At 61.9% G+C, this 230,686-nt stretch carries 198 protein-coding genes, 4 tRNA genes and 2 pseudogenes (2 of these 204 only partly in view); 144 read left to right on the top strand and 60 right to left on the bottom strand.

Annotation, left to right across the window (positions count from 1 at the left end; genetic code table 11):
* Both HMPREF9237_RS07840 and trhA read right to left on the bottom strand, forming a co-directional pair.
* Position 1 carries a 1-nt sliver of a PPK2 family polyphosphate kinase gene (locus tag HMPREF9237_RS07840; RefSeq protein ID WP_016443210.1) on the bottom strand. It extends 1,034 nt beyond the left edge of the window, so only 1 of the gene's 1,035 nt is visible here; the start codon is cut by the window's left edge — 1 of its three bases falls inside, at position 1; the stop codon falls past the left edge of the window.
* A 191-nt stretch (positions 2–192) separates the two neighbouring features.
* Positions 193–975 carry a PAQR family membrane homeostasis protein TrhA gene (gene trhA / locus HMPREF9237_RS07835; protein ID WP_016443209.1) on the bottom strand — a complete coding sequence of 261 codons (783 nt, stop codon included), beginning with the start codon at positions 973–975 and terminating at the stop codon, positions 193–195.
* A gap of 335 nt (positions 976–1,310) precedes the next feature.
* On the opposite strand from trhA, the gene HMPREF9237_RS07830 reads away from it, so the two are divergent.
* On the top strand, positions 1,311–2,066 hold the full coding sequence (locus HMPREF9237_RS07830) for an isoprenyl transferase (protein WP_039898935.1): 756 nt from the start codon (positions 1,311–1,313) through the stop codon (positions 2,064–2,066).
* Here HMPREF9237_RS07830 and HMPREF9237_RS07825 read toward each other — a convergent pair.
* Genes HMPREF9237_RS07825 through HMPREF9237_RS07810 form a run of 4 tightly spaced genes read right to left on the bottom strand, consistent with a single transcriptional unit; the run spans position 2,063 to position 6,388 of the window.
* Positions 2,063–3,067, bottom strand: coding sequence for a hypothetical protein (locus tag HMPREF9237_RS07825; RefSeq protein WP_016443207.1), 1,005 nt, complete (start codon positions 3,065–3,067; stop codon positions 2,063–2,065). The genes HMPREF9237_RS07830 and HMPREF9237_RS07825 overlap by 4 nt on opposite strands.
* Positions 3,064–3,846 (bottom strand): exodeoxyribonuclease VII small subunit, encoded by a 783-nt coding sequence (locus HMPREF9237_RS09860; RefSeq protein WP_016443206.1) that lies wholly within the window; start codon positions 3,844–3,846, stop codon positions 3,064–3,066. The genes HMPREF9237_RS07825 and HMPREF9237_RS09860 overlap by 4 nt, the downstream gene beginning before the upstream one ends.
* Positions 3,836–5,089 carry an exodeoxyribonuclease VII large subunit gene (gene xseA / locus HMPREF9237_RS07815; protein WP_016443205.1) on the bottom strand — a complete coding sequence of 418 codons (1,254 nt, stop codon included), beginning with the start codon at positions 5,087–5,089 and terminating at the stop codon, positions 3,836–3,838. The genes HMPREF9237_RS09860 and xseA overlap by 11 nt, the downstream gene beginning before the upstream one ends.
* Positions 5,090–5,122: 33 nt before the next feature.
* On the bottom strand, positions 5,123–6,388 hold the full coding sequence (locus HMPREF9237_RS07810) for a DNA recombination protein RmuC (RefSeq protein WP_155875981.1): 1,266 nt from the start codon (positions 6,386–6,388) through the stop codon (positions 5,123–5,125).
* A gap of 198 nt (positions 6,389–6,586) precedes the next feature.
* Here HMPREF9237_RS07810 and HMPREF9237_RS07805 point away from each other — a divergent pair, with 198 nt between their 5' ends.
* The 8 genes from HMPREF9237_RS07805 (at position 6,587) to HMPREF9237_RS09030 (ending at position 13,264) form a co-directional block, all read left to right on the top strand.
* Positions 6,587–7,396: an SDR family oxidoreductase gene (locus HMPREF9237_RS07805; RefSeq protein ID WP_016443203.1), complete on the top strand. Its 810-nt coding sequence runs from the start codon at positions 6,587–6,589 to the stop codon at positions 7,394–7,396.
* A gap of 94 nt (positions 7,397–7,490) precedes the next feature.
* Positions 7,491–8,588 carry a redox-regulated ATPase YchF gene (gene ychF / locus HMPREF9237_RS07800; RefSeq protein ID WP_039898932.1) on the top strand — a complete coding sequence of 366 codons (1,098 nt, stop codon included), beginning with the start codon at positions 7,491–7,493 and terminating at the stop codon, positions 8,586–8,588.
* A 2-nt stretch (positions 8,589–8,590) separates the two neighbouring features.
* Positions 8,591–9,583 (top strand): Bpu10I family restriction endonuclease, encoded by a 993-nt coding sequence (locus HMPREF9237_RS07795; protein ID WP_196800266.1) that lies wholly within the window; start codon positions 8,591–8,593, stop codon positions 9,581–9,583.
* Positions 9,570–10,775, top strand: a complete 1,206-nt coding sequence (locus tag HMPREF9237_RS09910; RefSeq protein ID WP_016443200.1) for a DNA methyltransferase — start codon at positions 9,570–9,572, stop codon at positions 10,773–10,775. The genes HMPREF9237_RS07795 and HMPREF9237_RS09910 overlap by 14 nt, the downstream gene beginning before the upstream one ends.
* Before the next feature lie 62 nt (positions 10,776–10,837).
* Positions 10,838–11,380, top strand: a complete 543-nt coding sequence (locus tag HMPREF9237_RS07785; protein ID WP_039898929.1) for a GNAT family N-acetyltransferase — start codon at positions 10,838–10,840, stop codon at positions 11,378–11,380.
* A 52-nt stretch (positions 11,381–11,432) separates the two neighbouring features.
* Positions 11,433–12,122 carry a GNAT family N-acetyltransferase gene (locus HMPREF9237_RS07780; protein ID WP_016443198.1) on the top strand — a complete coding sequence of 230 codons (690 nt, stop codon included), beginning with the start codon at positions 11,433–11,435 and terminating at the stop codon, positions 12,120–12,122.
* A 51-nt stretch (positions 12,123–12,173) separates the two neighbouring features.
* Entirely contained in the window at positions 12,174–12,725 is a 552-nt protein-coding gene (locus HMPREF9237_RS07775; protein WP_016443197.1) for an NADPH-dependent FMN reductase, read from the top strand.
* A gap of 11 nt (positions 12,726–12,736) precedes the next feature.
* Positions 12,737–13,264 carry a methylated-DNA--[protein]-cysteine S-methyltransferase gene (locus HMPREF9237_RS09030; protein WP_016443196.1) on the top strand — a complete coding sequence of 176 codons (528 nt, stop codon included), beginning with the start codon at positions 12,737–12,739 and terminating at the stop codon, positions 13,262–13,264.
* A 101-nt stretch (positions 13,265–13,365) separates the two neighbouring features.
* On the opposite strand, the gene HMPREF9237_RS07765 is transcribed toward HMPREF9237_RS09030, so the two are convergent.
* Complete coding sequence (locus tag HMPREF9237_RS07765) at positions 13,366–13,989, bottom strand: HAD-IA family hydrolase (RefSeq protein WP_016443195.1); 624 nt, start codon at positions 13,987–13,989, stop codon at positions 13,366–13,368.
* Between the two features lie 220 nt (positions 13,990–14,209).
* On the opposite strand from HMPREF9237_RS07765, the gene HMPREF9237_RS07760 reads away from it, so the two are divergent.
* On the top strand, positions 14,210–15,463 hold the full coding sequence (locus HMPREF9237_RS07760; RefSeq protein ID WP_016443194.1) for an amidohydrolase: 1,254 nt from the start codon (positions 14,210–14,212) through the stop codon (positions 15,461–15,463).
* Between the two features lie 42 nt (positions 15,464–15,505).
* On the opposite strand, the gene HMPREF9237_RS07755 is transcribed toward HMPREF9237_RS07760, so the two are convergent.
* The 3 genes from HMPREF9237_RS07755 to HMPREF9237_RS07745 form a co-directional block, all read right to left on the bottom strand.
* Positions 15,506–16,375, bottom strand: coding sequence for a DNA-methyltransferase (locus HMPREF9237_RS07755; RefSeq protein WP_016443193.1), 870 nt, complete (start codon positions 16,373–16,375; stop codon positions 15,506–15,508).
* Positions 16,376–16,445: 70 nt separating this feature from the next.
* Complete coding sequence (locus HMPREF9237_RS07750) at positions 16,446–17,699, bottom strand: alpha/beta fold hydrolase (RefSeq protein WP_016443192.1); 1,254 nt, start codon at positions 17,697–17,699, stop codon at positions 16,446–16,448.
* Between the two features lie 35 nt (positions 17,700–17,734).
* The gene (locus HMPREF9237_RS07745) at positions 17,735–19,735 is read right to left on the bottom strand and encodes a potassium transporter Kup (protein ID WP_016443191.1); all 2,001 of its coding nucleotides are present in this window, start codon (positions 19,733–19,735) and stop codon (positions 17,735–17,737) included.
* Between the two features lie 123 nt (positions 19,736–19,858).
* Here HMPREF9237_RS07745 and HMPREF9237_RS07740 point away from each other — a divergent pair, with 123 nt between their 5' ends.
* The 7 genes from HMPREF9237_RS07740 (at position 19,859) to HMPREF9237_RS09515 (ending at position 30,329) form a co-directional block, all read left to right on the top strand.
* Positions 19,859–20,155 (top strand): hypothetical protein, encoded by a 297-nt coding sequence (locus HMPREF9237_RS07740; protein WP_016443190.1) that lies wholly within the window; start codon positions 19,859–19,861, stop codon positions 20,153–20,155.
* Between the two features lie 52 nt (positions 20,156–20,207).
* Positions 20,208–21,683, top strand: coding sequence for a M18 family aminopeptidase (locus HMPREF9237_RS07735; RefSeq protein WP_155875977.1), 1,476 nt, complete (start codon positions 20,208–20,210; stop codon positions 21,681–21,683).
* Entirely contained in the window at positions 21,676–23,361 is a 1,686-nt protein-coding gene (locus HMPREF9237_RS07730) for a class I adenylate-forming enzyme family protein (RefSeq protein WP_016443188.1), read from the top strand. Before HMPREF9237_RS07735 ends, HMPREF9237_RS07730 begins: the two co-directional genes overlap by 8 nt.
* A 427-nt stretch (positions 23,362–23,788) precedes the next feature.
* Positions 23,789–25,573: an ABC transporter substrate-binding protein gene (locus tag HMPREF9237_RS07725; RefSeq protein WP_016443187.1), complete on the top strand. Its 1,785-nt coding sequence runs from the start codon at positions 23,789–23,791 to the stop codon at positions 25,571–25,573.
* Positions 25,574–25,781: 208 nt separating this feature from the next.
* Positions 25,782–27,308, top strand: a complete 1,527-nt coding sequence (locus tag HMPREF9237_RS07720; protein ID WP_016443186.1) for an ABC transporter permease — start codon at positions 25,782–25,784, stop codon at positions 27,306–27,308.
* A gap of 51 nt (positions 27,309–27,359) precedes the next feature.
* A complete protein-coding gene (locus tag HMPREF9237_RS09520) occupies positions 27,360–28,511 on the top strand; it encodes an ABC transporter permease (RefSeq protein ID WP_016443185.1) in 1,152 nt (383 codons plus the stop codon).
* Complete coding sequence (locus HMPREF9237_RS09515; protein ID WP_016443184.1) at positions 28,512–30,329, top strand: ABC transporter ATP-binding protein; 1,818 nt, start codon at positions 28,512–28,514, stop codon at positions 30,327–30,329.
* Positions 30,330–30,348: 19 nt separating this feature from the next.
* Here the strand turns inward: HMPREF9237_RS09515 and HMPREF9237_RS09025 are convergent, their stop codons facing one another.
* Entirely contained in the window at positions 30,349–31,044 is a 696-nt protein-coding gene (locus tag HMPREF9237_RS09025) for a hypothetical protein (protein WP_016443183.1), read from the bottom strand.
* Positions 31,041–31,619, bottom strand: a complete 579-nt coding sequence (locus HMPREF9237_RS07705) for a PH domain-containing protein (protein ID WP_016443182.1) — start codon at positions 31,617–31,619, stop codon at positions 31,041–31,043. The genes HMPREF9237_RS09025 and HMPREF9237_RS07705 overlap by 4 nt, the downstream gene beginning before the upstream one ends.
* A gap of 171 nt (positions 31,620–31,790) precedes the next feature.
* On the opposite strand from HMPREF9237_RS07705, the gene typA reads away from it, so the two are divergent.
* Genes typA through fdxA form a run of 4 tightly spaced genes read left to right on the top strand, consistent with a single transcriptional unit; the run spans position 31,791 to position 36,412 of the window.
* Positions 31,791–33,713 carry a translational GTPase TypA gene (typA, locus tag HMPREF9237_RS07700; RefSeq protein WP_016443181.1) on the top strand — a complete coding sequence of 641 codons (1,923 nt, stop codon included), beginning with the start codon at positions 31,791–31,793 and terminating at the stop codon, positions 33,711–33,713.
* 27 nt (positions 33,714–33,740) lie between these two features.
* Entirely contained in the window at positions 33,741–34,241 is a 501-nt protein-coding gene (locus HMPREF9237_RS07695; RefSeq protein WP_016443180.1) for a hypothetical protein, read from the top strand.
* Positions 34,217–36,031 (top strand): VanW family protein, encoded by a 1,815-nt coding sequence (locus HMPREF9237_RS07690; RefSeq protein WP_016443179.1) that lies wholly within the window; start codon positions 34,217–34,219, stop codon positions 36,029–36,031. Before HMPREF9237_RS07695 ends, HMPREF9237_RS07690 begins: the two co-directional genes overlap by 25 nt.
* Before the next feature lie 51 nt (positions 36,032–36,082).
* A complete protein-coding gene (gene fdxA, locus HMPREF9237_RS07685) occupies positions 36,083–36,412 on the top strand; it encodes a ferredoxin (RefSeq protein WP_016443178.1) in 330 nt (109 codons plus the stop codon).
* Between the two features lie 33 nt (positions 36,413–36,445).
* On the opposite strand, the gene HMPREF9237_RS07680 is transcribed toward fdxA, so the two are convergent.
* A complete protein-coding gene (locus HMPREF9237_RS07680) occupies positions 36,446–37,723 on the bottom strand; it encodes a Maf family nucleotide pyrophosphatase (RefSeq protein ID WP_155875970.1) in 1,278 nt (425 codons plus the stop codon).
* A 19-nt stretch (positions 37,724–37,742) separates the two neighbouring features.
* Positions 37,743–39,419: a DUF885 domain-containing protein gene (locus HMPREF9237_RS07675; protein WP_039898924.1), complete on the bottom strand. Its 1,677-nt coding sequence runs from the start codon at positions 39,417–39,419 to the stop codon at positions 37,743–37,745.
* 198 nt (positions 39,420–39,617) lie between these two features.
* Here HMPREF9237_RS07675 and HMPREF9237_RS07670 point away from each other — a divergent pair, with 198 nt between their 5' ends.
* The 3 genes from HMPREF9237_RS07670 (at position 39,618) to HMPREF9237_RS07660 (ending at position 42,952) form a co-directional block, all read left to right on the top strand.
* Positions 39,618–41,084, top strand: a complete 1,467-nt coding sequence (locus HMPREF9237_RS07670) for an adenylate/guanylate cyclase domain-containing protein (protein WP_016443175.1) — start codon at positions 39,618–39,620, stop codon at positions 41,082–41,084.
* 113 nt (positions 41,085–41,197) lie between these two features.
* The gene (locus tag HMPREF9237_RS07665) at positions 41,198–41,869 is read left to right on the top strand and encodes a response regulator transcription factor (RefSeq protein ID WP_016443174.1); all 672 of its coding nucleotides are present in this window, start codon (positions 41,198–41,200) and stop codon (positions 41,867–41,869) included.
* A 9-nt stretch (positions 41,870–41,878) separates the two neighbouring features.
* Positions 41,879–42,952: a sensor histidine kinase gene (locus tag HMPREF9237_RS07660; RefSeq protein ID WP_016443173.1), complete on the top strand. Its 1,074-nt coding sequence runs from the start codon at positions 41,879–41,881 to the stop codon at positions 42,950–42,952.
* Between the two features lie 58 nt (positions 42,953–43,010).
* Here the strand turns inward: HMPREF9237_RS07660 and HMPREF9237_RS07655 are convergent, their stop codons facing one another.
* Genes HMPREF9237_RS07655 through HMPREF9237_RS07645 form a run of 3 tightly spaced genes read right to left on the bottom strand, consistent with a single transcriptional unit; the run spans position 43,011 to position 46,251 of the window.
* Positions 43,011–43,529 (bottom strand): GtrA family protein, encoded by a 519-nt coding sequence (locus HMPREF9237_RS07655; RefSeq protein ID WP_016443172.1) that lies wholly within the window; start codon positions 43,527–43,529, stop codon positions 43,011–43,013.
* A gap of 20 nt (positions 43,530–43,549) precedes the next feature.
* Positions 43,550–44,887, bottom strand: coding sequence for an LCP family protein (locus HMPREF9237_RS07650; protein ID WP_016443171.1), 1,338 nt, complete (start codon positions 44,885–44,887; stop codon positions 43,550–43,552).
* 2 nt (positions 44,888–44,889) lie between these two features.
* Positions 44,890–46,251: an LCP family protein gene (locus HMPREF9237_RS07645; protein ID WP_231366722.1), complete on the bottom strand. Its 1,362-nt coding sequence runs from the start codon at positions 46,249–46,251 to the stop codon at positions 44,890–44,892.
* Between the two features lie 109 nt (positions 46,252–46,360).
* Here HMPREF9237_RS07645 and HMPREF9237_RS07640 point away from each other — a divergent pair, with 109 nt between their 5' ends.
* On the top strand, positions 46,361–47,218 hold the full coding sequence (locus tag HMPREF9237_RS07640; protein ID WP_016443169.1) for a glycosyltransferase family 2 protein: 858 nt from the start codon (positions 46,361–46,363) through the stop codon (positions 47,216–47,218).
* A gap of 216 nt (positions 47,219–47,434) precedes the next feature.
* The gene (locus HMPREF9237_RS07635; protein WP_016443168.1) at positions 47,435–49,780 is read left to right on the top strand and encodes an N-acetylmuramoyl-L-alanine amidase; all 2,346 of its coding nucleotides are present in this window, start codon (positions 47,435–47,437) and stop codon (positions 49,778–49,780) included.
* A 118-nt stretch (positions 49,781–49,898) separates the two neighbouring features.
* Here HMPREF9237_RS07635 and HMPREF9237_RS07630 read toward each other — a convergent pair whose 3' ends face one another.
* Together HMPREF9237_RS07630 and rfbB are read right to left on the bottom strand one after the other, a co-directional pair.
* Entirely contained in the window at positions 49,899–51,065 is a 1,167-nt protein-coding gene (locus tag HMPREF9237_RS07630; RefSeq protein WP_016443167.1) for a nucleotide sugar dehydrogenase, read from the bottom strand.
* A 226-nt stretch (positions 51,066–51,291) separates the two neighbouring features.
* The gene (rfbB, locus tag HMPREF9237_RS07625) at positions 51,292–52,284 is read right to left on the bottom strand and encodes a dTDP-glucose 4,6-dehydratase (RefSeq protein ID WP_016443166.1); all 993 of its coding nucleotides are present in this window, start codon (positions 52,282–52,284) and stop codon (positions 51,292–51,294) included.
* 217 nt (positions 52,285–52,501) lie between these two features.
* Between rfbB and HMPREF9237_RS07620 the strand changes: the two genes are divergently transcribed.
* Both HMPREF9237_RS07620 and HMPREF9237_RS07615 read left to right on the top strand, forming a co-directional pair.
* The gene (locus HMPREF9237_RS07620) at positions 52,502–53,770 is read left to right on the top strand and encodes a gamma-glutamylcyclotransferase family protein (protein WP_016443165.1); all 1,269 of its coding nucleotides are present in this window, start codon (positions 52,502–52,504) and stop codon (positions 53,768–53,770) included.
* Positions 53,771–53,875: 105 nt separating this feature from the next.
* A complete protein-coding gene (locus HMPREF9237_RS07615) occupies positions 53,876–54,571 on the top strand; it encodes a hypothetical protein (protein ID WP_155875968.1) in 696 nt (231 codons plus the stop codon).
* Positions 54,572–54,600: 29 nt separating this feature from the next.
* Here the strand turns inward: HMPREF9237_RS07615 and HMPREF9237_RS07610 are convergent, their stop codons facing one another.
* Together HMPREF9237_RS07610 and HMPREF9237_RS07605 are read right to left on the bottom strand one after the other, a co-directional pair.
* Positions 54,601–55,590: a glycosyltransferase family 2 protein gene (locus HMPREF9237_RS07610; RefSeq protein WP_016443163.1), complete on the bottom strand. Its 990-nt coding sequence runs from the start codon at positions 55,588–55,590 to the stop codon at positions 54,601–54,603.
* Positions 55,591–55,706: 116 nt separating this feature from the next.
* On the bottom strand, positions 55,707–56,990 hold the full coding sequence (locus tag HMPREF9237_RS07605) for a hypothetical protein (protein WP_016443162.1): 1,284 nt from the start codon (positions 56,988–56,990) through the stop codon (positions 55,707–55,709).
* Positions 56,991–57,111: 121 nt separating this feature from the next.
* Between HMPREF9237_RS07605 and HMPREF9237_RS07600 the strand changes: the two genes are divergently transcribed.
* Entirely contained in the window at positions 57,112–57,999 is an 888-nt protein-coding gene (locus HMPREF9237_RS07600) for a glycosyltransferase family 2 protein (RefSeq protein ID WP_016443161.1), read from the top strand.
* Positions 58,000–58,060: 61 nt separating this feature from the next.
* Here HMPREF9237_RS07600 and HMPREF9237_RS07595 read toward each other — a convergent pair whose 3' ends face one another.
* The 4 genes from HMPREF9237_RS07595 to HMPREF9237_RS07580 form a co-directional block, all read right to left on the bottom strand.
* On the bottom strand, positions 58,061–59,140 hold the full coding sequence (locus HMPREF9237_RS07595; protein WP_016443160.1) for an acyltransferase family protein: 1,080 nt from the start codon (positions 59,138–59,140) through the stop codon (positions 58,061–58,063).
* Positions 59,141–59,227: 87 nt separating this feature from the next.
* Entirely contained in the window at positions 59,228–60,295 is a 1,068-nt protein-coding gene (locus HMPREF9237_RS07590) for an NAD-dependent epimerase/dehydratase family protein (protein WP_016443159.1), read from the bottom strand.
* A 33-nt stretch (positions 60,296–60,328) separates the two neighbouring features.
* A complete protein-coding gene (locus HMPREF9237_RS07585; RefSeq protein WP_231366720.1) occupies positions 60,329–60,703 on the bottom strand; it encodes a DUF2304 domain-containing protein in 375 nt (124 codons plus the stop codon).
* Positions 60,678–61,433 (bottom strand): glycosyltransferase family 2 protein, encoded by a 756-nt coding sequence (locus tag HMPREF9237_RS07580; RefSeq protein WP_016443157.1) that lies wholly within the window; start codon positions 61,431–61,433, stop codon positions 60,678–60,680. The genes HMPREF9237_RS07585 and HMPREF9237_RS07580 overlap by 26 nt, the downstream gene beginning before the upstream one ends.
* A 126-nt stretch (positions 61,434–61,559) precedes the next feature.
* On the opposite strand from HMPREF9237_RS07580, the gene HMPREF9237_RS07575 reads away from it, so the two are divergent.
* Positions 61,560–62,978: a glycosyltransferase family 39 protein gene (locus tag HMPREF9237_RS07575; RefSeq protein ID WP_016443156.1), complete on the top strand. Its 1,419-nt coding sequence runs from the start codon at positions 61,560–61,562 to the stop codon at positions 62,976–62,978.
* Between the two features lie 136 nt (positions 62,979–63,114).
* Here HMPREF9237_RS07575 and HMPREF9237_RS07570 read toward each other — a convergent pair whose 3' ends face one another.
* Both HMPREF9237_RS07570 and HMPREF9237_RS07565 read right to left on the bottom strand, forming a co-directional pair.
* The gene (locus tag HMPREF9237_RS07570) at positions 63,115–65,562 is read right to left on the bottom strand and encodes a glycosyltransferase (RefSeq protein ID WP_016443155.1); all 2,448 of its coding nucleotides are present in this window, start codon (positions 65,560–65,562) and stop codon (positions 63,115–63,117) included.
* On the bottom strand, positions 65,559–67,082 hold the full coding sequence (locus HMPREF9237_RS07565) for a hypothetical protein (protein ID WP_016443154.1): 1,524 nt from the start codon (positions 67,080–67,082) through the stop codon (positions 65,559–65,561). The genes HMPREF9237_RS07570 and HMPREF9237_RS07565 overlap by 4 nt, the downstream gene beginning before the upstream one ends.
* A gap of 228 nt (positions 67,083–67,310) precedes the next feature.
* Here HMPREF9237_RS07565 and HMPREF9237_RS07560 point away from each other — a divergent pair, with 228 nt between their 5' ends.
* The 3 genes from HMPREF9237_RS07560 to HMPREF9237_RS07550 are packed head-to-tail and all read left to right on the top strand — an operon-like array spanning position 67,311 to position 71,396.
* Positions 67,311–68,237: an ABC transporter permease gene (locus HMPREF9237_RS07560; protein WP_016443153.1), complete on the top strand. Its 927-nt coding sequence runs from the start codon at positions 67,311–67,313 to the stop codon at positions 68,235–68,237.
* Positions 68,238–68,261: 24 nt separating this feature from the next.
* Positions 68,262–69,512: a polysaccharide ABC transporter ATP-binding protein gene (locus tag HMPREF9237_RS07555; protein WP_016443152.1), complete on the top strand. Its 1,251-nt coding sequence runs from the start codon at positions 68,262–68,264 to the stop codon at positions 69,510–69,512.
* Positions 69,513–69,557: 45 nt separating this feature from the next.
* Complete coding sequence (locus tag HMPREF9237_RS07550; RefSeq protein ID WP_016443151.1) at positions 69,558–71,396, top strand: hypothetical protein; 1,839 nt, start codon at positions 69,558–69,560, stop codon at positions 71,394–71,396.
* Between the two features lie 51 nt (positions 71,397–71,447).
* Here the strand turns inward: HMPREF9237_RS07550 and HMPREF9237_RS07545 are convergent, their stop codons facing one another.
* Complete coding sequence (locus HMPREF9237_RS07545) at positions 71,448–73,499, bottom strand: glycosyltransferase (protein ID WP_016443150.1); 2,052 nt, start codon at positions 73,497–73,499, stop codon at positions 71,448–71,450.
* A gap of 217 nt (positions 73,500–73,716) precedes the next feature.
* Between HMPREF9237_RS07545 and HMPREF9237_RS07540 the strand changes: the two genes are divergently transcribed.
* Genes HMPREF9237_RS07540 through HMPREF9237_RS07530 form a run of 3 tightly spaced genes read left to right on the top strand, consistent with a single transcriptional unit; the run spans position 73,717 to position 76,900 of the window.
* A complete protein-coding gene (locus HMPREF9237_RS07540; RefSeq protein WP_016443149.1) occupies positions 73,717–74,781 on the top strand; it encodes a glycosyltransferase family 2 protein in 1,065 nt (354 codons plus the stop codon).
* A complete protein-coding gene (locus tag HMPREF9237_RS07535; RefSeq protein WP_016443148.1) occupies positions 74,778–75,980 on the top strand; it encodes a glycosyltransferase family 4 protein in 1,203 nt (400 codons plus the stop codon). The genes HMPREF9237_RS07540 and HMPREF9237_RS07535 overlap by 4 nt, the downstream gene beginning before the upstream one ends.
* Positions 75,977–76,900: a lysylphosphatidylglycerol synthase domain-containing protein gene (locus HMPREF9237_RS07530; RefSeq protein ID WP_016443147.1), complete on the top strand. Its 924-nt coding sequence runs from the start codon at positions 75,977–75,979 to the stop codon at positions 76,898–76,900. Before HMPREF9237_RS07535 ends, HMPREF9237_RS07530 begins: the two co-directional genes overlap by 4 nt.
* Here HMPREF9237_RS07530 and HMPREF9237_RS07525 read toward each other — a convergent pair.
* From HMPREF9237_RS07525 to HMPREF9237_RS07510, 4 genes are read right to left on the bottom strand one after another with little or no spacing between them, the layout of a single operon-like run.
* Positions 76,814–78,448 carry a hypothetical protein gene (locus tag HMPREF9237_RS07525; RefSeq protein WP_016443146.1) on the bottom strand — a complete coding sequence of 545 codons (1,635 nt, stop codon included), beginning with the start codon at positions 78,446–78,448 and terminating at the stop codon, positions 76,814–76,816. The genes HMPREF9237_RS07530 and HMPREF9237_RS07525 overlap by 87 nt on opposite strands.
* Before the next feature lie 57 nt (positions 78,449–78,505).
* Positions 78,506–80,008 (bottom strand): DUF2142 domain-containing protein, encoded by a 1,503-nt coding sequence (locus tag HMPREF9237_RS07520; protein WP_016443145.1) that lies wholly within the window; start codon positions 80,006–80,008, stop codon positions 78,506–78,508.
* A complete protein-coding gene (locus HMPREF9237_RS07515) occupies positions 80,005–80,937 on the bottom strand; it encodes a glycosyltransferase family 2 protein (RefSeq protein ID WP_016443144.1) in 933 nt (310 codons plus the stop codon). The genes HMPREF9237_RS07520 and HMPREF9237_RS07515 overlap by 4 nt, the downstream gene beginning before the upstream one ends.
* A 2-nt stretch (positions 80,938–80,939) precedes the next feature.
* Entirely contained in the window at positions 80,940–81,557 is a 618-nt protein-coding gene (locus HMPREF9237_RS07510) for a dTDP-4-dehydrorhamnose 3,5-epimerase family protein (RefSeq protein WP_016443143.1), read from the bottom strand.
* Positions 81,558–81,723: 166 nt separating this feature from the next.
* On the opposite strand from HMPREF9237_RS07510, the gene HMPREF9237_RS07505 reads away from it, so the two are divergent.
* Complete coding sequence (locus tag HMPREF9237_RS07505) at positions 81,724–83,418, top strand: DUF2142 domain-containing protein (RefSeq protein ID WP_016443142.1); 1,695 nt, start codon at positions 81,724–81,726, stop codon at positions 83,416–83,418.
* Between the two features lie 37 nt (positions 83,419–83,455).
* The gene (gene rfbD, locus HMPREF9237_RS07500) at positions 83,456–84,313 is read left to right on the top strand and encodes a dTDP-4-dehydrorhamnose reductase (RefSeq protein ID WP_016443141.1); all 858 of its coding nucleotides are present in this window, start codon (positions 83,456–83,458) and stop codon (positions 84,311–84,313) included.
* A 173-nt stretch (positions 84,314–84,486) separates the two neighbouring features.
* On the opposite strand, the gene rfbA is transcribed toward rfbD, so the two are convergent.
* Entirely contained in the window at positions 84,487–85,377 is an 891-nt protein-coding gene (gene rfbA, locus HMPREF9237_RS07495; RefSeq protein ID WP_016443140.1) for a glucose-1-phosphate thymidylyltransferase RfbA, read from the bottom strand.
* 313 nt (positions 85,378–85,690) lie between these two features.
* Between rfbA and HMPREF9237_RS07490 the strand changes: the two genes are divergently transcribed.
* The 3 genes from HMPREF9237_RS07490 to HMPREF9237_RS07480 are packed head-to-tail and all read left to right on the top strand — an operon-like array spanning position 85,691 to position 90,396.
* Positions 85,691–85,969: a WhiB family transcriptional regulator gene (locus HMPREF9237_RS07490; protein WP_039899145.1), complete on the top strand. Its 279-nt coding sequence runs from the start codon at positions 85,691–85,693 to the stop codon at positions 85,967–85,969.
* 36 nt (positions 85,970–86,005) lie between these two features.
* Positions 86,006–89,017: a glycosyltransferase family 2 protein gene (locus HMPREF9237_RS07485; RefSeq protein WP_016443138.1), complete on the top strand. Its 3,012-nt coding sequence runs from the start codon at positions 86,006–86,008 to the stop codon at positions 89,015–89,017.
* Entirely contained in the window at positions 89,017–90,396 is a 1,380-nt protein-coding gene (locus tag HMPREF9237_RS07480; protein WP_016443137.1) for a DUF5719 family protein, read from the top strand. Before HMPREF9237_RS07485 ends, HMPREF9237_RS07480 begins: the two co-directional genes overlap by 1 nt.
* Before the next feature lie 117 nt (positions 90,397–90,513).
* On the opposite strand, the gene HMPREF9237_RS07475 is transcribed toward HMPREF9237_RS07480, so the two are convergent.
* Complete coding sequence (locus tag HMPREF9237_RS07475; RefSeq protein WP_039898916.1) at positions 90,514–90,951, bottom strand: metallopeptidase family protein; 438 nt, start codon at positions 90,949–90,951, stop codon at positions 90,514–90,516.
* Positions 90,952–90,987: 36 nt separating this feature from the next.
* Here HMPREF9237_RS07475 and HMPREF9237_RS07470 point away from each other — a divergent pair, with 36 nt between their 5' ends.
* The 13 genes from HMPREF9237_RS07470 (at position 90,988) to HMPREF9237_RS07410 (ending at position 103,303) form a co-directional block, all read left to right on the top strand.
* On the top strand, positions 90,988–91,377 hold the full coding sequence (locus HMPREF9237_RS07470) for a DUF3499 domain-containing protein (RefSeq protein ID WP_016443135.1): 390 nt from the start codon (positions 90,988–90,990) through the stop codon (positions 91,375–91,377).
* Positions 91,378–91,526: 149 nt separating this feature from the next.
* Complete coding sequence (gene mtrA / locus HMPREF9237_RS07465) at positions 91,527–92,210, top strand: MtrAB system response regulator MtrA (protein ID WP_016443134.1); 684 nt, start codon at positions 91,527–91,529, stop codon at positions 92,208–92,210.
* Positions 92,207–94,081, top strand: coding sequence for an MtrAB system histidine kinase MtrB (mtrB, locus tag HMPREF9237_RS07460; protein ID WP_231366717.1), 1,875 nt, complete (start codon positions 92,207–92,209; stop codon positions 94,079–94,081). The genes mtrA and mtrB overlap by 4 nt, the downstream gene beginning before the upstream one ends.
* Entirely contained in the window at positions 94,078–95,799 is a 1,722-nt protein-coding gene (locus HMPREF9237_RS07455; protein ID WP_016443132.1) for an LpqB family beta-propeller domain-containing protein, read from the top strand. Before mtrB ends, HMPREF9237_RS07455 begins: the two co-directional genes overlap by 4 nt.
* Positions 95,800–95,949: 150 nt before the next feature.
* Positions 95,950–96,915, top strand: coding sequence for a ComF family protein (locus HMPREF9237_RS07450; protein ID WP_039898913.1), 966 nt, complete (start codon positions 95,950–95,952; stop codon positions 96,913–96,915).
* A gap of 187 nt (positions 96,916–97,102) precedes the next feature.
* Positions 97,103–97,756 (top strand): ribosome hibernation-promoting factor, HPF/YfiA family, encoded by a 654-nt coding sequence (gene hpf, locus HMPREF9237_RS07445; RefSeq protein ID WP_016443130.1) that lies wholly within the window; start codon positions 97,103–97,105, stop codon positions 97,754–97,756.
* Between the two features lie 904 nt (positions 97,757–98,660).
* Positions 98,661–100,082: an FAD-dependent oxidoreductase gene (locus HMPREF9237_RS07440; protein ID WP_016443129.1), complete on the top strand. Its 1,422-nt coding sequence runs from the start codon at positions 98,661–98,663 to the stop codon at positions 100,080–100,082.
* 45 nt (positions 100,083–100,127) lie between these two features.
* Positions 100,128–101,177 (top strand): lipoate--protein ligase family protein, encoded by a 1,050-nt coding sequence (locus tag HMPREF9237_RS07435; protein ID WP_016443128.1) that lies wholly within the window; start codon positions 100,128–100,130, stop codon positions 101,175–101,177.
* Between the two features lie 226 nt (positions 101,178–101,403).
* A tRNA-Tyr gene (locus HMPREF9237_RS07430) sits at positions 101,404–101,485 on the top strand.
* A 97-nt stretch (positions 101,486–101,582) separates the two neighbouring features.
* Positions 101,583–101,655 (top strand) — tRNA-Thr (locus HMPREF9237_RS07425).
* Positions 101,656–101,682: 27 nt separating this feature from the next.
* Positions 101,683–101,756: transfer RNA gene (locus tag HMPREF9237_RS07420), tRNA-Met, on the top strand.
* A 39-nt stretch (positions 101,757–101,795) separates the two neighbouring features.
* The gene (rpmG, locus tag HMPREF9237_RS07415) at positions 101,796–101,966 is read left to right on the top strand and encodes a 50S ribosomal protein L33 (RefSeq protein ID WP_016443127.1); all 171 of its coding nucleotides are present in this window, start codon (positions 101,796–101,798) and stop codon (positions 101,964–101,966) included.
* A gap of 170 nt (positions 101,967–102,136) precedes the next feature.
* The gene (locus HMPREF9237_RS07410; RefSeq protein ID WP_016443126.1) at positions 102,137–103,303 is read left to right on the top strand and encodes a UDP-N-acetylmuramate dehydrogenase; all 1,167 of its coding nucleotides are present in this window, start codon (positions 102,137–102,139) and stop codon (positions 103,301–103,303) included.
* Here the strand turns inward: HMPREF9237_RS07410 and HMPREF9237_RS07405 are convergent.
* Complete coding sequence (locus HMPREF9237_RS07405) at positions 103,300–104,319, bottom strand: adenosine deaminase (RefSeq protein ID WP_039899137.1); 1,020 nt, start codon at positions 104,317–104,319, stop codon at positions 103,300–103,302. The genes HMPREF9237_RS07410 and HMPREF9237_RS07405 overlap by 4 nt on opposite strands.
* Positions 104,320–104,491: 172 nt before the next feature.
* Here HMPREF9237_RS07405 and HMPREF9237_RS07400 point away from each other — a divergent pair, with 172 nt between their 5' ends.
* Both HMPREF9237_RS07400 and phoA read left to right on the top strand, forming a co-directional pair.
* Positions 104,492–105,796 carry a phosphotransferase gene (locus HMPREF9237_RS07400; protein WP_016443124.1) on the top strand — a complete coding sequence of 435 codons (1,305 nt, stop codon included), beginning with the start codon at positions 104,492–104,494 and terminating at the stop codon, positions 105,794–105,796.
* 196 nt (positions 105,797–105,992) lie between these two features.
* Positions 105,993–109,793 (top strand): alkaline phosphatase, encoded by a 3,801-nt coding sequence (gene phoA, locus HMPREF9237_RS07395; RefSeq protein WP_016443123.1) that lies wholly within the window; start codon positions 105,993–105,995, stop codon positions 109,791–109,793.
* Positions 109,794–109,929: 136 nt separating this feature from the next.
* Here the strand turns inward: phoA and HMPREF9237_RS07390 are convergent, their stop codons facing one another.
* Positions 109,930–111,144: a pyridoxal phosphate-dependent aminotransferase gene (locus tag HMPREF9237_RS07390; protein ID WP_039898908.1), complete on the bottom strand. Its 1,215-nt coding sequence runs from the start codon at positions 111,142–111,144 to the stop codon at positions 109,930–109,932.
* A 195-nt stretch (positions 111,145–111,339) separates the two neighbouring features.
* On the opposite strand from HMPREF9237_RS07390, the gene HMPREF9237_RS07385 reads away from it, so the two are divergent.
* From HMPREF9237_RS07385 to HMPREF9237_RS07310, 16 genes are all read left to right on the top strand, one after another.
* Positions 111,340–111,412, top strand: a tRNA-Trp gene (locus HMPREF9237_RS07385).
* Between the two features lie 55 nt (positions 111,413–111,467).
* On the top strand, positions 111,468–111,707 hold the full coding sequence (secE, locus tag HMPREF9237_RS07380) for a preprotein translocase subunit SecE (RefSeq protein WP_016443121.1): 240 nt from the start codon (positions 111,468–111,470) through the stop codon (positions 111,705–111,707).
* Between the two features lie 42 nt (positions 111,708–111,749).
* Positions 111,750–112,562 (top strand): transcription termination/antitermination protein NusG, encoded by an 813-nt coding sequence (gene nusG, locus HMPREF9237_RS07375; protein ID WP_016443120.1) that lies wholly within the window; start codon positions 111,750–111,752, stop codon positions 112,560–112,562.
* A gap of 238 nt (positions 112,563–112,800) precedes the next feature.
* The gene (gene rplK, locus HMPREF9237_RS07370; RefSeq protein ID WP_016443119.1) at positions 112,801–113,235 is read left to right on the top strand and encodes a 50S ribosomal protein L11; all 435 of its coding nucleotides are present in this window, start codon (positions 112,801–112,803) and stop codon (positions 113,233–113,235) included.
* A 179-nt stretch (positions 113,236–113,414) separates the two neighbouring features.
* Positions 113,415–114,116 carry a 50S ribosomal protein L1 gene (rplA, locus tag HMPREF9237_RS07365; protein ID WP_016443118.1) on the top strand — a complete coding sequence of 234 codons (702 nt, stop codon included), beginning with the start codon at positions 113,415–113,417 and terminating at the stop codon, positions 114,114–114,116.
* Positions 114,117–114,225: 109 nt separating this feature from the next.
* Positions 114,226–115,557 carry a glycosyltransferase family 39 protein gene (locus HMPREF9237_RS07360; protein WP_016443117.1) on the top strand — a complete coding sequence of 444 codons (1,332 nt, stop codon included), beginning with the start codon at positions 114,226–114,228 and terminating at the stop codon, positions 115,555–115,557.
* Between the two features lie 310 nt (positions 115,558–115,867).
* Positions 115,868–116,389: a 50S ribosomal protein L10 gene (gene rplJ, locus HMPREF9237_RS07355; protein ID WP_016443116.1), complete on the top strand. Its 522-nt coding sequence runs from the start codon at positions 115,868–115,870 to the stop codon at positions 116,387–116,389.
* Between the two features lie 176 nt (positions 116,390–116,565).
* On the top strand, positions 116,566–116,955 hold the full coding sequence (gene rplL, locus HMPREF9237_RS07350; protein WP_016443115.1) for a 50S ribosomal protein L7/L12: 390 nt from the start codon (positions 116,566–116,568) through the stop codon (positions 116,953–116,955).
* A gap of 535 nt (positions 116,956–117,490) precedes the next feature.
* A complete protein-coding gene (locus HMPREF9237_RS09020; protein WP_196800265.1) occupies positions 117,491–118,531 on the top strand; it encodes a GNAT family N-acetyltransferase in 1,041 nt (346 codons plus the stop codon).
* Positions 118,532–118,877: 346 nt separating this feature from the next.
* Positions 118,878–122,375 (top strand): DNA-directed RNA polymerase subunit beta, encoded by a 3,498-nt coding sequence (gene rpoB, locus HMPREF9237_RS07340; RefSeq protein ID WP_016443113.1) that lies wholly within the window; start codon positions 118,878–118,880, stop codon positions 122,373–122,375.
* 45 nt (positions 122,376–122,420) lie between these two features.
* On the top strand, positions 122,421–126,308 hold the full coding sequence (locus tag HMPREF9237_RS07335) for a DNA-directed RNA polymerase subunit beta' (RefSeq protein WP_016443112.1): 3,888 nt from the start codon (positions 122,421–122,423) through the stop codon (positions 126,306–126,308).
* A 302-nt stretch (positions 126,309–126,610) separates the two neighbouring features.
* On the top strand, positions 126,611–126,985 hold the full coding sequence (gene rpsL / locus HMPREF9237_RS07330) for a 30S ribosomal protein S12 (RefSeq protein ID WP_016443111.1): 375 nt from the start codon (positions 126,611–126,613) through the stop codon (positions 126,983–126,985).
* Positions 126,985–127,455: a 30S ribosomal protein S7 gene (rpsG, locus tag HMPREF9237_RS07325; protein ID WP_016443110.1), complete on the top strand. Its 471-nt coding sequence runs from the start codon at positions 126,985–126,987 to the stop codon at positions 127,453–127,455. The genes rpsL and rpsG overlap by 1 nt, the downstream gene beginning before the upstream one ends.
* A 42-nt stretch (positions 127,456–127,497) precedes the next feature.
* On the top strand, positions 127,498–129,624 hold the full coding sequence (fusA, locus tag HMPREF9237_RS07320; protein ID WP_016443109.1) for an elongation factor G: 2,127 nt from the start codon (positions 127,498–127,500) through the stop codon (positions 129,622–129,624).
* 104 nt (positions 129,625–129,728) lie between these two features.
* The gene (tuf, locus tag HMPREF9237_RS07315) at positions 129,729–130,919 is read left to right on the top strand and encodes an elongation factor Tu (protein WP_016443108.1); all 1,191 of its coding nucleotides are present in this window, start codon (positions 129,729–129,731) and stop codon (positions 130,917–130,919) included.
* Positions 130,920–131,057: 138 nt separating this feature from the next.
* A complete protein-coding gene (locus HMPREF9237_RS07310) occupies positions 131,058–131,690 on the top strand; it encodes an HAD family hydrolase (protein ID WP_016443107.1) in 633 nt (210 codons plus the stop codon).
* 62 nt (positions 131,691–131,752) lie between these two features.
* On the opposite strand, the gene HMPREF9237_RS07305 is transcribed toward HMPREF9237_RS07310, so the two are convergent.
* Entirely contained in the window at positions 131,753–132,853 is a 1,101-nt protein-coding gene (locus HMPREF9237_RS07305) for a zinc-binding dehydrogenase (RefSeq protein ID WP_016443106.1), read from the bottom strand.
* A gap of 2 nt (positions 132,854–132,855) precedes the next feature.
* The gene (locus HMPREF9237_RS07300; protein WP_016443105.1) at positions 132,856–134,280 is read right to left on the bottom strand and encodes an aldehyde dehydrogenase family protein; all 1,425 of its coding nucleotides are present in this window, start codon (positions 134,278–134,280) and stop codon (positions 132,856–132,858) included.
* Between the two features lie 510 nt (positions 134,281–134,790).
* On the opposite strand from HMPREF9237_RS07300, the gene rpsJ reads away from it, so the two are divergent.
* The 30 genes from rpsJ to rplQ all read left to right on the top strand — a co-directional run bounded on the left by rpsJ (position 134,791) and on the right by rplQ (position 150,848).
* The gene (gene rpsJ, locus HMPREF9237_RS07295) at positions 134,791–135,099 is read left to right on the top strand and encodes a 30S ribosomal protein S10 (protein WP_016443104.1); all 309 of its coding nucleotides are present in this window, start codon (positions 134,791–134,793) and stop codon (positions 135,097–135,099) included.
* Positions 135,100–135,110: 11 nt separating this feature from the next.
* Complete coding sequence (gene rplC, locus HMPREF9237_RS07290; protein WP_016443103.1) at positions 135,111–135,776, top strand: 50S ribosomal protein L3; 666 nt, start codon at positions 135,111–135,113, stop codon at positions 135,774–135,776.
* 2 nt (positions 135,777–135,778) lie between these two features.
* Positions 135,779–136,426, top strand: a complete 648-nt coding sequence (gene rplD / locus HMPREF9237_RS07285) for a 50S ribosomal protein L4 (protein WP_016443102.1) — start codon at positions 135,779–135,781, stop codon at positions 136,424–136,426.
* The gene (gene rplW, locus HMPREF9237_RS07280) at positions 136,426–136,737 is read left to right on the top strand and encodes a 50S ribosomal protein L23 (RefSeq protein ID WP_016443101.1); all 312 of its coding nucleotides are present in this window, start codon (positions 136,426–136,428) and stop codon (positions 136,735–136,737) included. The genes rplD and rplW overlap by 1 nt, the downstream gene beginning before the upstream one ends.
* 34 nt (positions 136,738–136,771) lie before the next feature.
* On the top strand, positions 136,772–137,608 hold the full coding sequence (gene rplB, locus HMPREF9237_RS07275; protein ID WP_016443100.1) for a 50S ribosomal protein L2: 837 nt from the start codon (positions 136,772–136,774) through the stop codon (positions 137,606–137,608).
* A gap of 14 nt (positions 137,609–137,622) precedes the next feature.
* The gene (rpsS, locus tag HMPREF9237_RS07270; protein ID WP_016443099.1) at positions 137,623–137,904 is read left to right on the top strand and encodes a 30S ribosomal protein S19; all 282 of its coding nucleotides are present in this window, start codon (positions 137,623–137,625) and stop codon (positions 137,902–137,904) included.
* Between the two features lie 34 nt (positions 137,905–137,938).
* Positions 137,939–138,319: a 50S ribosomal protein L22 gene (gene rplV / locus HMPREF9237_RS07265; protein WP_016443098.1), complete on the top strand. Its 381-nt coding sequence runs from the start codon at positions 137,939–137,941 to the stop codon at positions 138,317–138,319.
* The gene (gene rpsC, locus HMPREF9237_RS07260; RefSeq protein ID WP_016443097.1) at positions 138,319–139,152 is read left to right on the top strand and encodes a 30S ribosomal protein S3; all 834 of its coding nucleotides are present in this window, start codon (positions 138,319–138,321) and stop codon (positions 139,150–139,152) included. The genes rplV and rpsC overlap by 1 nt, the downstream gene beginning before the upstream one ends.
* Positions 139,153–139,155: 3 nt before the next feature.
* On the top strand, positions 139,156–139,572 hold the full coding sequence (rplP, locus tag HMPREF9237_RS07255) for a 50S ribosomal protein L16 (protein ID WP_016443096.1): 417 nt from the start codon (positions 139,156–139,158) through the stop codon (positions 139,570–139,572).
* Positions 139,572–139,799, top strand: a complete 228-nt coding sequence (rpmC, locus tag HMPREF9237_RS07250) for a 50S ribosomal protein L29 (protein WP_016443095.1) — start codon at positions 139,572–139,574, stop codon at positions 139,797–139,799. Before rplP ends, rpmC begins: the two co-directional genes overlap by 1 nt.
* An 11-nt stretch (positions 139,800–139,810) precedes the next feature.
* Positions 139,811–140,086: a 30S ribosomal protein S17 gene (gene rpsQ / locus HMPREF9237_RS07245; protein WP_016443094.1), complete on the top strand. Its 276-nt coding sequence runs from the start codon at positions 139,811–139,813 to the stop codon at positions 140,084–140,086.
* A 157-nt stretch (positions 140,087–140,243) separates the two neighbouring features.
* The gene (rplN, locus tag HMPREF9237_RS07240; RefSeq protein ID WP_016443093.1) at positions 140,244–140,612 is read left to right on the top strand and encodes a 50S ribosomal protein L14; all 369 of its coding nucleotides are present in this window, start codon (positions 140,244–140,246) and stop codon (positions 140,610–140,612) included.
* Positions 140,612–140,953, top strand: a complete 342-nt coding sequence (gene rplX / locus HMPREF9237_RS07235) for a 50S ribosomal protein L24 (RefSeq protein WP_016443092.1) — start codon at positions 140,612–140,614, stop codon at positions 140,951–140,953. The genes rplN and rplX overlap by 1 nt, the downstream gene beginning before the upstream one ends.
* Positions 140,950–141,501 (top strand): 50S ribosomal protein L5, encoded by a 552-nt coding sequence (gene rplE, locus HMPREF9237_RS07230; RefSeq protein WP_016443091.1) that lies wholly within the window; start codon positions 140,950–140,952, stop codon positions 141,499–141,501. The genes rplX and rplE overlap by 4 nt, the downstream gene beginning before the upstream one ends.
* Before the next feature lie 2 nt (positions 141,502–141,503).
* Entirely contained in the window at positions 141,504–141,689 is a 186-nt protein-coding gene (locus HMPREF9237_RS07225; protein ID WP_016443090.1) for a type Z 30S ribosomal protein S14, read from the top strand.
* A 54-nt stretch (positions 141,690–141,743) separates the two neighbouring features.
* Positions 141,744–142,142, top strand: coding sequence for a 30S ribosomal protein S8 (gene rpsH / locus HMPREF9237_RS07220; RefSeq protein WP_016443089.1), 399 nt, complete (start codon positions 141,744–141,746; stop codon positions 142,140–142,142).
* Between the two features lie 18 nt (positions 142,143–142,160).
* A complete protein-coding gene (gene rplF / locus HMPREF9237_RS07215) occupies positions 142,161–142,697 on the top strand; it encodes a 50S ribosomal protein L6 (RefSeq protein WP_016443088.1) in 537 nt (178 codons plus the stop codon).
* A complete protein-coding gene (gene rplR, locus HMPREF9237_RS07210) occupies positions 142,697–143,068 on the top strand; it encodes a 50S ribosomal protein L18 (RefSeq protein ID WP_016443087.1) in 372 nt (123 codons plus the stop codon). Before rplF ends, rplR begins: the two co-directional genes overlap by 1 nt.
* Positions 143,069–143,091: 23 nt before the next feature.
* Positions 143,092–143,796 (top strand): 30S ribosomal protein S5, encoded by a 705-nt coding sequence (gene rpsE / locus HMPREF9237_RS07205; RefSeq protein ID WP_016443086.1) that lies wholly within the window; start codon positions 143,092–143,094, stop codon positions 143,794–143,796.
* Positions 143,796–143,978, top strand: a complete 183-nt coding sequence (gene rpmD / locus HMPREF9237_RS07200; RefSeq protein WP_016443085.1) for a 50S ribosomal protein L30 — start codon at positions 143,796–143,798, stop codon at positions 143,976–143,978. Before rpsE ends, rpmD begins: the two co-directional genes overlap by 1 nt.
* A complete protein-coding gene (gene rplO, locus HMPREF9237_RS07195; protein ID WP_016443084.1) occupies positions 143,978–144,454 on the top strand; it encodes a 50S ribosomal protein L15 in 477 nt (158 codons plus the stop codon). Before rpmD ends, rplO begins: the two co-directional genes overlap by 1 nt.
* A 300-nt stretch (positions 144,455–144,754) precedes the next feature.
* Complete coding sequence (gene secY / locus HMPREF9237_RS07190; RefSeq protein ID WP_016443083.1) at positions 144,755–146,050, top strand: preprotein translocase subunit SecY; 1,296 nt, start codon at positions 144,755–144,757, stop codon at positions 146,048–146,050.
* A gap of 71 nt (positions 146,051–146,121) precedes the next feature.
* Entirely contained in the window at positions 146,122–146,697 is a 576-nt protein-coding gene (locus tag HMPREF9237_RS07185) for an adenylate kinase (RefSeq protein WP_016443082.1), read from the top strand.
* Positions 146,698–146,705: 8 nt separating this feature from the next.
* On the top strand, positions 146,706–147,530 hold the full coding sequence (gene map, locus HMPREF9237_RS07180; RefSeq protein ID WP_016443081.1) for a type I methionyl aminopeptidase: 825 nt from the start codon (positions 146,706–146,708) through the stop codon (positions 147,528–147,530).
* Between the two features lie 218 nt (positions 147,531–147,748).
* The gene (gene infA, locus HMPREF9237_RS07175; RefSeq protein WP_016443080.1) at positions 147,749–147,970 is read left to right on the top strand and encodes a translation initiation factor IF-1; all 222 of its coding nucleotides are present in this window, start codon (positions 147,749–147,751) and stop codon (positions 147,968–147,970) included.
* Positions 147,971–147,989: 19 nt separating this feature from the next.
* Positions 147,990–148,106, top strand: coding sequence for a 50S ribosomal protein L36 (rpmJ, locus tag HMPREF9237_RS07170; protein ID WP_016443079.1), 117 nt, complete (start codon positions 147,990–147,992; stop codon positions 148,104–148,106).
* Between the two features lie 126 nt (positions 148,107–148,232).
* Positions 148,233–148,607 carry a 30S ribosomal protein S13 gene (gene rpsM / locus HMPREF9237_RS07165; protein ID WP_026428270.1) on the top strand — a complete coding sequence of 125 codons (375 nt, stop codon included), beginning with the start codon at positions 148,233–148,235 and terminating at the stop codon, positions 148,605–148,607.
* Positions 148,608–148,636: 29 nt separating this feature from the next.
* Positions 148,637–149,047 (top strand): 30S ribosomal protein S11, encoded by a 411-nt coding sequence (gene rpsK / locus HMPREF9237_RS07160; RefSeq protein ID WP_016443077.1) that lies wholly within the window; start codon positions 148,637–148,639, stop codon positions 149,045–149,047.
* Positions 149,048–149,235: 188 nt separating this feature from the next.
* Positions 149,236–150,237 (top strand): DNA-directed RNA polymerase subunit alpha, encoded by a 1,002-nt coding sequence (locus tag HMPREF9237_RS07155; RefSeq protein WP_016443076.1) that lies wholly within the window; start codon positions 149,236–149,238, stop codon positions 150,235–150,237.
* Positions 150,238–150,269: 32 nt separating this feature from the next.
* Entirely contained in the window at positions 150,270–150,848 is a 579-nt protein-coding gene (rplQ, locus tag HMPREF9237_RS07150) for a 50S ribosomal protein L17 (protein WP_016443075.1), read from the top strand.
* A gap of 587 nt (positions 150,849–151,435) precedes the next feature.
* On the opposite strand, the gene HMPREF9237_RS07145 is transcribed toward rplQ, so the two are convergent.
* Positions 151,436–152,185 (bottom strand): ROK family protein, encoded by a 750-nt coding sequence (locus tag HMPREF9237_RS07145; RefSeq protein ID WP_051107024.1) that lies wholly within the window; start codon positions 152,183–152,185, stop codon positions 151,436–151,438.
* A 241-nt stretch (positions 152,186–152,426) separates the two neighbouring features.
* On the opposite strand from HMPREF9237_RS07145, the gene truA reads away from it, so the two are divergent.
* The 5 genes from truA to glmM all read left to right on the top strand — a co-directional run bounded on the left by truA (position 152,427) and on the right by glmM (position 157,935).
* Positions 152,427–153,302 carry a tRNA pseudouridine(38-40) synthase TruA gene (truA, locus tag HMPREF9237_RS07140; RefSeq protein WP_016443073.1) on the top strand — a complete coding sequence of 292 codons (876 nt, stop codon included), beginning with the start codon at positions 152,427–152,429 and terminating at the stop codon, positions 153,300–153,302.
* Between the two features lie 118 nt (positions 153,303–153,420).
* The gene (locus HMPREF9237_RS09015; protein WP_196800264.1) at positions 153,421–154,953 is read left to right on the top strand and encodes an LssY C-terminal domain-containing protein; all 1,533 of its coding nucleotides are present in this window, start codon (positions 153,421–153,423) and stop codon (positions 154,951–154,953) included.
* A gap of 212 nt (positions 154,954–155,165) precedes the next feature.
* Positions 155,166–155,609 carry a 50S ribosomal protein L13 gene (gene rplM / locus HMPREF9237_RS07130; RefSeq protein ID WP_016443071.1) on the top strand — a complete coding sequence of 148 codons (444 nt, stop codon included), beginning with the start codon at positions 155,166–155,168 and terminating at the stop codon, positions 155,607–155,609.
* Between the two features lie 44 nt (positions 155,610–155,653).
* A complete protein-coding gene (rpsI, locus tag HMPREF9237_RS07125; RefSeq protein WP_016443070.1) occupies positions 155,654–156,142 on the top strand; it encodes a 30S ribosomal protein S9 in 489 nt (162 codons plus the stop codon).
* Positions 156,143–156,588: 446 nt separating this feature from the next.
* Positions 156,589–157,935, top strand: a complete 1,347-nt coding sequence (gene glmM, locus HMPREF9237_RS07120; protein ID WP_016443069.1) for a phosphoglucosamine mutase — start codon at positions 156,589–156,591, stop codon at positions 157,933–157,935.
* Between the two features lie 250 nt (positions 157,936–158,185).
* Here glmM and coaA read toward each other — a convergent pair whose 3' ends face one another.
* Positions 158,186–159,193 (bottom strand): type I pantothenate kinase, encoded by a 1,008-nt coding sequence (gene coaA / locus HMPREF9237_RS07115; RefSeq protein ID WP_016443068.1) that lies wholly within the window; start codon positions 159,191–159,193, stop codon positions 158,186–158,188.
* 132 nt (positions 159,194–159,325) lie between these two features.
* Here coaA and HMPREF9237_RS07110 point away from each other — a divergent pair, with 132 nt between their 5' ends.
* The 6 genes from HMPREF9237_RS07110 (at position 159,326) to tsaD (ending at position 165,239) form a co-directional block, all read left to right on the top strand.
* On the top strand, positions 159,326–160,927 hold the full coding sequence (locus tag HMPREF9237_RS07110; RefSeq protein WP_039899123.1) for a bifunctional ADP-dependent NAD(P)H-hydrate dehydratase/NAD(P)H-hydrate epimerase: 1,602 nt from the start codon (positions 159,326–159,328) through the stop codon (positions 160,925–160,927).
* 125 nt (positions 160,928–161,052) lie between these two features.
* On the top strand, positions 161,053–162,246 hold the full coding sequence (gene alr, locus HMPREF9237_RS07105; RefSeq protein WP_016443066.1) for an alanine racemase: 1,194 nt from the start codon (positions 161,053–161,055) through the stop codon (positions 162,244–162,246).
* A gap of 108 nt (positions 162,247–162,354) precedes the next feature.
* On the top strand, positions 162,355–162,882 hold the full coding sequence (gene tsaE, locus HMPREF9237_RS07100) for a tRNA (adenosine(37)-N6)-threonylcarbamoyltransferase complex ATPase subunit type 1 TsaE (protein WP_035276466.1): 528 nt from the start codon (positions 162,355–162,357) through the stop codon (positions 162,880–162,882).
* Entirely contained in the window at positions 162,879–163,595 is a 717-nt protein-coding gene (gene tsaB / locus HMPREF9237_RS07095; RefSeq protein ID WP_016443064.1) for a tRNA (adenosine(37)-N6)-threonylcarbamoyltransferase complex dimerization subunit type 1 TsaB, read from the top strand. The genes tsaE and tsaB overlap by 4 nt, the downstream gene beginning before the upstream one ends.
* Positions 163,596–163,602: 7 nt before the next feature.
* The gene (locus HMPREF9237_RS09010) at positions 163,603–164,172 is read left to right on the top strand and encodes a GNAT family N-acetyltransferase (RefSeq protein ID WP_016443063.1); all 570 of its coding nucleotides are present in this window, start codon (positions 163,603–163,605) and stop codon (positions 164,170–164,172) included.
* Entirely contained in the window at positions 164,169–165,239 is a 1,071-nt protein-coding gene (tsaD, locus tag HMPREF9237_RS07085) for a tRNA (adenosine(37)-N6)-threonylcarbamoyltransferase complex transferase subunit TsaD (RefSeq protein WP_051107007.1), read from the top strand. Before HMPREF9237_RS09010 ends, tsaD begins: the two co-directional genes overlap by 4 nt.
* Before the next feature lie 4 nt (positions 165,240–165,243).
* Here tsaD and HMPREF9237_RS07080 read toward each other — a convergent pair whose 3' ends face one another.
* Positions 165,244–166,485: a THUMP-like domain-containing protein gene (locus HMPREF9237_RS07080; protein WP_016443061.1), complete on the bottom strand. Its 1,242-nt coding sequence runs from the start codon at positions 166,483–166,485 to the stop codon at positions 165,244–165,246.
* A gap of 92 nt (positions 166,486–166,577) precedes the next feature.
* On the opposite strand from HMPREF9237_RS07080, the gene HMPREF9237_RS07075 reads away from it, so the two are divergent.
* The 4 genes from HMPREF9237_RS07075 to HMPREF9237_RS07060 all read left to right on the top strand — a co-directional run bounded on the left by HMPREF9237_RS07075 (position 166,578) and on the right by HMPREF9237_RS07060 (position 169,018).
* Entirely contained in the window at positions 166,578–167,408 is an 831-nt protein-coding gene (locus HMPREF9237_RS07075) for an aldo/keto reductase (protein ID WP_016443060.1), read from the top strand.
* A 196-nt stretch (positions 167,409–167,604) separates the two neighbouring features.
* Positions 167,605–167,901, top strand: a complete 297-nt coding sequence (gene groES, locus HMPREF9237_RS07070) for a co-chaperone GroES (RefSeq protein WP_016443059.1) — start codon at positions 167,605–167,607, stop codon at positions 167,899–167,901.
* A gap of 308 nt (positions 167,902–168,209) precedes the next feature.
* A complete protein-coding gene (locus HMPREF9237_RS07065) occupies positions 168,210–168,557 on the top strand; it encodes a virulence RhuM family protein (RefSeq protein ID WP_016443057.1) in 348 nt (115 codons plus the stop codon).
* A 101-nt stretch (positions 168,558–168,658) separates the two neighbouring features.
* Positions 168,659–169,018, top strand: a complete 360-nt coding sequence (locus HMPREF9237_RS07060) for a hypothetical protein (protein ID WP_016443056.1) — start codon at positions 168,659–168,661, stop codon at positions 169,016–169,018.
* A 279-nt stretch (positions 169,019–169,297) separates the two neighbouring features.
* On the opposite strand, the gene HMPREF9237_RS09005 is transcribed toward HMPREF9237_RS07060, so the two are convergent.
* Positions 169,298–172,084, bottom strand: a complete 2,787-nt coding sequence (locus HMPREF9237_RS09005; protein WP_155875963.1) for a LamG-like jellyroll fold domain-containing protein — start codon at positions 172,082–172,084, stop codon at positions 169,298–169,300.
* 356 nt (positions 172,085–172,440) lie between these two features.
* On the opposite strand from HMPREF9237_RS09005, the gene glmS reads away from it, so the two are divergent.
* Together glmS and guaB are read left to right on the top strand one after the other, a co-directional pair.
* Positions 172,441–174,447, top strand: coding sequence for a glutamine--fructose-6-phosphate transaminase (isomerizing) (gene glmS, locus HMPREF9237_RS07050; protein ID WP_016443054.1), 2,007 nt, complete (start codon positions 172,441–172,443; stop codon positions 174,445–174,447).
* A gap of 144 nt (positions 174,448–174,591) precedes the next feature.
* A complete protein-coding gene (gene guaB / locus HMPREF9237_RS07045; RefSeq protein WP_016443053.1) occupies positions 174,592–176,100 on the top strand; it encodes an IMP dehydrogenase in 1,509 nt (502 codons plus the stop codon).
* A 222-nt stretch (positions 176,101–176,322) separates the two neighbouring features.
* Here the strand turns inward: guaB and HMPREF9237_RS07040 are convergent, their stop codons facing one another.
* On the bottom strand, positions 176,323–177,009 hold the full coding sequence (locus HMPREF9237_RS07040) for an exonuclease domain-containing protein (protein ID WP_016443052.1): 687 nt from the start codon (positions 177,007–177,009) through the stop codon (positions 176,323–176,325).
* Positions 177,010–177,212: 203 nt separating this feature from the next.
* On the opposite strand from HMPREF9237_RS07040, the gene HMPREF9237_RS07035 reads away from it, so the two are divergent.
* Together HMPREF9237_RS07035 and HMPREF9237_RS07030 are read left to right on the top strand one after the other, a co-directional pair.
* A complete protein-coding gene (locus tag HMPREF9237_RS07035) occupies positions 177,213–178,466 on the top strand; it encodes a lipid II:glycine glycyltransferase FemX (RefSeq protein ID WP_016443051.1) in 1,254 nt (417 codons plus the stop codon).
* 60 nt (positions 178,467–178,526) lie between these two features.
* Complete coding sequence (locus tag HMPREF9237_RS07030; RefSeq protein WP_039899112.1) at positions 178,527–179,642, top strand: GuaB3 family IMP dehydrogenase-related protein; 1,116 nt, start codon at positions 178,527–178,529, stop codon at positions 179,640–179,642.
* Positions 179,643–179,731: 89 nt separating this feature from the next.
* Here the strand turns inward: HMPREF9237_RS07030 and HMPREF9237_RS07025 are convergent, their stop codons facing one another.
* The 6 genes from HMPREF9237_RS07025 to HMPREF9237_RS07000 form a co-directional block, all read right to left on the bottom strand.
* Positions 179,732–180,163, bottom strand: a complete 432-nt coding sequence (locus tag HMPREF9237_RS07025; RefSeq protein WP_016443049.1) for a GNAT family N-acetyltransferase — start codon at positions 180,161–180,163, stop codon at positions 179,732–179,734.
* Complete coding sequence (locus HMPREF9237_RS07020) at positions 180,160–182,355, bottom strand: NAD(+) synthase (RefSeq protein WP_016443048.1); 2,196 nt, start codon at positions 182,353–182,355, stop codon at positions 180,160–180,162. Before HMPREF9237_RS07020 ends, HMPREF9237_RS07025 begins: the two co-directional genes overlap by 4 nt.
* A gap of 4 nt (positions 182,356–182,359) precedes the next feature.
* On the bottom strand, positions 182,360–183,499 hold the full coding sequence (ald, locus tag HMPREF9237_RS07015) for an alanine dehydrogenase (RefSeq protein WP_016443047.1): 1,140 nt from the start codon (positions 183,497–183,499) through the stop codon (positions 182,360–182,362).
* A gap of 100 nt (positions 183,500–183,599) precedes the next feature.
* The gene (locus HMPREF9237_RS07010; RefSeq protein ID WP_016443046.1) at positions 183,600–184,505 is read right to left on the bottom strand and encodes a hypothetical protein; all 906 of its coding nucleotides are present in this window, start codon (positions 184,503–184,505) and stop codon (positions 183,600–183,602) included.
* Entirely contained in the window at positions 184,498–185,331 is an 834-nt protein-coding gene (locus HMPREF9237_RS07005; protein ID WP_016443045.1) for an ABC transporter ATP-binding protein, read from the bottom strand. The genes HMPREF9237_RS07010 and HMPREF9237_RS07005 overlap by 8 nt, the downstream gene beginning before the upstream one ends.
* Positions 185,328–185,696, bottom strand: a complete 369-nt coding sequence (locus tag HMPREF9237_RS07000) for a GntR family transcriptional regulator (protein ID WP_016443044.1) — start codon at positions 185,694–185,696, stop codon at positions 185,328–185,330. Before HMPREF9237_RS07000 ends, HMPREF9237_RS07005 begins: the two co-directional genes overlap by 4 nt.
* A gap of 141 nt (positions 185,697–185,837) precedes the next feature.
* Between HMPREF9237_RS07000 and HMPREF9237_RS06995 the strand changes: the two genes are divergently transcribed.
* The 6 genes from HMPREF9237_RS06995 (at position 185,838) to HMPREF9237_RS08995 (ending at position 191,823) form a co-directional block, all read left to right on the top strand.
* Complete coding sequence (locus tag HMPREF9237_RS06995) at positions 185,838–186,857, top strand: Gfo/Idh/MocA family oxidoreductase (RefSeq protein ID WP_016443043.1); 1,020 nt, start codon at positions 185,838–185,840, stop codon at positions 186,855–186,857.
* A gap of 3 nt (positions 186,858–186,860) precedes the next feature.
* Entirely contained in the window at positions 186,861–188,561 is a 1,701-nt protein-coding gene (locus tag HMPREF9237_RS06990) for a sodium:solute symporter family protein (protein ID WP_016443042.1), read from the top strand.
* On the top strand, positions 188,562–189,023 hold the full coding sequence (locus HMPREF9237_RS06985) for a hypothetical protein (protein WP_039898898.1): 462 nt from the start codon (positions 188,562–188,564) through the stop codon (positions 189,021–189,023).
* 34 nt (positions 189,024–189,057) lie between these two features.
* Positions 189,058–190,860 carry an FAD-binding protein gene (locus HMPREF9237_RS09000; protein ID WP_016443040.1) on the top strand — a complete coding sequence of 601 codons (1,803 nt, stop codon included), beginning with the start codon at positions 189,058–189,060 and terminating at the stop codon, positions 190,858–190,860.
* A 111-nt stretch (positions 190,861–190,971) separates the two neighbouring features.
* Positions 190,972–191,181 (top strand): hypothetical protein, encoded by a 210-nt coding sequence (locus tag HMPREF9237_RS06970; protein ID WP_016443039.1) that lies wholly within the window; start codon positions 190,972–190,974, stop codon positions 191,179–191,181.
* A gap of 33 nt (positions 191,182–191,214) precedes the next feature.
* Positions 191,215–191,823 carry a hypothetical protein gene (locus tag HMPREF9237_RS08995; RefSeq protein ID WP_016443038.1) on the top strand — a complete coding sequence of 203 codons (609 nt, stop codon included), beginning with the start codon at positions 191,215–191,217 and terminating at the stop codon, positions 191,821–191,823.
* Between the two features lie 197 nt (positions 191,824–192,020).
* Here HMPREF9237_RS08995 and HMPREF9237_RS06960 read toward each other — a convergent pair whose 3' ends face one another.
* Together HMPREF9237_RS06960 and pta are read right to left on the bottom strand one after the other, a co-directional pair.
* Positions 192,021–193,196 (bottom strand): acetate/propionate family kinase, encoded by a 1,176-nt coding sequence (locus HMPREF9237_RS06960; protein WP_016443036.1) that lies wholly within the window; start codon positions 193,194–193,196, stop codon positions 192,021–192,023.
* 70 nt (positions 193,197–193,266) lie between these two features.
* On the bottom strand, positions 193,267–194,961 hold the full coding sequence (gene pta / locus HMPREF9237_RS06955; RefSeq protein WP_016443035.1) for a phosphate acetyltransferase: 1,695 nt from the start codon (positions 194,959–194,961) through the stop codon (positions 193,267–193,269).
* Positions 194,962–195,116: 155 nt separating this feature from the next.
* Here pta and guaA point away from each other — a divergent pair, with 155 nt between their 5' ends.
* The 3 genes and pseudogenes from guaA to pflA all read left to right on the top strand — a co-directional run bounded on the left by guaA (position 195,117) and on the right by pflA (position 200,386).
* Positions 195,117–196,694, top strand: coding sequence for a glutamine-hydrolyzing GMP synthase (guaA, locus tag HMPREF9237_RS06950; RefSeq protein WP_016443034.1), 1,578 nt, complete (start codon positions 195,117–195,119; stop codon positions 196,692–196,694).
* A gap of 419 nt (positions 196,695–197,113) precedes the next feature.
* Positions 197,114–199,504, top strand: a pseudogene (pflB, locus tag HMPREF9237_RS06945) (formate C-acetyltransferase).
* Positions 199,505–199,507: 3 nt separating this feature from the next.
* Positions 199,508–200,386, top strand: a complete 879-nt coding sequence (gene pflA / locus HMPREF9237_RS06935; RefSeq protein WP_051107006.1) for a pyruvate formate-lyase-activating protein — start codon at positions 199,508–199,510, stop codon at positions 200,384–200,386.
* 184 nt (positions 200,387–200,570) lie between these two features.
* Here pflA and HMPREF9237_RS06930 read toward each other — a convergent pair whose 3' ends face one another.
* Positions 200,571–201,350 carry a DUF981 family protein gene (locus HMPREF9237_RS06930; protein ID WP_196800263.1) on the bottom strand — a complete coding sequence of 260 codons (780 nt, stop codon included), beginning with the start codon at positions 201,348–201,350 and terminating at the stop codon, positions 200,571–200,573.
* A gap of 86 nt (positions 201,351–201,436) precedes the next feature.
* Here HMPREF9237_RS06930 and HMPREF9237_RS06925 point away from each other — a divergent pair, with 86 nt between their 5' ends.
* Positions 201,437–202,816: an aldehyde dehydrogenase family protein gene (locus HMPREF9237_RS06925; protein ID WP_016443029.1), complete on the top strand. Its 1,380-nt coding sequence runs from the start codon at positions 201,437–201,439 to the stop codon at positions 202,814–202,816.
* A 70-nt stretch (positions 202,817–202,886) separates the two neighbouring features.
* Positions 202,887–205,574, top strand: a complete 2,688-nt coding sequence (locus HMPREF9237_RS06920; protein ID WP_016443028.1) for a UvrD-helicase domain-containing protein — start codon at positions 202,887–202,889, stop codon at positions 205,572–205,574.
* Between the two features lie 6 nt (positions 205,575–205,580).
* On the opposite strand, the gene HMPREF9237_RS06915 is transcribed toward HMPREF9237_RS06920, so the two are convergent.
* Genes HMPREF9237_RS06915 through HMPREF9237_RS06900 form a run of 4 tightly spaced genes read right to left on the bottom strand, consistent with a single transcriptional unit; the run spans position 205,581 to position 209,338 of the window.
* Entirely contained in the window at positions 205,581–206,555 is a 975-nt protein-coding gene (locus tag HMPREF9237_RS06915; RefSeq protein ID WP_016443027.1) for a metal ABC transporter permease, read from the bottom strand.
* Positions 206,552–207,607: a metal ABC transporter permease gene (locus tag HMPREF9237_RS06910; protein WP_016443026.1), complete on the bottom strand. Its 1,056-nt coding sequence runs from the start codon at positions 207,605–207,607 to the stop codon at positions 206,552–206,554. The genes HMPREF9237_RS06915 and HMPREF9237_RS06910 overlap by 4 nt, the downstream gene beginning before the upstream one ends.
* 12 nt (positions 207,608–207,619) lie before the next feature.
* On the bottom strand, positions 207,620–208,369 hold the full coding sequence (locus tag HMPREF9237_RS06905; protein ID WP_231366715.1) for a metal ABC transporter ATP-binding protein: 750 nt from the start codon (positions 208,367–208,369) through the stop codon (positions 207,620–207,622).
* 3 nt (positions 208,370–208,372) lie between these two features.
* Entirely contained in the window at positions 208,373–209,338 is a 966-nt protein-coding gene (locus HMPREF9237_RS06900) for a metal ABC transporter substrate-binding protein (RefSeq protein ID WP_016443024.1), read from the bottom strand.
* A gap of 657 nt (positions 209,339–209,995) precedes the next feature.
* Here HMPREF9237_RS06900 and trpD point away from each other — a divergent pair.
* The 8 genes from trpD (at position 209,996) to HMPREF9237_RS06860 (ending at position 219,121) form a co-directional block, all read left to right on the top strand.
* Positions 209,996–211,015, top strand: a complete 1,020-nt coding sequence (gene trpD, locus HMPREF9237_RS06895; RefSeq protein ID WP_016443023.1) for an anthranilate phosphoribosyltransferase — start codon at positions 209,996–209,998, stop codon at positions 211,013–211,015.
* On the top strand, positions 211,008–211,844 hold the full coding sequence (gene trpC / locus HMPREF9237_RS06890) for an indole-3-glycerol phosphate synthase TrpC (RefSeq protein ID WP_016443022.1): 837 nt from the start codon (positions 211,008–211,010) through the stop codon (positions 211,842–211,844). Before trpD ends, trpC begins: the two co-directional genes overlap by 8 nt.
* Before the next feature lie 2 nt (positions 211,845–211,846).
* Positions 211,847–213,079 carry a tryptophan synthase subunit beta gene (gene trpB / locus HMPREF9237_RS06885; protein ID WP_016443021.1) on the top strand — a complete coding sequence of 411 codons (1,233 nt, stop codon included), beginning with the start codon at positions 211,847–211,849 and terminating at the stop codon, positions 213,077–213,079.
* Positions 213,072–213,869, top strand: a complete 798-nt coding sequence (gene trpA, locus HMPREF9237_RS06880; protein WP_016443020.1) for a tryptophan synthase subunit alpha — start codon at positions 213,072–213,074, stop codon at positions 213,867–213,869. The genes trpB and trpA overlap by 8 nt, the downstream gene beginning before the upstream one ends.
* Before the next feature lie 141 nt (positions 213,870–214,010).
* Positions 214,011–215,429 (top strand): DUF6350 family protein, encoded by a 1,419-nt coding sequence (locus HMPREF9237_RS06875; RefSeq protein ID WP_016443019.1) that lies wholly within the window; start codon positions 214,011–214,013, stop codon positions 215,427–215,429.
* Positions 215,430–215,496: 67 nt separating this feature from the next.
* Entirely contained in the window at positions 215,497–216,900 is a 1,404-nt protein-coding gene (locus tag HMPREF9237_RS06870) for an alpha/beta hydrolase (protein WP_016443018.1), read from the top strand.
* Positions 216,901–216,977: 77 nt separating this feature from the next.
* The gene (locus HMPREF9237_RS06865; protein WP_016443017.1) at positions 216,978–217,247 is read left to right on the top strand and encodes a DUF3017 domain-containing protein; all 270 of its coding nucleotides are present in this window, start codon (positions 216,978–216,980) and stop codon (positions 217,245–217,247) included.
* Between the two features lie 542 nt (positions 217,248–217,789).
* A complete protein-coding gene (locus tag HMPREF9237_RS06860; RefSeq protein WP_155875961.1) occupies positions 217,790–219,121 on the top strand; it encodes a hemolysin family protein in 1,332 nt (443 codons plus the stop codon).
* Positions 219,122–219,203: 82 nt separating this feature from the next.
* On the opposite strand, the gene HMPREF9237_RS06855 is transcribed toward HMPREF9237_RS06860, so the two are convergent.
* Complete coding sequence (locus tag HMPREF9237_RS06855) at positions 219,204–221,471, bottom strand: 6-phosphofructokinase (RefSeq protein ID WP_016443015.1); 2,268 nt, start codon at positions 221,469–221,471, stop codon at positions 219,204–219,206.
* Positions 221,472–221,627: 156 nt separating this feature from the next.
* Between HMPREF9237_RS06855 and pgi the strand changes: the two genes are divergently transcribed.
* On the top strand, positions 221,628–223,283 hold the full coding sequence (gene pgi, locus HMPREF9237_RS06850; protein ID WP_016443014.1) for a glucose-6-phosphate isomerase: 1,656 nt from the start codon (positions 221,628–221,630) through the stop codon (positions 223,281–223,283).
* Positions 223,284–223,614: 331 nt separating this feature from the next.
* Here pgi and HMPREF9237_RS06845 read toward each other — a convergent pair whose 3' ends face one another.
* The 3 genes and pseudogenes from HMPREF9237_RS06845 to HMPREF9237_RS06835 form a co-directional block, all read right to left on the bottom strand.
* On the bottom strand, positions 223,615–224,439 hold the full coding sequence (locus tag HMPREF9237_RS06845; RefSeq protein WP_016443013.1) for an amino acid ABC transporter ATP-binding protein: 825 nt from the start codon (positions 224,437–224,439) through the stop codon (positions 223,615–223,617).
* Positions 224,345–225,314, bottom strand: a pseudogene (locus tag HMPREF9237_RS06840) (amino acid ABC transporter permease). The gene HMPREF9237_RS06845 and the pseudogene HMPREF9237_RS06840 overlap by 95 nt, the downstream one beginning before the upstream one ends.
* Positions 225,314–226,225: an ABC transporter substrate-binding protein gene (locus HMPREF9237_RS06835; protein ID WP_016443011.1), complete on the bottom strand. Its 912-nt coding sequence runs from the start codon at positions 226,223–226,225 to the stop codon at positions 225,314–225,316. Before HMPREF9237_RS06835 ends, HMPREF9237_RS06840 begins: the two are co-directional and overlap by 1 nt.
* A 285-nt stretch (positions 226,226–226,510) precedes the next feature.
* On the opposite strand from HMPREF9237_RS06835, the gene HMPREF9237_RS08990 reads away from it, so the two are divergent.
* The 3 genes from HMPREF9237_RS08990 to HMPREF9237_RS06820 form a co-directional block, all read left to right on the top strand.
* On the top strand, positions 226,511–227,458 hold the full coding sequence (locus tag HMPREF9237_RS08990; protein ID WP_016443010.1) for a biotin--[acetyl-CoA-carboxylase] ligase: 948 nt from the start codon (positions 226,511–226,513) through the stop codon (positions 227,456–227,458).
* A gap of 2 nt (positions 227,459–227,460) precedes the next feature.
* Positions 227,461–229,215, top strand: a complete 1,755-nt coding sequence (locus HMPREF9237_RS06825; protein ID WP_016443009.1) for a biotin carboxylase N-terminal domain-containing protein — start codon at positions 227,461–227,463, stop codon at positions 229,213–229,215.
* Between the two features lie 77 nt (positions 229,216–229,292).
* Positions 229,293–230,686, top strand: partial view of an acyl-CoA carboxylase subunit beta gene (locus HMPREF9237_RS06820; RefSeq protein ID WP_016443008.1) — the 5' portion only. The gene runs 211 nt beyond the window's last position; the window shows 1,394 of its 1,605 coding nt (coding positions 1–1,394); it begins with the start codon at positions 229,293–229,295; its stop codon lies off the right edge, out of view.

The following is a 230,686-nucleotide window of genomic DNA, read 5'->3' as shown; positions in this document are numbered from 1 at the left end:
TCTTCTCTTCACTCCTGTGCCTGAGAAATTCTGTGTGATGCTGGGCACCATTCTAGAGGAGGGGTACGACGACGCGCGGCCCTGCGGGCCGCGGTGAGCTGGCAGCGAGCTTGCTGGCAGCTGGCTTGCTCGCAGTGAGCGTGCTGGCCGGTGGTGCGCAGGGTGCCGGGTGCGCCGCGCCGGCTGGGCTCACTAGGCGACAGCGAAGAGGGTAAGCCACACCGCCACCGCGTGGCAGGCGTAGCCCGCCACTGTACCGGAGTGGAAGAATTCGTGGAATCCCCAGGTGCGCGGCCAGGGATTGGGCCAGCGGAATGCGTAGGCGAGTGCGCCTACCGTGTAGCAGATCCCGCCGGCAATAATGAGCCAGACGATGGCTGGGCCGCCGGCCTCCCACATATCGGGGAGGAACCAGATGGCCACCCATCCGAGCGCAATATAGAGGGGAACGTACAGCCAGCGCGGGGCGGCCGGCCAGAAATTGGAGAGCGCTATCCCGCCGAGCGCCCCGCCCCACACAATGGCCAGCACCAGCGCTGCGGTGCCGCCCGGCAGTAGGGCAAGGGAGAGCGGGGTGTAGGTTCCGGCGATAAGCAGGAAAATATTTGAGTGATCCAGGCGCCGCAAAATAGCGTGTACTTTCGGTCCCCACGAGCCCAGGTGATAGACCGCGGAGTGCCCGAATAACACGACGGCGCTCAACCCGAACACTATGACACCGATGGTGAGTGCGGCAGTGGGCGCAAAAACTATTTGAACGATCATATTTGCCAGGGCAAGCGGGGCAATAATGGCGTGCTGCCAACCGCGCAGGGCTGGTTTCGGGAGTGCGCCCGCGGGCAAGGATCGGAGATTCCGTGCTGACCGGGCCCGCCCTGGTGCGGTATGGGAGGCTCGGTCTTTCTTTTCACGATGCGGTGGCTGAGAGAGATGATCCGGGTGGCGTTCGCTAGTGGCGTGACAAGGACGGGTCATGGTGCTCCCCACATGGTCGGTGAATACCTCCGGGATATCCGAAGATCAGTAAACGCGGCGATGGGCGCAGCGGGACGTGTGGTTCCGGTTTGCCCATCGCTGTGAGCCGCTGGCGCAAGTGTACGCTGCTTGCCTGAGTATTTTCCGGGTATCTTTTCCTGTTCCCTCAGGATGGGCGGGCTACAGTTAAACGGTTAGGCATCTAGTTGTGCGGCTCAGCTGCGGCTCTGACGGGCGCGGCTCGATTGCAAGCATTGCCGGGCGCAGCTCAATCGCGGCTTCCGGGCACGGCTCGGGCCACAGTGGCTAGAACGAGGGAGGGAGACAGCGTGGGAATGTCAGCATGGCTCTACGCAGCCTATGAGCGCCGCTTGGTGCGTGAGCTTTCCGGGAAGCGTATGCCCAAGCATGTGGCAATTATGCTGGACGGGAATCGCCGCTGGGCGCGGGAGCTGGGAGAATCTGCCACCTTCGGGCACCGGGCCGGGGCTGAGCGTATCGCTGAGGTCCTCGGGTGGTGCGAAGACGCCGGCATTGAGGTGGTGACCTTGTGGTTGCTCTCCACGGATAATCTTTCCCGGGCAGCGGAAGAAGTGGGTCCGCTACTGACCATTATTTGTGAAACTGTTGAAAATCTGGCGCGTTCTGGCCGTTTCCGCCTGGTGGCGGTGGGGAATCTCGATCTTCTTGGTGCGGAATATGCCCAGCGTCTGCGCGCCGCGGCCGCGAGCACCGAAGCCTGTAGCGGTTTACATGTGAATATTGCGGTGGGCTACGGCGGGCGTCAAGAAATTACCGACGCGGTGCGCTCCTACCTGCGCGATGAAGCAGCAGCCGGGCGTAGCCTCGCGGAGGTTGCCGAAGATTTTTCGCTCGCGGATATTACTGACCATCTTTACACCCGTGGCCAACCTGATCCGGACTTGGTGATTCGCACGAGCGGGGAGCAGCGCATGAGCGGTTTTATGCTCTGGCAGTCCGTGCACACCGAACTCTATTTCTGCGAAACCTACTGGCCGGATTTCCGGCGCGTGGATTTCTTGCGTGCCCTGCGTGACTATACGCAACGTGACCGGCGCCGCGGCCGCTAAATCAGGCCTTCGCGACTCTGGTATTCGAAGAAGCCCTCGCTGAGTTCATTGCGGGTGAGCGGTTCCCAGCCGGCATGCGCGGTCATAAGGCTGCGTGCGGTGGTGGCGAAAGCACCCACGGTATACAGGTGGGACATGGACATGGTGGCGAGCCCGGGGCTAGCTTCCCGACCGAGCAGACTCACCCGGTCCAGCGTATCGATCGTGGTGGCTATAAAAGCGCTGCGAGCTCCTGCCACGTCCACACAGGGGCGCGGCAGCGAAGCTACGTGGAGGCGGTCACCCGAGGCGGTGATCATGAGTGCGGCACCGTCCTCAAGAAGAATGGCCACGAGCCGTGGCCCGAAGCTAAACCAGTGTTCGGCTACCGCGGCGAACTCATTTTCGGGGCCGCTGATACCGTAGAGGAGCCGGATGTCTTTTGAGGTTGCGACGACGACGTCACTAAGCTGCAAGAAACTTTCGGCTTGGATACGGACCCGATCCAGGTTGCGGGCCCGGGGGTGGCGCAGTGCCGGGGAGTAGATGATGGTGGAGGTGGACCGGCACACTCGCAGCCACTCGCGGACGGTGTGAGCTACGGGCATGGCGTGGCAGGCGTCCCCACCGAAAATAGTGGCCGAGGGGCTGAAAAGATCAAAATCTAGTTTGCGGGCGCCGCGTTCCGGAGCTGGCAAAATATCCCAGCTTTCTTCCGGATCCCCGTGCCCCTCCCCGTAATGAGCTTCGGTGAAAGCAGCCGGGGGCGGGGTGGGCAATCCGGAGGCGAGAGCGGCGCTGGAGGGAGCCGAGGTGGGGCGCAAGAGGAGTTCCACGCCGTGCTCGGCGGCGTAATCACGCACGACTTGCGGATCGGAGGCTTCGGAGACATCGGTGACCATCCGCACTTCGCGCGCCAGGTGGGCCAGATTGACCGCCACCTTAAACATGGTGCCGGCACGAAAAGGGGTTTCCTGTTCGCGCTGGTTGGCGATGGCATCGCCAATGACAAGAACTGTCATGCGAAATCCTCGGGGTGGCGGGTGAGCGGGGTGGTATCAAGACCTGTTCCGTCCGCGAATTCTTCCGGGTCGAAATCATCATCATCGCTGGCCGCGGGGTTCGCAACGGAAGTCTGCTGGGTGACGGTGGCGCCACCGGGCGTACCGGTGGGAGCGGCCTCACCGCGCGGGGCCGCGGGGGCGGATGCCGCCGCGGGTGCGGCTTGAGGAGCTGGCTGAATCGCCGGTACGTCTTCTGCGCGTACCTCACGCACCGCTTCTCGTAGGGCAGCCACCCGGTCTTCCTTGGATGCCTGTGCCGGGATGGCGGGGGCGGGTGCCTGATAGCTACCCTGCGGCGCTGCGGCCGGCGGAGCAGGGTTCACTGGAGTGCTTGCGGGAGCCGCGGCCTGGTTCGCTGGGGCAGGCATCGCGGGTTGGGCTGGAGCGGGGGCCGCGCCAGCCGGGTCGGGGAGATCCGCGAGGCTTTCGCCGCGTTCGGCCGCATCGATCCGGGCGGCAGCGCCGTCAAGCCAGCTCTGGCAGTGGCGGGCTAGAGACTCGCCTACTTCCCACAGTCGCAGGGATTCTTCGAGGGGAATGGAGCCTTGCTCCAGGCGGGAAACAATATCGACAAGGCGAGCCCGGGCCTCTTCATAGCTGAGGGTAGCCACGCGCGCTTCAATATCTTCGCGCGGGCGGGGGGCGGAGGCAACTGATGCGTGAGGTAAGTTGTGGGGTGAGTCCGGCGCTGGCGCCGGGGGCGTGAATCCCTCAGGAGTGGGTCCCTTAGTTGCCATGCGCGCTCCCTTTCACTTCGAGATGGAGGGTTCCGGCGGCCAAAATGGCACGCAGGTGCTCCCCGATTCGGACATCGTTTTCTTGTGAGACTACTCTGTCATCCCCGCTTAGGATAACCGAATACCCGCGTTGCAGTGTTGCCTGGGGTGAGAGGGCCCGCAGCTGGGAAAGAAGCGAGGCGATATCCTGGGAACTGGAGGCCATATCTCGCCGGATATGGGCCCGCAGCCAGGAGCGCAGCGACTGGATATCCTGTTCGCGCACCTCCACCATAGTGCGGGGGCGGGCCAGGACGGGCCGGGCGCGTAATGCTTCGAGTTCTTTGGTGGCCCGGTCAAGTCGATGGCGCATCCCCTGGCGCAAGCGGCGCACAGCTGCTTGCACCCCGTCGAGCTCAGCTTCCCGATCCGGAACAATGCGCTTGGCAGCATCCGTGGGCGTGGAAGCGCGTAGATCGGCCACGTAGTCACTGATGGGATTATCTCCCTCATGCCCGATAGCGGAGACCACCGGTGTATGGGTGGCCGCAATGGCACGCACGAGGTGCTCATCGGAGAAGGGAAGGAGATCTTCCACGGAGCCGCCCCCGCGTGCCAGCACAATGACATCCACACCCGGGTGAGTATCTAGTTCACGCAGGGCCGGAATCATCTGGGCCACGGCGTCTCGGCCTTGGACTGCTACTTCGCGTACCTCAAAACGCACTCCGGGCCAGCGTAGCGAGGCATTAATAATGACATCTTCTTTTGCCTTGGTATTACGCCCCACGATAAGACCCACCGCGCGAGGTAAGAAGGGGAGGGGCTTTTTACGTTCGGGGGCGAAGAGACCTTCGGCTGCGAGTTTGGCTTTTAATGCCTCCAAACGCGCGAGGATATCGCCCACACCAACGGGGCGGATTTCTTGTGCCCACAGGGAGAGTGAGCCATTACCGGTATAAAAATCGGGAACGGCCCACACCACCACTCGGCTTCCGGAGGTGACGGTGGCGGGAAGTAGATGGCTGAGTATTTTCACCGTCATGGAGACGTTTTCTTCCAGATCCCGCAAGGTGAGGAACTGGACTTTCGCTCCGGGGCGGCGCTGGAGGGTAATGACTTCACCTTCCACCCATAACCGCGACATTTTCGCCACGTATTCCCGGATTTTTACCGAGAGGAGACGCAGTGGCCACGGGTGATCCGGTGTTGTCTGCGCAGCCCGTTGCGGCAGCGTTGCGGGTACCGGAGTTGTTGAAGCCATATCAGTTATCGTGCCATGTTTTGCCCCGCACTGCTACGGGACAATCCGTGTTTCACGATCATCTTCGCCATCGAGTGCCTCCCGCAGCCCAGCATCGTGGAAACGTTTGACTTGGCCTTCTTCCGCAGCAATGGCTGGCGGGGTGGAAAAATCAGCATCCAAGCTTTCCAGGCGCCGCGCGGTGACCAGCACGCGCGAATCGAAAGAGGAGAGCGCGGAATTGTAGTTTTTGACCGCTGAGGTGAGGGAGTTCCCGAGCTTTTCCAAGTGACCGGCCACCACCCGGAGCCGATCCGTCATTTCCTGCCCGAGCGTAATAATATGCCCGGCCTCTTCACTGATCTTGCTGGAGGCCCACAGTGTTGCCACGGTGCGCAGCAACGCCAGCAGCGAGGCCGGAGACGCCGGAACTACCCCGAGGTTCAAGGCATCTTCCAGGAGCGGAGGATCGGCGCGCAGCGCCTCCGCCAGGAGCGATTCGCCCGGAAGGAACATAATGGTGAGCCGAGGTGACCCCGGGAAAAGTGCCGGGTAATCCCGTTTGGCCAACGCATTTACGTGGGAGCGCACCGCCTTGGCATGTTGGGAGAGGAAATCTTGGCGCCGCGCGATTTCCTCCGCCGTGGTGGCCGGGGCGGCCTGTGCCTGGAGCATGGCGGTGAGGGGGACCTTGGCATCGAGGGGAAGCTGAGCGCCGCCGGGGAGGTGGATAACCATATCCGGGCGCGCGAGCCCGGCATCGCCACCGCGCCCGCCGCCCGCGCGCGAGGATACCTGCTCGGAAAAATCCACGTGGGGGAACATCCCCGCGGCCTCCACCACCCGGCGTAATTCCACTTCACCCCACATTCCCCGCGCCGAGGTGGAGCTGAGTGCCCCGCGCAGCGCCTGGGTGGCCCGCGCGAGATCTTCCTGGGTGCGGGCCGCCGCGGTGAGCTGGGTGCGGATTTCGGTGCGCTGTTCACCCTGGAGGACCTGAACATCACGGACCCGCTGCTCCATCGCGGTGAGCTGCTGCGTAATAGGAGCCAGAGAACGCAAAATATCGTTATCTGTTTTAGCACGCGCGATAAGCCCGTTATTTTCCTCTTCTAAACGATCCGAGCGGGCCTGGGCGGCCGCCAGCTGCGCCCGCACCGCCCCGGCATCGCGCTGCGCCTCATCCAGTTGCTGGCGCACCTGCGCCAGCTCCCGCGCCGACACCGCCCCGCCCGCGCGCACCCGCGCGCTCAGGAAGCCCAGGGCGAAACACGCGCATCCCACCGCGATCAGAGCACCTATAACAATCGAAATATCCATAGCGGTATTCAAACACCCACCTACGACAGAAAAATGGGAGGGAAGCGAGCTGGCGGCGTCGTCGCCCCTTGTTCCGCGCGAAAGACTTTGGTAGCTTTCAAGGTAGCGGGACATAGCACGTCACATCACAATAAATATAGGGCTAACGTCACCGCTGGCGGTGCTGCGAGGGAGCGGCACCGGGAAGAAAGGAACACCATGTCTACTATCGTTGTGACCGGAATGGGCTCGGGTATCGGCGCTGCCTGCGGGCAGATTCTGGAAGAACGCGGGCATACGCCCGTCGGTGTCGATTTGCGCGGGGCGGAATTTGAGGCGGATCTGTCCAGCCCGGAAGGGATCGCGGATGCGGTCGCTCGGGTGGTGGAAAAGTATCCGCAGATCGATGGGGTGATCGCGAATGCGGGAACCCAGAGTAATTCGCCCCTCGATCTCAAGGTGAATTTCTTTGGCGCGCGTGACACCGTGCGTGCTTTCCTTCCCTACCTGGAAAAAGCGGAAAACGGGCGCGCGGTTATTACCGCGTCCTGCGCCAGTTTGCAGCCCAGCGATCCCAAGCTTGTCCAGCTCCTCCTGGATGATCAGCGCGAAGAAGCCCTCGCCTACGGCAAGGAACTGGCCGCGCAGGGCCCGATGCAGGGCTACGCGAATTACGCGTGCTCCAAGCGCGCTATTGCCACGTGGGTGCGCCGGGCGGCCGTGAGTGAGGAATTCGCCGGGCGCGGCGTCGGGCTCAATGCGGTGGGGCCGGGCGTGGTCGCCACCCCGATGACGAAAGAACTCCTCTCCACCGAAGAAGGGCGCAAGCAGGCTTTCGGTGCGCTGCCCGCCCCGTACCACGGCGCTTCGGAAGCTCGCGATATTGCCGATGCGCTCGTCTTCTTCGTGACCGGACTCTCGCGGACCATCACGGGCCAGATTCTGTATATCGACGGCGGTGCGGACGCAATTCTGCGCGGCGAAGATATCTGGCACGCCCCGAAGTCCATGGACACGCCGGCCCGGTAATACGGCACCCCGGTGGCACGAGGCGTAGCGCCCCGGGCCACAAGCGCATCCGGTGTGCAGCCCGCCCTCCTTTCTCTTAGCTAGAATGGAGGGCGTGGCTTTAACAATTGGTATTGCAGGACTCCCCAACGTCGGAAAATCGACCCTTTTTAATGCGCTCACGCGTGCAACGGTGCTCGCGGCGAACTATCCTTTCGCGACGATTGAGCCGAATGTGGGTGTGGTACCGCTCCCGGATGCGCGGCTGACCAAGCTTGCCGAAATTTTCGGGTCCCAGAAAATCCTGCCGGCAACCGTCGATTTTGTGGATATTGCCGGAATCGTACGCGGGGCATCCAAGGGGGAGGGACTGGGCAACCAATTCCTCGCCAATATTCGCGAAGCGGATGCGATCTGCCTGGTCACCCGCGCTTTTGCCGACCCGGACGTGGTCCACGTGGAAGGTCGCGTGGATCCGAAGGATGATATCGAAACGGTCACCACCGAACTTATCCTCGCTGATATGCAGACCCTGGAGAAGGCAATCCCGCGCCTGACCAAGGAAGTAACGGGGAAGAAAACCCCGAAGGAAACGCTCGATGCAGCCCAGCGGGCCTACGCGCTTCTCGAGGCGGGGGAGGTGCTCTCCAACCACGCCGCCGAATTTGACGCGGATACCCTGCGCTCTTTCCAACTCATGACCTCGAAGCCTTTTATCTACGTTTTTAATACCGACGACGACGGCCTCGCTGACACTGCCATGCAGGAAGAACTACGTGACTTTGTGGCACCGGCCCAAGCTATTTTCCTCGACGCCAAATTCGAAGCCGAACTGGTGGAACTCAGCGAAGAAGAAGCACGGGAAATGCTCGAGGCTACGGGGCAGGAAGAATCCGGCTTGGATCAGCTGGCCCGGGTAGGCTTCGATACTCTCGGCTTGCAAACCTATCTGACGGCCGGCCCTAAAGAAGCCCGCGCCTGGACCATCCATAAGGGTGATACCGCCCCGCAGGCCGCCGGCGTGATTCACACCGATTTCCAGCGCGGCTTCATTAAAGCCGAGGTGGTGTCGTTCGATGACCTGGTGGAATACGGCTCGGTAGCCGCCGCTCGCGAACACGGGAAACTGCGCCAAGAAGGCAAGGATTACGTTATGCAGGATGGCGACGTGGTCGAGTTCCGGAGCGGACTTACGTCTGGGGGCAAGAGATGAATGTGGATCCAGTCTTGTCGGATGGGCAGGAGGATGGGGCGGATCTCATCGAAGTGGGAGCAGTTCGCGTGTCTCCGTTCACCCGCCCTTCGCCGCATGGTGATAAGTTGCGTGAACTCCTGAGCAACCCCAAACTTCCAGCGGTCGACCAACCTCGGGTAGTTGCAGCACTGGCGGCGTATGAACAGTGGATCTCGGGCATGGCCGAACTCTCGTCTGTAGGAGACGATCGGGTTGCCGATCTTGTTCAAATGTTGAACGAATACAAGGAGAAAATCGAGATTGATCTGATCTGGGATAGTTCTGAGAGCTTTCTCTATCGTCAAAAGGGCCAATTGAAGTTGGATAATTCGATCCTCGAAGAGTGGTTTCCGTGGCTGGTTGACCCTCGTATAATGCCGGAGCTTGAGGGGATTGATTTGCAGGTCGGTCCTGCGAAGGCATTCGCGGCAGCACACTTTCAGTCAGTCCTGACAGACGTATCTGGGCGTCCTGGGCTCATCGTTAGAAGCAAGGATCAGGACTTCACGATTGGCCGCCAGACTTACCTTCGGGCCTCATTCGATAAAGCATTTCGCAATGACCACACAGACGATAGTGAGACCTACATTGCCTATGTCGCAGCAGAGCTGAAGACGAACCTGGATAAGACCATGTTTCAGGAAGCCACGGCGACAAGTCATGACCTTCGAATTGCAGCACCAGGATCGCATTACTTCCTTATTTGTGAGTTCTTGGACATGACACCGATCAGTTCCGCAGGGACAGATATTGACGAGGTGCTCGTCCTTAGAGGTCGACGGGTGGGATCTCAGAATCGAAAGAACTTCAGTAACGCTGTATATAGAAGAGATCACCGCGAAGAGCATCTAAGGAGGGTTCGTTCCACTCCAGTGCGAATCGATGTGGTTCAGCGTTTCGTCAATCATGTGCGGGAGATTCTCCAGAATCAAAGGGGTGATCTTTCTGGAGCGGTAGAACGTGGCTATTTCTAGTAGATCCAGATGGACTGAATTCTCAAAGATCCCGGTCGATCGGGACGTGATACCCCAAATTGCCCTGGACATTGGGGCCGGACGTCGAACAAACGCCTTGCCTTGGCGTGGGCAGTTCAGTCCGGACTTTGTTGCGAATCTTCTCGATTTCTTTGAGCCTCAAGGGCTGGTTGTTGACCCATTTTGTGGCAGCGGGACAACCCTTGTGGAAGCGTCACGGTTAGGCTTGCCAACCCTTGGTGTTGAAGTGAATGCAGCTGCGTACCTACTTGCTCGGGTTTACGCGTTTGCGGAGGTTTCGCAGGGCGAAAGGTCAAAGTGCCTGGAATCGATGATTGCTCACACCGCACCCGCTGTCTTATCAGGGGATAGTCGAGTGCTTCGCGATGCAGTCCTCAGCCTTGTTGAACCCTTAGAACAGATCCTCGCATCAGCAGTATTTCTACTTGCATTGGGTAATGGGCATCAGTTCTCGCCTGATTCCTGGCAGCGTGGCCGCCAAACGGTGGAAGCAGTGTTGGAGGGCCTCGGTGAAGGTCTTGGGTCGGTCCAAATTGAGCTTGGAGATGCCCGTCGTTTGCCCCTTGAGAAGGATGCCGCAGATTTGGTGCTAACGTCACCGCCGTACGTGAATGTATTCAACTATCACCAGAACTACAGATCTGCGGTTGAATTACTCGGATTTGACGTCCTACCTCCAGCGCGAGCGGAGATCGGCTCAAACCGCAAGTTTCGCCAAAATCGATTCCTTACTGTGGTGCAGTATGCTCAAGACTCCGGGCTCGCCCTCAATGAAGCGACTCGAGTGCTCCGCCCCGGCGGATACCTTGTTTGGGTTGTTGGACGAGAGTCCAACGTTCGTGGGGTGCCAATCCTCAATTCGCAGATCTCCTATGACATGGCGTCTCAGGTGCCTGGCCTAGTGTTCTGTAGGCGGTTCGAGAGGAAGTTTCGAAGTCGGTATGGGGCACTAGTTTTCGAGGATATTCTCGTGTTTCGTCGCTTAGACCGCGGGGGCGAGGCGAGTCCTGAAGATCTGGCTGAGAGCGGTCGTCGTGTTGGAATCCGTCTCCTAGAAGGTCTCGAATACAAGGGTGGCGACATCGTATCCCGAGAGATTGATGAGGCTGTTGCTCGTGCAGGACGGGTAGCCCCATCACCGCTTGCTCACTGTGATCGAATGGCGAAGTAAGTTTTGAGGGTGCAAGGTGCACAAAGTCGAATTCCGCTTTAATGTGTAGGTAGCGCAGGGGTATGGAAATGAAGGTCGATATTGCCTTGCGCCCGGTGCGTGAAAGCGACGCCGCAGCTGTGGTAGCGGCCTTCGCCTCCCACCCGGATATGATCCGGCAGGGCAATATTACGGATCTGGCTAGCGCCCGCCGCTATATCGCGCAGATATTGGCGGAGCCCGACTCGCAGCTGGCCTGGGTGATCGCCCGGGAAGATAGCGATGAACTCATCGGTATGGTTCGCATCCAAGTCAATAGGGATGAGAAAAGCGGGTGGTTTTCCTACTGGCTGCACCACGATTACTGGGGGTGCGGAATCATGTCCAGAGCTGCGGCAACGGTCGCGGATTGGGCACTGCACGGGCGCGGGCTGGAACGCTTGGAACTCGGACACCGTGTGAATAACCCCGCCTCGGGAGGAGTTGCCCGCGCGGCGGGATTCCTCAAGGAAGGAACCGAACGGGGGAAATTCCTTATCAACGGCGCGCGCATCGATGTTGATCTGTATGGGAGGCTGGCAAGCGATCCGCTGCCGCACTACCGCCCCGTCCCATATCGCGGATAACCAGCTCAGGGCCTCTTCCCCTAAAAGTGTTTGTCGTTACACTTAAAGGGCCATGAATACCACTACATATGATGAATTTTCGGTGACAACCGCGCGGTTGCGACTGCGACTGCACCGGCCCGATGATGCGCCGTGGCTGCACAGTATTTACAGTCGCGAAGATGTCACCCGCTACCTCATGACCGATGCCTGGAATCCCGAACGGGCGGTCAACGAAGCTGCCCAGCGTGCCCAGGCGCGGGATTTGCGCGGCCCGCAGGCCGCGCTCGCCGTTGTAATAGAACTTGATGCACAACCCATCGGGGATGTGCGCCTGTGGATGACCGATCCGCAGCACGGCGTCGCGGAGATCGCCACCGTGCTACACCCGGATTTTCGCGGGCACGGCTACGCATCGGAGGCTATGCGGGCCATGATTCGTTACGCCTGTGCCGAGTGCGGGGTGCATCGCGTTGCCGCGCAGATGGACGCGCGGGATCGGGTGTGCGAGCTTATGCTCCAGCACGCGGGGATGCGTAAAGAGGCGCATATGCGCCAGGATTTCTGGCTCAAAGGGGAGTGGACGGATACTATCGTCTACGCCGTGCTCGCCAGTGATCTGGATGAGAATGCCGGTGCTGCGGTGGGACACGGCGGTGAAGCGCAGGTGCCCACCGGTGCCGCAGCGGATGATGCTCATACCCGAGCGAGCGATGTTCTCACAGAGCTGAACGGGGGCACTACCTATCCCATTGAAAGGTAAATGAGTGATTGGTAATCTGGGTGTCGCTCACCTCAATGAAAGGACACGTTTATGAAGATCGCAATTATTTCCGGATCAATTCGCGAGGGTCAGGCCACCGAAAGTGTGGCTCGGTACGTCGCCCAGCTCGCATCCCAGCGGGCGGGGGAGGCCACCTACGAACTCATCAACATCAAGGATTTCGATATTCCGCTCCTCACCAGCCCCGTGGTTCCGGCCGCGGCCGCGGGCCGTTACGATAACCCGGCCATCCAGCGCTGGGCCGATAAAATCGGTGAATTCGACGCCTTTATTTTCGTGACCCCGGAATACAACCACGGGGTTCCCGGGGCGTTCAAGAACGCGGTGGATACGCTGGGTATCGAGTGGATGAATAAGCCGGTTGCCTTCGTGGGGCACGGCTCCATCGGGGGCGTGCGCGCTATCGAGCAGTGGCGCCAGATTACGGCTAATTTCAATATGCCCGCCATCCGCTCCGAAGTGAATTTCATGATGTTTGAGGATTGGACAGCCGGCGACTTCACCCCGTTGGAACGCCGCGCGGGTGAAGTAGAAGCCGTGCTGAGCGGCCTTGAACAACTCACCTCCCAGCTCGCGAAGTAAAGAAACCTACCGTGACACGTGCCTGCGCCGCAGCGGTATGGCGCTCCTGTGATTCCCCACTGGGGCAATTCGCCGTTGCGGCGCAGGCGCATGCGCTTATCGCGGTGGTGCTTCCCGGGCTGCCGCGCCCGCAGGCGGTTATCGAGCTTGAGAAAGGCGAAGAGCGGTGCCGGGCGGAGCAGCTCGCGGTGGAAGCATGCGCCCAGCTCACCGAATATTTCGCGGGAGAACGCACCTATTTCACACTCCCGACCGATCTGGTTCTCACCCGCGGCCCCTTTGCGGCCCGGGTGCAGCGCACCCTCGGGGAGATTCCCTACGGGCAGACCCGCTCGTATGGCCAGCTTGCTGCAATGGCGGGCAACCCGCGTGCGGTGCGTGCGGTGGGATCGGCATGTGCGCGTAATCCGATACCTATTGTGCTGCCCTGCCACCGAGTGCTTGCCGCACGTGGCGCCCTGGGCGGATACGCGGGCGGGCTGGATATGAAAAAAGCACTGCTGCGGCTGGAAAAGCCCGGGGTGGCTGGAAAAGTCTGAGGCGCCCGGAAAGGCACGGGGTTGCTGAAACTGGCCGTTCCTCGCAATAAGCGCAGTTGTGCCAGAAAAACTCCCGCGCGGGCACAAGCTGCGCCGCTAGCTTATGCGCCGAGGAGCGGGAGGACTTCGGCAAGATCAGTGATGCGATAATCGGCATCCGCCTCCAGCTCAATACCGGGAGTTTCCAGGAGAGCACCGGCTACGCCAACTTTGTGCGCCGTCGTGATATCGATGGGTCGATCTCCGATGGCGAGGGTACGGGCCGGATCCAGGTGGTGTTTGTTGATCATGTGGGTGAACATTGCCGGATCGGGTTTGCGCGGGAAGCCGTCCTCGGGGCAGACCATATCGCTAACCTGGAGGCCCAAGCCCTCCAGGAGGGTGCGGGCGCTCGCGCGATCCCGGTGCGTGACCACCACGTTGATCCCGTTGATCCCGGCAACCGCGGCAAGAACATCATGCACATGCGCCATCGCGGGCGGAGGTGTGATTTTCCAGGAGTCTTTTAGTTCTTGTTCGCGCTCGCGGAACCGCGCTTCGGGAATCCCGAAACGGCGCGAAAGCTCGGTGATGGCGAGGTTGGTGGAACGCCGGGTCAGCCGGGCAACCTCCAGGAGGGAAACCTCCTGACCGGAATCGAGCACAACGGCCTGCAAGGTGGCATCCACGTGCGGGTAGGTATCCACCATGGTTCCGCCCATATCCCAAATGATGTTGTGGAACATTATTCCTCCTCGCCTGGGCGTTTCCGCCGCACGTACCGGCACATCGTGGCTCCGCTTGCTAGCGTGCCGCGTTCGCGCACTCCCTCCAGCCTAGCCAGTGGCTGCCCCGGCCTGCCACGGACGTTCGGCGCGGCGCTAAAATAAACGAGGTGAGCGGACGTTTGCGCACCCTGCGCCACTGAGGCGCCCGCACCGCTAGCATCGGATGAGAGGGAACGCCGTGCAGTATCTCCCCGAGGAATTTCACCTCACCGCCTCGGCCCGGGCCGCGATGATCGCTGATTTTCAGTATTTCCACGCCAACCCAGAGTTGTCTTTCCAGGAAGTGGAGACCTCGCGGGCGCTCCGGGAACGCCTGGAAGCCATGGAACTTTCCGGCGCGCTCACCCGCGAGATCATCCCCGTTACCGATACCGGTTTTGCGTGCGTGCTGCGCAACGGCTCCGGCCCGGTGGTGGGCTACCGCGCTGATATGGACGGGCTTCCCGTTGCCGAGCGCACCGGCCTGAGCTATGCCTCGCGGGCCACCGGGATCGATGCCTCCGGGAAAAATGTTCCGGTTATGCACGCCTGCGGGCACGATTCCCACATGTCGCTCGCGCTCGCCCTGGCACGGGCCTTTGCCGCAAATACGCAGCTGTGGCACGGCACCATTGTTTTTGTTTTCCAACCATCGGAAGAAAACGGCCTGGGGGCACGCGCCATGGTGGAGGCTGGCCTGTGGGAGAAAGCCCCGCGCCCGCAAATCATGTACGGCGGCCACGTGGTGCCACGCCCGGCCGGTTGGGTCAATCTTTATCCGGGTGGGGTTCTGCCCGGCTCGGACGGTTTCGAAGTTATTGTGCACGGGGTAGGCGGGCATGGTTCGCAGCCCCACCGCGCCGTCGACCCTATTGTGATAGGTTCGGCCATCGTTACCCGCCTGCAAACAATCCGTTCCCGCATGACGGACCCGGACCGCAACGCGGTTGTGAGTGTCGGCGTTTTCCAGGCCGGCAGCCAGGACAATATCATTCCGGACACCGCGCGCCTGTGCATCAATACCCGGTTCCGGGATGAGGAAACCCGCGCAATCATCAACACTGGTATCGAGCGGATTGTGCGGGCTGAGGCGCTCGCGGCCGGCGCGCCCGAACCGCTGATCCGCCAGATCCGCCAGGTGGATGCCACCGTGAACGACGACGCAGCTGTTGCGGCCTTGCGTGACGTGATCGCTGCGGAACTGGGGGAGGAAAATCTGGCCGGCGAAACTTTCGGTTTCAGTGAGGACTTTGCAGTGCTGGGGCAGAGCGCCGGGGCACGGTCGGTATTCTGGCTTTTCGGCGGGTTTTCGCCCGCGCAGCTCAACCCCGCGCAGGGGGAGCCCGCTTCGAATCACTCCCCGGATTTCTACGCCGATCCGGAGCTTTCCCTGGAGCCTGCTTATCGGGTAGGTGCCTGCGCGCTCTATTCGCAGCTGCGTGTGGATTCCTGAGCCGGGTAGCCGGCCAGCTTCAGGAGGTGCGCTGCGGGCGCACTACGTCCAGCTCACCGCCGCGCCATCCCATTCCCCGAACCGCACATCAGCGGGGAAGCGGGTGCGCATCACCGCGATGGCTTCCGGATTGGCATCAACAAGCAGGAAACGGCGCTCCAATTCACGCGCCGCGGCCCCGGTGGTACCCGAACCGGCAAAGAAATCAAGGACGCGATCCCCCGGCCGAGAGGACGCGGTGATAATTCGGCGCAGAATCCCCAGCGGCTTTTGGGTGGGATAGCCGGTTTTCTCTTTCCCGGTAGGGGACACAATGGTATGCCACCACACATCCGTAGGAAGTTTGCCGCGCGCCGCCTTTTCCTTCGTGACCAAACCGGGAGCCATATACGGTTCGCGATCCACATCTTCCGAATTGAAATAGTAGCTAGCCGGGTTTTTCACGTACACCAAAATGGTGTCATGTTTGGCGGGCCAGCGTTTTTTCGTGCGGGCGCCGTAGTCGTAGGCCCAAATAATCTCGTTGAGGAAGCATTCTCGCCCGAAAAGCGCATCGAGGAGCACCTTCGCGTAGTGCGCCTCCCGGTAATCAAGATGGAGATAGAGCGTTCCCGAATCGGTGAGGAGCCGCCAGGCCTCTTCCAGGCGCGGTTCAAGAAAACCCCAATATTCGGCGAAGCTATCATCGTAGCCGAGTACCCGCTCCACGATAGTTTCGTACCGTTGGCCCTTAAAACCGATACGATTCCCGGTGCTGGAACGCCGGGTCACCACCGTGGAGCGGCGCTGGGGCCGGCCGGTATTAAAAGGAGGATCGAGGTAAATAAGCTGGAATGATTCGGCCGGGAGGGCCCGGAGCACCGGTAGGTTATCTCCGAACACCACAGCGTCCGTATCCGCATCATTCCACATATATGTATCCTCACTTTCTTACCGGCGACCCGCACGGACGCGGGCCGCCCACTATTCCGGGAGTGCGCAATTAGCGCAGGCGCGTACCATCGGCCAATTCAAAGAGCGTGCGTAGCACCGCTCCGTTACTGGAACGCAATCCGCTGTGCTCATGGGTGGACGTCACGTACCGGTGGATCCCGGGCAGCAGCGCCCCCGTTTCGAGGGAGAACTCCACGGGCACGTAAGCGTCGTTCACATACACAGCGGCCGCACCCCGCGCCCCGGATTCCCGCAAAGCTTCCGGGAAGTAGAGCTGCGGCCACGGCCACGTGGCTAGCTTTTCAACGACATCCTTCCACGGCTGGAAGGCCGGGACGGTATCCGCCCACTCCGCCCAGACGTGTTCACCGTAGAGGAGCGACGTATCGGTGCGGAAATCCTCCGGTTGGGTACGTTCCGCACTCCAATTGGTGACCACACCATCCGCGTACGAAGATTCGTGCAGCACGTAGTAGAGCGGATTACGCCCATCAAAGGGCATAGCGGCGGCCAGGTCATAACGGAAAGCCGTAGAAGCCGGATCCTTTTCCAGGAGGTAGTACAGTTCCCGCCACCCGTTATCCGAACCGAGGAGATGCCCGAGGGAACGTAGCCGTGAGGGCGAAACGATTTCCCCCGAGGGCAATTCAATGGAGCCGCTACCGGCCAGATCCACCAGCTCCCGCACCCGATCCCGGTGCGCGGGGAAGCGCCGGTAGTACTCTTCACTGTGCTCCCGCATCTTTTCCCACGTGAGGGAATAGACATCATCCGCGCTGCGGCGCACCGCGGTGAGCCCGCCGGTGAGGAAAGCCTGATCGATATGTTCGGGCGCTACCGAGAGGTAATGCACGGTGGTGAAACCACCGAAGGACTGCCCGAGAAGATTGATTTTCTCCACGCCGAGCTCGCGGCGCAGCGCCTCGCAATCGCGCACAATGCCATCGGCGCGCAGGTGGCTGAGATATTCAGCCACCTGCGCGGTGCTCCCGGTGCGGAGGATATCCTCCCCGACGGGCGTGGAGCGGCCCGTACCGCGTTCATCCACAAAAACAACCCGGTAGCGTTCCAAGGCCACATTCAGCCAGGAGGGCTCCAGCGGGGAAAGGCTGGGCCGCCAGGCTTCATAGCCCGGCCCGCCCTGCAGATAGAAAAGATAGGGGAGGGATTCCCCACCCGGGCGGGTGGCGATGCGAGCGAATACATCGATGGTGCGCGTATCTTCCCGATCCGCGGTGAGCGGCACCGTGAGGCTGAGTTCATCGAGGCGAAGCTGCCCGAGGTAGTGCGTTGTTGTCGTCATAATAGGAACGCTACCAGGCGCTTCGACATTAGTAGCTACACGATGACCTCGCGGGAAATCTCCACGGTGCGATCCGCCGGGAGACTCTTCACCCAGGCCGGCGATGCGGAATGGCGCGCGATCCGCGCAAAAAGCCAGGCTTGCCAGCGGGGCAACTGCGGAAAATCACCGGTGTCGGCAGCGGGCGCGGCGCCCGAAACTGCGTCGTCGTTCTTCCCCCGCGAGCGTACCCCGAGGTGACTAAGCACCCACTGGGCCTCGCTGAGCTTCCAGGACCCCCAGCCGTATTCGCGCTGCGCCCATTCCAGATCGGCCGGAATATTGCGACTATCCATGAAGCCGTAACGCATCGTGAGGTGCACAACGCCCTCCACGCGCGGGCTCACCTGCGTCAGGGTGATGCGCTCGGCGCGCTCGATATGGGCCTGCGGGGCCGTTTTGATGGAGAGAATGATGACGTGGTCGCGCATACTGCGATGCAGCGCCGTGGTGGCCAGCAAAGCAGCCGGAACCGTGGTAGCGAGGGAATGCGGATAGATCACGGTACCCGGAACGCGCCGCAGCGGATTTTTCTGCAGCTGCGCCGCGAACTCCGCGAGGGTGCCTTCGGTCCGTGCCCGGGTAGCTGCCACCACCGCCTCCCCGCGCCGCCACGTGAGCATGACCACCATCAGAACGAGCGCGATGAGCAGAGGCAGCCACCCGCCGGTAACCAGCTTCGCGGCATTAGCGGCGAAAAGCGGTACTTCCACCGCGCCGAGGACCACCGCAAGCGCTGCGCTTTGCCACCAGCGCCAGTGCCAGCCGATCACAGTGAGAGCCAAGAGCATGGCGGTGGTGAGAAGGAAATCGGTGGAAACCGCCAGTCCGTAAGCGGAAGAAAGCCGCTCCGAATCGCGGAAAATCACCACGACGGCCGCCACTGCGGCCACCAGCAGCCCGGTAATATCCGGCAGGTAAATCTGCCCCGCACCGCTCGCGGAGGTATAGCGGATCCGCAGGTGCGGCAAGTATCCCAACCGGGAAGCCTGGCGGGCAATGGAATAGGTTCCCGCGATCACCGATTGCGAGGCAATCACCGTGGCGCCGGTGGCCAGCAGCATGAGCACCAGGGCCCATTGGGACGACACCAGGTGGAAGAACGGATCGGCGATGGCCTCCGGATGCGCGAGCAGCAGCGCACCCTGCCCCAGGTAGTTACACACCAGCGCGGGGAGCACCACCACGAACCACACCGCGGAAATGGGGCGCCGCCCGAAATGGGCGATATCGGCGTAGAGCGCCTCGGCGCCGGTCACCGCGAGCACCACCGCGCCCATGGCGAGGAAACCGATAGCCGGGTGGCGGCCCACGAAAGTGAGGGCCTCATGCGGGGAAAGTGCCGCGATAATTTCCGGATGCGCGGCAATATGCGGGAGTGCGATGAGCGCCAGGCCCGTGAACCACAGCAGCATGAAAGGTCCGAAAATAGCGCCGACCCGCCCGGTGCCGTAGCGCTGCATCCAGCCCAGGGTGAGAAGAATCACCAGCGCGATGGGCACGATGAGGGTGGCGGGGAAGGCTGGGAGTGCCACCCGGATGCCTTCGATAGCGGAGAGCACGGAAATAGCCGGGGTAATAACGGCGTCGCCGAAAAAGAGCGCCGCACCGAACATGCCCGCCACCGTGAAGAGCGCGGCAGCCCGCGGCCGCCCACCGCTGAGGGTGCGCAGCAGGGTGGCGAGGGCGATGATTCCGCCTTCGCCGTCGTTATCCGCGCGCAACACAAGGATGACGTATTTAAATGACACGATAAGAAGGAGCATCCACACCACCAGGGAGATCACTCCGTAAATCGAGGCGTCCGTGAGCGGAACGGCGCCGCCGTGCACGGTGAAAACCGCGCGTACAACGTAGAGCGGACTGGTCCCGATATCGCCGAAAACGACGCCGAGAGCAGCCAAACCAAGACCGGCGCGGGTCAGAGCCCCGCCACGGTGGGCGCTGTGTTCCCCACCGTCACGCCGCAGCGACGCAGCGCGAAAAATTTTTGTCATGAGCGGGAATCCTAGCCACCCTTGCTGACGAAAAAGCGTAGAAAAGGTCCGGTGTGATGTTCTAGTCACCCGGTGTACCATCGTCCCAGGAAGCTAATCGTTGCGGTGAGGAGTTCAATAACAATGGAAACAGTGAACGGTGGCGCCCAGCTCGCCAGTAGTGGGGCGCAGGTCCTTGCCTGGGTGGTTATTAGCGTTTTGGTGCTGGCCCTCGGGATTCTGTTGCTCTTCTTGGCACGTCGCCACGCGGCGCGCGGCACCATGGAGGTCACGCCCGCGGAAGTTGCGGCCGGCGCGGTTGCGGAAAACGAAGAATATGGGAACGACGGCGCAGCTGAGGCCGCTGGCGGACCCGGCACCACCGGAACTGATCCCGCGGGGGATTTCTGGGATTCCCCGGAAGGTCAGCCGCGCTCCTAAACGCTGAAACAACGAGGCCGGGGTGCCCCGGCGGTCACTAGACTGGGAGGCCATGAGCATGTCTGAGTTTGCTGAGTCCACGCCCGATACGGAGCTGGCGGACCCGGCGCCGGCGCAGGGAGGTGCCGCCGCTGATCGCCACGCCCGCGGATACGCGCAGTTCATCGCGGCATCCCCGTCGTCCTACCACGCAGCGGCGCAGCTGGCTCATATTCTGGAAGCGCACGGTTTTACCGAGCAGCGCGAAACGGAACCCTGGGAGGCGCGCGGGGCACGCTACGTACGGCGCGGCGGGGCACTGATTGCCTGGGTGAGTCCGCGGGGCGCCGGTTCCGGCGAGCTGGCACCCTTCCGTATCCTGGGCGCGCATACCGATTCGCCCAGCCTCAAACTCAAGCCGGCCGGAACCTCCCGCCACGGGGGCTACACCCAGGTGGATATGGAAGTCTACGGCGGGCCATTGCTCAATTCTTGGCTCAACCGGGATTTGGGGCTGGCCGGGCGCGTCACGGATATGGACGGTCGGGAATACCTGGTTCGCACCCCCGCCTGCATGGTGATCCCGCAGCTCGCCCCGCACCTTATTTCCGGTAACCGCGATAGTCTCACGCTGGATCGTCAGCAGCATCTCCACCCGATTGTTACCGGGGCGGATGCGGGCTTCGGCACGGATACGGATAGCGATCTTTTTGAAACCCTGGCGCGTTATGCGCAGCCGGGGCCGGAAGGCCGGGAAGCGCCCGGCGCTGAATGGATCGGCTGGCATGATATTTACGCTTATGATGTGGAGCCGCCGCGGCGCAATGGGGCGTACCTATCGGCCGGGCGCCAGGATAATTTGTCCTCCGTATACGCCGGGCTGCGCGCACTCCTCGACGGGGTGGCCGCGGGCGTAGGGGATAACGCAGCTCTTCCCTACTTCCCGGTTTTCGCCGCTTTTGACCACGAAGAAGTCGGTTCGGGAACCACCAGCGGAGCCAGCGGGCCCTTCCTGGAAGCCGTGCTGACCCGCATCGCGGAAAGTTTCGGGGTGCGCGGGGATAGCTGGTACCAGCTGCTGGCTCGCTCGGCTTGCCTATCCGCCGATGCCGGGCACGCCCTCAACCCCAATTACGCCGAGTTCTACGACCCGGATTCCGCCCCGCGCGCCGGTGCCGGCCCGCTCATCAAAATGAACGCCCAGCAGCGCTACGCCTCCGATGCCGCATCGGTCACGCTCGCTCTCCGCGCGGCCAGTGATGCCGGAGCGGCCTACCAGTTCTTCATCTCGCGGAATTCCATTCCCTGCGGTACCACCATCGGCCCGCTCACGGCTACCCGCCTGGGTATCACCACGGTGGATGTGGGCGTGCCGCTTCTGTCTATGCACTCGGCGCGCGAGCTCTCCCACGTGGAGGATCTCTACCAGCTGCGCCGCCTCATTCGCGGTTTCCTTTTCGGTGAGCGCGCCGCTGATATGCAGGATGCGGATCTCGCGGATACCGGCGGGGGAGCGGGCCCGGGCGCAGAAAGTGAGAGCAATGAGTAGCGTCCCCGTCACGAACGTTGCCTATCTGCTTGATCGCACCGCCTTCGCCAACCCGGATCGCACCTGCCTGCTCTATGACGCCACCGCCCTGACGGTCGGGGAAGCCCGCGATACCACCTCCCGCCTCGCCCAACTTTTCGTGCAGGCCGGCGTCTCACACGGGGACCGCGTTATGATCGTGGCCCATAATTCTCCCTATCACTATCTTGTTGCGGTGGCCTGCGCCCGCATCGGTGCGGTATACGTTCCGGTGGACGCCCGCCTCCACCCGGTCGAGATTCAACGCCTCGTTGATTTCGCGGCCCCGCGCGTTCTTATCGCGTGCGCGGAAATAGGTACCGCCGGCGCCTTCACCTCCACGGGAACCCTTATCCATTTTGTTATCGACGACGACGTGCTCGCCCCGCCCTTCACTCCTGCCCTCACCAACGGCTATATTGCTCTGAGCGCGGCAACCGGGAGTTTCACCGCTGATTTCGTTGCCGATGGCACCGCCGGTAATCCCGCTTTTAATACGGAGGGATACCCGAGCGGGGTGGCCGTTATGATGTTCCGGCCCGCGCCCCCGGAAGCGCCACGAGCCCTCGAACTTACTCATGACAACTTGTGGTGGGCGGATCGTATTTTCCACGACGCACTGGGTTACGGGCGCGACGACATCTTCCTGCACAGCGCCCGCTGTTCATCTATCGCCGGTTTCAACGGCGGCACGCTTTTCCACTTCGCACGCGGGGGCCGCATTGTTATTGCGCGCACTCCCTCCCCGGCCGGTCTGCTGCACCTTATGGAAGAACACCGGGTCACCACCGTGTTCGGCACCCCCACCACCTATTCTTTTATGCTCGACGACGACACCTTCCTCGCCCGGGACCTCTCCAGTCTCCGCTACGCCTTCGTGGGTGGAGCAGCGGTACCGCCCGCTCTTATGGGGCGCCTGGATGCGGCGGGTCTCCATCCTCTTAATATATGGGGGTCTGTGGAAACGGGCGGCGTCGGCCCGTATCTTCCCACCGCGCGCGTGTCCCATAAGGCTGAAACGGTGGGGCGCGCCATGCCCCACGTGGAGATTCGCCTGGTGGAACCGGGTACCGATACCCCGGTGGCGCCCGGAGAAATCGGAGAAATGCAATTGCGCGGGCCGAGCATTTCGGCCGGATACTGGCACGGGGATAATTACCAGCGCTCTTCTTTCGCGGGGGAATGGTTCTGTTCCCAGGATCACGCGCGGGTGGATGCAGACGGATATATCACTCTGGTTGCCCGGGTCACCGATACCATCAAGACCGGGGGAGATACCGTTCACCCCGAAGAAATTGAGCGGGTACTCCACCAGTACCCGGGAGTGCGTTCCGCCCTGGTCACGGGTGTGCCAGATCCGGTGTGGGGCCAGGTGGTGGGCGCCGCCATCGTGATGGATTCCCACGCGGCTCGCCCCGAAGATTTCGCTACTCCGGATCCGGCAACCGGTGGTTTCGCGGTGGTGCCCCAAAGCTTGCCCGTGCCCAGCCTCGACCAGCTGAGGGCTTTCGCCGCCCAGGCGCTTGCCACCTTCAAGCTCCCGCGCCTCCTCCTGGTGCTTGATGAGCTGCCGGTGGACGATGACGGGAAGGTATCCCGGGCTCGGCTGCGGGATCTCTTCGGGCACGGTACTGCCGTGCCCGCTCCCGCGGCGCCCTAAAACAGTGCGCATCTCATCGCTGGAATGATTTTGAGAAAAACTATCTCAGCATATGAGATATGCACGGCGTGAGGCGTGACTCTTTCCTGAAAGTCTCGAGTCGCTCACAACGTCGAAAAACGGCTCTGTGCTGCGGATTTTCCCCATTCTTGCGAGCGTGAACATTTGCACATCAAAAAAGCCTGAGCCTAAACGTAAAGAAATCGTCAAGACTCGTGTAGGCTTTTTCCATGGTTAGAGCGGTGGCGCTGGCTATCCGCACAGGATGTCAATGCGTGTTCCATCCTGTGGAGATCGTCAACGCACCGGATTCTCAAGAATCCGGCACCGCTTTTGCATATTCCACGCGCTCACGGCGCGAACATGATCACTCCGCACCGGGGGACTGCCCCCGCGGTACGGAAACAGTCAATGAGGAGGTTCCTTCGTGAAGAAGACCGCTTATCCCTTGGTGGCCGGAGCAGCCGCGCTTGCTCTGGTCATGACTGGTTGTTCCTCCAACGGCAAGGGTGGCCCCACCCAGGTCGAAGGAAATGTCAACCGGACCGCTTCGGTCACCGTCGGTGCCGATGAATTCCTGGGCTACAACGGCTTGACGCCCACTACCTACAGCTCGGCCAACTCCCTTGTTGTTGACCGTATGATGCCCGGTTTCGGCTACTACTCCGCCAATGGCGAGTGGAAGCACGGCACCCCGCTCGGTGACTATGAAATGGTTTCTGAGAACCCCCTCACCGTGAAGTACACCTTCAACGATGAGGCCAAGTACCAGGGCGGCGAACTCATCACCTGTGAAGACGCCTACATGGACTGGGTTACCCAGAACCCGAAGTGGATTATGGACGGCCAGGCCGCTGCCGGCTCCGATGAACCGCTGTTCAACCACGTGTCCAGCCCGGATACCTACGCGGACGGCGTTCCGGAAGGCCCCCAGTGCAACCCGGGTGACCGTTCCTTCACCATTACCTACAGCGAGCCGAATCCGGACTGGCAGCTGGTTGTTTCCGGTCCGCTTCCCTCGCACGTGGTAGCCAATAAGATTGGCATCTCCAAGAAGGAGCTCTTCGAAGCCCTGAAGAACAAGGACTTCGAGACCGCTAAGAAGGCCGCTGAATTCTGGAATAACTGGAATTCTCCCACCCCGGGCCAGTTGCCCGCCGCGGAAGATGCGCCGTCCTTCGGTCCCTACACCCTCAAGGAAGGTGGCTGGGAAGCCGGTCAGTACATCACCATGGTTCCCAACCCGGATTGGTGGGGTGAGAAGCCCGGCCTCGATGAACTGGTGATCCGCTTCATTCCGCCGGAAGGCCAGGTGCAGGCTCTCGCCAACCAGAACGTCAACGTTATCGAACCGCAGGCCACCAAGGACACCCTTGATGCCCTCAACGGCACCCAGGGCGTGACCGTCCTCGAAGGTAACACCATGATTTGGGAGCACTTCGACTTCAACTTCAAGCCGGGCTCCATCTTCGCCAATGACAAGGGCGGCCTCGCGCTGCGCCAGGCCATGGCCTACTGCATCCCGCGTCAGCAGATCGTTGATTCGCTTATCAAGCCGCTCAACGACAAGGCTGAAGTTCTCAACTCCCGCGAATACTTCCCGGATAACCCCGAGTACAAGGAAGTTGTGTCCGCCTCCTACAACGGCGAATACGACACCGTGGATATCGAAAAGGCCAAGGCCAAGGTTGCTGAATCCGGTATCGCCAACCCGGTGGTCCGCATTGGTTACAACCAGCCCAACCAGCGCCGTTCCGATGAGGTTGCCCTCGTGACCTCCTCCTGCGCCCAGGCCGGCATCACCGTCCAGGACGTCGGGGCCCAGGGCTTCATGGCTCCGGGTGGCGGCTATGAGAGCGGCGACTTCGATATGGTGCTCTTCGCTTGGTCCGGCTCCGGCCAGATCGTTTCCGGCGCGAATATCTACAAGTCCAACGGTGGCCAGAACCAAACCGGTTACGCCAACGCCACTGTTGACACCGAATGGGACAAGGTTTCCTCCAGCCTGGATCCGAAGGTCCAGAAGGAAGCCAAGAAGGTGATTGAGAAGGAACTGTGGAATGACCTCTTCGGTATTCCGCTCTTCACCCACCCGGGCATCGCGGCGTACACCACCGGTATGGAGAACGTTGAGCGCAACGTCACCCAGTCCGGCATCGCCTGGAATGCCGAAAAGTGGAGCTGGGGCTCCGCACCCGCCAAGGCTGAGTAATTAGCCTTATGCATAGGAAGTAATAGTTATTTTCTAGCTGCACCGGAGGGGCCGCGCTCGCGGCCCCTCCCGGCGTGCAGTCTCGTTCACCCTTCCTGTGTCACATCCCACGTCCCATTTCGTCTGGAAATGCTTATGTACTATAGTCACCGAGTAAAATTGTCCGAACCGGCGCCCATCGGCACACAGAACGGAAAGAAGTCTCGCGGTGTATAAATTCATCGCCAAACGAATTGGCATCTCAGTACTTATCCTCTGGGCCGCGTCGCTCCTTATTTTTGTTCTTACGATCAATTCGGGCGACCCCCTCGAGGACCTTCGCGAATCCAATAACCCGAATCGCGAAAATCTCATGCAGCAGCGCTCCTCCTTCATGGGCCTCGACCTGCCCTGGTACGAGCGCTATTGGACCTGGCTGACCGGGGCGGCAAAATGCTTCATCGGCCAGTGCGACCTGGGCGTCAATCGTTCCGGACAGTCTGTTAATGACATGCTCGGTCAGGCCGCTTCCGCCACCTTGCGCCTCGTGCTAGCGGCCACCTTCCTCGCGATCTTCTTCGGAATCTTCTTCGGCGTGATGAGTGCTATCCGCCGCTACACCGGTTTCGATTACGTCGTGACCTTCCTCGCCTTCACCTTCTACTCACTACCCGCCTTCGTTTTCGCGGTGCTCCTGAAGGAATACGGCGCTATTCGCTTTAATGACTGGCTGGCAGATCCAACAATCTCACTTGTTACTATCGTGATATTTGCCGGCATTTTCGCGCTCTTTGTGCAGGCCCTCGTGGCCGGCGGCCCGAAGCGGCGCGCCATGGCCGCGGGCATTAGCTTCGCCGTTGCTTTCGGCGTTATGGAATACATTTCCGTCACCCGCGCCTTCCTCGAACCCACCGGTGGGCTGTGGATTGAAGCTCTCATGGGCCTGGCCGGCACGGTGCTCTTCACCGGTCTCTTCCTCGGTTTCTCCAATAAGCGCGGCTTTGCCGTGGTGGGCGCCAATGCCGCGATCATGTTCGTTATCGTGGCGGCCTGCTCGAATATGCTCTGGGAGCCGACCTGGGGCTTCCTCTTCTTGATTCTGGCTCTCGGAATCGCCGTTTCCGTGGGCGTGTCCTACTTCTTCGGTGGCTACGCGCGCCGCTCGGTGACCTGGGCGTCGATCTGGGCCGTTTTCTCGGTGTGGATCGCGATTATTTTCGATTTCGCCGCCCGCTACTGGTCAACTTACCTACCGCTCACCCAGAACCGCCCGATTTCCACCATCGGTTCGATGACTCCGAATTTCCAGGGTAGCCACGTCTTCTGGCTCAGCTTCTTGGACTCCTTCACCCACCTCCTGCTGCCGACGATCTCGCTGACGCTCATGTCCATCGCGTCCTATACGCGCTATACGCGTTCGTCCATGCTGGAAGTGCTCGGTCAGGATTACATCCGCACCGCGCGGGCCAAGGGACTTCCCGAGCACACGGTTATTACCCGGCACGCTTTCCGTAACGCCATGCTGCCGCTGCTGACCATTATCGCTTTCGATTTTGCGGGCCTGATCGGCGGCGCGGTTATTACCGAAACGGTCTTCGGCTGGAAGGGCATGGGTGAACTCTTCCGAACCGGGCTTGCCCAGGTCGATCCGGCCCCGGTTATGGCTTTCTTCCTGGTCACCGGCGGAGCCGCGGTGCTCATGAATATGGTCGCGGACATCATGTACGCCTACGTCGATCCTCGGATTAGGCGGTAACCATGAGCCTGACTACCCCCATGAATCGTCACCAAGCCCGAGGAGAATCCGATGAGTGAGAATCGCTCGAAAACAACCGTCGCGTCGCTCGACCCGGAACACGTTGTTGAGGTCGACGACGCTCAGCTCGCTTCCTCCAGCCCCTCCTATTCGCAGGGGCGCCTGGTGCTGCGCCGTTTCCTGCGGCATAAGCCCGCGATGGTTTCCGCCGTCGTTCTTATCCTTGTGACGCTGGTGGCTTTCCTGTCCATTGGCTGGAATATGAGCTTCTTCGGCCTGCACTGGCATTTCTCCGGCCTGTGGCGCCACAATTACATGGACGTCCTGGATGTCGTTAATAACGGCAAACCGACGATGACCTGGACCTCGCTGGGCGAACACCCCTTCGGGCAGGACAATATCGGTAAGGACTACTTTGCCCTGACCATGAAGGGCACCCAGATTTCGATTATTATCGCCTTCGTTGTCGGGCTGGTGTCCACCATTATCGGCACGATTATCGGCGCGGCCGCGGGTTACTTCCGCGGTTGGACCGAAGCGATCCTCATGCGCATCACCGACCTCTTCATCGTGATCCCGCTCCTTATTCTCGCGGCGGTTATCGGCAAGATGGTGGGAAGCCAAGGTATCTTGTTCCTCGCGGTGATGCTGGGTGTGCTCTCCTGGACGGGCCTGGCCCGCCTGGTGCGCGGCGAAGTGCTCTCCTTGCGCGAACGCGAATTCGTAGCGTCGGCTCGCGCGCTGGGAGCTTCCCCGTGGCGTATTATTTTCCGTCACATCCTCCCGAACTGCTTGGGCACGATTATCGTTTCGGCAACCCTGTCGATTTCGTCGGCGATTCTGCTAGAAACTTCGCTGTCCTTCCTCGGCTTCGGGGTGCGCCCGCCGGCCACCTCGCTCGGTTTGCTTATTTCTACCTACCAGACCACGTTCTCGACGCGCCCCTGGCTCTTCTTCGCCCCGGCCGGCCTGATCCTCATCATCGCGCTCTCCATTAACTTCATCGGTGACGGTCTGCGTGATGCCTTCGATCCGCGCCAGCGTTCGGCGGTATCGCGCCGCAAGATGAAGGCCCTCGCCGAAGGACATATTGAGAACGACGTCGAAGCTGATCTCATGCCGGTGACCACTGCGGCCACCACCGCGACGGGTGGCGAGCACGCCGCTCCCGCATCCGACGCCACCGAAAGGAAGGGCGAATAAATGCGTCTCGGAAAACGCGCTGCAACAACGCAGGATAAAGCCGCCGCGACGGCGGCCACGGCCACGCTGAAGGCTGACCAGCCCGTCGTCACCCCGCATCCGAAAACCGATAAGCCGGTGCTCGGCTTCGGGGAATTGGATGTCAAGTTCGCCACCGAATTCGGTGCGGTTCACGCCGTGCGAGGCGTGAGTATTGATGTGCGCCCGGGCGAAGTGGTGGGTCTTGTTGGCGAGTCCGGTTCCGGTAAATCGGTGACTTCCACAACGGCCCTCGGCCTGCTCCCCTCCAATGCTGTTATTAGCGGAAGCGTGCAGGTAGCCGGGCGTGAAGTACGCGGAATGACCTCGCGGGGCATGCGTGCGCTGCGCGGTGCGGAAGTGGGCATGGTATTCCAGGAGCCCATGACCGCCCTCAACCCGGTGCTCACCATCGGCCGCCAGATGACGGAAGGTCTGGAAACCCACGGGCTTGCCTTCGGGGAAGATGCCCGCAATCGCGCGGTCGCCATGCTCAAGGCCGTCGGGCTGCCCGATGCCGAAGAACGCATGAACCAGTACCCGCACCAGCTTTCCGGCGGGCAGCGCCAGCGCGTGGTTATCGCGATTGCGCTTATCGCCAACCCCTCCGTCATTATTGCGGACGAACCGACCACCGCCCTGGATGTTACCGTCCAGGCGGATATCCTCGACCTGCTGCGCTCCCTCAAGGACCAGCTCAATACCGGTATTCTCCTCATCACCCACTCCATGGGCGTGATCGCGGATATGGCTGACCGGGTGCACGTGATGTTCAAGGGTGAGATTGTGGAATCGGGCGACGTCGTCCAGGTTCTCAATCACCCCAAGCATCCCTATACGCGCCGCCTGTTGGAAGCGGTGCCGCACCTGGGCCAGGGCCGCGAACAATTCGGTTTCTCCCTGGAAAAGGAAGCGTCCATCGACCTTGATAAAAAGGTGCTGGAAGCCAAAGATCTCGTTATCGAATACGAGATTCCGGGTAAGGAACCCTTCCGCGCCGTGGACCATGTATCCCTGGATGTTGCGGAACGTGAAATCGTCGGGCTCGTGGGTGAATCCGGTTCGGGTAAATCCACGATCGGCAAGTGCGTGCTCGGGCTTATCCCGGCCGCGGCCGGTGAGGTAAAGATTTTCGGTGAAGATCTGGTGGGGGCTTCCCGTAAGCACGCCCAGGAACTGCGCCAGCACGTGGGTGTGGTGTTCCAGGATCCGGCCGCGTCCCTCGACCCGCGTTTCCCGGTGGGCGATTGCATTATGGAACCGCTTGACGTTCACAAGGTCGGCACCAAGGCGGAACGTCGCCAGCGTGTGTACGATCTGCTGGATGCGGTGCGGCTGCCGCGTTCCTCCTTCAACCGCTACCCGCATGAGCTTTCCGGCGGTCAGCGCCAGCGCGTGTGCATCGCTCGCGCTCTGGCCCTGCGCCCCAAGCTCCTCATCGCGGACGAACCGACCTCCGCGCTGGACGTTTCCGTTCAGGCCCAGGTTCTAACCATGCTCTCGGAACTGCAGGATGACATGGGCTTCGCTTGCCTCTTCATTTCGCACGATCTTGCGGTGGTCGATATGCTCTCGCATCGCGTGGTAGTGCTGCAAAACGGCAAGGTTGTAGAAGCGGGCCAGCGCGAGGACGTCCTCCACAACCCGCAAGAAGCCTACACGCAGCGGCTCCTGGCGGCCGCTCCGGTTCCCGAACCGATTGAGCAGCGCCGCCGCCGCGAAGAACGCCACGCGCTGCTGCGTAAGCAGGGCCGGGAAGTGTCGCGTTTGCGTTTGAGTGAGGACGACGCCGCCAACTAGGCGAGAGCTACTCCGGCGCTTAGGTGAACGCCAGGCCGCAGGCGGCGGCTAGGCAGGCCACCCACGCCGCGCACAGAACCGCTCGGCCCAGATCCACGGATCGGACCGGGCGGTTTGTGCTACCTACTGTGCTACGTGGTGTGCTCCCTGGACCTGACGCTGCATTTTCCTGCGCTGCCCGTAATTGTTCGGCAGCTCGGGCGAGTGTCACCCACCGGATAGCGGTGCCGCGCCCGGGACGTGCGGGAAGATCAACGTGGCGGGCCGCGGCCGGGTGACGCGCGGGAAGGAGGCGGCGCCCGGCCGCCAGCGCTCCGCCGGCCGGGAAAGCTGCCGCATCCCAGTGGTGGCCGCTCCGCGCATGGGTGGTGAGATAAAAGCGGGTGGTGAAGCGCGCAACCGCGCTCCAGGGCAGCCAGATGGTACGCAACGGGTTAATAATGGTCAGACCCTCCGCGTCATAACGCAGCTCGGGGAGGAAAAAGAACGACCACGCCGCTCCGGTTATCCCGGCGGCAATAAAGCACGCGGTGAGGGCGGAGAAAGGCATGGCAACCCCGGCTCCGATAAGGATAAGAGGCGCGAATCCGAGGGCAATGAGGAACCCGCCCTTGACGATGTGGCCGCGCGACCGCAGGATTACTTCGCCGGCTTTCCTCGCGGCTTTGCCGCTGCCGCTATGGTGAGCTGCGTTGCCGGGTTCACCCGCGCTCACAGCGCCACCGACCAGGCAATACCGCCGAGCACCCCGAGTACCCCGACCACCGCGAAGGCGAGCCGATCCCAGGCCCAGTGCCGCTCCACCCGGGGATGCTCGCTGGGGGCGCCGGTGGGAGCATAACGGGACGCCACCGACTCAATGAACTTCCGCACCGGCAGCGTTGCGGTGGTGACCGTATGATCACCGGAGTCGTGGGCCGGGATCGCCCGGCGGGTATCCGGGGTAGGCCGGCCGACGGTACCGAAGGCGCGGGCGTGGATGGCCGCGCCGTCCGTCGTCGTGATAACAAGACCGTACCCGGATTCCACCGCACGCAAACGCGGGAACGGAACCCGCAGATCGCGGAAGGTATTGCGTATCGTCACCCCGGAACCATCCACGTCCACGCTGGGTAAATAGAAGAGCGCGTACCCGGCCAGGCACATGCCGGCGGCAAACACAGCCGCGGGTGGCAGATAGCCCCACCCGCCCTGCCACACCTGCATGACCAGAGCAATGATTCCGATAGCGCCGCACAGCCCGGCGGCGGGGGCGGCCGAGGCGCCGCGAAGACGATAACGTGCAGACATAAGCATATTTTCCCACGTTCACGGCCTGATTGCCGAAAGCTGCGGGCGGCGGTGGTGATTCTTGACATGGTGGCATATACAGTGCGGGCCAGGCGAGTAACATTGCCAGGGGTTTGCGCTCGCGCATCCCTAATATCACAACGCCGGCGCGGGCCGGCAGGGAAGTAGGTTATGGATAGTCGCAACGATCTTCGCAACGTTGCCATTGTGGCGCACGTTGATCACGGGAAAACTACGCTCGTGGACGCGCTCATGTGGCAGGCCGGGGCTTTCGGAGAGCGCGCCACCGTGGAAAAAACCGGGGAGCGCGTTATGGATTCGGGAGAACTGGAACGCGAAAAAGGTATTACCATCCTCGCGAAGAACACCGCGATCCATTACCGCGGGCCGGCCGCAGCCCCAGCCGGTGCGCCTGAAGGCATCACTATTAATGTGATCGATACCCCCGGACACGCCGATTTCGGCGGGGAAGTTGAACGCGGACTGTCCATGGTGGACGGCGTTATTTTGCTTGTCGATGCTTCCGAAGGCCCGCTTCCGCAAACTCGTTTCGTGCTGCGTAAAGCCCTCGAGGCCTCGCTGCCCGTCATTATTGTTATTAATAAGGTGGATCGCCCGGATGCGCGCATCGCCGAGGTGGAATCCGAAACCCAGGATCTCCTCCTTTCCCTCGCCTCCGACCTGGATCATCCCGACCCGGATATGCTTGATTCCCTGCTGGAAACCCCGGTGATTTACGCCTCGGCGAAGGCCGGGCGCGCCAGCCTCACCCGTCCCGCGGACGGCCAGCTGCCCGAAAGCACTGATCTGGAGCCGCTATTTGAGGCGATCGTCAACTATATTCCCGCCCCGCATTTTGAGGCGGATGCGCCGCTGGCCGCCCAGGTTACCAACCTGGATGCCTCGCCTTTCCTCGGGCGTATCGCCCTGTTGCGGATTTATTCGGGCACTATTAAAAAGGGTGCGACGGTTGCGTGGGTACGCGCTGATAGTACGACGTCGTCGGCCCATATCTCGGAACTGCTTCTTACCGAAGGTCTGGAACGTAAGCCGGCCACCTCTGCCCGGGCTGGCGATATTGTGGCCATCGCGGGTATTCCCGAAATTACCATTGGTGATTCCCTGGTGGATCCGGATGATCCGCGCCCGCTGCCGCCTATCCACGTGGATGACCCGGCCATTTCCATGACCATCGGGATTAATACTTCGCCGCTGGCCGGGACCGAAGGCAAGGGCCATAAGCTCACCGCGCGGCAGGTCAAGGACCGCCTCGATCAGGAGCTCGTGGGCAATGTGTCCATTCGGGTCCTTCCCACCGGGCGTCCCGATGCCTGGGAAGTTCAGGATCGCGGGGAATTGGCTCTGGCCATTCTGGTGGAGCAGATGCGCCGTGAAGGTTTCGAGCTGACGGTGGGTAAGCCCCAGGTGGTTACCCGCACCATTGACGGGACGGTATGCGAGCCGATGCAGCGCACCACCATTGATGTTCCGGAAGAATACCTCGGCGCGGTCACCCAGCTTATGGCTGCCCGCAAGGGGCTCATGGAAACGATGGCGAATCACGGTACCGGTTGGGTGCGCATGGAATTTGTGGTGCCGGCCCGCGGCATGATTGGATTCCGCTCCGCGTTCCTCACCCAGACTCGCGGCACCGGTATTGCCGCCTCCATTTCGGAAGGCTACGCTCCCTGGATGGGGGAGATTTCTTCGCGGGCTACCGGCTCCCTGGTCTCCGACCGGGCCGGGCAGGTCACCGCCTACGCTCTCCAGCGCCTGGAAGATCGCGGAACCTTCTTCGTCACCCCGGGCCAGGAAGTATACGAGGGCCAGGTGGTGGGCGAAAACCCGCGCGATGAGGATATGGACGTCAATGTGGTGCGCGCCAAGGAAATGACAAATATGCGCTCGGCCACCGCCGACGTGTTTGAGACCCTGCAAGCGCCGCGACGCCTTACCCTAGAAGAAGCCATGGAATTCGCTGCTGATGACGAATGCCTGGAAGTGACCCCGGAATCCGTGCGGGTGCGCAAAGTTGTGCTGAGCGCGGTGGAACGTGGGAAAATCGCCGGGCGGAAGAAGCGCGCGAAGAAATAGCGAGCGTCCGCGCAGACAAGGAGTGAGATGAGGAGGAACCGCACCCCGCGCTCAGGCGCGCCTTCGGCCGCGTTGGGGACCGCGCTGCGGACGTGTGCGAAGCTCGCCACCGGCTTGCTGCTCGGTGCCTTCGCCGGGGCGCTGGCCGCGGTCACCCACGCGGGGCTCGCGGGAATTCCCGGCCTGGCCACCGATATTGTGTGGGTCGGTCCGCTCCTCGCCACGCTGCTCATTGCCAGTGGCGCATCTTTCGCCCGCGATTGGCTAGGATCATGGTGCTGGGCTGGATTCTGGCTGGGTGAAGTGGCCCTCACCTTCTGGGCTTTTGCCGCCCCCGGCTACGGGGACATCGTGGCTTTCCACGGGGTGGCCGCGAATCTCTGGCTTGTTCTCGCTCCGTTCGCCGGGGCATTCCCGCTTCTCGGCGCCCTGGCGCGCCGCCGGCATTCCGCGCCTCCGGGCCCACACCCGGAAACTGACCAGGATCAACCACAGGAGGATGCATGCGACCTGAGCACACGCCGCTAAGCTTCGATACCGGCGAATTCCGGCAAGTGGAAGCTATCCGCAAGCTGCGTTGGCCCTGGATTGTTTCCGCGGTTATCGCGGTCCTTCTTCTCGCCTACGTGGGTTATGCCTGGTACAGCGCCGACCGCGTCGCGCGGGGCACCACCGTGGCCGGCATTGAGATCGGCGGGATGAATACCGCCACCGCTACCGAGCACCTCGGTGGTGAGGTTGCCGCGCGGGTGGCTCGCCCGGTTGAGGTGGTTGTGGAGGGCGCCAGTGTGACCGTGAACCCGGGCGATTACTCCCTGGGTGTGGACGCGGCGGCCACGGTGGAGAGCCTGACCGGTTTCACCCTCAACCCCGTGGAGATTTTCCATCGCCTCATCGGCAAGGGCGAGGTCGCCCCGAAGGTCACCGTAGACGACGCCGCATTATCCGCCCAGGTGGATACGATTCGTAACACGACCGGGGTGGAGGCGCGTAACGCCACCCTCGTGATGGAAGGTACGACGGCGCAGCTCAGCCCGGCGCAAGCCGGGCGCGCCGTCGACCCGGAGGCCACCCGCGCAGCTCTGATCGAACAGCCGTTGCGCGGCCTGGAACGCATTGAACTGGAAGCGGTGAGCGCAGAACCGGCCATTAGCACCGAAGCCGCCGAAAAGGCACGCACGGAACTGGCCGGCCCGCTGGTGTCCGGCGACCTCACCGCGAAGGTGGGGGACCGGGTCGTGAACCTCAGCCCGCAAACTCTGGCGCAGGCGGCATCTTTCGTGCCCGAAGGCGCGGCGCTCCAGCTCAAGCTGGACGGTAAGGTGCTGGGCGATGCGGTGCGGGCCGCCGCCCCGGATCTGCTCAAACCGGGGGTGGATGCTCGTATTGAGATCGTGGACCACACCACGCCCACGATTATCCCCTCCCAGGACGGCGTGGGTATTGACGACACCGCGCTCGCCACCGGCGCTCAGGTTGCCGCGCTGCGTACCGCTGCCGCTGAGCGTCTCGTGGAACTGAGCCCGGCACCAATTCCGGCCGCTTTCAGCACCGCGGACGCGGAAAAGCTCGGGGTCAAGGAAGTGGTTTCCGAAATTTCCACCCCGCTTACCAGCGATTCGGTGCGTACCACCAATTTGCGGGTGGGAACCCGGAAAGTCACCGATACCCTGGTCAAACCGAATGAGACTTTCTCCCTGGAAGCGGCGCTCGGTCCTATTGAGTACTCGGAAGGCTTTGTTTCTTCCGGGGTGGTCATGAACGGTTTCAATAACGAGGCCCTGGGTGGGGGGCTCTCCCAGCTGGCGACGAATGTTTTTAATATCGGCTACCTGGCCGGCTACGAAGATGTGGAGCACCGTCCCCACACCAAGCATTTTTCCCGCTATCCCATGGGCCGCGAATCCACCCTGTGGTCCGGCTCCATTGATGTGAAGTGGAAGAACACCACCCCCTACGGTGCGGTCATCGACACCTACCTGGAGGGTGGCTACGTGGTCACGAAGCTCTGGTCCACGAAGTATTACGATGTCGAAACCTGGACCTCGGAACCGCGCAATTACCGCCAGCCGGTTATGACGGAAGGCAAGGGGCCGGATTGTGAACCCCAGGGCTTGGGCGATCCCGGATTTACCGTGACCGTGTCTCGCACCGTGAAATTGGGAGATAAGGTCGTTGAGGATTCGTCCTATGACTGGACCTACCAGCCCGATCATGGCCGTACCTGCCCGAAGCCGGAGCCGGCCACCCCGCCCGCACCTGCGCCGCAAGCCGAAGGCGCTCCCGCACCAGCTCCAGCCCCTGCGCCCGGTCACTAGATTTGGTGCTGGGCATGAGCTCGGATTACGGTAGAGGAGGAGGTGACACCGGTGGCTTATGTCATTACTTTGCCGTGCGTCGATACGAAAGATCGGGCGTGCGTGGACGAATGCCCGGTGGATTGCATTTACGAAGGGGACCGTACCCTCTACATTCACCCGGACGAATGTGTGGATTGCGGGGCTTGCGAACCGGCCTGCCCGGTGGAAGCCATCTATTACGAAGATGATGTTCCCGAAGAATGGTCAGTGTTCACCGCCGTCAATGCGGAATTCTTCTCTGAATTGGGTTCCCCGGGCGGGGCGCAAAGCCTGGGGCCCACCGGCACCGACCACCCCTATGTGGCCGGCCTGCCGGCGAACGTCAATGATGAGTCCTAGCGCGCGCCGTCGTTCCGCTCTAGGTGTCCCCATCTAATTGGAAGCGCCGTCGCTCCAATCGAGGGTGGTGCGCGCCAGCTCGCGCACCTGCGGCCAGGTGGCCGCGAAGGAAGGAAGCAGCGGGTAGGAGGTAACATCCTCCACGTTCACCCAGCGCAACTCCATGGACTCCCCGTCGGCCACCGCCTCGATACCGTCGCGGCAACGCGCCACGAAGCTGGTATAGGACCAATCCACGTGCATGGTGGTGAGTTCCCCACCCCGGCGCAGATCCGTGGGGGCCAGCGCGGTTTCCTCCGTAAATTCGCGCAGTGCACCATCCCAGGGTTCCTCGTCCCATTCGCGTGCGCCACCCGGGAAAGCCCAGGTGGCACCGCCGTGGCTCCAGGGGGAGCGATGTTGGAGCAGGATCTGGATATGCCCGGCGTGGCGCCGGAAAGCCGCAATACCGGCCGCCCCGTTCATACCCCAATGGCGTTTCCCGCAACCGCACAGGAGGAAACCATCCGCACCGTGATGGACCGTGCCGTGGTGGCTATCGGCCAAGAAACGCTGCGCGGCTTCCGGAAGCACCCCGAGGGCAGGGCGGGCAGGTTTCGCCCAGAATTGGGTGAAGGACAGGCCCAGGTGCTCCACCAGGGAACGCAGCAGCGGCAGGGAAATTCCCACCACTCCGTGGTAATCACCCTCGAGGCGGTCAATAAAGGGGCCGCCCAGACCGTCCGCGGTAAAAGAACCGGCCACTTCCAGGGGCTCCCCGGTGGCGATATACGCCTCGATCTCCGCCGCGCTCAGGCGCGCGAAAGTGACCGTGGCCCGGGAAATCCCGGCCAGGGAACGCCCGGAAGGAACGTGAACTAGGCAGTGTCCGGTGTGGAGAATTCCGGAATTGCCGGACATGCGGGCCAGGCGTTCGCGGGCGACCCCCGGGGAATGCGGCTTCCCGTAGACCTCACCCTCGAATTCGAACATGGAATCGCAGCCCACCACAAAATCGGCCCCCTGGGCCGGTCCGGGAGTGGCGGCCACATCGCGGGCTTTGGCCGCGGCCAGCGCCAGCACCCCCTGGGAGGGACCCCCGTGCACCCGCGCGAGCAGCGCATCTTCATCCACGTGCGATACCTGCACCAGCGGCTCCACGCCCGCGGCCCGCAAGGTGGCCAGGCGGGCCGGAGACTGGCTGGCAAGAGCCAAGGTCAGGGAGGGCAGCGCGGGCGTATGCGTTGCAGGTGTGTGCCCGGCGGAGGTGTGCCCCGCGGGCGTGTGCCCAGCCGCGGGCGTATGCGCCGCGCTGCCCCCGTTATGAGTCATCGGCATAGGAAGGACCGGCCTAGCGCGAAAGCTCGCTGCGCAGCACGTCCAGGCCCACCCCGCCCAGGCGCAGGGCCTTCATATGCCAGGCCTTGAGGTCGAAGCCGGCACCCGCGCGGGACCGGGCTTCTTCACGCAGTTCCTTCCAGATCCGCGCACCCACCTTGTAGGCGCTGGCCTGCCCGGGCCAGCCGAGGTAGCGGTCCAGCTCGTAGGAAAGGAAGGACTGTTCCATGGCCACATTTGCGCGCAGGAAACGCCAGGCGGCATCGTGATCCCAGGCGCCGGTGCCGAACTGCCCGCCGGCCACCTTCCCGGCATCCTTACCCAGATGCACGCCCATATCCACCACGATGCGGGCCGCGCGCAGCCGCTCGGAATCGAGCACCCCCATACGGTCACCCGGATCTTCGTGGAAACCGAGCTCGGCCATGAGTGCTTCGGCGTAGAGCGCCCAGCCTTCCCCGTGCCCGGACACCCAGTAGGCTTGCCGGCGCCACGCATTGAGCTGATCCTTGAGGTAAACGGCCAGGCCAAGCTGGAGGTGATGACCCGGTACGCCCTCGTGGTAGACGGTGGTCTTTTCCTGCCAGGTGTGGAATTCCGTGACGCCTTCCGGCACCGACCACCACATGCGGCCGGGCCGTGAAAAATCATCGGACGGGCCGGTGTAGTAGATACCGCCCGAATTCGAGGGCGCGATCATGCATTCGATGGTGCGCATTGCCTCGGGGATGTCGAAGTATTGCGTGGCCGCGGCCATGGCATCATCGGCGGTGTGCTGCATCCACGAACGCAATTCCTCCACGCCGTGCAGGGTGTAGCGTTCTTCCTGATCGAGGCGGGTGAGGGCCTCGTTCACGCTCACGCCCTCCCCGTACAGCTCGCGCGCGATAGCCTGCTGTTCGGCGTCGATACGCTCCAGTTCGTGGATACCCCACTCGTACGTTTCATCCAGATCGACGACGGCGCCCAGGAATTCGCGCGAATGCAGCGCGTAACGATCCCGGCCCACCGCATCATTTTCGGTAGCCCCCGGGAGGAGACCCCGCAGTGTTTCGGCCAGCTCCCCGTAGGCCGCGCGGGCCCGGGCAGCGCCCTTCTCCAAAGCGTCGGCAAGTTCCGGGGCTGTGGCCGCCCCGCGCTGGGCCAGCCCCGCGAAGCTCCCCGAATCAGAGGCGGCACCGAGGGCCTGCTCCAGGCAGCGCTCCACCTGCCGGGCCGCGAAAACGGGGCCGGACGCGGCCCGCTGCGCCAGGGATTCCCGATAGCCGGCCAGGGCCCGCGGCACATCGTTCAGGCGCGCCGCGATGGTTTCCCAATCGGAAGTGCTGTCCTGGGGCATCACGTCAAAAACATCGCGAATCCCCTGGAGTGGGGATTCAATAACATTGAGCTTGCCGACTTCTTCACCCGCCTCATACAGCTCAATTTCCAGGCCGAGGCGATCGCGCAGGCCTGCGGCGGTCACCCGATCCGTGGCATCGCGCTCCTCGAGATGATCGAGGGCCGCCAGGGTCTCCCGCACGTTATCGATATGCGCGGCAATCCCGGCGGGGGAGTAATCATCAAGCTTGGTTTCTGGGGCACCGGGCAGGCCGGTGAACGTCACCGTTTCGGGTGAGGTGTCGAGGACGCGCTGGAAATAGCGGTCCGCGAGGGCATCAATATCTGTGTGTTCTCGTTTATTCTCCACTGCTCCAGAATAGCCCGCGGCTACCCTCCACTCCACTCCCAGCAAAATCCCTGGATGAAAACATGGACGTGAGTGTCAAGGATGACTAGTATACTGTGATGGAAGGCACTTTATTTATGGCCGGCGGTTGGCGCTCCCTGTTCTCCTCACCTGAGGCGGCGCCGCGCCGGTGGTGAACAGCTAAGGGAAGGGGCTAGTGTGGCTGAGCAATTCGCTAGCGCGCCGCGCCCCTCACCCTATCCCGAAAAATTGCGCGAAGTGGGCGATGGTGGTGCGCGCAAACATTCCGGTATCGGCCCGGCCATGAGCCCGGACCTCATCGCTTACCTCCTCGGGGGTGGCGTCCAGCCCGCTGAAAGCGCGGAGCTCAGCGCGGATGATATGGCTCAGTTGCGGCGTAATACCGCCGCAGATCTGCCCCTCGGCCCGGAATCCGGGGTGCCCCACCCCGGGCATAGTGCCCGTATGGAAGCCCCGGTGGATCGTAATTTCGTGCCTAGCCGGGAAACAGCGGCCCGCACCTCGCAGCGCTCGCGGGCCTGCCGCCCGGATGCGGATGGCCGGCACCCGAGCAGCGTGAAAGTGGCGGAATCCGCCGCGCCAGCGGCGCCGTCGTCGCGCCGCTACCCGGCCACGCCTCAGCCGCAGGCCGCGGCGGATACGGAACCCACCGCGTTCTCCGCCTATATGGAGCATCTTGAAGGCGGGCTGCCGCGCTATACCCTGCGCCAGGCGGCGGAATTAACCAAAATGGATACGGAAGGCGTGCGGCGTTTTTGGCTGGCCCTCGGTTTCCCCACCATCGTGGATGAAGATAGCGAATGTGTTTTCACGGACGGTGATATCGCGGCGATGCGCGCGATGGCGGAATCGCTCGGGGAATCCCCGCTGACGGAATCGGCCCTTACATCGCTGCTGCGCGCCAGTGCCCACAATGTGGATCGCATGCTGCAATGGCATGTGGAAACCTTGCTTGAACTGGCCGAAACTGCGGGTGGGCTCGGGCCGGTGGATGCGCGGCGCTGGGTGCTTGATCATTTCGCGGATATTGAAGAATTCTTGCGGCGTACCGCAGCGTATACCTGGTCGCGGCAGGCCGCCGCGCTGCTGCGCCATACCGAAGCGGAAATCGCCCATATTAATGAGGATGACGCCATCCCGCAGATTCCGCGCGCGGTGGGTTTTATCGATATTGTGTCCTTCACGAACCGGACCGAGCGGATGACCTCACGCCAGTTCATGGAATTTATTGAGCGTTTCGATTACACCTGTCGCGCCGTCATTACCGGTGGGGGTGGGCGCGTGGTTAAATCCATGGGCGATGCTTTCCTCTTTATTGCGGACGATATCGTTACGGGTGCAGATATTGTGTGCGATGTGACCCAAGCCCTGCGCGATACCCCGGAGATTCCGGCGGTGCGGGCCTCCCTCACCTGGGGGCCGGTACTGGGGCGTTTCGGTGATGTTTTCGGGCCATCGGTGAATATGGCCTCCCGGCTGGCAGATGTGGCCTCCCCGGGTACGGTTCTTACCTCGCGTCCGGTGGCGACCGCGCTCAAAGCGGTAGGGGAGAATCGCTTCACCACGATCTCAGTGGGAACCCCTACTCTCCAGGGACTAGGTGCCACCGAGGTGCTGGAGCTGCGCCGCATCCGTGCGCATTAAGAACGGGCGCTTTCGCGTGTATCGAGAAAGCCGCTTCGGGGCTGGCTTACGCCCGTTTCACGCCCCGGGGCACAGGCCCTGAGTGAAAAAAGAAAATAGCTTAGACTTTCAGTGTGACTACTTTGCTTCTTGTTGAGGACGATGCCGCTATTTCCGGACCGCTGGCCCGCGCGCTCGGGCGGGAAGGGTACACCGTGAACCTGGTTGCTACCGGCCGGGATGCGCTGGACCAGCTCACCACCGGGGTCGATATTATGGTCTTGGACCTCGGTCTGCCGGATATGGATGGCCTCGAGGTAGCGCGGCAGGCTCGCGGGGAGGGCCATACTTTCCCCATTCTCATTCTTACCGCACGCACCGAAGAAGTGGATATGGTGGTGGGCTTGGATAGCGGGGCGGATGATTACGTCACGAAGCCTTTCCGGCTCGCGGAGCTGCTGGCTCGGGTGCGGGCGTTGCTGCGGCGTACCGAGCAGGGCAATGACCATCTCAATGCCCAAGATATTTCGGTGGATACCGGGGCGCGCCGGGCGCTACGCGAGGGAGTGGAACTGCCACTCACCGCTAAAGAATTTGATTTGCTTACCGCGCTGATTCGCAGGGCGGGGGATGCCGTGTCACGTGAACTGCTGCTCAGTGAAGTGTGGGGGGATGAAAACGGTTCCTCCTCGAAGAAACTTGATATGCATATTTCGTGGTTGCGCCGTAAATTGGGCGACGACGTTGATAGTCCTCGCTATATCTCCACGGTGCGGGGACTGGGCTTCCGTTTCGAAACACATTAAGAAGAACCCATGCGCGCACGTTCTTTGCGGATGACGATCCGCACCGCGCTGGCGGCTATTTTACTGGTCGGGATTCCCGCGCTGGTGATGGGCGGGGTGACGATCCCGCGCAATGCCCTTGATGAGGGGCGGGCCCGGCGGGATATGGTGCTCTTCTTAGGGGCGGAAATCCTGGCGATTATCGTAGCTATTTTGGTGGCGGTGGGGATCGCCATGCGGGTCTCGCGCCGCATTTCCGCGCCGCTTATCTACCTGGCTGCCGCTGCCGAACAGCTGGGAGCGGGAACCACCCGCCCGCAAATGGCGCCCTCGGGAATTGAAGAAATTGACCTGGTCTTTGAGGAGATCGCGCGCGCCGCGGATCGCATGGCCGGCAGGCTTTCCGCAGAACGCCAATTCGCGGCCGACGCCTCCCACCAGCTACGCACTCCGCTCACCTCGCTATCCATGCGCCTGGAGGAAATCCAGTACCTCAGCAAGGATCCGGACGTTAAAGAAGAAGCTACGCGTTGCCTGGAACAGGTGGAACGCCTGACCGGAGTGGTGACCGATCTGCTTCACGCCTCGCGTGCTCAGGAAAGTGCCACGGAGGCGGTGGCGTTGCAACCCATTTTTGCCCAGCAGGGTGTGGAGTGGGAGCGGGCTTTCGCGGCGGCAGGCCGGAAAGTGGTCTTCACGGTGGGCGAGCACGGCCCGGTGCTTTCCGATCCCGGGGCGCTCTCCCAAATCATTGCCACGTGCGTGGAAAACTCGCTGAAATACGGGGCAGGGACGACGGCGGTTACCTCGCGCCCAGCCGGCCGGGGCGTCATTATCGATATTAGTGACGAGGGAGAGGGAGTCGCTCCCGAATTCGTGGAAGCTATTTTTACCCAGGGATTTTCCCTGGGCGGGTCCACCGGATTCGGCCTGCCGCTCGCCCGCCAACTAGCCGAACGCAATGGCGGGCGGCTGGAATTATCCCAGGCGCGGCCTCCTGTTTTTTCGGTGGTCCTTGCCGCGCTCCCGGCTGCTCTTGACCCGGCGAAGGTTTTCCCCGCGGGTGGCGAAATTTCGGTGGGTGCCCGCAGGCGGCGTTTCTAACACCGGCGATGCTGCGGAGGAAAACGCCACCGGGCTCCTCGGCCGTCGGATAACGGCGCTATTCGCGCACCCGGAACACCACGTAGCGGTAGAGCACGTAGCGGCAGGCGGTGCCCAAAATCAACCCCACCACATTGGAAGAAATATTATCGGCCAGCTGGGAACGCATATCCAGCACGTAGCGGGAGAACCACAAGCAGCCCAGCTCAATCGCCATGCCACACAGATTCACCGCCACGAATTGCAGAAACTCTCGCATTTTCTCCGCGGAGCGTTGGCTGCGGAACGTCCACAAGCGGTTAGCCACCCAGGAGAAAATCACGGACAGCGTAACGGATATGACTTTCGCCGTCATGGATTGGTCCCCCGGCAGCCGCACCAGTCCGGTGTGGGCCAGCAGATTAAAAATACCCACATTGACGATATAGGCACCCAGCCCCACCGTGCAGAACTGCAGGAATTCCACGAGCCACTGCCGGAAGCTCTGCCCTTTGAGTAAACGGCGCAGCAATTTCTCCACCCGGGCCCGGCTGGAGGAACGAGGTTCTGGTGTTGGTTCTGGTACTGGGGCAGTCATCGCGCTGAGACTATCACGCTTTAGAAACTGGGAAGCATATCAGCCGGAGTCAGGTTCCCCTCGCGCATTTTCCGGAAGAATTCCGGGGTACGCTGCGGATCGAGGAGCACATTAGACTGCCCATTGGCACGGTAATCAAGATCGGCGATGGGGGGAACTCCGGCCAAACCTCCTTCGCCCAGCACGCTCCCGAGCGCCAGCCCGGCCCGTCCCACGTTGTACAGCGACGTATCGCGATCTACCGTGAGGATGGAGCCGGCGGTGCCGACCATGCGCCGCTGCAGCGGGAAATCCACCAGCGTTGCCGGGGTCTTGAGCTTGCCGATCAGGGACGACACCACCTGGCGCTGCCGGTTGGTACGCCCGAGATCACCCAGCGGATCAGATTTGCGCATTCGCGCGAAAGCGAGGGCCTGGGCGCCATTCGTTTCGTGGCAGCCAGCTTCCCAGACCATGCCCGAGTCAGCATCGTCTACGTCGTCGTCGTAACACAGGCGCACCCCGCCGGCCGCGTCCACAATCTGCTGCACCCCGGCCATGGAAATCTGGATATAGTGATCCACGGTCATCCCGGAAAGTTCCTCCACCGTTTCTACCAGGAGCCGCGGCCCGCCCAAAGCGAAGGAAGAATTGAGCTTCTGTTCGCCCTCCCCGGGAACATTCACGTAGGAATCACGCGGGAGGGAGACCAGCGCGGGTGCCCCGGATTCGGGAACGTGGAGCAACATAATGGTATCCGCGCGCTCACCCTCGGTCGGGTCATCAATCCCGTCCGCTTCACGCACATCCGAACCCACAATCAGGTACGTGGTGCCGCTTGTTGCCGCGGCCCCGGTCAGCGCATCCATTCGGGTGAGCTTGGAATTGCCGTAAAAGAACAGATAGGTGGGCCAGGCCACCGCAAGAATAAGAAGAAGAACGACGACGCCAGCAACCCAGCGCCACGGATGGCGGCGCCGGGTGCGCCCGGCAGGTGCACCCATCCCGGGCATATCCGGTACCGGATGACGATCAGCCCCGCTATGCGGATAGGGAGCGGCTGGTGCGGCCTGCGCGGCGGGGCGGACGGCCGGGTAGGCCGCTGCGGGCGGGTAGGAAGGTGCCTGCTCGAAGGATTTTGCCGGAGGAGCGGATGCCACCTGGCGTTGCGGAGCAAAGCTCGGGGGCTGCACGGGTGCGGGCCGGCGCGGAGCCCCGGCGACACGGGTAGATCCGGGAATATCAGCGAATTGTTCGCGCGCTTCGGGTGGCACAGCGCGGCCCCGTCCCACCGGCTGCGCGCCCTGCGAGGAGGGGCGCGGAAGCCTGCGCTTGGGTGGGAACGACGGTGGTGGGGTAGCCCCATGGAAACGGTTCATACTCAGGGAATCGCATTCTCTCGGGTGCATACGGGCGCTGATTCGGCGGTTCGGGCGGTTGTGGGAGCCTGAGAGGCCGGCGTATCGCTATCCGGCTCCGCTGCTGCGGGTGTGCTTTCGGATGAGGTGGCGGCTTCGGTATCACCAGTGGTGGTGGATTCCGCGGCGCTCGAAGCTCCCTCAGCGTCACTGCCGGTGCTGGGTATGCCGCTAGCGGCGGTACTGGGAAGAGCATCCGGGCTGCCTTCTGGTGGCAAGCCAACGAAAACGCCGTCGGCATTCTTCTCCGCACGTACTGGAACGTCGCGGCGTAGTGCCTCCCACACGTAATCGGCGGAATCGGTGGCGACCACGCGGTTACCAGCCCAGGCGAAAGGCATGGTCCAGAAGCGGATATTGGCCGGATCGAGGGAGCGCAGCGAATTTGCCAGGCCCACAATATTGCTGATGGAGCCGATCTCCTGGGAGGTTTGCAGGGACTGGGTCGCGGCGTCGAGCAGGCGCATGAGGCGGCCGAAATCGGTGAGGAGATTGGAGCGGAGGGCCTCGGCTGCCACCGCGCTCACCAATTCGTGCTGGCGGCCGATGCGGGAAATATCCGAGCCGTCTCCCACGCTGTAGCGGGCCCGAGCCAGGGCCAGGGCCTGCGTGCCGTTGAGGAGGCGGCAGCCGGAAGTAATATCGAGGCCGGCGCGCTCGTCGTACAGATCATCCGCGAAGTACATGGGAACCCCGCCCAGGGCATCCACGGTGGAAATAAAGGAAGCAAAATCCACCACGATATAACCGTTGAAAGTAATGCCGGTCATCTTGTGGAGAGTGGTCATGGTGCAGGCCGCTGCGCTGGCCACGTCCCCGTACTGGCCGCCAATGGCGAAAGCGGAGTTGAACATGGTTTCGGGAGCGGGGCGGGTGGTAACCGTTTCCGAACCACCGGAAGAAGTGCGGATCGTGCAGGAAGGAATATCCACGAGGGTATCGCGGGGCACGGACACAATATCCACGCGGCTGCGATCCGCGCTGATATGCATGATCATGGTGGTATCCGCGCGCATCCCCCCGACTTCGCCAGACTCTCCGGCGTTATCAATATCGGAATCTCCGCTGCGTACATCCGAACCAAGAATGAGGATATTGAGCGGGCGGCCCGCGGAAGGATCCACCGGCTCCGCCGCGGCGGCGGAGGGAACCAGATCATCAATATCGGCCCGGGTGATATTCCCCTGGTAGCGCGCCCACGCAGACCACAGTGCCGTCCCGAAAGTCAGGAGGAGCGCGAGCAGCACAAGCAGCACGACCCGCCACCACGAAGAGGTGCGGCGGCCCCCGATCAGATGCGCCGCGGCGCGTGAGTTTTTTGCCACTACCTCATCATAGGGGTTCGGGTGCGTCGCCCGCTGGAAGAAGCGCCGCACTGCGGTGTTAAGCACGGTGGCGCGGGCGGGAGGCGCTTGGCTCGGCTAGGCTAGGACCATGCGCATTCGTGTCATCACCGTGGCTTTCAATCCCGGGGCGGAACTGGAAGCTTTTCTCGCCTCCCTCCCGGCGGCCCTGCATGAGGCTTACGAATGCGTCATTGTGGATAACGGTTCGGAGCACGCCGAAGTGGATCGGGTGGCCCGCGCTCACGGGGCCCGGGTGGTGCGCACCGGGGAAAATATCGGTTACGGCCGGGCCGCCAACCGCGGAGCCCAGGGTTTCACCGGCGAATGGCTGGCGGTGGCCAATCCCGATGTGGTCTTCACCCCCGGCTCCCTCGATGCGCTGGTGCGCGGGGCGGAAAGCTTCCCGCGGGCCGGCGCGCTCGGCCCGCTTATCCGTACTCCCGAAGGGGATATTTACCCCTCGGCCCGTCAATTTCCGCGGATCGTTTCCGGGGTGGGGCACGCGCTACTCGGGAATATGTGGCCGAATAATCCCTTCTCCCGTTCCTACCGCTCCAATGCGGACGTCACCCGGGCTCACCCGGTGGACTGGCTTTCCGGCGCCTGCCTGCTGCTGCGGCGGGAGGCCTTCGAAGCCGTGGGTGGTTTCGATGATTCCTATTTCATGTTCTTCGAGGATGTCGCCCTGGGGGAGGCCCTGGCCCGGGCGAGCTGGCAATCGGTTTTCCTGCCCGAAGCGGAAGTTATCCACTCCCAGGGGGCCTCCTGGAAAGACCAGCCGGCCGCCATGCTGCGCGAACATCACCGCAGCGCAGCGCACTATATTGATAGCGTCTACGCGCGCCCCTGGCAGGCACCGCTGCGCTGGGCAATCCGGGGTGGGCTCGCGCTGCGGGCGCAGCTGCACGTGCGGGCAGCGCGCGCGGCGCGTCGTCGTTCTCACTAACTAAAACGTATTAAAATCAAGCCGGAGCTACGAGTGTCCGCGAGGTAGCTCCAATCCGCGCTCCGTGGTCTCACCTGAATTACACCGATGTATTTTTATGAGGTTAAAGTAAATCGGAGTTAAGGGTGTGAAAGTTGGGACTTTTGCCGTAAGGTAAGTCTGGAAGCTGCCCGTATGACGTCCCATCGTGGCGGACAGCGTGAACCGGAGGGAAAAATGACCAAACGTCGCGGTCTTGTTCTAGGAACCGTGCTGGCGCTCGCGAGTGCGGGCCTTGCCGTCCCGATTGTGGGCTACGCTTTCGCTGAGAACGATGATGCACAGGGTAGTATTGTTATTCCGCTCACCACGGAAGCGGGAGCCTTGACCACTACCGCCACCGCGCAGCTGGAGGAAACCGTGGAGAGCGCACTCGGTTCTGGCAAGGAAGCCGAGCCGCGCGAAGCGGCGCAACCCACCGAGGAAGCCGAAGCTACCCCGGAAGCGAGTGCCGCGCGCGCGGGCGGCGTCGTATCGCATGCGGTACGCGCCAACGTGCTGCGCGCAGAAAATAACGATGCAGAAAACGCGGACGCAGAAAAGGGAGCCACGGCGGGCACGGAGGCGGGAAACACCGTAACCGGTGGTGAACTGGCCGATAACTACGCCGTCTTCACCAGCCCGGTGCGGGTGGACGAACCCTTCGCGGTGGCGGGGCTGACCTGGAACCGCGGGGAGAACCTGCCCGAGGGCGCCTCCATTGAAATGCGCACCCTGGACGGAGAACAGTGGTCAGACTGGTACGAAGTTGGTGAGGAATCCCAAACCGAGCGCGAACGGCCCGGAACGGAATACAACGTTTCAGGGGAGTCCACCGGGATTCAGGTGCGTATCACCCAGGGTGAGGGCCCGCTGCCGGCCGGCCTGCGCATCGATATTGCCTATACCGCCGAGGGTGACACCGTGGAGGTGGAGGAGGCCGAAACCACGCCGATTCTACCTGAACGCGGCACCGAGACCGATCCGGTGGTCAATCCTGAAGAGGGCGAAGAAGAAATTCCAGCCCTGGGCGCCTCACTTTCCGCCGCGCGCGGCGGGGGCACCCTCGAGCAGGGCAGCGTGGTTGCGAGCGGCCTGCTGCCCACCGCCCGCGATTGGACCAACCGCATCGGTACCCGCGGGATCCATACCCGGGCCGATTGGGGCGCGGACCGTTCCCTCATGACTTGGCCGGTCGAATATGCCACCTTCCAGGGCATGGTCATCCATCACACCGCCGGCTCGAATAATTACACTCAGGCCGGGGTACCGCGGGTTATCCGCGGAATTTACGCTTTCCACGCTGTCACCCGCGATTGGGGCGATATTGGCTACAACGTGATTGTCGATAAGTACGGCGGGAAATGGGAAGGGCGCTACGGCACCCTGCAATCCCAGGATGGAACCATGGCCATCGGCGCGCATGCCGCCGGGCGCAATACTGGCACCATGGGCGTGTCCGTGCTTGGCACCTTCACCGCGGATCACCGCCCCTCCCAAACCATTCTTAACACCCTCGCGGATGTGGCCGGCTGGAAATTCGCGCTCGCGGGCCTGGATCCGCGTGGCACCACTTCGCTGACGATTCCGCAGCGCAATAATTCGGCGCGCTACCGTTCCGGTGAAGCGATGCCGCGTATTGTGGGGCACCGCGATGTGGGCAATACTTCGTGCCCGGGCACGATCTACGATTCCATCGGCTCCATTCGCGAGAACGCGTACCGTATCTATACGCAATTGCGTTCCGGTGGTGGTACGACGCCGCAACCCGCGCCGCGCCCCACCCAGCCACCGGCACCGCGCCCGCCCGCCCCGCCAGCTCCCGCGCCGAGCAATCCGCGCCCGTCCTCCACCGTGGCGCCTTTCCCGCCGCGTTTCTTCCTCGCTAACGGCTGGGGGCGCACCGCCGATATTGTGATGGATTACGGGCTGCGCGGGGATGAAATCCTCACCGGTGATTGGAACGGCGATGGGCGGGATACCCTAGCGATTCGCCGCTCCAATATTTTCCACGTGCGCGATAACCTCACCTCCGGGGTTGCCACCCGGGTCTTCAGCTTCGGGCGCGCCGGTGACGAAGTGTTCGTAGGCGACTGGGATGGCGACGGTGTGGATACCTTCGCGGTGCGGCGTGGGAACCTGCTCCTCGTGCGTAATTCCCTCACGTCCGGTCCGGCCGATGCGGTTTATTGCTTCGGTAACCCGGGGGATACCTGGCTGGTAGGTGACTGGAATGGGGACGGCGTGGATACCCTGGCGGTGCGGCGTGGAAACGTCTTTATCTTCACCGATAACCTGGCCACCAGCGCGGTTTCCGCAGAAATGGCTTATGGCAACCCGGGTGACGAGGTGCTCGCCGCGAAAATTGAACCCCAGCGTTCCACCCTCGTGGTGCGCCGCGGGAATGTGTACGTGGTGCGCGGTCCGCTTAGCGGCCCGGAAGTAGTAGAAGATGTGACGTACGGGCGCCACAGCGATATGGTCATCTTCGGTGATTGGGATGGCCAGGGTGGCCAGACGCTCGGGGTGGTGCGCTCGCGCTAAAGCGAGAGCGTCATGCCCTATTCAAGGTACGGGCCGGGGAAGCTTCGGTGTGAAGCAAATATCCCCGGCCCGTACGTATATTACGTAGATACCGTGCGCGCCACGATGCCCGTGCGCGCTAGTCCCGCCCGAAAATATCGCGGGTGAGCACCGGCGTGGACGTTTCCGGCATGGTGCCATCCAGACGGTTCGTGATGATCACGTCCGCGCGATCCTGGAATTCCTCCCAGGAGTCCAGCACCGGAATATCCCCGAGTGCGCCCGGTTTCAGTGCCGGATCGTAAACGAGCACCTCCACACCTCGCGCGCGCAACTGCGCCGCGAGGCTGAGGGCGGCCGAAGCCCGGTGATTATCCGAGCCCGATTTCATGGCGACCTTGTAGATCCCCACCGTGGCGTAGCCAGCCCCGGCCAGGCGGTTAGCCAGGAATCCAATCCGGGTTTCATTGGATTCCACAATCGCGGACATGAGATTTTCGGGCACGCCTTCGAAATCCGCGCGTAATTCTTTGGTGTCCTTGGGCAGGCAGTAGCCACCGTAGCCGAAAGAAGGATTATTGTAATGATCCCCGATGCGTGGATCGAGGCCCACCCCGCGAATAATCTCCGCGGCATTGAGGGATCGCGCCATCGCGAAAGAGTCCAGCTCGTTGAAATAAGCGACCCGCATAGCCAGATAGGTATTGGAGAAGAGCTTAATCGCTTCGGCTTCCCGGGTTCCCACCTGGATAATCGGGACGTCGCGGGCTTCAGCACCCTCACTCAGCAACTGGGCGAAGTGGGAGGCTGCGGCGTCGTCGCCCGAAACAACAATGCGTGAAGGGTTGAGATTATCTTGCAGTGCCTTGCCCTCGCGCAAAAACTCCGGGGAAAAGACGATGCGCAGCTGCGGGAACGTTTCTTGCATCCGCGCGGTAAAACCGATGGGGATCGTGGATTTAATGACGACGACGGCACCGGGATTCGCCTCAGCTACCTGCGCAATTGCACTTTCAACAGAGGCCGTATCGAAGGCATTGGTCTCCGTATCGTAATCGGTGGGCGTGGCGATGACGGCGTAGTCAGCACCCGCGAGGGCCTCAATATTCGAGGTGGTAGCACGCAGCGAAAGAGGCTTGGTGGCGAGGAACTCTTCGATTTTCGCATCCTGGATCGGGGAGGTGCACGCGTTAATCGCATCCACTTTCGCGGGATTAAGATCCGATCCGATAACATCGTGGTGTTGGGCAAGAAGGACGGCGTTGGCCAAGCCCACGTAGCCCAGCCCGATCACAGCAATCTGCATGATGCTCCTAGCTCTTGGGTTGCGTTCAGTATAGCCGGCCCGCTGCGCGGCGGGCCGGTGGGACACGGAGAAGAAGACCGAGGATAGGCTTCCACGAACAAGACTGCCCCGCTTGCGTCCGGGTGCACTCAAGATGCCAGCCGGAAATTTAACGAGCGGGGCAGCGACAAGGGCGATGCGTTGCGGGTACGCCAGCGCAGTTCCCAATGGGCCGAAACGCGGCGCTTTAGTGGCCGGTCTTGGCGTACTTGGCCTCCACGGCTTCCTTCTGCGGGCGCCACCACTCTTCATTGGCCTTGTACCATTCCACGGTGTCATGCAGACCCGCGGCGAAGTCCTTGAACTTGGGCTGCCAGCCGGTTTCCTCCACCAGCTTGGAATTATCAATGGCGTAGCGCTGATCGTGGCCGGGACGGTCATTCACATGATCGAAGTCATCGGGTTCGCGGCCGAACTCCTGGAGGATCATCTTGACGACCTCAAGGTTATTCTTTTCGCCATCCGCGCCGATGAGGTAGGTTTCCCCGATCCGGCCCTTATTGATGATCTCCCATACCGCCACGTTGTGATCGCGTACGTGAATCCAATCGCGCACCTGGAGGCCGGTGCCGTAGATACGCGGGCGGATACCATCCAGAAGGTTGGTGACGGTACGCGGAATGAACTTCTCCACGTGCTGGTAGGGGCCGTAGTTATTCGAGCAATTGGAGATGGTGGCTTCTACCCCAAAGGAACGCACCCAGGCGCGTACCAGCAGGTCCGAGCCGGCCTTGGAAGCCGAATACGGGGAGGACGCGATATAGGGATCGCCATCCTGGAAGCGGCGCGGTTCGTCAATCTCCAGGTCCCCGTATACTTCGTCGGTGGAAATATGGTGGAGGCGTACCCCGTGGCGCCGTACCGCTTCCAGAATCGTGTAGGTACCCACCAGGTTGGAGCGGATGAAGGGGGAGGGATCAACGAGCGAGTTATCGTTATGGGATTCCGCCGCGAAATTCACCACCAGATCGCAGTCCTTGACCAGGGGATCAACGGTATCCATATCCGCAATATCGCCCTGGACCAGGGTGACGCGGTCCAGGCCCTCAATGGACTTGGGATTACCCGCGTACGTGAGTTTATCCAGGACAACAACTTCGGCATCCGGATAATCCTCGACAGTTTGGTGAACGAAATTCGCGCCAATAAATCCGGCACCGCCGGTAACCAGGACACGCATATTATTCCTTTCGTGGGTCAGTTCCTGGCTAATTCTACCCGGAACTGCGGGGTGAAGAGTCAGCTCATCGCGCCGTGCCCACATTTTTAACGGGGGTGCGACACCGGCAAGCACTACTATTGTGACGCGCGAAGGGTTTAAGCTGGAGCTATCCGTCCACGCACCGCGGCCTGGATCCTGCACCACTCCGGGGCGCGAACAACCCGAGGAGGTTCTTTTGGAGAGGTATTCGCGCACGCGTACCCCCGCCACCGGGTTCATTGGTGTCACCGCAGTGCTGTCACTGATTGCTACCTTGCTGGGGCTCATGCCGGCAGCGCAGGGTGCGCCCGCTCTGGACGAGGGTGCAGGGAACTACTATTTCTTCAAAAACTCTCTCACCTCGGGTCCGGCCGATGTGGAGATGTCGTACGGGAGGCATACGGATGTGGTGTTTTCCGGGGATTGGAATGGCGATGGCCGAGACACCCTCGGCGTGAACCGCGGCTCCGATTTCTATATGAAAAACAGCTTCGTGTCCGGGGACGCGGATATCCACTTTAAATTCGGGCTGCCCACCGATCAATTCCTTATCGGCAATTGGGATGCGGTCGTGGGCGATACGGTTCTTATTCGTCGCGGTAATACGTATTTCGTGCGCAATGAGCTCACCACCGGAGGCGGGGAACATACTTTTACCTTCGGTCAGCCCGATGATGAAGTGATCGCGGGGGATTGGAATGGCGACGGCACCGATACCCTCGCTATTCGGCGCGGCAATATGTTCTACGTCAGCAATGTGCTCGACGATGATGAGAATTTCACGGTTTTCTCCTTCGGGCGCCACGGGGATACCGTTCTGGTCGGTGACTGGGATGGCGATGGTATCGATAGTTTCGCGGTGCGCCGCGGCAATATGTACTACGTCAATAATTCCACTGTTTCCGGTGGGGATGCTTCCACGGAATTCTCGTACGGGCGGCACGGGGATACCGTTCTGGTGGGCGATTGGGATCGGGACGGGGTGGATACTCTGGCGGTACGCCGCGATTACGTACCGCAGGCTCCCAATAGCCAACGCCCGCCCAACCTTGGTCCCAATTCCGGCGGTTACCCCATTCTGGTCTATGGAACGCTACGCCAGGGGGAAGAAGCTGCCTACGTTGTTAATGATTATTCCGGTATCAAAGAAAGCTCCGTGCCGGATTATGAACTGTGGATCACCGGCCCGCGGTGGAACCCGTGGCCCTGGGCTCTTCCCGGCCCGCGCGGGCTACGCGGTGACCTCCTGCAGTATGGGCCGTGGAATTATGACGCCAAAGTGGCGCAAATGGATGATTGGGAAGGTTATGTTCCGGGTAAGAACCCTGCCTATATGAATTACACGCGTGACCTCGTCACCACGGTGGACGGGCCGGCGTGGATGTACGTGGCAACAAAATGGCGGCAGGATTTCGCGCGGCGCTGGGGCTACGTGGTACCCCACGGTGATTTCCACCGCTTCTAAGAACGCGTGGCGAGAAAAAGGAAAAATAACGAGATGATGCACAGTAGTCACACCACACAGGCTGCACTCTCACAACCCGCGCCCTCGTTCGGGCGCGGAACCCGCGTGAGTCGGTGGACCGTGGGAAGCGTACTCGCGGGGCTGAGCCTAGCCGGGATTATGGCACTAGGTGGCTGCGCGAGCACCGCGGTGGGTGATCCCGATCCGGTCACCCCGATTCCGGTGGCGAGCGCGGCTCCCGGCGGCGGAGCAGTCAGCGGGAACGGCACCGGGACCACGCAGGAACGTGCCGCGGTCACGGACGGTTCGGAAGGTGGCCGCCCGGTTACGGTTGCGCCCAGCGGGGATGTGGAAGCTGAGCTTGGAGTGCCGGTAGGTCTTTCGGTCGACGGCGCCACTCGGGCGGCATTCACTCTGACAGTCACGGATATTACCCGGGCACAGGAGTGCCCCTCGCGCATCGCGGAGCCAGCTGTTTTCACTCCCAAGAACGGCACGTTCCTCGTGGTTGATCTCAGCGCGCAGATGGCAGCTGATTATGCCGCCTACGACCCGGATGCTCCCTTCCTCACCCTGGATCGGGATGCTTTCCACCTCACGGATCGGGATGGAAATATCCAGGAAGATAGCCACACGGTGCCATCTTACGGGTGTTATTCCACCGCGGAGCGGGTCACCCCCTTTATCAACCCGGGGGAAAGCGCGGCCGGTAAGGTGGTCCTGGAAACCTCCTTGGAGCACGGCTACCTGGTCTACAACCCCTGGGGAGTGCCGGGATCGGGGTGGCGCTGGGCTTTCTAAACGCCGTTCCTCATCTGTTCCATCCGTTCCTAATCGGCAATGGCGTAGGTGCTGCGCACGTAGCGCAGGTAGATCTTGCGGTAGAGCGCCGGGCAGGTGCGCAGCAGGGCGGCTCCGGCTGCCAGCTGCGGGCGGGCCTGCGCGGTAGCGCGCAGCATGGGCAAGCTAATAGCATGCCGTGCCGCGCGCACAATATCCGCGGTGTCCTTCTCCGAGCGCATGGCTGATTGCGCCAAAATCATCATGGCGAGGGTGCGGTACACCAAAAAAGCGGAAAGATTCTCCGGTTCTGCCATCCATTCCGGCCCGAGCTGTTCGGCAAGGAAACGTGCGGCATCCTCATATTCCTGCGGATCGGGAACGCGACCCCAGGTGAGGGATTGGGTACCCACTACGTAATTGGCCAGGGCATCGGGAATCGAGGTGACCTGCCGGGCCCGGGAAAGCGCTATCGCGGCAACAACCTGATCCTCCCCGCGGTGAATATGCTCCGGGAAACGCAAGTTCTGGAACGTGGCGGCGGCGAAAAGTTTATCCCAGAGGAACGGGGTGAGGTTATCGGTAAGGAAGGCACGTACCGCCTCCGGGCCTGCCAGGGTGCCGAGGAAACGGGAGTTTTCAGTACGTGTCTGGCCATTGGAGAGATGAATGGTGCGCCCGCAGCACACCACATCGGTATCGGGCGCGCTTTCTACTTCGCGCAACATCCGTTCCAAATAGGTGGGTTCCCAGTAATCATCCCCGTCAAGGAAAGCGATATAGTCCCCGGACGCGCGCTCAAGGGCGGAATTCCGGGCCCCGGATACCCCGGTATTGTTCTCGTGGTAGATCACGGTGAGACGGGCATCGGCAAGTTCTTTTTCCAGGTCGCGCAGCACGCCGGCAGTGTTATCGGGGGAGTGATCATCCACAACGATGAGCTCCACATCAGGCATGGTTTGGCCCAGGACCGATACAACCGCGCGCCGAATAGTGTCCTCACCGCGGTAGGCGGGAGTGATAACGGATACCCGTGCCATGATTCCTCCTAGGTCAGCTCACGTAGTCTCCATGGTACCCGCGCGCAGTCCCGGTGCATCCCCCACGGCCCCGAAGGTCCCCACGTATCTCGGGCGCTATCGGGTGCGATACGGTGTTATCGAGTGTGATGTACCAGGCCGAGGATATGGCAGATGCTCCCTAGCAGCGGGCCCACCACCAGGGAGGCAACTGTGCGTGTTTCCAGGGAGAGCGGGAGGAGCATCAGGGCGACGGAGACCAGCAGGGCCGCGCACCATCCCAGAATATTGAGGCGGTGGTGATCGGCGGCTAGTGCCACCGCTCCGGTCAAGGTAAGAAGAGCCAGGCAGGCTGCGGCAAGAACCAGTAATCCCAAAGTAAGGGGAGTATTTGCATAAGCCGGCCCGAAGATAACCGCCATGAGCCATGGGCCGCACGCGGCAGCGGCCAGGGCACCAATCCCGCCAATTCCTCCCACAATAACGGCCAGGCGCAGTAAATAGCCGCGAGTGCGCTCGGGGTGCTGGACGAAAACCGTGATCACCATGGACTGGAAAGCCACGAGGGGAAGCATGAGGGGCGCGCGGGTCACGGAGACCGCTTGGATCAGCGGAGCGGCCTGAGAGAACACCGCAGGTTCGGTGGTCAGGCTCATAAGGAGGGGGAAACCGTTAATGAGGAGCGCGCTTGCCCCGGTGGCGATCATGGCCAGCAGGAGGCGGCGCACCAAGCCCCGCGGCGCGATATTAATGCGGGTGCGAGCCAATGCCCGCACGCCCGGCGCAGCGCTGAGCAGCAACCAGGTACCGCAGGCCAGCACGCAGGCGAGGGCGTAGAAGTGGAGGGTGAGACTGAGATATCCGGCTACCGCAATAAAGAGGAAACGCAGGGCCGGCTCCAGCGAGGTGAGAGTACCGAAAATTTTCCACTTCCCGCGCCCCGCGAAAACTCCGAGGAGCCCTAAATGCACGCTATTGAGGACTACCCCTAGTGCAATAAAAGCGATAAGGAGCGCGCGCCCGGAAAACCCGTGAAATACCCGCAGCCACAGCGGAGTCACGACGAGCACCAGGAGTGCGGCACATACACCTACCCCCGCGCAGATAAGAACCGGCGAGGTGCGGTAGCACGAAGCTGCGGCCTCGGAAAGCATGCCCGAGCGGCTCCCCAGCGGTTCGTGGCTATCAACCCGGTCCCGGCGCACCGCCCGTGTCACCTCATTTTGGAGACCCGCCACAATCGCAATAATGGCGAACAGGGCAGCCCAGAACGTCAAAAATAGGGTGTTATCGGTAGGTGAGAGCGAACGCGCACTCACCACCGTAATAAAGAAACCGGAGAGTGCTCCGGAAGCACCGCCGAGGGCAACCGGCAGGGCAGCCCCGGCAGTTTCTGAGTTCTGGCCAGCGGCGGTGGACATCACGGATGGCCTTTCTCTTCGCAGGATTTCTTAAGTATAGGGTGCGCCCGTGCCATAATAGGCGCTAGTACAGATGGCGGCGAAACAGAAAGCGGCTTCGCCATAGAAAGGATCATGCCCGATGCGCCTCGATATCATGCTGCCCTTCTGGGGGAACCCGGACTACCTCTTCCAAACCGTGGAATCGGTCCTGGCCCAGGATAGTGATGAGTGGAAGCTCACCGTGGTGGATGATTGCTATCCCGATGAGAGCGTGCCGGAGTATTTTGCCAAGCTACATGATGAGCGCGTCACCTATATTCGTAACGAAACGAACCGGGGCATTACCGAAAACTACGAGACCTGCCTGAAGCTCGCCACCGCGGAATACATGATGTTCATGGGCTGCGATGACATTATGGAACCGAATTTTGTGTCCACCATCCAGGCCGCTATTGCCGCCCATCCCACCATCGATATTATTCAGCCCGGGGTGCGCCCCATTGACGCGCAGGGCACCGTTATTTCGCCCCTCGGGGACCGTATCAAAACCTCCCTGCGCAAGCGCTCCACCCGGATGGGCAACGTTATTTCCGGGGAAGGTGCGGCCGCGGTACTCCTCACCGGGGACTGGCTCTATTGGCCCTCGCTCGTTTTCCGTACCGAGACTATTCGCGCCACTCCCTTCCGCCCCGGCTTCCCCCTCATCCAGGATCTCGCCATCGTCGTCGATATGCTGGCTGCCGGCGCCTCCCTGCTGGTAGAGCCGACGGTGTGCTTCCGCTACCGCCGCCACGATTCTTCCGCCTCCGCCTCCAAGCTTCTGGACGGTACCCGCTTCGCCGGGGAACGGCGCTATTTTGCACTCGCGGCAGAGGAGATGAAACGTCGCGGCTGGACGAAGGCCCAGCGGGCGGCCCAGCTGCACGCCACCTCGCGCCTTTACGCCGCCACTTTGCTGCCGCGGGCCCTCAAGGAACGCAGCGCTACCGGGGTACGTACCCTGCTGCGGCACCTGGTAGGCAAGTAGGCCCGGCGTCGTCGTTCTTGGTACGACGACGCACGCCCCGCAGCGCGCATATTCGCACCCACTAGCGCGCCGGCGCGCGCAACTCCCCGAAGGGATTCTTTTTACCGCGCGAAGCCCGCATGGCCGGCCGTTCCACCAGGAACCAGGAGAATGCCGCGCCCAGGGCGGTGAGCACGAAAAGAACCGCGCAGAAAACGAGGTAGGGGGCTGCGGCTGCCAGCCCGAGGCGGGTGAGTAGCTGGGTGAGCGGGAACCCCCAAATGTAGATGCCGTAGCTGAAATCGTGGACCTGGAAGAGGCGCGGGGAGGGGAGTGCCTGCCCGATCCACAGCAGCACGTAGGTGAGCAGCGGTGCGGAAATCTGCGGCCCGGAATGCGGGGCCACCACCATAATCGCCACGGCCGCAACCGTTGCACCCAGCGCACCCCAGGTGGTGAGACTGAGGCGGTCTTTGGCCAGGAAGAGCAGGGAGCCACCGAAGAAGAACGGTAGCAAGCGCGAGAGCTGGTCGAGGGTGCCGTTCATCGTGCCCAGGTAAACCGTGGCGGTGGGGAGGAAGACCCGCAGTGCGCAGGTGCCCAGGAAAATCACGGCCGTGGGCCAGATATGCCGCTTGAAGAAGGGGATGGTGAGCAGCGCGCCCACGATGAGGTAGCACACGAACTCGTAGTAGAGCGACCACAGCGAGCCGTTCCAGGCGATGGGATAGGGAACATTGTGGAGGGTATCCGCGATGCCCCACTGGTTCATGTAGAGGAAGAAATTGCCCAGGATATAGCTAATGGGAGTGGGGCCGGTGGTGAGGTAGCCGTCCAGGGTGCCATGATCGAGCAGATAGACAAACGGCGCGAGGAGGAAAGCTGTCACCACATTGATAAACAGAAAAGCCGGGAAAATCCGGACCACGCGGTTTTTGAGGTAGCGCCCCACGTCTGAACGCAGGCGCGCAGCGGTAATGAGATACCCGGAAATCATAAAGAAACCGAAAACAGCCCAGGCGCCCACAGATTCACCGGGTGTGATCTCGAACTCCCCGACGAGCTGGGTTACCGGCCCCACGTGGTGGAAAAGTACCATCAGCGCAAAGACCAGCCGAATCAGATTCAGCGAGTTATTGCGGGGGTCAAGCCATGTGCGCATACGTTCCTTCGCGTGGTCCCATCGCGGCGGAGCGACGACGCCGCAGTTGCCGGGTCGTCGCCGCACGCCGCGCTGCGGTTATCGGGTTTAGAGATACTGGGTCTGGGTGTTAATCCAGGAAGCAAGGCGCGTGAAGCCTTCCTCCACGTCCACTTCGGCCTCGAATCCGAGGAGTTCGCGGGCTGGCTCCGGATCTGCCCAGGCGTGGCGTACGTCGCCGTGGCGCCACTGGCCGGTGATCTTCGGTTCGGGAGCCCCGTAAATCTTCGCGATAATCTGGGCGGCTTCGAGGATAGTGGTGTAGTGGCCCGCTCCGATATCTACGGAAACACCCGGGCATTTCTCAATTTCAATCATCTTAATGAGGGCGCGGGCCACATCATCAATAATGATGAAATCGCGGCGGATGAGGCCGTCTTCATACACGGAAATTTGCTGTTTATTGTAGGCAACCCGGCAGAAGAGGGACATGATTCCGGTGTAGGGATTGGAGGGCGTTTGGCCCGGGCCGTATACGTTTTGCAGGCGCACAATCCCAATCTCACAGCCGAAAGCATCGCCCCACATGCGCAGGAGCTGTTCCTGGGCAATCTTGGTAACCGCATACACCGAGGAAGGATGGGGCTCCACCAGTGCGGCATTCATGGCCACCGGCTCGGCCTCCGGGAAATCCCATTCTTCTTGTTCAAACATGGCCACGGTACGCGAACCGGGGTAGAACAGCTCCCCGGCGTGCTCCCCGGACGTGTGCCGCCAGGCACCTTCGCCGTAGACCGCGCGCGAGGAGGCAAGAACAATGCGCTGCGGGATAACCTGGTGGCGCGCGAACGCATCAAGCATCGTGGTGGTGCCCACCACGTTCACGGAGGCGTGCCGGGTGGATTCGGTCAGGGACTGCCCGGTCCCGGTTTCTGCCGCCAAATGGACAACAACATCCGGGGTGAAGCGCTCCAGCAGGGCATCCCAGGCGGCCGGGTCGGTCACATCGGCCTCGTAGAGCTCCACGCGCTTATCGAAGCCGGCTGTGGGCTGATGATCCGGGTGGATCTGCGGATGCAGATTATCGAAAGCGATAACCTGCTCGTGATGGTCGGCGAGGTACGTTGACATCGCCGCCCCAATAAAACCGGCACCACCGGTGACAAGAATGCGCATGGAAGTCCTTCCTTTATTTGATGCACATGAAGTTTACGCCTCGGCTGGGGGCGCCGCGCGTTCCGCGCGTAGCAAAGCTATTTCTTCAGCCAAACGCCGCCGGTCTTCTTCTAACCGGGAGACGGCGGTAGAGAGCTGGATCGTCACCATGAGCAGCACGACGCACGCGATCACCAGAATCATATTGGAGGCGCGTTTGAAACCGAGGGCTTGGGAAACGAGGAAAACAACCTGGGGCCAGATCGAAATCACGAGCAGGCCGATGCCAATAAGGAACCAGATATACACGTAGGTTTGTTTCATCCGCCGCGAGCGCAGCAGGATGAACAGGTACACGAGGAAGATGATGCTCGCGGCGATCGGCAAGAGGCGGTAGAGCACGTTATTGCCTTCCTTCGGTTCCGTCAAGATCTTTTTGGGCGGGGCGGGTAGAGGCTACCGCCATGGCGATAATACCGCGCAGCAGCAGGCGTGCGGCCTTGAGTGGGTTATGGGAGGGAGTGCCGCCCTGCCGCTCGCGCATCTCCACCCCCACCTGGGTGACACGCAGCCCAGCTTTGCTGGCGATAATAAGCGCTTCGATGGTATCGCCCAGGTATTCGGCCGGGAGTTCGTCGGCGAGTACCCCGATGGCTTTCCGGTTCGTGAGCTTGAAGCCGGAGGTGGTATCTGTAAGCCTGGTGTGGTGCACGCGGGAGAGCACCTTGGAGAGGAATCGCATGGCCCAGGCGCGCGGTCCGCGCACCCGATAGGAGCCACGTTCTGCAAAACGCGCCCCGATAACGATATCGGCACCGGTGGCATCCATCTGTTCGAGGAGGCGGGCGATATCTTCGGGGCGGTGCTGGCCATCGGCATCTACCTGCACGGCACGGTCAAAACCGTGGCGCCAGGCATACAGGTAGCCGGTGCGCATGGCCCCGCCCACCCCGAGGTTAATGGGCAAATTGAGGACAGTTGCGCCACCGGCCGCGGCCACCTGCGCGGTAGCATCCCGGGAACAATCGTTGATGACCACGAGGGATGCGTGCGGAACTGCCTGGCGTAATTCGGTGAGAACCGCCGGCAGCGCCTCTTCTTCATTCCACGCCGGAATGAGGACGACGAGACGTGGGGGCCTGTCTTGCTCAGAAGTCATTCTTTGATTTTAGGCCATTTAAGCCCGGGCTTGAACGAGCGCTCGTGCTGTGTGCCCTATATGAGGGGTGGTACTTCGCGATAAGATAACGCGGCAAGTGAAACGTTGTCCATCTCAAGGAAATTCATGGTTGCAGCCACACACGTAGATGTTCGGACGCCCCAGGCCGATTCGTCTTCTCAGCACTCTAAGCATCGGGCGGCTCTGGTATCGCGGCTGCGCAGAATCAGCGCCGGGCGCCCCTGGGTGGTGTGGTTAGCCGTCCTGGTGTTCTTCGGGATTCTGGGTGGGGCACTCAATCTTCATTTCATCACCACCAATCCACACCTTTCTCCTTTCGATGAATACGTCTACCTCGACGCGGTGGATAAAGCCGGGCGCGGGATTGTAGTACGCGATGGGATGACCACGGATTCCTATGCCCGTGAGGTGCTTGCTTGCCTCGGTTTCGGTTCCAACCCGGTCAGCTCGGCAACCATCGGGGTGTGCGGGGGAGATTTCCCCGAGGATAAGCTCCCCTTCGCCGGCTACACCACCGCCGGAGTACATTCGCCGGTTTACTATTTTGTGACCGCGTGGCTGGCTAAGCCGTTTATGATGCTCGGGATGGGTTTGCTGGGTAGCGCTCGCCTCACCAGCGTGCTCTGGTTGGTGCTGGGGATGACGGTCCTTGCCTGGGGGATGCGCCGCGTTGGTGCCACCTGGGCGATGGCGCTCACGGTGCCGCTCCTCATCACCTCCATGCCGACTTTCCGCACCACGAATTGCTATATCACCCCGGATGCGCTCAATCTCCTGGTGGGCACCCTCATTATTTTCGGAAGTATTTTCTACGCGCGCCGCCAGTGGTCGATCAGCTGGCTCATTGTCATCTCCGCGGTGGCCTGCGTGGTGAAAATGCAAAATATTTTCGCGGTGGTGGCTGTCCTGATCTTCCTGGTGTGGTACCGGATACGGCCCGGGCACGGTTGGGGGAAGAAGGCTGCTGCGGAGCCTGCCACCTTGCCGCGCTGGTGGGAAATTGGTGCCCTCGGGCTGGTGTCCGCGGTGGCGGGCGGGGCCTGGTTGGTTATCCGCACCTTCATTCCGGTGGCACACCCGGATATTGTGGTGGATCCAACCGGGGTACTCGATCTGCGCCAGCTGCCCTATATGACCGATGATGCGCTGCAAATTGTTTTCGCTGGTATTGGTGGGACGGCCGAGCAATATCCGAAGTCACCCTTCGCGAGCGTGGCGCTCTGGCTGGGAATTACCGCCATTGTGTGCGTGGCCTGGATCCTGGAACGCCACTCTACTGTGGAGCAGCGTTTCTGCCAGGCAGCCGCGGTGTCCTTCCTCGGTATCGCGCCGGGGGTGGTGCTCGGTTTCAATATCCTCGCCGGCTCGCTCACCTTTATGCAGCACCGCTACGGGATGGTTCTTATCCCGCTCTTCTGCGCTGCTGCTGCCTGGATTAAGCTGCGCCATTCCGTGACCTGGGGCCTGGCAATTGTGACCGCCTGCATGTACGGCTACGCCCTCATTATTCCCTCGGCAACGTAGCGCGGCGCGGCAGCGCGTCGTGGCAACGTAGCAGCTTGCCTACAATGCCGCCGGTACGGTGATGCCCGCGGAGCGCGAAGAGCGATCCGCGGGCATCTGTGCACCTACCGTAGGCGCACCAGGCGTCCTAGATGTCCTAGATGTATTTACGCAGCCGGGACTTCACCTTGGAGGCCAGCATCTTCGGGCCGCCGGTGCGCAGGTAATCCACCACGAGTTTGAGATCGCGCACCGGGTTGAAACCGGGGTCGATAAAGCCGAGCATGGTTCCCGGCACATCGTCGCCGGTGCGGAAAGCCAGATCCGCGGCCCGGCGCGGGTGCCGGCAGAACTCCAGCAGCGGGGCCAGCGCCCGATCCCAGTGGAACTGCTGGGCGAAACCGGCAATATTCGCACGCGCGCGGGCCGCTGCGGCGTCGTCGTATAACAGTGTTTCGAGCGCGGCGGCCAGGGCCTCCACGTCACGCGGGGGTACCGAGATACCGATGCCTTCGCTGTCGAGGGCATTCCCGAAGGAATCCCCGCTGGTCGCCACGATGGGTAGCCCCGCCCACAGGTAGTCGAGGATGCGGGTACGGAAGGAGAATTGGGTTTCCACGTGCTCGAAATGGGTGGAGACCCCCACGTTTGCGTCCAGCAGATAGTTCTGGCGTTCGTGGTAGGGAACCCAGTCGTGGTTGAAGAATACGAAGCGGTTGGTGAGCTCCAGCTCGTCGGCCAGGGCCACAGCTTCGGAGGCGACCCGCATGGCCGGCACCCCCGGATTCGGGTGTTTCATCCCGAGGAAGTAGAGGCGCACATCCGGGTGGGTGCGGGAAAGCTGAGCGACCGCGCGGATAAGGGAGAGCGGGTCGAACCAGTTATAGACCCCGCCGCCCCACAGGATGACCTTGTCATCCATGCCGATACCGGGAACTTTCCCGCGGATGGCGTGTTCGGTTTGCCGGGGCGCTTCTTCGCCCAGGCCGAAAGGTGCAATATCGATAAGGCTGCGCACATCCGCGCCGTCGGGGAGGACATTGCGGTTGATGCGGCCCATGCTCGCCAGTTGCCCGAGCCAGAAGTTGCGCTGTTTATCCGAGGCACACAGGAATTTATCGGCGCGGGCCAGCTGCCGGTTGAGTACGCCGGTCACGCCGGTAATGGAGCGTTCGCGGCCCTCCGGGCCCTGATCGCGGGCCTGTTCGAGCTGCTCGAGGTGCATGGGATCGTAGATATCGGCCACGATGATCTTTTCCGAGCTCATGAGCCACGGGGCGCTTTCCAGTAGGAAACCCTGGAAGATAATGACATCTGCCCAATCGGTGCAGGCGCGCAGGGTATCGGTATCGCCATTGTGGATCTCAAAGGCCTGGGGGGCTACCTTTCCCACGCCGGCCGTGGAACACAACCGCACCGGGTGCTCGAGTGCCAGGCGAGTGCACATCTCCCAGGCGCGGATAGCCGGACCGGCCATTTTCTCGCCGATGGGTTCGCCGGTCACCACCAGTACCTTCGCCTGCCCGGAAAAACGCTTCGCGATGCCGAAGAAACGCGCCAGCGCCTCGTGGAGATCCAGGTAGCGCGGCAGCGGATAGGCCGGCTCCATGGCATTACGCATGAGGGTAATAATCTCCGCATCGGACTTCTTGCGCCCGGCCTGGATCTCCCGGCGCGATTCCACGAGGGAAGGCAAAATATCGCGGAAATACGAGACCGCGTAGGGCGCGGTGGCCGCCATTTTCGTAATGGTCCCCTCAGCCGCGCGGTAAGAATCCGGGCCGCGGTGCTCCTCCACTTCGCTGCGTTCCGCGCTGCGCTCCAGGGCGAAAGCGAGGGCGGGAGCGAAAACAGTGCGGAGCAGATCATCCCCGAGATTCTTGTACAGGCAGGCTAGCGCATTGCGTTCCAGGAAGTACGTTTCCCGGAAATTCCCGAACTTCTTCATGGTGACGTGGTGGCGGTGGTAGGCCACCGACTCGGGTACGTAGCGCACATCGTATCCGGCCAGGTTGGCGCGCCAGCCGAAATCGGCATCCTCGTAGAACATGAAGTAGCGGTCATCGAAACCGCCCAGTTCCTCGAAAACGCGGCGCGGCACGAACATAGCGGCCCCGGTGGGGAAGAGCACATTCTTCGGGGTATCCCAGGCGCCGGTATCCTCGCGTTCCGCCTCGCGCTTATAGCCCATCCCGAACCACGTCATCGAGGAATCGACGAAATCGATTCTGTCGCCCTCCCAGGTGAGCACCTTGGAGGCCACGCAGCCCACCTTCGGGTCCGCCGCAATCGCCTCCACCGCGGCACGAATCCACTTTTTACCGGGCCGGGCATCATTATTGAGGAAAGCCACAATGTCCCCGCGGGAATGCTCCACCCCGAAATTGCAGCCCCCGGTGAAGCCCAGGTTGGCACCCGATTGCAGCACCTGGCAGTCAGGCAGCTCGGCGCGCAGACGCTCGAAAGAACCATCCCCGGAATTATTATCAACGACGACGATCTCCAGATCCTGCGCCGGCCAATCACATTCACGCAGGTAGTGCGCGGCGGCAATCGTATCCTCCGCCCCGCGGAAATTGACAAGAATAACGGAAACAGAGGTCACTTGCGTTCTCCCTTGAGAGTGCTGGCCAGGCCGCGCAGCGCGCGGCGTAGGTGGGGATGCTTGCGGGCACCGGGCTTGCCGGGCTCCTCGTACAATTGGGTGGTTTCCACCCGCTCATAGGCGTGGACGGGGGAGCGCAGCGCGGCGAGAGCCGCTGCAATACCGCCGTTTTCCTGAGCGACGAGGCTGGTGAGAGAGTGATCGTCGTCGTACGTATTCTGATCCAAGCGATAGTTCCCGGACAGAGCCCCGAGCACAAAATCACGCTGGGCGGTATCCGCGGTAATAACGCGGTCCGCAACGGTAAGAGTTTCGTTGAGAACGCTGGCGTTCGCCCCCACGCTCTCCGTGCCGGTGACCCCCACCCAATCGGTGCGGACCATCGCGGTGAGATTCGCGGTGGCGACATCGGCAATGACCACCCCGTGGTTCCCGCTCCACGGAACGGCACGGGCCGGAAGATTGAGAATATAGGTCACCGCAATTGTTTCGACGGCGCTGGCAAGAGTGCGACGGGCCGGTTGGAACGGTGCGGTGGGATCGGCGCCGCGCTCGCTGAGCTCTTTGCTTTCCGGATCCCACAGGTAGAGCGGCTCGTGGATTTCGGTGGCGATCCGGGTGAAACGGGCACGGGCCGCGGTATCGGAACCGGCCACCGCGAAAGCGATACTCGGCTCATGATCACGGCGGATATCCGCGAAAGCCGTTTCCAGGAAGTCCCGTTCGGAGGTGGGGATCCCGGCGCTGGCCCAGACCCGGTCAAGGAAATCAGCTACGTAGGGCAGGCGGCGATCCGGGATACGGGCGGCGGCAAGAGCCGCTTCATTCCGGCTTTCTAAGCCGGCCAGGGAGGCACTCCAGTCACGCACCACCTGGGCACCGCTGAAGGTGGTGGAGGGGACGTGAAGTAAGGGCTCGGCGTCGTTCCCGGGGCGACGGGCAAGATCCAGGGCGGCGGTATCCACCCCGGAGTTGCGGAGCGGGTGATCGATAAGCGCGGTGAAAAGCGGGGTGAGGAATTCCAGCTGGTAGGCCGGGGAAAGATTTTTCGTGAGGATGCGCAGGTACTCCACGGTATCGAGATCGGGGGTTCCGGCTTCGAGGAGCGTGGTAGTGCGCTGCTCACCGGGTACTCCGGCGGCGGTGAGGCGCCACTGGGCATCGACGGCCAGTGCGGGAAGCGAGAAGGCGGTATCGAGGCCACCGCACAGGTGGAGCGCCCGCGAATCAAAAGTATAGACCGGGGCGGGGACAGCGAGGACACCGCGAGATTCGGATGCGTTCGGTTTGTCAGCAAGCGAGGCACACCACGCGGTATTACGCCCCGGGGTGGCAAGGAGCTGAGCGAGAGCTGTTTTTGTAACAGCACCGGGAGCGGTGACCACCGCGGTGATCGTTTCTCCCGCCGCGAGATCCGCGCGCGGGGCGGGCTGGCCCGCAATGAGCTCCGCAACACGGTAGGGGAGGGCCCGCGCTAAAGCCGGCCCGGCTCCGGCGGGAACAAGAACACAAACACTCATGACTGCCTATCATCCTCCGCGGGGCGGCAAGCGCGGCTCGCGTAGCCGCGGCGGCTCCCGGGTGAAACTTACTTTCTCTATCGTACAAGGCGACGCGAGATGGCGCTGACATCACGGGGCTGTGCGCGGCTTGGCCCGCAGCTGGGTAATATGAGACAGATAGGTGCATACGCGCGGCTCACCCGGGTGGGTAGTGAAGGGCGCGAATGCCGGCAGGAAAGGTCGGGTATGGCAGCAGAGCGCGAACGCGAGGTGAGCCCCGAAGCGCAGGCACGCTTCGAGAAACTCGCCGGCCAGGATCTCACGCGCGTGGCTATTGACACCGGGTTCTTCAGTGGCTGGAGGGCGTCCGTCCGCGATATTTTCGACCATCGCCACCTCTTGGGCCTGCTCACCCGGCGCGAACTCAAAGCACGCTACAAGGATTCGGTGCTCGGGTACGTCTGGACCCTGGTCCGGCCCCTTATTAACCTGCTCATCTACTACTTCGCTATCGGCAAGGTTCTCGGAGCGGAGCGTGCCATTCCTGATTTCGCTATTTACGTTTTCGCGGGCCTGACCGCCTGGGGGCTTTTTTCCCAGATCGTGGCGGCTTCCACCGGCGCGATCGTAAGTAATTCCGGGATTGTCAAAAAGGTGTATCTCCCGCGCGAAATCTTCCCGCTCTCCGCGGCCGGCGCTGCCTTTGTGGACTTCCTCTCCCAGCTGGCTATTTTGGTATGCGGAGCTCTTATTATTCGCGGGGTGCCGTGGGGGAGTGCCCTCATCTACTTCCCGCTCTCCCTGGCCGTGGTGGTGGTGTGGGCGGTGGCCTTCGGGCTGTTCCTCTCCGCCGCGAATGTTTATCTGCGGGATGTGCAATACCTCGTGGAAGTTATTCTCCTCATTGGTTTCTGGCTTACCCCCTCTGTCTATTCTTTCGCGATGATTGCCGGAGCAGCCCCCAGCTGGATGATTAACCTTTATCTCCTCAACCCCACCTCGGTGGCGGTGATGGGCTTCCAGCATTCCTTCTGGGCGGCCGGGCAGGATGCCCTGCTGCCCTCCCATCTCCTCACCCGCCTAGGAATTTTCCTTATCATTGGGCTGGTGTTGCTCTGGCTCGCGCAGCGCTACTTCGCCCGCATGCAACGCAATTTCGCGCAGGAACTCTAAAGGAAAGGCGGGTCAAGGATTCTCATGTCACGTCCCGACGTCATTCAAGTTGACGGAGTTTCGAAGAAATTCATCGTCCACAAAGATAAATCCCTCAAGGAACGCCTGGTCAATGCGGCGCGTTCGCGTACTCACGCGGAAGAATACTGGGCGCTCAAGAATGTTTCCTTCAGTGTGGCCGCTGGGGAATCAGTGGGCCTGGTGGGGGCGAACGGTTCGGGTAAATCCACCCTCCTCAAAGTGATCGGTGGGATCCTCACCCCCGATGCCGGGCAGGTCCGCACCCGCGGGCGCATGGCGGCGCTCCTCGAATTGGGTGCCGGTTTCCATCCTGACCTTACCGGCATGGAAAATATTTATCTCAACGCTTCTATTCTGGGCCTATCCGAAGCGGAAATCGACGCTCAGCTCGATTCCATTATCGAGTTTTCCGGCATCCGGGATTTCATCCACACCCAGGTGAAGTTCTATTCCTCCGGTATGTACGTACGTTTGGCTTTCGCGGTGGCGGTGCATTCCGACCCGGATATCCTCCTCGTGGACGAAGTCCTCGCGGTGGGTGATGAACCTTTCCAAAAGAAATGCATGGAGAAAATTCGCCAATTCCAGCGCGAAGGGCGTTCCATTATTCTGGTGTCACATTCCGCGGCGCAGGTCATCGAGGTGTGTGATCGCGCCGTCGTTCTGGATAAAGGTGCCATGGTCATGGTGGGGGATGTGCGCGATGCGATGTCCCGTCTCCACCAGGGCTACCAGGAACAAATGCTCGCCGAACTCGCGGAAAAGAACGGCGGGGTCCTCACCGCGGTGGATACCCACCCGTGCAGTATTGACAACGCCGCGATTGTGGACGGGGTGCGTACCTCGGACGACGGGCTTTTCGTGCATATTTCCGGGGATACCATGCGCATTGCCTTCGATCTGGTGGCCCACGAGCCCATGCGCGATTACGGTGTGGTGGTGGAAATCGCCACCATGAATGAGGGCACCCCGGTTTTCGGGATGTCCAGCCGTCGCCTCCAACTTCCCCTCCCCGCGGTGGATAGCGGCCACGCCACGATTATGGTTGTTCTCCCCGATTTGCATATTGGCGAGGGGGACTACATCGTCAATCTCGCAATTCTCAACAGCGCGGATATTGAAATTGAGCGGCGTAATAGCGTCGCGCTCTTTACCACCAAATCCGATGGTATGACCACGGGATTCGTCAAGACCTTCCCCGAAGTCTATGTTCATAATGTTAAGATCGAGGCGGGGAGCGGAACCCAGCAGTAATACCGTTCGCGGCCACCACCGCTCCCGCGGATAGAGGGGAACCACGTGCCAATTATCGATGCCCACCCACGCAGAGCTCCGCTCCGGTGGCGTACCCGCGGATTCGCGGCCCTGGGCGCACTTCTCTACTCCATCGCACTCTCCTTTATTTACGGCGTGAACGCGTGGGCCATCGGTCCGGTACATGCCTGGGTGGCCGACCTCGGGCGGCTGCAATGCGGAACTGAGTTTCCGCGCCTGTACCTGCAAGAAGGCCGCTGTCCGATCATCGGTTTCCCGGAGGGGACCGCCACGGTCAACGGCGGTGTTTTTAGCCGCGCGGCTACTTTCTTTGCATTAATATTTCCTGGCGACGCCGCAGCAGCGCTCTCTGCGTGGTATCTCATCTGGATCGTCCTGGCACTTGTGGGCGCGTACGGACTGTTCTACTGGCTCACCTCGCACCGCCTGATTGCCGGGATTGCGGCTGCGGTGTGGATGATCAACCCTTCCGTTATTGGCATGGGTAATTTTGGTACGACTTTCTGGGGTGCGCTACTCCTACCCGCCACTATCTACGTGGGCGTGGTGCTGCTGCGGTTCTGGCTGCGGCCACCCTGGTGGCGCCGGCTTCTCGCTTTGGCTGGCTGGTGTGGGGTTCTCACCTGGGCTGTTTTCCTTGATGGTTATTCTTTCGTCATGCTCGGTTTCACCGCCGGGGTGGTGGTTATTGTGTTACCGCTGCTGCGCGGGCGCAGCGGCCTGCGGGATGCTGGTCTGGGCTTTGCTTATATGGCGGTGGCGAGTGTTGTGGCATTGCTGCTTTATTACCGCAGTGCGGGCGGTGCGCTGGCCGGTATGGGCACCGGCGAAGATTTCTTCCGTTCCATGGGCGTGGATGTAGCTACCACGATTATCCCCACCTCGAGTGTGTGGTGGGCGGAGCTCCTTGGAATCGGGCTGGATGCCGATCTGCTATGGGGAGACGGCACGAATGTACGCTGGAATTACATCGGTATTACGGCTTTGGTGCTGCTCGTTTGCGTGCTGGTATGGGCGCGCGGGTCACGCCGCTACGTGCTGCTCTGGACCTTTGTGGCACTGGTGGCCTTTGTTATTGCCCTGGGGCCCTCCCTGAAATGGTGGGAAATCCGAGGGCCTTTGACCCCGCCGATTCAGGTGACTGATTATCTTATGCCCCGCTCGGAAGCCTTATGGACCTTCCCGTGGGCACCGCTCTACGAGGAGCTTCCCGGCCTTGATCTCATGCGGGCTATCTACCGCTGGATGCTGGTGGTTCGGCTGGCTCTGCTCGCGGCGCTCGCGAGCGGCATCAGCGCGCTGGTGCGCCGGGAAGCGCGAGGCAGCTGGCGGCGGGTGGCCTGCGGAATCGTGGCTGCGCTGGCGGTGCTGGCTTCCGCCCCGAACCTCGCGGGCTTGGCGGTAGGCTCCAGCGACCGGGCCGCCCATCTTGAGGCACTTATCGGTGAGATTCCAGAAAAACTTGATGCTGCCTTGCCGGACGATGCCGTGGTGGCTTTCAGTTCCCCGGTCTCGGGCGGTAATGATTTTCTGGCCGGGGTGATCGCGAGCGAATCTGACTTGGTCCTCTACAACACTTTCGGTGATAAAGACGTGGCCCGGGCTCGGGAAAACTGGACTCCGGAAATGCAGGACGTGATCGGCTCACACGCGAACTTTGGGCATTCGGTGTGGCAGGTGCTCTATACCGGGCAGGTGCAAGCGGTGGTCATCCCGAATTTTGATTTCCGCTGGGGAATCGAACAGGGATCCACGGATGCTTTCGCCGCAGAAGCGCAGGCGCTGCGTGAGCAGATTGCTTCCGACCCGCGCCTGCGGATAGAGCCGCACGCGGACTTCACCATCGTCACGCTGGCAGAATAGCTCATTGCGCACCAGCAGCAGGCCGGTGTGCCAGTTGAACCAGCGGCACGATCAGGCGCGCGTGATCCCCGCGAAATCAAAGGCAGCTGCGAGGTCCTGGTGGAGGCGGGGCACGCCCATAATCTCCTGGATATGGTGTTCACCCGCGGTAGAGAGACGCTCCCACAGCTCATCATCACGCATACCGTCCACGATAGCCCGGGCAAATTCCTCCGGGCTATTGGCGATCAGCGCGGTGTGGCGGTCTTCCAAACCCATGCCTTCAGCTCCGATATCGGTGGTCACGATAGGAACGCCCCAGGAGAGAGATTCCCCAACCTTGCCCTTCACTCCGGCACCGTAGCGTAGCGGCGCGATGGAGAGCCGAGCCGGATTATAAACATCAGCTAAATCAGCGGCGTAGCCGCACAGCTTCACGCCGTTCCCCTCGAAAACGCGCAGCGATTCCGGTGGGTTCTTTCCATACACATTCACCTCAACATTACCGAGTTCTTCACGCACCAACGGGTGTACCTCGGTGAAATACCAGTTCAGGCCATCCGCGTTCGGAGGATGGGCGAAAGAACCAATAAAACTAATGCTGCGCCGGCCCGTCAATCCCGCGGGGTGCTGCACCGGAACGTGCACATTCCCCACCACAAAGACCGGAAGTTCGGGATGGTCCGCGTGCAGCATCTTCGCTTCTTCGGAGGAAACAACCAGAGTGGCGGTGCTGGCCCGCATGACTCCGAGCTCCAATTCCTTGGTTTGATGCGCAGCGGTGATAAGAGCATCATCACCGGCAAGTTTCGCTTCGCGCAATTCGCGGGTGCCGTGTAGGTCTACCGTGTCAAAAATAACGGGGACGCCGGGAAGTGCGTGGGTGATGGGGAAGATGCTTGCCGCAGCCACTCCGACCCGGGAGAGTATTACTCCGCGCACATGTCCGCGTAGCAAGATGGTGAGGGCCTGGCCGCTAATATTCGCGCGGCCCATCTCGTTATACGTGTTGTAAACAACCTGGATGCCGTATCTGGTCAAATTTCCGACATAAGGTTCGTGGCGGGTTTTGTTTTGCGGAATGAAAACAGGCTGATATCCGAGCCGGAGTAGTTCCAGCAGAATCTGTTCCATTCGCACCGATCCGGAGTCCAGATCAGGGGTGATGACCGTACCGTCGCATACAATAACAACATTTTTGGTATGAACGGCGCGTTCGATTTCAAAATCGGGGTCCTCTTCTGGACTCAGCGGCTGCGAAGCCAGCTCGGCGGCCCATTTTTGCCGGAACTTATCCCGATTGATGACTTGGTAGCGTTTCGTTCCAGACGAGGTTTCCGTGCCGTTCGATACACCTTCGTGGTGAATAACGAGGGAACGCGGTTCGTAAACCGTGCGGTAGCCTAAGCGCCGCACTTCAAAAGCCAGATCGGTATCTTCGTAGTAGGCGGGGATATATCGCTCATCGAAGCCGCCCAGTTCATCAAGAATGGACTTGCGTACCGCCAAACACGCTCCGGAACAGTAATCGACATCCCGGAAATAGGTATAGGAGTGATTTTCGGGATTGTCTCCTTTCCCGTAATTCCAGGCGCTACCGTCAGAAAATACGACGCCGCCAGCCTCCTGTAAGGTGCCATCCGCGTACACCAAGCGCGCTCCCACCAGCCCAATGGTGGGATCTTCCATGCGTTCTACAATGGGGAGGAGCCAGCCGGGATTCACTTCGGTGTCATTATTGAGATAGACAACGATCTCACCGCGAGCATGCTGGAGCCCGGTATTACAGGCCCGAATAAAGCCGCCGTTTTGTGGCATATGAACAACACGCAAGCCGATAATACGATCCAGCTTCTTGCCGGTGGAATCTGGGGAGCAATCATCCACCGCGATGATTTCATAAGGAATATTCCCGGCCGTTGCCGCCAGTGCTTTCAGGCAGGCAAAGGTTTCCTTCCAATGCCCGTAGACCGGAATAATGATGGATACCAGCGGCCGCTCCGAGCAAGGAACCCGGTAGAGCACCTTCTGAAGTACCTTGCGCCCGGCAGCTTCCGCTCCCGGAACGTGGCGAAGCACGGAACGGAGGGCGGCCTTGGCCGAGGAAGAAGAAATATTCGTCACGGCGGAATCCTTTGGTTGAAGAGGCAGCATCGGCTTTCTGTTCTTTGAATTGTACTGTAGCGGCGTGCCGCGGCGCGGGAAGCGCGGAGCCTGCGGCGCAGGAAACGCTGCTGCGGTGCTGCCGTACTTCCACCATGCACCAGCGTATCTTCCCGTGAGAGCCCGCGGAGCTTGTTAGGCTAGGTGCTGGATAATCGCGAGTGCGGCGGAGAGGGATATGAAACTATTTGTGCAGGTTCCGTGTTTGAACGAGGAAAAGACCTTGCCCCTGGTGCTGGAGTCTATTCCTAAAGAAATCCCGGGCATCGATAGCATTGAGATCCTTATTATCGACGACGGCTCTACCGATGCCACCGTTGAAGTCGCCAAATCCTACGGGGTGAAACACTTCGTGCGCCACGCCCGCAACCAGGGCCTGGCCCGCTCCTTCCGGGACGGGGTGGAGTACGCGCTCGCGAACGGCGCGGATATTGTGGTGAATACCGACGGCGATAATCAGTACCCCCAGGAAGCCATCCCGGAACTGGTGGCTCCTATCGTGGCCGGGCGTGCCGATATCGTTATTGCCGACCGCCAAACCTCAAAAATCGCGCACTTCTCCCGCTTCAAAAAACTCATGCAGAATGTGGGTTCCCGGGTGGTTAACCGGGCGGCCGGCACCAAACTTCCGGACGCCGCCTCCGGATTCCGGGCCTACTCGAAGGGCGCGCTCTATCGCCTCAATGTGGTCACCCAATTCTCCTACTGCATGGAGACGATTATCCAAGCCGGAAATAAGCGCCTGCGTATCGACTCCGTACCCATCACCACCAACCCGAAAACCCGCGAATCGCGCCTGTTCTCCAATATTTTCCAGCATATGTTCAAATCCGGGACCGCGATTGTGCGCTCCTACCTCATGTTCAAACCCCATGTGCCTCTGGGGTGGACAGCGGCAATCACCGGGATCCTGGGCGCCATCCCCTTCATTCGCTTCCTCATCTTCTACTTCATGGGTCAGGGCGCCGGCCATATCCAATCCCTTATTTTCGGCTCGGCCATGATCGTGGCCTCGATTATCTCCATCACCATCCTCATCATCGCCGACCTCCTCAAAACCAACCGCGTCCTCCTCGAACAGCAACTAGAAGGCATCAAAGCCCTGCGTTTCGGCCCGCCGCGCCCGCTGGCTGCCGCGGCGAGCACCGACCAAGCCCCCAGTGCCCTCGACGCTCCCGAAATAGATGACCCAGATCACCCACATAATCCGGTTGCCGCCACGAACGGGGGAGCCACCCGGTGAGGATCCTCGGCTTCGGCACGTACAACACCGCGAACCACCCCCGGGTAGGGGTGCTACTGCGCGGGCTGGCCGAACACGGCCACACGGTCCGCGAACTCAATATTCCCCTCGATACCGGCACCGCCGGGCGGGTAGCAGCCCTCGCCAGTGCCCGCGGGGCGCTTTCTTTCGGGGCGGATATTGCCCGGCACTGGTGGCGGCTGGTGCGCGGGGCCCGGCGTTTCCGCGGCCCGCACGCCCCGGACGTTATTGTGGTGGGATACCTGGGCCATTTCGATGTTCTCCTGGCCCGCCTGCTCTTCCCTCGCACACCCATCGTGCTCGACCACCTCATTTTTGCCTCCACTACCGCCACCGACCGCGGCCTGAACAACGGCATCAAAGACCGCCTGCTGCGCACCCTGGATAGCGCCGCCATCCGCGCCTCCACCATTACGGTCCTGGATACCCCCGCGCACCTGGCGCACATGCCCGACTCCCTGCGTGCTCGTGGCGTCGTCGTGCCCGTGGGCTCGCCCGAAAGTTTCTTCGCGGCCCGCAGCCCGCATCCGGTTCACACCCCGCCCCGCGTGGTGTTCTACGGCCTCTTCACACCCTTGCAGGGCGCCGTCACGATTGCGCGCGCCCTACGCACCCTCGAGGAGCGCGGCGTGGATCTTGAGGTTACCCTCATCGGCACCGGTCAAGATTACGCTGACGTGCGCGCGATTCTCGCGGGCGAGGGAACCCACGTGCGGGTAATGTGGCGGGATTGGGTCGACGCCGTCGCGCTACCGCGCGCTATCGCCGGCCATGACCTCTGCCTGGGCATCTTCGGGACGTCGGATAAGGCCCAACGCGTGGTTCCCAATAAGGCATACCAGGGCATGGCCGCCGGTCTGGCCCTCATCACCTCGGATACCGCCCCGCAGCGCGAGATCCTTGGGGATGCCGCCCGCTATGTTCCGGCCGGGGATGCGAGCGCCCTCGCCGATATGCTGGAGCGCCTCGCCTCGGATCCCGAAGCCATCGCCGCGGCCCGCAACCGTTGCGGTGAGCGGGCTGATGTAGCTTTCCGCCCCGCTTACGTGGTACGTCCCCTCCTCGTCGCCCTTGACCGAGTGCCGGGTCGGTGCGGCACGAGACAAGATGCGGCACCCGGTGCCGCACTCAATCCCAGCGGAGCCTCCGACCGCACCGGTGAAAAGAGCCCTCGGTGAAAAAAATACTCAGCATCCTGCAAGCACCCCCCGTGCGGGCCGGCTTCATGATCCTCGCGGTTATTGCCGCGATCTGGGCTATCGTGGCGAACCGAGAGTCGGTGGGGGAGGCGCTCGCGGTGCTGCCCTGGTGGGTGAGCCTGGCCGGAATCGCACTTTCTTTGCTCTACGTGGTCTGCACGATGGTCTCCTGGCGCTACCTTCTCAATGACGTGGGCCAGCCCGTCCCCGCCCGGGTGGCTCGACGTATTTTTTATACTTCCCAGGTGGCAAAATATCTGCCCGGCGGAGTGTGGAATTTTGTAGCGGCCGCGGAAATGGGCGCGGCGCATTCCATTGCGCGGCGGCGCTCCTTCGTGGCGCTGCTCGTCTCCATGGTGGTTTCCATTGTTACCGGCCTGGTGCTGGCGGTTCTCGCGCTGCTCCTCGGCCCGGCCGGCCTCATGGCGGATTACGGCTGGCTAGCCCTGGCCATTCCCGTGGGGGTGGTGGCTCTTATCCCACCCGTCCTCAATAAGATCATCAGTTTAGGGCTAAAAATTCTGGGGCGCGGGCAACTGGAGGCACAGCTCAGCTGGCGCGGTACCGGCTTGGCAGCAGTGTGGGCGGCGGCCGGATGGCTTCTCATGGGTGCCCAGCTCTGGCTCATGCTCATCTACCAGGGCATGGCCGCTTCGCTGCCGACTTTCCTCCTCGCCACCGGCGGTTACGCGCTGGGCTGGACCGTCGGCTTCTTGGTGTTTTTCGTCCCGGCCGGGGTGGGGGTGCGGGAACTGGCTCTTGCCGCAGTCCTGTCTACCGCAGTAGGGAGCGGGCCGGTTGTCGTCGTCGTACTACTTTCGCGTGTTTTCACGACCCTCGCGGACGTGAGCCTCGGACTCCTCGCCGGTTTCGCTACGCGCCGTGAGGCCCGCCGCTAAAGTCTGCGGATGCAGATACTCGCGCCACGTGCGGCGCAGCGCACTCAGGTGCGGGCGGTAGCGGCGCACCACAAGATACGCAACCGCGCAGGAAAGTCCCACGCACAAAAGGAGACCCAGGAGCGCGCGGGGCGGCGTTGTCCACGCTACCGCGAAGACCGGGGTTCGCAAGCCCACATAAAAACGCCAGGCCATTCGCACCGTGAAATCAATGGTCGTCACGGCGAAAAGCAGCGCCCCGGCCAGGGAAAGAACCGGGATGAGGCGGGAGCCGCGCGCGAAATCCGTACGTTTCCGCAGGTCGTGATGTTGGAGGAGAGCCGCGGCGCAGGTCACCAAGAAAGGGAAAACGAAGGGGAACCAGTAGCGGCCCTGCCACATTACCAGCGGGATGCGATCCGCCACCGCGGTATTGAGGAGCAGGGCACTGAAAGGCAGCACCGCCACCCCGAAAATAACCGCGCGGCGGTGGTGGCGTGCGCCGGCCCGGTAGATCGCGATGAGTAGGCAGGCGAAGAAAACCACGTAGCACAGGGAGACCGGGCTGCTCGGCTCCACGTTACGCCAGCCCGCGGTGCCGATGGTTTCGTGGATGTAATAGGGCATGGTTCCTAGAATTTGCAGGCCCATGCGGAAAGCGCCCTTATTGGCCACCGGATCGGGAGCCTTCCCGTAGGTGGAGGCCAGGTAATTCCATCCGAACCAGGCTAGGCAGCCCAGGGCGCATAGCGCGAGGAAAATCCAGAATCCGGGAGTGCGCAGGTAACGTCGCACCGCGGTGCGCCCAAAAATAATTGCGAAAAGTAAACAGAGCAGTATTGCCCAGTAGGGACCCACCGGGCGCGCGCAAATGAGGGGGATAGCGGCCAGCCCCCCGCCAATCCAGCGCCATAGCTCCTCGCGGGCGGGAACCCGGTTGAGAAGGGGAAGAAGAAAACCGGTGAGGGCCAGGGCCGCCCCAATTTCCATCGATTGCGGATTGGAAAAACCGCTGAGGGAATAGAAACCCGGGGCAAGTAGGCCGATAGTGAGATAGGGAAGTGCGGCGCTGCGTAACCCCGCGTACAGAGAAGAAAAGCCGAGCGCGGCCAACCCGGCGAAAAGCCCGGCGGAGAGCACCCTGATACCCCAGAGCACATATTTCCCGGAGGCCAGCAGAAGGGGCCAATGGGTGAGGTAGTAGTAGAGCGGCGGGTAGTTAACCGCCGAGGTGCCCTGGGAGATGAGTTCGTCGTTCGTGGTGAAAATACGGGAACAGAAAGCGGTGGCAGCCGGGTCGTGGCGCCAGCAATCGGGGGCACCGCGACGCAAAAACGCGGGGGCATCCACGCGAATACTCTTCTGAGGGATTTGCCCGGTGACCACGGCATAACCGTAAATCTCATGCTGGGTTTCATCCGGGCCGCCGTTGAGCGGGGTGAGCAAACTGAGTCCCATCGCATAGATAAAGAAACCCACGAAGGCGAGGAGGAACATTTTCCCGTGCACTACCCGCCGGCGGTCCCGCGAAAAATCGATGGAACGCGCCTCAGCAGCATCGCCGCCCATGATCACCTCGATTAGTCATTGATTTACATACATTTCATAACAAGTAAGCCCATGGAATTATATGACGGGCACGGGCGAATCGGCACATCTCCTTGCGTAGCGCCACGTCAACACCAGGTACGTGCCCGCCACCGCGATGGCAAGCAGGGCTCCGATGAGGGCGTGCGGCGGGGTATCGGTGAGGATCCGCCACAGCGGCGCCGTGGTGATACCCGCGTAAAAACGCCAGGCCATCCGCACCGTAATATCAACGGTCGCCAGGAAGAAAAGAGCGGATGTCGCTCGAGCAAGTGCCCTGCTCGTTGTGGAACGACGGCGCCCGGAGGTTGCTTTGACCGCCACGCACACCCAGAAGAGCGGGAAGAGGAAGGGGAAAGCGTAGCGGCCCTGCCAGATAGGGAAGGTGGTACGGCTCAACACCAGGGTGTTCATGAGGACGGCGCTAAGCGGGAGGGAAATAAAAGCCAGCGCGATGGATACCCGGTGCCGCAGCTGTCCCCACCGCCACGCGGCCGCCACCACGGCGAAGATAACCACCCAGTAGAGTACCGTGACCGGAACCGAAGTGGTGACGGAGCGCCAGCCGGCAGTTCCGATGGTTTCGTGCATGTAGTAGCGGAAGTTCCCGAGCAGGCGCAGCGTGAGAGCAGTCCAGCCGTCATTGGTGACTTCGGTCGGTGTGGGGCCGTAGATTGTTGAGATACGGGTCCACGCCAGCCAGCCCACGCATCCGGCGGCGCACAGAGCCAGGAATACCCCGAAAGCGCGGGTGCGCAGGTAGGTGCGTACCCGTTCGCGTCCAAATACCCCGGCGAGAAGCAGGCACATGGCAATAGCCCAGTACGGGCCCACCGGGCGCGCCAGGATGAGCAGCAGTGCCGCGCAGCCCCCCGCGATCCACCGTTGTGCCGTTTCCCGTGGGGGGAGAGTGCGGATGAGCGGGATGAGACACCCGGCCATGGCGAGGGCCGCCCCGATTTCCAGACTTTGCGGATTGGAAAAACCCGCGAAAATGAAGAAAGCCGGGGTGAGAACGGTAAGGGCAATAAAAGATTCAAGACGGTGGGGCAGACCGGTCGCGAAAGCGGAAACCCCGAAAGCTGCCAGCAGCGAAAAGAGCAGCGCCGAACACATCCGCACGGCCCACAACGCTGCCGCACCGCTGAGGAACCGCAGGGGCTGGTGGGTGAGGGCGTAGTAGAGCGGTGGGTAATTAACCGCGCTTGTGCCCATTTCCCGCAGGGTGGCATCGGAACTGAGCGGGGGTGAACACCACGCCGTTTGGGCGCGAGTGGTGCGCCAGCAATCGGGGGCACCCGAGCGCAGGTAGCGCGGGGCGAGTACCCGTTCCGATTCGAGCGGAATATTACCCGTGACCACCTGGTATCCGTAGATTTCATGCACGGGTTCATCCGGGGACCCCTGCAGCGGGGTGAGTAGACTCAGGCCCGTGGTGTAGCAAAGAAAAGCGAGGAAAGAAAAAAGGAAGACTCGGGGGGACCACAGGCCGCGCGCGGGGGGAACGTGCGGTTCAGCTGGAAGAGGCGCGTGTGATGTCATATTTTCGCGTCACCGATGCGTCCGCCACGCCGCCGCCGCGCGTCGCGTAAGCCCTGGCGCATGAGCTGGCGCCGCTCGGCCCCGCGGTCGAGGAGCAGTCCGTTAAAAGCGAGATATTTGGCCAGCCACCAGGCGTAACGCATCCGCCACTTGCCCGGGAATAGTGAACTGCCGATAACCCGGGCAGTATTGCGTACCAGATAGTAGTTGCGGATCGGCGCGTGTACGTGCACCGGTTGCGTACGTCCGGGAAGAAGAACGACGGCGTCCCCCAAAGAATGGTAGAGCCGGGCGGCCGTGACGCACACCAGGCGCCACCCTTGGCTCCGGGCGCGCACGCCCCACTCCAGGTCCACGTGGTCAATAAAGAGGGCGGTGCCCATTCCGCCCACGTCATCGAGCGTTTCCATCCGGATAAGGCACCCGGAGGCAATGAGGAAAGCAACGTCAAGGACCGGGCGTTCCAGTTCGGCCGCGGTGGCACGCTTGGGGGCCCACTCGCGAGCGACGTAGACCAGCTGATCCTCCCCTTCACGCTCTTCGCTGGGGAGGGGGCCGGCAGCACCAATCTGTGGATCACCGGCCAACACCTCAAGTAGATGGGCCACCATATCCGAACCCACCAGGGAATCCTGATCCATGAGCAGCACGAAACGAGCGCCGCGGGCGCGGGCTTGCTCAATCCCGATATTCGTGGCCGCCGCAATACCGAGATTCTGCTTCAGCGGAATGAACTGGGCACCCACCGCGCGAGCGCTTTCCGCTACCGCTGCCCGGCGCGATTCTTCCGAACCGTTATCAATAACCACCACGTGCCCGACCTGCAAGGCTAGCGCGGTGAGACGGGTGGTGCAATTCCCGTCTGGGTTATAGGTGATAACGACCGCGGTGACCTGGTTAGCGAGGGCGGATAGCTCAGCCCGCTTCATATTTAGCTCCGCAGGGTGGCGAGGAAAGCCTGGACATCCTCATAACGAGGGAGGAGCCCGCTGCGTTCGGCCTCATCGAGGCCGGGGGCATCGGTATCCTTGGGGGAGAGCAGCAGCTCAAGCTTCTTACCCTGGCGATCAGTTTCCGGGAATACCAAGCCCACCTGCGAGCACAGCGGATTAACCCCGTGTTCGCGGCCGGGTGCGTATTGCGCTGAGCACAGGTAGACCACGGTGGAATCATCTTCCAGTGCTACGAAGCAGTGGCCCAGGCCCTCGGAAATATAAATGGCTTTCCGGGTGTCATCATCGAGAAGAACGGAATCCCACTTGCCGTAGGTGGGGGAGCCCACCCGAATATCAATAACGAAATCGAGAACTGCACCGCGCGGGCACATAACGTATTTCGCCTGGCTGGGCGGCACATCGGCAAAATGGATGCCGCGGACGGTGCCGGCTTTCGATACCGAGGTGTTCACCTGGCGCACATCCAAGCGGTGACCGATTGTTTCTTCAAAAACGGAGGATTTGTAGGCTTCTAAGAAAATACCGCGTTCATCGGGGAAATGCTTGGTGGTGATTTCCCATGCGCCCGAAATCGCTAATTCCCGAATCTCCATAATGTTCCCTCACTCGGCTACTCGATGTACGGGAACTACGATACCTTCTCCGCGCCGGTGATGCGGAAGCTAGACTGGAATAACCAACGCGCTTCCCGCGGCCCTACCTATACCATCCGGTGCGGAGGGGATCGCCGGGTGCCCCGTGAATTCCCCGAAGGACCGTATGCGAACCAGTGATACCACCATGAGCTCACGCCGTTTCTATACGTGTGCGGGGCTCCTCACGGTTCTTTTCCTTATCTGGCAGATGCTCTGGGCACTTGCCAGCCCGCCACTGCGCACCCCGGATGAGCCCCATCACCTCAATTCCATTATTCGACTCGAGCAGACGGGGCAGTGGCCCGATCCGGGAACAAGTCGGCTTTACCGTGATGTTTTTGAGGCGTCACAGGCCAGCGGCCTGCTGGTGGAGGACGCCCCCAGCTACTCCCTGCATTACCGTACTCGCCTCGGGCGAGATGCCTGGATCGGTACGGATCCGGATTCCTATGCCAGCCAGAGAATTCTCCCGCACGAGCAGCGCCGTTCCCCACGGGCCGAGGAGACAGTTCCTATTTTGGATCAGATGACTCAGCATCCCCCGCTCTATTACGCCGGCGGGGCACTGGTGTTGCGAGCTACCGGAATGACGGATGCCCCCTGGGACCGCCAGATTCTTATCCTGCGGCTCTACTCCATTGTGCTGACCTCGCCTCTGGTGCCCTGCCTTATTTTCGCGGCTCGCCGCGCCGGATTGAGCCGACGCGGTGCACTCCTGGCCTCCGGTACCGTGTACGCGATTCCCATGCTCGCATTTATCTCCGCTTCGGTTACCAATGACGCGCTCTTCATCGGTGCTGGTGCCCTCAACATGGCAGCGGTGAGCGCAGCCATGTTCGGAGCTGGGCGGTGGCGCACCGTACTGGGGGCTGGGCTTGCCTTAGGACTCGGCTTGTGGAGTAAGGGGATTTTCATTCCCATGGGGTTGGTGGTCTTTCTTTCCTTCCTTGCCAATCCGCATGTGGGAACGTGGGGGCGGCGCCTCGCCCAGGGCCTGAGTGCGGGACTCATCGGTGTTCTCGCCGGCGGCTACTGGTGGCTGCGTAATATCGTGCGCTACGGGGTGATCCAACCCGATGGTTTCCAGGCCCAAGCCACGGAGCCGGGCACAAATATCGGTTTCTTCGCCGAGCGGGTGACCACGTCCTTTGTAGACTCCTTCTGGTCGGACTTCGGGTGGCTGGATGTCACTTTTGCGCCGCCGCTTCTCATTCTCCTTACTCTTCTCGTGGCTATTTTTCTTGCTCGTGCCCTTCGCACCCACCCGGATAAACGCTGGCGCCTACTTCTCTTCACCGCGAATATTGTGCTGGTCCTCGGCATGCTCATCGTGCAGGCCTATAACCAGTACCGCGGATTGGGAATTATCGGCGGGGTGCAGGGCCGCTATCTTTTCGCCGGTGCCGTTGGCTTGCTCGTGGTCATCACGATGGGCGCGGCCGGCCACCACTGGGATCCGCCGCTGCCCGGAACCACGAGCCGCCCCCGTTACCGCGAAGAAGCCGGGTGGCGCAGTTTCCTCCTCCCCGCACTAGTAGCTGGGAGTATGCTGCTCTCCGCTTACGCGATGCTACTGTGGTTGCGCTCATGCTATCCGGGGGCTTTCGTGGGAAGAGGCATAGAGCGCTGGGCGCTCGCTGCGGGGCTGCCGGCACCGGTACTCGGGGCGGCAGTCACGCTCGGATACGTCGCGCTCCTCGGTGGGAGTGTGGTGTACTACCGGCTTGTTCGCGCCCAGCTGCTGCCCCAGTTTCGCCCCGTGAGGCCGGCGCACCGCACCGCGGGCTCATCCCACGCTGCCGCGGCTTTGGTCCAATGAGTACAATAACGCGGGTATAGACAAGGAAAGGACACCCATGCGCTGGATGGTTACCGGAAGTCGGGGAATGCTCGGCCAGGATCTCGTTGCTTTGCTCGCACAGCGGGGGCAGAACGTGCTCGCCGTAGATAAGAGCGAGCTGGATATTACCGATCCGGCCGCGGTAGCGCACCTGGTCGATAAGGTCGACGTCGTCGTTAATGTTGCTGCGCATACGGCCGTAGATAAAGCCGAAAGTGAGGAGGCGGCAGCTTTCACCATTAACGCAACCGGCCCGCAAATCCTAGCCCGGCGTACCGCGCAGATCGGCGCGAAACTGGTGCAGGTGTCCACCGACTATGTATTTTCCGGCGATGCCGTGGACCCGTACGAAGAAAATGACGTCATGAACCCCAAGGGTGCCTACGGGCGCACCAAAGCGGCCGGGGAGTGGGCGGTGCGTGCCGAAACGGACGACTACTATATCGTGCGGACCGCGTGGCTGTATGGCGCCCAGGGCAATTGCTTCCCGAAGACGATGGCGCGCCTGGCCTGCGAACGCGATGCGCTCTCCGTGGTGACCGATGAGGTGGGCCAACCCACCTGGACGGTGGACCTCGCCGATCTTATCTACCGCATGGTCGAAGCGAATATTCCCTCCGGGACCTACCACGGCACGTCCTCGGGGAAGACGAATTGGTGGAATTTCACCCGTGAGATCGTATCGACGCTGGGTAAAGACCCGGCGATGGTGGGGGAGACGACGGCGGCTGCCTTCAACCGGCCCGCACCGCGCCCGCATTTCTCGGTGCTCTCGCACGGCGCCCTGCGCCGGGCCGGTATCGAGCCTATCGGGGATTGGAAGGAACGCTGGGAAGCCGCGGCCCCGAGCGTGCTCGCGGAGTACCTGGGCTAGCCGAGTACCTGGGTTAGCTGGGTGCCGGGGCTAGCGGAATAGCAGTGGACTAGCACGGCACACGAACGGGGCGGCCGACACCATGTCAGCCGCCCCGCTTCATGTGAGTGGGCCCGAACGGCGGACCCGAGTCCCGTGTTACGGACTAGAGTTACGTGCCCGCCAAGCTCGTTTTAGTAGCTTGCCGAAGGAATATCGTGCTGGGCTTCCAAGATCCCGAGCAGGTAGTCCCCGTAGCCGGACTTGCGCAGCTTTTCCCCGCGTTCACGCAGCTCCTCATCGCTGAGGAACCCGCGCCGCCACGCTACTTCCTCGGGGCACCCCACCGAGAGCCCCTGGCGTGCCTGGATGGTGCGCACGAAGCTGGTGGCATCCGCGAGGGAATCGAAGGTGCCGGTATCCAGCCACGCGGTACCGCGGTCGAGCACCTCAACCTTGAGTTTGCCCGCCTCCAGGTACTTGCGGTTGACATCCGTGATTTCGTATTCCCCGCGCGCGGAAGGTTCGAGGTTGCGGGCGATTTCGATAACGTCATTGTCGTAGAAGTACAGGCCCGGTACCGCGAAATTGGATTTCGGGTGGGCGGGCTTTTCCTCAATGGAGATCGCCTTGAAGTTTTCGTCAAATTCGACGACGCCGTAGGCGCGCGCATCCGAAACATGGTACGCAAAGATAGCGCCACCATCCGGATTGGTATTGCGTTCCAAGCGACGTCCCATCGTGGGGCCGTAGAAAATATTATCGCCGAGCACCAGCCCGGCCGGTTCGTTACCGATGAAATCGGCGGCGATGGTGAAAGCGGTGGCCAGCCCATTGGGCACTTCCTGCACCGCGAAGGAAATACTGATGCCGAATTGGCTGCCGTCCCCGAGGAGCCGGTGGAAAGCCGGGGCATCTTCGGGTGTGGTAATAACCATGACGTCACGGATTCCGGCGAGCATCAGCGTGCTCAGGGGATAGTAGATCATCGGTTTGTCATACACGGGTACCAGCTGCTTGGAGGTGCCCAGCGTAACGGGATGAAGTCGAGTGCCGGAGCCTCCGGCCAGAATGATTCCACGCATAGGGTCATTTTTGCCTATTTGCAGGCCGGGCGCCACCGGCCAGGTCGGTTTCGGGTGCTGGCGGGCCGGTTACGCCCGCGGTGATTGTGAGCAAATCGCCCACGCGGCACAAGGCGCACCCGGCCGCGGCAACACGCCGAACTCGAACGGAAGTTCGGGTGGGCAATATACCGCTTTCGCTTGACTTTTGGGGTATGACACGCTTGTAATTTATAAAGACACCTTGGTTAGAGGAGGACATGTGCGGAGGATTAACCCCGGCTTGCGCGTCGCGGGGAACGGCGGATTGACGCCGCAGGACGCCCAGGACGCCATGCTCGACATCTTCGACCTCGGTTATGAGAAAGCTGATTCGGCATCGCTGCACTGGCGTGAATCTGCGCTGTGTGCTCAAACCGATCCCGATATTTTCTTCCCTGAAAAAGGCGGCTCCACCGCCCCCGCCACCTCGATCTGCCACGAATGCCCGGTCCGGGAGGAATGCCTCGAATACGCCCTCCAGCATGATATTCGTCACGGTATCTGGGGTGGTATGTCGGATAATGACCGCCGGCGCCTGAGCCGGCAACGCCGCCGCGTCGGCGAGGCATAACCGCCCAGCGCCCGCGCTGGCGTAGCATCAACAGCAATGCAGTTCAGAATTCGCGCTCTCGTTATCACCCGGCCGGGCTCCGCTTATCTGGAGGACACCCTCGCCGCGCTGGAATCCTCCACCCGGAAACCCGATGCCATCAGCGTGCTTACCGGAAAACTCGGGGCAGCTGTCAATAACGCGGTTGCCGCGGACTCCCGTGAATCAAGCGGTGAACCACACGGCGCCGGCGAGTCCACCACCGCTGAATCGACTGCCGCACAATCCACCACCGGCTACGACGCCTACTGGATCCTGCACGACGATAGCGCCCCCGCTCCGGAAGCCCTCGCGAACCTCGCCCGCACCCTGGAAAACGCCGCGAATATTGGCGCGGTGGGCTGCAAACAGGTGGATTGGTCCGATCCTGGTGCACTTCTGGAAGTCGGAATCCGGGCCACCCGCAGCGCGCGGCGAGTTCCGGAAGTCGCCCTCGATGACCGCGACGGTGGGCAGCTGGACGGGCGCTCCGATGTCCTCGCGGTGGGAAGCGCCGGCATACTCGTGCGCGCTAGCGCCCTGCGTGAAGTCGGCGGTTTCGATACCTGGCTGGGGCCCTTCGGGGACGGGCTCGAACTCTCGCGGCGCTTGCGCGGAGCGGGCTGGCGCGTCGTCGTGGAACCTACTGCTACCGTGCGCCACGCGCGTGTTTCCCTCGGTGAGGACGGCCGTGATTCCTTTGCGGCGCGCCGCGCCGCGCAACTCTACAACTCCGTACTTGCCGCACCCGCGCTGCTCGCGCCCGTCCTATTCCTCGGGTACGTGCTACTCGGCCCGGTGCGGGCGCTGGTGCGACTGCTGGGCAAAGAGGCGCGGCTTGCGGACGGTGAAGTGCGCGGGGCCGCTCGGCTGATCGGGAGCCTTCCGGCACTGATGCGGGCGCGGCGGCGGCGCCGGCGCACCGAAAAAAGCCGCGCCGGACTCGCGGCCCTCGAAGCTCGCGGGCGTGATGTGCGCGCGGCGCGGCGCGAAATGACACGCAGTGAACGGGAGAAAATCCGTTTGGTGGCGCGCCCGAATCCGCTCGAAGAAGCAGAACGACGGCGCTGGCGCCGGTCCACCGCACGCGCCCGGAGCACCGTCCTCCTACTGACCGCACTCGTGGCGGGTGTGGCTGCTTTCCCGCTGCTGCGCGGCGGATATCTTACGGGCGGAGCGCTGCGCCCCGATGCCCTGACCGGCACGGAACTGCTGCGCGCTAGCCTGCCCGGCTGGCTCGCGGTGGGCGATGGCAGCCCCGGGCGCATCGACGCGCTGTGGACTTTACTCTCCCCGCTGGCGCTGGTACTGCAACCCTTCGGGGGCACCCTGGGGGACGCCGCGGTGCTCCTGCTTCTGTGCGCCCCCGTGCTGGCCGGTATGACGGCTTTCTGGGCGGCCCGCACCCTCACCTTCTCTCCGCACGTACGCGCGGTGGCCGGCCTGGTCTGGGCCGGGGCCGGGCCCCTGGTGGGGGCGCTGAGCGCGGGTCACGTGGCCGGAGCTCTCGTCCATATTCTCCTACCGGTGCTGGCCGCCTCGGTGCTCTCCGTATGGCGCCTGCCCCGCACCCGCGACCGTATCGAATCCACCGCGGGCCTGGGCACCGCGGCCCTAGCTGGTATCTACCTGGCGGCGGCTGCCCCGGTAATGCTCGCCGTTCTTCTTCTCGTTGCCCTGGTGGGGGCACTGCGCTGGCGGCGCCTGCGCTGGCTGTGGGTCGCGATCCCCGCAGCCGCGGTGGTCATTCCCGGGCTTGAAGCATCCTGGCGCTTGCTTTTCGCCACCCCGGGAGAGCCTTTCGCGGCCCGCCCGGGCCCGCTCGATCTCCTTTCCTTCTTCCCGCTCACCCAGCCGGAGTCCCTCCCGTGGCTCGGGGAGATTGCCATGATCTGCGCGGTGTGCCTCGTGGTCATCGCGGTACTGGCCCTGGGGCGCGCCCGCAATTGGCAGCGCATCCGCGCCGGCTGGCTGATAGCCGCGGCTGGTTTCGCCTGGGCGGTCGCCTCCACTCATGTTTCGGTGGCCCAGGTGTACGACGGCGCTACCGCACTCAGCGCGCCTGCCTGGAGCGGCATCGGCTTGAGCGTGGCACTCGGCGGGCTGTGGATCGCGCTGGTGAGCGCCGGGGATGGCCTGCGTACCGATATGAGCGGACGCTCCTTCGGGCTTTTCCAGCTCCTGGGTCTCGGATCGGTCGCGGTCCTGATCCTCAGTGCCCTGGCCGGATCGGGTCTCTACCTCAGCCGCGCCCTCACCGGCACCACCGAGCTGCACCCAGAAACCGGCCGTTCGGTGCCGGCCGCTGCCATCCTCGAAGCATCCTCCCCGGACCGGGTGCGGGTCCTCTCCCTCTATCCGGCCGAGAACGGTATTCGAGCCGAAATCTGGCGCGGGCCGGGCCGCCAACTCACCGATAGCACCATGGCCGGCGCGCTCGCGGCCCTGGAAGGAACATCCGCGGATGATGCCGCCGCGGCGGACGTGGCTAGCGCCGTCGCCGATATGAACGCCGGAAACCCGCGCGCCGCGGAAACCTTAGCCGAACACGCTATCTCCTACGTGGTTATTCCCGCGCAAGCTCCGCGCGCCGGGGAACTGGCCCGCGCCCTGGGCGCAACCGGCCGTTTCGATATGATCAGCGCCAATGAGCAGATGCTTTCCTGGCGACTCACCCGCAGCGAGGCGAGCGCCGTGGATGCCGCGCGCCTCACCCTGGACGGCAGCGCACTGCCCGCCGGGCGCTACGGTGTGGACACCGAGCTACCCGCACGGGCGGGACGTAACGGCGGGATTGTGCGACTGGCCGAACGCCAGGACCCGCTCTGGGAGGCCCGCCTGGACGGCCAGCTTCTTCCCACCTATAACGCGGGATGGGCCCAAGCTTTTGAGATTCCGGCCGGGAGCTCCGGGCGCCTGACAATTTCCTATAACCGCACCGGGGATGCTCTGGTGGCCGGCGCGCGGATCCTCGCCGTGGTCGCGGCGCTCGTGGTCGCCATCCCGGTGCGCCGGAAGGTGGTCGAGTAATGGAGCAGGTTCGCGAGGAAACCGAAGTGGGGCGCGCCAGCGGGCGCGGGGCGCGTTGGCGCCGCCTCACGGTGCGGGCCGGGAGTGCGCTCGCGGTGCTGGGAATCGCCGCCGCGGCAGCGGCGGCCGGCGTCGTGCTTCCCACCGGGGCTCCCCGCGCGGTAGAAGCCGAGGTGGCGAGCGCGGGAGAAGCCCCCACCCAGCTGCTGTGCGGTGGTGGATTTGAACAAACCATTTCCGCGGGTATGACCGTGGAGGGCACCCCCGGGGGAAACGCGGATAATATCGCCACCCAGGTGCTACTCTTCGGTACCGCGGATAAGGAGGCGCGCGCTGCGCTACCCGCCGGAACCATACTGAGCGCCGATCCTGGGGAGGTTCTCTCCGGTGCGGTGTCCTACAGTGCCCAGGGCGGTAACGGGCGCGGCCTGGCCACGAATCCTTGCGTGAGCGGGGCGGGGGAGCTGTGGATCACCGCCTCGGCCACCACCGTGGGGTACTCCAACCAGCTTCTTCTCACCAATCCGGGAGCCGCGCCCATTACTGTCCGGGTCGATGCCCTGGGCGGTGCCGGGCCGCTCGGCACGGTACGGGTGGCCGTTCCCGGGCGTTCCACCGTACGTCACACCCTGGACGGGCTGCTCGCCGAAGACTCCCGCCTCGCCCTCCACCTGAGCACCCCGGCCGGCACTTTCGGAGCGACCCTGCAAAATCAGCATATTTCCGGTACCAGCGGCGCCGGGGTTGATTTCGCCACCGGTGCCCCGGCCGCCACGGAACTCACCATCCCGGGAATCCCGGAGGGCTCCACCCTGCGCATCGCCAACCCGGGAGAAGCCACCACTTTCACGGTGCAGCTCACCGCAGAAGACGGCACCACCCGCACCCTTCCCGGCGGAGAGGACGTGGCCATCGCCGCAAATTCCGTTATGGATCTCACTCTGGCCGGTATCGACCCGGGTACCTACGCGGTGCAGGTGCGTGGGCCGCAGCCCCTCGCCGCGGGTGCGTTACTGGGCGGCGGGGGAGATACCGCCTGGGCCAGTCCGGTTGCTCCGGCCGCCCGCACCGCGGGAAGCTTCGGGCCCGGACCGGCCCGCCTTGCGCTGGCCGGGCGCGGCCACGTTGAGATCACCCCGGTGGGAGCCGACGGTGTGGATCTTGACCCCGTGAACGCCCAAGTTTCGGGATATACCACGGTGGACCTACCCGAAGCTGCTCGCGGATACCGCATTGAGGCAGAAAACCCGGTGAGTGCCGCCGCGCTTGTTCGTGCCCCGAACGGGGAAGCTGGCGGAGCGAGCGGCATTGACTGGGTGGGCGCGGTTGCCGACCAGCGCGAGGCGCTCTCTGCCCGTGTCGCGGTGCGCCAGAACTAGAAACCGCGGTGCGAGCAACCTAGGCGTGCACGATCAACAAAAACGCACCACCGCGGCCGCCGCGGCGCGCATAAACGCGCGCACGCGGGCCGCAGCTGCGGCGTCGTACCAGAAAAACTAAAAACCGCGCCGCAAAAAATCGATGTCCTCGGGGTGGCGGGAAATCGCCGCCGCGAGCTGTTCGGTGACGATATCGTGAATCACAATACGCGGGAAAGGGCTGGCCATCGCGGTACGCATCATCGGCATCCGGTAAAACAGCAGCCGGGCCCGCACCGCGCCGCCGCGCTCGAAAGGCAGCAGGCGCGCCAGGGGAACCCCGTCCTCCCAAGGCGAAGGATCGGAGGCCGGAACATCCATGACCGCGAAATCAAGATCGCGCATTTCTTCCCCGAAATGGGCGCGGTAGGTGGCTAGTTCGGAGGCGATAATATCGTCGAATTTATCTGCCCGGGTGCGCCAGGCCGGCAGGGTATAGGGGAGCACCGGTCCTTGAATTCCCCGTCCGTGCCGATCACGGCGGCGGGGGCGAGGCGTGGAAGGAAAAGTGTCCATACCCCAAGGTTACACGGGCGTGCTAACGTCTAAGGCGTGAGTCCGTTGAGAAAGTGTTCCCGCACCACGTGCCAGCAGCCGGCCGTTGCCACGTTGACCTACCAGTACGCGGAAGCAACCGCCGTGATCGGGCCGCTCTCACCGGTGGCTTCCCCGGGCACCTTTGACCTGTGCGAAGCGCACGCCGAATCGGTGACCGTCCCGCGCGGTTGGCAGATGATCCGCCTGCGCACCGAATTTGAGCCGGCACCGCCCTCGGATACCGATCTCATGGCGCTCGCGGATGCCATCCGCGAAACCGCCACCCGCCAGCCACCCGAACCTGCCCGCGCTACCCGGAAGGTGAGCCGCCCCTCCGATGTGGCGGTGCGTCCGCGCCTGAGCGTGGTGCGTAGCGAGGAAACGGAAACGCCGGAAGATAACTAGAGGTACGACGACGCCTCTTCGGCTCCGCGCCCAGTCCGCACACGTTATGCCCGCCCCGTGCGCCTTGCGCTTCGTGGCCGCCGCGCTCACCGCGCACGCTATTCGCGCATTTTTCTGCACGATTGGCACGAACGTGAGAAAATGGCGCTATGACTATGCGCGTTCTTGTGGTCGATGACGATCCCGGTATCTCTGAAATGGTGGCGATCCTGCTGGAATCGGAAGGATACGCCGTGACGGTGTGTGCCACCGGCACCAATGCTCTGCCTATTTTCCGGGCGGAAACACCGGATATTGTGCTCTTGGATGTCATGCTGCCCGGAATGAGCGGGGTGGAGGTCGCCCGCCAGCTGCGTGAAGAAAGCGATGTCCCCATCATTATGATGAGTGCCCTTACCGATTCGGTGGACGTGGTGGCCGGCCTGGAAGCCGGGGCGGATGATTACGTCACCAAGCCTTTTGAGAACTCGGTGCTGCTGGCCCGCATTAAGGCGCGACTGCGGCGCACCGAACCGGAAGTGGAAACGCTGCGGGTTGCCGATCTGGTGATCGACCCGCGCGCCCACCAGGTCACGCGTAACGGGGAAGATCTTCACCTGACCCCCCTCGAATTTGAGCTGCTCACCACCCTGGCGCGCAAGCCCTACCAGGTATTCTCCCGCGAAGAACTCCTCGAGCAGGTATGGGGCTACCGCCACGATTCCACCGACACCCGCCTCGTTAACGTGCATATTCAGCGCCTGCGCTCCAAGGTGGAAAAGGACCCGGATAATCCCGAGGTGGTTATTACCGTGCGCGGGGTGGGCTACCGGGCGGGGGCAACCCAGGAGTGAGTCAATTTTCGCGGCGCGGCTATATTCATCGCAGCCTCGGGAGCATGGGGCGCGGCGCGCTCACCTCATTTTCGCAATCCTGGCGCACCTCTCTCAACGCGCGAGTGGTTTCCGCGATTGTGGCTATCGGGGTGCTCACGAGTATCGTGACCGCGGTTATTGTTGCTAACCAAACGCGTTCGCAACTTTATGACCGCGCCGTCAGCGCTGCCACCGAGCAATTTTACGGCGCCCGCTCCCAAGCCCAATATGTTTTTGACTCGGCCAATGCCCAAACCTCCGGCGCGGTTCAGGAAATTGCGAACGCGCAGGTGCGCTCCCAATTTGAACCGATCCGCGGGGTGGTGGGCACGGCCCTCATCCGCTCGCCAGGGCAGAATACCGGTAATTACCTGGTAGCTGATGTGGGGGCTCCCACTCCGGCAACTGTCATGGATGTGCTTACCCCCGAATTGCGGGAGGCCGTGCAAGAATCCTCCAGCCCGCAATGGCAGGCAGTGGCTATTGCGAAGGGGGAGGAATACACCCTCCCCGGGATTCTTATCGGTGCGACCGTGCGCCTTCCCAATGCCGGCATGTATGAGTTTTATACGCTCTATTCTCTGGAAAACGAAGAGGTGACGGTGGCGCAGGTTTCCCGGGTGCTTATGCTCGCCACTGTCGCGCTTCTTACCATCGTGGCGGTGGCCACCGGTGTACTCGTTAATGTGGTCTTGAAGCCGGTGCGAGCCGCGGCGGAAAACGCCCGCCAGCTGGCCGGGGGCGCTTTTGATGTGCGGATGGATGATCGCGGGGAAGACGAATTAGCCCAGCTTGGCTCCGCTTTCAACCAGATGGCAGAATCCCTCCAGGATCAATTCACCCGCCTCGAACGGCTCTCCCAGGTGCAGCAGAATTTCGTATCCGCGGTGTCTCATGAATTGCGCACCCCGGTCACCACCATCAGGATGGCCGGCCAGCTCATCTACGATAAGCGTTCCGAACTTCCCTCCAGCCTGCGGCGTTCGGCTGAACTCCAGCATTCCCAACTTATTTCTCTGGACACCATGCTCTCCGATCTCTTGGAGATTTCCCGCTTCGATGCGGGTTCGATGGTGCTGGAAACCAGCAAAATCGACGTCGTAGAAATTGTGCGGCGCGTGATCATCTCCCAGGCGCCCCTCATCGAAGCGAACAGGGTGCCCGTCACGCTCTCCGCGCGCGGGGAAACCGTGGCCAGCGTGGACTCGCGCCGTATCGAACGTATCGTGCGCAACCTCGTGGTGAACGCGGTGGAACATGCCGAAGGCGGGCCCGTTAAAGTGCGGGTGGTTGGTTCGGATACCGCGGTGGCGGTGGAAGTATCCGATCGCGGTATTGGTCTGAGCCCCGAGCAGGCCTCCCACGTTTTCGACCGTTTCTGGCGTGCCGATACTTCCCGGGTGCGAAAATCGGGAGGAACCGGCTTGGGCCTGACCATCACCCGCGAAGACGCCCTGCTCCACGAAGGGCGCCTGCAAGCTACCGGCGAATTGGGGGTGGGATCTACCTTCCTCCTCACCGTGCCCCGTACCCAGAAAGCGGCCTTCACCCCGCCGCTGCCCCTGCGGGTGGCTGCCGCGGAAGATTGGGAGGACAGCGAGGATATTCCCATTGAGATCGTGCGCGCGGATACCACCGGGTCCCTGCCCGCGGTGGGTACCACCGGCACGATTCCAGCTATTCGCGCAATGGCGGTAGCGCCCGCGGACGCAAGCAGCGGGGCCGCTGCGGCGGCGTCGCCCAAACCTGCGGCGCCGGGTACTGCCGTTTCCGGTACGACGACGCACACCCCAAGCGCGCCCACCGGCACAGCAGCGCCCACCGGTTCTGCGGGGAAGGAGGACGCATGAACGCGCACGTGCTGAAGAAACCCGGGCTGGGACGTGCCCTCGCGGTGCTGCTCAGCGTGATGATCCTAGCGTTGGCCGGATGCGGGCGACTGCCGCGTTCCGGGCCGGTCAATGAGGCGAGCGTGCCACCCACCGAAGAAGCTGTTTTCGGCCTCACCCCGGCCGGCCCGGCTACCGGTGCTTCACCCGAAGAAGTGATCCGCGGTTTCCTGCTGGCCGGGAGCAGCGGGGCGGGCGATGATTACGCTACCGCCCGCCAATTCCTCACCAAAGAAGCCGGCCGCACCTGGAATCCGCGTTCCCAGGTGCGCGTGTACCCGAACTCCCAAAACATTTCCCCCACCCAACGAGAGGACGGCACCTATGTTATTTCGGTGACCGCGCAGGGGACCGTGGATACCGGTGGGCGCTACACCGAGGCCTCCACGGACGCCATTCACTCCACCACTTTCAAACTGGATCGTAATGCCAGCGGTGAATGGCGCATCGCCGAATTGGAAGACGGCGTCATGATGACCGATAGCCTCTTCGCCTCCATGTACGTGCGTACCCCGCTCTATTTCATCGGTCCCGGCTCGGATACCATGGTTCCCGATCTGCGTTTCTACCCGCGGATGACCTTTATTTCTTCCACGATTGCCGGGCTGCTGGCCGGGCCCTCGCCCTGGCTTGCCGATGCGGTCCATTCGGAAATTCCCACTACTTTGCGCATGGCCTCCAGCCCGAAGCTGGAAAGCGGGGTGCTGACTCTGGATGTCACAGCGGAAATCTCCACCCTCAGCCGGGAATCCCAGGCGCGCGCCGTGCAGCAGATCCAGCGCTCCTTTACCGGCCAGAGCGTGGTACCGGTGCATTCGGTGAATATTACGGTGTCGGGTGAGCCGCTGGATCCCATCGCCATCGCGGATCTGCCCACGTATCCGTACGGGGCTTATGACCTCACCGTGTTGGAGAACAACCGGCCCTACAAGGTGGAAGAAGGCAAGACCCGCCCGGTGTTTGCCAGCGGGGTCTTCGACGATATTCACGTGGCGCGTATGGCCGGGAACTATTCCGATTCGGTGGCCTCCTACGCACTGCTCACCGCGCAGCGCGATGCCCTGGTGCGGGTGGGAAGCGATGGTTTCCAGCCCTTCACGATGGTCCGCGGGGAGCGCCTGGTGGAGCCCTCCTACGACTACTGGGGCTGGGTGTGGACGTCCGAAACTGATAATAAGGGTGTAGTGCTGGCCGCTGCTGATGACGGCCGGGTGCGTGAATTGACCGCGCCTTTCCTCAAGGGCGCGCGGATCCGGGAAGTTCGGGCTTCACGCGAAGGCGCGCGTCTGCTGATTGTGGCGCAGGTGGGGGATACCGTGCAGATGCTCATTGCTCCCATCCAGCGCGATGCCCGCCACGAGCCGACAGCTCTCGGAGATCCGCTAGAGGTGGGGCAGCGCCTGGCGGATGTGAGCTCGGTGGCCTGGATTTCCAGTACGGATATCGCGGTGCTCGGGCGCGCTACCGCCGGTACAGATCCGCTGATTTTCGCGGTGCGGGTGGGCGGACCCATGGAACGCCTCAACGTCACGCCCTATCCCGGTTCGGTGCGGCTGACTGCCGGGCGCGGGGAGCAATCGATCGTGGTCCTTACCGACCAGCAGGTTGTTGCTACTCGCGATGGCGGGGCGTGGCGGCCGGTCGCGACCGGCGTTACGGATATCGTGCTGCCGGGGTAGCCGGGGTAGCCGGGGTAGCCGGGGTAGCCGGGGTAGCCGGGGTAGCTGCGCCGTTCGGGGAGCTGTCCACAAGTTTCCCAAACGCCGTGCTTATCCACAGGCTGCTTGCGAGTGGATGCGTTCCCGGGAAAGGTGCGGCACGCTGAAACCATGTTTGTTGGTACGACGCCGCAGCTGCCCCCGCGCGTCCTCTCCGCCCATCACGGAGGCGCTTCTCTAGGCGCAGCTCACACCGGTGGCGGCTTGTTTGCCCGCGGTGGCGGAGCCGGTGCCGGTGCGTTGCGCTCCTGGGCCGGTGCCCTGGGTGACCTCATCTTTCCGCGCTGGTGTGCCGGATGCGGGGCCTGGGATGCCACCCTGTGCCCGGCCTGCACCCGGGAGGTAGCCGGCAGGTGGCGCGGTGGGGAAGGCCGCGCCCCGGCCCTCATGCAGATCCTCCCCGATGGTCGTGAAGAAGCCCTCTTCCCGGTTTTCGCCCTGGGGGAATACGTCGGAGTGCGCCGGCAAGCACTCCTCACCTGGAAACATGGGAACGACGCCGCACTCACCGCACGCTTCGCCACTCTTTTTGCGCAGCGCTGCCGGCAGCTCGCCCCGCTCTGGGAAGGCACGGCGCTCAGTGTTATTCCCGCGCCCTCGGGAGCGGCGCGCCACCGGGCCGGGCGTTTCATCGCCGGGCACCTGGCGCAGGCCGCGGCGCGGGGGCTAGGTGCCGGGGGTGTAGATGCCCACGCCGCGCCCGTCCTTCTCAGCGGAGAAAATCGGGGCGGTGGGCTGCTCGGCACGCTACCGGCGCAGCTCCTGGCGCGAGTGATATACGTGGCGGAAGAAAAACGTGCCCGGGCTGGAAAACGCCACCTTGCCGGGCAGCGTGAACGTGCCGCTAAAGGCCGTGGAATCCGGATACGTCCTGGTATCACCATTCCCAGGCGGGTTCTCCTCATCGATGATGTCCTGACCACCGGTTCTACGCTGGCTGGTTGTGCCCGCGCCATCGGGCAGGCGGGTGGGAAGGTGGTCGCGGCCTTGGTCCTAGCCCTGGCTCCGGATCCGCGTCCAGCGAACTCGCACACAGCGTTATCGCTGCTCCAACCCTTTCCGAATGTTGTGAACTGAACTACACTTAATGCCAAGAAATAACGGTGCCGGTAGTGCTAGCTGGTAAAACGAGCAATGGTGAACGTTGTACCAGCCGCGTGCCGGGTGACCCAGGATAGGGGGTGGTGCCTCTCTTATCCGCGTGAGAAGCGGGCATTTTTTTCAGCGGGCCGCGCGCCCGCCACTACATCCCAAGGAGGACACCGTGGAGATTATCGTCAAGGGTAGGAACACTGAAGTTTCGGACCGTTTCCGCAATCACATCGAAGAAAAAATTGCGAAGGTGGAACAGTTCGCTCCGCGCGCTCAGCGCGTTGAGGTAGAGGTGTCAAAGGAAAAGAACCCCGCCCAAGCGGATAACTCGAAAGTTATCGAAATCACGGTTATTGATAAGGGCCCGGTTATTCGGGCTGAGGCCTCAGCTGCTGATCAGTACAGCGCCCTCGATCTAGCATCCGGAAAGCTTTTTGAGCGGCTGCGCCGCTCGCGTGATCGCCGCAAGTCCCATCGGCGCGTGGTTGAGAAGGTAGGAGAACCGCTCACGCTCACCGCGGAGGAGCTTGCGGCAGAAGCCCAGGCGGAGTCAATGCCCGAAGTAGAAGTGGAAGCAGCGCATCCCACCCGCCCCGAAACTACCGGGGAAGCGGTAGAAACCCAGCTGGGGGATTCCCCGGTTGTGGTGCGCGATAAGCTCTACGAAGCCAATCCCATGTCCGTGGACCAAGCTCTCTACGAAATGGAAATGGTGGGCCACCCCTTCTACCTCTTCATCGACGAAGAAACGAAGCAACCGTGCGCGGTCTACCTGCGCCACGGCTGGACCTACGGGATTATTCGTCTCGACACCACGGTGCAGTAAATCCTGCACCCCGGTGTGGCCCGTGCCGCGCCTCCCGTACTGAGTAGTGGGATAGTAGTGGACTATCAAACGGGCCAAAGCCACGAATACACACCAAGGCGAGGGACCGAGCACCATGCCCGGTCCCTCGCCCTATGCCCGCTCCCTCGCCTTATTTCCCGGATCGTAACTGACCATGCGCAGCTGCCTCCGAAAACAAAGTGCGCGCAAGAGCACCGTTCTGGGTCGAATTCGTGTCTCTAATGCGCACTTGACGGAGGCCACGGTTCGAAACGCGCACTTCGGGGCAGAGAGACCGTGCCTGCTAACAAAATGTACCTGGGTGACAGTTTTTCTGCGGTTTAATGTCCGTGGCGTACATTATGTGCCCCTAACAGTCCGAAATGCACATTTGGCTGCCTTGACGCTTGAGAATGACTCACTCTACCTACCTTGCCCGGCGGGAGATGGGGTGTTTTTCCGAGGTGTACTTCGCGTGTACGACATCTGCACTACAGCTCGGAAAACATACAGTACCCCGGCAGATGCTCGTGTGATTATTGGGGTTTGTGAAGCCGGTGAGATTCGCTCGGACCGGTTACCGCTGCTGCCGGAGATCAAAGCGCAACGGCAACTACATTAAGAAATTGTTTTGATGTCGTCAGGTTGCGTCGTGTGGGGCCCGCTGTCCTGAGGTTGCTTTTTAGGAGCCGCGATGTCGAGGTGTTGCTTTTTGAGCGCCTCGGCAGAACTGACCGCCTATTCATCGGGCCGGATAACAAAGTGGTACTGGAGCTACAGTTACCGCCCGGTTTCCTGTCGTGCAGTACCACTCTGTAAGGCCAGATGTTCTCCGGTACTGCCCTGCCCGCCGTGCGCACGGCTCGCTAAGATAGGGGAGGTGAACGCAGAAGGAGAGTTAGCCGTGACACATGCATCCCCCGCCCCGGAGCACGCCGCACAGGAACGCCCCTATCGGGTAGCGGTCATCGGCGCGGGACCGGCCGGGATTTACGCCTCGGATATCCTCAGCAAATCCGATATCCCGGTCAGCATTGACCTTTTCGATAAGCTGCCCACCCCCTACGGCTTGGTCCGCTACGGGGTTGCGCCTGACCACCCGCGCATCGGCTCGATTATCAAAGCCCTCCATGCCATTCTCAAACGGGGCGATATTCGCTTCCTCGGGAATGTGAAAATCGGGGAAGACGTCCACATGTCCGAAATTCACGAGTTTTACGATGCCGTCGTCGTCGCCACCGGTGCCGATCAATCCGTACCGCTGGAAGTCCCGGGCGCTGATCTTCCGGAAGTATACGGGGCTGCGGATTTCGTTTCCTGGTACGACGGCCATCCCGATGTACCGCGCGCCTGGCCCCTCAATGCCCGCAATGTCGCGGTGATCGGAGTGGGGAATGTGGCCCTCGATATCTCCCGCATCCTCGTTCGTTCCGCGGATGACCTGCGTGCCCACACCGATATTCCCGAGAATGTGGAGCGCGGGCTGCGCTCCAACCCCGTTGAACACGTGCATATCTTTGGGCGGCGCGGCCCGGCCCAGGTGAAGTTCACCCCGCTTGAGCTGCGCGAATTGAGCGAAGTGGCCGGGGTGGATATCCAGGTGTACCCCGAAGATTTCCAATACGATGCCGGCTCCCAAGAGGCTCTTGATTCCTCGAAGATGACCCGTCAGGTGGTGGATCTTCTCACGGATTGGGTCTTCAACGATCCGGATGAGATGACCGCCCCGCGCCGAATCCACATCCATCTCATGCAGGCCCCGGTAGAAATCCTTGGCACGGACCACGTGACCGGGATCCGTATGGAACGCACCCAGCTTCAGGGGGACGGTACCGTGACCGGCACCGGCGAAACCGTGGATTACCCGGTGGAAGCGGTCTACAGCGCCATCGGTTACGCTTCCGAGCCATTGGACGGCCTGCCTTGGGATCCTATCCATCGGGTTATCCCGAATGTGGAAGGTCGCATCGTCACCGACACAGGGGAGACTATCCCCGGCTACTACGTGACCGGGTGGATCAAACGCGGTCCCGTTGGCCTGATCGGCTCCACCAAATCCGATGCGCGCCAAACCATTCGCCACCTCGTTGCCGACGCTCAAGCCGGAATCGCGCGTGCCACCGGGGATGGCTCGGGTGGGCGCGGGCTCCTCGACCTCCTGACCGAACGTGGTGTGAAATGGACCACGTGGGAAGGGTGGGAGCTCCTGGAAGCTTTCGAGGAAAACTTCGGGGCCCAGCAGGGGCGTGCCCGGGTCAAGGTGGTCAATCGTGACACAATGACCGCGATTTCGCGTGGGGAGTCGCACGACGGCGCGCTCCTCTAACCATCCACTTATCCCTCACCATCCGTGACAGAAAGAAGAACGCTTATGCACGGCGAATACAAGGAACTCGGCCAGAAAATGGCGATTGTTGACCTCGATGTGGTCGATAACAAACTCGCGAATGTTCGCCTCTCCGGCGATTTCTTCATCGAACCGGATAGCGCGTTGTGGCGCATCACCGAAGCGATTGAAGGGCTGGAGGCCGATGCCTCCGCGGAGGATATTGCCCAGGCGGTCGAGGCGGCGGTGCTCCCCACCGATAATCTCTTCGGGCTGAGCCCACGCGGGGTTGCGGTGGCGGTACGCCGCGCCGTAGGCCACGCCCTGGCCTGGGAAGATATCGATTTTGAGATTCTCCACACCCCGGTTATCCACCCCGTTCTCAATATGACCATGGATGAAACCCTCCCCGAAGCGGTGGCCCGCGGGGAACACAAGCCCTTCTTGCGCATCTGGGAATGGGACCGCCCCCTCGTGGTTATGGGTTCCTACCAGTCCTATTCCAATGAGATCAACCAGGACGGGGTGGACCGCCACGGCATCACGGTCGGGCGGCGCATTACCGGCGGGGGCACCATGTTCATGGAGCCGGGTAATTGCATCACGTATTCGCTGGTGGTACCAACCGCGCTCGTGGATGGGATGTCTTTCCTGGAGTCCTATCCGTTCCTGGATGCCTGGGTCATCGAGGCCCTCGCGCGGGTGGGGGTGAAAGCCCACTACGTGCCTCTCAACGACATCGCTTCCGACCGTGGCAAAATCGGCGGAGCAGCCCAGAAACACTTCGCTACCGGCTATATGGTGCACCATGTCACCCTCGCGTATGACATCGACGCGGACAAGATGATGGACGTGCTCAATATGGGCAGCGCGGGCAAGAAGAATCGTGGGCACCGCTCCGCGAACAAACGCGTGGATCCCATGAAGAGCCAGACCGGGATGGCGCGCGACGCCATTATCGAGGTATTCAAGGACGTTTTCACCCAGAAGTACGGAGCGAGCCGGGGTGAGATCACCGCGGAAGACCTGCGCGTGGCCAAGGAACGTTACGAGGCGAAATTCTCAACGCCCGAATGGATTCACCGCCTGCCCTAAAGCCCGGTTGCGGCTCGTCTGTTCGCGCTATTGAGGGTGCGGTACGACGGCGCAGCTAGCGGTCCACGAGCCTGCCGGCAGTCTAAGGAGTGGTGGTGGCCACGTTCCCGTCTCAAAAGTTGACAGTAACTTTCCTCCCTGGGTAATCTCATCTGGTGCCTTACGGAAGGGCGGTGACTCAGCCTTTCTTCCGCGGGGTGAAAAATACTTCTTCGGAAGTCATATTGGCGGGTTTCCCGAGCGGCCAAAGGGACCTGACTGTAAATCAGATGCGTTACGCTTCGTAGGTTCGAATCCTACACCCGCCACGAAATGTCGAAATGGTTGATCTGTTTCACATTTCTCTTACGCTTGGTTTTTCAGCGTGAATCGAGTAAACTTGGTACTCGTTGCGAAATCGGCATCGCCCCGATAGCTCAGTCGGCAGAGCGTCTCCATGGTAAGGAGAAGGTCAAGAGTTCGATTCTCTTTCGGGGCTCCGTTGCCGCCTCATGCGGTGACATGAGGCGGGGTAGCTCAGATGGTCAGAGCGCACGACTCATAATCGTGAGGTCGCGGGTTCAATCCCCGCCCCCGCTACTGACTACCAGTAGGGCACAACCTTGAGGAGAAAAAGGAATGGCTAGCAAGTCTGCTGACGTGCGTCCCAAGATCACCCTCGCCTGCGAGGTGTGCAAGGAACGCAATTACATCACGAAGAAGAACCGCCGCAACGATCCGGATCGTCTGCAGCTGAAGAAGTACTGCTCGCGGTGCAACGCCTCCACGAACCATCGCGAAACCCGCTAAAGCGCGGTAGCGTGGTGGTATCTCACCGGGTTTAGCCCGGTTGGGGTGCATAGCTCAAGGGAAGCCTGACTGGCTTCCCTTTTTGCTTTTCTGGCGGCCCCGGTCGCGCCGTCGTTCCATCAACGCGCGCACCGCATGCGCCGTCGTCGCTAAAGCCGTAGGCTAGAACAATGAGCTGTATTCTTCCCGAACCTCCCGAACCGCATCACGTGAGCGCGCCGGTCCTCTCCACCCGGGCTCGCAGCGGTGCAAGCACCCTCGCCGAACTCACCACCATCGGCGTGGGTGGTACTTTCACCGAACTCGTGGAAGCCACCACCGAAACCGAAGTGGTGGATACCGTGCGTCGCGCGGACGCGGCCGGCACCCCGCTCCTCATGATTGGGGGCGGCTCAAATATCCTCCCCGCCGACAGTCATTTTGACGGGATCGTGCTGCGTGATATGCGCTCCGGAATCGTGCTGGACTCGCTGGGCAGTTGCGAAGGCGCGAATTTCTCCGTGCTACCGGGAACCCCGTGGGATGACCTTGTAGTCCACGCGATTTCCCAGGACTGGGGCGGTTTTGAGGCGCTTTCTGGCATTCCTGGGAGTGTGGGGGCGGCACCGGTGCAAAATATTGGGGCCTACGGGCAGGAAGTCGCCGCGACCCTCGCGCGTCTCAAGGTCTATGACCGGCGTGAAGAACGCATCCGCACCCTGTTTCTCGCGGATATGCGCCTGGGGTATCGCACCTCGATCCTCAAGGAAACCATTGGGGAATACGGACCCAGCCCTCGTTATATCGTCCTTGAGGTGACTTTCCAAACCAAGCTGTCCAATGTGTCCGATCCCATCGGCTACGCGCAGCTGGCCCGCCACCTCGGGGTGGAGCTCGGGGCGCGGGTGCCCTCAGAAACGGTGCGGGAGGCGGTGCTGGAGCTGCGGGGTAGCAAAGGCATGGTCCTCAATAATGCCGACCGCGATACGTATTCGTGCGGTTCTTTCTTCACCAACCCGGTACTCACCACCGCGCAAGCGCAGCGGTTGCCGGAGGACGCCCCGCGTTACGAGGTACACGACGCCGCGCACGCAACCCTGAGCGGAGGCGCTCCGGTGGTTGATGGGCTGGTCAAAACCTCTGCCGCGTGGTTGATTGAGCATGCCGGGTTCACCCGCGGTTACGGGCACGGTCCGGCTCGGCTCTCCTCCAAGCACACCCTGGCGCTCACCAATGGCGGGGGAGCTACCGGGTCTCAGCTACGCGCCCTCGCCCGGGAAATTCAGGCGGGGGTGAAAGAAGCTTTCGGGGTGGTTCTCCATCCCGAACCGGTCGTGCTCGGCGGCTTGGACGCTTAGTTGTCTGCCTCCAGCCACGCATCAACTTCCGCGAGCCAGGCGCGCTTCGAGGAAGCGGAAGCGAAGGAGGCCCGGATGGAGCGGCGGGCCAACTCTGCCAGTTCAGAATCGGAAAAACCCTGGCGGCGCGCGATATCGTACTGGTCGTTGAGGCGGGCCAGGAAGAGTAGCGGGTCATCGGCACCCAGAGCGATGAGCGCCCCAGCATCAAACAGCGTGCGCAGGGGAACGTCCTCATTTTCACGGAACACCCCGAGCGACACATTCGAGGCGGGGCAGACCTCCAGCGCGATCCCGCGCTCCACAATCTCAGCAACGAGGTCGCGATCCTCGGCGGCTCGCACCCCGTGGCCGAGTCTGTCTGGATTCAGGTGCGTGATGACTTCGCGCAGATGCTCAGGGCCGAGTAATTCCCCGCCGTGGGGGACGGAACGCAGGCCGGCCCTCCTGGCGATGCGGAAAGCTGCCTCAAATTCCGCGGTGCGCCCGCGCCGCTCATCATTGGAGAGCCCGAAACCTACCACGTCACCGGGAGCGTCCCCGGCGTAGCGGGCGGCGAGGCGCGCTAAGGTGCGGGCATCAAGGGGATGACGGGTGCGTGATGCCGCCACGATGACCCCCACCTCAACACCGGTCTCCCGGGTGGCTGCTTTCGCTTCGTCTAAAACAATCTCGAGGGCCGGGGTAATACCACCAACGTAAGGGGCGTAGGAGGTCGGGTCGATTTGGATTTCCAGGCGGCGGGAGCCTTCGGCACGGTCGGCTCGGGCCGCTTCGCGTACGATACGCCGCATTGCTTCTTCGGATCGCACGACGGCGCGCGCAGCATCGTAGGCGCGTTGGAAACGGAACCACCCACGCTGGTCCGCGGGCACCTGCATCGCCACGTTATCGGTGAGGTTTTCGGGCAGGCGCACGCCGGCACTGCGGGCCATATCCACGAGGCTGGGGACGCTCAGCGAGCCGGTGAAGTGCACATGCACGTGGGCTTTGGGGAGGGCAGCAAGGTTACGCACCCCTCCATCTTCCCACGCCAGCGGCACGCGTGAGGTGCGGGCACCCGCAGCGTGGCGCGCGCCGGCCGTGCCGAGTCGTGCCTGGTCGTGATCGGTCGCGCCGGGCGGGTAGCGTGCCGGCGGGCCGCGCGCCCGCATTGTGCCACCGGGGTGGATGCGGCACTATTGTTCTATGGCTGCATCTTCGGAAAGCGCTGATTTAGCGCTGCTGACCGGCCCGGACGCCGGGTCGATGCTCGCCACCGCACTTCCAGCTTGGCAGCTCCAATCCTGGGCGGTCCACCGCGTCAATCACCGCCCCGGGGCCGGCGTGACGGTGAGCTACACCGTGACCGCGCGCGCCCGCGGAGAAGGTGGGCGCCCCACCGGCAGTCCGCGAGAAAAATATGTTTGTGCCTCCACCGCGCAGCTCTCTCAAACCTTCACCCCTACCCTCGTTCGTCTGACCCACCGGGATACCGCCGTCTGGGTGTGGGAATACCCCCATGACCCGGAGCTTCCCGCCTTGCCGCTGGCCGTCACCCCGAGCCGGATATCTGGATTTTTGGGAGAAAAAGTTACGGTCGAACTCAAGAGCTACCGGCCCACCAGGCGCGCCGTCGTCAAAGTTACTACCCGGGGCGGTGGAACTGCTTTCGCAAAAGTGCTGCGCCCACCCGCAGCGCAATCCTTGGCTAAACGCCATCGCATGCTAGGGGAATCCGGGGTTCTTGCCCCGCGGGTGGTGCGCGAAGACCCGAGTGGCCTCGTTCTTATTTCCACCCTCCCGGGCGAGCCACTGGCCAATTGGTTGGCGCGCGGGCTGGGGGAGCACAGCGTCGCGCTTTTCAATACCCTCTGGAATCTCCAAGAAAGCCTGCCAGCCGCGGCCGTCCACCTCACCCACCGGCCTGCCTGGGCGGATCGGGTGGGCCACTACGCGCACGCCGCCGCGGTCGCGCTCCCCGGTATCGCAGCTCGAGCCCACGCGGTGGCCAGCGGCGTGACGCAGATGATGGCCAGCCTTGATCCCGGACCCATCGTGCCCGTGCACGGAGACTTCTACGAAGCCAATATTTTTGTGCAGCGTGGTCCATCCGCGCCCGCAGCCGCGCACACCTTTACCTCCACCTCTACCCCCACGGGGTGGATCGCCGGGGTTATTGATGTCGATTCCCTCGGTCCGGGATACCGCGCCGATGACTGGGCCTGCCTGCTCGGGCATATGAGCGTGCTGCCCCACCTGGCCCCGGCAGCCTATCCGCACCTGCGTTCCATTCTGGGGCAGTGGTGCGCGTTACTTGAACAGCGTTTACCTGCCGCACCCGTATACGCGCGCGCTGCCGGAGTGACCCTCTCCCTCGTTGCCGGGGCCGTGCGCACCGACGGCACCCGCTGGGAACACGATGCCCTCGGGCGGCTACGCGAGGCCGAACACTGGCTCTCCCGGGCTCGCTACCTGGCCGGATACGGAGGAAATGCGTACTCGCGCGGTTAGCATGCGCACCTGATTTCCCCGAAGGTCGGAGGGCGACGTCGTCGTTAAAACACCGAATTTTCCGGACCGTTGTTATGCCGCACCCACCACGTACAACCGCATCGTTCACCCGCCCGTTACATTCTGCTTGCCTTCCGGTAAAAGAATTAAGTGAATCTAAGAGGGCCCACGTTCTGTTAGAAGGGATAAAAGGACAATGGGATCCTCACATTTCACTGCCCGGCGCGCGGTGGCAGCAGCAGCTGTGGCCGCCGTCGGCTTCTCGGCGCTCGCGGGAGGTGCCGCTTCGGCGGAAAATACCACCTACCGCACCGCAAACGGCCCGGAAAACTGCGTTATTTTTGATGCGCAAGGAAACGTTATTCCGCCCAAACCCGGTGATTGCGCGCAATTCGGTAAGGCGGGCCAGGGGCGTTCCAATGCCAAGGCCCGTAACGTCATCCTCATTATTGGTGACGGTATGGGCCAGTCGGAAATCACCGCGGCCCGCAATTACCTCAAAGGCGCCTCGGGGCGTTTCGAAGGTATTGACGAACTCACCTCCGAAGGTATGTACACACACCATTCAGTCAATAAGAATGGTTCCTTCAATTACGTGACCGATTCGGCCGCCTCGGGTACCGCCTGGGCCACCGGTACGAAGACGTACAACGGAGCCATCGGCGTGGATCTGGCCGGCAAGCCGGTGCAGAACCTTATCGAGCAGGCCAAGAATGCCGGGCTGCGTACCGGCAACGTGACCACCTCCGATATTCAGGATGCCACCCCGGCCGTGATGGGTGCGCATTCCACCAGCCGCAGCTACTATGCTCCCTCCGGGAAGTCGAAGCCGGCCAAGGGCGCGGACCTGCGTGAAAACGGCGGGCTCGGCTCCATTTCGGAGCAGATTGTGGACACCCGCGCGGATGTGACCCTGGGCGGCGGCGCGAAGTACTTCGACGCCATGGTGACCACGGCCTCCGGGAACACCAACCCCTTCCTCGAGGGCGCGGCCAAGTACAACACCCGGTGGGAAGCCAATAAGTCGGTGCTGGAGAACGCCCGCGCGAATGATTTCCAGGTGGTAACCACCGCTGATGAACTCGCGGGAATCACCAAGGCCAATCAAGATTCCCCGGTTCTCGGGTTGTTTGCGCCTTCAAATATGACCACCGCCTACAAATCCTCCCGGGCAAAGGTGGGCGGGGCGAAGGCCGATCCGCTCACCTGCGAAAAGCAGGATATTGGCACCCAGCCCGAGCTCGTGGATATGACCCGCAAGGCCATTGAGCTTCTTGATGATCCGAGCGCGGAGAAGGGCTTCTTCCTTCAGATCGAATCGGCTTCCATTGACAAGCGCGATCACGCCTCGGACGCCTGCGGGCAGATCGGGGAAACTGATCGCCTCGACCAGGCCACCAAGGTTGCCCTGGACTTCGCGAAGAAGGACGGACAGACCCTCGTTGTCGTGACGGCGGACCACTCGCATACCGCGCAGATTGTGTCCGACGGCGACGACCACGTGGGCCCCGTGACTCGCCTGGCCACCGCCGATGGATCCCCGATGTCCATCCTTTACGGCACCACCAAGGTCGCTGAGGACGGCACCAATGCCGGTTCCCAGCAGCACACCGGAGCGCAGCTGCGCGTGGCCGCCTACGGCCCCGGTGAAGAAAATGTGCTGGGTCAAACAGATCAGACCGATCTTTTCTACACCATCGGTAATGCACTCTCCCTCAACGCCGAAGCCTCCACCGCCGCCAGCGATGCCAAGCTGGCGAAACCGGTAGCCGGCGGGGCCAAGATGGCCATCGCCGTGGACGAAAACGGCAAGGTGACCGTGCCGGCCCCCGGTGACTTCGCCCAGTACGGCAAGGACGGTGAGCAGCGTTCGGATGCTAAGGCCAAGAACGTGGTGCTCTTCATCGGTGACGGGATGGGTGATTCGGAAATCACTTCCGCCCGCAACTATCTCTACGGTGCGAACGGGCGCCTGCCCGGTATCGATAATCTCGAGTACACCGGTTCTTATACCCATTTCTCCATTGACCGCGACGGCGCTATTAACTACGTGACGGATTCGGCCGCCTCGGGTACCGCCTGGGCCACCGGCACGAAGACCTACAACGGCGCTATCGGGGTGGACCTGGCTCAAAAACCCCAGGAGAACCTCCTGGAGAAGGCGAAGCGGGCCGGTCTGAAGACCGGTAATATCACCACCTCCGAGGTGCAGGATGCCACCCCGGCGGTTATGGGTGCTCATGTCACCAGCCGCTCGCATTACGCACCCTCCGGGAACGCGAAGCCGGCCAAGGGCTCCGATCTGCGTGAAAACGGCGGCATGGGGTCCATTTCGGAACAGCTCGTGGACACCCGCGCGGACGTGACGATGGGCGGTGGCGCGAAGTACTTCGACGCTGAAGTTCAGGTGTCCGGTACCTGGGGTGAGACGACGCGGTGGACGGCCGGTAAGTCCGTGCTGGAAAACGCGCGTGATAACGATTTCCAGATTGTGACGACGGCGGAGCAGATGGCTGCCCTGACCGAAGCCAATCAGGATAAACCGGTTCTCGGTCTCTTCACCCCGGGCAATATGCCGCGCATGTTCAACGAGTCGGTGCCCACTCCAGGCAAGCCGGAGAATTACGAGACCTGTACGATCAACCCGAAGCGCACCGCGGATGTTCCCACCCTGGCGGCCATGACCCAGAAGTCCATGGATCTGCTCAAGAACGACGCCGGTTTCTTCCTCCAGGTGGAAGCCGCCTCGATTGATAAGGCTGATCACGGGGCGGATGCCTGCGGTCAGATTGGCGAGCTGGATGATTTGGATCAGGCCGTTGCGGTGGCGCAGCGCTGGGCCAAGGAGAATGGTGAGCCCACCCTTATCCTCGTGACTGCCGATCACGCCCACACCTCGCAGATCGTGGGCGTGGGAAGCACCACCTCGGGTGTCAACACCATCCTCAAGACGGTGGACGGCGACTATATGCAGATGTCCTATAACACCGCGGCATCCAATGAGGTGGCGCGCGGTGGCCAGGGACACACCGGTGCGCAGCTTCGTATCGCGGCCTCCGGCCCCGGTGCGGAAAACGTGATCGGGCGTACCGACCAGACCGACCTCCACTACACCGTAGCGAATGCACTCGGTCTGGATAAAGAATCGCAGCCGGTTGTCAACCAGTTCGTTAAGGAAGGCGCCAAGCCGGATCCGAGCGCTGAGCCGAGCGTGGATCCGAGTGCCGATCCGAGTGTGAATCCGACTCCGGAACCGGGTAAAGACCCGAGCGGTGATCCCACCGCGGATCCCAGCACGCCGGCCACGCCTTCCGATAACGGCAACACTTTCTACGTCTCCAATAACTGGACAGCTACCGTGGCTCAGGCGGTCTTCAGCTTCGGGCGCGCCGGAGATGATGTCCTGGTAGGGGATTGGAACGGGGACGGCAAGGATAGCTTCGCGGTGCGCCGCGGGAACACCTTCTACGTCTCCGATACTCTCCGGGGCGGCAAGGCACCTATCGAATTCTCCTACGGTAAGGCCGGTGACACCGTGCTCGTGGGTGACTGGGATGGCGACGGCAAGGACACCTTCGCGGTCCAGCGCGGGAATACCTTCTACGTAGCGAACTCGCTCAAGAGCGGGGACGCAGACGAGGTCATTAGCTACGGCCGCTACGGGGACACCCCCCTGGTCGGTGACTGGGATGGCGATGGCAAGGATACCTTCGCGGTGCGTCGCGGCAATGTCATCTTCGTCAAGAACGCTATTGTCTCGGGGAATGCCGATACCGAGTTCTCCTACGGCAAGGCTAAGGACGAGATCTTTACCGGAGATTTCGACGGTAATGGCACGGATACCTTCGCGGTGCGTCGCGGCAATGCGCTGCTCGTGAAGAACTCCCTCAATGCGGGCCCGGCCGATCTCACGCTCCATTACGGGCGTGTGGCTGACGAGCTCTTCGTTGGTGACTGGGACGGTAACGGCACCGATACCCCGGCGGTACGGCGCTAAATACCAGCGCTCAGCTGCCTGAATAACGGGTAAAACACGGTGGGCCGCGGCGGAAACGTCGCGGCCCACCTGTGTTAGGAAACTGCCGGATTGGCCATGCGGAGCCCAGCCAGCTGGCTAAGCAGTTATCCGGTTGCTAAGCGAAGTAATCGTGCAGGCGCGCCATCCCTTCGGCCAGTTCGGCATCGGAGAGCGCATAGGAGAAGCGGAGGAAGCCGCCCACCCCGAAAGCTTCCCCGGGCACCGCGGCCACATTAATATCGCCCAGGAGCTGATCGGCCAATTCCAGGGAGCTCGTGGCGCGGCGGGGACCCGTCCCGCCCAGCAGGCCTGCGACGTCGGCAAAAACATAGAAAGCGCCATCCGGGGGCGCAACCTTCACCCCGTCGATACCGGCCAGTTCGCTTACGATGCGGCCGCGGCGGCGCGCGAAGCCCTCACGCATCTCCTCGATGCGGTCGCGTGGGCCGGTGAGCGCGGCGATGGTGGCCCGCTGCGCCACGTTATTGACGTTCCCGGTCAGATGCGAATGTACCCGCTTGACCGCGGCCATGACGTCCGCGGGGCCGTAGAGCCAACCAACCCGCCATCCCGTCATGGCGAACGACTTCGAAACCCCGCCGATCACCAGGGTCTGCGCGGCCAGCTCGGGCACTTCGGCCAGCGGGTAGGCGGTGCGCACGCCGTCGTAGGTAAGGTGCTCGTAAATTTCGTCAACCACCAGCCAAATACCGTGCTCGAGGGCCCAGGCACCGATGGCACGCACCTCCGCGGCGGTGTAGACCGCTCCGGTGGGGTTAGTGGGCGAGCACAGCAGCAATGCCTTCGTCTTATCGGTGCGGGCGGCTTCGAGCTGCTCCACGTTCACCTTGAAGCCCTGGGTCGGGGGTGCGTATACCTCGGTGACGGTACCACCGAAAAGTTTAATAACTTCCGGGTAGGTGACCCAGTAGGGGGAGGGGAGGAGCACGTTATCGCCGGGGTCGATAAGTGCCGCCCAAGCTTCAAAGTTCGCCTGTTTCGCGCCATTAGTAACGACGACGCAGCTCGGGGACATTCGTACCCCGGCATCGAAAGCGACTTTGGCGCAAATCGCCTCGCGCAGCTCCGGCAGGCCATTGGGATCGGAGTATTTGTGATTGCGGATATCGCCGGTGGCGGCGGCCGCGGCGGCCACGATGTGATCCGGGGTGGGGAAATCCGGTTCCCCGGCCCCGAAAGAAATAATGGGGTGACCGGCGGCCCGCAGCTCCCGCTGGCGGGCGTCCACCGCGAGGGTGGCGGAGGGTGCAAGGGCTTGCAGGCGCGCGGAAACGCGGCGCGGAGTATGGGGGCTTGGTGTAGTACTCACTCTCCCATTAAACACTGTCCCGGGTACGGTTGTGACCTTTCTCCAAGGTAAGGGGCGAAAGTGGACGGCTGGGGTGTTATCGACTATGCTATTCCGGGTATGACGGCCTTGTGGTCGTGATACTCCAACGTCCACCTGGCGGCCGGAGCTCGCGGAGCACCACGGTTTCAGGCATAATGGTGGAGTTGCCAACCTAGGGTAGTGGCGCAATTGGTAGCGCATCGGTCTCCAAAACCGGCGGTTGGGGGTTCGAGTCCCTCCTACCCTGCTCCTGCCCCGCCAATACTGACGGGGCATTGTTACGACGAGGAAAAGGACGCACTGTGAAGGAAGTTGCAGCATCCAAGTCCTCCAAGGGCGCTGCGGAGAAGAAGGGCTTTTTTGCCCGGCTCGCGCAGTTCTTCCACGAAATCTTCGGTGAATTGAAGCGCGTCCAGCGCCCCTCCCGGGAGGAACTGGGGCAGCTGTTCACCACGGTGGTGCTCTTCATTCTCGCCGTGATGGTCTTTATCGGAATTTTCGATCTTATTTTCGGTCGCGCCACCGTCTGGATCTTCGGGTAGGTCCAGAACCAGGGCCGGCCCCAAGAACAGTGAGGGAACAGCGTGTCTGAGAACGTTACCGAACACGGCGATCTTTTTATGGAACCGGGTGCAAGCGCGCCCGCTGAGGAGGCTGCTCCCAGCGCGGATTCCCTCACCGATACCACCACCCAGGAAAGCGTAGCCGCGGAACAAACTGCGGATGCTGCTCCCGCTGAGGAACCCGCTCCGGCTTCCTCCAAGAAGGGCAAGAAGAAAGACGGCATCGTCACCGAAGAAGAGGTGCGGGCCAAGCTCAAGGGTCTAGAAGGCCGCTGGTACGTTCTTCACACCTATTCCGGTTACGAAAAGCGCGTCAAGCAGGACTTGGAAGTCCGCCTTGTCTCCATGAACATGGAGGACTACATCTTCCAGATTGAAGTCCCCATGGAAGAAGTCTTCGAAGTACGCCGCGGGCAGCGCAAGCTGGTATCGCGGGTACGCATGCCCGGTTACGTGCTTATTCGCATGAACCTCACCGATGATTCCTGGCGCGTGGTGCAGTCCACCAATGGCGTTACCGGTTTCGTGGGCAATGGGCGCACCCCGGTGGCCCTCACCTTCGATGAGGTTGTGACCATGCTGACCCCGGTGGTGGAAGCCGCCGCGGCGGACGAAGCGCGCGCCGCCGGCCTGCCCACGGGTGCCACGCCGGAAACCATCGCTCCCTTCGAAGTGGGCGATCCGGTTACCCTCACCGCCGAACCGTGGGCTGGGATGCCGGCCACCGTCTCGGAAATCGACGCGGAAAATCAGCGTCTCACCGTTATGATGACGCTCGTCGGTCAGGAAACTCCGGTGGAGCTCTCCTTCGCCCAGGTGCGCAAGGAAGACTAAGTTCCACGTGGCCGCTGCGGCGTCGTCGTACGTCCGTATACGTAAGTACTCATATACGTGAGCGCGTCAGTACGCTAGCGCTTCGGCAACGCAGGCTCGTATCTCGCGTCATTTAGCACAAGCTCCGCGGTGTGTCTCACACGGGCGGGGTTTTGTGCATCGCTCAGTTTCCCGTAATATAGATAGGCGTGCCGTCGCTAGCCATTGCGACGGCTGTTCAATGAGAAAAGGACCAGATATGGCACCGAAGAAGAAGGTTGCAGGCTTCATTAAGCTACAGATTCCTGCCGGCCAGGCCACCCCGGCCCCGCCGGTTGGTCCGGCTCTCGGTCAGCACGGCGTGAACATTGTTGAGTTCACGAAGGCGTACAACGCCGCGACCGAATCCCAGCGCGGAAACATCGTGCCGGTGGAAATCACCGTTTACGAAGACCGCACATTTGATTTCGTTCTCAAGACCCCGCCGGCGGCGCAGCTCATCAAGAAGGCTGCCGGGGTGCAGAAGGGTTCGCCCACTCCGCACACCCAGAAGGTTGGGCACCTCACGGCCGACCAGCTTCGCGAAATTGCGAAGATCAAGGAGCCGGACCTCAATGCCAATGACATTGACAACGCCGCGCGCATCATTGCCGGCACCGCCCGCTCCATGGGCATCACCTCGGACGCCATCTAAATAGATAGCGGAGTTGTTGGCGGGACGGCGCCGTCGTTCCACCGCAAACCGAGACCACAACATAACCGGAGCTGAGAGCATCGAGCAACCGCGCTCTTGGCGTCGGCAGGTTCCCACGCGGAACCGTGGAAGGGCCACGCAGGCTCGTTGACCACACCTGCACTAAAGGAGAAGCAGAAATGGCAAAGCGCTCGAAGGCATACCGCGCCGCAGCAGAAAAAATTGCGGACGGCGTGCTCTACACCCCCGCGGAGGCAATGCGCCTCGCGAAAGAAACGTCGGTGACGAAGTTTGACGCAACCGTGGAAGTTGTGTTCCGTCTCGGCGTGGATCCGCGTAAGGCGGATCAGATGGTTCGCGGTACCGTGAGCCTGCCCAATGGCACCGGTAAGACCGCCCGGGTGATCGTTTTCGCCCAGGGTGAGCGGGCCCAGCAGGCTATCGAAGCCGGCGCGGACGAAGTTGGCAGCGACGAACTCATTGAACGCGTTGCCGGCGGCTGGACTGATTTCGATTCGGCAGTGGCCACCCCGGATATGATGGGCAAGGTCGGCCGCCTCGGTCGCGTGCTCGGCCCCCGCGGTCTCATGCCGAATCCCAAGACGGGCACCGTCACCATGGACGTGGCGAAGGCCGTCAACGATATTAAGGGCGGACGTATCGAATTCCGCGTGGACAAGAACTCCAACCTACCCTTCATTATCGGCAACACGTCCTTCACTGAGCAGCAGCTCTTGGAAAATTACGCTGCCGCGTACGAAGAAATCATGCGTCTCAAGCCCTCCTCCTCGAAGGGCCGCTACGTCCTCAAGGCCACCGTGTCCACCACGATGGGCCCGGGCATTCCGATTGATGCCACCAAGACTCGCGCCGAAGCCTAAAACAGAACTGCGGGCTCGGCGGTAACGTCGTATCGCGAAAGGCGGGGATCCTCAGGGGTTTCCGCCTTTCGCGTTTTTTGTTGTCGTAACCGTGCTTTAGGCTAGAACCGTGACTTCCCATCCGCGTGTACGTGACGCTTTGCTCGCCTGCCTCCTCATGCTGCTCTGCCTGGGGTGGGCAGCCTGGGCCTTCGCGCACAATCCCTCCATTAACCCGGTGGGGGAGTGGACCTACCTGGACTACTCTCTTAAGGCATCGAGTGGCACTATTCCCGCTCCCGGGGAGGTCATGGCACCGCAGGCCCGTCAGGCCTGGGCCTGCCACGCTCCGGCCGGCACCGCCATTACGCCGCCACCTTGCGAATCCTGGGATCAGGTGGCCCCGGCAGATTGGCCCTATCGCGCGGAAAACTACAATGCTTTCCACCCGCCCCTGTATTTTTTGGTCGACGGCGCCATCGCGCGCCTGGCCGGTCTGGCGGGATTGAGCTTCCTCACAGGCGCCCGCCTGGGTTCGGCGGTGCTGGTAGCCGCCGGTGTGGGGCTTTTCTACGCCGCGCTGCGTGCCTGGCGTCTCAGCCCGGCGGTATCTTTCGCGGCGGCGCTCTTCTTCCTAGCGGTGCCCTCGGTGGCGGCCAGCGCCACCATGGTGCATAACGATGCGGTGGGCCCGCTGGCCGGCGCAGCCGCGGTATGGCTGAGCGCGCGCATCGTGGTGGGGAAGAAGACCGGCTGGGTGCTGCCCGCGCTCATCACCGCAGCGATTTGCCTTTCCCGCGTTATCTCCGTTACCGGAATTTTGGCGGTTCTGGTGCCCGTTACCCTGGCCATCTGCTGGCCGGGCTTAGTCGGCTTCGGGCGGGCGGAACGGCGCCCCCTCGCGGTGCTACTCGGCACCCAGGTTCTTACGGTGGCAGCCTGCTACCTGGGCTGGGATGCTCTTCAGGGCGCCCGCACTCCGGAAGGGTATGTGCCGGCTATCAACGCGATTTCTACCTCCCCGGTCAGTGAAGCCAGTACCGGGCGCCTCCTTCTCAGCCTGCTCAACCCTTACGGCCTGACCAATCCCGGGGCCAAGTACCATTTCTCCCCGGAGCTCATCTCAGCTCCCACCCAGATCTGGGGCACGGTGGCCTACGCCATTTTGCTGGCTGGGCCGCTGGTTGCCCTGGTGCTGGGCTTGCGTTCGGTACGCGGGCGGGTGCTCGGGCTTTCGGGCGCTACCGGGCCCCTCATCGTCGGAGTGGTAGTCCAGGCACGGGAAATTATCAACGGTGGCTTGTATTTCCGTTCCATTCCGCGCCGCTACGGGATCGCCAATGTGGCTGGGGCGCTGGCCGCCATCGCTCACCTGGCAGACCGGCCTATCTGGCGCGGTGTGCTCATGGGTGCGGGTGTGCTGGGATACCTGTGCTTGCTAGCTGGGCCGGTATGGGCCTAGCTGCGCCGGTATGGGCCTAGCTGCGCCGTCGTACCTACTACGCGGTGGCCGGCGCGCCATGCATCCCCGGCCATTCGAACCCGTGAGGCAAGCCACGCGATCCGGTCTTGGCGTAGTGGCGTGAAAACGATAGACTAGCCGATGCCAAAGACCGCAGGTTCCAACGGGATCAAACTCGCACCGCGAGGCCAGCGCAGGTAAGAACAGAGCTGAATGTTGCCGTGCTCACGGCAGGTCATCCAAGCCCCGTGCCTTACCGCGCGGGGCTTTTTCGTTGCCGAGCCTGCGGGTAAGACCGGAAGGAGGCCCCATGGCACGGACCGATAAGTCTGCAGCGATTGCGGAACTCAAGGAGCTCTTCGAGAACTCCACCGCTGTGCTGTTTACTGAGTACCGTGGCCTGACGGTCGGCCAGATGAAAGATCTGCGCCGGTCGTTCCAGGGTGGAGCTGTCTACAAGGTCGCCAAGAACACTCTTCTTGATATCGCCGCGAAGCAGGCCGGAATCGAGGTAGCGGAGGGGACCTTCCAGGGTCCGACCGCCGTTGCTTTCGTGACCGGTGAAGCTCCGGAAGCCGCGAAGGCCCTCAAGACCTTCGCCAAGGAGAACGAAGCCCTTATCCTCAAGGGCGGCGTGATGGACGGCGCTCAGCTGTCCGCAGACGACGTCAAGCAGCTCGCGGAACTCGAATCCCGCGAAGTCCTGCTGGCCAAGTCCGCCGGTGTTCTCAAGGCGCTCATGTACCAGGCAGCGTACGTACTCAACGCGCCGGCCACCAAGGCCGTTCGCACCATCGACGCCTTGCGCGCCAAGCAGGAAGCGGCTGCGTAGCCACTTCCGCCTCGGGATATTACGGATATCGGATATCACGGATATTTCGGAGTTTTCGCGGCTCGGCATACGCGTCGCGGAGCGGCCCTCAGCCGCGTACCCAGTTAGATCTGCCAGGCAGATAAATCTGCCGGCCAGATAGAGATCTGCTCGCTAGAGCGGAAAGGAAGGCCATCATGGCTAAGCTCTCGACCGAAGAGCTCATTGCAGCTTTCAAGGAGCTCACCCTCGTTGAGCTCAACGATTTCGTCAAGGCGTTCGAAGAGGAATTCGACGTTGAAGCCGCGGCTCCCGTCGCCGCCGTTGCCGCTCCGGCCGCTGCCGGTGGCGACGCCGGTGCTGCCGCCGAAGAGAAGTCCGACTTCGACGTTGTCCTCGAAGCCGCTGGCGACAAGAAGGTTGCGGTCATTAAGGAAGTCCGCGCCCTCACCTCCCTCGGCCTCAAGGAAGCCAAGGACCTCGTGGACTCGGCCCCCAAGGCTGTCCTCGAAGGTGTGGACAAGGACACCGCCGACAAGGCCAAGGAAGCCCTCGAGGGCGCCGGCGCCACCGTTACCCTCAAGTAACACGGCACGCCGAAAACTCGGCTAGTCGGCTGAGCAATCAGCCATCGGCGCGCGGGCATTAGGCCGCGCTCCACTCCACAAGCGGATACGCCCCGGCGTATCCGCTTGTTTGGTTTCCAGGCTATGAGGCTCTGCGATGCTGGCCGTCCGTCGCCGTGCTGGATTGCAAAGTGGTACTGGAGCTACAGCCAAACCACGATTTTCTGTCGTGGAGTACCACTTTGTAAGGCCTGATGTTCTCCAGTACCACTTTGCTGGACGGCAATAGGTGGCAACGGGTTAGTCCCGATGACGGCCGAAACGAAGTGCGCGTAAGAGCACCGTTTGCGCCCGATTTCGTGTCTCTAACGCGCACTTGACGGGGGCGATGGTTCGAAATGCGCATTTTGAGAGTACGCAAGAAGGTTGTCGCCGGCTACACTGGCACGGGTGAGCATCGGAGCACAAGCGGATGCGAAGCCCGAGACAGGGCCGGGAACGGATACCAGCTCGCCCCGGAAACGAGCCGGAAACGCGCCCTAATACAAACTCAACGATGATAACGAAAACGAACGTGAAGATGACGCAGGAAACGACGACGAATCACAGCCCCGAATCGTGCTTAAACCAGAGCCCTGAATCGCCTCAGGAGCAAAACCCGAACCCGGGCTCAAGTGAAACCCTCAGCTGGCGCCCCCTCACCCCGAGTGATATTCCCGCCTGGGCCGCGCTGGGAGCCGCGGATCCCTCCCTGCTCCACTCCGCCACCGAGCGCGACCTGCGTGATTTCCTTGCCAATCCTGAGGTCGATCCGGCCACCGAAACCCTCGCGCTGTACCGCGAGGATCACCTCCTTGCCGGAGCCACGGTGTCCATCATGGGCGACGTCGACCAAGATGATGACCTCGATATTTATATCGGCTATGCCTGCCCGGACCTCACGTACCTCCCCGAGCTCCTCAGCCGGTGCGAGCAGCTCGCCATCGGGCTCGCCGAACGTTCCGAGACTCGCTACTCCGGGCTGTCGGTGCAGGTCGCCCGCGATGATGACGCATCGGAAACCAACGCGGCGCTGGGGGAGCTGGGCTACCGCCTCACCCGAAAATACGAAGTCATGCGCCGGGAGGCCGCGCAGCTCCCCGCCGTCCACATTGACGGCGTGACTTTCCGCGCCCCCACCCTCGCCGACGAAGAACCGCTGCGCCTCGCGCATGCCGAAGCGTTCCGTGATCACTACGGGCGTTATGATTACGATGCTGCGTCCTGGCACTCCTTCCTCACCGGGTGGCGCATGCGCCTGGACTGCTCGGTCGTAGCGCACAGCGAGGAAACCGGCGCTGTGGTGGGCTACGCCCTCGCGAATGACTATGGCACGGAGCTTTATATCGAATATCTCGGCTCCTTGCGGGCGGTGCGCGGGCGCGGCGTGGGCGGACAGCTCGTGGATCGCGTTATTACAAACGCGGCCCGGGCCGGGTATGCCACCGTTGGACTGGACGTTGATACCCATAGTTCCACCGGGGCTGGCCGACTGTACACCGCCCACGGATTTGAAGGCTACTGCGCTGAGGTGACCCTCGAAAAACGCTTGCGCTAGGGGAGGTGACCACGCGGGACGGCGGCGTCGTCGTGCTACCAGAGAGGCGCGTTGAGCTGCCTCGACGCGCCCGCACTTGCATGTACGCCGTTCTTGTGCGAAAGTACTTTCGGACGATGAAGTTCGGACGAGATACCGGCACCGCCTAGCGCTGGTATCCCCATGTGTGACCCCTCGCATAGGCCGGGGGTCTTGGTTCTTGCCGTTAAAACGTGTAGTGTAGAAACTTGCGTTGACACTCCTATGCCCTTGATCACCTCCGCAGCGTTTTTTGGCGTGATATCGCGGTTTTCGGTGAGGGTGACTGGATTGTCCTTCTGCCAGATTCGTCAGGGAAGGATCCACTTTGGCTGCTTCGCGCACATACTCGCTCGCTGCACATAACGGCAAGCCGGTTGTTGACCGCGTATCTTTCGCGAAAATCCATGAACCACTGCAAGTGCCGAATTTGCTCGGCCTCCAAACCGATAGTTTCGGTTGGCTGATCGGCTCGGATAAATGGGTCGCGGAAAACCCCGGCGCTCAGTCCGGGCTCGAAGAAATCTTCGAAGAAATTTCCCCGATCGAAAATGCCGCGCAAACCATGGGCCTGGTGCTCTCCGCCCCGCATCTCGAGGAACCGAAGTACTCCATCCTCGAATGCCGCGAACGTGACCTCACCTACTCGGCACCCCTGTACGTCACCGCGGAATTCCAGAACTACGAAACGGGTGAAATCAAGTCGCAGACCACCTTCATTGGCGACTTCCCGCTCATGACGGACCGCGGTACCTTCATCGTGAACGGTACCGAGCGCGTGGTTGTTTCCCAGCTGGTACGTTCCCCGGGCGTGTACTTCGAACGCACCGCGGATAAGACCTCCGATAAGGATATTTACAACACCAAGGTCATCCCCTCGCGCGGTGCCTGGCTGGAATTCGAAATCGATAAGCGCGATGCGGTGGGCGTGCGCGTGGACCGCAAGCGTAAGCAGTCCGTGACCGTATTCCTCAAGGCCCTGGGCATGACGGAATCGGAAATTCGCGAAACCTTCTCCGAATTCCCCATTCTCATTGACACCCTGGAAAAGGACACCGTCCACAACCAGGAAGAAGCACTGCAGGATCTGTACCGCAAGCTGCGCCCGGGTGAACCGCCCACGGCGGAAGCTGGCCGTACCCTGCTCAATAACTTCTACTTCAACCCCAAGCGCTATGACACCGCGAAGGTGGGGCGCTACAAGATCAACAAGAAGCTGGGCCTGCCGGAAGATAACACCGCCCGCCAGCTCACGCTCACGGATATCACCGCGGCGCTGCGCTACCTCCTCGCCCTCCACCAGGGCATGGACCGCATGGGGGAGGACGGCGAATTCCCGACCATCCTCTGCGCTGAAGGCGCCACCCCGGTGCGCGTCAGCACCGATGATATTGACAACTTCTCCAACCGCCGCGTGCGCGCGGTCGGTGAGCTTATCCAGAACCAGGTGCGCACCGGTTTGGCGCGCCTGGACCGGATGGTGCGCGAACGCATGACCACTCAGGAAGTGGAAGCGATTACGCCCTCCTCGCTCATCAATATCCGGCCGATCGTCGCTGCGATTAAGGAGTTCTTCGGAACGTCCCAGCTCTCGCAGTTTATGGATCAGAACAACCCGTTGGCGGGCCTGACCCACAAGCGCCGCCTCTCGGCCCTGGGCCCGGGCGGTCTGTCCCGTGATCGTGCCGGCATGGAAGTGCGCGACGTGCACCCCTCGCATTACGGGCGCATGTGCCCCATCGAAACTCCGGAAGGCCCGAACATCGGCCTCATCGGTTCGCTGGCCTCCTTCGCGCAGATCAATTCCTTCGGCTTCATCGAAACGCCCTACCGGCGCGTGGTCGATGGTCGGGTCACGAATGAGATCGATTACCTCCAGGCGGGCGATGAAGATAACCACAATATCGCCCAGGCCGAAGCACCTATCGATGCGGATGGCCACTTCCTGGAAGAAGAAGCGCTCGTGCGCGTTCCGGGTGGCGAGCCGGCTCTCGTTCCGGTAGACGAAATCGATTACATGGACGTGTCCGCGCGCCAGATGGTCTCCATCGGTACCGGCATGATTCCCTTCCTCGAGCACGACGACGCCAACCGCGCCCTTATGGGTGCGAATATGCAGCGCCAGGCTGTGCCGCTGATCCGCCCGGTTTCCCCGTACGTGGGCACCGGCTGGGAGATGCGCTGCGCGGTTGACTCCGGTGACGTGACGGTGGCCGCGGCCCCCGGCGTGGTTACCGAAGTGGATGCCGATGCCGTGCACGTGGAGCAGGACGATGGGCGCCACGTCATCTACAAGATGTCCAAGTTCGAGCGTTCCAACCCCGGTAACTGCATTAACCAGCGCGTGGTGGTATCCGCTGGGGATCGCCTGGAAGCGGGAACTCTTATTGCCGACGGCGCAGCTACCGAAGGTGGCGAACTCGCGCTGGGGCAGAACTTGCTCGTGGCCTTTATGTCTTGGAATGGCTACAACTACGAGGATGCCATCATCCTCTCCGAGCGCTGCGTGCGCGATGACCTCCTCACCTCGATCCACATCGAGGAACACGAGGTCGATGCGCGTGATACCAAGCTCGGCCCGGAGGAAATCACCCGCGATATTCCCAATGTCTCTGAGGAAATGCTCTCGCACCTCGATGACCACGGAATTATTCGCATCGGTGCGGAAGTGCGCGCCGGCGATATTATCGTGGGCAAGATTACTCCCAAGGGCGAAACGGAACTTACCAGTGAAGAGCGCCTGCTGCGCGCTATCTTCGGGGAAAAGGCCAAGGAAGTGCGCGATACCTCGCTGCGCGTTCCGCACGGCGAATCCGGCATCGTCATCGATATCCGCCAGTTCGATAAGGAAAATAACGACGAACTTCCCTCGGATGTCAACGAAACCGTTCGCGTCTACATCGCCCAGCGCCGCAAGATCACGGTGGGCGATAAGATGGCCGGCCGCCACGGAAATAAGGGTGTTATCTCCCGTATTCTTCCGGTGGAAGATATGCCCTTCATGGAAGATGGCACCCCGGTTGATATCATCCTCAACCCGCTGGGCGTTCCTGGCCGCATGAATCTGGGTCAGGTTTACGAATTGCACCTGGGCTGGGTGGCTTCCCGCGGGTGGGATGCCAGCGCCGCCCGGGAAGCGGGCGAAGAATGGGCGCTGCGCCTTCCCGAAGATACCGTCAAGGCCGCCCCGGGCACCCGGGTTGCCACCCCGGTATTCGACGGTCTCCAGGCCGATGAGCTGGATGGACTTCTCCAGTCCACCCTCCCGGATGCGGAAGGCCACACCCTGGTCAACCGCTTCGGCAAGGCCCGGCTCTTCGACGGGCGCACCGGCGATCCCTTCCCGGATCCGGTCTCGGTTGGTTACATGTACATGCTCAAGCTGCATCACCTTGTGGATGATAAGATCCACGCCCGCTCCACGGGTCCGTACTCGATGGTGACCCAGCAGCCCCTGGGCGGTAAGGCACAATTCGGTGGCCAGCGCTTCGGTGAAATGGAAGTGTGGGCCCTGGAAGCTTACGGTGCCGCGCACACCCTGCAGGAAATGCTCACGATCAAGTCCGACGACACCGTGGGCCGCGTCAAGGTGTACGAAGCCATCGTCAAGGGCGATAACGTTCCCGAAGCTGGTATTCCGGAATCTTTCAAGGTTCTGATGCAGGAAATGCGGTCGCTGTGCCTGAATGTGGCAGCTCTCGATGCATCCGGGCAGGTCATCGACCTCCAGGATGCGGAAGAAGATCGCATGCGCGCTGCGGCCGGCCCGGAGGAGCCCGTGCTGCAGACCGGTCTGGAGGATCTGTCCACCGGAGCCGACTTCTAAACTCTCAAATCTTCTTAGTGGCGCACAACATCGGAAGTAGGAATCTTGCTCGACGTTAATCGTTTTGACCAGCTCCACATTGGTCTGGCAACCTCGGATGATATCCGTGCCTGGTCGCACGGTGAGGTGAAGAAGCCGGAAACTATCAACTACCGCACCCTCAAGCCGGAAAAGGACGGTCTGTTCGGCGAACAGATCTTCGGGCCCACCCGCGATTGGGAATGTGCCTGCGGTAAGTACAAGCGGCCGCGGTTCAAGGGCATCGTCTGCGAACGCTGCGGCGTGGAAGTCACCCGCTCGAAGGTGCGGCGCGAGCGGATGGGCCATATTGAGCTCGCCGCTCCCGTCACCCATATTTGGTACTTCAAGGGCGTGCCCTCGCGCTTGGGCTACCTCCTGGACGTGGCCCCCAAGGACCTCGAGAAGGTCATCTACTTCGCTGCCTATATGGTGACCGAAGTCGATGAAGAGGCCCGCCGCGCGGATATGCCCACCCTCCAGTCCGAATACGAACTGGAGCGCCGTGCCCTGGAAAAGAACCGGGATGTCACCCTCGAAACCCGCCAGCAGGAGCTCGAAAAGGAGCTTGCGCAGGCGGAAGAAGATGGCGCCACGGATTCCCAGAAGCAGAAGATCAAGCGCGCGGCCGATAATGACCTCGCTAAGATCCGCAAGAATACAGATCGCGAACTCGAGCGCCTGGAAACCATGTGGGATCGCTTCACCAAGCTCAAGGTGGGGGATCTGGAAGGCGACGAAGACCTCTACCGCGAAATGGACGCGCATTACGGCGACTACTTCAAGGCCGCCCGCGGTGCGGAAGCTATCCAGGCTCGCCTGCGTTCCTTTGATCTGCAGGCCGAACATGACCGGCTCGTTGAAGTTATCGAATCGGGTACCGCCCAGCGCAAGGCCCGTGCCCTCAAGCGCATCAAGGTGGTTAACGCCTTCCTGCATTCGGATACCAAGCCCGAATCGATGGTGCTTGATGCTCTCCCGGTGATCCCGCCGGACCTGCGCCCGATGGTGCAGCTGGACGGTGGCCGCTTCGCGACCTCCGATCTCAACGACCTCTACCGCCGCGTGATCAACCGGAATAACCGCCTCAAGCGCATGCTGGACCTGGGCGCCCCGGAAATCATGGTCAATAACGAAAAGCGCATGCTCCAGGAATCCGTGGACGCGCTCTTCGATAACGGTCGGCGCGGGCGCCCGGTGCAGGGTGCGGGCAACCGCCCCCTCAAGTCGCTTTCCGATATGCTCAAGGGCAAGCAGGGCCGCTTCCGCCAGAACCTCCTGGGTAAGCGCGTGGACTACTCGGGCCGTTCCGTTATCGTGGTGGGTCCGACCATGAAGCTGCACCAGTGCGGCTTGCCGCGTGTTATGGCCCTGGAACTCTTCAAGCCCTTCGTGCAAAAGCGCCTCGTGGACCTGGAAATTGCCAAGAATATCAAGGCGTCCAAGCGTTTCATCGACCGCCAGCGTCCCGAAGTGTGGGATGTTCTCGAAGAGGTTATGCGCGAGCACCCGGTGCTCCTCAACCGCGCCCCAACCCTGCACCGCCTGGGTATTCAGGCTTTCGAGCCGCTCATGATTGAAGGTAAGGCGATCCGCCTGCACCCGCTGGTGTGCTCCGCCTTCAACGCGGACTTCGACGGCGACCAGATGGCCGTGCATCTCCCGCTTTCCGTGGAGGCCCAGGCCGAGGCGCGCATCCTTATGCTCTCTTCGAATAACATCCTCAAGCCCTCCGACGGGCGCCCCGTGACCATGCCTTCGCAGGACATGGTGATCGGGCTGTTCTACCTGACATCTCAGGTCGACGGCGCCACCGGGGAAGGCCGCTCCTTCACCTCTATTGATGAAGCGCGGATGGCCTACGACATGGGCAGTCTTGACCTCAATGCGAAGGTGAAGATTCGTTTCGAAGCGGATGTTGTTCCCCCGCGTGGCTGGAAGGCCCCGGAGAACTTCGAAGAAGGGGACCGGCTGCTGCTGGAAACCACCCTGGGCCGCGCGATCTTCAATGATTCGCTCCCGGTGGACTTCCCCTACGTCAATGAGACGGTAGACAAGAAGGTCCTTGGTGGGATCGTCAATCGCCTGGCCGAACGCTACGAGAAGGTCTACGTAGCCGCCTCGCTGGACGCCCTGAAATCGGCTGGTTTCTACTGGGCCGGGCGCAGCGGCGCCACCATTGCGGTATCGGACGTCGTCGTACCCGAATCGAAGCCGGAAATTTTGGCGGAAGCCGAAAAGAAGGCCGCGGTTATCGAAAACCAGTTCCTCACCGGCCGTATCGAGGACGAGGATCGCCGCCGCGACCTCGTGGACCTCTGGTCGGAAGTGACGGACGCGATCGCCGTGGAAATGCGCGAAAACTTCACCGCGGATAACACCGTGAACCGCATGGTGTCCTCCGGGGCGCGCGGTAACTGGGAACAGGTTCGTCAGATCGCGGGTATGCGCGGGCTGGTTGCCGACCCGAAGGGCGCGATTATTCCCCGCCCGATTACCTCGAATTACCGCGAGGGCCTCTCGGTTCTCGAATACTTCGTGGCGACGCACGGTGCTCGTAAGGGCCTGGCGGATACCGCGCTGCGTACCGCTGACTCCGGGTACCTCACCCGCCGCCTCGTGGACGTGGCGCAGGACGTCATCGTGCGCGAATCCGATTGCGGGACCAGCCGCGGCCTGACCAAGACCATCGCGGAGAAGGGCGCTGACGGCACTCTCATTCCCGATCCGCAGCTGGATACTTCGGTGTACGCCCGTACTCTGGCCAAGGATGTTGTATCCGAAGATGGCGAAGTGCTGGCGGCTGCCGGAACCGATCTGGGTGATGCGATTATCGAGCACCTCATCGAGAACGGCGTGACTCAGGTATCGGTGCGTTCGGTGCTGACCTGCCAGTCGCGTACCGGCACCTGCGCCAAGTGCTACGGTCGGTCCATGGCAACGGGCAAGCTCGTGGATATTGGCGAAGCGGTGGGTATCGTGGCCGCCCAGTCCATTGGTGAACCCGGTACCCAGCTGACGATGCGTACCTTCCACACCGGTGGCTCGGCCTCCGCGGACGACATCACCCAGGGTCTTCCCCGTGTGCAGGAACTCTTCGAAGCTCGTACCCCGAAGGGCGAGGCCCCGATCGCGGAAGCGGCCGGAATCCTCCAGATCGAGGATGGGGAGCGCGTGCGTCGCCTCATTATTCAGCGCGACGACGGCGAAGAGGACCTTGTCTACCAGGTCTCCAAGCGAGCCAAGCTCTTCGTTCCCGAAGGCGGCCACGTCAACGTCGGCCAGCAGCTCGTGGAAGGTAGCGTGGACCCCAAGAAGGTGCTGCGTATTTCCGGGCGCCGGGTGGCGCAGGAACATATCGTTTCCGAAGTGCAGGCCGTGTACCGCTCCCAGGGCGTGGAAATCCACGACAAGCACATCGAAGTGATCGTGCGCCAGATGCTGCGCCGTATCACCGTGCTGGAAGCGGGAACCACGAAGCTGCTGCCGGGCGAATTGGTGGACGTGGCGCGCTTTGAAGATGAGAATCGCGCGGCAATGGCCGAAGGTGGCAAGCCCGCCTCCGGGCGCCCCGAGCTCATGGGTATTACCAAGGCCTCCCTGGCCACGGATTCCTGGCTCTCGGCGGCCTCCTTCCAGGAGACCACCCGCGTCCTCACCGAGGCCGCGCTCAATTCCAAGTCCGATCCGCTCGAGGGCCTCAAGGAAAACGTTATCCTCGGTAAGCTCATCCCGGCCGGCACCGGCCTGGAGACGATGCGTTCGGCCAAGATCGAACCGACTGCCGAAGCTCGGGTGGAGTTCGAAAAGAACAACGGCTTTGCCGCCACCGATTTCGATATGTTCGATGACACCTTCCCGTATACCGACTTCCAAGAGTTTGATCTCGGAGCCGGCTACGGAATGTTCTCCTAAACAAGTTCCCCGGTAGCGGGGGAGCTCCCAGCGGGGCGGCCACGGTGTGGCCGCCCCGCTGCGGCGTCGTTGTAAAAAGAAGTGCGCGTTAAAAGAAGCGCCGGGGCGGGCCCGCAGCCCGTGTGTTTCCTAACACCTCAGCCCACGAATCTTTGACGGCTCCTCGTGTTAACCGCTATTCTTGTTTAGGTTGCCTGTTTGCGGGTCTGTTGTGGCGGCCTCCGGCCGTCCCGTAATGAGCGGTGTGCGTTCGGGCAGATTTGGCAAACGTTATAATATTCATCTGTCTATCAGGAGAAGTAGTGCCTACAATTCAGCAGCTGGTCCGCGAGGGCCGCGCGAAGAAGAAGCGCGCTCCTAAGCGCCCGGCGCTTAAGGGGAGCCCCCAGCGTCGTGGGGTGTGCACCCGCGTGTTCACCACCACCCCCAAGAAACCGAACTCTGCGCTCCGTAAGGTTGCCCGTGTTCGCCTGTCCTCCGGCATCGAAGTGACGGCGTACATCCCCGGTGAAGGTCACAACCTGCAGGAACACTCCATCGTCCTCGTTCGCGGCGGTGGCGTGAAGGACCTCCCCGGTGTGCGGTACAAGATCGTCCGCGGCGCCCTTGACACCCAGGGCGTGAAGAGCCGCAACCAGGCTCGTTCCCGTTACGGCGCCAAGAAGGAGAAGAAGTAATGCCTCGTAAGGGTCCGGTTAAGAAGCGTCCGCTGGTCAGCGATCCGGTTTACAACTCCCAGCTGGTGACCCAGCTGGTCAACCGCGTCCTCGTGGATGGCAAGAAGTCCCTGGCGCAGTCCATCGTCTACGGTGCGATGGAAGGCGTGGCGGAAAAGTCCGGGCAGGACGCCCTGGCGGTTCTCAAGCGCGCTATGGATAACATTCGTCCGCAGCTGGAAGTGCGTTCCCGCCGTGTCGGTGGCGCCACCTACCAGGTGCCGGTGGAAGTCAAGGCTGGCCGTTCCACGGCCCTTGGCCTGCGCTGGCTGGTGGAATTCGCGCGCCAGCGTCGCGAAAACACCATGACGGAACGTCTCCTCAACGAAATCCTCGATGCCTCCAACGGCCTTGGTGGTGCTGTTAAGCGCCGCGAGGATACCCACCGCATGGCGGAAGCCAATAAGGCCTTCGCCCACTACCGCTGGTAATCACCAGGGTTATCTGACCCGCGAGATAGAAGAGAGCGAAAAGTGGCACAAGAAGTGCTTACGGACCTTTCCAAGGTTCGCAATATCGGCATCATGGCTCACATCGATGCCGGCAAGACAACGACCACCGAACGCATCCTGCTCTACACCGGCATTAACCACAAGCTGGGTGAAACCCATGACGGCGCCTCGACGACCGACTGGATGGAACAGGAAAAGGAACGCGGCATTACGATTACGTCCGCTGCGGTCACCGCGTTCTGGAAGGGTACGCAGTTCAATATCATCGACACCCCCGGCCACGTTGATTTCACCGTGGAAGTGGAGCGCTCCCTGCGCGTGCTGGACGGCGCCATCGCGGTGTTCGACGGTAAGGAAGGCGTGGAGCCGCAGTCGGAAACGGTGTGGCGCCAGGCTGATAAGTACCACGTGCCGCGTATTTGTCTCATCAATAAGATGGATAAGTTGGGGGCGAACTTCGACTTCTCCGTCCAGACCATTCGGGATCGCCTCAGCGCCCACCCGACTGTTATCACCTTCCCGATCGGCGCGGAGAATGACTTCTCCGGCGTGGTGGACGTGCTCAAGATGAAGGCGATCCGCTTCCCCGAAAAGGATGCCCAGGGTAATGACACCTGGGGCGCCGTTGTGGTGGAAGAAGATATCCCCGCCGAACTGCAGGCCAAGGCCGAAGAGCTGCGCATGGCCGCTATGGAAGATGCCGCCGAAGCCTCCGATGAACTCATGGAGAAGTACCTCGAGGATGGCGAGCTGAGCACCGAGGATATGATCAAGGGTCTGCGTATCCGTACGATCGCCTCGGAAATCTACCCCGTGTATGCCGGTTCGGCCTACAAGAACAAGGGTATTCAGCCCGCCCTGGACGGCGTGGTGCACTTCCTGCCCGCCCCGATTGACGTTCCGGCTATCAAGGGCTTCAAGCCGGGTCACGAAGAAGACGGTGAAACCGAAGAACGCCACCCGAGCGAGAACGAGCCGTTCTCCGCGCTGGCCTTCAAGATTGCGGTGCACCCCTTCTACGGCAAGCTCACCTACATCCGCGTGTACTCCGGTAAGGTGGCGGCCGGTACCCAGGTGCTCAACTCGGTCAAGGGCCGCAAGGAGCGCGTGGGCAAAATGTTCCAGATGCACTCCAATAAGGAAAATCCTGTTGAAGAGGCGCATGCCGGGCATATTTACGCGTTCATCGGGCTGAAGGACACCACCACCGGTGATACCCTCTGCGCCCAGGACGCCCCGATTATTCTTGAGTCCATGTCCTTCCCGGAGCCCGTGATTCACGTGGCGATTGAGCCGAAGTCGAAGGGTGACCAAGAAAAGCTTTCCGTGGCTATTCAGAAGCTCGCGGAAGAGGATCCGACCTTCACGGTTCGTCAGGATGAGGAAACCGGCCAGACCGTCATCGGCGGTATGGGCGAACTCCACCTCGATATCCTCGTCGACCGTATGAAGCGTGAGTTCAAGGTTGATGCGAACGTCGGTGCTCCGATGGTTGCCTACCGCGAGACGATCCGCAAGAAGGTCGATAGCGTCGAATACACCCATAAGAAGCAGACGGGTGGCTCGGGCCAGTTCGCGCGTGTCATCGTCACGTTTGAGCCGCTTGACTCGAACGAAGACGGGAACACCTACGAATTTGTCAACGCCGTGACCGGTGGTCGCGTTCCGCGTGAATACATCCCGTCTGTCGATCAGGGTATCCAGGAAGCCATGCAGAATGGTGTCCTCGCCGGGTTCCCGGTGGTGGGCGTCAAGGCCACCCTGGAAGACGGCGCTTATCACGACGTCGACTCTTCGGAGCTGGCGTTCAAGATCGCGGGTAACCAGGTGTTCAAGGAAGGCGCACGGCGCGCCAATCCTGTGCTTCTGGAACCCATCATGGACGTGGAAGTCCGCACCCCGGAAGAGTACATGGGCGACGTTATCGGCGACCTGAACTCCCGGCGCGGTATGATCAAGTCCATGGAGGATGCGACGGGCGTCAAGATCGTGCGCGCCAATGTGCCGCTGAGCGAAATGTTCGGCTACGTTGGCGACCTGCGGTCGAAGACCCAGGGGCGCGCGGTGTATTCCATGCAGATGGATTCCTACGCCGAGGTCCCGAAGGCCGTTGCGGAACAGATCATCGCGGAATCTCGTGGTGAATAGTCGCCGGTTTCGTTTACAATAGGTAACTGTTCGGAACAGACCGGATTATGCGCGAGCATCATCCACATAGCTGTAAGTAATTTCTAGAGTCCCAGGAGGGCCCAGTGGCGAAGGCCAAGTACGATAAGTCCAAGCCGCATATGAACATTGGCACCATCGGTCACGTCGATCACGGAAAGACGACCACGACCGCTGCGATCACCAAGGTTCTGTCGGATAAGTACCCGGATCTGAACGAGTACACCCCGTTCGATCAGGTTGACAACGCTCCCGAAGAGCGCCAGCGCGGTATTACCATCAACGTGTCCCACGTGGAATACCAGACCGAGAAGCGTCACTACGCACACGTTGACGCCCCCGGCCACGCGGACTACATCAAGAACATGATTACCGGTGCGGCCCAGATGGACGGCGCGATCCTCGTGGTCGCGGCGACCGACGGCCCGATGGCCCAGACCTGTGAGCACGTGCTGCTCGCCCGTCAGGTGGGCGTGCCCCAGATCATCGTTGCTCTCAACAAGTCCGATATGGTTGACGACGAAGAGCTGCTCGAACTGGTGGAAATGGAAGTCCGCGAACTTCTTTCCTCCCAGGATTACCCGGGCGATGACCTCCCGGTCGTGAAGATCTCCGCTCTCAAGGCACTGGAAGGCGATCCCAAGTGGGTTGCTTCCATCGAAGAGCTCATGGATCAGGTGGACAACTACTTCGCGGATCCGGTGCGTGACACCGATAAGCCGTTCCTCATGCCGATTGAGGACGTCTTCACCATTACCGGTCGCGGCACCGTGGTCACCGGTCGTGTGGAGCGCGGTATCCTCAACCTCAACGAGGAAGTGGAAATTCTCGGTATCCGCGATACCCAGAAGACCACCGTTACCGGTATCGAAATGTTCCACAAGCAGATGGACTACGCCGAAGCCGGCGAAAACTGCGGTCTGCTGCTCCGCGGCACCAAGCGTGAAGATGTTGAGCGTGGCCAGGTTGTGGCCAAGCCCGGCACCATCACCCCGCACACCCAGTTTGAAGCTCAGGTCTACGTGCTGAAGAAGGAAGAAGGCGGCCGTCACAACCCGTTCTTCTCCAACTACCGCCCGCAGTTCTACTTCCGCACCACGGACGTCACCGGCGTCATCACGCTGCCCGAAGGCACCGAGATGGTTATGCCCGGCGACAACACCGAGATGTCGGTTGAGCTCATTCAGCCCATCGCCATGGAAGAGGGCCTCGGCTTCGCTATTCGCGAGGGCGGCCACACCGTTGGTTCAGGGCGCGTCACCAAGATCATCAAGTAACTTGATGCATCGGCGCGAGGCTACCCGGTTGCCGGGTAACTGAGCAAAACGTCCGCCGTGAGGCGGGAAGGGACCCTAGCATTGCGCTAGGGTCCCTTTGTATTTGCACGACGACGCAGAACTTGGCAGAGTGACGCTATGGCACTAGAGGATGTGTATAGAAAAATTGGTATGCCTGGAGCCCCGGCCGCGGTGCTCTGGGATATGGATGGCACCCTGGTGGATTCGGAAGAGGAATGGGCCCGGGTATCGGGGAATGTGGTGCGTTCCCACGGTGGAATCTGGACGGATGAGGATATTGTGGCCATTCGCGGGGCGGATACCATCGCGCACGGACGGCGCATGATGGACGCGGTGCGCCGCGGCGGGGGAGAAGTTGACCCCTGGAAAATGTTTGCGGAAGTGCTGCGCGCCATGGCCGATCACATGGCCGATGCCCAGCTCATTGACGGCGCGGAGAAGCTTCTCGATGCGTTTTCCGCGGCCGGCATCCCACAAGCACTTGTGACGGCCACCCCGGGCCGCCCGGTGGAAATCTTTCTTGCTGGCCCGGGCAGTAGGCTGGAGGCGGCGGTTACCGGGGACGATAATGTCCCCGGTAAACCGAATCCCGCTCCCTACCTCCTGGGTGCGCAGCGCTTGGGCGTTGCCATCGAGAACTGCCTCGCTTTCGAGGATTCCGGGCCCGGGCTGGCCGCAGCCCGCAGTGCCGGCGCTTTCACCGTGGATGTGGGGGAGTTCCTCCTGGCCGAACTCGCGGCCTTACTCTAGCTAGTGCACCGGTTCGTTCGTTGCGGCCGCAGGGACAGCGCTCGAACTTAACAACGCCGCGGCTAGAAGGACGTGATAACGACGCGGCCAATCCCGGCGTGATGATTCACCATGGCCTTATAGGTCGCATCGATATCGTCCAGGGCAATCTCGGTGGCAACAAGGTCATTAAGGTGGAGACGGCCCTGTTGGTAGAACTCTACGTACTGGGGAATATCGGTCTTAATATCGGTATTCCCCATGTACACCGCGTGGATATGGCGCCGGTGCACAAAGAACTCGTTGAGCGGATTGATCGTCCACTCCATCTCCGGCTTGAATACCCCAGCCACGTACACGTCCCCGCCCTGCCGCGTCGCGGCAATGGCGGTTTCCATCGTGGGTACGATGCCGAGTGCCTCGAAGGACTTATCCACCCCGCGCCCATCAGTGGCCGCGAAAATTTGCTCGATAACGTTCGAATCACCCGCGTTGACGAAGTGGGTCATCCCGAATTTCTTCCCGAATTCTTCCTTTTCCGGGTTGGTATCCACCCCGATAATCCGCCCGGCCCCGGCAATGCGGGCGCCGTTGACGATGCTCAGGCCCACGCCACCTAAGCCGACCACGGCCACGGTGTCACCGGGGCGTACCTGCGCGGTGTTCAGAGCTGCGCCCGCACCGGTAATAACGGCGCATCCGATCACACAGGCCTGTGGGAAAGGCATCTCCGGGTTGATCTTCGCTACCTGGTGTTCGTGCACGAGTGCCTGCTCAGCAAAACCGGCGATACCGTATGTCTGGAAAATCGGTTCACCGTTCCGGCTCAGCCGCGGGGCTTCGTCAGGGCCGCGCAGTGTTTCTTCCGGGAATTCACATTCGTACATGCGTGATTCCCGGCAGGCCCGGCAGTGCCCGCAGTACTGGATGAGGGAAGCGACCACGTGGTCACCGACCTTAATTTCTTTCACGTCCGGGCCGACGGCGGTCACAATACCGGCGGCTTCGTGTCCGAGCACCTGCGGGAAGGGGAAACCGAAATTGGTGGTGGAGAGCGTGAGATCCGAGCGGCACAGGCCGGAAGCCTTGACGTCGAAAAGTACCTCACGCCCGATGGGTTCGGCAATCTCGATATCTTCGATGGTGAACCCACCGCCCACAGAATTAACTACTGCTGCTTTCATGCTTACTCCTTTCCTGAAAGCGAGGAGAGGAACTCCGCCGCGGAGATTCCTTCTGGGAGAAGAATCGACTGGATATTGGCGAATTCGCGTACGCCTTCGTATCCCATCTCGCGCCCGAAGCCGGAGCGCTTGACACCGCCGAAAGGCATGCCGGCGGGAACAGCGGGAACCGGGGAGTTAATGGCAACGGTGCCGGTATCTACCCGGGCGGCAACGCGCGCGGCATGCGCCACGTCTACCGAATGAACCGTTCCGCCCAGCCCGTAGCACGAATCATTAGCCAGTCGGATTGCTTCTTCTTCTGAGGATACCCGGTAGATGCTCCAGACCGGCCCGAAAATCTCCTCGTAGAAGACGGGGTTATCCCGATCCACGTTTTCGAGCAGGGTGGGCTGCACCCAGGTATCTCCCTCGGGAACAATATGGCCCAGGGGAGTGGCGCTCGCCCCGCCTGCGATAGCCCGCCGGATTTGATCATTGACCGTGGCGGCCTGCTCGCGGGACGACATCGGCGGCACGGTGGTTTCTTCTGCTGCCGGGTCTCCGGGCCGCAGCTGCGCGGTGCTTTCCTTGAGTCCGGCCACGAACCTGTCATAGAGCGCATCGGGAACGATCATGCGCTTGGGGGAGGCGCATACCTGGCCGGCATTAAAACAGCGTCCCATGATGGCTAGCTGAATCGTAGCCTCAATATCGGCGTCGTCTAAAATAATAAAGGGATCGGAACCACCCAGTTCCATCACGGATTTCTTCAGGTGCCGGGAGGCGAGTTGCGCGATTTTCGCTCCCGCTGCTTCCGAGCCGGTAAGCGTCACGATACGTACCCGATCATCACTGATGAGCCGCTCCACCTGCGCGTGGGTGGCGTAGAGATTTTGCCACACCCCGCGGGGCAACCCGGCATCGTAAAGCACCTGGACAATCGCTGCGGCGCATTGCGGCAGAATCGACGCGTGCTTGAGAATAACCGTATTGCCGCAGAGCATTGCGGGAGCGAAACCGCGAATGGCCTGGTAGTAGGGGAAGTTCCACGGTTCAATTTCGACGACGACGCCCTCCGGGCGATAGGCAATATAGCCTTCAAAAGGTGCGGCGGTGGAACTGACAGGGCGCGGAGCTAAAATATTTTCCGCTTCGTCAGCGAGCCAACGCAGCATCGTGGGCACGGTGTTACCGGCTTCTCCGGTAGCTTCTCCTATGAGTTTGCCCATTTCCAGGGTGGCCAGGGCCCCCAGTTCACTTGCGCGCTCTTCCGCGATATCCGCGGCGCGGCGCAAAATAGCGGCACGTTCGGCAATGGAGGTGCGGCTCCACGTCTGGAATGTTTCGTGGGCCAGCTCGAGTGCCTTATCCACCTCATCATCGGTGGCATAGGGGAATTCGGCGAACACCTCGCCGGTGTAGGGATTTGTTGATCGATAGGACATCTTTGTCTACCTCCTCGGTATGGTGGATGATCACCCGCCCGCGACGTCCGCGCCGCTAAGCGATGTAGATCACTTAAGGCCATGCTAGGTGGTGGCAGTATTCGGGGCAAGGGTGGGGCGACGGCGCCGCTGGCGGCCCGCGTGGCCAAGGGCTCGGGAGGCTGCGGCGTCGTCGTACTATGACGTGAAGCGCCTCACCACACGCGTTTCTTGCGTGAAACTCGGCCTTTCGGTAAAATTTTTACCCGTGCCAGCTGACTTTCGGGTTTGCTGGGAATGAGAAACGGCACACGTTCGCCGTGAAAGTCTTGAAAGTATGCCGAAGTTTTTGGCATACTTAACAAGTTGCTCGGATTACGAGCGAAGGAACTTAATCGGTTACCCAACGCCGATTATCGTATAAAGGGTTCTCCGTAACCTCACATAGGGCATGGCTACTAGATTTACCTCCGGTACGACACGCCCGAGTGCGGGTACCGGGCACCGAAGCTAAAGAGAGGTAGACGCGCCATGGCGGGACAGAAGATCCGCATTCGGCTGAAGTCATATGACCATGAGGTCATTGATAGCGCGGCCAAGAAGCTCGTCGATGAAGTTGCGCGTACCGGCGCGACCGTGGTGGGACCCGTCCCGCTGCCGACGGAAAAAAACGTTTTTTGCGTTATCCGCTCGCCCCACAAGTACAAGGACTCCCGCGATCACTTTGAGATGCGCACACACAAGCGCCTTATTGACATCGTGGATCCCACCCTGAAGACGATTGACAGCTTGCGCCGTCTCGATCTTCCGGCTGACGTCAACGTGGAAATCAAGCTCTGAGGTAATACGCAATGAACTCCAAGCAAGCTGTTGCCAGCAAGCCCGTGAAGGCTTTGCTGGGCACGAAGCTGGGGATGACCCAGCTCTGGGATGAGGACGGGCGCCTCCTTCCCATTACCGTTGTGCGCGTGGGCACCAATGTGGTGACCCAGGTTCGCACCCCCGAGGTCGACGGCTATTCCGCCGTGCAGCTCGCCTCGGGCGACGAAAAGACGAAGAACGTCACCAAGCCGCTCCAGGGCCACTTCGCTAAGGCCGGTGTTACGCCGCGCAAGAAGCTGGCGGAAATCCGCACTCCCGATGCGAGTGAATACACGCTCGGGCAGGAACTGACCGCGGATATTTTCGAAGCCGGTCAGTCCGTTGACGTTATTGGTACCTCCCGCGGTAAGGGCTTCGCCGGTGTTATGAAGCGTCACGGCTTCGCCGGTGTCTCGGCCTCCCACGGTGCGCACCGTAACCACCGCAAGCCCGGTTCTATCGGCGCCTGCGCCACCCCCTCGCGCGTCTTCAAGGGTCTGCGCATGGCTGGTCGCATGGGGCAGGACCGCGTGACGGTGCAGAATCTGTCCATCCACTCCGTTGACCTCGAGAACGGCCTGTTGCTCGTGGTTGGCGCCATCCCCGGTGCAAAGGGTGGCTCGGTTGTGGTCCGCACGTCCGTGAAGGGAGCCTAACAATGGCAGACTTCAAGATTGACGTTCTCGATGAAACCGGCAAGGTGACCTCGCAGGCTACCCTCCCGGCTCAGCTCTTTGATCTCGACTTCAATATGGCGCTGGTGCACCAGGTCGTCAATGCGCAGCAAGCTGCGGCCCGCCTGGGTACCCACGCCACGAAGACCCGCGGTCAGGTATCCGGCGGCGGCAAGAAGCCGTGGCGCCAGAAGGGTACCGGTCGGGCTCGTCAGGGCTCGATCCGCGCTCCGCAGTGGGTCGGTGGCGGCGTCGTTCACGGCCCGCAGCCGCGTGACTACTCGCAGCGCACCCCCAAGAAGATGATTGCGGCCGCGCTGCTGCAGTCCCTCTCGGACCGGGCGCGCCACGAGCGTATTCACGCCGTGACCGCTTTTGTTGCTGATGAGACTCCGTCCACCAAGGCGGCGCGTGCGCTTATCGAGAAGATGAACGAGGGGCGCAAGGCGCTCGTTGTGGTCCAGCGTGAAGATGATGCCTCGGTGCTTTCCGTGCGCAATCTCCCGCAGATCCACGTCCTCTACGTTGATCAGCTCAATAGCTACGACGTTCTTGCTGCTGATGACGTTATCTTCACCGAAGCGGCGCTCGGCGCCTTCGTGGAGAAGAACACCAAGAAGGATGAGAAGTAATGACTGAGAACGGTAACTTCTGGAATAAGAACCCGCACGATGTCATCCTCGCCCCGGTGATGTCGGAGAAGAGCGCGTTGCTCGAAGAACAGGGTAAGTACACCTTCTTCGTGGATCCGCGTTCGAATAAGACTGAAATCAAGCAGGCCGTCGAAGCGATTTTTGGCGTCAAGGTTGCCTCCGTCAATACGCAGAATCGCCAGGGTAAGACCCGGCGTACGCGCAACGGCATCGGGCGGCGCAAGAATACCAAGCGGGCCATCGTGACCTTGCGCGAAGGCTCCATCGACATCTACGGCGAAATCGTCTAATTAGGCGATTCGAGGAACTGAGGAATAAGAACTCATGGGAATTCGTAAGTACAAGCCGACGACCCCGGGTCGTCGCGGTGCGAGCGTTGCCGACTTCGCCGAGATCACTCGTTCGACCCCGGAGAAGTCCCTCGTTCGTCCCCTGAAGAAGACCGGTGGACGCAACAACCAGGGACGCATCACCACCCGTCACAAGGGCGGTGGACACAAGCGCCAGTACCGTCTCATTGACTTCCGTCGCTGGGATAAGGACGGCGTGCCGGCCAAGGTTGCGCACATCGAATACGATCCGAACCGCACCGCGCGCATCGCGTTGCTTCACTTCGCTGACGGTGAGAAGCGCTATATCGTTGCTCCCCGTGGCGTGAAGCAGGGCGACCTCATCGAAACCGGTCCGAATGCGGATATCAAGCCCGGCAACAACCTGCCGCTGCGCAATATCCCGCTCGGTACCACGGTGCACAATGTTGAACTCAAGCCGCTCGGCGGGGCGAAGATCGCCCGCAGCGCCGGCGCTTCCGTACAGTTGGTTGCCCGCGAAGGTAAGTACGCGCAGCTGCGTATGCCTTCCGGTGAAATCCGTAACGTGGACGTGCGTTGCCGTGCCACCGTCGGTGAAGTTGGCAATGCCGAGCAGGCGAATATCAACTGGGGTAAGGCCGGCCGTATGCGCTGGAAGGGCGTGCGCCCGACCGTCCGCGGTGTTGTCATGAACCCGGTGGACCACCCGCACGGTGGTGGTGAAGGTAAGACGTCCGGTGGGCGCCATCCCGTTAGCCCGTGGGGCAAGAAGGAAGGCCGTACCCGCCGTCCGAACAAGGCCAGCGACAAGCTCATCGTGCGCCGTCGCAAGACCGGCAAGAAGCGCTGAGGAAGGATTAGCTGATGCCCCGCAGTTTGAAGAAGGGTCCGTTCGTCGACGAGCACCTCTACAAGAAGGTCGACGAGCAGAACGAGAAGAACACCAAGAACGTAATCAAGACCTGGTCGCGTCGGTCGGTTATCACCCCCGATTTCCTGGGTCACACCTTTGCAGTGCACGATGGACGCAAGCATGTGCCGGTATTCGTTACCGAATCCATGGTTGGCCACAAGCTCGGGGAGTTCGCCCCGACCCGCACCTTCCGCGGGCACGATAAGGACGACCGAAAGGGCCGCCGGCGCTAAGCCGGGGCCTCGAGCGAGAGAGTAAGGCAGAACTATGGAAGCAAAGGCGCAGGCGCGCTTCGTGCGCGTGTCGCCCATGAAGGCCCGTCGTGTCGTGGACACCATCCGCGGCCGGCGCGCCCTGGACGCTATTGACGTACTGCAGTTCGCACCGTTTGCGGCCGCCACTCCGGTTCGTAAGATCGTGGAGTCGGCTATTGCTAACGCGCGCTACGCCGCCGAGCAGGCGGGGGAGCGCTTCGATGAGTCCGAGCTCTTCATTGGCGAAATTTACGCCGACGAAGGCCCGACGATGAAGCGTATCCAGCCGCGTGCCCAGGGCCGGGCGAACCGCATCAACAAGCGGACGAGTCACATCACCGTTATCGTTACCGACGAGAAGCCCAAGACCAAGAACCAGAGGAGGGCCCGCTAGTGGGACAGAAAGTCAACCCTATTGGGTTCCGTCTCGGCATCACGACCGACCATCGCTCCAAGTGGTTCGCTGATTCCACCAAGAAGGGGCAGCGCTACTCGGACTACGTCCTCGAAGATGTCAAAATCCGTGACATGATCGAAAAGACGCTCGAGCGCGCCGGTATTTCCAGCGTGCATATCGAGCGCCGCGCCGAGCGCGTGGTTGTGGATATCCACACCGCTCGCCCGGGGATCGTTATTGGCCGGCGCGGTGCGGAAGCTGATCGTCTCCGTGCCGATCTGGAGAAGCTCACCGGCAAGGCCGTCCAGCTCAATATCCTCGAAGTGAAGAACCCGGAAGCTGATGCCCAGCTCGTCGCGCAGGGTATTGCGGAACAGCTCGCCTCGCGCGTGTCCTTCCGCCGCGCTATGCGCAAGGGTATTCAGTCCGCGGAGCGGGCCGGCGCCAAGGGCATTCGCGTGCAGTGCTCGGGCCGTTTGGGCGGCGCGGAAATGTCGCGTAGTGAGTTCTATCGCGAAGGGCGCGTGCCGCTGCACACCCTGCGCGCGAATATCAACTACGGTTTCTACGAAGCGCGTACCACCTTCGGCCGTATCGGTGTGAAGGTGTGGATTTACCGCGGTGATTTGACCGACGCTGAGTACTATCGCAGCCTCGCGGAAGCTCCGCGTGGTGGGCGTGGAGGCCGTTCGGATCGTCGCGGTCGTCGCGGCACCGGTCGCGGTCGCGGTGGCCAGCGTGGGGAAGCCCGCAGTGAACAGGCTCAGAGCCCGGCAGCCGGAGCCGAAGCTCCGGTGGCCGCGCCGGAATCAACCGGAACGGAGGCATAACTCATGCTGATTCCTCGTCGTACAAAATGGCGCAAGCAGCACCGCCCGCACCGCAAGGGTATGGCCAAGGGCGGAACGCAGCTGGCTTTCGGTGAATACGGCATCCAGGCGCTCGAGCCGGCCTACATCACCAACCGTCAAATTGAAGCAGCTCGTATCGCCATGACGCGTCACGTCAAGCGTGGCGGCAAGATCTGGATTAACATCTTCCCGGATCGTCCGCTCACGAAGAAGCCGCTCGGCGTGCGTATGGGTTCGGGTAAGGGCCCGGTTGAAACCTGGGTTGCCAATATCAAGCCCGGGCGTGTCATGTTCGAAATGGCCGGCGTTGATGAGGCTCTCGCCCGCGAGGCCATGAGCCGTGCCCAGCACAAGCTGCCCATCAAGACCCGCTTTATCACCCGTGAGGAGGTTGAGTAATGGCTAAGGGACTGACCACCGCGGAACTCGACGCGATGACCGACGCGGAGCTTCTCGAGAAGCTTGCCGAGTCGAAGAAGGAACTGTTCAACCTCCGCTTCTCGGCGGTGACTCACCGCCTGGAGGACAGTGGCCGCCTGCGGGAAGTTCGTCGCGAGATTGCTCGCATTTACACCATTAAGAGCGAGCGGGAGAAGAACATTCGAACCGCTCCGGCCGCTCAGTAAGTGAGGATGAGATGAGCGAGAACGCAAGCACCGAAACACGTAATCACCGCAAGACTCTGCGCGGCTACGTGGTCTCCGACAAAATGGACAAGACCGTTGTCGTTGAAGTTGAAGATCGCGTTAAGCACCCGCTATACGGTAAAGTTATTACCCGCACCAAGCGAGTGAAGGCGCATGACGAAAATAACGAGGTTCGCGTAGGCGATTTGGTCTCCATTATGGAAACCCGCCCGCTGTCCGCGACCAAGCACTTCCGGGTCGTTACGATCATCGAGAAGGCGAAGTAGTTAGGGCTTTCCTAGCTTTAGCGAATGTGACCGGCCTGAACGCAGGCGGCCCTCGCATGTGGGCCAAAGGCGTTTGGGCCGGCGCAGTTCGCGCAAACCCATTCGTTCGGCAAGGCTCGAATCCGAGAACCGGCACGACAATAGGAGATAGAAACACATGATCCAGCAGGAGACGCGGCTTAGCGTCGCCGACAACACCGGTGCCAAGGAACTTTTGTGCATCCGGGTGCTCGGCGGCTCCGGCCGGCGCTACGCCGGAATTGGTGACACCATCGTCGCCACCGTCAAGGATGCTATTCCGGGCGGAAACGTAAAGAAGGGCGACGTCGTCAAGGCGGTTGTCGTCCGTGCAGTGAAGGAAACGCGCCGTAAGGACGGGTCCTACATCAAGTTCGACGAAAACGCAGCCGTGCTGTTGAAGAACGACGGCGAACCCCGCGGTACCCGTATCTTCGGGCCCGTTGGGCGTGAGCTTCGCGACGCGAAGTTTATGCGCATCATTTCGCTGGCTCCGGAGGTGATCTAATGGCGAAGATTAAGAAGGATGATCTCGTCCAGGTTATCGCCGGGCGCGATAAGGGTATGCAGGGGCGCGTGCTGTCCGTTGATACCAAGCGTGATCGCGTTATCGTGGAAGGCGTCCAGCGCGTGAAGAAGCACGTGCGCGTGGGGCAGACCTCGCGGGGCGGCACCACCGGCGGTATTGAAACCGTTGAAGCACCCATTCATATTTCGAATGTTGCCCTCGTTCACGACGGCAAGCCGATTCGCGTGGGCTACCGCGAGGTAGAAGTTGAGCGCGACGGTAAGAAGAAGATTGTCCGTGAGCGCATCGGACGCCGCGGCGGGAAGGAAATCGAACTGTGAGCGATACCCCCCGTCTCAAGGTGAAGTACCGGGAACACATCATCCCGGAACTGCAGGAAGAATTTAAGTACGTCAACGTCAACCAGGTTCCCAAGATCGTCAAGGTCGTGGTGAATATGGGCGTGGGTGATGCCGCGCGCGACTCCAAGGTGCTCGACGGCGCCGTTGCCGATATGACGGCGATTACCGGCCAGAAGCCGATGATCACCAAGGCGAAGAAGTCCATCGCGCAGTTTAAGCTGCGTGAAGGCCAGGCCATCGGGTGCTTCGTCACCATTCGCGGTGACCGCATGTGGGAATTCCTCGATCGGCTTATCTCCACCGCGCTGCCGCGTATCCGCGACTTCCGCGGCCTTTCGCCCAAGCAGTTTGACGGCAACGGGAACTACACCTTCGGTCTGACCGAACAGACCGTGTTCCACGAGATCGATCAGGACAAGATTGATCGCGTGCGCGGTATGGACATCACCGTGGTGACCTCTGCCGGGAGCGACGACGAAGGGCGCGCTCTTCTCAAGCATCTCGGATTCCCCTTCAAGGAGGCCTAAATATGGCAAAGACCGCTCTGAAGCAAAAGGCCGCCGGTAAGCAGAAGTTCGCAGTTCGTGCGTACACCCGTTGCAACCGGTGCGGCCGTCCGCATTCCGTTTACCGCAAGTTCGGCCTGTGCCGTATTTGCCTGCGTGAGTTGGCCCTGCGCGGCGAACTCCCCGGTGTTAAGAAGTCCAGCTGGTAAAGACTACGTCGCAGGTCCATCGGAAACCGCGACGAGGAAGGGCCACAGCCCAAAATGACAATGACTGACCCAATCGCAGACATGCTGACGCGTCTGCGTAACGCCAATTCGGCGTTCCATGAGTCGGTGTCTATGCCGTACTCCAAGATTAAGTCCCATATCGCGGACATCTTGAAGCGCGAAGGCTACATCGATTCCTACGAGGTGGAGAGCGCCCAGGTGGGCAAGACCCTCACCCTCACGTTGAAGTACGGATCTAACCGTGAGCGCGCCATTGCTGGCGTCCGGCGTATCTCGAAGCCGGGCCTGCGCGTTTACGCGAAGTCCACGAACCTGCCGCGCGTTCTCGACGGCCTGGGTGTGGCTATTTTGTCCACCTCCTCCGGCCTCATGACGGATCGCGAGGCCAAGGATAAGGGCGTTGGCGGGGAAGTCCTCGCTTACGTCTGGTAATGGGAAGTAGGTGCAATAATGTCTCGAATTGGTAGGCTTCCCATCGCTATCCCCGGCGGCGTCGATGTGTCGGTTTCCGGCCAGGATGTTACCGTCAAGGGCCCCAAAGGTCAGCTTGAGCTCTCGGTTGCTGAGCCGATCGCGGTGAATATTGATGACAATACGGTTCTGGTGACCCGGCCCAATGACGAGCGTGAATCGCGTTCGCTGCACGGCCTGACCCGCACCCTCGTCGCGAATATGATCGAGGGCGTCACCAACGGGTACAGCAAGGCGATGGAAATCGTCGGAACTGGTTACCGCGTGGTTGCCAAGGGCTCGGATCTCGAATTCTCGCTGGGCTATTCCCACACGATTCTTTTCGAAGCTCCGGAAGGTATCACCTTCACGGTGGCCACCCCGACCAAGTTCACGGTCTCGGGTATCGATAAGCAGCTCGTGGGCGAAACCGCCGCGAAGATTCGCAAGCTTCGTAAGCCTGAACCCTACAAGGGCAAGGGCGTCAAGTACGCGGACGAAGTTATTCGTCGCAAGGCTGGAAAGGCTGGTAAGTGATGGCTGTTACCATCAAGGGCAAGGGCAAGTACATCGCTCGTGCGCGCCGCCACTTCCGGTTGCGCAAGCGTATTTCCGGTACCGCCGCGCGGCCGCGTCTCGTGGTCTCGCGTTCCAACCGCCATATTTACGCCCAGGTTATCGACGACGTCGTGGGCCGCACTCTCGCGGCCGCCTCGTCCTACGAAGCTGACCTGCGCGAAGCGGAGGGTACCAAGACAGAAATCGCGCGGAAGGTCGGCGAACGCGTCGGTCAGCGCGCCAAGGATGCTGGTATCAGCGCCGTGGTCTTCGACCGCGGTGGCAACCAGTACCACGGTCGCGTTGCAGCTGTCGCCGAAGGTGCGCGCGAAGCAGGACTCGATTTCTAACGGCTGAGGAAAGGCAGAGGAAAATGGCTGCAGAGCAGCAGGATCCGGCCCAGAACGGCCGGGAAAATCGCAACGAAGGTCGTCGCGGACGCCGCGATAACCGTCGTGATAACCGCCGTGACAACCGTCGCGGTGAAGAAAAGAACGCTTATATCGAGCGCGTGGTGACCATTAACCGCGTTGCGAAGACGGTCAAGGGTGGCCGCCGTATGTCCTTCACCGCTCTCGTGGTGGTGGGTGACGGCAACGGTCTCGTGGGTGTCGGCTACGGCAAGGCCCGCGAAGTTCCCGCCGCTATCGCCAAGGGTACCGAGGAAGCGAAGAAGAACTTCTTCCGCATCCCGCGTATCGCGCGGACCATCCCGCACGTGGTGCAGGGTGAAGACGCCGCTGGCGTAGTGCTGCTGCGCCCGGCTGCTCCCGGTACCGGCGTAATCGCCGGCGGCCCGGTGCGTGCCCTGATGGAGTGCGCGGGTATTCACGATGTGCTCTCCAAGTCGCTCGGTTCCTCGAACGCGATCAATATCGTGCACGCCACTGTGGCTGCCCTCAAGCAGCTTGAGCAGCCCGAAGCGGTTGCCGCGCGGCGTGGGCTCCCCGTCGAGCGCGTTGTCCCCGAAGCTATGCTGCGGGCCCGCGCCGAAGCGGAAGCTAAGGAACGCGAGATCGAAGAGGCCGAAGCCGTCAAGGCGGAAAATGAGGCCGCGGCCGCGGGAGTTGGTGCGTAATGGCAAATCTTAAGATCACCCAGATTAAGGGTGTTGTTGGTGCGATTCAGCGCCAGAAGGACACCCTGCGCACGCTCGGTCTGCGTAAGATCGGTCAGTCCGTTGTGCGCGAGGATACCCCCGAGGTGAAGGGCATGGTTCGCGCTGTGGCTCACCTCGTTACCGTGGAGGAGGTTGACTAATGGCGGAAGCAGAAAAGGATTCCATCATTAAGCTGCACGACCTGCGTCCGGCTCCGGGTTCGAACAAGGCGAAGATTCGCGTTGGTCGCGGTGAAGGATCCAAGGGTAAGACGTCCGGCCGCGGTACCAAGGGTACCCGGGCACGTAATACTGTGCGTCCCGGTTTCGAAGGCGGCCAGATGCCGCTGCATATGCGCCTTCCGAAGCTGCGTGGTTTCAAGAACCCGTTCCGGGTCGAATACCAGGTTGTCAACGTGGCGGCGCTCGGTGAGCTCTTCCCCGAAGGCGGGAAGGTGACCTCGGCGGATCTCGTGGCCAAGGGTGCGGTTCGCAAGAACTCCCCGGTCAAGGTTCTCGGAACCGGTGAGATTTCCGTCAAACTCGACGTCGAAGTGGAAGCGTGGTCGAATTCGGCTAAGGAAAAGATCGAAGCTGCCGGGGGTTCTATCTCCGCGCCGCAGGTCGAATCCAAGTAAGACCCGCTGGCCGCACGGCCACCGCTTGACTGAGCACTCACCCACACTCTGTGGATGAACAGTGCGAAATTTGCTCGTCCCCGCTATTATGGCGGGGGCGAGCTTTTTTCTGGGCGTAGGCAGCGCCGCTGAAGGATTGCTTTGCGGCTGAAAGATTGCTTTCAGTGGCGAATGAGCAGCGTTGCCGGTGCGCCGTCGTGCGTACTTTCCCTGAAAATACGCTTGTCCCCATTTCCGTCACCCGACGGTTCTCGACGATAACGGACTGCCCCGCGCGATCCGTCACCATCAGGAGGAATCTTGATTAAGGCTTTCGCAGCTGCTTTCCGCACCCCGGATCTGCGCCGCAAGCTGCTTTTCACCATGATGATTATGGTGATTTACCGCTTGGGTAGCTTCATCCCGGCTCCGTTCGTGAGCCTGAGTAATATTCGGGAGTGCACCACGCAGCAATCGGGCGCGCAGGATCTCATCGATATGCTCAACCTGTTCTCAGGCGGTGCGATGATGCAGCTCTCCGTTTTCGCCCTGGGAATTATGCCCTATATTACGGCCTCGATTATCGTGCAGCTGCTGCGCGTGGTCATTCCGCGCTTCCAGGAACTACACAAGCAAGGCCAGTCGGGTACCGCGAAGCTGACGGAATACACCCGCTACCTCACCATTGGGCTGGGCCTGCTCCAGTCCTCGGTCGTGGTAGCCACCGCGAACTTCACGTTGTTTGCCGGGTGTAAAGAACCGGTCATTCCGAATGCCACCTGGTGGACTTACACCATGACCATCCTCGCCATGACAGCCGGTACCGGCCTGATCATGTGGATGGCCGAACTCATCACCGAACGCGGGGTGGGCAACGGTATGTCCATCCTCATCTTCACCGGTATTTGCGCCGGCTTCCCCTCGATGATGGGTCAGATCTACGCCGGGCACGGCATTGGCACTCTCCTCATCGTCATCGTGGTCTTCGCGCTTATCACCTTGGTTGTTACCTTTGTGGAGCAGTCCCAGCGCCGCATCCCGGTCCAGTACGCCAAGCGCGTGATCGGCCGGCGCACCTACGGCGGGTCCACCACCTACCTGCCCATCAAGATCAATATGGCGAATGTGATCCCGGTGATCTTCGCTTCCTCGATCCTTATGCTCCCCACCATGATTTCCACTTTCGGAAATCAGAATTCGTCCTGGGTGGTCTGGATCCAGCGCAACTTCCAGCACAACGGCTGGGCCTATATTCTCACCTACGCGCTTCTCACTTTCGCTTTCACCTTCTTCTACACCTCCATCGCTTTCGACACTGACGAAGTCGCGGACAATATGAAGAAATACGGTGGCTTCATTCCGAATGTGCGCGCCGGCAAACCCACCGCGGATTACCTCCACTTCGTCTCTAATCGCCTCACCTGGGTGGGCGCCACCTACCTCACCATCGTGGCCCTCATCCCGCTGCTGCTCTTCAGCGCGCTCGGCATCGTACAGTCCGGCTTCGGCGGCACCTCCATCATGATTCTGGTGGGGGTGGGTCTCCAGACCGTCAAGGACATCAACGCCCAGCTCCAGCAGCGCCACTACGAAGGTTTCCTCGGCGGTATCCGCTAACGCGGCCTCGCCCCTCTTTCCAGCGGGGCGCGGGGGCGCTCCGCACCGATAAACACAGAAAGGTGCCACTCATGTCTGTACGTTTGATTTTGGTTGGCCCCCCGGGCGCGGGCAAAGGCACCCAGGCGGCCGGCATTGCGGAGCGTTACGGCATCCCGGCTATTTCCACCGGTGATCTTTTCCGCGCGCACGCGAAGGCCCAGGATGAATTGGGGCGGCTGGCTGCCTCCTACTCGGAAAAGGGAGAACTCGTTCCTGATTCCGTTACGAACCAGATGGTGGAGGAACGTCTGGGTGAAGCCGATGCGGCCGCCGGTTTCCTCCTGGATGGCTACCCGCGTAACCTCGACCAGGTGAGCGCCCTCGATGCCATGCTCGGTGAGAAGAACGTGGATGTTGTTGTGGAGCTCCAGGCCGATGACGACGTTGTGGTTCAGCGTCTCCTCGGACGCGCCCAGGAGCAGGGTCGGGCTGATGATACGGAGGAGGTTATCCGCCATCGTATCGAGGTCTATCACGCGACCACCAAGCCGATTATTGATGCATACGCCGGTCGCGGGCTCGTGGTTTCCGTGAACGGCTTGGGCACCGTGGAGGAAGTTGCGGCCGCGATTGATGACGCGCTACGCGATTTCCTGGGCCGGTAGGCATAGCGATGATTAATCTTCGCAGCGAGGCGGATATTCTGGGCATGCGCCAGGCTGCGCTCGTGGTGCGCGCGATTCACGATGACTTGCGCACCCACGTACGCGCCGGGATGACGACGGCGCAGGTCGATCAGCGCGCCAAAGCCGTCTTGGAGGCCCACGGGGCCGTCTCGAATTTTTACGGGTATTACGATTACCCGGCCCAGACCTGCATCTCCGTGAATAACACCGTGGTGCACGGTATCCCCAGCGAAGAGGAAATCCTGGCACCGGGGGACTTAGTCTCCTTTGACTGCGGGGCGCTCCTCAACGGCTGGAATGGGGATTCCTGCTTTTCCATCGTGCTCCCGGGTGGGGATGAGAAGACGATGGCCGCCCGCCAGCGTCTCTCGGATATTACGGAAGAATCCATGTGGGTGGGCATCGCCGCGATGGCCACCGGGAAATTTGTGTCCGATATCGGGGCGGCCATTGACGATTTCGTGGTAGCCCAAGATCCCGAACCGGGGATTGTCGAAGAATTCACCGGGCACGGCATCGGGCGGGCCATGCACGAAGATCCCACGGTTTTCAATTACCGGACTCGCGGGCGCGGGCCCCGTCTCAAGGCGGGAATGGTGCTGTGCATCGAACCGATTCTTACCGCAGGCTCCCAGGAGAACATCACCCTGGCTGATGGCTGGACGGTGAAAACCGCGGACGGTAAGGATGCCTGCCACTGGGAAAGCCAAATCGCTAAGCACGCCGGAGGTATCTGGGTGCTCAACGAGCCCGATGGGGGAGCGGCCCGCCTCGCAAAGTACGGAGTGGTTCCGGTTCCCCTCGGGGACTAGGCGGCTGCGCCGTCGTACTACAACCGCACCGCGAGAAGACGGTAGCCGCGCGCTCTCCACGCTACACGTGACCCATAACATCGCTGCCGCCCCTTACATAGGGGCGGCTTCGTGCAGTAGTATTGAACGTCGGTGCCGTGTGCCCGTATGGCGCACGCTTGCGCACCGATTTTGATGCCCCGCACAATCCGGTGCGGGCAACACTGTTAGCGAGGAACATGGCGAAGAAAGACGGCGTCATCGAAGTTGAAGGTAGCGTGATCGAAGCGCTGCCCAACGCGATGTTCAAGGTCGAGCTGGAAAACGGGCACGAAGTTCTGGCCCATATTTCCGGCAAAATGCGTCAGCACTACATTCGTATCCTGCCCGAGGATCGGGTGGTTGTAGAGCTCACGCCCTATGACCTGAACCGCGGGCGGATTGTCTACCGCTACAAGTGATCAACAAGGAAAGTTATTCATGAAGGTCAAGCCGAGCGTTAAGCGCATTTGCGATAACTGCAAGGTCATTCGGCGCCACGGTCGCGTCATGGTGATCTGCAGCTCGAATCCGCGCCATAAGCAGCGTCAGGGCTAAAGCCCCGTTGCACCAGCACTGTTAGCCGCAAGGCAACCCCCGGTCCGGAGGCCGGGGCTCACGGAATAGAGACCCGTGGGAACAGCAGTGCCCGATACCTCCGGCATAACTAAGGGAGCTAAGAAATTGGCACGTCTCTCCGGCGTTGATCTCCCCCGCGAAAAGCGGATTGAGATCGCGCTTACTTACATTTTTGGCATTGGACGCACCCGCGCCCACGAGACCCTCGCCGCTACCGGGGTGAACCCGGATACCCGCGTGCGTGATCTCACTGAAGACGATCTGGTGAAACTCAAGAACCATATCGACGAGAACTACAAGGTTGAAGGCGACCTGCGCCGCGAAGTCCAGGCCGATATTCGCCGCAAGATCGAAATCGGTTCGTACCAGGGCCTGCGTCACCGTCGCGGCCTGCCCGTGCACGGGCAGCGCACCAAGACCAATGCGCGCACCCGCAAGGGCCCCAAGCGCACCGTGGCCGGTAAGAAGAAGGCCAAGTAGGCTTCGTCGTAGTTCAGGAGAAATAGATTATGGCTCGTCAGACTCGTTCTGCTAACGCCGGTGCACGCCGTCCGCGTCGCAATCAGCGTCGTAATGTCACCGTGGGTCAGGCCCACATTAAGTCCACCTTCAATAACACCATCGTGTCCATCACCGATCCCACCGGTGCGGTTATTGCTTCCGCTTCCTCCGGGATGGTTGGCTTCAAGGGCTCGCGTAAGTCGACTCCCTACGCCGCGCAGCTCGCCGCGGAAAACGCCGCGCGTCAGGCCATGGAACAGGGCATGAAGAAGGTTGATGTGTTTGTCAAGGGTCCGGGTTCCGGGCGCGAAACCGCGATCCGTTCCCTGACCGCCTCCGGGCTGGAAGTCACCTCCATTTCCGATGTGACTCCGCAGGCCTTCAACGGGTGCCGTCCGCCCAAGCGCCGTCGCGTCTAGTAGCGGCGCGGTGCGTTGCGGCGTCGCCTTTTAGGTACGACGCCGGCGCAGAGGCCACGGCCTCTGCGGCACCCCTCCCAGGGCACGGGTTTTGACAGGAAAAGCCGCGCCCGCACCTCGCGGACAGACAGAGTTTCGCGAGGGTACGCAAACCTCATATAGCGGTTGTTTGCGGAAAGGAAAGAATCGTGCTCATTGCACAACGTCCCGTTCTGAGTGAAGAGAAGATCTCCGAATTCCGGTCCCGGTTCGTCCTCGAACCGCTCGAACCCGGATTTGGGTACACACTGGGTAATTCCCTGCGTCGTACCCTGCTGTCCTCCATCCCCGGTGCTGCGGTCACCTCGATCCGCATCGACGGGGTGCTCCATGAGTTCTCCACCATTCCCGGTGTGAAGGAAGATGTTGCGGAAATCATCCTCAACCTCAAGGAACTTGTTGTCTCCTCGGATAACGACGAACCCGTCCTCATGTACCTGCGTAAGACCGGTCCGGGCGAAGTGACCGCGGCGGATATCACTCCGCCGGCGGGTGTGGAAATTCTCAACCAGGATCTCCATATCGCCACCCTCAATGACAAGGGCAAGCTCGAAATCGACCTTACGGTTGAACGCGGGCGCGGCTACGTTTCCGCGGCTCTCAACAAGGGCGATAACGATGAGATCGGCCGCATTCCGATTGACTCGATCTACTCGCCGGTGCTCAAGGTCTCCTACAAGGTGGAAGCCACCCGTGTGGAACAGCGCACCGACTTTGATCGCCTCGTGGTTGATGTGGAAACCAAGGAATCGACGACCCCTCGGGACGCTCTCGCCTCTGCCGGCAAGACCCTCGTGGAGCTCTTCGGCCTGGCCGTGGATCTCAATGACGAAGCCGAAGGTATCGAAATTGGTCCGGCACCGGTGACCGAGCAGCGCTCCTCGGATCTGCAGCGTCCGATCACCATCCTCAACCTGCCCGCACGTTCTCAGAACTGCCTGCAGCGCGAAGGTATCCATACCATTGGGGAACTGGTGCAGCGTTCGGAAGCCGATCTGCTCGATATTCGCAACTTCGGGGCGAAGTCCATCGATGATGTCAAGGATGAACTGGCGAAGATGGACCTGAGCCTCAAGGATTCCGGATCGAGCTTCCTCGGTGGCGGATTCGATGACTACGGGATGCAGTTCAGCGACGATTCTCAGGCCTGAGCAGCCACATAATTTTACTAGGAGAGTAGACAATGCCTAAGCCCACCAAGGGTCCGCGCCTCGGCGGCAGCCCCGCCCACCAGCGCAAGATTCTTGCCAACCTGTGCAAGGAACTTATTCATCACACGTCGATTAAGACCACCGAAGCGAAGGCTCGCGCGGTACGTCCCCATATCGAAAAGCTCATCACGAAGGCGAAGAAGGGGGACACCCACAATCGTCGCCTGGCACTCAAGGTGCTCGGCGATCGTGAAACCGCCTACATTCTCTTCGAGGAACTCGCCCCGCTGTTCGCGGAACGCGAGGGCGGCTACACCCGCATCACCAAGGTGGGTAACCGCCGCGGTGATAACACCCCGATGGCCGTTATTTCGCTGGTGACCGAGAAGGTTTCCCCGAAGCAGGCGGTTGTTAAGGAAGCGGAAAAGGCCGCCGAGCGTGCCGCCGCTGCGGAAGAAGCTGAAACCGCTGAATCGGCAGAATCTGCGGAGAGCGCCGAATCGGCCGAAAGCGCGGAGTCCGCTGAATCCGCCGAAAGCGCGGAGTCGGCAGAGTCGGCCGCCAGCGCGGATGAAGCTGCGGAAGCGGAGAAGGCTGAAGAAGCTAAGTAAGCTAGAGAAGCGCCTGCGGTTGCTTCGGTTACTTGACTAACCGGGCTGCCGGGAAGCTTGAGAGAAGGGCTTCGGAAACGCGAGTTTCCGGAGCCCTTCTCGCTGCCCGCAGGACGCGGGGCTACTGTTGGCTAGGGGATGCGGGGCTATTGTTGCCCGCAGGACACGGGGCTACTGTTGCCTGCAGGACGCGCGGCTACTGTTGGGCGCGGCCGCGGGCACTGGCGCGGGCGGGGGGGTAATAGGCAAAAGCGGGTTCCATGGCGGCGTGTCCTTGGCTTGTATCCGGCCCTGAACCGGCATGAACCGCGCCCGGAAACAAAGTGCGAGGGAGAGCACCGTTTCGGGGCGATTTCGTGTTCCTTACGCGCATCCTGCGGGAGGAGATGTCCCGGACTCGCACCGTGCCTGGCCGGGCCGCCTCGCCGGCCGGGGTAGGGTGTTTTTCTGAGACGTACTGCGGATGTCGTACATGCGAAGTACAGCTCGGAAAACAGATACCACCTCCCCAGGGGCTGGTGTGACCATTGAACTTCGTGAGGCCCATGAGGCTCTCATGGGAAGACCCCCGAGTTTGTCTATTTACCCTACTGTTCCGCGCGGGCTCGCTCGGAAGCTGCCACCAGATCCCAGGCACGTACCCCGCCGCTCATTCCGGCGGCATTCGGGATAAAGACCACCGAGCCGCTCAGGCGTTCGCGCACGCTCTCGGTGATGCGCGCTGCGTTGCCGCCCCCGAGGTAGAGGGTGTCCCAGCGGATGACCGGGTAGAGGGATTCAATAGCGCGGGCCACCTGCCGGCTCCACGCGGCATCACCCAAGCGGATGCGTTCAATTTCCCCGATCACGTCATCATAGGTGAGACCCCAGCGCAGCGGGGCGTGCGAAAACTCCAGGTGCGGGGCCAGCACCCCGTTATCAACAATGGCGTTGCCCAGGCCAGTTCCGAAAGTGAGGACCACTTCCAAGCCCCGGCCGGTCACGGTTGCGGCAGCAGCTACCTCGGCGTCGTTGAGCACCAGGGTGGGCCGGGAAAAACGCGCGGCGAGGGCAGCGCGAATATCCAGGCCGTTCCAGGCGGCTTCCATCTCAGGGTCGAGGCGGGTGTGCGGACCGGCGCGGCGAATGTAATGCGGGGTATACACCACAACGCCGTGGCGCAGCATCCCGGGCATGCCTACCGTGAGTCGCTCAAAATCAGCGCCCTCGGCGCGCAGCGCGGCGGCATCCGCGGCAATGATATTTTCCAGAGCTGCGGGGGAGAAGGGGTAGCGGACCGGGGTGCGCCGGGCCGGTCCGATCTGGGTGCCGGCAGCGTCCAGCAGCGCCGTTTTGATGCCGCCCCCGCCGCAATCTACCGCGAAGGTGCGCGGTCCGGAAACAGCGGCCGCGGTGGTGGCATTCGCGGTGTCCTCCGGGCTGGGTGCACTCGCGTACAGCGGTGCGGTGCCAAGTGGGAGGGCCGGCTCCTCGCTTTCGAGTACACGGCCCTCGGCTACGCGGCCCTCGGGCACGTGGCCTTCTGGCGCGCGGCTCTCGGGTATGCGGGAGGATGACTCGGCATGGGAAACTGGATCCATGAGTGACACGCTAGCGCAAAACCTTCGGCTTCGGCTTGATCTTTCCTACGACGGTACTGAATTTCACGGTTGGGCAGCGCAGCCCGGCCTGCGGACCGTGGAAGGCACCCTCACAGAGGCTCTCGCCACGGTGCTGAGAGCTCCGGTCATGCTCACGGTGGCCGGGCGGACCGATGCCGGGGTGCATGCCCGGGGGCAGGTCGCCCATGTGGATGTGCCGCGCGCGGTGCTCACCGCGGCGGCGGGGCGTTCTCAAGATGACCCCACCCGGGTGCTGGTGCGGCGGGTGCAGGGCCTGCTCGCGCGCGCTGCGAGCGGCCCGCGGGGGAGCGCCGATATTGTGCTCCACAGCGCCCGCGAGGTATCCCCTGATTTCGATGCCCGTTTTTCCGCGGTTTCGCGCGAATACACGTACCGCATTGCGGTGGGTCACTTCGATCCTTTACGACGACGCGACGTCCTCTGGCTGGCCGGCCCGCTCGACCTGAGCGCGATGCGGGAGGCCGCGGCCTCCCTCCTGGGCGAACACGATTTCCTCTCCTATTGCAAACCGCGCCCGGGGGCGACGACGGTCCGCGAGCTCCTGGCTCTGGACGTGGCCGAAGAAGGTGAGCTGGTAACCATTCACGCGGTGGCCGATGCTTTTTGCCATTCCATGGTGCGCACCCTCGTGGGCTCTCTGCTCCGGGTGGGCGAGGGGCGGCGCGATGCCGGCTGGCCGGCCCGGCGCTTGCGCGAAGCGAGCCGGGACGGGGAAGTGGTGGTAGCCCCGCCCCATCCCCTCACTCTCGAAAAAGTGAATTATCCTGAACCGGGTCAGTGGGCTGCGCGCGCTGAGGCTTCTCGGGCCATCCGTACGCTGCTAGAGGATTAGCTGGCAGCTACCGTTGCGCGCGGCCGTGACAATGCTGGCCACCACCATTCCACGCGCGGTGCGCATCTTCGATTCGTGCCGATTTAACGTGTCGTCGGCCCCGGGTAAAATCGGTAACGTGACTCAGGAACAAAGCCAAGCTGCGCAATCAACGCCGGTGCGCTCGGTGCGGCACAGCGCTGACCAGCGCTGGCCGGTTCCGTCGTGCCCGCCCGCCTATGCGCGCCTGCCCCGGCAGCGGCTGCGGCGGGGCTTCCCTTTGTACGCGGTCTTGGCGGGGCTGTTCGTCGTCGTCGCCCTGATTTATAGTTTCTGGTTGGCTGTGCTCCTTTTGTTGCGGGGGCTTCCCGGGCAGCCGTTGTGGTGGTTGCACCTGCTGGTGTTTTGGGCGCTCGCGGCGTATTTCGCTTTCCCGCGCCTGCATCAGCTTTTTTCGCTTATGTATGTGCCGGATTATTTCTTCGGGCGCACCAAAACTGCGGACGGCATCCTCGGGGACCCGGTCAATATAGGTTGGGAGGGTAGCGAAGCGGATATTCACGCGGCCATGCGGGCCGCGGGCTGGATCGAAGCCGAACCTATTACTTTCCGTACATCTTGGCGCATTATCGTGGCCGCGGTGCTGCGCCGTTCCTATCCTTCCGCACCGGTGTCTGATTTGTATTTGTTCTCTCGGAAACAGGAATTCGCCTACCAGCAGGAAGTGGACGGCAATGCGGCCCAGCGCCACCACGTGCGCTTTTGGCGCTGCCCACCCGATTGGACCCTCCCGGGCGGGGAACGCATCACCTGGCTCGCCGCCGGAACCTTTGATCGCAGCGTGGGGCTATCCATTTTCACCGGGCAATTCACCCACAAAATCGACCCGAATATCGATGCGGAGCGGGATTTCATTATCAACACGGTGCGCTACGCCGATCCCGAAAGCCACGTGAGTGTTATCGAACAGTATTTCAACGCCTATAGCTCACGCAACGGCGGCGGGGATGAGATCCAAACCGACGGTGACCTTCCTATCCTCGATGTCACCGGCGCGGCCGTGCGCCTGGGTGCGTGTATGGAGGAGAGCGGCCTCGATACTGAGGAGTATTCCGGCCGCTGCGATTCCGGTAGCGGAACGACGGCGCGCCTCGGCCGCGGGCACTCTGGCTACTCGTGTGCGGGCCGTCCGGGTGGAGGCCATCGTCGTTCGGGTTATCTGCGTAGTGACTCCGCGGGCAAGCCGGGGTGGCGCAATTCCAGTGCTATGGCAGAAAAGGCCACCGAGCTCGCGCGCACCGCGGCCGAACACCGCGTCCCGCCCGGGGCTCTGCTCTTTTCCGCGGTGGCGATCACGGTACTGCTGGGAACTGCGCTGGTTACCGATATGCTCCCGGCTTCCGCGGTGGATGTGGTGCTCTACCTGGTCATGCTGCTGCTCCTGCTCGGGGTGGCCAACCATTCCCGGGTTGCCTGGGTGCTGTTTCTTGCCTGCGAAGCGGGTATTGCACTGCTGTATCTCTTGCTGGCAACCACGGGGGAAACCGCAGCAATGTACCCGGCCGGGATCTCGGTGCTGGTGGTACTGGCGATCACTGCGCCGCATGTGCGCCTGTGGGTCACGGAAGGTCGGGCGGAACCCGTGGTGGATCTGCCCACCCCCATCCTGTAAAAGCGCCGGTGGAGTACCTCACAGCGCTAGTAAAGCTTTGACCGGCATAGGCGCTACGGGTATGATAGAGCGTTGTTGTCCATACCATCGGCGCGATGCTTATTCCCACTCGTCGCGCGCTATGAAGGGCACATCTAACTTTTGACCGTTACGGTTTCGCCCGCCACCACGGCGGATGTTCGGAACCAATATCAGAAACGAAGGCTACGCACGTGCGCACGTACACTCCTAAGCCCGGCGACATTGAGAAGAAGTGGTACATCATTGACGCCACCGATGTTGTCCTCGGGCGTTTGGCAGCTCAGGTTGCCGCCCTGCTCCGTGGGAAGCACAAACCGAATTTTGCTCCTCACATGGATACCGGCGATTTCGTTATTATCACGAATGCGAGCAAGGTGACCCTCACGGGAAGCAAGGCAACGCAGAAGATGGCTTACCGGCATTCCGGTTACCCGGGGGGCCTCAAGGCTACCTCGTATGCCGAACTCCTTGCCTCGAATCCCGAGCAGGCCGTTATTAAGGCGGTGCGCGGCATGCTTCCGCACACGTCTCTCGGCCGCCAGCAGCTGAAGAAGCTGAAGGTTTTTGCCGGCGCTGAGCATCCTCACGAAGCTCAGAAGCCCGAACCTTACGAGCTGAAGAAGATCGCCCAATAAGCGAGTCGCGTTCGGCCGCTTTTTTCGGAACAGGATTTACATCAATGTCAGAAACTCAAATTGACACCCAGGTGGAGGAGGAGTTCAGCGGCTCCTACACCACAGAGACCGAAACCCCCAAGGTCGGTCAGGGTGTATCCGCCGCTGTCCCGGGTCAGGCACTCGGCCGCCGCAAGGAAGCCGTTGCCCGCGTCCGGCTCGTCCCCGGCTCTGGGGAATGGAAGGTTAACGGCCGCGACCTGGCCGATTACTTCCCTAATAAGATCCATCAGCAGCTCGTGAAGTCCCCCTTCACCCTGCTTGATCTCGAAGGCCGTTTCGATGTTATTGCCCGTATCAACGGTGGTGGCATCTCAGGCCAGGCCGGTGCGCTGCGTCTCGGCATCGCCCGCGCCCTCAACGAAATTGACCGCGAAGCAAATCGCCCGGCCCTCAAGAAGGCCGGCTACCTCACCCGCGATGCTCGCGCGGTGGAACGCAAGAAGGCCGGCCTGAAGAAGGCCCGCAAGGCTTCGCAGTTCTCCAAGCGTTAAGCTTCGGCGCTATGCGCCTATCTGGGCGCATCGCTCATTTCTTACAAGGGAGGTCCCAATTCGGGGCCTCCCTTGTTGTATGTGGCGTGGGGTGCTTATGCTCCCGCTGGCGTTCGGGGCCTAGCGGTTCTCCGCGATCCACAATGCAACTCTTGCTACATAACTAATTGGATTACATGTAGTGGAGTTACTGTGTGCCGGGTGTTGTCGTGGAGTTGCATCATCCTGCGCTCAGCTGCATTCCACCGTCCACCCCGCGTTCCTTTTTCCGCCAGCCGGCCGCGCGCGTTACAGTAGAACACAGCGCACCCGCGGTACCAGCCAGGACGGCCAGATTCGATATAAGTTTCGCAGCCGCCTCCGGTTCCGGATCTCGCGGGCGAAGTAAGAACAGAGGGAAGCACATGCGGCGCGGCACCGGCCGCGCCTTGGCGAAAGGCTGAGTAATGCCACGACTTTTTGGAACAGATGGCGTCCGCGGACTCGCAAACCGAGCTCTGACGGCGGATCTGGCGGTGAAATTGGGGGAAGCCGCAGCGCGAGTTCTCACCCGCGAATTCGATGGGGAGGGCCGCCCGCGCGCGGTTATTGGTCAGGATTCGCGTGTTTCCGGCGGGATGCTTTCCCAGGCGGTGGCTGCCGGGCTCGCCGGTGCCGGAGTGGACGTGGAACACGTGGACGTTATCCCCACTCCCGGTATTGCTTTTCTCACCGCGGAAGGCGGCTATGACCTGGGTGTCATGATTTCCGCTTCCCACAACCCGATGCAGGACAACGGCATTAAATTCTTCGCCAAGGGAGGTTTCAAACTCGAAGACAGCCTCGAGGACGAAATCGAAGAACTCCTCGGCACGGATTGGGGCCGCCCCACCGGCGCCGGTATTGGCCGTATTAGCGATACCGCGGAATTTGGGGACCGGCTCTACCTGGACCACCTCACCACCGCGATTACCACCCGCCTGGATGGACTCACCATTGTCACCGATTGCGCAAACGGTGCCACCTCCGCCATCGCGCCCGAGGCGCTGCGCCGCGCCGGAGCGAAGGTTATTGTTATTAACGCTGATCCTTCTGGCTACAACATTAACGACGGTTGCGGTTCCACTCACCCGGAGGCTCTTCAGCGCGCCGTCGTGGATAACGGTGCCGATTTCGGGGTGGCTTTTGATGGCGATGCGGATCGCTGCCTGGCGGTCGATCACGAAGGCAAACTCGTGGACGGCGACCAAATCATGGCGATCCTCGCTCTTGCTCTCAAGGACGCCGGCAAACTCGCGCAGAATACCCTCGTCGTTACGGTCATGTCCAACCTGGGCCTGCTGCTCGCCATGAAGGAGCACGGCGTGCGCACGGTCCAAACCGGGGTGGGGGACCGCTACGTCCTTGAGGAGATGCGCCGCGGGGGCTACAGCCTGGGCGGCGAACAATCCGGCCACGTCATTTCTCTCGAAAAAGCCACCACCGGCGATGGCTCACTCACCAGCCTGCTCCTCGCCCAGCAAGTTGCGGCATCCGGGCGCAGCCTGCGCGAACTCGCCAGCGTGGTTACCCGCCTCCCGCAGATTCTCGTCAATGTGCCGAATGTGGATAAAGCCGCGGCCTCCACAAACGAGCAGGTCCAGCGCGCGGTCCGTGAGGCCGAGGAACGCTTGGGGGAGACGGGCCGGGTGCTGCTGCGTCCCTCGGGCACCGAGCCGCTGGTGCGGGTGATGGTTGAGGCTGCCACCCAGGAAGAAGCGGATGCCGTGGCCCACGAACTCGCAGACGTGGTGGCCACGAACCTCGCGTTATAACTCTTGGTGTAGGTTTCGCGGTGCGCGCCGCTCGATATTTTTTACGACGACGCCGCCACTTAGCCTTGTGCCTCAGCCCGCATGCCCTGCTGGCCGGCTTGCGCTGCTGGTCAGCGCGGGCGCTGCCGGACCTGGTAGGGATGTTCATGGGTGTGCTGCGAATGTCGTACATACGAAGTACACCCATGAAAACCCATAGTGCCCCGCAGATACTGGTGTGACTCCCGGGGTTCGGCTTCTGGAAGTCTGGCTACAATTTGCGCAGGTGAATGCGCTGTACTCGATGGTCGGCTCCCTTGCAGAGCATGATATCGGCGCGCTCGCGCGTGGGCTGAATATTCTCCAGCAGATTGGGCAGGTTGATCGCATTCCAGATCTCGAGGGAACGGTCCCGCAGCTCGGCGTCCGGCATATCCGCAAATTGGTGGAAATAGGCGCCGGGCAGGTGAAAAGCGACGTCGCGCAATTTGAAAATACGCGAGAGGTACCAGGTTTCTAGATCTTCCGGGGAGGCGTCTACGTAAATCGAGACGTCGAAGAAATCTGAGACCGCGGTGAGGTTCCCGGTGTAGAAAGCGGGATCCGTGGGGGTGAGACGTGCCCGGGAGCCGGTCAATTTTCCAGCCCCGGGGCGCCCGCCGGCGGCCAGCAGTGGCGGTTGGAGCACATTAAGCCCTTCCAGGATGAGGATATCGGGATGGGCCACCACCTGATGCTGACCGGGCACAATATCGTAAATAACGTGATCGTAGCGGGGCACCTCCACGCGGTCCTCCCCGGATTTGACCCGCCGCAGGAAATCAAGAAGCGCGGCGTGATCGTAGGATTCCGGGAAACCTTTGCGGTTCATGAGTCCGCGCTCTTCCAGCACCGCATTGGGGTAGAGGAAGCCATCGGTAGTCACCAGGTCCACGCGGGGAGTATAGGGCCAGCGCCGAAGCAACTCTTGGAGAAGTCGCGCCGTCGTCGATTTTCCTACCGCAACCGATCCGGCAATGCCGATCACAAAAGGCGTGCGCTGTTCCCGCAAGCCCAAAAAATCGGAAGTTTTGCGGTGCAGATCGCCAATTTCCTGGGCGTACATTTGCAGCAGCGCGGACAGGGGGCGGTAAATAGCATCCGCTTCGGCCAGGTCAATCGGGTCGCCGAGGGCTTTTAAGTGCCGCACATCCGTGTGCGTGAGGGGGAGGGGCGCGTTTTTGGCGAGAGCGCTCCATTCGTCGTGCGTGAAAGTGACGAGGTGACGGTTGGACTCCATGGGGCCAGCCTACTAGCTGGGTGCCCAGCCCCGCCGCATCGGGTGGGGATCCGCGGCCTGGAGCTCACGGCCGTGCTCAGCTCGGCTGGCGGCCCCGTGCCACGGCCGCGGGGGGCGCGTTACGATACCAGTATGTTGCGTACCTATGATGCCCAGGCCGTGCGAGCCGCGGAAGAACCCCTTTTGGCGGCCGGCGAGCCGCTCATGGCCCGGGCGGCCCGGGCGCTCGCGAATGCAATTATTTGGGAGCTGCGCCGCCGCTCCATCCGCGTGAGCGGGACCCGCATCGCGATTTTTGCCGGGGCGGGCAATAACGGCGGGGATGCCCTCTACGCCGGCGCATATCTGGCGCGGCGCGGGGCCGCCGTGGTGGCGGTGGCGCCCCTGCCCGCCTACCACCGGGCGGGGGCGCAGGCTTTGGAAAAGGCCGGTGGTACCCTCATCCGGGAAGCAAGTCTGGCGCAGGCGGTTGCGGTGGCGCGGCGCAGCGCCGTCTGGGTGGATGGGCTGCTCGGTATCGGGGCGCGCGGGCCGGCGCGTGAACCGCTGGCTTCCCTGCTGAGCGCGCTGGAATCCGAGCGCCTCGCCAGCCCGGTGGAACCGCTCGTGGTCGCGGTGGATACCCCCTCCGGCATTGGTGTGGACGACGGTGCCCTGCCCGGCCCCTACCTCTCTGCCCACCTTACCGTGACCATGGGGGCGGCCAAGGCCGGGCTGGTGCTGGACCCGGCCCGCCGGGCCGCGGGGCGCATCGAGGTGGTGGAGCTCGGTTTCGCACCCTACCTGGGTGAGCCGGCCGTGCTGCACCTGGGCGATGCCGATGTGGCGGACCTGTGGCGGGTGCCCGGCGCGGACGACCACAAATACACCCGCGGCGTGGTTGGGATCGTGGCCGGTTCGGTGCAGTATCCGGGTGCGGGTTTATTAACGACGACGGCCGCTCTCGCGGCGGGACCCGGGATGGTACGTTACCTCGGCGAGAATGAGGTCGCGGAGCTGGTCATCACCGCGCACCCGGAAGTGGTGGCGGCCCCGGGGCGCATCCAGGCGCTCGCGGTTGGTTCGGGTGATCCGCCGGGGGCGCCGGCCCTGCTGCACGCCGCGCTCAAGGACGGATCGCCGGTGGTCGTGGATGCCGGGGCTCTCCCGACCATTGCCGATATGGCGGCGCGGGAGGGCGCGCGGTTCGGCGAACACGTGGTGCTCACCCCGCACGCCGGGGAAGCTGCCTTGATGGCCGCCCAATTGGACCTCCGCGACGCGGATGGCACACCTTTCAGCCGCGCGGTCATTGAGTCCTGCCCGGTGGCGGCCGCGCGGGCCCTGGCGGCCCGGCTGGGCGCGACCGTGGTGCTCAAGGGATCCGTTGATGTGGTGGCCAGCCCGAGCGGGCCGTGCTACGCCCAGGGCGGGGCGCCCGGCTGGCGGGCCGTGGCCGGAGCTGGCGATGTGCTGGCCGGGCTCATCGGCGCTATGCTCGCTCAGCACGCCGTGGTTGCCGAGCCCACGGAGGTTGCCAGACACACTGAACTCACCGAGCCTGCCGCCCGCATCGCGGCCGCTGCCCTGCACATCCATGCCCGCGCTGCCGCGCTCGCGGCCGGAACGCCTTTCGCAGCGCCGGCACGGAGTGCCCTCGGGGAGCCCGCGCCCGCGCCGGGCCGGCCTATCACCGCAGCCCAGATCGCCGCGCGTATCCCGGAGGTCATCGGCCAGATTCTGGGCGGCGCGTAGAATACAGGCACGCCCGCACCCCGCGCCGCGGCCCGCAGCGCGGCTCGCCCGTAGGCGACCAGCGCGCCCGCAGCTCGCCAGCCCCCGCACTGCATCCCTATCCGCGCCTCAACAGGAAGAACCTCATGTTTAACCTTGATCCCGCAGTTTTCACCTCCCGAGCTACCATCAGCCTGGGTGCGCTCGAACAGAACCTCACCCGGGTACGGGCCCATCTCACGGGCCAGAAAATCATGGCGGTTATCAAAGGTGATGCCTACGGCCACGGGTTGCTTCCCGCCGCGCGCGCATTCGCGCGCGCGGGAGCGGATTACCTCGGGGTTGCCCAACTTGCCGAAGCACTCGCGCTGGTCCGGGAATGGGGGGAGCAGCCAGTTGAAGGTGAGGCGCTGGCCGGCCACCCGGCCCTGCCCCCGGTGTTCTCCTGGATTTACACCCCCGATAGTGACCTCGCCCCGGCGCTGGAAGCCGGGATTGAACTCTCGGTGGGGGATACCTGGATGATTGAGGCGGTGGCGCGGGCAGCGCAAGCTGCCGGCCACGCCGCCCGGGTCCACCTGAGCGTGGATAGCGGGATGAGCCGCGAGGGCTTCAACCTGGAAGATATCCCCGCGGCCGCACAACTGCTCGCCGAACACCAACACGCCGGGCACCTCGAAGTCGTCGGCATCTGGAGCCACCTGGCCTGCGCGGATGACCCGGAGAGTGAAGCCACCACCAGCCAAATCGCCGCTTTCGACGAAGCTCGCCGCCTCGCCGCCCGCGCCGGTCTCACCCCGCGCCTGGCCCACCTTTCCGCATCCAGCGGGGTGCTCTGGCACCCGCAGGCTCGCTACGATATGGTGCGCCCCGGCATTATTCTGTACGGGCTCAGCCCCGAACCGCGCCGCACCCTCGCCTCCGACCTGGGCCTACGCCCCGCCATGCGCCTGGAATCCGAACTCCTCACCACCCGCCAGCTTTCCCACCGCGCCGGCGTTTCTTACGGGCACACGGCCGTTGTTGAGGACGGGGCCGTGCTCGGCGTCGTACCGCTCGGATATGCCGATGGGGTTCCGCGGGCACTGTCCAATAAGGGCTATGTGACGGTCGGGGAGGGGCCGGCCGCTCAGCGCGCGCCCATCACCGGGCGGGTGTGTATGGATCAGTTCGTGGTGCGTTTGGATGGGCCGCTGCCGGCCGGCACCCCCGTGGTGCTCTTCGGCGACCCGGCCCGCGGGGAAGTGAGCGCGGCGCAATGGGCGCTGGCCAGCGGCACGATTTCTTATGAGATTATTACCAGGGTGGCGGCCCGGGTCCCGCGCGTCTACGAAAAGTAGCGGCCCGTCGCAGCACCGGCGCGCTCGGATTCAGCCCCGGCACGTCGCCCCGCGGCCTGGCCCCGCACGCCCTACGCCCGCGCGCGCGAAGCGACGTAGAATAGCACGGTGACTGAGAAGATCCTTATTGAGGACGCCGAGGCGATGCACGCCGTTGGCTGCGCCCTCGGAAAACTCCTGCGCGGCGGCGACCTCATCATGCTCAACGGGCCGCTGGGCGCCGGAAAAACCACAATGACCCGCGGAATTGCGGAAGGTATGAACGTGGGCGGGCGCGTGACCTCCCCGACGTTCGTGATCGCCAATGTGCACCGCTCGCGGGTGGGCGGCCCCGACCTCGTCCACGTGGATGCCTACCGCCTCACCTCCCTGGAAGAACTGGACGCCCTGGACCTGGATTCCTCCCTGGAAGAATCCGCCACCGTGGTGGAATGGGGCGAGGGCAAAACCGAGGTCCTCACCAATGACCGCCTCGATATCGATATTGAACGGCCCGTTGGCGCCGCGGCCGGCAGCGATGTGCTCGACCTGTACGTCGATTCGCCGCGCACCCTCAGCCTGCGTGCTTCCGGCCCGCGTTCGCGCCAGCTCGCCGCCGACCTGCTCGCCTCGTACCACCAGGAGAATGCTTCATGAATATTTTGACGATTGATACCAGCGACCTATCCGTGGTGGGCCTGGTCCGCGTGGATCATTTGGGGAACGACGGCGCCGCCGGGCAGATCGCCACTCTGGCCCGCGAGGTGTCCCCGGATTCGCGCCACCACGCCGAAACCCTCACCCCGATGGTCAAGGCAGTTCTGGACGCGGCCGGGGTGGAGCGCGCCGATGTCATCGTGGCGGGAACCGGCCCCGGGGCTTTTACCGGGCTGCGGGCCGGCCTGGTGACCGCCCGCACCCTCGCATTCGCCTGGAATGTGCCGCTCTACGGCGTTTCCTCCCTGGAAGTGCGGGCCCTGGGCGCGCTGCGCGAGGGAGCCACCCGGGCGCTCGCGGTCATCGATGCCCGGCGTAAGGAACTGTATGTGCTGAGCGCAGAAGCAGCACCGGCTGCCCAGAGCGCGGCTCGCGGCGAACTCACCGTAACGGACGGCCCCCGGATTATTCGCCCGGCCGAGGTACCTGCACTGCGCGGGGAACATACCAGCGTCGTCGTATCCCATGGGGATATGTATCCGGAACTGAGCGGGGCGCACGTGGTGGAATGCGAACCGGAACTCATGGTGGCGCGCGCGGGTGCCAAGCTGGCTGTGGGTGAGGCGCTCGATACCGAACCGCAGTATTTGCGCCGCCCCGATATCGCGCAGGGTGTGGCCCAGCCGGCGGGCAGCGGTTACCTCGGCAGCTAGGCGCGCGATGGCGAGCGAAATGCCCCGGCTGCGTGATGTGCCGGTGCGGCGCGTGGTGGCCGATCCTTCCTGGGCGCGTGACCTGGCACGTTTCGACGCCGCGCAATTTGGGCCGCGGGAGGCCTGGCCGCGCGGAGCCTGGGAGCAGGCGCTGCGAGCCAGTAGCGAAGCGTACCTGCTCTACACACTCACCGCCGTACCAGGCGATACTGCGGCCTCCATTAACGCGCTCGATGATATGCATCCTCCTATCTTGGCGGCCGGCGGGGTGAGCTTGGGGGTGGAAGCCGAAATCCTCACACTCGCGGTGGCGCAGGCGGTGCGCGGGCAGGGCCTGGGCGGCGCGCTTCTGGATGATCTCATGACGCTCGCGCGTGATGCGGGCGGGGAAACCATGTTCCTCGAGGTCCGCTCGGACGACCCGATTGCCACCGGACTCTACGTTTCGCGTGGCTTTACCGCGGTGGGGCGGCGCCCGGGTTACTATCACGGGGCGGATGCCACGATTATGCGTTGCGCGCTGCGCAGCGATGCCGAAACCGGAGTTGGTGAACAAGCCGGTGCCGGCGAGGAATGAGCATTAAAGGAGTAAGATTGGCGGGCGTGAGTACAACAGTTTTGGGAATCGAAACCTCGTGTGATGAAACGGGGATCGGGATCGTACGCGACGGCGAGTTGCTGGCGGATGTGACCGCCACTTCTATGGATGAATACGCCCGCTACGGCGGCATTATCCCGGAGATTGCCTCGCGTGCTCACCTCCAGCAAATGGTTCCCACCTTGAAGGCGGCCCTGGAGAAGGCCGGCGTGGGTCTGGGTGATCTGGATGCGATTGCGGTGACCGCCGGCCCGGGGCTCATTGGTTCGCTCACCGTTGGGGTTTCCGCGGCGAAATCCCTGGCATTGGCGCTGGGTATTCCGCTCTACGGAGTTAATCATATTATTGGCCACCTGGCGGTGGATCAGCTGGCCAGCGGGCCCTTCCCGGAGAGCTTCATCGGGCTGGTGGTTTCCGGGGGGCATTCCTCGATTCTGCACGTGCGCGATATTGCCGGGGATGTGACGGAGCTGGGCGGCACCCTGGATGATGCCGCTGGTGAAGCTTTCGATAAAGTGGGGCGCCTCCTCGGCCTTCCCTACCCGGGCGGTCCGCATATTGACCGTCTCTCAAGGACCGGCAACCGGGATGCGATTCGTTTCCCGCGCGGCCTGGAAGGTGGAAAGAATAAGGCACGCCACCGCTACGATTTCTCCTTCTCCGGGCTAAAAACCGCGGTGGCCCGCTATATTGAGGGCCTGGAGGAACGCGGTGAAGAGGTCAATGTTCCCGATATTGCTGCTGGATTCACCGAAGCTATTACCGATACTCTCACGGATAAAGCCCTGCGGGCCTGCGAAGATAAGGGTTGTGACACCCTGGTGGTAGGCGGGGGATTCTCCGCGAATTCCCGGCTGCGGGAACTGGCTGCCCAGCGCGGAGCCGAACGCGGGATCAACGTGCGCATCCCGGCGCTGCGCTACTGCACCGATAATGGCGCCATGATTGCTGCCCTCGGGTACAGCGTGGCGGTCAGCGGGCGGGCGCCGTCGTCCCTCGATATTACGGTGGACACGAATATGCCCCTCGATCTGGTAGCTTTCTAAGCTTCTACCACCCTTCGCGTTCGGCGACGATAGCGCGGTGCTCGCCGAGAATCCGAGTGAGGATCACGGTTGCGGCGCCGTCCCCGGCGTTCTTGTGCAACTTGAGTTGTTTGCGGAAAAGCGCCGGGTCAATATCGGTTCCGCGTTTTTTGATTTCAGCCCGCACGACGCCGCGTTTGCGCAGCTCGGCAGCCACGGTTTTGGCGTGCAGCGGGAGCACGTCCAGTATTTTGAAACGGGCGAGGAGCGGGGAGGCGACGGCGTCGCCGCTTAAATACGCGAGCCCGGGCGAAATCGGAGCTAAATCAAAATCGCTACACACCTGGTCGAGGCCGCCCGCGCGCATAAGCGCCGGATCCGGTTCATACAGGTACGCATCCAGGGGCCGGGCCGGCAGAGGAGCGGCCGACTGGCTCGGATCCCCGCGCCAGGTGCGGTAGTAGCCGACCAAGTTCCCGGTGGCGGACGTGGCGGCGCCGTCGCCATCATCGCGCCGGGGCTTTTCGGTGAGGATCGTGGCGCCGCGCCCCGGATCGCGCGTCCCAAACCACGCCACCGCCTCCACGAGGTCCCCGTCCACGCTCACCCAATCGACGAAGGCATCGGCGGGTAAATCCGCCCAGCGAATCCCGGGCCCGAGCTTAATCCCGGTCACCCGGAACTCGCGCGCCAGCGCAATGGCATCGCTGAGGGCAGGCTGCCAGTGCTCGGGATGTGAAATCCGTTTGCCCCGCGCATCGCGCCGCGCCGGATCCAGCCACAGCCCCTCGCGGCTCTCATAGCTACCGAGCAGGGCGTATCCATCTGTTGGTACGACGACGCAACCGGCATTAGCCTGCGCGAAATGAGCGGTAACCGGGTCACGCTCCACTCCCAGGGCGGTCAGGCCGGCGTCGGTGAAAGCCTGGGAATCGGCCCCAATCCCGCAACCAAAATCGAGCACCTCGCGCACGCCGGTACGCTGGAAAACCGAGGCGTGCTGGCGAGCTACGCTGGCACGGGTGGATTGCTGGAGGCCGGCGTCGGTGAAGAACATACGGGTGGCGCGCTCCCCGAATTTGGCGCGGGCGGCATCACGCAGCCGGCTCTGGGTGAGCAGAGCGGAGCTTTGCTCGGGGGTGAGGCCGCGTTCGCGGAGCTCAGTGGAGAGTTTGAAAGCATCGGCCACGTTATGGGCCGGCATGGTGGCGAGGAGGGCTTGCCCGGCGGGGGAGGTGAGCCAGTGGGCGACGTCGAGCTGTTCCACGCTTCCAAGCCTAGCGTGCCCGGGCGGGCGGGGCCTAACGCGCCCGGGTGAGTGCCTGGCGCCAGCTGCCCTCACCTGGCAGACTATGTGATATGGCTAATATTCCGACATTGACATTGAACGACGGACACACCATCCCGCAGCTCGGCTTCGGCGTTTTCCTGGTGGAGCCGCAGGAGGCGCAGCGCGTGGTGAGCGAGGCGCTGGCCACCGGCTATCGGCATATTGACACCGCAGCCATTTACGGCAATGAAGCTGAGGTGGGGCGCGCGATTGCGGCCTCCGGTATCCCGCGCGAGGAGCTTTTTATCACCACGAAACTGTGGAATGACCGGCAGGCCGATGCCCCGGCCGCACTGGCGCAATCCCTGGAGAAACTCGGGCTTGATTACGTGGATCTCTACCTCATCCACTGGCCGGCTCCCCAGCAGGGGCTGTACGGGGAAGCATGGAAGGATCTGGTGAGCTTCCGGGAAGCCGGGTTGGTCCGTTCGGTGGGCGTATCCAATTTCCAACCTGCGCATCTCAATCGCATCGTGGCTGATGGCGGCGTCATACCGGCCGTGAACCAAGTTGAGCTGCACCCGCGTTTCCAGCAACGCGAAGTTTCCCAGTATTGTGCCGCGCGCGATATCAAGATTGAGGCCTGGGGGCCGCTGGGGCAGTCTAAGTACGGGCTTGATGAACTGGAGCCGATTGCGGCCGCGGCCCGCGCGCACGGGAAAACCGCCGCGCAGGTCACGCTGCGCTGGCATCTGCAAAGCGGGCATATTGTTTTCCCGAAAACCACGCACCGGGCGCGCATGGAGGAGAATATCGACATCTTCGATTTCGAGCTCAGCGCCGCGGAAATGCAGGCGATTGCCGGGCTGGATGCCGGGGAAGCCGGGCGGGTGAGCTCCCATCCCGATGAGGTGAACTAAGCGCCTCGTGCGAGAAACTTCGCTTTTCGCAAATCCTTAGCACTCACCTTGACTGAGTGCTAAGTGCGGCTTACCTTTAATAGCGGACGTAGTTCATGCTACGGCTTGTGCTTAGTGCGGGCCCGGCCCCCGCGACGGCGGGTCCCGGTTCTGAGCGCGTTTGTAGTGCACGAGTTGAGAAGTAAGGAGGAGCCGCATGTCGGTCTCCATTAAGCCGCTTGAGGATCGCGTTGTTATCCGTCAAGCTGAAGCAGAAACGACCACCGCTTCCGGTCTGATCGTTCCCGATACCGCTTCGGAAAAGCCCCAGGAGGGCACCGTTCTGGCGGTGGGCCCGGGCCGTATTGATGACAAGGGCAACCGCGTTCCCATGGACGTCAAGGTGGGGGATGTTGTGGTGTACTCCCGCTACGGTGGCACCGAAGTCAAGTACGGCGGGGATGAATTCATCATCCTCTCCGCGCGTGACGTGCTCGCCGTGGTGGAAAAGTAACATCACCTAGGCAGCCTAGATAGCGCTAGGCAGCGCCGTTTTTGCGGTAGCTAGTAGCGCCGCGATTCGGCGGCAGCGTAGTACGTGGTGGGGCTGGCTCTCTCGGGCCGGCCCCACCACGTTTTTGCATACACTTGTGTTCAACACGTTGCATAAACGTTCTACGGGGGTGTGATGGATAGCGTTCCAAACGAAGGATTCGATTCGCAGGCGGATGCTGGGCAGGTGTTGATCTACCACACCCTGATAGCGCTGCTGATATTGAGGTGCGCCTTGAAGGGGAAACAGTCTGGTTGACTCAAGCACAGATGGCAGAGTTGTTTCAGTCCTCGAAATCCAATCTCAGTGAGCACATCAAGCATATTTTCGAAGAAGGCGAACTGGACGAAGATTCAGTTGTTCGGAAATTCCGAACAACTGCCGCTGACGGTAAACGCTATCTGGTCGCCCACTACAACCTCGACATGATTATTTCGTTGGGTTACCGGGTGAAATCCAAGACGGCAACCCAGTTTCGCAGGTGGGCAACTGAGCGGCTGAAAGAGTATCTGGTCAAGGGTTTTGTTCTTGATGATCAGCGGTTGAAGAACTTTGGTGGCGGCGACTATTGGCGTGAGCTGCTGGAGCGCTTCCGCGGGGTTCGGCGCCCCGGCTAACGCGGAAAGCTATGTGGTGGCCGATGCCGGTGAATATGTTTGAGGTGGGAGCGGTGCATAGTTTCATAGCCCCAAGGCAAGATTGACGAGCGGACGGTGAGATGGCATTCCAATACTTGCATCCGGAGGAAAAATTCCAGGTGTGGACGCTCATCCATTACGCGGATGCTCACCCGGACAACATACTCGATATTCATTACGAAGAAGGCGAGCGATATCGCTGCCTCTTAGACACTGCGTATGAGAGCGAGAACGGAGGGGAACTCGATATCGAACCGGAGGATCCACTCTACGATGAGTTTGTCCAAGTAGCGATGGAGATCATTGAGATCGTTCATGATGGACCACGGCGCTACAACGCTTCTCTCACTCTTGACTATCGAGATTTTCCCACCCTGATTATCGACTCCGTCACCGGCGAAACCGTGTATTCGGCTAGTAGTGATCCTCTGCGCGGGTAGTGGATTGGAGGGAGATCTTCGGTGGCGCTTGCGCGGACCCCGCGGAGTCTGGACAGAGTGTGCATTCTGGACCGTTCGGGTCGTCAAGTGTGCGTCAGGAACAGAAAATCAGCGGAAAACTGTTCGTCGCGCACACTTTGTTTTCTAGCTGAATATGAAGGAAGGGGGAGGCCCCGGAAAATCCGGGGTCTCCCCCTTCTCTTGCCCGGGGCGGGATACTGGCCGGTGGGCCAGCACCCCGCGGGCGTTAGTTCTTAGCGGGCTGCAAGCAGCGCTGTGTTAGCGGCGGATCATTGGCGTATCTACGCCATCACCATCCCAATCGCCCACGAGCAGCTGATCGCCGGGATTGCCGTACGACAGTGCCACATCAGCATCGCCGCTCTTGAGTGAGTTGGACAGGAACACCTGGTTTCCGCGGTGTACCGCGAAGGTATCCATGCCATCACCATTCCAGTCACCTACCAGGACGCGGTCACCGGCCCGGCCATAGGAGAAGGATGTTTCCGCCTTGCCACCCGCGAGGGTGTTATTCACGAAGAACACATTCCCACGCTGAACCGCGAAGCTCGACTTCCCATCCCCATCGAAATCACCGGCCAGCAGCACGTCGGCCTCGCGGCCGAAGCTGAATACCTGGTCGGCATCCCCCGAGCGGATCGAGTTGAGCACATAGACCTGGTTACCGCGGCGTACCGCGAAGGTGTCCTTCCCGTCTCCGTCCCAGTCGCCAACCACGATGGTGTCATCAGCGCGCCCGAAGGAAATCACTTCATCAGCTACTCCTCCGGTGAGGCTGTTCTTGATGTAGATCTGGTTGCCGCGCCGGACAGCCAAGGTTTGCTGGCCATCACCATTCCAGTCTCCGGCCAGGATTTCGTCACCGGCGCGCCCGTAGGAGAAACCTGGCTGGGCTGCCGTGGAGTCCCAATCATTGGATAGATAGAACGTATTGCCAGTGTTACCCGGCTGCACCGGGGGAGTGGGCGTGGCCGTGGGAACGGGCTTTGCCGAAGGAGCCGGTTTCTCGGTAGGCGTCGTCGTTACTGAAGGAGTGGGTTTCGGATCGGGTTGCGCAATACCTGCCGATTGTTCAAGGCCGGCCAAAGTAAATTTCGCTTGCTTGATATACGCAAGATCGGTGCGTACATCGTACCCGCGCCCGGACGTGCCCTTCCAGGAATGCGAGAAGTCCTTATCCCAGTGGCCGTAGGAATGCATGATGAACGTGCCATCGGGCTGTGTTGTGACACCTGTATACCCGGTATCCCCGCCGTAACGGTTATTCGACCAATCGCGCTCCAGAAGGATGCGATACTGGCCCGGGCGCTGCTGCATTAAGTCATCGAACGTGCCGACCCAGGCCACCCAGTTCCCGGCCTTCCAATCACTGGCACCATCGTGGCGGCCGTTGCCATTGAGGTCATAGCGGATTTCCCGCATCGGAACCACCACCCGGCCGGAGACGGGATCATATGCAGGCTTATGCCGCTCGCCGGCAAGGGAACCGGGAAGCTCCACCGGCTTCGACCACGTCTTGCCCTCATCCTTGGACACGATCATCGTGGGGAGATGCGCGTGGGACTGGCTGCGCGCCAAACCAACAATCTGCTTGCCATCCGGGGAGCGGAACATCCCGATCTCACACATCTGATGGGACTTTTCAATATCGCGGTGTTCGGCCAGGTAGGGAACCGGATCAGACCACTTCTCCACCCCGTTCTCGAAAGTGAGGTAGGTCTTGTAATTGACGAAATCGTAATCGTGATAGACGCCCATCCATTTTTGGATTGGCTGGCCGGCGTCGTCGCGCAATTGCACCAGGGAAGCCATGGCAACAATCGCGGCATTATCCTTCCCATCGTGCTTGCGCACCGGGTGGAAATTCGTGTACTCGCTCCACGTTTCGCCATTGTCATCCGAATACGAGGTATTCCACCCGTAACGATGGCCGGCATTATCAACGCCCCAGCCCGGATTAGCGGTGATGAGCACGAGGCGCTCCGAGCCGTCTTCCCGGATGAGGGAATACAGGGTGGGAGTTTCCTGCGAACCGGTCCACGATTTCGGGGTATCGGTTTTTTCCGTCCAGGTGGCTCCCTGGTCATCCGAGACCATCATGACGAGCGGGCCCTTGCCGTGCCCGGCCGGGAACGCGGAAATCAAGCGGCCAGTTTTCGTTTGTACCAGATCGGGTTGGCCCAAATACTGGCGATTCCCGCCCGGCTGGCGCATAACAGTGCTGATATTCGCGTCATTGAGCTTATATTCGGGGATCGTATTGCGCAGGGGGAGCTGGGGTTGGGCAGGTCCGTTTTTGCCGGGGGTATCTTGACCGGGCTGACCCGGAGTCGGCTTTCCCTGGTCTGGATTGCCTTGCGCGGGATTCTGCGGCCGCTCCTTGTCGTACAGAGCCTTCACATCGGCCGCGCTCAGCGCGGAGTTGTAGACCGCCAGTTCGTCAATGGCCCCGGTGAAACCAGTTCCACCAATAACATCCGCGGGAATAAGCACGCGATGATTCTTCGTCCAGGAGTTCTTATCAACCGCCTGGCCATTGACGTACATCGTCATCCCAGCGGTTTTCGACTGAGTCCACGCAACGTGATACCAGGTGCCGCCGGCAAAATCGTATTTGAAAGTAAGCACATCGCCGCGGCCCTTACCAACATGGAATCCAGCCTGGCGGCCCGCAGCTAATTTCAGATCAAAAGAAAAATCCTTCTTGCTATCCATGAGCACGGAGGTGCGCTCACGGGGTTTCGCATCCGAGCGCACCCAATAGCTCACCGACCACGGATCATTCTCAGAAATAGATACCGGCTGGGAAAAACTGAGACCTTTGCCGTTCTCAACTCGCAGGGCGGTGCCCGATACGCCATCCACCAGCGGCGCCTGTGCCTGATCTGGATTGCGCTGCCCCGCAGAATCCGCGAGATTCGTATCGAAGGTGTACTTATGAATGGGGGTAGCTGCCTCCGATGCGTGGGCGATAAGGGTATTGCCGCCCGGCAAGGTGAGGAGTAACGCACCGGCAACAGATGTAAATCGGTGTAAACGTTTCACCACTATTCGCTTTCGATGAATGTGACAGTTATGAGCACGGAGCTTCCGCGACACTGCTTCCGCCGCAACCCGGGCCAGGGGTTGCCGTGCTCGTGTACAAGATCACCGGTTCTTGTTCTGAACATACTAGGAGCGTGGCCGGGCGGGAGTAAGTGCCTTTTGGTCCTAAAGTCTGACAACTTTTTGTGAGGTGAAATACACTCGGGCTGTGTGATGGCGGGGAAGGCACGTAGCTGCGTCGTCGTTCCAAAAGGATCCGGGGGCCGTGGGCGAAATTTGTCTGACCTGCGCAAATGTGCGCGCTGTGCGGGTGTTGGCTCTTTTCTCGGAGCCGCCGGCGCAGTACTTTAACTTCCATGTGCGGAATTGTTGGGTACGCGGGCCCGCGCTCGCGAGCAGAACAGGGAAGAACGAACGGCGCTGAAACGGCAAGCATCAGCGCTCAGGCCGAAGCCACCACCGGCGCCTCGACCGGCACCACCGAGCGTGCGCTGCAGGTGGTCCTCGAAGGTTTAGCTCGCCTGGAATACCGCGGCTATGATTCGGCCGGGGTAGCGGTAGCAGGGCCGGAGGGTCTGCGCGCGGTCAAGCGTGCAGGGCGTCTCGATAACCTGCGCCAAGCCCTTCAGGACACCCCGCTGCCGCCCGCGCAGGTGGCTATCGGGCATACCCGTTGGGCCACCCACGGCTCGCCCTCGGATACCAATGCCCACCCCCACGTTTCCTTCGACGGCCGGGTTGCTATCGTTCACAACGGCATTATCGAAAACTACCGCGAACTTGCCCAGGCGCTCGCGGGTGAAGGTATCAGGCCCGTCTCCGATACCGATTCGGAAATTGCGGCGCATATCCTCGCCCAGCAGCTCGCCGCGGTTGAACAAGAAACCGCCGCGGCCAGTGTCACGGCCAGCACTGCCACCACCGCGGAGCCCGGCTCAGGCTCCGCCCTCTTCCGCGCCATGCTCGCCACCGCGAATATCATTGACGGCTCCTTCACCCTCGTCGCTATCGACCGGGATCACCCCGATACCGTGGTGGCGGCCCGGCGAAACTCCCCGCTGGTCATCGGTCTGGGCGAGGGGGAGAACTACCTGGGTAGCGACGTGGCCGCTTTCATCTCCGAAACCCAGCGCGCCCTGGAAGTCCCGCAGGATACCGTGGTGGAAATCAGCGCGGATGCGGTGCGGCTCCTCGGTTTTGACGGCTCACCGCGGGCGGGTAAGGAATTCACGGTGGATTGGGATGCTTCGGCAGCTGTGAAAGGCGGATATGCCACTTTCATGGACAAAGAGATCCACGAGCAGCCGCGCGCCGTCGCCGATACGCTGCGCGGTCGCGTGGTTAATGACTCTCTCCAACTTGACGAAATGCGCATCAGCGAATCGGTACTGCGCACCATCGATAAAATCATCGTCATCGCGGCGGGTACCGCTTCTTACGCCGGGCAGGTGGCGCGTTACGCCATCGAGCATTGGTGCCGCATCCCGGTGGAAGTGGAACTCGCCTCCGAATTCCGCTACCGCGACCCGGTGGTGGGGGAGAAGACGCTCGTCGTTGCCATTTCGCAATCTGGGGAAACAATGGACACGATTATGGCGGTGCGTCACGCGCGTGAGCAGGGCTCGAAAGTCCTCGCCATCGTCAATACCTACGGCTCGACCATCGCGCGCGAATCCGACGCGGTGCTCTACACCCATGCCGGCCCCGAAATCGCGGTGGCCTCCACGAAGGCCTTCGTCGCCCAGATCACCGCATCCTATCTACTCGGACTCTATCTGGCCCAGATTCGCGGTAATAAATTCCGCGACGAAATCACCGGCTACCTCGACGAACTCGAAAAAATGCCGGCGCGCATGGAAAAAATGCTCGCCCAGGAACCGCAAATCCGCGCCCTGGCCCGCGAACTCAAGGGCGAAAACTCGGTGCTTTTCCTCGGCCGGCACGTCGGTTTCCCCATCGCCTTGGAAGGCGCCCTAAAACTCAAAGAAATCGCTTACGTACACGCCGAAGGTTTCGCCGCCGGGGAACTCAAGCACGGCCCCATTGCGCTCGTAACCGAAGACCTGCCGATTTTCGTGATCGTCCCGACCCCGCGCCGCCCCGAACTGCACGCGAAAACGCTTTCGAATCTGCAAGAGGTCCGTTCGCGCGGGGCCCGCACTATTGTGGTTGCGGAGGAGGGCGACGACGCCGTGCGCGATTTCGCCACCTCGGTATTCTGGGCACCCCGCGGCACGCCCACCCTCATGATGCCGCTCGTCACCGTCATCCCCTTGCAGATCTTTGCTTCGGAGATGGCGGCGGTGCGCGGCTACGACGTGGACAAACCGCGCAACCTGGCCAAATCCGTGACGGTCGAATAGCGGGCCTGACAGGGACCGGCGCTCACCCGGCTGACCTGGCGCGAAGGGCCGGCCTCGGCACGTTTCCGAGCGCCGGGCTAGCTGTGTTGATTTTCGCGCGCCGGTCACATTGGAGTTATCAGCTTGGCGCGATAACATGGGAAAATGGATTTCGTGAACGATTTTGCTCCTCTTGCTCTAACCTATGACGATGTGTTGCTTGTTCCGCAACCAACTGATGTTATTCCTTCCGAAGTCGATACCTCTTCCCACCTGACCCGCAATATTGTGCTGAAAACCCCCATGGCTTCCGCGGCCATGGATACGGTCACGGAGCGCGATATGGCTGTTGCGATGGCACGCCAGGGCGGTATTGGGATTATTCACCGTAATCTTTCCCCGGAAGATCAGGCCCAGCAGGTTCGCGAGGTCAAACGTTCCGAATCCGGCATGATCACCGATCCGGTGACCGTTGCCCCGAATGCCACGATTGCCCAGCTTGACGCCCTGTGCGGGCAGTATCGCGTGTCTGGCCTTCCCGTTGTGGATGAGCAGAAGCACCTGCTCGGCATTATTACCAACCGTGATTTGCGTTTCGTTCCGGAAGATGAGTACGCCACCACCCGGGTTGAGGATGTGATGACCCGCATGCCGCTGGTGACCGCACCCACGGGTGTATCCCGCGCGGATGCCCGGGCGCTCCTCAAGAGCCACCGGATTGAAAAGCTGCCCCTTATTGATGAGGATGGGCGCCTCACCGGCCTTATCACCGTCAAGGATTTCGTCAAAACCCAGCAGTACCCTAACGCTTCCAAGGATTCTCAGGGCCGCCTCCTCGTGGGCGCGGGCGTTGGCTACCTGACTGATTCGTGGGAGCGGGCCGGGATGCTTGCTGATGCCGGCGTGGACGTGCTCGTTATCGATTCGGCGAATGGGGAAGCGAAGCTCGCCCTTGATATGATTCGCCGCCTGCGTGCCGATTCCGGTTTCGACGGCGTGGAGATTATCGGCGGTAATATTGCTACCCGTTCCGGTGCCCAGGCACTGATCGATGCCGGGGTGGATGCGGTCAAGGTCGGGGTGGGCCCCGGGTCCATCTGCACCACCCGCGTGGTGGCCGGCGTGGGCGTACCGCAGGTGACCGCGATTGTTGATGCGGCGCGCGCCTGCAAACCGGCCGGGATCCCGCTGATCGCGGACGGCGGCCTGCACTGGTCCGGTGACATCGGCAAGGCCATCGTGGCCGGCGCGGATACTGTTATGCTCGGTTCACTCCTGGCTGGCTGTGTGGAGACCCCCGGGGATGTTATTTTCGTGAACGGCAAGCAATACAAGCACTTCCGCGGCATGGGTTCCCTGGGGGCGATGAGTTCGCGTGGCAAGAAGTCCTATTCCAAGGACCGCTACTTCCAGGCCGATGTGACCTCCGATGCCAAGCTCATTCCGGAAGGTATTGAAGGCCAGATTCCCTTCCGTGGCCCGCTGGCTTCCGTGCTCTACGAACTGGTGGGCGGCCTGGGCCAGACCATGTTCTACTCGGGTGCCTCCACCATTGCCGAGCTGAAGGAAAAGGGCCGCATGGTCCGCATGACCGGCGCCGGCCTCAAGGAATCGCATCCCCACGACGTGGAGATGACCGTGGAAGCCCCGAATTACTCCGGCCTCAAGTCTTAAATATTCCTACTCATAACCTCCTTTAGCTCGCTGCCGCGAGTGGCGTGGGCTGGGGTGGTAGCGAGGGCCGGGAACGTGAGAGCGCGTTCCCGGCCTTTCGCTATGTGCCGCAAGGTACGACGCCGCAGCCTGGCTCCCGCGTGGCTGGGTTGATGCGCGCGCTGGATTATGGGTTATCCGGTTGGGCTTACCCAGCCGGACTAGCAACGCGACCAGTGAGCACTATGCGCGCGGGACGGGCCAGCCTTCCTTAGGGCCATCCGAGCGGCCTACCTTACGCAAAAACTCTTGGAATTCGCGTTCTGCCTGCACCTGGATATCCACGATTTCCCGCAGCTCCTTTTCCCGCAGCTGGGGGAATTTCTCCACCATGGCACCGAGTACCCGCAGCGTGGCCACCACATCAGCTTCCGCGTTATGGAAAGAATCATCCTGGAACACCCCGTAGTGCATAACGAGGTTTTCTAGGCGCCGCTTACCCTTCCGGTAGCGATCTACCCCGCGATCAAGCAGATAAGGATCAATAACCGGGAAAATCTCCCCGCCCAAGCGCTGGCTGAGGGTGGGGAGCCCGTGGCGGGCCAGTTCACTTTCGAGCAGCGTGAAATCATAGGAGGCATTAAAAGCCACCACCGGCTGGCCGGCTGCTAGTTGCGCACCCAAAATATCCGCGATTTCACCGAGCACTTCCGCGATGGGGCGGCCCTCCGCGCGGGCTTGCTCCGTAGTAATGCCATGCACCTGGCTGGCGGCTTCCGGAATATCCACCCCGGGATCCGCCAACCAATACCGCCGCGAGGTTCCCTCACTATCCACCCGCACGAGCGAGCAGGTGACGAGGCGATCACGCCGGGGATCCACCCCGGTTGTTTCTGTATCAAAGCCGATAAGCGGCAGCGTGGTCCACACGGTTCCTATCCTTTCCGCGGCCCGCGCCGCGCTTCTGTCCTGGTGCTTCGTAGTCTAATCCGCCCCTACGACACAAAAATCGGCGCTTATGGCACAAAATAAGCACCAGCAGCCACATCGTATTTCCAGGGCTGTTTCAGCTTAAGTTACTCTAATAGGGAGTTGCGAATCAGCTCTGAGCTGCCCGGCAGGAAAGGAACGCTATGCAATTCGCGGTGCTATCCGAGAATGAGTACAACGACTATATGAGTGCGCAACGGTGTTTCCTCTCCCAAACGGTCAGCTACGGGCGGGTGCGCCAGGCCGAAGGCTACCGGGTGGAATATGTAGGCGTGCGTGATAACACCGGTACGGTTTGCGGGGCCGGTCTCATTATGTACCAGCCCTGGAAAAAGCTTTTCACCCGGGCTTCCCTCGCCTACGGTCCCACTCTGGACTGGAGTCAGCGGGAGGTAGTTGCCGCTTTCTTCAGCGGGCTCAACCGGCATTTCGCTTCCCAGCCGCGCCTGCTTACCGCCCGGATTAACCCGATTTTGGCGCGCCGCTGGTACACGGATATTACGCCCCTGGAAGATAACCCGGTCGCCGACGCGGTCTCCCACGCCCTGGAACGCGATGGCTGGCGCCACCTTCCTTATGAATTCGGGGAACGCTCCGATATTCAGCTGCGCTGGATTTACACCAAAACCATCTCCGGAATGAACTTCGAGGAAGCCAAAGCCACCCTCGCCAAGGGGCTGCGTCGTCGTTTCAATAACGAAAACCGCTACGGGGTGGAAACCCGTTTCCTCGGGCCGGAAGATTTCGACGTTTTCGCCCAGCTCTACGCGAGCACTCGCGACCGTACCGACGGCATGCCGGAGCTCTCGGCCTCCGCGGTACGTTTTTACCGCGATCTGATGGCGGATATGGGCCCCGAACGCGCGCTGCTCGCGGTGGCCTATGTATCCCCGCGCCGCTACCTCGACCAGATCGCCGCCGAACGCACTGAGGTACACGAGCGGATTGAGGTGCTGCGCGGACGTAAAGAAACGAAGGCGCGTGATCGTGAGCTTGAGCAGGCTGCCCAGCGCCTGGAGGTGCTTGACGGTCAGGAAGAGATGGCGCGCGAAACCCTGGCCGAGCGCGGCGACGCGGAGATTCCCTTCAATGCGGCGCTCGGATTCCGGGTCGGTTCCGAACTCATTTTGCTGCTGGGCGGGATGGATAAAACGCTGTCCGCCTACGCGCGCGACTACCCGGTTGAACGTGCCATGTTCAAATACGCCTGTGATGAGGGCCTGGATACCTACAACACCTTCGGGATTTCCGGGGACTTTTCTGAAGACGCGGATGATGCCAATATCCTCGCCTTCAAGCGCTGGCTCAACGGGCAGGTCGAAGAATTCGTGGGCACCTACGAAAAGACGTTCGCGCCGCGCTTCCTCGCCCGCGCGCTGGGTGCAGAAACTCGCTAGCCGCGCGGATGTGTGCCGCGGCCCGGTTGCTCGCCTTTCTTTACCGGTAAAGTGGAGGCCGTGAGCGAAATCGAGATTGGGCGCGGCAAACGCGCGCGGATGACCTATACCCTGGACGACGTCGCTATCGTGCCAACCCGGCGCACCCGGGACGTTCGCGAAGTCTCCACCGCCTGGCAGCTGGACGCCTACCACCTCGATATACCGGTGCTCAGCGCCCCCATGGATTCGGTGGCTTCCCCGGATATGATGATCCGCCTGGGGCAGGCCGGGGGATTGGGGGTGGCGGACCTCGAGGGCCTGTGGACCCGCTACGAGGATCCCACCCCGCTGTATGAAGAAATCGCCGCGCTGCCTGCCGAATCTGCCACCGCGCGCCTCCAGCAGATATACGCCGAACGCCACATCGATACCGGGCTGGTGCGCTACCGGGTAGCGCAGCTGCGCGCCGCCGGGATAACCGTGGCTGGGGCCTGTTCGCCGGGGCACGCGAAAGAAATTGTGCCGCTGGCTGCCGATGCCGGCCTGGATCTCCTGGTGATCCGCGGCACCACGGTGAGTGCCGAGCATGTGTCCACCACCCGCGAACCGCTCAACCTGCGCGGCCTCATTTACGATCTTGATATTCCGGTGCTGGTGGGCGGTGCCGTCACCTACCAGAGCGCGCTGCATCTCATGCGCACCGGCGCGGCCGGGGTGCTGGCCGGTTACGGGGGAGGGGCCGCTTCTGCGACGTTACGTACCGTGGGGATCGCTGCCCCCATGGCGACGACGATTGCCGATATCGCGGCCGCCCGCCGCGACTACCTCGATGAATCGGGCGGGCGCTACGTTCATGTGATTGCGGACGGCTCGGTCGGCAGCTCCGGGGACCTCATTAAAGCCCTGGCCTGCGGGGCAGATGGCGTGATGCTCGGAACTATTCTGGCACGGGCTAGTGAAGCACCCGGGCGCGGCTGGCACTGGGGGCCGGAAGCCCGCCACCCGCGCCTTCCCCGCGGGGAACGCGTATATGTGGGAACCGCCGGGACGCTGGAAGAAATCCTGGTGGGGCCCACCTCGAGCGCCCGGGGGCACACCAATATTATGGGGGCGCTGCGCCACGCCATGGCCGCCAATGGTTACTCCGATTGCAAGGAGTTCCAGCGCGCCCAGCTGGTGGTCACCCGCCGCTAAGCACGCTCACTACGGCAGCTAGGCGCGCTTCCCGCAGTGAGGCCGGCATCGCGGTAGCCACGCGGCCCACGCATTACGGCGTATCGCTTTTACTGCGCGTGATAGCGATACACGTTGGTATCCCGCGCTTCGAAACCGCAACGCCGGTAGAGCCGGTTGGCGGCTTCCCGGCTGGGCCGCGAGGTCAAATCCACCGATTTCACCCCGAGTTGGGCAGCGTGCGCCAGGGCAGCTTCCACAAGTTGCTGGCCGGCCCCGTGGCCGCGGGCGGCGTCGTCCACCACTACGTCCTCAATCCAGGCCCGCGTTCCGGTGGGAATCTGGAAAGTGACGAGGGTGAGCATCCCGAGGATCGGGGCACTTTCCGCTACCCGGTACACCAATTGGTAGACCCCAGGTTGGGAGAGCAACTCCGCGGCGGCAGCGCGCGAGAGCGGCGCGCTGCTTGAGGAGAGCTGCGGGATGAGGCGCTGGCAGGCCGCCAGGAAATCCTCGGTCACATTCTCTTGCAGGGAAATCATGCGTCCTCCGTGGGGGTGCTGGGGATATTCTCCAGATCGGCCAGCCACACCCGGCTGGTGGCATCGGATGGCATGCGCCAATCCCCGCGCGGGGAAAGCGAGCCACCCGAAAGGATCTTCGGGCCGTTGGGGAGAGTGGAACGTTTGAATTGCTGGGAGAAGAAACGGCGGTAGAAAAGCTCCATCCACTTCTTAATCTCTGCCAGGCTATAGGCGTGGCGGGCATCCCCCTCGATACCTTCCGGCCAGAAGCCGCGAGAGGAATCACCCCAGGCTTCCCGGGCTAGGAAAGCAATTTTCGAGGGCAGGAAACCGTAGCGCAGCGCGAAGTAGAGGGTGAAGTCCTGGAGTTCGTAAGGGCCGATTTTCTCCTGGGTGGATTGCAGCGCCCCACCGGCATCCGCGGGAACCAGCTCCGGGGAAATCTCTGTATCGAGAATATCCGTGAGGGCTTGCGCACCGGCGCCGGCCAGGAAGTCCTGGCGGGCCATCCACCGCAGCACATGCTGCATAAAGGTTTTCGGCATCCCCGCGTTCACGTTGTAGTGACTCATATGATCACCGACCCCGAAGGTGCACCACCCGAGGGCCAGCTCGGATAGATCCCCGGTGCCCAGCACGATACCGCCGTGGAAACCGGCCAGGCGGAACAGGTAATCCGTGCGCAGCCCGGCCTGTACATTCTCGAAGGTGAGATCGTAGACCGGCTCGCCACCCGCGAAGGGATGGCCCATATCTGCCAACATTTGCCGAGCCGCCGGGCGAATATCAATCTCCTCCAGCGGCACCCCGAGGGCTTCGCATAGCGCATAGGCATTGTTCTTGGTGTGCTGGGAGGTGGCGAAACCGGGCAGAGTATAGGCAAGGATATCCGTGCGCGGGCGCTCCAGCAGATCCATGGCCCGGCAGGCCACCAGGAGCGCGTGGGTGGAATCGAGCCCGCCGGATACCCCAATAATCAGCTTCGCGGAGCCGGTGGCCCGCAGCCGCGTGATAAGCGCGTAGACCTGGATGGAAAAAGCTTCGAAGCAATCGCGGTCCGGATTGCGTTCGCTGCCGCCCATAAAGGGGAAACGCACCACTTCGCGGTGCAGGCGCTGATCCGCAGGGCTCAGCGCGCTCATATCCGGGATGCCGGCAGTGAAATGAATGGTGCGGAAAGAATCCGTGCCCGGGTTGGAATACTCATCGCGTTCGGTGCCCTGGGTGAGCGCATTGTCATTAAAAGAGCCGTTGCGCTGGCGTTCCTGGCGGATACGATCCAGATCAATATCACCCAGGGTGGCGCTGTGGCCGGCCGAAAAACGCTGCCCGGCCGCGATTTTTTCCCCGCATTCGTAGATCACGGTTTGGCCATCCCAGGCCAGATCCGTGGAGGATTCCCATTCGCCATTCGCCGCGTAGATATAGGCCGCCGCGCAGCGCGCCGAAGCCCCGCGGATCAGCAGATCGCGGTCATCTTCACGCCCCACCGTGACCGGGGAACCAGAAAGATTGACGAGCACCTGCGCCCCGGCTAGAGCCGCGCGCGCCGAGGGCGGGATAGGAACCCACATGTCCTCGCAGATCTCCACGTGGAAATCAAAACCGGGAATATCACTGGCGGAGAAAATCAGATCCGGGCCAAAGGGAACGGTATCCCGCCCCAGCGTATAGGCCCAGGCTTCCTCGGTTTGCGCTAATTCGGCCCGTTGCTCCTCGGAAAGCCCGGTGCTCCAGGGCGCATCCGTGCACACCCCGGGCAGTTCAATATCCGCATTGCGCAGCCCCGCCCCGGAAGCGAAATGCCGCTTCTCGTAAAATTCCCGGTAATTGGGGATATAGGACTTGGGCACCACGCCCAGCACATTCCCGTGGTGGAGCACAACCGCGCAATTATAGAGGCGGTTGCGCCAGTGCAGCGGCGCCCCCACAATGAGTGCCGCATCGAATTCCGCGCTGGCTGCCCGCACGGTTTCCAGGGCCTCCAGGGAGGCGCGCAGCAGCGCATCCTGGAGGAACAGATCTTCCGCGGAATACCCGGTGAGGCTCAGCTCCGGGAACACGGCCAGCACCGCACCCTGTGCGCTCACCACCCGGGCAGCCGCAATAATGGCCTGGGCATTGCGCTGCGGATCGGCCACCACCACTTCCGGGGAGCAGGTGGCCACCCGCACGTAACCGTGACTGTAGATCGAGGAGAAATCGCTCATGGGACTAGTCTGCCATTGCCTGCGACACGCAGGAATCGTCAAACTCAGATTCGGGCAGCCCCAGCGCCCCGCTCAACGAATCAAAAACCCCGCGGTGGGTGATTTTCCCACCGCTAATATTCACGCCGCTAGCGAAACCGGGATCCGCGCTGGCGGCCGCGCGCCACCCCTCGGCCGCCAGGCGCACCACGTAGGGGAGTGTCGCCGTCGTCAAAGCTTCTGTGGAGGTGCGCGGAACCGCACCGGGCATATTCGCCACGCAATAGAAAATCTTTCCGTCCACCGTGAAAGTGGGCTCAGCGTGGGTGGTGGGATGGGAATCCTCGAAGCATCCGCCCTGGTCAATGGCAATATCTACGAGCACGCTGCCCGGGCGCATGCCTTCCACCATCGCGGAGGTCACCAGCTTGGGAGTGGAGGAGCCCGGCACCAGCACCGTGCCGATCACCAGATCGGCATCCGCAACCTGCTCCTCGATGGTCTGCGCGGTGGAGGCGAGGGTGGTGAGCATCCCGGCGTGACGCATCTCCAATTGGGCGAGCCGCTCAATATTAATATCCAGAATCGTCACGTTCGCGCCCATCCCGGCGGCCATAACCGCGGCGGATTCCCCGGCGATACCCGCGCCGATCACGGTCACTTTACCCTTGCGGGTTCCGGCCACCCCACCGATAAGAATCCCGGCTCCGCCCTGCGCGTCGAGAAGGTAATGCGAACCCACGATGGGGGCGAGTTTGCCGGCCACCCGGCTCATGGGCGCGAGCAGCGGCAGTGCTTTCCGTTCGCGCACGGTTTCATAGGCGATGGCGGTGGTGCCGGCATCCAGGAGCGCGCGGGCGAGCTTCGGCTGGGAAGCCAGGTGCAAATAGGTGAAAAGCACCAGGTCCTCGCGCAGATACCGGTATTCTTCCGCTTCGGGTTCCTTGACTTTGAGAACCGCATCGGCGCCCCACACCTCGGCCGCCTCCGGGCAGATACGGGCCCCGGCAGCCGCGTAGGCGGCGTCGGCGCATCCGGAGGCCGCCCCGGCCCCGGCCTGGACTAGCACTGTGTGCCCGGCCGCGGCCAGTTCGCGCGCACCGGCCGGGGTGAGCGCGACCCGGTATTCGTTATTCTTCAGTTCTGTGGGAACGCCAATAATCATGTGCTTAGTCTACGGTGCTCGTGCGCGCTGCTCCTAGGTAGGAACGACGACGGCGCTGCGGGCCGCGCTATCGCGCCCCGCAGCACGGTCCCGCTCCCAGCTAGAGCCGCAGTAGATGCAAGCGGCCGGTGGAACGCCGCGCCAGCGCCCAAGCGATCACCGCGCAGGTACCGAAGATGAGAATGAAACCAATCATCGCCATGAAGGCCCGATTGGCGGTGAGGAAATCCGTGAAGCCGATAGAGTCACTCACCCGCCCCACCCAATGCGCGAAATCCGTACCGGTGCGGGCCGCCCAGGTGCCGAAGCGTTCCCAATGGGGAAGCCAGAGGCGGGCGATAAATTCGCCCAGCCCGGTCACCCCGATGAGGTATCCGATCAGGGAGAGCCCGGCAAAGAAGGCAATGAGCACAGCAGCTGCCCGTGCCACTGTGCTCAACGACCAGCGCAGGAAGAAGGTGGTGAGGAGCACGGTTGTGAAGAAAAATGCGAGAAGGCCGGGCCACATGGGAATAAGTGTGAACCACACGCTGCCCGATTCCATCGCGTTACCGTTCACCAAAGTAGCACCATCGAGGAGCCTGGAGCCATTCGCGCTGCGTATAAAGGTCAGCGTGATAAAGAGAAGCACTGCGGTGACCGCCAGGTATTCAGCGCTCATCCGCGCGGCAGCCCGGGCCAGGGCATTGAAGAATTGCCGCCGCGTGGTTCCCGCTTGTAGGTGCGCTCGCATGGCAATCGTGGAGAGCATAGCTACCAGAACCATTCCCACTCCTAGGCAGACCCAGGCGAGCACGATCCAGTTAAGGAAGCCGTGATCAATTCCTTCAATGGCCATATGTGGGAGGTTATTGGTGGCCAGGGCCAAGGCACTCATGAAGACCAGTGCGCACCCCGTGAGTAGCCAGAAGCTCCGGTAGAAGTAGGAGAAGAGTCCTCGGTATCCGATCACTCGCCGGGCTGTGAGTTCAATCGCGGAATTAATACGGTGATACAGCTTAATCATGATCGACTCCAATCGGGGTGCGGGTGGATGCTTCCGCGCTTCCGGCCCGGGGCGCCTGCGCGCCCAGCGGTTGTGCCAGGCGGGCCCGCTGGGCGGGGGAGAGCGTCGTCGTCACTAAAACATCGGTGAGGGAAGCGAGGCTATCGGTGGAATGGCGCGCGCGAACCTCATCGGCATCCCCGGTCTCCAGCAGCTTCCCGCGGTGCAGGAATACCACGGTATCCACCAGGTTCTCCACCTCCTCGAGCAGGTGGGAGGAGAGAATAATGGTGCGGGGGTGCTCGGCGAAATCACTGAGCAAAACCCGGTAGAACAGTTCGCGCATGACCGCGTCCATGCCCAGGTGGACCTCATCGAAAATAGTGATGGGGCAGCGCGCAGCCAAGCCCAGAATCGCGGAAAATGTGGAGCGCTGGCCCACGGAGAGCCCGTCAATCACGCGGGTGGGATCCAGTTCAAAAAGCTCGAATAGCTCCCGGGCGAAATCCTCATCCCAGGTGGGGCGGGCCATGCGCCACAGATCCATCGTCATGGCGAGCGGGGAACCGGAAATCACCTCCACCCGAGCCGGAATATAGGCCACCCCCGGCATAACCTCCGGGTTTTCATCCACCGGATGCCCGTCAATAAAAATGTTTCCCGAGGCGCGCCCGCGGGAGCGCCGAATCGGGAGGAGCCCGGCGATGAGCATCCCGAGCGTGGATTTGCCCGAGCCGTTGCGGCCGAAAAGACCGGTGATGGTGTCGTGGCCGATCTCCACGCTGAGATCATCGAGGGCGCGAGCCCCGCGCCGGTAGCTGAAACTCAGGTTCTCGATGCTAATCATTGGTTCTCCTCCCAATAGGTCGAGACGAGTGTGGATATTTCCGCGGGGCTGAGGCCGAGCACCCGGCCCGCGGCGAGTGCCGGGGCGAGGGTCTCACTCAGGTAGGTGGCGCGCCCGCGCTCGCGCAGGGCCGCTTGTGCACCCGCGGTCACGAACATGCCGATGCCGCGGCGCTTTTCCAGGATTCCTTCCTCCACGAGGAGGGAAAAAGCTTTGTTCGCGGTGGCGGGATTAATGCGGTAGGTGGCGGCGTATTCGGTGGTAGACATGACCTTTTCTCCGGGCCCGAGTTCACCGGAGAGAATACGACGACGCAGATCCTCGGCCAGCTGCACATAGATCGGCACCGCTGAACTGAACTCCATCACGCCCTCCCTCCTTGGTTAGTTACATAACTAATGAACCATAGAACCGGCGGAGGCGCAAGTTGACCCATGTGTGACGCGAGTCTCTTCGGTGTGGGTGAAATTGCTTTAGGCTAATGTCACGTTTGGAAGGATTCCCTGTTGAAAATTGGTTTACTGGGAGCGGGCCGCGCCGGGCTTATGCACGCGCGCATTCTCGCCCACCGTGTTGATGAACTTGTTATTGCCGAACCGAAACCGGAGCGCAGTGCTGCCGTCGTCGCCGAACTGGAAGCTGAGGCTGCAACTCGCGCCCGTATCAGTGAAGCCAGCGTGGAGGCCACCCTCACGGACACCACCCTGGACGCCCTCGTCCTCACCAGCCCCACGGATGTGCACGCCGAACAGCTGCTGCGCGGCATGGAGCTGGGCATACCTATGTTCACCGAAAAGCCGGTATCCACTTCCCTGGCCTCGACCCTGAAAGTGCGCGAGGCAGCTCGCAAGCAGAAGGCTCGCATCCAGGTCGGCTTCCAGCGCCGCTTCGATACCGCCTATACCAGGGCACGGGCGGCGGTGCGTGAAGAAAGTCTGGGTCAGCTGCGCCGCCTGAGCATGGGGACCATGGACCAGGCCCCGGCCGCTCGCGAATTCCTGGCCGCTTCGGGCGGCATTTACATCGACTGCCTCATCCACGATTTCGATATGCTGCGCTGGGTGACCGGGCGCGAGGTCACCGAGGTCATGGCTTTCGGCACCGATCTGGGCCTGGCCGATTTCCGCGATTTCGGGGATGTATGCGAAACAGCAGCGGTGCTGCGCCTGGAAGGCGATGTGCTCGCCACCGCGCAATCTTCGCGTTTCAACGGCCACGGATATGACGTGCGCATGGAGCTGCACGGCACCGAACAGACACTCGCGGTCGGCTTCGATAATAAGTTGCCGGTGCGTTCCCTGGAGGATGGGGTCTCCTATCCGGAAGAGTCCGCCTGGGTTGATTTCATTGCCCGTTTCGCCGCCTGCTACGAACGTGAAATCGAGGCATTTTTGGAGGTGGTTGCGGGCCGCGGGGAGATTCCCGCTACGGTCGATGACGCCGTTGCCTCGCTACGTATCGCCGAAGCCGTGCGGTTATCGCAACGCGAGCACCGCGTGGTGTCCCTGGCCGAAATTGAGGGCTAGAGCATGGATTTGCGGCTCGACGCGAGCGCTTTCGACTACAGCTTCGTGGTGCTCTACCTGGTGCTGGTCCTTATTATCGGCGTGGTGACCCGGCGCAAGGTCAATACCTCGGAAGATTTTTTCCTTTCCGGGCGCTCGCTGCCGGCGTGGATCTGCGCACTGGCCTTCCTCTCCGCGAATATCGGGGCGGTCGAACTCATCGGAATGGCGGCCTCCGGCTCTCAATACGGCCTGCCCACGGTGCATTACTACTGGATCGGCGCGGTTCCGGCCATGGTTTTCCTCGGGCTGATTATGATGCCCTTCTATTACGGCTCGCGAGTGCGTTCGGTTCCCGAATACCTGCGTTTACGTTTCGACCGGCCCACCCACCTCTACCAATCGGTGATTTTCTCGGTGGCAACCATCCTGGTGGCCGGAATCAACCTTTTTGCCCTCGCGCTCCTCATTAACGTGCTCATCGGGGTGCCGCTGTGGGCCTCGATTATTATCGCGGCCGGCGTGGTGCTGGTCTACACGGTGATGGGCGGGCTCACCGCCACCATGTACAACGAGGTCTTGCAATTCTTGCTCATCGTTGCGGTGCTCACCCCGCTCACCATCGCCGGGCTGGCGCGGGTGGGCGGGCCGGCCGGGCTGGTCAACGCCCTCAACGAAACCCAGGTGCTCGGCCCGAACGGCCTGGATGTGTGGGGTGGAACCGGGTTGGGGAACACCACGAACCCGTACGGGAATTGGATCGCGCTGCTGCTGGGGATGGGCTTCGTGAATTCCTTCGGGTACTGGACCACGAATTTCACCGAGGTGCAGCGCGCGCTGTCCGCCAAAGATATGCGTTCCGCACGCCTGACCCCGATTCTCGCGGCGATCCCGAAAATGTTTTTGCCGCTTATTATTATCGTGCCCGGGCTGATCGCCGCGGTCCTCATTCCGCAACTGCATACCGGGGAGATCACGCATAATGAGGCTTTCCCGGCCCTCATGGGGGAGGTGCTCCCGCACGGCCTGCTGGGCATGGCTCTGGCCGGGCTGATTGCGGCCTTCATGGCCGGGATGGCCGCGAATGTTTCTTCTTTTAACACCGTGGTCACCTACGATATTTGGGAAACCTACGTGCGCCCGGGCCGCAAGGACACCTACTACATTAAAATCGGGCGGCGCTTGACGATTATCGGGGTGCTCATCGCCATTGGGGCCGCCTTTATTGCCGCAGAATTCTCCAATATTCAGGACTACACCCAGATGCTGCAGTCCATTTTCAACGCCCCGCTTTTCGCCACGTTCATTATGGGAATGTTCTGGGCCCGCATGAGTCCGCAGGCCGGGCTGTGGGGCCTGGTAGCGGGCGCAGCCGGCGCCGGGTTTATCCAGCTGGGTTACGCGAACGGGTTGCTGGCCTTCAATTCCTCCCAGGCGGCTTCGTTCACGGCTTCCGGTGTCGCTTTTATTGCTGATTTCATTGTCTCGGTGCTCGTCACGAAGTTCACGCGCCCCAAGCCCATCGAGGAACTCGACGGCCTGGTGTGGGGCCGCGTCAAAATGGATATTAAGGGTGCCCGGCCGGCTCCGAAACTGCACGAAGCCCGGGTGGCCGAAGCCCGCGAACGCGCCCTGACCGGCGAAAAACTGCACTGGTGGGAAGAGCCGGTGCCGCTGGGTATCGCGGTGCTCGCGGTGTGCACGGTTCTCAATGTGGTGCTGTAAATGAAGGGACGCGACGATATGAACGACGACGCAGCTCGGCTGGGCGCCGCGCCAGCTTCGGTGCCGGCGGCTGAGCCTCACCTTCCCGAGGCACGCCTCGGGCGACTCTCGCTTTTCGACCTGCGCACCTGGATCGCCATCATGTTCGGGGTTTTCGGCACGATGCTGGCCGGCTACGGGCTCTTCTTCGTGACCGAGGAAGACCTGGCCAAAGCCGCGGGAATCAACCTCAACCTCTGGACCGGCCTGGCGATGATCCTTGTGGCGCTCTTCTTCGCCGGCCGCAGTGCCGCGGCCCCGCAGGTGCTTTCCGAAGCCCTCGGATCGCGCCTGCCCGATGAGGATGGGCAGCCAGGTTCCACGCAGCCGGGGGGCAGCGTCGTCGAACCAATCCTTCGCGGAGCCCACCGCGGGGACGCTGGACCCCGAGCAGCCCACCGCGCCGCGGGAGAGCTAAGATAATGTGCAAGCCTAACGACTACGTCAGGGGACACTTATGACCATTGCGGTTGCCTACAAAATTGCCGGTGATCCACGTTCAGCGCACGTTCTGGACTCCGGTGTGGTGGATTGGAGCGGCGCGCGCCTCTCCATTAGCGACGACGACGCCGTTGCCATGCGGGCAGCGCGGGAACTCGGCGACGCCCTGGGCACCGAGGTTGTGGGCATCACCCTGGGTCCCGACTCCATCGGCACTCCGGCGCTGCGCAAGAACGCGCTTTCCAAAGGCCCGGATCGCCTCCTCGTGGTGAGTGATGATGCCACCACCAGCTGGAATTCCACCGCGGTGGGGGAGGCCCTGGCGCGGGTGGTCCAGCGCGATGGCACCATCACGGCGCTTATCACCGGCCCGGGTTCCACCGACGAAGGCTCGAAGATGGTTTCCGGCGTAATCGCCGGGGCACTGGGCTGGCCGTCTTTCCAGGATGTTTCAGCCATCAACACGGCGGGGGAGGCCCTCCTCCTCACCCAGCACACCGGCGGGCAGCGCCGCGAGGTGCGCGTGAGCGGCCCGGTGGTTATCGCTGTCACGTCCGATGCCGCGGCCGTCAAAGTCCCGGCCATGAAAGATATCCTCGACGCTGCCAAAAAGCCCGCCCAACTTCTTACCGCCGCCGACCTCGGCGATATGGAAGGGCGCACCCTTGACCCCATCGCGCGCGCGGTTCCGCCCGTCCAACCTCGCCTCCACCAAATCCTCGACGGCCCCGGTGCCGTGGCTGAACTCGTCGGGATCTTGGATCGCCGCGGCCTGCTGCCGAACGCCGGTTCCACGGGCATTTCTGGCGACGCCGCCGCTCCTAACGCTGCCGGCACTCCCGCGGCAGAGGCATCTTCGACTATCGGCGCCACCCCGGAGCACGCGGTATGGGTTATTACGGCCGGTGCCACTATTTCGCCTTTCCTTCCGGCCCTGCGCCGCTTCGATGCAGTTCATGTGATTGCCCTTGTCCCCGAAGGCGAAACGGCTCCGGAAAGTGGGCAACTGCCCGGCTTCCCGGATGCGACCAGCATGCAGGTTATTACGCACCCCAGTGACGTGCCGCCCGAGGCCCTGAGCGCAGCGCTCACGGAGCTCGTGGATGCCCAGCCCGGGGATATTGTGCTGGTTCCCAATGAGCCGAGCGAACGCGCGCTGGGTGGGGAAATCGCCGGCCGGCACGGCTGGCCCATCCTCACCGATGTGCGTGAAGTCAGCGCCGAACACGTGGTCAGCGGGCGTTTCGGCGCTATCTCCCTGGAAACCTACGCGCGCGCGGGAGTGACCTTCGTGGGCGTGATCGGTTCGCTTCCCGGTACGGCGGCTTGTGCCGGCGCTGGCAGCACCCCGGTATCTGAGGTGGCGGCTCCGGCCGGCGCGATAGCGCCGGCGCGGATCACGGCAGCTGAATCGGAAGATGTGTCCGAGCGGCGCTTGGCCACCGCCACCCGGGTGGTAGGTGCCGGCCGCGGTTTCGCCGCCAAGGAGGACCTGCGGCTCTTCCATGAACTCGCCGAGGTGCTTGATGCCGCGGAAGGGGCAACCCGCCCGCTGGCCGAAGGTGATGCTTGGCTCCCGCGTGATTCCTACGTGGGGCTTTCGGGCACGGTTATCGCCCCGGATTTGTATATCGCCATCGGTATTTCTGGCCAGCCGCATCACACCGCGGGAGTCACGGATTCCGGTGTCATCGTGGTGATCAATAATGATCCCGAAGCGGAAATGTTCGAATTCTGCGATTACGGAATCGTCGGAGACCTCTACACGGTGCTTCCCGAGCTCATTACCCTCATTCGGAAGCGGGTCGCAACGGATTAGAAGTCATCCACAGGATCGCCAAACGCTACCTCTATCCACAGGGTTGCATAGAGGTCTTTTGTGCGCCTCCACGCCATGCGAGAATGGCGGCAAAGAACGGAGGTTGCAACTATGGGAATTACGTACGGGCGAACCTACACCTCTCTTGAACAGGTTCTGGAGAGGAAAGAAGAGATCCTGCGTGAGGTCAGGATGACCCGGGAAGAATTCGACCGGCGCGCTGATGATTACCAGCTCGGACCGGAGGAAAGGGAACTCTATTGGGAAATGGAGCGCCTGGATTATTACGAAAGGGTGGCTCGCTATGGCCGAGAACCGTGATAATCCACGTGGGGTCTAGAGTTCCAAACCGAAATGTTCGCTAATTATCTGGTGGGCTTAGGCCGTCTCTTGGATGAGACGGCATCGGTGAATATTGAAACGGATACAATTGGGCGTGAACCTGGCATGAATATCACCGGGCTCATCTCCTTCCCCCACACTCTGGTAGTCCGCTTCGATTACGTGGTTTTCCTTGATCCAGAGACAGGTTTACTCACGGTCGACAATTCGACGTTCTCGGTCATCCGAGGAGCAAAAAGCAGTGAGCCGCTGGTGCGGTGGGATTATATTCGCTCACCACGCTCAAGTATTCCGTGCGCGCATGTTCAGGTGCATGCCCATCGTGACGAGTGGACACATGCCTTGGTCTTGGGCGGTAGTCATTCCCGCCGGTCGCGCCGGCGCATCAAGAATGAGGCTCGTACTCCTCGAATTGCTGATGTTCATTTCCCGGTGGGTGGGCGTAGGCTCCGGCCCTGCATTGAAGAAGTCTTGCTTTTCGTTATTGACGAATTCGGGGTGGCGTGCGCACCACAGGCACGCGAAGCACTCCACCAAGGTATATGGGAATGGGAAAATATCCAGCTGCGGGCCGCGGTGCGGCGTAACCGCGCTAGTGCACTCGAAGCCCTTGAGTCATGAACGCCACCTCCGGAAGCGGGTCGCAGCCCCGGCCCCCGAAAACCGGTAGCGAATTAATGGCCCTGGCCCTGAAAATAGGTGCCAGCCCCAGCTAGCAGTCACTCCTCAATCACCACACAGCCAAATAAGCCGGGGGGGAGTAACCGGAACGGTTACTCCCCCCTGCGTCGTCGTACCCGAAAATAACGGGCGCGTGCTTAGACGAGCGTCATAGCCTGCTGGGCGATGGCCAGCTCCTCATTGGTAGGAACCACGAGCACATGCACCGTGGAATCCTCCGTGGAGATCTCCCGCGCGTTCTTCGAGCGCGTAGCGTTCTTTTCGGCATCGTACTTGACACCGAAGGGAGCCAGGCGGTCAAGGACTTCCTTGCGGATAATATCGTCATTCTCACCCACGCCGGCGGTGAAGGTCAGGGCATCCAAGCCGCCAAGAATCGCGGTGTAGGAGCCGATGTACTTGACGATGCGATGGACGTAAATATCCACCGCTTCCTTCGCGTTCTCATCGCCCTTCTCCACCATGGCGTGCACGTCACGCAGATCGGAAGAGCCGGTCAACCCCGCCATACCGGACTGGCGGTTGAAGAGCTTATCGATCTCATCGATGGACATCTTCGCCTCGCGAGCCAGGTGGAAGACGGCGGCCGGATCAATATCACCGGTGCGTCCACCCATGACGAGACCCTCCAGCGGGGTCAGGCCCATGGAGGTCTCCACCGCACGGCCCGAGTCCACCGCGGAAACCGAAGCGCCGTTACCGATATGCAGCACGATCTGCTTGAGATCATCGCGGCCGAGGAACTTTGCTACCTCACCGGACACATACTGGTGCGAAGTGCCGTGAGCGCCGTAGCGGCGGATCTCATACTTATCGGCAATCTCGCGGTTGAGGCCGTAACGCGCGGCCTCTTCCGGCAGGCTCTGGAAGAAGGCGGTATCGAAAACCGCCACGTGCGGGACGTTCGGGAGCAGGCGCTGTGCCACCTTGATGCCCTCCAGGGCCGGCGGGTTGTGCAGCGGACCGAGCGGCTGGAGCTCTTCGATCTTCTGGCGTACCGCATCGTTGATGAGGGCCGGGCCATCGAAATACTTCCCGCCCTGGACCACCCGGTGCCCGACGGCGCGAATGGAGCCATCATGCAGGGACGGGCCGGCGGCATCGAAGAATTCGAGCACCTTCTCCATACCGACTTCGTGGTTGGGAATGGGGCCTTCCCATTCGCGCACGTCCTCGCCGTGTTCGTGCTTGACGTGGCCAGCGGGCAGGCCGATCTGCTCCACGAGGCCGGAGGCGAGTTCCTCACCCGATTCGGGGTCCACGACCTTGTACTTGATCGAGGAGGAGCCGGAATTAATTACGAGAACGGACAAAATGATCTCCTTGTGTTTGTGACCGGGTGGAGGCCCACCCCTATAACTTCAGTGTAATGCTGGATACAGCTTATTCCTGCGCCTGGATCGCGGTAATCGCCACGGTATTGACGATATCCTCCACGAGCGCGCCGCGGGAAAGGTCATTGACCGGCTTATTCAGGCCCTGGAGCACCGGGCCTACGGCCACCGCGCCCGAAGAACGCTGCACGGCCTTGTAGCCGATATTGCCGGCATTCAGATTCGGGAAAACAAAAACCGTGGCGCGGCCGGCTACCGGGGAATTCGGCAGCTTCTTCTTCGCGGCCGCGGCATCAACCGAAGCGTCGTACTGGAGCGGTCCGTCAATAAGCACACCCTCAGGGGCGAGACTCTTCGCGAGCTCCGTGGCTTCCCGAACTGCATCCACATCCGGTCCCTTCCCGGAGGTACCCGAGGAGTAGGAGAGCATGGCCACGCGCGGCTCAATACCGAATTGCTGGGCGGTGCGGGCCGAATCGATGGCGATGCCGGCCAGCTCTTCCGGGGTGGGATTGGTATTGACCGCGCAATCGGCGTACACGTAGACGCGATCATCCATGAGCATGAGGAAAGCACCGGAGACCGTCTTCGTGCCGGGCTTCATCTTGATGGTCTGGAAGGAGGGAACAATGGTATTCGCGGTGGTGTGATTCGCTCCCGAAACCATGCCATCGGCATCGCCCATGTAGACCATCATGGTGCCGTAGTAGGAAGGATCCTTCATCTTCTCCACGGCTTGATCGTAGGTCACGCCCTTCTTGGCACGCAGCTCGGCGAACTTCTCCGCGTAGCGGCGCACCCGCTCCGGATCATCAATCGAAATAATTTCTGCACCGGATACATCCACCCCGAGCTCAGCTGCGCGGGCGAGAACCTCATCCTTGTCCCCGACCAGCGTAATATCCGCGATATCGCGAGCCAGGATCTGGGCGGTGGCCAGCAAAATGCGGTCATCTTCGGCTTCGGGCATAACAATGCGCTTCTTTGCCTTGCGGGCCCGGGCCGCCAGGGAAGCCTGGAAAGACAGCGGGGTGATAACCGAGGATTCCTCTTCCATCGCGGCGATGAGAATGGCCCGATCCGCATCGGTAAAGGAACGCGCCTCACCATCGGGGAGGTAAATAGTAGGAATGCCCAGGTCACGCATGGTGGTGGGGACGGTCTCATCAGCGTCAACAACAATGAGGGCGCTCAGGGTGCCGTACCGATCCGCGATCTCCTTCGCGGAAAGCTGGGCCACAACCTCCACCTGCGCGGCACTGCGCTGAGCCGCAGAAACGGCAACGATGCCGGTGGTTCCCAGGTTGGCGATGGTGCGGCCGGTGCGCGAAAGCATCCCGGGATTGATGGGATCCCCGTCCAGAATGCCGAGAATGAGCACCGCATCAAAGTTCTGGGCGTAATCGGTGTAGCGATTCACCAGCTGGGTCATGGCCTCTTCTTCGTCAGCCACGTAAGCCTGCCGGCTCGAACCCCAGGCGATATCGCGATCCTCGCCGCGGCCAACCTGGTCGAGCAGCTGAAGGAAGGCGGAGTCATTTTCGATATTTCCGTTGGTGAACGCCCGGAACACCCCGACGTTCTTGTAAGTGGAGGTGAGTACATCAACGTAGGCGCTGGCAACCGCCTGGGTGCCCGCATTACCTTCTACCGCGGTGAAATATACGCTGTAGGTCACTTTCTTATCCTTCCGGCCCGTGAGGACCCTTGAAAAAATAGGCGTATCCACGCCGGGATATCCCATCAAATAATCTCACATCTTGCGGGCAGATGTGCATGCCCAGCTCAGGTCCGTGCGGGCGGGTGAACGCCGTCGCTGCATTCCGGTGACGAAGGTCCTAGAAACCTTCCGGGTGGGGTCTGGCGCTCAGTAGGCGCCGGCGCGTTTTAATCATTAGAATGAACAGCGTGAATACCAGCGATAATTCCCCGGTTCTTGTTGTCGATTTTGGTGCGCAGTACGCTCAGCTCATTGCGCGGCGCGTTCGTGAAGCACACGTTTATTCAGAAATTGTTCCGCATACTATGTCCGCCGCGGATATGCTGGCGAAAAAACCCGCGGCCATTATTCTTTCCGGTGGCCCGGCATCCGTGTACGCGGAGGGCGCTCCAGCAATCGATAAGGATATTTTTGAGGCCGGGGTTCCCATCCTCGGGATCTGCTACGGGTTCCAGGCGATGGCCCAGGCACTGGGCGGGCGTGTGGGGCGCACTGGCACCCGCGAATACGGACGTACGGAAGCCCGTACCGCCGGTGATTCTTGCCTCTTCGCCGGCCTTGAAGATAAGCAAATTGTGTGGATGAGCCACGGGGATGCCGTGAGTGAAGCTCCCGAAGGCTTTACCGTTACCGCCGCTACCGATGAAACTCCGGTGGCCGCATTTGAAGATCGCAAGCGCCGGCTCTTTGGCGTGCAATGGCACCCGGAAGTGCTTCACTCCCAACGGGGTCAGGCCGCTCTGGAAAACTTCCTCTACGAAGGCGCGGGGATTAGTCCGAACTGGACTCCTTCCTCCATTATTGACGAGCAAGTGGCCCAGATTCGCGAGCGGGTGGGTTCCGCGCAAGTGATCTGCGCACTCTCCGGCGGGGTGGATTCCTCGGTTGCGGCTGCCCTTGTGCACAAAGCCATTGGTGACCAGCTCACCTGCTTCTTCATCGACCACGGGCTGCTGCGCGCAGGTGAACGTGAGCAGGTGGAACGCGATTACGCGGAAAGTACCGGCATTCGTATCTTCACCATTGACGAATCCCAGCGCTTCCTCTCCGCACTGGCCGGCGTGCGCGATCCGGAAACGAAGCGCAAGATTATCGGGCGGGAATTTATTCGCTCTTTCGAAAGTGCGCAGCGTCAGCTAGTCGATAAGCTCGGTGGCGGGGAGGACGTGAAATTCCTCGTCCAGGGAACTCTCTACCCCGACGTGGTGGAATCGGGTGGGGGAGAAGGTGCTTCCAATATTAAGAGCCACCACAATGTGGGTGGCTTGCCCGAGGATATGAATTTTGAGCTTATCGAGCCCCTGCGCAGCCTCTTTAAAGATGAGGTGCGTGCCATTGGGCGCGAACTGGGCGTGCCTGAGAAAATCGTGGCCCGCCAGCCCTTCCCGGGGCCGGGTCTGGCGATCCGCGTGATCGGCGAAGTTACCGAAGATAACCTGCGCATCCTGCGCGAAGCGGATGCTATTGCTCGCGAAGAGCTTACCGCAGCAGGTTTGGACGCCGAGATTTGGCAGTGCCCGGTGGTGCTGCTGGCGGAGGTTCATTCGGTGGGCGTGCAGGGCGATCACCGTACCTACGGGCATCCCATTGTGCTGCGCCCGGTATCTTCCGAGGATGCGATGACGGCAGATTGGGCGCGCGTTCCTTACGACGTGCTCGCCCATATTTCCAACCGCATCACAAACTCCGTTGCGGAAGTAAATCGCGTGGTTCTGGATGTAACCTCCAAGCCGCCGGCAACGATTGAATGGGAATAGGACCTCCTGTTAAAAAGTGATTTCTCACACATATGAGACGGGTGGTGACGTGAAGTCGCGTATCGGCGCGCCCACTGGGGGTGCCGCGGGATTGTGCGCCACTCGTCTCACGTGTCTGGGAATGTTTTTTCACAGAAGCGCGTTAGGATAAATGTAGGCGCGGACAGCGAGTGGTAAACGCCCGCCGCCCGTGCCGGACAATACAATCGAGAGTCGCTTGTGCCTGGCCGATTAATACGGACAACAGGTAAAAGAATCAGGACTTGTTACCTCGGTGCCGTAGCGATTCGCACAAGGGTGTGAATGCGGTGCGGACGCAAGCGTGCGGCAATTTCTTACGGAATCTCTATTCCGTTGTGGATTGCTTTATGCTTGGACAATAACGGGTACTGACACGACACAAGGAGAGTTAGACGCACATGGAGCGCACTGCTACCGATACCCCAACAGAGGAAGCCTGGGCGGGTTTCACGTCCGGCACCTGGAATGAAGCCATTGACGTTCGTGACTTCATCCAGAAGAACTACACCCCCTACGAAGGGGATGCTTCGTTCCTGGCCGGCCCGACGGAGAAGACCACTCGGCTGTGGGAGTCTCTTGAGGAAAATTACCTCTCCGAGGAGCGTCGTCGTCGCGTGTACGACGTCGACACCGACACCCCGGCCGATATTGACGCTTTCCCCGCCGGCTACATTTCCGAAGATGACGACGTCGTCGTCGGCCTGCAGACCGATGTTCCGCTCAAGCGCGCGATGATGCCCAACGGCGGCTGGCGCATGGTGGAAACCGCCATCAAGGAAGCGGGCAAGGAAGTAAACCCGGAGATCAAGAAGATCTTCACCCGCTACCGCAAGACCCACAATGACGCGGTCTTTGATATTTACACCCCGCGTATTCGCGCGGCTCGGTCCTCACACATTATTACCGGCCTTCCGGATGCTTACGGCCGTGGTCGCATTATTGGTGACTACCGCCGCGTGGCGCTCTACGGTGTGGATAAGCTCATCGAAGAGAAGCAGGCCATGAAGGACTCCGTGGCCGCTCAGCCCTTCTCCGAGCACTGGGCTCGTTTCCGTGAGGAACACGCGGAGCAGATCAAGGCCCTGAAGAAGCTTAAGACTCTCGGTGAGATCTACGGCTTCGACATCTCCGGCCCGGCGAAGAACTCGCGTGAAGCCGTGCAGTGGCTGTACTTCGGCTACCTTGCTTCCGTGAAGAGCCAGGACGGTGCGGCCATGTCCATCGGTCGCCTCTCCGCCTTCCTCGATATTTACTTCGAGCGCGATCTGGCTGCCGGAACCATCACGGAATCCGATGCGCAGGAAATGATCGACAACCTCGTCATGAAGCTGCGTATCGTCCGCTTCCTGCGCACGATCGATTACGATCAGATCTTCTCCGGTGATCCCTACTGGGCCACCTGGTCGGATGCCGGTTTCGGTGATGACGGGCGCACCCTCGTTACCAAGACCTCCTTCCGTCTGCTCCAGACCCTGCGTAACCTGGGTCCTGCTCCGGAACCGAATATCACCATTTTCTGGGACCCGGCCCTTCCGGAAGGCTACAAGGAATTCTGCGCGGCCATCTCCATCGAAACATCGTCCATCCAGTACGAATCTGACGAACAGATTCGTAACCAGTGGGGCGACGACGCCGCCATCGCTTGCTGCGTCTCCCCGATGCGGGTGGGCAAGCAGATGCAGTTCTTCGGCGCTCGTGTGAACTCCGCGAAGGCCCTGCTCTACGCCATCAACGGCGGCCGCGATGAAATGACCGGCAAGCAGGTGACCGAACCGGGTCTGTTCACCCCGATCGAAGGCGACGGCCCGCTTGACTTCGACGAAGTCTGGCAGAAGTACGAAGAGATGCTCGACTGGGTAGTTGGTACCTACGTTGAAGCTCTCAACATCATCCACTACTGCCACGACCGCTACGCTTACGAATCGGTGGAGATGGCTCTCCACGATTCAGAGATCATCCGTACCATGGGTTGCGGTATTGCCGGCCTGTCCATCGTGGCTGACTCGCTTTCCGCGATCAAGTACGCGAAGGTCTACCCGGTTCGTGATGAGACCGGCCTCGTGGTCGATTACAAGACGGAAGGAACCTTCCCGATCTACGGTAACGACGACGACCGCGCTGATGACATCGCGGCAACCGTGGTCCACACCATCATGTCGAAGATCAAGGCGATCCCGATGTACCGCGACGCCATCCCGACCCAGTCGGTACTGACCATTACCTCCAACGTGGTGTACGGCAAGGCCACGGGTTCCTTCCCGTCCGGCCACAAGGCTGGCACCCCGTTCTCCCCGGGTGCGAACCCGGAGAACGGCATGGATACCCACGGTATGGTGGCGTCCATGATGTCCGTTGGTAAGCTGGATTACAAGGATGCCCTCGATGGTATTTCCTTGACGAATACCATTACGCCGGCTGGCCTCGGCCGTAATAAGGAAGAGCAGGTCAAGAACCTGGTCGGAATTATGGATGCCGGCTTCATGGCTGAAGAAGACTAAAACTCTAAGATTCAACCCCCAACAAAGAAAAGAAGGTAAAAAATGGCTAAGACCTACGAAGAGCGTCTCGAGTCGATGAAGGCTGCTCGCGAAGATAACGGTGGGGTGCAGGGTCTGTACCACGCCAATATCAACGTGCTGGATCGTTCCACCCTCGAGGACGCTATTGATCATCCCGAGAAGTACCCGAACCTGACCGTTCGCGTGTCCGGCTACGCTGTCAACTTCGTGAAGCTGACCCGCGAACAGCAGCTCGACGTTCTTTCGCGTACCTTCCATCACTCGGCATAACCATTGTCTGCTGAGTTGCGACTAGCACCGGTCGGCCTTCAAGATTTCGAAGCGCCGACCGGTCGGTTGCAGGGGGCCGGTCTTGGAGGAATCGATGTCCTCGACGACATCGAACGTAAAGAACGGCTTCGCAAGATGCGCGAGGGAACCCTCGGTTCCGTCCACTCGTGGGAACTCGTGACCGCGGTGGACGGGCCCGGGACCCGAATGACAGTATTCATGGCAGGGTGCCCCCTGCGGTGCTTGTACTGTCACAACCCTGACACCTTCATCATGAAGGACGGTCAGCCGGTGGATTCTGATGAATTGCTGCGGCGCTGGAAGCGCTACCGTCGCATGTTCAAGGCGACGGGTGGCGGGGTCACGATCTCGGGTGGCGAATGCTTAATGCAACCCGCTTTCCTCAAGACCGTGCTCCGCGGTGCCAAGGAAATGGGAATCCATACGTGTATCGATACTTCCGGATATCTTGGGCGTAACGTCGACGACGAAATGATGAGTTACATCGACATGGTGTTGCTCGATGTTAAATCCGGATCCGAAGAAGTGTATAAGCGCACGACCGGCCGCGAACTGCAACCGACCATTGATTTTGGTGATCGATTGGCTGCTGCGGGCAAGGAAATCTGGGTACGTTTCGTACTCGTGCCCGGGCTGACAGACGATCCGGAGAACGTGGAGAACGTTGCGAAGATCGTTGCACGGTGGAAGAACGCGGTGAGCCGCGTTGAAGTTCTACCGTTCCACCAGATGGGGCGAGACAAGTGGCATTCACTTGGCTACGACTACCAACTGGAAGACGTCGTACCGCCGTCACCACAAGCCGTGGAAGAAGCGCGGGAGCACTTCCGGCGCTTGGGGCTGAATACCCCGGCTTTCTAAACGCTACGGATGACGCCAAGGGCCGCGTCCCGCGAGGGACGCGGCCCTTTTGTGTGCGTGCCTGCGTGGGGTACGCACTGCTCGGTGCTGCGCCGTCGTACCTAAAACGTGGGGTACGACGCCGCAGCTGCGGCCACCGCGGGGCGGCCGCAGCTAGACCGGGCGACGCACCAGTTTGGCAGCGCTACATGGTATTGACCACAAGCCCGATATGGGTATAGAAATTCATCGCACCGAAGAGCATGAAGATCACCCCGCTGACAACCAGACACCAGTAGGCGGCGTTCACTACGCCGTCACGTACCTGCCCGCGGGCATTCAGCCGCACCGCGGCGAAGAAGAGAATCGCGCCCACACCGGCCAGGCCAAAGACTGCGGAGAGGGCGATGGATTCCAGCCAGGGGTAAGTCGCGAAGGACCCAGAAATCGGCTCCTGGGGAGGCGCCGCAAAGAATTGATAGACCATCCCGGCGCACATAATTGCCAATAACGCCAAGCCCATTGCCAGCGCGAAAATGGAGACGGGGCGGGCAATCCGGGCGAAAGTGTGGAAGGGAGCGTCGGAAGCGAGGATACGATCCCCGCGCTTCCACAGGATGAAACTCGCCGCCAGCAAGAGCACCCCGAAGCCGAGGCAGGTTTCTCCAAAGATAATATTGTCAAAGGGGAAGCCCCCGGCGGCCAGCGGCCACGTGAGGGACATATGCAGGCCGGTCAGCGTCTGGATTAGGCCGGTCACGAAGAAGCCCAGGGTGTATCCATCCAGGCTCACGGCCTTATCGGTATCCGCTCCAGCTCCGGCAACTTCCGCTGGAACCGCGCTGCGCAACTGCACCAGCAGCCGGCCAACCAACATCAAGCCCACCCCGGCCGCGATGGCCATAATGGTGTTGTAGGTGGGCATCGAGGCCCAATCAATCATTCCCGGGGCGCTTTCCCCAGTAAAGAAATCTCCCACGTTCACCACTCCTTTCTCTTATCTAGGACTAATGTCCCCATGATAGCCGGGTTCCCCCGCCGCAGTGGGCCGCAACACAGTAAGCTAGGGCTATGAGTCACTACCGCGTGCATAACCCCAATACCGGAGAGGTGGAAGAACGCTTCGCCTCCCTTCCCACCGCTGCTATCCCCGGTGTGATCGGAGCTGCCTGGGATGCTTTTACCACGTGGCGGGATACCCCAATGGCACGCCGTAGCGAAATCCTGCACCGCTTCGGGGAACTCGTCACGGAGCGCTCCGATGAACTTGCTGAGCTCATCGGGCGCGAAATGGGTAAACCGTTGCGCGACGGCGCCGCGGAACTCGCCACGGTCAGCCACCATGCCCACTGGTTTGCGGATAACGCGCCGCGCTATCTGGAACCCACCACGCTGGATGCTGAGGACGGCATTCTTACCTACGTGCTCCATCAGCCGCTGGGTGTCCTGCTGGGAATCATGCCGTGGAATTTTCCCTATTCTCAAATCGCCCGTTTCGCACTACCCCAACTCATGGTCGGGAATACCGTCCTCATGAAACAGGCAGAGATCTGCCCGCGCTCCTCGGCTGCTTTCGAGGCGTTGCTGCGGGAGGCTGGCCTACCCTCCGGGGTGTACCAGAATATCTACCTGGATATCGAGGATACGGAGCATGTGCTAGCAGATCCGCGCGTTAAAGGAGTATCGCTCACCGGCTCGGACCGAGCAGGGTCCTCGGTTGCGGAATTGGCCGGAAAGTACACGAAACGCTCCCTCTTGGAATTGGGCGGTAATGACGCCATGGTGGTCCTAGATGCCGCTGATATCCCCGCGGTGGCGCGCGAGGCGGTGCGCACGCGTGTTTTCAACGCCGGGCAGGTGTGTACCTCGAATAAGCGCATTATCGTCTTGGATAGTGTTTTTGAGGAATTCTTAGCGGCGGCCCGCACGGAGATCGCAAGCATTGTGGTGGGACCCTATGATGATCCGGCCACGGATATGGGGCCGCTGTCCTCGATTGCCGCACGTGATGACGTGGTGCGGCGGGTAGCGAGCGCCGTCGCCGTTGGAGCGCACCTCCACTACGGTGGTGAAAAAATTGACCGTCCCGGTGCCTATATGACCCCGGCACTGCTTACCGATATCCCCGCCGGTCACGATATCGCGTGCAACGAAGTATTCGGGCCGGTGGTGGCGCTTTACCGGGTCGCGGATGAGGAAGAAGCCCTCGCGCTGGCCAATAGCACCGCCTACGGTTTGCAATCCTCGGTGTGGAGTCAGGATCTGGAGAAAGCGCAGCGCTTCGCGGCACGGCTCGCCGCAGGGATGACCATTATCAATAAGCACCGTGAATCGGCGCCCACGTGGCCCTTTGGTGGGATTAACCGGTCCGGTTACGGCCGGGAGGAAGGCGCCTGGGGCTTGCGTGCCTTCACTAATGAACACGCGGTGCGAGTCCACCCGGCACGGTGAGCGGACTGACAGCGCTACACAGCTCCGGAACGTTTTTTGTGTCGGGGTGGTGTCGTACCCTAGAAGGGCTATGGAGGAATCGTACAAGTCAACAATCGCACGGCTGCGGGAGCGCGTAGCAGCCGCCCAGCAAGCCGGGGCTACAGTGGGGCGCCGCTCGGGCGTGCCCGCCCGGCTTAACCCGGTTGCGGAAACTGCATCCGCGGGTCAAACCGCGTCAGCAGTCCGCGCTACGCCGGTGGGCCCCGCCACACCAGCACCCGCATTGGCAGGAAACGAACGTTCGGGTGGCATCAGCGGGGCTGCGGAGCGTATTCTCACCGGCCTCAATAGCGCCCAGCGGGAGGCCGTGGTCCACACCGGCGGTCCACTGCTCGTGGTCGCCGGGGCCGGCTCGGGGAAAACCCGGGTACTTACCTCGCGTATTGCCTACCTCATCGCCACCGGGCAGGCTCATCCGGCCAATATCCTCGCCATCACTTTCACCAATAAGGCCGCCCGGGAAATGCGCGAACGCTTGGAGGGAATGCTCGGCGGCCTGGCCCGCGGTATGTGGATCTCCACCTTCCATTCTGCCTGCGTGCGGATTCTGCGCGCCGAACACCGTGCGCTCGGGATGCGTTCCACTTTTACTATTTACGATGCCGCAGATTCCCAGCGTCTTATGACCATGGTGTGCCGGGAAGAAAATATTGACATCCGGGCCTACCCACCCAAAATGCTCAGCCGCCAGGTCTCCAATCTCAAAGATGAACTGGTTACCCCGGCTGCGCAGGCCGCGGCCGCCACCGATCGGGACGGGCAGGTTCTGGCCCAGGCATATGCCGTTTACCAGAATCGCCTGGAGCGTGCCAATGCGCTGGATTTTGATGATCTTATTATGCGCACGGTGGAGGTGCTCACCTCCCATCCAGATATTGCCGAACGCTACCGCACGCGTTTCCGCCATATTTTGGTGGACGAATATCAGGACACCAACCACGCCCAGTATGTTCTGGTGCGCACCCTGGCCGGGCAAGGCCCGGAACGCTCCTCCCTCACCGTGGTGGGCGATGCCGATCAGTCCATTTACGCCTTCCGCGGGGCCACTATCCGCAATATTGAGGATTTTGAAAAAGATTTCGCGGATGCCACCAGCGTGGTCCTGGAGCAAAACTATCGCTCCACCCAAAATATTCTCTCGGCTGCCAATGCTGTGATCTCCCACAATGAAGGGCGCCGGCCCAAAAAACTGTGGACGGATTCGGGTAGCGGGGAAAAGATCACCGGCTACGTGGCCGATTCGGAAAGCGATGAAGCCCATTTCGTTGTCACGGAAATTGACCGGCTCCGGGATGATAACGGGGTGCGCTACGGGGATGTGGCGGTGTTTTACCGCACTAATTCCCAGGCGCGGGCCCTGGAAGAAATGTTCGTGCGCTCCGGGATTCCCTACCGGGTGATTGGCGGTACTCGCTTCTACGAACGTAAAGAAATCAAGGATGCCCTCGCGTACCTGCACGCGGTGGCGAACCCGGATGATACCGTCTCGCTGCGCCGCATTATTAACGAACCGAAACGCGGGGTGGGGGATACCGCGCAGGGCCATCTGGCCACCCATGCCCAACGCTGGAATATTTCCTTCGGCGCTGCGGTAGCGGATGTGGCTAGTCCTCACCCGGAGCGTGGCGAGGTTGCGGGGCTGACAGCCCGGGCCCGCAGCGCCGTCGCCGCTCTGGCCCGCATCCTAGAACAGGCCCGCGGTGAAGCGGAGGCCGGCGGTAAACCCGCGGATATCCTCGATTACCTCATGGACGAATCCGGGTACCTGGCCGTGTTACAAGAATCCAAAGACCCGCAGGACCTCAGCCGGGTGGAAAACCTGGCCGAATTACACGCGGTCGCGGTGGAATTTTCCGCCCAAAATCCGGATGCTGGGCTGGGGGAGTGGCTGGACCAGATTTCGCTAGTTTCGGATACGGATCGACTTCCCGAAGGTAGCGAATCCGAAGGGGAAACCACCCTCATGACGGTCCACACCGCGAAAGGTCTGGAATTCCCGGTTGTGTTCGTGACCGGCCTGGAAGATGGCACCTTCCCGCATATGCGCTCCCTGGATGACCGGCGCGAATTGGCTGAGGAACGCCGTCTCGCCTACGTGGCCTTCACTCGCGCACGCGAACGCCTTTATATATCGCGGGCGGCAGCGCGCTCCTCCTGGGGCGCCCCCCAGGAATTCCCGCCCTCGCGTTTCATTGAAGAAATCCCACCCGAACTTATTGACTGGCGTCGGGAGCATTCCTCCCAGGATCTCGTGCGCGGGGCCGGCATCGGATCCGGTATCGGTTCTGGATACGGGTGGGGGAGTCGGCAGCGGCGCGCCTCATCGTTCTTTGACGACGACGCTGGACCAGTTATCGGTTCGGGCAAATTTAAACCAGGGAAACTCGGGGTACCCGCCGCCGCGAACTCGGCCTCCCAGGCAGATTCCGCCGGTAGTGCGCATACCGCGGCCGGCTGTTCGGGTGGTTCCGCGGTTGGCGGTTCGAGCGGCACCCCAGGCACCTCAGGCACACCTAGCGCGGCGGGCGCGGCTGATACCGCAGCGGATACCAAGGGCTTCGCGGTGGGTGACACCGTGGAACACCGCTCCTTCGGGCGGGGGACCATCCTCGGCTTCGAAGGCCGAGGAAAGTCCACCACCGCAAAAGTTGCTTTCGGCTCGGTCACGAAACGCTTGATGCTGCGCTTCGCTCCCTTGACGAAAGTGGAGAAGTAGCTGCGCTTATCCGGCAGTACGGGCAGCGCTGGCCACGCACGTAGCGCCGGCACCTTCCGTCGCGCCGTTAGGCACGGCAGCGCCCGCGGCAGCGGCCGGCACACTCAGGGTGCGCCGGTGGCTACGCGCCGCCGCGCGCCCGCTCAGCTTGTACCAGGCCAGCGCGCTCAAGAACACCACCCCATCGGTGAAAGCCATCATCGCCGAGGTCGCCAAATCCAGGTACAGGGCCAGCACGAACCCGAGAAGAGCCTCGGCCACCGCAATAATCATGGTGAGAACCAGAAGGTGGCGCAGCGAGCGGGCGAAAAGAATCGCCGTGGCGGCCGGAACCACCATAAGAGCGATCACGAGGATCGCCCCCGCGGCATTGAAAGCCGCCACCACGGTCAGCGAGACCAGCATCATGAGCCCCAGCTCCACCGCCCGCACCGGGAACCCGATAGTAGCCGCGAAATCACTGTCGAAGGTATCGGTTTTGAGCACCCGGAAAAACACCGCGATGAAAATAGCGTTGAGCGCGCACACCGCGAGCAGCTGCCACATGGTACGCGGGCCAATATCGTAACCGCCGATGATGATATGTTCCGGGCTCAAAGCCATGAGATTGAGATCCCCGGTGAGCACAGTGTCCTGGCAAATATGGACGTGGGAAAGTGTGGTCGAGAGCAACAAAATACCCAGGGCGAAAAGCACCGGGAAAATCACGCCCTGGCTGGCGTCCCCGGTCAGCAACCGGGTGCGATCCAATTGCTGGGCACCTAGCACCACCACCAAACCCATGAGCGCCGCGCACACCACCATGATCGGGGAATGCGTGGAACCGGAAAGAATCGTGCCGATAACAATTCCCGGGAGCACCGCGTGGGACATCGCATCCACCAGCATGGATCGGCCACGTAACACCAGGAAAACCCCGGGAAGTGCGCAGGTTACCGCGGTCACCACCGCAAGCAACATCACTGCCACGATGAAACTCATCGCTCACTCCTTTCCGAACCAGCGGGCGCTGCCACACCGGCCGGCGCCGCAGGCGCCGGCGTCGTCGCCGATTTTTGCACCGCTGCGGTGGCTGTTACCGTTCCCGTAACCGGAGCCGCGGTAGCAGCGCGTGCCCGCGCCACTAGATCTTCACGCAAACGCCGCTGACGCAATGCCACCACCACGATGGAGCGGCGCGGCGCGGCCAGCAAAGACAAGGCGAAAATAACGAAAAGGTGGATGACCACAACGGGGCCGGTGGGAACCTTGCCCAGGCACACGGACAGGTACGCCCCCGCCGCGCCCGCAAGCCCACCGAAAATACCGGCCAGCACCATCATCGAGGACATGCGGTGCGTCCACTGGCGCGCGGCCGCGGCCGGCATAATTGCGAAAGCCACCATGAGAATAAGCCCCACGCCCTTAATTCCAATAACGATGGCGATGGTAACCAGCACCAGCATGAGCGGGGTGAGCACGCGCGGGCTGAAACCCTGCAATTGTGCCGTGACCGGATCGAAAGTTACCAATTTGATTTCTTTAAAGAAAGCGAGGATCACCGCGACGGTGAGCAGCCCGAATACCGCGATGGTCACCAGGTCCCCGGCGCGTACATTCGCAGCATTTCCGAACATGTAGCTGTCGATCCCGCCGCGATTGGGCAGGTGAGAATGGGTGAGGAGGCGCAGGCACACCATCCCGCCGCCGTAAAACAGCGAGAGGCAGATCGCCATGGCGGCATCCGGCTTCACTTTCGAATGCGCCACGATGATATTCGTGAGAACGACGGCGCACATCGCCGCCGCGCTCGCCCCGAGAACTAGGATCACCATCGAGCGCCCATCAGCGCCCAGCAGCGTCGCCACGGTGAACGCGGCAACAACACCGAGAATGGAGCTGTGCCCGATAACATCGGAAACCAGTGACTGGCGGCGCAAATAAAGCAGGCAGCCCGCCACCCCGGAAAACACCCCGATGAGGGTGGTGCCGATCAACATGGTGCGGAAAATGTAGGTTCCCCACAATTCCAGCGGGGAAATAAAATCAATCATTGCCCCGTGCCCTCACTTGCGTTCGAGCGCCACGGAAAGGCCGTACGCCCGCGCAATATTATCCGCGGTGAAAGCTTCCTCCACGCTTCCGCTCGCCACCAGTTTGCCGCTCGAAAGCAGCACCACGCTATCGCAGAAATCAGGAACCGTTTGCAAATCGTGATGCACGATCATGACGGTCTTTCCCTCATCGACCAGTTCGCGCAGCAGCGTCATAATTGCCTGCTGGGAAGTGATATCAATGCCCGCGAAGGGTTCATCCATGAGGTAGAGCTCAGCGTTCTGGGCCAGGGCACGTGCCACGAAGGTTCGCTGCTGTTGGCCACCGGAAAGCTCGTTAATATGGCGATGGGCAAGATTGGAAATCCCCAGGCGTTCCATGGCCGCGGCGGCCGCTTCGCGCTGGCGCGCGCCCGGCCGGCGCAGCCAGCCCAGCTGGGCGTACGTGCCCATAAGCACGACGTCGCCCACCGTGGTCGGGAAATCCCAATCTACGGTGGCGGTTTGCGGCACGTAAGCAATACGCGAACGCACCCGGGGGAGAGGTTCGCCGAAGAAGGTGACCTCCCCGGCGAGAGCGGGAACGAGACGCAGGGAAGCCTTCATGACGGTTGATTTCCCCGCGCCGTTCGGACCGAGAAGCGCCACCACCTGGCCTGGACTGACGCGGAGCGAAACATCGCTCACCGCGATCGTATCCTGGTAGGCGACGCTCAGGTGATCAATCTGACAGGCCAGCGTGGTAGCGGATCCCATCGACATCACCTATTTCTGCGAGAGCGCGCTGACGATGGAGTCAACGTTGTAGCTGAAAGCGCCCAGGTAGGTATTCGTGGGGGCTTCGGAGCTGAGGGTATCAGCGAAAAGCTCGTTATCTGAGACTTCAACGTGCCAGCCCTTTTCCCGCACGGCGTCCTGGAGGTGCTTAATGACTTCCGGATTCTTGAGGTTGTCCTGGAAGATCACCGGGACCTTGCGTTCGGCAATGAGGGTGGCGAGCTCGTTGAGCTCCACCGCGGACATTTCCGATTCGGAGGAAACGAAATCGGTGGCGTGAATTTCAATACCGAAAGAAGCGCCCAGGTAGTTAAAAGCGTCGTGCCCGGTGATAAGTACGCGGTTTTCCTTCGGGATCTTATCGAACTTTGCCTTGGCTTCTTCAGCGGCCGCAGCGATCTTCTTGTTGTACTTTTCCGCATTGGCCTTGTAGAGATCCGCGTTGGCGGCATCGATCTCACCGAGCTTGGCGGCGGTGGCCGTCACCACGTACTGCCAGTTCTCCGGGGAGTTCCACACGTGCGGATCGTGGCCTTCGATCTTGCCGTCTTCTTCCCAGGGGAGGAGCTTATCTTCGGGGATAGCTTCGGCGGCCGCGATCTGGCGGTCACCGAGCTTCTCAAGCTGGCCCATCATCTTGTGTTCCATATCGTGGGAGGTCCACACTACAAGATCGGCCTTTTCAATGGCCTGGGTATCCTGGGTGGTCAGTTCCTGGGTGTGAGGATCACCGCCGGGCTTGACCAAGGTGGTTACGTTAGCCTCGGGGGCGACGTTGCGAATAACGTCCTCGAGGTAACCGGTTGTTGCCACCACCGACAGGCCCGCGGCCTTTGAGGAGTCGGAGGAAGCCGAATCGGATGCGCCCTTATTTTCGGTAGCGCAGCCGGTTAGCGATGCGAGTGCCAAAGCCCCGGCCGCGGCAATCGCGGCCAACTTAACAGAATGTTTCATGGTGTCCTTCTTCAATCACGAAAGCATGTAAGGTATGGGTTTCTTTACTCGGGACCTGAATATGTTAACCGATGCACGCATAAAGCACTAGGGTGAATCTGCGAAACATCGCGAAAAATCCCGGGAATCGCTGGGTGAAAAGTCAATAATGATAATTGCGTGCCTGGTAGCTGCGGTGCGGCTCGCGTAGGTGCGGCACCGTGGCTCGCTTGTAGTGGAACGACGACGCCGCTAGCTCATCTTCGCCCTTGCCTGTCCGCATGATGGACCGGGGCGGGGGCTATGTTCGGGGTGGGCTAAGCTCACAGCTATGCAGCAGGATCTCAAGGTACGGGTCCGGGCCGGTGCGGCCTGGCGATGGTGGCGCGCCTAAGTAGCGCGTCCTGCGGCGCAACCACGCCGCCCCAACCACTTGAGAGGAGAATCCCGTGCACCGGGACCTACCGCATCTACCTGAGCACCATGTCCCCGATGTGATATCCACGTATCGCTTGGCTACCACCACATTTTCTACCTCCACCCACGCGCAGCTGCGCTGCCGCTGGTGGAAAGCCGCCAGGGGGCGATGGCACAGTCCGCTCAACTTGGCCCAGCCCGATTAGCATCGCAGTCCAGAAAAATGCAGTCTAAAAGTCTTTCCACACGTACGGAGTTGTCATGATTAAAGAAGCCATTATTAAAGTTGTCTCCAAGCAGGATCTCACCTACGACGAGGCCTATACCGTTATGAATGAGATCATGGGCGGGGAAAGCACCCCCACCCAAACGGCAGCTTTCCTGGCCGCACTATCCACCAAGAATGCGCGCGCAGAAACCACTGATGAGATTTCCGGCTGCGCCACCGCCATGCGTGAGCACGCTGATTACTTCGAGGTTCCTTTCCCCACCCTGGAAATCGTGGGGACCGGCGGGGATAACGCCCATTCCTTCAATATTTCTACGACCTCGATGTTCGTGCTGGCCGCCGGGGGAGTTAAGGTCTCCAAGCACGGCAACCGTGCCGCTTCCTCGCTTTCCGGTACCGCCGACTGCCTGGAAGCCCTCGGGGTGAATATCAACCAGGATCCGGATACCTGCCGGCGCCTCCTCAATGAGGTGGGTATGTGCTTCATGTTCGCCCAGCTCTACCACAAGTCCATGAAGAACGTGGGGGGAATCCGCAAAGAACTCGGTTTCCGTACCGTCTTCAATATCCTCGGACCGCTCACCAACCCGCTCCACCCCGAGTACCAGGTCCTCGGCGTGTACGATGAATACCTCGTGGAGCCCCTCGCCCGCGTCCTCAATGACCTGGGTGTCCATCACGGTCTCGTGGTCTACGGTCAGGACAAGCTCGATGAGATTTCCCTCTCCGCACCCACCACGGTCTGCGAAGTACGCAACGGGGAATACCGCACCTTCGAGATGTCCCCGGATGTGTTTGGTTTTAACCGTGCTACCCCGGCCGATATGCTCGGTGGCACCCCGGAAGAAAACGCCCAGATCACCCGCGATATCCTCTCCGGCAAAATCACCGGCCCCAAGCGCAATGTAGTTCAGCTTAATGCTGGCGCCGGTCTCTATATCGCCGGCAAGGCCCGCTCCATCGCCGCGGGCGTGGATATGGCCGGCGACCTTATTGACGACGGTAGTGCCTACCGCAAGATCGACGAATTCGTGGAGGCTTCGCGTGCCTAATATTTTGGAGCAGATCGCCGCCGCCACCCGGAAGCGGGTGGCCCGCGATAAAGAACAAATTCCCACGCCCCGCATGCGTGAACTTGCCGCGGCGCTGGCCCCCGCCCCGGGGAGCGATCCGGCCAGCTTCCCCTTCGAAGCGAGCCTGCGCGGCCCCGGGCTCGGCTTCATCTGCGAAGTGAAAAAAGCCTCGCCCTCCAAGGGAATCATCGCCGAAGATTTCCCCTACCTCGATATCGCCCGTTCTTACGAAGCAGCCGGGGCAGAGGCCATGTCCGTGCTCACCGAACCGCAATGGTTCCTCGGCTCGGACCGCTACCTGGAGGAGATCACGCGCACGGTTTCTACCCCCTGCCTACGTAAAGATTTCGTGGTGGATTCCTACCAGATCTTCCAGGCGAAAACGCTGGGAGCCAGCGCGGTGCTGCTCATCTGCTCACTCCTGGATACCGCGACCCTGCGCGAGTACCTCGAGCTGGCGCATTCCCTCGGGCTTTCAGCCCTGGTGGAAACCCACGATGCCGCGGAAATTGATTCCGCACAGGCTGCCGGCGCCCGCATTATCGGTATTAATAACCGCAATCTCAAAGATTTTTCGGTGGATCTGGCCACGGCGGGTCAGTTGCGGGCCCGTATCGATAGCACAGCGCTTGTCGTTGCCGAATCGGGGGTGCGCGGGGCCGCGGACGTGGAAGCGCTCGCGGCCGGCGGTGCCGACGCGGTGCTCGTGGGCGAAGCCCTTATGCGCAGCGTAGATAAAGTAGGTGTATTGGCCCAGTGGCGCCAGGCCGCGGCGCGCGTCGTCGCCCCCGCACAGGAGAAAGAGTAATCATGACCGCAGAACATACGATGGGAAGTTCCGCGCCGGAAACCGGCACCTCCGAGCGCCCGGGCCGTTTCGGGATCCACGGCGGGCAGTTCATCCCCGAAACTCTGATGCCGGCTATTGAAGAGCTGGACGCCGCGTACCGGCATTACCGTGATGACCCGGAATTTAATGCCGAACTCACCGAGCTCTTCAATAATTACGCGGGGCGGCCCTCCCTCCTCTACTACGCGGAGCGGATGACGCGCGACCTCGGGGGAGCGAAGATCTACCTTAAGCGCGAGGATCTCAACCACACCGGCGCCCACAAAATCAATAATGTGCTCGGCCAGGCGCTGCTCGCGAAGAAAATGGGCAAAACCCGCCTCATCGCCGAAACAGGGGCCGGCCAACACGGGGTCGCCACCGCCACGGCCGCGGCGCTCTTCAATATGGAGTGCGTGGTGTTCATGGGTGAGGAAGATACCCGCCGCCAGGCCCTCAACGTCTATCGGATGCGGCTGCTGGGCGCGGACGTGGTGGCCGTCAAAACGGGGACCGGCACTCTCAAGGATGCCGCTAGCGAAGCCTTCCGCGAATGGACCGGGCGGGTCAGCGATACCCACTACTGCCTCGGCTCGGTTATGGGTCCGCATCCCTTCCCCACGATCGTGCGTGACTTCCAGGCGGTGATTTCCCGCGAGGCGCGCGCCCAGATTCTCCAGGCCGAAGGGCGCCTGCCCGATGCGGTGATCGCCTGCGTGGGCGGGGGCTCGAACGCGGCCGGTTCCTTCTATAACTTTGTGGATGATGCGGGCGTGCGTCTCATCGGCGCGGAGGCGGCCGGGCGGGGCGTGGATACCCCGGATACCGCCGCCACCATCGCCACCGGCACCGAAGGTATTTTCCACGGCATGAAATCGTATTTCTGCCAGGATGAATTCGGGCAGATCGCCCCGGTGTATTCCATTTCGGCCGGTCTGGATTACCCGGGTATCGGCCCCGAACACGCCTACTGGCACGATATTGGGCGCGCGGAATACGTACCGGTCACCGATGCGGAGGCAGTAGATGCTTTCGAATACCTTTCGCGCACCGAGGGGATTATTCCCGCGATTGAATCGGCGCACGCCCTCGCGCACGCCATGAAAATCGCCCCGGAGATGCCGGGCAAGATTATTATCGTCACGCTCTCGGGCCGCGGGGATAAGGACGTCGCGGCCATCGCGCGTTACCGGGGAGAAGATATCCATGACTAAACAGGTACCCATCGCCCGGGCTTTTTCCCGCGGCAAAGCTTTTATTCCGTTCTTCACCTGCGGGGATCCGGATTTAGATACGACGGCGCAGATCATTCGCGCGGCCGGCCGGGCCGGTGCGGATCTCATTGAATTCGGCGTGCCTTTCTCCGACCCGACCGCCGAGGGTCCCGTCATCCAGGCATCCTCGGAGCGGGCACTGCGCGGAGGAGCCACCACGGACAAAATTTTTGAGATGATCGACCAGGTGCGCCCGGATCTGGAATGTCCCTTCGTCATTATGACCTACGCCAATGTGGTCTTCTCTTACGGCCCGGAGCGTTTCGCGCGCCGCTGCGCTCAGGTGGGGGTTTCCGGCGTGATTCTCCCCGATGTGCCTTTTGAAGAAAAGGGCGAATTCGAAGCCCCGCTCGCGGCCCACAACGTGGATCTTATTTCGCTCATCGCGCCCACTTCCGAGGATCGGATCGAGGCGATTGCGCGGGCCGCGCGTGGCTTCCTCTACGTGGTTTCCTCCATGGGGGTGACGGGCATGCGCTCGAATATCACCACCGATGTGGGGGCTATCGTGGAGAAGATTCGTTCGGTCACCGATACCCCGTGCGCAATCGGGTTTGGGATTTCTTCCCCGGAGCAGGCCGCGCGTATGGGCGCCCTTTCCGATGGCGTGATCGTGGGCTCAGCTTTGGTTTCCCGTATTCATGAGCTGGCTGCCGCAGGAAAAGCTGCGGATGACATCGCTGCGGATATCGCGGGCCGGGTGAGCGAGCTCAAGGGAGCGCTGGGCTAAGCGGCGTGGAGTGAGAACGCCGGTGCGCGTGGCGGAGCGAAGGTCCGGGTGCGCGCAGCGGCCGCGAGAAGACAGTGCGGTGAGCAACACGCCGGGCTCTCTTCCGCGGCCCGGCGCTCTCCGCGCGTCACCATGGAAGGGATGTTAACGTATTCGCGCCGCGTGGCGCTCGCTCTGGCTGTTATCCAGCCCGTGGTTCTCACCTGGATCACGGTGGTGCTTATCTGCCTGCTCGGCTACACCCTCACCGCGGCCTCCCCGCTGCTCGGAGATGTGACCTGGCAGGGCGCTGCGCGCCTGGGCGGCTCCCTGTGGCTGCTCGCGCTCGGTTCACCGCTGGTAACCGCGGGCGGGCATATCGGCCTCATGCCGCTGCTCCTCACCGCGCTCATCGCTTGGCTCACGGTGCGTTTCTTGCGCGCCATCGTGGTGGAAGACTGGTGGGACGTTGCTATCGCAACGTTGAGCGGGGCGGGAAGCGCCGGGGTGATCTGCCTGTTTTCCCTCCCGCAATCCTCCCTGCTTCACGCCCTCGTGGGAGGTGCGGTACTCGGTTTCCTGGCTAGCCAATGCGCCTGGCTGGAGCGCCCGGCCTGGCCCGGCGTAGCTATCCTCGAACGCGGCTGGCGCCTCATCGCACCGCTGGCCGCTACCCTGGGCGCGGTAAGCCTCCTCCTGGTTCTTATCGCGCTGGCACTTGGTTTCGGGCAGGTCCGGGCCTTGCACGTCGCCTACCTCACCGACCTCACCGGCACCATTCTCTTCACTCTTACCCAGCTACTCTTCGCACCCGCGCTCGCGGTATGGGCACTGGCCTACGTGACCGGCGCCGGTTTCACGGTGGGCAGCGGAGCGGTCTTCTCGGCCCTGGGTGGTAGTTTCGCTCCCATCCCCGGCCTTCCCGTTTTCGGCTTGCTGCCCGACCCGGCCCTGCGCCCCGCCTGGCTCCTCATCATCCCCATTCTCACGGGCCTGCTCTGGGGCATTATCCGCTCGCTGCGCCCGCGCGACTGGCTGAGCGCCGCGGTGGGCGCCCTGGAACTCCTGGTGCTCGTGGCCCTGGCCGGGCAATTCGCCACCGGTGGGATCGGCCCGGGCCGCATGCTCGAGGTAGGCACGCGCGCCCCGCTCCTCACCGGCTGCGTGGCGCTCACGGTGCTGCTGCCCTTCGCCCTCGGCTACGGGGCGCGTGACTTCTGGACGTGGGTGCGTGCCTGCTGGGAGCGTTACCGGGTGCGGCGCGCCCTGCGCCCCGCCGCACAGCAGAACGACGACGCTGCCCAGCCCGCAGCGCCCACTTCCGCCACCACCGTGGCGCCCGGTGGCGGCGCGGCACCGGAGCAGGCCGCGGGAGAGACCGCCGCAGAACCGGGAGGGGAGAGCGCGCTCACCCCGGATGCCAGCGCTACCGCGCCCACCGCTGCCACTGCACCGGCTGCGCCAGCCGCTCCGGCCGCCACGCTGCACTCGGTTCCCACTGCCACCACAGCCCCGGAACCAGCATCTTCCCAGCCCGCCGCCGCTGACTGGGAAGAGCGTGGGAAAAGTGAGGAAAAATAACAGGAGAGCTGGGCATAGAGTGAAATAACGGCGCGCGGAGGCACCCGAGCGGCCTAAAATTTTGCCTATGCTTCAACCCAATACGCACGGGGCGCTCCTGGCTGCCGGCCTCTGTTCGCTGGCTTTCCTAGCGCTGGGGGTGCGCACCATCCCGCGTACCCGTCGCCTGGCTACCGCGATTCCGGTGTTCGCCATGGTGATATCGGCGGTATGCGGCGTCGTCGCTATTGGGGTGGAGATGAACCTCAACTTGCAGTACGCGAGCACGTGGAGCGATGTCAAAACCATTTTCACGAAAAGCGGCGGCAAGGCTTCCGTGACCGCGGTAACGAGCGAGCTACCCAAATACGCCGGGCAATCGGGTGAGATCCCCATGCCGGAAGGCACAGAGTGGAAAGCTGATTTCACCCCCGCCGGAGGTGGGGTGGTGAGCACGGTCTTCCGCGGCCCTGAATCCGGCCTCGAACTGCCCGTATGGGTCTACCTACCCCCGGATTATTCCCCGGAGCGCACCTACCGGGTGATCGTTATGATCCAGGGATTCCCCTCCCAGACGGAGAAAATCCCGGGCGTGCTGGATTTGGAGCATACGATGCCGGCGAGCGCGCCGGATACTATCGTCGTCGTTCCCTCCCTCAATGTTGATAACCAACAGCCCGATTGCGTGGATCTATCCGGGCGGCCCGCGGTGGGAACCTGGGTGAACCGCGACGTCGTGCAGATGGTACGTAAGAATTTCTCGGTTTCTGCCGATCGGCGCGATTGGGCCATTGCCGGGGCCTCCTACGGGGGTTGGTGCGCGCCGGTGCTCGGGCTCTACAATCCGCAAACCTTCGCTTCAGTGATTTCCTTTTCCGGGTACAACGTGCCGGTTATTGGCCTGACCCAAGCGCCCGGCCTGCGCGAACAATTCACCGTCAGCAATCTCATGAAAAAAGCGAGCTGGCCGCAATCCATGTACTTCACCGGCACTCGCACCGATAACGACCCGGTGGAACTGGCGCGCGGCCTGGAGGAGGTCAATAACCCGCGCCTGAAAACCACCGTGCACCTCGACCCGAACGGCGGGCATTCCTGGGATACGTGGAAAAAACAGCTCCCCGGGGCGCTGGACTGGTGGAATGGTGATCAGGCGGGCGGAACGAAAAGCGTGGTGGCCACCCGCGGCTGGATGACCCAAAAAACCACGGTGGCCGGCTCCTACCTGATTTTCGCACTTCTGGCAGCTGGAAGCGTTATACGCGGGCGCAGCTTGGTGTGCCGCCCCCTCTACGTGCCCCGGCACGCCGCGCAGATCCGCCGGCACGCCCTGCCGCGCGGCAAGGGGCGCTACCGGATACGGCGCTGGGCCTGGGTGAGCCTCACGGTGGCCTGGGGGATCGTGGCCCTGCTCCTCACCGTCAACCTCAAAACACATACGGTTGAGGACATCCGCTTTATCGGTGCCTTCTTCCACCTCTTCACCATGTAGCGGCGGGCGGTCTTCCGCGCTGGGCGAGCCTAAGGCGCGAGCCGCGGCCCGCACTAGCGCGGGATATACTGGCCGATGTGAATGCGCATTTTTCCCACCCGGTGGTCTACTGGGCCTGCGCGGCCTGGATCGGCATCATCGTTGCCCTCGCTTTCCTTGCTGATCCGCGCGTGGCCATCCTCGCGCTCGCGGGCAGCTTCGTGGTTCTCGCGGTGGCACGCCTGACCCTGCCCACCGGCTACGTCCCCTCGGTGCGCTCGCGCATCACGGACGCCGCCACCCTCCTTCTCCTTGCCGCAGCGCTCTTTTTCCTGGCGCGTTTCGCCCTCACGCCCCCCGTTATTTAAGAACGACGCCGCAGCGCCCCGGTGCGCAGGGCTAATAGATAAAAGTGGATCTAATGACTGCGTGTCCTTGGCTTTGATCCGGTCCGGAACTGCATGAACCGTGCCCGAAAACAAAGTGTGCGCGAGAGTACCGTTTCAGGGCGATTTTGTGTCTTTTATGCACATCCTGTGGGAGGCGATGTCCCGGACTCACACTGTGCCTAACCGGACCGCCTCGCCTGACCCGCAGATCTGGACGACTGCGCTGGATCGTCGTGCTGAAAAGCCGATCAAGGTCTCGCGCCGCCCGCCGACTTACCCCTTCTCCGCCGCCGCGCCGGCGAGGAGGGTATGTTTTTCCTGGATGTACTGCGCATGTACGACAAGAGAAGTACAGCTCTGAAAACAGATGCCCTCTCCCCAGCTGCTGGGTGTGACTATTGAAGTATGTGAGATTCATGAGGCTCTCGCGGGAAGGGCGCCACGTCTCCCGCGTGTTCGCTTGCCGCTTGTTTCTGAGACGCGGTGGGGCTAGTGGGCGCGGGCTCGTCCATACTGGTGGAGTGAGTCCCTTAGCTATGAACATCATCTGGGTTATTGTTTTCACGCTGATCGGCGCGTTTTTTGCCGCTTCGGAAATCGCGCTGGTGTCCCTGCGGCAAACACAAATCGATGAAATGGCGGAAAATTCCGCCTCCGGGAAAACTATCCAGGGCCTGACCGCGGACTCCAACCAGTTTCTTTCCGCCGTTCAAGTGGGCGTAACCCTGGCCGGATTCTTCTCCGCCTCCTTCGGTGCGGCCTCCATCGCCCCGGAGATCGCCCCCACGTTCAGAGCTTGGGGGATGTCGGAAAACGGGGCCACCACCCTGGCTTTTGTACTCACCACGCTCGTGATTTCCTATATTTCCATTGTGTTTGGGGAGTTGGTGCCCAAGCGCATTGCCCTGCAATCGGCGGAAACGATCTCCACGGTGGCCGCCCGGCCCCTCGCTTTTATTACCGCGGTGCTGCGCCCGGTCATCTGGTTCCTGGGCGCGAGCGTCAACGGGGTGCTGCGGCTGCTGCGCCGCGACCCGAAAGAGCAGCGCGAAGAAATGGGCGTGGCGGAGCTGCGCGCCTTCGTGGCCAGCCAAGAAACAATCGGGACCGAGGAACGCGATATGGTCGTCTCGATGCTCTCCGTTTCGGACCGCACCGTGCAGGAGGTCATGACGCCGCGCACCGAAGTGGAATTCCTGGACGCGGAACTTTCCCTCGATGACGCGCGCCCCCTCGTTACGGCCCTGGAGCACTCGCGTTATCCGGTGCGCAGGGGTGGGAACGACGACGATGTGATCGGCTTCCTCCACATCCGCGATATGCTCGCTCCCGCTCCCACGGCTCAAAGGGTGAGCGATTTGGTGCGCCCGGTGACCTTCTTCCCGACGGGTAAGGATGTGCTGGAAGCACTCTCGGATCTGCGGAAAGCCCATGCTCACCTTGCCATCGTGGTGGATGAATACGGGGGTACGGATGGCATCGTTACCATTGAGGACGTGATGGAAGAATTCGTGGGCGAAATCCGCGACGAATACGACCGCGAGGTTCCCAAGGTGCAGGTGCACGGGGGAGTGCGGGATATGGACGGGCTCTCCACCCGCCCAGAGGTGCTTAAGATGCTTGGCGTGGAGCTACCCGAGGGGCCTTTCGATACCCTGGCCGGTTACATCATCGCCCAGCTGGGGCGCATGCCGCAGGTGGGGGATTCCACCCGCCTGGGGGCGGTGGAGCTCACCGTGCAATCCCTGGACGGGCGGCGCATTGACCGGGTGCGGGTGGACCAGGTGACCGAATCGGAGGATATCGCTATGGCCCGGATGGAAGGCCATAGCGAAGCCGGCCGCCAGCACTAGCGGATCCCGCAGGAGCGGAATCGTACGGGAAGCGTGAATCGCACGGTGGCGGCCGGTAGCTGAGGAGGTGGATACTCTCTTTCTACCGGTTATCGTCGTAAATCGCCAGGTGCTCCAGCGGGGTAGTATCCTCGCGGGCCGCTACCGTGTAGAGCACGGGAAGCGCGGAAATCCACCACGGATCCAAAGGCACCCGGTCCTTCATATCCATCTCTTCGTCGATGCGCATAATCGGATGCGATTCCAACTTGCCATTATGCTGACCGATATAGCGCGCGCCCACCCGTTCCTTCTTCTCCAGCTGCGCGGTGACCTCGTCAATGGCGAGGGCCGCGAGCGATACCGCGAGAGTGCGGTCATAGGAGGTTGGGATGCCGCCCTGCTGCTGGTGGCCAATAATCGTGGAACGAACCGAGAAAGCCCCGTGGCCCTCCTGCTGGAAGACCCGCCGCAGCAGATCCGCGGTGTAATACTTAGAGGCATCCTCATTGCGAATGGCCAAGTAGAGGGAACGCGAGCCATCGAAGGCCCTATTCATCCGCTCGGCTTCCTTCGTGAGGAGGGCCAGATCCACCCCGGTTTCGTGCAGGTAGACCTGTTCGGCCCCGGTGGATAGCGCGCTCATAAGCGCGAGGTAGCCGCATTTCCGGCCCATCGTTTCCACTACGAAGCAACGCCGGGATGCGGATGCGGAGCGGCGAATCTTATCGATGGTCTCCACATTGGTATTGAGTGCGGTATCCACCCCGATGGAAAGATCATGGCCGGGCAGGTTGTTATCAATGGAGGCTGGCACGCAGATGAGGGGGAGACGGAAAGCGGTATAGCGATCCGCCTCCTTCGCCATATTCCACGCGGTTTCATAGCCGGCCAGGCCGCCGATCATAATAATGGCGTCCAGCCCGTTGGCTTCGATGGAGCGGGCCAGCCCGAAGTAATCCTCAATTCCGAGGACCGAACGGGCGGTGCCCAGTTCCGCACCGCCCAGCGATACCCAGCCATCCACATCGCCCCAGGCGAGCGGGCGAATATCCCCGCGGATAAGGCCGGGGAAGCCGCCCTCCACACCGAGCATTTCAAAGCCGCGATCCAGGCCGAGCCGCACCGCGCTGCGCGCGGCCGCGTTCATTCCCGGGGCGAGCCCGCCGGCGTGCAGGATAGCTACCCGCGGGCGCCAGCCATCCTTGAAGTAGCGGTCTTCACCTAGCGGGGAGGAAAGTGTTTCAAAAAGGGACTTGATCCGGGAGAAGCTGGTGCCGCGTGAGCGCACCGCAGCCTCGTAATCACCCTCTTCGAGGTAGTCGATAACCTTCTTGGTATTGGCAACCGTTTCCACCAGCGGCAGGCGCTGGAGGCGATTATTACGAATTCCGATAATGCAGGATTCTTCACCCGGTTCGGCCCGGATAACCTCCAGGGCTGCGGTGTAACCGAGCAGGGTGGACATCCAACGGTCGTAGGCGGACGGAGTGCCGCCGCGCTGCACGTGGCCGAGCGCGGTAATCCGCGGGGATTCCCCGGTGCGTTCTTTAATAGCTGCCTGGATGCGCTGCGCGGTGATCTTTTCACCATGCCGATCCATGCAGCCTTCGGCAACAACGATAATCGAATCACGCCGCCCGGCCGCCCGCCCGGCACGGATTTTCTCACACATGGCGTCTTCCCAGCCATCTTCAGGGGGAAGCTCGGGAATGATGACGTCATCCGCACCGCCGGCCATCGCGCCCATAAGAGCCAGGTAACCGCAGCGTCGCCCCATCACTTCCACCACGAAGACACGTTGGTGGGACGCGGCTGTGGAAGTGAGAGCATCAATGGCATCAATAATGCGGCACAGGGCCGAATTAGTTCCCACCGTCATATCGGTGCCGACCATATCGTTATCGATAGAGCCGACCACCCCGGCAATATGCAGTTCGGGGTGGCGCGCGGCCACATCGGCCTCAATTTCCCCGGATTCGACCAGTTCGTCGAGGAGTCCGGTCCAGCGCTCACGCAGGGTATCAGCACCGGTAAGGGAGCCATCCCCGCCAATAACCACGAGGCGGTCAATTCCGGCGCGCACCAGATTCGCGGCAACTGTGCGCATGCCCTCCCGTTCGCGGAATTCGGTAGAGCGGGCTGAGCCGATCACCGTGCCGCCCTTATCCAGAATGGAGGACACATCACTCCAGACCATTGGCTCAATAAGATTATCGATAGCTCCGCGCCATCCTTCGCGAATTGCGAAGGGGCGGGCACCCACGTGTAAAGCGGTGCGTACCACGGCGCGTACCACCGGGTTCATGCCCGGGGCGTCCCCACCCGAGGTAAGAATGGCAAGGGATACGGGATCTGCGTGATCTGACATGGTTCCTCCTCCGAGGAACATTGTGTCAAAGATGGTGGGCTCATGTGTGGTGCTAGAGTCCGGTGGCGCGCCCGCGCGGTGTGGTAGCGGCGCGCCGCGCGGGCGCGAAGTTGATTACACTACGAGATAAAGACTACTTCGAGGATGAGGATAACCATGTCGCACCCCATTGACCCCACAACCACGCGCGCCTGGGCGCGGCTGCATGACCTTCACGACGGCTTCACCGCTGATTTCCGTGCTCGCTTTGCCGCGGATCCCCAGCGTGCCGAGCGGCTGAGTTTCACCGCCGGTGATCTTTTTGTGGATCTGTCCAAATCCTATTTGGATGATGATGTTCGCGATGCCCTGCTGGAACTCGCCGAAGAAACCGGGGTTGCCGCGCGCCGCGATGCGATGCTGCGCGGAGAGCGGATTAATGTGACCGAAAACCGGGCGGTACTTCATACCGCGCTGCGGCGCACCGCGGATGACACAGTCGAAGTAGACGGGCATAACGTTGTCACTGATGTACGTGAGGTCCTCGAGCGGATGTACGCTTTCGCCACCAAGGTACGCGAAGGCAGCTGGCGCGGGGTAACCGGCAAAGCCATCACGACCGTAGTCAATATCGGAATTGGCGGTTCGGATCTGGGCCCGGTGATGGCTTACGAAGCACTGCTCCCGTACGTCAAGGACGGGCTGGAGTGCCGCTTCATTTCCAATATTGACCCCACCGACGTGGGGGAGACCCTGCGGGGGGTGGACCCGGAAACCGTGCTCTTCATCGTGGCGTCCAAGACGTTCACCACTCTGGAAACTCTCACCAATGCCCGCCAGGCCCGCTCGTGGTTCCTCGCCCAGCTCGCCGCGCGCGGCATCCAAGATGCCGGTGCGGTGGCCAAGCACTTCGTGGCCGTGTCCACCAACCTGGAAAAGGTGGCGGAATTCGGAATTGAGCCCGCCAATGCCTTCGGCTTCTGGGATTGGGTAGGGGGGCGCTATTCGGTTGATAGCGCCGTCGGCCTTTCTCTCGCGATTGCCATCGGGCCGGAACATTTCGAAGAATTCCTCTCCGGATTCCGCACGATTGACGAGCATTTTGCCACCGCGCCGACCGCGGAAAACGTGCCCCTCCTCATGGGGCTCCTCAATATTTGGTACGTCAATTTCTTCGGGGCGGCCACCCACGCGGTGCTGCCCTACGCCCAATATCTCCACCGTTTCCCGGCTTATCTCCAGCAGCTCACCATGGAATCCAATGGGAAGCGGGTGCGTTGGGACGGCAGCCCGGTGACCACCCAGACCGGGGAAGTGTTCTGGGGTGAACCGGGTACCAACGGCCAGCATGCTTTCTACCAGCTCATCCACCAGGGCACCCAGCTTATCCCGGCTGATTTCATTGCCTTCGCGAATCCTGTTTTCGCGCTCGTGGACGGAGACGCCGATCAGCATGAACTTTTCCTCGGTAATTTCTTCGCGCAAACGAAGGCCCTGGCATTCGGGAAGACCTTGGATGAGGTGCGCGCGGAAGGCACCCCGGAGGAAATTGTGACCGCGCGGGAATTCCCCGGGAATAAGCCGACCGCCTCGATTATGGCCCCGGCCCTCACTCCCGCGGTGCTCGGCCAGCTGATTGCGCTCTACGAGCACATTACTTTCACGCAAGGTGCGGTCTGGGGTATCGATTCCTTTGACCAGTGGGGCGTGGAGCTGGGCAAGCAGATGGCCAAGGAACTCACCCCGGCGATTAGCGGAGATGCGGCGGCCCTGGAGGCTCAGGATTCCTCCACCCGCAAGCTCATTGAGTACTACCGCGCTCACCGGAAGTAGTGCTGCGCGGCAATAGTGCCGCACGGCACTAGCACCCGGTAGACGCACACGGTGCCGGTCACCCCCCCCAATAACGGGAGTGGCCGGCACCGTTTATCTAGCTGCCGTAGCAAGGTAATAGAAAAAATAGTTGCTATTGACAGCGTGTTGTTAGTTCGGACCCGGCATGTGTTTTCCGAGGTGTACTGCACATGTCGTACATACGAAGTACAGCTCTGACAACACCTAGTCCTCCCGCAGGTGCTGTTGTGCCCCGGGGTACTGGTGTGACTCCTGAGGTTCCGCTCAAGGAAGGACCGATAGACCGAAAGACGGGGCTGCGGACGGTTGTCTAGAGCACCTTGGTGAAGAAATCATGGGTGCGCTCCGAGCGCGGGTTGTCAATAACCTGAGCCGGGGTACCCTCGTCAATAATCATGCCCTCGTCGAGGAAGACCACCTTATCGGCAACCTCTCGGGCGAAACCGATTTCGTGAGTGACCACCACCATGGTCATACCCCCGCGGGCCAAATCCTGCATCACAGAGAGTACCTCGCCCACGAGCTCCGGATCGAGCGCCGAGGTAGGCTCATCAAAAAGCATGAGCTCGGGGTGCATGGCCAAGGCACGCGCAATAGCCACCCGCTGTTGCTGCCCGCCGGAAAGTTGGGCCGGGAAATGATTAGCGTGATCGCGCAGCCCCACCCGCTCCAGCAGCTCCAGGGCTTCGGCCCGCGCCTCTTTTTCGGGGCGGTGGGCCACCTGCACGGGCGCCTCCATAATATTTTCCATCGCGCTCATATGCGGGAAAAGGTTGAAACGCTGGAAAACCATCCCCACCTTGGCGCGCTGGGCGGCAACTTCCGCCTCGGTGCGCTGGCGCAGCCAGGTCCCTTGCGAAGTAAGGGCACCGGAGCGGCGGGCCAGCATCCCGCGCCACCCGGTGGGGGCGGGCTGCTCGGTCATCCCCAGCAGCTCCCCGTCCAGGTAGATCCGCCCGGCGGTAATAGTTTCTAGCTCATTCAGGCAGCGCAGCAGCGTGGATTTACCCGAACCGGAAGGGCCGAGCAGCACCACCACCTCACCGCGCTCTACCGTGAGATTGACACCTTTGAGAACGGTGTGGTCGCCGAAAGATTTGTAGACGTTGCACACGTCCACCATGGCGTGAGTCATTGTGCTCCTTAGGGGTGACGTCGAGGAAAGCCGTCGTCGCCGTGCGTCCGTCAAAACCGCGCGCGAAATGGCGTTCAATACGGTGCTGCACCATCATGAGCAGCGAAGTAATAACCAGGTACCAGATCGCCGCGACCACGAGGAAGGGGAAGGGTAAGGTACGTTTTCGAACCCAAATCCTGGGCCGCGAAAGTGAGGTCCAGAGTGAAGGGGACGGCGAGCACCAGCGACGTGGTTTTGAGCATCGAGATTGTTTCGTTCCCGGTGGGCGGAATAATAATACGCATGGCCTGCGGCAAAATAATACGCCGCATGATCGTGCCCGAACGCATCCCCAGCGCCACGGCGGCTTCCCGCTGGCCCGGATCAATCGCACCCAAACCGGAACGGATAATTTCCGCCAGGTAGGCACCTTCGTTGAGTCCCAGTCCGATAATCGCCGCGATAAACGGGGTGATGACCCGGTCTGTTTGGAAGGTAAAGAACTCCGGCCCGAAAGGAATCCCCAGTGATAGCTTCTGATAAAGCGAGGGGAGCAGGCCCCAGAACATAAGCTGGGTGTAAATCGGGGTGCCGCGGAAGAACCAAATATAAAAACGGGCCGCCGCGCGCAATACCGCGTTAGTCGATTCGCGCAGCACCGCCATGGTCAGTGCCAAAATAATGCCAATAACCATGGCCAGCACGGTCAGTACCAGGGTGTAGACGATACCGCGCAGGATCCGCCAATCGAAAAGATAACGCCCCACCACATCCCAGTGGAAAGCATCATTGGTGATGAGCGCGTTAAGCGCCATCGCCCCGAGTACCGCCATGACGATGAGCCACACAATATTGCTCAGCTTCACGCGGGCTTGCGGATGAATTGTCTCCATTACTGCACCTGGGGGTTAATCTCGGCGGTGCTCAGCACACCTTCGGTAATGCCGTAATGTGCGAAGATCTCCTTGAGTTCTCCCGAATCCATGAGGGATTGCAGCGCGGCCTGCACCGCTTTGGCGAGCTCCGGGTTGTCCTTGGCGACCGCGATAGCCACCGGGGCTGAATCGTAGATATCACCCGTGGTCTTCAGTTGCCCGTTCGACCGGGCAACCGCGTAACCGAGTACCGGGGAATCGGCGAAAATAGCGTCGTACTGGCCGGAGACCACCCGGGTAACGATTTGCGGTACGTCAGGTAGGGACATGATCTTAATTGGCTTGGCGCCCTTGGCTTCGCAGGCAGCGGTGGCCTCCTTGAGGGCATCCTCCTGCGAGGAGCCTGTTTGCACCCCGATGGTGAAACCGCAGGGGTTATCCGGGGTGAAATCGCTGGACTTGGCCGGTACTCCATATTCGGATCCCGCCTCGAAGTACGTGATCATATTGAAGGCTTCTTCACGTTCGGGGGTGACGGTGAAGGTGGACAGGCCCACATCGAATTTGGTGCCGATCTGGGGGAGAAGGGAATCAAATTCCACGTGCGTGGTGGTGCCGTCTTTGAGCCCCATCTTTTTCGCGATGGCGCGCGTGAGATCAATATCGTAACCGGTGGGGGTCTGCCCGTCCGCCTTGCGGTATTCCGCGGGAGCGTAATCGGTGGACGCGCCGTTGCGTAATTGCCCGCGCGCGGTAATATCCGCGGGAACTAGGGCAGCGACGGCGGAATCTGCCGCGATGCCATCAACAGCGAAACCGGACTCACCCGGATCGGCCGCGGCGGTGGAATCCGTTAAAGCAGCCTCATCATTGGAGCAGGCGCCCAGCGTGAGGAGGCCGGCAGCGAGCAACGCGAATGTTTTCTTCATTTTCTTCCCCTACGGTGAATGTTTTTTCAGTGTTCGGGTGGAAATTACTCGGAACAATCCCAAGTATAGCCAGTAAGTATGCGCCTAGATGTATAAACATGTGAATATGCGGGTGGATAACCGCGAGTTTGGCGCATTTGCGGGCTTTGCGCGCCTCGGGTGTGAGAGGTCTAACGGTGGCGCGCGCCAGCGAAGCGCGTATGTTACGAATCCGTAAGTTACGATTACGTAAGGTTACGCATTAGTAAGTTAGCGGTGGGGTGGCCCGCCGGAAAGAAGGCTGAGGTGAGTCACGTGCATTCAGGAGACGTGCTCTTCCCGCGTACCGCGAGCGCGCTGGGAGAGGTAGGGATCCCAGGTGCCGAGCTCCTGCATACAGATCTGACCACATCCACCCAGGATGATCTGGCTGAACTCTGGCTCAGTTCCGGGGGCGCTCCCGCACCCGGGCTGGTGTGCGGTCTCATTGCTGATGAGCAAAGCGATGGGCGCGGGCGGATGGGCCGCTCCTGGTTCGCCACGAAAGATGGTTCCCTGCTCTTCTCGGTACTGATCGCGGTACCGGAAACGGTACGCGCGGAGCTGAGCTGGGTGACTTTCGCCGGGGCCCTGGCCGCGCGCGCCGCCCTCGAAAAGCTCGGCGCCCACGTGGCGATTTCCTGGCCGAATGATATTGTCACCCGCCCGCGGGCCGCGAAACTGGCCGGCGTGCTGGGTGAAGTCGTGAGTACGGACGCAGCCGGGAACATCGGAGTTGTCCTCGGGGTGGGAATCAACCTGGGGTTGCGCACCGAAGAACTCCCCACTCCCACCTCCGCGTCTCTTGCTACCGCCGGCTTCCCGGTTCCCAGCCGGGACGAGGTAGCTGCCGTCTACTTGCGCGAACTCGGGGCGCGGCTGGCCGCCCTCGGTGCCGCCTGCGCAAGCGGGAGGTGCCCGGCGGCAGCTAGCGGCGCCGTCGTACCCGAAACGGAGGCGAGTGATGCCGGGGTGACCGGCACCGGGACTACCGCGGCGGAACGTTCCGGACTCTTAGCCGAACTCAATGCCACCTGCGACACCTTGCGCGGAGGAATCACTGTTAACCGCCCCCGCGATACTCCGGTGCGCGGGCGCGGGGTGCAGATTTTAGCCGACGGCGCCCTCGTGGTCGCCACCACTGCCGGTGACGTGCGTATTTCCACCGGAGAAGTCTCGCTCCTGGGTCGGGTAACGCCCTCGGAAGGAAAATAGTGATGAAAAAAATTCTTGTTGCCAATCGCTCCGAAATTGCCGAGCGCGTTATTCGTACCGCCCACGATATGGGGATGAAAGCGGTGTCGGTTTATGCCGATGCGGATCGCGAAGCGCAGTTCGTGGAGGATGCCGATAGTGCCTACGCGCTGGAGGGCACCGCGTATGCCGATACCTATATGAATATCGAGAAAATCATCGCGATTGCGAAGCGTTCCCACGCGGACGCCGTGCATCCCGGCTACGGTTTCCTCTCCGAAGTTCCGGAATTCGCCACCGCTGTTATCGAGGCGGGGCTCACGTGGATCGGCCCGGCCCCCGCGGTACTCCATCGCCTCGGCGATAAAATCCAGGCGCGCCGGCTGGCCGAATCGGTGGGCGTGGCTCCGGTGCCCGGTGTTTCCGATCCGGTGCAGGGGCGCGCCGGGGTGGATGAGTTCGTGGCCCGCTTCGGTTTCCCGATTGTCACCAAGAAGGCCGACGGCGGGGGTGGGCGCGGTATCACCATCCACAATGAAGCCGCTGATCTGGACCGCTTCTTCGCGGCCCACGGGGCGGATCTGGATTCCTATTTCGTTGAGCGTTTTATTCGCACCGCCCGCCATATTGAAACGCAGTCAGCCCGCGATTCCCACGGCAATTTCGCGGTGATTTCCACCCGCGATTGTTCGGCCCAGCGCCGCAACCAGAAACTCATTGAAGAAGCACCCGCTCCGCTGCTGCCCGGAAACGCGGAAGCGATCGTGACCGAGTGGTCGCGCCGGCTTTTCGAAGCGGTGGATTACGTTGGTTTGGGTACGTGTGAATTCCTGGTGGAACCCGATGGGCGGGTTAATTTCCTGGAAGTGAATCCGCGTCTCCAGGTCGAGCACACCGTTTCCGAAGAGGTGACGGGAATGGACCTGGTACGCGAACAGATTCTTATTGCATCCGGAGCGGAACTCTCTCAGGTTCCCGCCCCGCGCGCCCACTCTTTTGAATTCCGTATTACCTGCGAGGATCCGGCCACCGGGATGGTGCCCTCCACCGGAACCATTGAAAAAATCCGCTGGCCGCTGGGCCACGGGGTGCGTATCGAATCGGGAATTGAAGAAGGCGATATTGTGACCGCCGATTTCGATCCCATGCTCGCCAAGCTTGTGGTGACCGCCCCGGATCGCGAGCAGGCCATTGCCCGTTCGCGCCGCGCGCTCGCGGAATTGCAGATCACCGGGGTGGCCACCCCCTGCGCCATGTACCGCGATGTGCTGGCCATGGAGGATTTCGCCGGGCATATTCCTTCCACCCGCTGGCTGGAAGATACCGTGCTCCCTGCTTACGAAAATACGCAGGCCGTGGCTACCCCGGCGCCTGTTAAAGATGAAGAACCGCGCCATACTTTCGTTATTGAAGTAGATGGGCGGCGTATGCGTATGACCCTCCCGGCCGCGCTGATTGCCACCGGATCGCACGTGGCTCGCCGCACCCTGCAGCCGCGCCGTTCCCAGGCAGCTTCCCGCACCGCGATGCCGGCCCAGGATCTTACCGATCCGAGCGGGATGGTGAATTCTCCCATCCAGGCGATTGTGGTGCGCGTGGTGGTGGAGCCGGGGGATAAGGTCCACGAAGGCGATCTGCTGGTCGTGCTCGAATCCATGAAGATGGAAAGTTATGTTTATTCGCCGCGCGATGGCGAAGTGACGGATGTGGAAGTGCGGGCCGGGGCCACCGTGGCAGCTTTCCAGCCCCTCGTGCGGGTGGTAGGTAGCGATGCCTAAAAACCTGCTCGGCACCTACCTACTCGCGGTAGTGCGCCACCACTCGAGTCCGTGCCCGAAAGTAGCGAAGGAGAATCATGTCGCTGACTGAATTACGTTCCGCCCACGAATGGCAAACCCTGGATCACAGCGCCCAGCAGGTGGACCGGGTGCGTTTCGCGGAGTATCAACATGACCTGGCCCGGCAGGCCGAGGAACACGCCGCGAAGCGCCAGCACGCCCACGGTAAAAAGACCGCCCGGGAGCGCATCGCGCTGCTCTGCGATGAGGGCAGTTTCACCGAAATCGGGCAGTTTGCCGGCGGGAACCTGGGGCGCGGTTTCCAGGGCGCCGCGGTGGTGACCGGAATTGGCCAGGTGGATGGCCAGCTCGTAGCGGTCTACGCCCAGGACTTCTCCGTATCCGGGGGCACCTTGGGCGAAGCCGAGGGCGATAAAATCGTGGCCCTCATGGACAAAGCCCTCGAGCTGCGCATTCCCATGGTGTCTCTGCTCGACTCGGGTGGCGCCCGCATCCAGGACGGCGTCGTCGCCCTGTCCCAATACGGCCGTATCTTCAAGAAAACGATCGCGGCATCGGGCATTATCCCGCAACTCTCCGTCATTCTGGGACCCTGCGCGGGTGGTGCGGTGTACGGGCCGGCGCTCACCGATTTCATTATTATGACGCGTGATAACGCGCATATGTTCGTGACCGGACCGGACGTTGTCAAAGCAACCACCGGGGAAGAAGTCTCCTTCGACGATCTGGGCGGAGCCACCCTCCACAATTTCCAATCCGGGGTGGCCCACTACCTGGCCGCGAACGAGGACGATGCCCTCGATTACACCCGTACCCTCCTCACCTACCTGCCCGCGCATTGCGATGCCTCGCTGCCGCGCTGGGATTATGCGGAAACGGCCACGGATACCCAGTGCGCCCGGCACCTCTCCGATCTGGTGCCCGCCTCCACCAAGCAGCCCTACGATATGCTCGACGTCATCGCGAACCTCGTGGACTACGGGGAATTCGTGCAGGTTCAGGAGCATTTCTCCCGCTCCATCGTGGTGGGATTCGCGGCCCTGGCCGGGCAATCGGTCGGGATCGTGGCCAATCAGCCGCTCGTGGATGCCGGCACCCTGGACGTGGACGCCTCCGAAAAAGCCGGGCGTTTCGTGCAATTCTGCGATGCTTTCCACGTGCCCGTTATCACCCTCGTGGACGTGCCCGGCTACCGGCCCGGCACCGAACAGGAACAGGCCGGGATTATTCGCCGCGGTGCGAAACTGATCTGGTCCTACGCGAATGCGACGACGCCCCTCGTCACCGTGGTGTTACGTAAAGCCTACGGGGGCGCCTATATCGTCATGGGGTCGAAGTCTCTGGGTGGGGACCTGAACTTCGCGTGGCCCGGTGCGGAAATTGCGGTGCTCGGCGCCGAGGGCGCGGTCGCTATTACAGGGCGACGGCGCCTGCGGGAAGCCGAACAAAA

The sequence above is a fragment of the Actinotignum schaalii FB123-CNA-2 genome, from assembly GCF_000411135.1.
GTDB classification, from domain to species: Bacteria; Actinomycetota; Actinomycetes; order Actinomycetales; family Actinomycetaceae; genus Actinotignum; species Actinotignum schaalii_A.
The sequence above is the reverse complement of the archived record's forward strand: the minus strand, read 5'-3'. Positions and strand labels throughout refer to the sequence as shown.

Bases quoted from the DNA above. Each gene is read 5' to 3' on its own strand.
- HMPREF9237_RS06985 (WP_039898898.1), top strand. From the start codon at position 188,562: ATGAAGGGACGCGACGATATGAACGACGACGCAGCTCGGCTGGGCGCC.
- HMPREF9237_RS09520 (WP_016443185.1), top strand. From the start codon at position 27,360: ATGAGTGAGAATCGCTCGAAAACAACCGTCGCGTCGCTCGACCCGGAA.
- HMPREF9237_RS07410 (WP_016443126.1), top strand. From the start codon at position 102,137: ATGAGCTGTATTCTTCCCGAACCTCCCGAACCGCATCACGTGAGCGCG.
- HMPREF9237_RS06915 (WP_016443027.1), bottom strand. From the start codon at position 206,555: ATGAGTTTCATCGTGGCAGTGATGTTGCTTGCGGTGGTGACCGCGGTA.
- HMPREF9237_RS07695 (WP_016443180.1), top strand. From the start codon at position 33,741: ATGAGGAGGAACCGCACCCCGCGCTCAGGCGCGCCTTCGGCCGCGTTG.
- rplQ (WP_016443075.1), top strand. From the start codon at position 150,270: ATGCCTAAGCCCACCAAGGGTCCGCGCCTCGGCGGCAGCCCCGCCCAC.
- HMPREF9237_RS07575 (WP_016443156.1), top strand. From the start codon at position 61,560: ATGGTTGCAGCCACACACGTAGATGTTCGGACGCCCCAGGCCGATTCG.
- phoA (WP_016443123.1), top strand. From the start codon at position 105,993: ATGGGATCCTCACATTTCACTGCCCGGCGCGCGGTGGCAGCAGCAGCT.
- HMPREF9237_RS06870 (WP_016443018.1), top strand. From the start codon at position 215,497: ATGCTTCAACCCAATACGCACGGGGCGCTCCTGGCTGCCGGCCTCTGT.
- rpmJ (WP_016443079.1), top strand. From the start codon at position 147,990: ATGAAGGTCAAGCCGAGCGTTAAGCGCATTTGCGATAACTGCAAGGTC.
- HMPREF9237_RS07000 (WP_016443044.1), bottom strand. From the start codon at position 185,696: ATGGAGTTCAGTTCAGCGGTGCCGATCTATGTGCAGCTGGCCGAGGAT.
- HMPREF9237_RS07650 (WP_016443171.1), bottom strand. From the start codon at position 44,887: ATGAACCGTTTCCATGGGGCTACCCCACCACCGTCGTTCCCACCCAAG.
- HMPREF9237_RS07605 (WP_016443162.1), bottom strand. From the start codon at position 56,990: ATGTCCACCGCCGCTGGCCAGAACTCAGAAACTGCCGGGGCTGCCCTG.
- HMPREF9237_RS07515 (WP_016443144.1), bottom strand. From the start codon at position 80,937: ATGAAGCGGGCTGAGCTATCCGCCCTCGCTAACCAGGTCACCGCGGTC.
- HMPREF9237_RS09000 (WP_016443040.1), top strand. From the start codon at position 189,058: ATGACCATTGCGGTTGCCTACAAAATTGCCGGTGATCCACGTTCAGCG.
- rpsJ (WP_016443104.1), top strand. From the start codon at position 134,791: ATGGCGGGACAGAAGATCCGCATTCGGCTGAAGTCATATGACCATGAG.
- glmS (WP_016443054.1), top strand. From the start codon at position 172,441: ATGTGCGGAATTGTTGGGTACGCGGGCCCGCGCTCGCGAGCAGAACAG.
- HMPREF9237_RS06825 (WP_016443009.1), top strand. From the start codon at position 227,461: ATGAAAAAAATTCTTGTTGCCAATCGCTCCGAAATTGCCGAGCGCGTT.
- HMPREF9237_RS07755 (WP_016443193.1), bottom strand. From the start codon at position 16,375: ATGTGGAATGATGCGGATACGGACGCTGTGGTGTTCGGAGATAACCTA.
- rplL (WP_016443115.1), top strand. From the start codon at position 116,566: ATGGCTAAGCTCTCGACCGAAGAGCTCATTGCAGCTTTCAAGGAGCTC.
- HMPREF9237_RS06875 (WP_016443019.1), top strand. From the start codon at position 214,011: ATGTTAACGTATTCGCGCCGCGTGGCGCTCGCTCTGGCTGTTATCCAG.
- HMPREF9237_RS09515 (WP_016443184.1), top strand. From the start codon at position 28,512: ATGCGTCTCGGAAAACGCGCTGCAACAACGCAGGATAAAGCCGCCGCG.
- HMPREF9237_RS07185 (WP_016443082.1), top strand. From the start codon at position 146,122: ATGTCTGTACGTTTGATTTTGGTTGGCCCCCCGGGCGCGGGCAAAGGC.
- typA (WP_016443181.1), top strand. From the start codon at position 31,791: ATGGATAGTCGCAACGATCTTCGCAACGTTGCCATTGTGGCGCACGTT.
- HMPREF9237_RS06910 (WP_016443026.1), bottom strand. From the start codon at position 207,607: ATGATTGATTTTATTTCCCCGCTGGAATTGTGGGGAACCTACATTTTC.
- groES (WP_016443059.1), top strand. From the start codon at position 167,605: ATGTCGGTCTCCATTAAGCCGCTTGAGGATCGCGTTGTTATCCGTCAA.
- HMPREF9237_RS07580 (WP_016443157.1), bottom strand. From the start codon at position 61,433: ATGACTTCTGAGCAAGACAGGCCCCCACGTCTCGTCGTCCTCATTCCG.
- map (WP_016443081.1), top strand. From the start codon at position 146,706: ATGATTAATCTTCGCAGCGAGGCGGATATTCTGGGCATGCGCCAGGCT.
- HMPREF9237_RS07810 (WP_155875981.1), bottom strand. From the start codon at position 6,388: ATGGATATTTCGATTGTTATAGGTGCTCTGATCGCGGTGGGATGCGCG.
- HMPREF9237_RS07830 (WP_039898935.1), top strand. From the start codon at position 1,311: ATGTCAGCATGGCTCTACGCAGCCTATGAGCGCCGCTTGGTGCGTGAG.
- rpmD (WP_016443085.1), top strand. From the start codon at position 143,796: ATGGCAAATCTTAAGATCACCCAGATTAAGGGTGTTGTTGGTGCGATT.
- HMPREF9237_RS09860 (WP_016443206.1), bottom strand. From the start codon at position 3,846: ATGGCAACTAAGGGACCCACTCCTGAGGGATTCACGCCCCCGGCGCCA.
- HMPREF9237_RS07780 (WP_016443198.1), top strand. From the start codon at position 11,433: ATGAATACCACTACATATGATGAATTTTCGGTGACAACCGCGCGGTTG.
- HMPREF9237_RS07310 (WP_016443107.1), top strand. From the start codon at position 131,058: ATGGCACTAGAGGATGTGTATAGAAAAATTGGTATGCCTGGAGCCCCG.
- HMPREF9237_RS06900 (WP_016443024.1), bottom strand. From the start codon at position 209,338: ATGAAACATTCTGTTAAGTTGGCCGCGATTGCCGCGGCCGGGGCTTTG.
- HMPREF9237_RS07520 (WP_016443145.1), bottom strand. From the start codon at position 80,008: ATGACATCACACGCGCCTCTTCCAGCTGAACCGCACGTTCCCCCCGCG.
- HMPREF9237_RS07060 (WP_016443056.1), top strand. From the start codon at position 168,659: ATGGCATTCCAATACTTGCATCCGGAGGAAAAATTCCAGGTGTGGACG.
- HMPREF9237_RS07400 (WP_016443124.1), top strand. From the start codon at position 104,492: ATGGCTGCATCTTCGGAAAGCGCTGATTTAGCGCTGCTGACCGGCCCG.
- HMPREF9237_RS07735 (WP_155875977.1), top strand. From the start codon at position 20,208: ATGAGCATGTCTGAGTTTGCTGAGTCCACGCCCGATACGGAGCTGGCG.
- HMPREF9237_RS07765 (WP_016443195.1), bottom strand. From the start codon at position 13,989: ATGTTCCACAACATCATTTGGGATATGGGCGGAACCATGGTGGATACC.
- rpsE (WP_016443086.1), top strand. From the start codon at position 143,092: ATGGCTGCAGAGCAGCAGGATCCGGCCCAGAACGGCCGGGAAAATCGC.
- HMPREF9237_RS07640 (WP_016443169.1), top strand. From the start codon at position 46,361: ATGCGCATTCGTGTCATCACCGTGGCTTTCAATCCCGGGGCGGAACTG.
- HMPREF9237_RS07560 (WP_016443153.1), top strand. From the start codon at position 67,311: ATGGCAGCAGAGCGCGAACGCGAGGTGAGCCCCGAAGCGCAGGCACGC.
- rpsI (WP_016443070.1), top strand. From the start codon at position 155,654: ATGTCAGAAACTCAAATTGACACCCAGGTGGAGGAGGAGTTCAGCGGC.
- HMPREF9237_RS07225 (WP_016443090.1), top strand. From the start codon at position 141,504: ATGGCAAAGACCGCTCTGAAGCAAAAGGCCGCCGGTAAGCAGAAGTTC.
- rpsQ (WP_016443094.1), top strand. From the start codon at position 139,811: ATGAGCGAGAACGCAAGCACCGAAACACGTAATCACCGCAAGACTCTG.
- mtrA (WP_016443134.1), top strand. From the start codon at position 91,527: ATGACTATGCGCGTTCTTGTGGTCGATGACGATCCCGGTATCTCTGAA.
- infA (WP_016443080.1), top strand. From the start codon at position 147,749: ATGGCGAAGAAAGACGGCGTCATCGAAGTTGAAGGTAGCGTGATCGAA.
- HMPREF9237_RS09010 (WP_016443063.1), top strand. From the start codon at position 163,603: ATGGCGAGCGAAATGCCCCGGCTGCGTGATGTGCCGGTGCGGCGCGTG.
- coaA (WP_016443068.1), bottom strand. From the start codon at position 159,193: ATGGAGTCCAACCGTCACCTCGTCACTTTCACGCACGACGAATGGAGC.
- truA (WP_016443073.1), top strand. From the start codon at position 152,427: ATGAGTGACACGCTAGCGCAAAACCTTCGGCTTCGGCTTGATCTTTCC.
- HMPREF9237_RS07540 (WP_016443149.1), top strand. From the start codon at position 73,717: ATGAAACTATTTGTGCAGGTTCCGTGTTTGAACGAGGAAAAGACCTTG.
- HMPREF9237_RS07480 (WP_016443137.1), top strand. From the start codon at position 89,017: ATGGAGCAGGTTCGCGAGGAAACCGAAGTGGGGCGCGCCAGCGGGCGC.
- HMPREF9237_RS07490 (WP_039899145.1), top strand. From the start codon at position 85,691: ATGCTCGACATCTTCGACCTCGGTTATGAGAAAGCTGATTCGGCATCG.
- rplV (WP_016443098.1), top strand. From the start codon at position 137,939: ATGGAAGCAAAGGCGCAGGCGCGCTTCGTGCGCGTGTCGCCCATGAAG.
- HMPREF9237_RS07805 (WP_016443203.1), top strand. From the start codon at position 6,587: ATGTCTACTATCGTTGTGACCGGAATGGGCTCGGGTATCGGCGCTGCC.
- HMPREF9237_RS07705 (WP_016443182.1), bottom strand. From the start codon at position 31,619: ATGTCTGCACGTTATCGTCTTCGCGGCGCCTCGGCCGCCCCCGCCGCC.
- HMPREF9237_RS07305 (WP_016443106.1), bottom strand. From the start codon at position 132,853: ATGAAAGCAGCAGTAGTTAATTCTGTGGGCGGTGGGTTCACCATCGAA.
- HMPREF9237_RS07300 (WP_016443105.1), bottom strand. From the start codon at position 134,280: ATGTCCTATCGATCAACAAATCCCTACACCGGCGAGGTGTTCGCCGAA.
- xseA (WP_016443205.1), bottom strand. From the start codon at position 5,089: ATGGCTTCAACAACTCCGGTACCCGCAACGCTGCCGCAACGGGCTGCG.
- rpsG (WP_016443110.1), top strand. From the start codon at position 126,985: ATGCCTCGTAAGGGTCCGGTTAAGAAGCGTCCGCTGGTCAGCGATCCG.
- rplP (WP_016443096.1), top strand. From the start codon at position 139,156: ATGCTGATTCCTCGTCGTACAAAATGGCGCAAGCAGCACCGCCCGCAC.
- HMPREF9237_RS06845 (WP_016443013.1), bottom strand. From the start codon at position 224,439: ATGACTCACGCCATGGTGGACGTGTGCAACGTCTACAAATCTTTCGGC.
- pgi (WP_016443014.1), top strand. From the start codon at position 221,628: ATGTCGCACCCCATTGACCCCACAACCACGCGCGCCTGGGCGCGGCTG.
- HMPREF9237_RS07065 (WP_016443057.1), top strand. From the start codon at position 168,210: ATGGCAGAGTTGTTTCAGTCCTCGAAATCCAATCTCAGTGAGCACATC.
- HMPREF9237_RS07595 (WP_016443160.1), bottom strand. From the start codon at position 59,140: ATGCGCACATGGCTTGACCCCCGCAATAACTCGCTGAATCTGATTCGG.
- HMPREF9237_RS07005 (WP_016443045.1), bottom strand. From the start codon at position 185,331: ATGATTAGCATCGAGAACCTGAGTTTCAGCTACCGGCGCGGGGCTCGC.
- rfbA (WP_016443140.1), bottom strand. From the start codon at position 85,377: ATGCGTGGAATCATTCTGGCCGGAGGCTCCGGCACTCGACTTCATCCC.
- trpB (WP_016443021.1), top strand. From the start codon at position 211,847: ATGACCGCAGAACATACGATGGGAAGTTCCGCGCCGGAAACCGGCACC.
- HMPREF9237_RS07610 (WP_016443163.1), bottom strand. From the start codon at position 55,590: ATGGCACGGGTATCCGTTATCACTCCCGCCTACCGCGGTGAGGACACT.
- rplK (WP_016443119.1), top strand. From the start codon at position 112,801: ATGGCACCGAAGAAGAAGGTTGCAGGCTTCATTAAGCTACAGATTCCT.
- rplB (WP_016443100.1), top strand. From the start codon at position 136,772: ATGGGAATTCGTAAGTACAAGCCGACGACCCCGGGTCGTCGCGGTGCG.
- trpA (WP_016443020.1), top strand. From the start codon at position 213,072: ATGACTAAACAGGTACCCATCGCCCGGGCTTTTTCCCGCGGCAAAGCT.
- guaB (WP_016443053.1), top strand. From the start codon at position 174,592: ATGGATTTCGTGAACGATTTTGCTCCTCTTGCTCTAACCTATGACGAT.
- HMPREF9237_RS07750 (WP_016443192.1), bottom strand. From the start codon at position 17,699: ATGACGACAACAACGCACTACCTCGGGCAGCTTCGCCTCGATGAACTC.
- HMPREF9237_RS07075 (WP_016443060.1), top strand. From the start codon at position 166,578: ATGGCTAATATTCCGACATTGACATTGAACGACGGACACACCATCCCG.
- HMPREF9237_RS07825 (WP_016443207.1), bottom strand. From the start codon at position 3,067: ATGACAGTTCTTGTCATTGGCGATGCCATCGCCAACCAGCGCGAACAG.
- trpD (WP_016443023.1), top strand. From the start codon at position 209,996: ATGATTAAAGAAGCCATTATTAAAGTTGTCTCCAAGCAGGATCTCACC.
- rpsK (WP_016443077.1), top strand. From the start codon at position 148,637: ATGGCTCGTCAGACTCGTTCTGCTAACGCCGGTGCACGCCGTCCGCGT.
- HMPREF9237_RS07435 (WP_016443128.1), top strand. From the start codon at position 100,128: ATGCACGGCGAATACAAGGAACTCGGCCAGAAAATGGCGATTGTTGAC.
- HMPREF9237_RS07020 (WP_016443048.1), bottom strand. From the start codon at position 182,355: ATGAGCGATTTCTCCTCGATCTACAGTCACGGTTACGTGCGGGTGGCC.
- tsaD (WP_051107007.1), top strand. From the start codon at position 164,169: ATGAGCATTAAAGGAGTAAGATTGGCGGGCGTGAGTACAACAGTTTTG.
- HMPREF9237_RS07455 (WP_016443132.1), top strand. From the start codon at position 94,078: ATGAACGCGCACGTGCTGAAGAAACCCGGGCTGGGACGTGCCCTCGCG.
- HMPREF9237_RS06970 (WP_016443039.1), top strand. From the start codon at position 190,972: ATGGGAATTACGTACGGGCGAACCTACACCTCTCTTGAACAGGTTCTG.
- HMPREF9237_RS07025 (WP_016443049.1), bottom strand. From the start codon at position 180,163: ATGATTTCCCTGCAAGAGAATGTGACCGAGGATTTCCTGGCGGCCTGC.
- HMPREF9237_RS07635 (WP_016443168.1), top strand. From the start codon at position 47,435: ATGACCAAACGTCGCGGTCTTGTTCTAGGAACCGTGCTGGCGCTCGCG.
- HMPREF9237_RS06905 (WP_231366715.1), bottom strand. From the start codon at position 208,369: ATGTCGATGGGATCCGCTACCACGCTGGCCTGTCAGATTGATCACCTG.
- HMPREF9237_RS09020 (WP_196800265.1), top strand. From the start codon at position 117,491: ATGATAACGAAAACGAACGTGAAGATGACGCAGGAAACGACGACGAAT.
- HMPREF9237_RS07505 (WP_016443142.1), top strand. From the start codon at position 81,724: ATGCGAACCAGTGATACCACCATGAGCTCACGCCGTTTCTATACGTGT.
- HMPREF9237_RS07590 (WP_016443159.1), bottom strand. From the start codon at position 60,295: ATGCGCATTCTTGTCACCGGTGGTGCCGGTTTTATTGGGGCGGCGATG.
- HMPREF9237_RS07600 (WP_016443161.1), top strand. From the start codon at position 57,112: ATGCGCCTCGATATCATGCTGCCCTTCTGGGGGAACCCGGACTACCTC.
- HMPREF9237_RS07525 (WP_016443146.1), bottom strand. From the start codon at position 78,448: ATGGGCGGCGATGCTGCTGAGGCGCGTTCCATCGATTTTTCGCGGGAC.
- HMPREF9237_RS07785 (WP_039898929.1), top strand. From the start codon at position 10,838: ATGGAAATGAAGGTCGATATTGCCTTGCGCCCGGTGCGTGAAAGCGAC.
- HMPREF9237_RS07775 (WP_016443197.1), top strand. From the start codon at position 12,174: ATGAAGATCGCAATTATTTCCGGATCAATTCGCGAGGGTCAGGCCACC.
- HMPREF9237_RS07690 (WP_016443179.1), top strand. From the start codon at position 34,217: ATGCGACCTGAGCACACGCCGCTAAGCTTCGATACCGGCGAATTCCGG.
- HMPREF9237_RS06835 (WP_016443011.1), bottom strand. From the start codon at position 226,225: ATGAAGAAAACATTCGCGTTGCTCGCTGCCGGCCTCCTCACGCTGGGC.
- rplA (WP_016443118.1), top strand. From the start codon at position 113,415: ATGGCAAAGCGCTCGAAGGCATACCGCGCCGCAGCAGAAAAAATTGCG.
- tsaB (WP_016443064.1), top strand. From the start codon at position 162,879: ATGAATATTTTGACGATTGATACCAGCGACCTATCCGTGGTGGGCCTG.
- HMPREF9237_RS07035 (WP_016443051.1), top strand. From the start codon at position 177,213: ATGCAATTCGCGGTGCTATCCGAGAATGAGTACAACGACTATATGAGT.
- rplX (WP_016443092.1), top strand. From the start codon at position 140,612: ATGGCGAAGATTAAGAAGGATGATCTCGTCCAGGTTATCGCCGGGCGC.
- HMPREF9237_RS07745 (WP_016443191.1), bottom strand. From the start codon at position 19,735: ATGACAAAAATTTTTCGCGCTGCGTCGCTGCGGCGTGACGGTGGGGAA.
- rfbD (WP_016443141.1), top strand. From the start codon at position 83,456: ATGCGCTGGATGGTTACCGGAAGTCGGGGAATGCTCGGCCAGGATCTC.
- pta (WP_016443035.1), bottom strand. From the start codon at position 194,961: ATGGGATATCCCGGCGTGGATACGCCTATTTTTTCAAGGGTCCTCACG.
- HMPREF9237_RS07010 (WP_016443046.1), bottom strand. From the start codon at position 184,505: ATGATTAAGCTGTATCACCGTATTAATTCCGCGATTGAACTCACAGCC.
- HMPREF9237_RS07450 (WP_039898913.1), top strand. From the start codon at position 95,950: ATGTTTGTTGGTACGACGCCGCAGCTGCCCCCGCGCGTCCTCTCCGCC.
- HMPREF9237_RS07740 (WP_016443190.1), top strand. From the start codon at position 19,859: ATGGAAACAGTGAACGGTGGCGCCCAGCTCGCCAGTAGTGGGGCGCAG.
- HMPREF9237_RS07630 (WP_016443167.1), bottom strand. From the start codon at position 51,065: ATGCAGATTGCTGTGATCGGGCTGGGCTACGTGGGCTTGGCCAACGCC.
- HMPREF9237_RS07510 (WP_016443143.1), bottom strand. From the start codon at position 81,557: ATGGAGATTCGGGAATTAGCGATTTCGGGCGCATGGGAAATCACCACC.
- HMPREF9237_RS07485 (WP_016443138.1), top strand. From the start codon at position 86,006: ATGCAGTTCAGAATTCGCGCTCTCGTTATCACCCGGCCGGGCTCCGCT.
- rplN (WP_016443093.1), top strand. From the start codon at position 140,244: ATGATCCAGCAGGAGACGCGGCTTAGCGTCGCCGACAACACCGGTGCC.
- rpmC (WP_016443095.1), top strand. From the start codon at position 139,572: ATGGCTAAGGGACTGACCACCGCGGAACTCGACGCGATGACCGACGCG.
- HMPREF9237_RS07110 (WP_039899123.1), top strand. From the start codon at position 159,326: ATGTTGCGTACCTATGATGCCCAGGCCGTGCGAGCCGCGGAAGAACCC.
- guaA (WP_016443034.1), top strand. From the start codon at position 195,117: ATGAACAGCGTGAATACCAGCGATAATTCCCCGGTTCTTGTTGTCGAT.
- rpsH (WP_016443089.1), top strand. From the start codon at position 141,744: ATGACAATGACTGACCCAATCGCAGACATGCTGACGCGTCTGCGTAAC.
- ald (WP_016443047.1), bottom strand. From the start codon at position 183,499: ATGATTATTGGCGTTCCCACAGAACTGAAGAATAACGAATACCGGGTC.
- rplW (WP_016443101.1), top strand. From the start codon at position 136,426: ATGACTGAGAACGGTAACTTCTGGAATAAGAACCCGCACGATGTCATC.
- rplD (WP_016443102.1), top strand. From the start codon at position 135,779: ATGGCAGACTTCAAGATTGACGTTCTCGATGAAACCGGCAAGGTGACC.
- HMPREF9237_RS07475 (WP_039898916.1), bottom strand. From the start codon at position 90,951: ATGGACACTTTTCCTTCCACGCCTCGCCCCCGCCGCCGTGATCGGCAC.
- HMPREF9237_RS06925 (WP_016443029.1), top strand. From the start codon at position 201,437: ATGAGTCACTACCGCGTGCATAACCCCAATACCGGAGAGGTGGAAGAA.
- HMPREF9237_RS08995 (WP_016443038.1), top strand. From the start codon at position 191,215: ATGTTCGCTAATTATCTGGTGGGCTTAGGCCGTCTCTTGGATGAGACG.
- HMPREF9237_RS06990 (WP_016443042.1), top strand. From the start codon at position 186,861: ATGGATTTGCGGCTCGACGCGAGCGCTTTCGACTACAGCTTCGTGGTG.
- rplF (WP_016443088.1), top strand. From the start codon at position 142,161: ATGTCTCGAATTGGTAGGCTTCCCATCGCTATCCCCGGCGGCGTCGAT.
- rpsS (WP_016443099.1), top strand. From the start codon at position 137,623: ATGCCCCGCAGTTTGAAGAAGGGTCCGTTCGTCGACGAGCACCTCTAC.
- rplO (WP_016443084.1), top strand. From the start codon at position 143,978: ATGGCGGAAGCAGAAAAGGATTCCATCATTAAGCTGCACGACCTGCGT.
- trhA (WP_016443209.1), bottom strand. From the start codon at position 975: ATGACCCGTCCTTGTCACGCCACTAGCGAACGCCACCCGGATCATCTC.
- HMPREF9237_RS07680 (WP_155875970.1), bottom strand. From the start codon at position 37,723: ATGACTCATAACGGGGGCAGCGCGGCGCATACGCCCGCGGCTGGGCAC.
- HMPREF9237_RS06920 (WP_016443028.1), top strand. From the start codon at position 202,887: ATGGAGGAATCGTACAAGTCAACAATCGCACGGCTGCGGGAGCGCGTA.
- HMPREF9237_RS07660 (WP_016443173.1), top strand. From the start codon at position 41,879: ATGCGCGCACGTTCTTTGCGGATGACGATCCGCACCGCGCTGGCGGCT.
- alr (WP_016443066.1), top strand. From the start codon at position 161,053: ATGTTTAACCTTGATCCCGCAGTTTTCACCTCCCGAGCTACCATCAGC.
- HMPREF9237_RS07730 (WP_016443188.1), top strand. From the start codon at position 21,676: ATGAGTAGCGTCCCCGTCACGAACGTTGCCTATCTGCTTGATCGCACC.
- HMPREF9237_RS06855 (WP_016443015.1), bottom strand. From the start codon at position 221,471: ATGTCAGATCACGCAGATCCCGTATCCCTTGCCATTCTTACCTCGGGT.
- rpmG (WP_016443127.1), top strand. From the start codon at position 101,796: ATGGCTAGCAAGTCTGCTGACGTGCGTCCCAAGATCACCCTCGCCTGC.
- HMPREF9237_RS07555 (WP_016443152.1), top strand. From the start codon at position 68,262: ATGTCACGTCCCGACGTCATTCAAGTTGACGGAGTTTCGAAGAAATTC.
- rplR (WP_016443087.1), top strand. From the start codon at position 142,697: ATGGCTGTTACCATCAAGGGCAAGGGCAAGTACATCGCTCGTGCGCGC.
- HMPREF9237_RS07655 (WP_016443172.1), bottom strand. From the start codon at position 43,529: ATGACTGCCCCAGTACCAGAACCAACACCAGAACCTCGTTCCTCCAGC.
- rplC (WP_016443103.1), top strand. From the start codon at position 135,111: ATGAACTCCAAGCAAGCTGTTGCCAGCAAGCCCGTGAAGGCTTTGCTG.
- rfbB (WP_016443166.1), bottom strand. From the start codon at position 52,284: ATGCGTGTCCTGGTTACCGGCGGTGCCGGATTTATTGGCGCGAATTTC.
- rplJ (WP_016443116.1), top strand. From the start codon at position 115,868: ATGGCACGGACCGATAAGTCTGCAGCGATTGCGGAACTCAAGGAGCTC.
- glmM (WP_016443069.1), top strand. From the start codon at position 156,589: ATGCCACGACTTTTTGGAACAGATGGCGTCCGCGGACTCGCAAACCGA.
- HMPREF9237_RS07565 (WP_016443154.1), bottom strand. From the start codon at position 67,082: ATGAGTGTTTGTGTTCTTGTTCCCGCCGGAGCCGGGCCGGCTTTAGCG.